The organism is Streptomyces sp. BK239, assembly GCF_004217285.1.
Taxonomy (GTDB): Bacteria; Actinomycetota; Actinomycetes; order Streptomycetales; family Streptomycetaceae; genus Streptomyces.
Genome location: NZ_SHKS01000005.1, coordinates 1 through 230,686, shown reverse-complemented (window position 1 = coordinate 230,686; position 230,686 = coordinate 1). Strand labels below are relative to the sequence as shown.

At 70.8% G+C, this 230,686-nt stretch carries 208 protein-coding genes, 4 tRNA genes, 1 rRNA gene and 3 pseudogenes (1 of these 216 cut by a window edge); 84 read left to right on the top strand and 132 right to left on the bottom strand.

Annotation, left to right across the window (positions count from 1 at the left end; translation table 11 throughout):
• On the bottom strand, positions 1-734 hold the 5' portion of the coding sequence (locus tag EV567_RS17455) for an ABC transporter ATP-binding protein (RefSeq protein ID WP_130441045.1). 43 nt of this gene lie to the left of the window's left edge; the window shows 734 of its 777 coding nt (coding positions 1-734); the start codon lies at positions 732-734; the stop codon falls past the left edge of the window.
• Between the two features lie 137 nt (positions 735-871).
• Here EV567_RS17455 and EV567_RS17450 point away from each other — a divergent pair, with 137 nt between their 5' ends.
• Positions 872-2,158, top strand: a complete 1,287-nt coding sequence (locus tag EV567_RS17450) for a sensor histidine kinase (protein WP_242620869.1) — start codon at positions 872-874, stop codon at positions 2,156-2,158.
• Positions 2,155-2,835: a response regulator transcription factor gene (locus EV567_RS17445; protein ID WP_130441680.1), complete on the top strand. Its 681-nt coding sequence runs from the start codon at positions 2,155-2,157 to the stop codon at positions 2,833-2,835. Before EV567_RS17450 ends, EV567_RS17445 begins: the two co-directional genes overlap by 4 nt.
• 81 nt (positions 2,836-2,916) lie before the next feature.
• Here EV567_RS17445 and tuf read toward each other — a convergent pair whose 3' ends face one another.
• The 5 genes from tuf to EV567_RS17420 all read right to left on the bottom strand — a co-directional run bounded on the left by tuf (position 2,917) and on the right by EV567_RS17420 (position 8,573).
• On the bottom strand, positions 2,917-4,110 hold the full coding sequence (tuf, locus tag EV567_RS17440; protein ID WP_130441043.1) for an elongation factor Tu: 1,194 nt from the start codon (positions 4,108-4,110) through the stop codon (positions 2,917-2,919).
• A gap of 155 nt (positions 4,111-4,265) precedes the next feature.
• Positions 4,266-6,392: an elongation factor G gene (gene fusA, locus EV567_RS17435; RefSeq protein ID WP_130441041.1), complete on the bottom strand. Its 2,127-nt coding sequence runs from the start codon at positions 6,390-6,392 to the stop codon at positions 4,266-4,268.
• A 39-nt stretch (positions 6,393-6,431) separates the two neighbouring features.
• Entirely contained in the window at positions 6,432-6,902 is a 471-nt protein-coding gene (gene rpsG / locus EV567_RS17430) for a 30S ribosomal protein S7 (protein ID WP_130441039.1), read from the bottom strand.
• A gap of 2 nt (positions 6,903-6,904) precedes the next feature.
• On the bottom strand, positions 6,905-7,276 hold the full coding sequence (gene rpsL / locus EV567_RS17425; RefSeq protein WP_003948652.1) for a 30S ribosomal protein S12: 372 nt from the start codon (positions 7,274-7,276) through the stop codon (positions 6,905-6,907).
• Between the two features lie 253 nt (positions 7,277-7,529).
• Positions 7,530-8,573 (bottom strand): glycosyltransferase family 2 protein, encoded by a 1,044-nt coding sequence (locus EV567_RS17420; protein WP_242620868.1) that lies wholly within the window; start codon positions 8,571-8,573, stop codon positions 7,530-7,532.
• A gap of 148 nt (positions 8,574-8,721) precedes the next feature.
• Between EV567_RS17420 and EV567_RS17415 the strand changes: the two genes are divergently transcribed.
• Positions 8,722-9,999 (top strand): glycosyltransferase family 39 protein, encoded by a 1,278-nt coding sequence (locus EV567_RS17415; protein WP_130441037.1) that lies wholly within the window; start codon positions 8,722-8,724, stop codon positions 9,997-9,999.
• Between the two features lie 54 nt (positions 10,000-10,053).
• On the opposite strand, the gene EV567_RS17410 is transcribed toward EV567_RS17415, so the two are convergent.
• From EV567_RS17410 to EV567_RS17350, 12 genes are all read right to left on the bottom strand, one after another.
• Entirely contained in the window at positions 10,054-10,587 is a 534-nt protein-coding gene (locus EV567_RS17410; RefSeq protein WP_407071599.1) for a DUF1707 and DUF4190 domain-containing protein, read from the bottom strand.
• A 185-nt stretch (positions 10,588-10,772) separates the two neighbouring features.
• Positions 10,773-14,672 (bottom strand): DNA-directed RNA polymerase subunit beta', encoded by a 3,900-nt coding sequence (locus EV567_RS17405; protein ID WP_130441035.1) that lies wholly within the window; start codon positions 14,670-14,672, stop codon positions 10,773-10,775.
• Between the two features lie 96 nt (positions 14,673-14,768).
• A complete protein-coding gene (gene rpoB / locus EV567_RS17400) occupies positions 14,769-18,254 on the bottom strand; it encodes a DNA-directed RNA polymerase subunit beta (protein WP_130441033.1) in 3,486 nt (1,161 codons plus the stop codon).
• A gap of 568 nt (positions 18,255-18,822) precedes the next feature.
• The gene (gene rplL, locus EV567_RS17390) at positions 18,823-19,206 is read right to left on the bottom strand and encodes a 50S ribosomal protein L7/L12 (protein ID WP_037680487.1); all 384 of its coding nucleotides are present in this window, start codon (positions 19,204-19,206) and stop codon (positions 18,823-18,825) included.
• Between the two features lie 146 nt (positions 19,207-19,352).
• On the bottom strand, positions 19,353-19,883 hold the full coding sequence (gene rplJ, locus EV567_RS17385) for a 50S ribosomal protein L10 (protein WP_130441031.1): 531 nt from the start codon (positions 19,881-19,883) through the stop codon (positions 19,353-19,355).
• A gap of 333 nt (positions 19,884-20,216) precedes the next feature.
• A complete protein-coding gene (locus EV567_RS17380; protein ID WP_130441029.1) occupies positions 20,217-21,194 on the bottom strand; it encodes a hypothetical protein in 978 nt (325 codons plus the stop codon).
• 116 nt (positions 21,195-21,310) lie between these two features.
• On the bottom strand, positions 21,311-22,225 hold the full coding sequence (locus EV567_RS17375) for a hypothetical protein (protein WP_130441027.1): 915 nt from the start codon (positions 22,223-22,225) through the stop codon (positions 21,311-21,313).
• A 202-nt stretch (positions 22,226-22,427) separates the two neighbouring features.
• Complete coding sequence (gene rplA / locus EV567_RS17370) at positions 22,428-23,153, bottom strand: 50S ribosomal protein L1 (protein WP_130441025.1); 726 nt, start codon at positions 23,151-23,153, stop codon at positions 22,428-22,430.
• Positions 23,154-23,260: 107 nt separating this feature from the next.
• The gene (gene rplK, locus EV567_RS17365; RefSeq protein WP_130441023.1) at positions 23,261-23,695 is read right to left on the bottom strand and encodes a 50S ribosomal protein L11; all 435 of its coding nucleotides are present in this window, start codon (positions 23,693-23,695) and stop codon (positions 23,261-23,263) included.
• Positions 23,696-23,885: 190 nt separating this feature from the next.
• Complete coding sequence (gene nusG, locus EV567_RS17360; RefSeq protein ID WP_130441021.1) at positions 23,886-24,761, bottom strand: transcription termination/antitermination protein NusG; 876 nt, start codon at positions 24,759-24,761, stop codon at positions 23,886-23,888.
• A 79-nt stretch (positions 24,762-24,840) separates the two neighbouring features.
• Entirely contained in the window at positions 24,841-25,125 is a 285-nt protein-coding gene (gene secE, locus EV567_RS17355; RefSeq protein ID WP_130441019.1) for a preprotein translocase subunit SecE, read from the bottom strand.
• A gap of 105 nt (positions 25,126-25,230) precedes the next feature.
• Positions 25,231-25,303 (bottom strand) — tRNA-Trp (locus tag EV567_RS17350).
• Between the two features lie 295 nt (positions 25,304-25,598).
• On the opposite strand from EV567_RS17350, the gene EV567_RS17345 reads away from it, so the two are divergent.
• Positions 25,599-26,825 (top strand): pyridoxal phosphate-dependent aminotransferase, encoded by a 1,227-nt coding sequence (locus EV567_RS17345; protein WP_130441017.1) that lies wholly within the window; start codon positions 25,599-25,601, stop codon positions 26,823-26,825.
• 128 nt (positions 26,826-26,953) lie between these two features.
• On the top strand, positions 26,954-27,988 hold the full coding sequence (locus tag EV567_RS17340; RefSeq protein ID WP_130441015.1) for an adenosine deaminase: 1,035 nt from the start codon (positions 26,954-26,956) through the stop codon (positions 27,986-27,988).
• Positions 27,989-28,186: 198 nt separating this feature from the next.
• Here EV567_RS17340 and EV567_RS17335 read toward each other — a convergent pair whose 3' ends face one another.
• From EV567_RS17335 to EV567_RS17310, 6 genes are all read right to left on the bottom strand, one after another.
• On the bottom strand, positions 28,187-29,242 hold the full coding sequence (locus EV567_RS17335; protein WP_130441013.1) for a UDP-N-acetylmuramate dehydrogenase: 1,056 nt from the start codon (positions 29,240-29,242) through the stop codon (positions 28,187-28,189).
• A 70-nt stretch (positions 29,243-29,312) separates the two neighbouring features.
• On the bottom strand, positions 29,313-29,741 hold the full coding sequence (locus EV567_RS17330; protein WP_130441011.1) for a MaoC family dehydratase: 429 nt from the start codon (positions 29,739-29,741) through the stop codon (positions 29,313-29,315).
• Position 29,742: 1 nt separating this feature from the next.
• Positions 29,743-30,195 carry a MaoC family dehydratase N-terminal domain-containing protein gene (locus EV567_RS17325; RefSeq protein ID WP_130441009.1) on the bottom strand — a complete coding sequence of 151 codons (453 nt, stop codon included), beginning with the start codon at positions 30,193-30,195 and terminating at the stop codon, positions 29,743-29,745.
• Between the two features lie 100 nt (positions 30,196-30,295).
• Entirely contained in the window at positions 30,296-30,460 is a 165-nt protein-coding gene (rpmG, locus tag EV567_RS17320) for a 50S ribosomal protein L33 (RefSeq protein ID WP_003948671.1), read from the bottom strand.
• Positions 30,461-30,550: 90 nt separating this feature from the next.
• Positions 30,551-30,623: transfer RNA gene (locus EV567_RS17315), tRNA-Met, on the bottom strand.
• A gap of 46 nt (positions 30,624-30,669) precedes the next feature.
• Positions 30,670-30,742: transfer RNA gene (locus EV567_RS17310), tRNA-Thr, on the bottom strand.
• Between the two features lie 263 nt (positions 30,743-31,005).
• Here EV567_RS17310 and EV567_RS17305 point away from each other — a divergent pair.
• Positions 31,006-32,283: an amidohydrolase family protein gene (locus tag EV567_RS17305; protein WP_130441007.1), complete on the top strand. Its 1,278-nt coding sequence runs from the start codon at positions 31,006-31,008 to the stop codon at positions 32,281-32,283.
• A gap of 117 nt (positions 32,284-32,400) precedes the next feature.
• A complete protein-coding gene (locus tag EV567_RS17300) occupies positions 32,401-33,057 on the top strand; it encodes an SDR family oxidoreductase (protein WP_130441005.1) in 657 nt (218 codons plus the stop codon).
• Positions 33,058-33,080: 23 nt separating this feature from the next.
• Here EV567_RS17300 and EV567_RS17295 read toward each other — a convergent pair whose 3' ends face one another.
• The gene (locus tag EV567_RS17295) at positions 33,081-33,293 is read right to left on the bottom strand and encodes a hypothetical protein (protein WP_130441003.1); all 213 of its coding nucleotides are present in this window, start codon (positions 33,291-33,293) and stop codon (positions 33,081-33,083) included.
• A 103-nt stretch (positions 33,294-33,396) separates the two neighbouring features.
• On the opposite strand from EV567_RS17295, the gene EV567_RS17290 reads away from it, so the two are divergent.
• Positions 33,397-33,687, top strand: coding sequence for a hypothetical protein (locus EV567_RS17290; protein WP_130441001.1), 291 nt, complete (start codon positions 33,397-33,399; stop codon positions 33,685-33,687).
• Between the two features lie 104 nt (positions 33,688-33,791).
• Here the strand turns inward: EV567_RS17290 and EV567_RS17285 are convergent.
• A tRNA-Tyr gene (locus EV567_RS17285) sits at positions 33,792-33,873 on the bottom strand.
• Between the two features lie 225 nt (positions 33,874-34,098).
• Between EV567_RS17285 and EV567_RS17280 the strand changes: the two genes are divergently transcribed.
• Positions 34,099-34,587 (top strand): YajQ family cyclic di-GMP-binding protein, encoded by a 489-nt coding sequence (locus tag EV567_RS17280; protein ID WP_130440999.1) that lies wholly within the window; start codon positions 34,099-34,101, stop codon positions 34,585-34,587.
• 109 nt (positions 34,588-34,696) lie between these two features.
• Here the strand turns inward: EV567_RS17280 and EV567_RS17275 are convergent, their stop codons facing one another.
• From EV567_RS17275 to EV567_RS17215, 13 genes are all read right to left on the bottom strand, one after another.
• Positions 34,697-34,963, bottom strand: a complete 267-nt coding sequence (locus EV567_RS17275; protein WP_130440997.1) for a GlsB/YeaQ/YmgE family stress response membrane protein — start codon at positions 34,961-34,963, stop codon at positions 34,697-34,699.
• Between the two features lie 153 nt (positions 34,964-35,116).
• Positions 35,117-35,509, bottom strand: a complete 393-nt coding sequence (locus EV567_RS17270; protein ID WP_130440995.1) for a YccF domain-containing protein — start codon at positions 35,507-35,509, stop codon at positions 35,117-35,119.
• Entirely contained in the window at positions 35,506-36,369 is an 864-nt protein-coding gene (gene htpX / locus EV567_RS17265) for a zinc metalloprotease HtpX (RefSeq protein ID WP_130440993.1), read from the bottom strand. The genes EV567_RS17270 and htpX overlap by 4 nt, the downstream gene beginning before the upstream one ends.
• A gap of 219 nt (positions 36,370-36,588) precedes the next feature.
• Positions 36,589-38,103, bottom strand: a complete 1,515-nt coding sequence (locus EV567_RS17260; RefSeq protein WP_130440991.1) for an NADH-quinone oxidoreductase subunit N — start codon at positions 38,101-38,103, stop codon at positions 36,589-36,591.
• Positions 38,100-39,674: a NuoM family protein gene (locus EV567_RS17255; RefSeq protein WP_130440989.1), complete on the bottom strand. Its 1,575-nt coding sequence runs from the start codon at positions 39,672-39,674 to the stop codon at positions 38,100-38,102. Before EV567_RS17255 ends, EV567_RS17260 begins: the two co-directional genes overlap by 4 nt.
• A 6-nt stretch (positions 39,675-39,680) precedes the next feature.
• Entirely contained in the window at positions 39,681-41,675 is a 1,995-nt protein-coding gene (locus EV567_RS17250; RefSeq protein WP_130440987.1) for an NADH-quinone oxidoreductase subunit L, read from the bottom strand.
• Complete coding sequence (nuoK, locus tag EV567_RS17245; RefSeq protein ID WP_130440985.1) at positions 41,672-42,097, bottom strand: NADH-quinone oxidoreductase subunit NuoK; 426 nt, start codon at positions 42,095-42,097, stop codon at positions 41,672-41,674. The genes EV567_RS17250 and nuoK (EV567_RS17245) overlap by 4 nt, the downstream gene beginning before the upstream one ends.
• Positions 42,097-42,741, bottom strand: a complete 645-nt coding sequence (locus tag EV567_RS17240) for an NADH-quinone oxidoreductase subunit J (RefSeq protein WP_130440983.1) — start codon at positions 42,739-42,741, stop codon at positions 42,097-42,099. Before EV567_RS17240 ends, nuoK (EV567_RS17245) begins: the two co-directional genes overlap by 1 nt.
• Entirely contained in the window at positions 42,738-43,307 is a 570-nt protein-coding gene (locus EV567_RS17235; protein WP_130440982.1) for an NADH-quinone oxidoreductase subunit I, read from the bottom strand. The genes EV567_RS17240 and EV567_RS17235 overlap by 4 nt, the downstream gene beginning before the upstream one ends.
• Positions 43,308-43,309: 2 nt before the next feature.
• Positions 43,310-44,278, bottom strand: coding sequence for a complex I subunit 1 family protein (locus tag EV567_RS17230; protein ID WP_130440980.1), 969 nt, complete (start codon positions 44,276-44,278; stop codon positions 43,310-43,312).
• Positions 44,275-45,801 (bottom strand): NADH-quinone oxidoreductase subunit C, encoded by a 1,527-nt coding sequence (locus EV567_RS17225; RefSeq protein ID WP_130440978.1) that lies wholly within the window; start codon positions 45,799-45,801, stop codon positions 44,275-44,277. Before EV567_RS17225 ends, EV567_RS17230 begins: the two co-directional genes overlap by 4 nt.
• Positions 45,798-46,397, bottom strand: coding sequence for an NADH-quinone oxidoreductase subunit B (locus tag EV567_RS17220; RefSeq protein ID WP_130440976.1), 600 nt, complete (start codon positions 46,395-46,397; stop codon positions 45,798-45,800). The genes EV567_RS17225 and EV567_RS17220 overlap by 4 nt, the downstream gene beginning before the upstream one ends.
• Complete coding sequence (locus EV567_RS17215; RefSeq protein ID WP_130440974.1) at positions 46,388-46,807, bottom strand: NADH-quinone oxidoreductase subunit A; 420 nt, start codon at positions 46,805-46,807, stop codon at positions 46,388-46,390. Before EV567_RS17215 ends, EV567_RS17220 begins: the two co-directional genes overlap by 10 nt.
• 183 nt (positions 46,808-46,990) lie before the next feature.
• Here EV567_RS17215 and EV567_RS17210 point away from each other — a divergent pair, with 183 nt between their 5' ends.
• The 5 genes from EV567_RS17210 to EV567_RS17190 all read left to right on the top strand — a co-directional run bounded on the left by EV567_RS17210 (position 46,991) and on the right by EV567_RS17190 (position 53,781).
• Positions 46,991-48,232 (top strand): sensor histidine kinase, encoded by a 1,242-nt coding sequence (locus tag EV567_RS17210; RefSeq protein WP_130440972.1) that lies wholly within the window; start codon positions 46,991-46,993, stop codon positions 48,230-48,232.
• 155 nt (positions 48,233-48,387) lie between these two features.
• Entirely contained in the window at positions 48,388-49,749 is a 1,362-nt protein-coding gene (locus tag EV567_RS17205; protein ID WP_130440970.1) for a sensor histidine kinase, read from the top strand.
• A gap of 175 nt (positions 49,750-49,924) precedes the next feature.
• Positions 49,925-50,584: a response regulator transcription factor gene (locus EV567_RS17200; protein ID WP_278044761.1), complete on the top strand. Its 660-nt coding sequence runs from the start codon at positions 49,925-49,927 to the stop codon at positions 50,582-50,584.
• 172 nt (positions 50,585-50,756) lie between these two features.
• A complete protein-coding gene (locus EV567_RS17195; protein WP_130440966.1) occupies positions 50,757-52,685 on the top strand; it encodes a 2-oxoacid:acceptor oxidoreductase subunit alpha in 1,929 nt (642 codons plus the stop codon).
• Positions 52,678-53,781 (top strand): 2-oxoacid:ferredoxin oxidoreductase subunit beta, encoded by a 1,104-nt coding sequence (locus EV567_RS17190; RefSeq protein ID WP_130440964.1) that lies wholly within the window; start codon positions 52,678-52,680, stop codon positions 53,779-53,781. The genes EV567_RS17195 and EV567_RS17190 overlap by 8 nt, the downstream gene beginning before the upstream one ends.
• 23 nt (positions 53,782-53,804) lie before the next feature.
• On the opposite strand, the gene EV567_RS17185 is transcribed toward EV567_RS17190, so the two are convergent.
• Positions 53,805-54,215, bottom strand: a complete 411-nt coding sequence (locus EV567_RS17185) for a helix-turn-helix domain-containing protein (RefSeq protein ID WP_130440962.1) — start codon at positions 54,213-54,215, stop codon at positions 53,805-53,807.
• Between the two features lie 102 nt (positions 54,216-54,317).
• Here EV567_RS17185 and EV567_RS17180 point away from each other — a divergent pair, with 102 nt between their 5' ends.
• The 4 genes from EV567_RS17180 to EV567_RS17165 all read left to right on the top strand — a co-directional run bounded on the left by EV567_RS17180 (position 54,318) and on the right by EV567_RS17165 (position 58,425).
• A complete protein-coding gene (locus EV567_RS17180; protein ID WP_130440960.1) occupies positions 54,318-55,172 on the top strand; it encodes an SDR family oxidoreductase in 855 nt (284 codons plus the stop codon).
• A 145-nt stretch (positions 55,173-55,317) separates the two neighbouring features.
• The gene (gene rarD, locus EV567_RS17175) at positions 55,318-56,400 is read left to right on the top strand and encodes an EamA family transporter RarD (RefSeq protein WP_242620867.1); all 1,083 of its coding nucleotides are present in this window, start codon (positions 55,318-55,320) and stop codon (positions 56,398-56,400) included.
• A gap of 433 nt (positions 56,401-56,833) precedes the next feature.
• A complete protein-coding gene (locus tag EV567_RS17170) occupies positions 56,834-57,310 on the top strand; it encodes a VOC family protein (protein WP_130440958.1) in 477 nt (158 codons plus the stop codon).
• A 146-nt stretch (positions 57,311-57,456) separates the two neighbouring features.
• Entirely contained in the window at positions 57,457-58,425 is a 969-nt protein-coding gene (locus tag EV567_RS17165; protein WP_130440956.1) for a M28 family metallopeptidase, read from the top strand.
• Between the two features lie 30 nt (positions 58,426-58,455).
• Here EV567_RS17165 and EV567_RS17160 read toward each other — a convergent pair whose 3' ends face one another.
• Positions 58,456-59,688, bottom strand: a complete 1,233-nt coding sequence (locus EV567_RS17160) for a tetratricopeptide repeat protein (RefSeq protein WP_130440954.1) — start codon at positions 59,686-59,688, stop codon at positions 58,456-58,458.
• Positions 59,689-59,959: 271 nt separating this feature from the next.
• Here EV567_RS17160 and EV567_RS17155 point away from each other — a divergent pair, with 271 nt between their 5' ends.
• Both EV567_RS17155 and EV567_RS17150 read left to right on the top strand, forming a co-directional pair.
• The gene (locus EV567_RS17155) at positions 59,960-61,147 is read left to right on the top strand and encodes an amidase (RefSeq protein WP_242620866.1); all 1,188 of its coding nucleotides are present in this window, start codon (positions 59,960-59,962) and stop codon (positions 61,145-61,147) included.
• Between the two features lie 83 nt (positions 61,148-61,230).
• Positions 61,231-61,815, top strand: a complete 585-nt coding sequence (locus tag EV567_RS17150) for a flavodoxin family protein (protein ID WP_130440950.1) — start codon at positions 61,231-61,233, stop codon at positions 61,813-61,815.
• An 11-nt stretch (positions 61,816-61,826) separates the two neighbouring features.
• On the opposite strand, the gene EV567_RS17145 is transcribed toward EV567_RS17150, so the two are convergent.
• The 4 genes from EV567_RS17145 to EV567_RS17130 form a co-directional block, all read right to left on the bottom strand.
• A complete protein-coding gene (locus tag EV567_RS17145; protein WP_130440948.1) occupies positions 61,827-62,729 on the bottom strand; it encodes an ABC transporter permease in 903 nt (300 codons plus the stop codon).
• Entirely contained in the window at positions 62,716-63,708 is a 993-nt protein-coding gene (locus EV567_RS17140) for an ABC transporter ATP-binding protein (protein ID WP_242620865.1), read from the bottom strand. The genes EV567_RS17145 and EV567_RS17140 overlap by 14 nt, the downstream gene beginning before the upstream one ends.
• Positions 63,709-63,796: 88 nt before the next feature.
• Positions 63,797-65,059 (bottom strand): sigma-E factor regulatory protein RseB domain-containing protein, encoded by a 1,263-nt coding sequence (locus EV567_RS17135; protein WP_130440946.1) that lies wholly within the window; start codon positions 65,057-65,059, stop codon positions 63,797-63,799.
• A 298-nt stretch (positions 65,060-65,357) separates the two neighbouring features.
• On the bottom strand, positions 65,358-66,368 hold the full coding sequence (locus tag EV567_RS17130) for a polyprenyl synthetase family protein (protein ID WP_130440944.1): 1,011 nt from the start codon (positions 66,366-66,368) through the stop codon (positions 65,358-65,360).
• 791 nt (positions 66,369-67,159) lie between these two features.
• On the opposite strand from EV567_RS17130, the gene EV567_RS17125 reads away from it, so the two are divergent.
• Complete coding sequence (locus EV567_RS17125) at positions 67,160-67,630, top strand: transglycosylase SLT domain-containing protein (RefSeq protein ID WP_130440942.1); 471 nt, start codon at positions 67,160-67,162, stop codon at positions 67,628-67,630.
• Between the two features lie 93 nt (positions 67,631-67,723).
• On the opposite strand, the gene EV567_RS17120 is transcribed toward EV567_RS17125, so the two are convergent.
• On the bottom strand, positions 67,724-68,548 hold the full coding sequence (locus EV567_RS17120; protein ID WP_130440940.1) for an HAD family hydrolase: 825 nt from the start codon (positions 68,546-68,548) through the stop codon (positions 67,724-67,726).
• A 174-nt stretch (positions 68,549-68,722) separates the two neighbouring features.
• On the opposite strand from EV567_RS17120, the gene EV567_RS17115 reads away from it, so the two are divergent.
• From EV567_RS17115 to EV567_RS17090, 6 genes are all read left to right on the top strand, one after another.
• Positions 68,723-69,811 (top strand): GNAT family N-acetyltransferase, encoded by a 1,089-nt coding sequence (locus EV567_RS17115; protein ID WP_242620864.1) that lies wholly within the window; start codon positions 68,723-68,725, stop codon positions 69,809-69,811.
• 48 nt (positions 69,812-69,859) lie between these two features.
• Entirely contained in the window at positions 69,860-71,338 is a 1,479-nt protein-coding gene (locus EV567_RS17110; protein WP_207228789.1) for a glycosyltransferase family 2 protein, read from the top strand.
• Positions 71,335-72,126 (top strand): polysaccharide deacetylase family protein, encoded by a 792-nt coding sequence (locus tag EV567_RS17105; protein ID WP_207228788.1) that lies wholly within the window; start codon positions 71,335-71,337, stop codon positions 72,124-72,126. The genes EV567_RS17110 and EV567_RS17105 overlap by 4 nt, the downstream gene beginning before the upstream one ends.
• An 80-nt stretch (positions 72,127-72,206) precedes the next feature.
• Positions 72,207-74,144, top strand: coding sequence for a hypothetical protein (locus tag EV567_RS17100; protein ID WP_242620863.1), 1,938 nt, complete (start codon positions 72,207-72,209; stop codon positions 74,142-74,144).
• A gap of 4 nt (positions 74,145-74,148) precedes the next feature.
• On the top strand, positions 74,149-74,616 hold the full coding sequence (locus EV567_RS17095; RefSeq protein ID WP_242620862.1) for a DUF1616 domain-containing protein: 468 nt from the start codon (positions 74,149-74,151) through the stop codon (positions 74,614-74,616).
• Positions 74,617-74,660: 44 nt separating this feature from the next.
• Positions 74,661-75,782, top strand: coding sequence for a glycoside hydrolase family 26 protein (locus EV567_RS17090; protein WP_130440936.1), 1,122 nt, complete (start codon positions 74,661-74,663; stop codon positions 75,780-75,782).
• Here EV567_RS17090 and EV567_RS17085 read toward each other — a convergent pair.
• Positions 75,703-77,883, bottom strand: coding sequence for a lipopolysaccharide biosynthesis protein (locus EV567_RS17085; protein ID WP_130440934.1), 2,181 nt, complete (start codon positions 77,881-77,883; stop codon positions 75,703-75,705). The two genes, EV567_RS17090 and EV567_RS17085, sit on opposite strands and share 80 nt — an antisense overlap.
• Before the next feature lie 43 nt (positions 77,884-77,926).
• The gene (locus EV567_RS17080; RefSeq protein WP_130440932.1) at positions 77,927-79,237 is read right to left on the bottom strand and encodes a DegT/DnrJ/EryC1/StrS family aminotransferase; all 1,311 of its coding nucleotides are present in this window, start codon (positions 79,235-79,237) and stop codon (positions 77,927-77,929) included.
• Positions 79,238-79,641: 404 nt separating this feature from the next.
• On the opposite strand from EV567_RS17080, the gene fahA reads away from it, so the two are divergent.
• The 8 genes from fahA (at position 79,642) to EV567_RS17040 (ending at position 89,456) form a co-directional block, all read left to right on the top strand.
• Positions 79,642-80,862: a fumarylacetoacetase gene (gene fahA, locus EV567_RS17075; protein WP_130440930.1), complete on the top strand. Its 1,221-nt coding sequence runs from the start codon at positions 79,642-79,644 to the stop codon at positions 80,860-80,862.
• A 271-nt stretch (positions 80,863-81,133) separates the two neighbouring features.
• Positions 81,134-82,072, top strand: a complete 939-nt coding sequence (locus tag EV567_RS17070; protein WP_130440928.1) for a M56 family metallopeptidase — start codon at positions 81,134-81,136, stop codon at positions 82,070-82,072.
• Between the two features lie 143 nt (positions 82,073-82,215).
• Complete coding sequence (locus tag EV567_RS17065) at positions 82,216-83,004, top strand: GntR family transcriptional regulator (RefSeq protein ID WP_130440926.1); 789 nt, start codon at positions 82,216-82,218, stop codon at positions 83,002-83,004.
• Between the two features lie 181 nt (positions 83,005-83,185).
• A complete protein-coding gene (locus tag EV567_RS17060; protein WP_030790138.1) occupies positions 83,186-83,413 on the top strand; it encodes a ferredoxin family protein in 228 nt (75 codons plus the stop codon).
• A gap of 14 nt (positions 83,414-83,427) precedes the next feature.
• Positions 83,428-84,792 carry an ABC transporter substrate-binding protein gene (locus tag EV567_RS17055; protein ID WP_130440924.1) on the top strand — a complete coding sequence of 455 codons (1,365 nt, stop codon included), beginning with the start codon at positions 83,428-83,430 and terminating at the stop codon, positions 84,790-84,792.
• Complete coding sequence (locus EV567_RS17050) at positions 84,789-85,736, top strand: ABC transporter permease (protein ID WP_130440922.1); 948 nt, start codon at positions 84,789-84,791, stop codon at positions 85,734-85,736. Before EV567_RS17055 ends, EV567_RS17050 begins: the two co-directional genes overlap by 4 nt.
• Entirely contained in the window at positions 85,720-86,553 is an 834-nt protein-coding gene (locus EV567_RS17045; RefSeq protein WP_130440920.1) for an ABC transporter ATP-binding protein, read from the top strand. Before EV567_RS17050 ends, EV567_RS17045 begins: the two co-directional genes overlap by 17 nt.
• 11 nt (positions 86,554-86,564) lie before the next feature.
• Positions 86,565-89,456: a fumarate reductase/succinate dehydrogenase flavoprotein subunit gene (locus EV567_RS17040; protein WP_130441666.1), complete on the top strand. Its 2,892-nt coding sequence runs from the start codon at positions 86,565-86,567 to the stop codon at positions 89,454-89,456.
• Between the two features lie 255 nt (positions 89,457-89,711).
• On the opposite strand, the gene recQ is transcribed toward EV567_RS17040, so the two are convergent.
• The 15 genes from recQ to EV567_RS16965 all read right to left on the bottom strand — a co-directional run bounded on the left by recQ (position 89,712) and on the right by EV567_RS16965 (position 107,984).
• Positions 89,712-91,715 (bottom strand): DNA helicase RecQ, encoded by a 2,004-nt coding sequence (gene recQ / locus EV567_RS17035; RefSeq protein ID WP_130441664.1) that lies wholly within the window; start codon positions 91,713-91,715, stop codon positions 89,712-89,714.
• A gap of 164 nt (positions 91,716-91,879) precedes the next feature.
• Positions 91,880-93,529 (bottom strand): NADH-quinone oxidoreductase subunit NuoN, encoded by a 1,650-nt coding sequence (gene nuoN, locus EV567_RS17030; RefSeq protein WP_130440918.1) that lies wholly within the window; start codon positions 93,527-93,529, stop codon positions 91,880-91,882.
• Positions 93,526-95,097 (bottom strand): NADH-quinone oxidoreductase subunit M, encoded by a 1,572-nt coding sequence (locus tag EV567_RS17025; RefSeq protein ID WP_130440916.1) that lies wholly within the window; start codon positions 95,095-95,097, stop codon positions 93,526-93,528. Before EV567_RS17025 ends, nuoN begins: the two co-directional genes overlap by 4 nt.
• A gap of 5 nt (positions 95,098-95,102) precedes the next feature.
• Complete coding sequence (gene nuoL / locus EV567_RS17020; RefSeq protein WP_130440914.1) at positions 95,103-97,067, bottom strand: NADH-quinone oxidoreductase subunit L; 1,965 nt, start codon at positions 97,065-97,067, stop codon at positions 95,103-95,105.
• A 15-nt stretch (positions 97,068-97,082) separates the two neighbouring features.
• Complete coding sequence (nuoK, locus tag EV567_RS17015; RefSeq protein WP_130440912.1) at positions 97,083-97,382, bottom strand: NADH-quinone oxidoreductase subunit NuoK; 300 nt, start codon at positions 97,380-97,382, stop codon at positions 97,083-97,085.
• Positions 97,379-98,269, bottom strand: coding sequence for an NADH-quinone oxidoreductase subunit J (locus EV567_RS17010; RefSeq protein WP_130440910.1), 891 nt, complete (start codon positions 98,267-98,269; stop codon positions 97,379-97,381). Before EV567_RS17010 ends, nuoK (EV567_RS17015) begins: the two co-directional genes overlap by 4 nt.
• On the bottom strand, positions 98,266-98,916 hold the full coding sequence (gene nuoI / locus EV567_RS17005; RefSeq protein WP_130440908.1) for an NADH-quinone oxidoreductase subunit NuoI: 651 nt from the start codon (positions 98,914-98,916) through the stop codon (positions 98,266-98,268). Before nuoI ends, EV567_RS17010 begins: the two co-directional genes overlap by 4 nt.
• The gene (nuoH, locus tag EV567_RS17000) at positions 98,909-100,270 is read right to left on the bottom strand and encodes an NADH-quinone oxidoreductase subunit NuoH (RefSeq protein ID WP_130440906.1); all 1,362 of its coding nucleotides are present in this window, start codon (positions 100,268-100,270) and stop codon (positions 98,909-98,911) included. Before nuoH ends, nuoI begins: the two co-directional genes overlap by 8 nt.
• Entirely contained in the window at positions 100,267-102,771 is a 2,505-nt protein-coding gene (locus tag EV567_RS16995) for an NADH-quinone oxidoreductase subunit G (protein WP_130440904.1), read from the bottom strand. The genes nuoH and EV567_RS16995 overlap by 4 nt, the downstream gene beginning before the upstream one ends.
• Positions 102,768-104,114 carry an NADH-quinone oxidoreductase subunit NuoF gene (gene nuoF / locus EV567_RS16990; RefSeq protein ID WP_130440902.1) on the bottom strand — a complete coding sequence of 449 codons (1,347 nt, stop codon included), beginning with the start codon at positions 104,112-104,114 and terminating at the stop codon, positions 102,768-102,770. Before nuoF ends, EV567_RS16995 begins: the two co-directional genes overlap by 4 nt.
• Positions 104,114-104,947 carry an NADH-quinone oxidoreductase subunit NuoE gene (nuoE, locus tag EV567_RS16985; protein ID WP_130441662.1) on the bottom strand — a complete coding sequence of 278 codons (834 nt, stop codon included), beginning with the start codon at positions 104,945-104,947 and terminating at the stop codon, positions 104,114-104,116. The genes nuoF and nuoE overlap by 1 nt, the downstream gene beginning before the upstream one ends.
• A gap of 38 nt (positions 104,948-104,985) precedes the next feature.
• A complete protein-coding gene (locus tag EV567_RS16980; RefSeq protein WP_130440900.1) occupies positions 104,986-106,308 on the bottom strand; it encodes an NADH-quinone oxidoreductase subunit D in 1,323 nt (440 codons plus the stop codon).
• Positions 106,305-107,060: an NADH-quinone oxidoreductase subunit C gene (locus EV567_RS16975; protein WP_130440898.1), complete on the bottom strand. Its 756-nt coding sequence runs from the start codon at positions 107,058-107,060 to the stop codon at positions 106,305-106,307. The genes EV567_RS16980 and EV567_RS16975 overlap by 4 nt, the downstream gene beginning before the upstream one ends.
• Entirely contained in the window at positions 107,057-107,611 is a 555-nt protein-coding gene (locus tag EV567_RS16970) for an NADH-quinone oxidoreductase subunit B family protein (protein ID WP_055635348.1), read from the bottom strand. Before EV567_RS16970 ends, EV567_RS16975 begins: the two co-directional genes overlap by 4 nt.
• 13 nt (positions 107,612-107,624) lie before the next feature.
• Positions 107,625-107,984, bottom strand: a complete 360-nt coding sequence (locus tag EV567_RS16965; protein ID WP_030494815.1) for an NADH-quinone oxidoreductase subunit A — start codon at positions 107,982-107,984, stop codon at positions 107,625-107,627.
• Between the two features lie 712 nt (positions 107,985-108,696).
• On the opposite strand from EV567_RS16965, the gene EV567_RS16960 reads away from it, so the two are divergent.
• Entirely contained in the window at positions 108,697-109,545 is an 849-nt protein-coding gene (locus EV567_RS16960; protein WP_130440896.1) for a C40 family peptidase, read from the top strand.
• Between the two features lie 301 nt (positions 109,546-109,846).
• Here the strand turns inward: EV567_RS16960 and EV567_RS16955 are convergent, their stop codons facing one another.
• Positions 109,847-111,133 (bottom strand): geranylgeranyl reductase family protein, encoded by a 1,287-nt coding sequence (locus tag EV567_RS16955; protein WP_130440894.1) that lies wholly within the window; start codon positions 111,131-111,133, stop codon positions 109,847-109,849.
• 97 nt (positions 111,134-111,230) lie between these two features.
• Here EV567_RS16955 and EV567_RS16950 point away from each other — a divergent pair, with 97 nt between their 5' ends.
• Together EV567_RS16950 and EV567_RS16945 are read left to right on the top strand one after the other, a co-directional pair.
• Positions 111,231-111,737, top strand: coding sequence for a GNAT family N-acetyltransferase (locus EV567_RS16950; RefSeq protein ID WP_130440892.1), 507 nt, complete (start codon positions 111,231-111,233; stop codon positions 111,735-111,737).
• A gap of 127 nt (positions 111,738-111,864) precedes the next feature.
• Positions 111,865-112,182, top strand: a complete 318-nt coding sequence (locus tag EV567_RS16945; protein WP_130440890.1) for a PASTA domain-containing protein — start codon at positions 111,865-111,867, stop codon at positions 112,180-112,182.
• Between the two features lie 41 nt (positions 112,183-112,223).
• On the opposite strand, the gene EV567_RS16940 is transcribed toward EV567_RS16945, so the two are convergent.
• Positions 112,224-112,919 (bottom strand): demethylmenaquinone methyltransferase, encoded by a 696-nt coding sequence (locus EV567_RS16940; RefSeq protein WP_130440888.1) that lies wholly within the window; start codon positions 112,917-112,919, stop codon positions 112,224-112,226.
• Positions 112,920-113,053: 134 nt separating this feature from the next.
• On the opposite strand from EV567_RS16940, the pseudogene EV567_RS16935 reads away from it, so the two are divergent.
• Positions 113,054-113,582 (top strand): annotated as a pseudogene (locus EV567_RS16935) (hydrolase); the annotation flags it as partial.
• Positions 113,583-113,657: 75 nt separating this feature from the next.
• On the opposite strand, the gene EV567_RS16930 reads toward EV567_RS16935, so the two are convergent.
• The 13 genes from EV567_RS16930 to EV567_RS16870 form a co-directional block, all read right to left on the bottom strand.
• Positions 113,658-114,131 carry an imidazolonepropionase-like domain-containing protein gene (locus EV567_RS16930; protein WP_130440886.1) on the bottom strand — a complete coding sequence of 158 codons (474 nt, stop codon included), beginning with the start codon at positions 114,129-114,131 and terminating at the stop codon, positions 113,658-113,660.
• Positions 114,132-114,159: 28 nt separating this feature from the next.
• Entirely contained in the window at positions 114,160-115,374 is a 1,215-nt protein-coding gene (mqnC, locus tag EV567_RS16925) for a cyclic dehypoxanthinyl futalosine synthase (protein ID WP_130440884.1), read from the bottom strand.
• Positions 115,375-115,446: 72 nt separating this feature from the next.
• The gene (locus EV567_RS16920) at positions 115,447-116,331 is read right to left on the bottom strand and encodes an A24 family peptidase (RefSeq protein ID WP_130440882.1); all 885 of its coding nucleotides are present in this window, start codon (positions 116,329-116,331) and stop codon (positions 115,447-115,449) included.
• Positions 116,328-119,378, bottom strand: coding sequence for a BTAD domain-containing putative transcriptional regulator (locus EV567_RS16915; protein ID WP_130440880.1), 3,051 nt, complete (start codon positions 119,376-119,378; stop codon positions 116,328-116,330). The genes EV567_RS16920 and EV567_RS16915 overlap by 4 nt, the downstream gene beginning before the upstream one ends.
• A 117-nt stretch (positions 119,379-119,495) precedes the next feature.
• Positions 119,496-119,963 (bottom strand): pilus assembly protein TadG-related protein, encoded by a 468-nt coding sequence (locus EV567_RS16910; protein ID WP_407071602.1) that lies wholly within the window; start codon positions 119,961-119,963, stop codon positions 119,496-119,498.
• 50 nt (positions 119,964-120,013) lie between these two features.
• The gene (locus EV567_RS16905) at positions 120,014-120,430 is read right to left on the bottom strand and encodes a TadE/TadG family type IV pilus assembly protein (RefSeq protein ID WP_130440878.1); all 417 of its coding nucleotides are present in this window, start codon (positions 120,428-120,430) and stop codon (positions 120,014-120,016) included.
• Between the two features lies 1 nt (position 120,431).
• On the bottom strand, positions 120,432-120,869 hold the full coding sequence (locus EV567_RS16900) for a TadE family protein (protein WP_130441658.1): 438 nt from the start codon (positions 120,867-120,869) through the stop codon (positions 120,432-120,434).
• A gap of 77 nt (positions 120,870-120,946) precedes the next feature.
• On the bottom strand, positions 120,947-121,198 hold the full coding sequence (locus EV567_RS16895) for a hypothetical protein (RefSeq protein WP_130440876.1): 252 nt from the start codon (positions 121,196-121,198) through the stop codon (positions 120,947-120,949).
• Between the two features lie 105 nt (positions 121,199-121,303).
• Complete coding sequence (locus tag EV567_RS16890; protein WP_165430407.1) at positions 121,304-122,224, bottom strand: type II secretion system F family protein; 921 nt, start codon at positions 122,222-122,224, stop codon at positions 121,304-121,306.
• Positions 122,221-123,270 carry a type II secretion system F family protein gene (locus tag EV567_RS16885; protein WP_242620895.1) on the bottom strand — a complete coding sequence of 350 codons (1,050 nt, stop codon included), beginning with the start codon at positions 123,268-123,270 and terminating at the stop codon, positions 122,221-122,223. Before EV567_RS16885 ends, EV567_RS16890 begins: the two co-directional genes overlap by 4 nt.
• A 96-nt stretch (positions 123,271-123,366) precedes the next feature.
• A complete protein-coding gene (locus EV567_RS16880; protein ID WP_130440874.1) occupies positions 123,367-124,674 on the bottom strand; it encodes a CpaF family protein in 1,308 nt (435 codons plus the stop codon).
• A complete protein-coding gene (locus tag EV567_RS16875) occupies positions 124,671-125,516 on the bottom strand; it encodes a hypothetical protein (protein ID WP_130440872.1) in 846 nt (281 codons plus the stop codon). The genes EV567_RS16880 and EV567_RS16875 overlap by 4 nt, the downstream gene beginning before the upstream one ends.
• Before the next feature lie 17 nt (positions 125,517-125,533).
• Positions 125,534-126,376, bottom strand: a complete 843-nt coding sequence (locus tag EV567_RS16870) for a hypothetical protein (RefSeq protein WP_347400496.1) — start codon at positions 126,374-126,376, stop codon at positions 125,534-125,536.
• Between the two features lie 585 nt (positions 126,377-126,961).
• Between EV567_RS16870 and EV567_RS16865 the strand changes: the two genes are divergently transcribed.
• The 9 genes from EV567_RS16865 to EV567_RS16825 all read left to right on the top strand — a co-directional run bounded on the left by EV567_RS16865 (position 126,962) and on the right by EV567_RS16825 (position 133,980).
• Positions 126,962-127,618 carry a hypothetical protein gene (locus EV567_RS16865; RefSeq protein ID WP_130440870.1) on the top strand — a complete coding sequence of 219 codons (657 nt, stop codon included), beginning with the start codon at positions 126,962-126,964 and terminating at the stop codon, positions 127,616-127,618.
• 41 nt (positions 127,619-127,659) lie between these two features.
• On the top strand, positions 127,660-128,646 hold the full coding sequence (locus tag EV567_RS16860; protein ID WP_407071598.1) for a hypothetical protein: 987 nt from the start codon (positions 127,660-127,662) through the stop codon (positions 128,644-128,646).
• Positions 128,647-129,068: 422 nt separating this feature from the next.
• Positions 129,069-129,539, top strand: a complete 471-nt coding sequence (locus EV567_RS16855; RefSeq protein ID WP_130440868.1) for a hypothetical protein — start codon at positions 129,069-129,071, stop codon at positions 129,537-129,539.
• Entirely contained in the window at positions 129,536-130,570 is a 1,035-nt protein-coding gene (locus EV567_RS16850; protein WP_407071597.1) for a hypothetical protein, read from the top strand. The genes EV567_RS16855 and EV567_RS16850 overlap by 4 nt, the downstream gene beginning before the upstream one ends.
• A gap of 10 nt (positions 130,571-130,580) precedes the next feature.
• Positions 130,581-130,910, top strand: coding sequence for a hypothetical protein (locus EV567_RS16845; protein WP_242620859.1), 330 nt, complete (start codon positions 130,581-130,583; stop codon positions 130,908-130,910).
• The gene (locus tag EV567_RS16840) at positions 130,907-132,256 is read left to right on the top strand and encodes a hypothetical protein (protein WP_242620858.1); all 1,350 of its coding nucleotides are present in this window, start codon (positions 130,907-130,909) and stop codon (positions 132,254-132,256) included. Before EV567_RS16845 ends, EV567_RS16840 begins: the two co-directional genes overlap by 4 nt.
• A 9-nt stretch (positions 132,257-132,265) precedes the next feature.
• Positions 132,266-132,679 (top strand): hypothetical protein, encoded by a 414-nt coding sequence (locus EV567_RS16835; protein WP_130440866.1) that lies wholly within the window; start codon positions 132,266-132,268, stop codon positions 132,677-132,679.
• On the top strand, positions 132,666-133,298 hold the full coding sequence (locus EV567_RS16830; RefSeq protein WP_242620857.1) for a hypothetical protein: 633 nt from the start codon (positions 132,666-132,668) through the stop codon (positions 133,296-133,298). The genes EV567_RS16835 and EV567_RS16830 overlap by 14 nt, the downstream gene beginning before the upstream one ends.
• A 40-nt stretch (positions 133,299-133,338) precedes the next feature.
• Positions 133,339-133,980, top strand: coding sequence for a hypothetical protein (locus tag EV567_RS16825; RefSeq protein ID WP_130440864.1), 642 nt, complete (start codon positions 133,339-133,341; stop codon positions 133,978-133,980).
• A gap of 100 nt (positions 133,981-134,080) precedes the next feature.
• Here EV567_RS16825 and EV567_RS16820 read toward each other — a convergent pair whose 3' ends face one another.
• From EV567_RS16820 to EV567_RS16810, 3 genes are all read right to left on the bottom strand, one after another.
• Positions 134,081-134,653, bottom strand: coding sequence for a hypothetical protein (locus tag EV567_RS16820; protein ID WP_130440862.1), 573 nt, complete (start codon positions 134,651-134,653; stop codon positions 134,081-134,083).
• A 53-nt stretch (positions 134,654-134,706) separates the two neighbouring features.
• Entirely contained in the window at positions 134,707-136,047 is a 1,341-nt protein-coding gene (locus tag EV567_RS16815; RefSeq protein ID WP_130440860.1) for a hypothetical protein, read from the bottom strand.
• 197 nt (positions 136,048-136,244) lie between these two features.
• On the bottom strand, positions 136,245-136,550 hold the full coding sequence (locus EV567_RS16810; protein WP_242620856.1) for a WXG100 family type VII secretion target: 306 nt from the start codon (positions 136,548-136,550) through the stop codon (positions 136,245-136,247).
• Between the two features lie 276 nt (positions 136,551-136,826).
• On the opposite strand from EV567_RS16810, the gene EV567_RS16805 reads away from it, so the two are divergent.
• Entirely contained in the window at positions 136,827-141,407 is a 4,581-nt protein-coding gene (locus EV567_RS16805) for an FtsK/SpoIIIE domain-containing protein (RefSeq protein ID WP_130440858.1), read from the top strand.
• 98 nt (positions 141,408-141,505) lie between these two features.
• On the opposite strand, the gene EV567_RS16800 is transcribed toward EV567_RS16805, so the two are convergent.
• Entirely contained in the window at positions 141,506-142,354 is an 849-nt protein-coding gene (locus tag EV567_RS16800; RefSeq protein ID WP_130440856.1) for a menaquinone biosynthetic enzyme MqnA/MqnD family protein, read from the bottom strand.
• A 288-nt stretch (positions 142,355-142,642) separates the two neighbouring features.
• Between EV567_RS16800 and EV567_RS16795 the strand changes: the two genes are divergently transcribed.
• Both EV567_RS16795 and EV567_RS16790 read left to right on the top strand, forming a co-directional pair.
• On the top strand, positions 142,643-142,846 hold the full coding sequence (locus EV567_RS16795) for a cold-shock protein (RefSeq protein WP_003974443.1): 204 nt from the start codon (positions 142,643-142,645) through the stop codon (positions 142,844-142,846).
• 384 nt (positions 142,847-143,230) lie between these two features.
• Positions 143,231-143,881: a class I SAM-dependent methyltransferase gene (locus EV567_RS16790; protein ID WP_130440854.1), complete on the top strand. Its 651-nt coding sequence runs from the start codon at positions 143,231-143,233 to the stop codon at positions 143,879-143,881.
• 14 nt (positions 143,882-143,895) lie between these two features.
• Here EV567_RS16790 and EV567_RS16785 read toward each other — a convergent pair whose 3' ends face one another.
• Positions 143,896-144,447, bottom strand: coding sequence for a DUF6817 domain-containing protein (locus tag EV567_RS16785; protein WP_130440852.1), 552 nt, complete (start codon positions 144,445-144,447; stop codon positions 143,896-143,898).
• Positions 144,448-144,630: 183 nt separating this feature from the next.
• On the opposite strand from EV567_RS16785, the gene EV567_RS16780 reads away from it, so the two are divergent.
• Positions 144,631-145,548 (top strand): LysR family transcriptional regulator, encoded by a 918-nt coding sequence (locus EV567_RS16780; RefSeq protein WP_130440850.1) that lies wholly within the window; start codon positions 144,631-144,633, stop codon positions 145,546-145,548.
• Here the strand turns inward: EV567_RS16780 and EV567_RS16775 are convergent.
• On the bottom strand, positions 145,496-145,969 hold the full coding sequence (locus tag EV567_RS16775; RefSeq protein ID WP_207228786.1) for an ATP-binding protein: 474 nt from the start codon (positions 145,967-145,969) through the stop codon (positions 145,496-145,498). The genes EV567_RS16780 and EV567_RS16775 overlap by 53 nt on opposite strands.
• A gap of 134 nt (positions 145,970-146,103) precedes the next feature.
• Here EV567_RS16775 and EV567_RS16770 point away from each other — a divergent pair, with 134 nt between their 5' ends.
• Positions 146,104-146,967, top strand: a complete 864-nt coding sequence (locus EV567_RS16770) for a helix-turn-helix transcriptional regulator (RefSeq protein ID WP_130440848.1) — start codon at positions 146,104-146,106, stop codon at positions 146,965-146,967.
• On the top strand, positions 146,964-147,143 hold the full coding sequence (locus EV567_RS16765; protein ID WP_130440846.1) for a DUF397 domain-containing protein: 180 nt from the start codon (positions 146,964-146,966) through the stop codon (positions 147,141-147,143). The genes EV567_RS16770 and EV567_RS16765 overlap by 4 nt, the downstream gene beginning before the upstream one ends.
• Here the strand turns inward: EV567_RS16765 and EV567_RS16760 are convergent.
• Positions 147,136-149,067: a long-chain fatty acid--CoA ligase gene (locus tag EV567_RS16760; protein WP_242620855.1), complete on the bottom strand. Its 1,932-nt coding sequence runs from the start codon at positions 149,065-149,067 to the stop codon at positions 147,136-147,138. The two genes, EV567_RS16765 and EV567_RS16760, sit on opposite strands and share 8 nt — an antisense overlap.
• Positions 149,068-149,271: 204 nt before the next feature.
• Positions 149,272-150,564, bottom strand: a complete 1,293-nt coding sequence (locus EV567_RS16755; protein ID WP_130440844.1) for an acetyl-CoA C-acetyltransferase — start codon at positions 150,562-150,564, stop codon at positions 149,272-149,274.
• 107 nt (positions 150,565-150,671) lie between these two features.
• Between EV567_RS16755 and EV567_RS16750 the strand changes: the two genes are divergently transcribed.
• Together EV567_RS16750 and EV567_RS16745 are read left to right on the top strand one after the other, a co-directional pair.
• Positions 150,672-151,988, top strand: coding sequence for a 3-oxoacyl-ACP reductase (locus EV567_RS16750; protein WP_130440842.1), 1,317 nt, complete (start codon positions 150,672-150,674; stop codon positions 151,986-151,988).
• Complete coding sequence (locus EV567_RS16745; RefSeq protein WP_130440840.1) at positions 151,988-152,863, top strand: MaoC/PaaZ C-terminal domain-containing protein; 876 nt, start codon at positions 151,988-151,990, stop codon at positions 152,861-152,863. Before EV567_RS16750 ends, EV567_RS16745 begins: the two co-directional genes overlap by 1 nt.
• A 9-nt stretch (positions 152,864-152,872) precedes the next feature.
• On the opposite strand, the gene EV567_RS16740 is transcribed toward EV567_RS16745, so the two are convergent.
• The 9 genes from EV567_RS16740 to EV567_RS16700 all read right to left on the bottom strand — a co-directional run bounded on the left by EV567_RS16740 (position 152,873) and on the right by EV567_RS16700 (position 160,189).
• On the bottom strand, positions 152,873-153,517 hold the full coding sequence (locus tag EV567_RS16740) for a TetR/AcrR family transcriptional regulator (RefSeq protein WP_130440838.1): 645 nt from the start codon (positions 153,515-153,517) through the stop codon (positions 152,873-152,875).
• A 64-nt stretch (positions 153,518-153,581) separates the two neighbouring features.
• Positions 153,582-153,881: a DUF4229 domain-containing protein gene (locus tag EV567_RS16735; protein ID WP_130440836.1), complete on the bottom strand. Its 300-nt coding sequence runs from the start codon at positions 153,879-153,881 to the stop codon at positions 153,582-153,584.
• Between the two features lie 106 nt (positions 153,882-153,987).
• Positions 153,988-154,512 carry a GNAT family N-acetyltransferase gene (locus tag EV567_RS16730; protein ID WP_130440834.1) on the bottom strand — a complete coding sequence of 175 codons (525 nt, stop codon included), beginning with the start codon at positions 154,510-154,512 and terminating at the stop codon, positions 153,988-153,990.
• Positions 154,513-154,556: 44 nt separating this feature from the next.
• Positions 154,557-155,210, bottom strand: a complete 654-nt coding sequence (locus EV567_RS16725; RefSeq protein ID WP_130440832.1) for a UdgX family uracil-DNA binding protein — start codon at positions 155,208-155,210, stop codon at positions 154,557-154,559.
• 173 nt (positions 155,211-155,383) lie between these two features.
• Positions 155,384-156,547, bottom strand: a complete 1,164-nt coding sequence (gene mqnE / locus EV567_RS16720) for an aminofutalosine synthase MqnE (RefSeq protein WP_130440830.1) — start codon at positions 156,545-156,547, stop codon at positions 155,384-155,386.
• A gap of 50 nt (positions 156,548-156,597) precedes the next feature.
• Complete coding sequence (locus tag EV567_RS16715; protein WP_130440828.1) at positions 156,598-157,053, bottom strand: Lrp/AsnC family transcriptional regulator; 456 nt, start codon at positions 157,051-157,053, stop codon at positions 156,598-156,600.
• Positions 157,054-157,118: 65 nt separating this feature from the next.
• Positions 157,119-157,784 (bottom strand): UbiX family flavin prenyltransferase, encoded by a 666-nt coding sequence (locus EV567_RS16710; RefSeq protein ID WP_130441638.1) that lies wholly within the window; start codon positions 157,782-157,784, stop codon positions 157,119-157,121.
• Positions 157,785-157,835: 51 nt separating this feature from the next.
• A complete protein-coding gene (gene mqnP / locus EV567_RS16705) occupies positions 157,836-158,741 on the bottom strand; it encodes a menaquinone biosynthesis prenyltransferase MqnP (protein WP_130440826.1) in 906 nt (301 codons plus the stop codon).
• Positions 158,738-160,189 (bottom strand): menaquinone biosynthesis decarboxylase, encoded by a 1,452-nt coding sequence (locus tag EV567_RS16700; RefSeq protein ID WP_130440824.1) that lies wholly within the window; start codon positions 160,187-160,189, stop codon positions 158,738-158,740. The genes mqnP and EV567_RS16700 overlap by 4 nt, the downstream gene beginning before the upstream one ends.
• Positions 160,190-160,307: 118 nt before the next feature.
• Between EV567_RS16700 and EV567_RS16695 the strand changes: the two genes are divergently transcribed.
• The 3 genes from EV567_RS16695 (at position 160,308) to EV567_RS16685 (ending at position 164,427) form a co-directional block, all read left to right on the top strand.
• Positions 160,308-160,628, top strand: coding sequence for a PLD nuclease N-terminal domain-containing protein (locus EV567_RS16695; RefSeq protein WP_130440822.1), 321 nt, complete (start codon positions 160,308-160,310; stop codon positions 160,626-160,628).
• A 164-nt stretch (positions 160,629-160,792) separates the two neighbouring features.
• A complete protein-coding gene (locus EV567_RS16690; RefSeq protein WP_242620894.1) occupies positions 160,793-162,856 on the top strand; it encodes a hypothetical protein in 2,064 nt (687 codons plus the stop codon).
• Positions 162,856-164,427, top strand: coding sequence for a hypothetical protein (locus tag EV567_RS16685; protein ID WP_130440820.1), 1,572 nt, complete (start codon positions 162,856-162,858; stop codon positions 164,425-164,427). The genes EV567_RS16690 and EV567_RS16685 overlap by 1 nt, the downstream gene beginning before the upstream one ends.
• A 22-nt stretch (positions 164,428-164,449) precedes the next feature.
• Here the strand turns inward: EV567_RS16685 and EV567_RS16680 are convergent, their stop codons facing one another.
• From EV567_RS16680 to hemL, 8 genes are all read right to left on the bottom strand, one after another.
• Positions 164,450-164,908, bottom strand: a complete 459-nt coding sequence (locus EV567_RS16680) for an SRPBCC domain-containing protein (RefSeq protein WP_130440818.1) — start codon at positions 164,906-164,908, stop codon at positions 164,450-164,452.
• Between the two features lie 52 nt (positions 164,909-164,960).
• On the bottom strand, positions 164,961-166,040 hold the full coding sequence (ccsB, locus tag EV567_RS16675; RefSeq protein WP_130440816.1) for a c-type cytochrome biogenesis protein CcsB: 1,080 nt from the start codon (positions 166,038-166,040) through the stop codon (positions 164,961-164,963).
• Complete coding sequence (locus tag EV567_RS16670; RefSeq protein WP_130440814.1) at positions 166,037-167,839, bottom strand: cytochrome c biogenesis protein ResB; 1,803 nt, start codon at positions 167,837-167,839, stop codon at positions 166,037-166,039. Before EV567_RS16670 ends, ccsB begins: the two co-directional genes overlap by 4 nt.
• 3 nt (positions 167,840-167,842) lie before the next feature.
• Positions 167,843-168,613 carry a cytochrome c biogenesis CcdA family protein gene (locus tag EV567_RS16665; protein ID WP_130440812.1) on the bottom strand — a complete coding sequence of 257 codons (771 nt, stop codon included), beginning with the start codon at positions 168,611-168,613 and terminating at the stop codon, positions 167,843-167,845.
• Between the two features lies 1 nt (position 168,614).
• Positions 168,615-169,241, bottom strand: coding sequence for a TlpA disulfide reductase family protein (locus EV567_RS16660; protein ID WP_130440810.1), 627 nt, complete (start codon positions 169,239-169,241; stop codon positions 168,615-168,617).
• A gap of 66 nt (positions 169,242-169,307) precedes the next feature.
• The gene (locus EV567_RS16655; protein ID WP_130440808.1) at positions 169,308-170,603 is read right to left on the bottom strand and encodes a hypothetical protein; all 1,296 of its coding nucleotides are present in this window, start codon (positions 170,601-170,603) and stop codon (positions 169,308-169,310) included.
• Between the two features lie 148 nt (positions 170,604-170,751).
• On the bottom strand, positions 170,752-171,399 hold the full coding sequence (locus EV567_RS16650; protein WP_130441634.1) for a histidine phosphatase family protein: 648 nt from the start codon (positions 171,397-171,399) through the stop codon (positions 170,752-170,754).
• A gap of 56 nt (positions 171,400-171,455) precedes the next feature.
• Positions 171,456-172,772 carry a glutamate-1-semialdehyde 2,1-aminomutase gene (gene hemL / locus EV567_RS16645; RefSeq protein ID WP_130440806.1) on the bottom strand — a complete coding sequence of 439 codons (1,317 nt, stop codon included), beginning with the start codon at positions 172,770-172,772 and terminating at the stop codon, positions 171,456-171,458.
• Between the two features lie 323 nt (positions 172,773-173,095).
• Between hemL and EV567_RS16640 the strand changes: the two genes are divergently transcribed.
• Positions 173,096-173,749 carry a hypothetical protein gene (locus EV567_RS16640; RefSeq protein WP_130440804.1) on the top strand — a complete coding sequence of 218 codons (654 nt, stop codon included), beginning with the start codon at positions 173,096-173,098 and terminating at the stop codon, positions 173,747-173,749.
• An 84-nt stretch (positions 173,750-173,833) separates the two neighbouring features.
• Here EV567_RS16640 and EV567_RS16635 read toward each other — a convergent pair whose 3' ends face one another.
• From EV567_RS16635 to EV567_RS16610, 6 genes are all read right to left on the bottom strand, one after another.
• Positions 173,834-175,552 carry a DEAD/DEAH box helicase gene (locus EV567_RS16635; protein WP_242620854.1) on the bottom strand — a complete coding sequence of 573 codons (1,719 nt, stop codon included), beginning with the start codon at positions 175,550-175,552 and terminating at the stop codon, positions 173,834-173,836.
• 86 nt (positions 175,553-175,638) lie between these two features.
• Positions 175,639-175,842 (bottom strand): cold-shock protein, encoded by a 204-nt coding sequence (locus EV567_RS16630; protein ID WP_007502648.1) that lies wholly within the window; start codon positions 175,840-175,842, stop codon positions 175,639-175,641.
• A 188-nt stretch (positions 175,843-176,030) separates the two neighbouring features.
• The gene (locus EV567_RS16625) at positions 176,031-177,482 is read right to left on the bottom strand and encodes a HAMP domain-containing sensor histidine kinase (protein WP_130440802.1); all 1,452 of its coding nucleotides are present in this window, start codon (positions 177,480-177,482) and stop codon (positions 176,031-176,033) included.
• Between the two features lie 4 nt (positions 177,483-177,486).
• Positions 177,487-178,203, bottom strand: coding sequence for a response regulator transcription factor (locus EV567_RS16620; protein ID WP_130440801.1), 717 nt, complete (start codon positions 178,201-178,203; stop codon positions 177,487-177,489).
• 225 nt (positions 178,204-178,428) lie between these two features.
• Positions 178,429-179,028 carry a CE1759 family FMN reductase gene (locus tag EV567_RS16615; RefSeq protein ID WP_130440799.1) on the bottom strand — a complete coding sequence of 200 codons (600 nt, stop codon included), beginning with the start codon at positions 179,026-179,028 and terminating at the stop codon, positions 178,429-178,431.
• Entirely contained in the window at positions 179,025-180,110 is a 1,086-nt protein-coding gene (locus tag EV567_RS16610; protein WP_130440797.1) for an LLM class flavin-dependent oxidoreductase, read from the bottom strand. The genes EV567_RS16615 and EV567_RS16610 overlap by 4 nt, the downstream gene beginning before the upstream one ends.
• A gap of 159 nt (positions 180,111-180,269) precedes the next feature.
• Between EV567_RS16610 and EV567_RS16605 the strand changes: the two genes are divergently transcribed.
• On the top strand, positions 180,270-181,100 hold the full coding sequence (locus EV567_RS16605) for a helix-turn-helix domain-containing protein (protein WP_130440795.1): 831 nt from the start codon (positions 180,270-180,272) through the stop codon (positions 181,098-181,100).
• On the opposite strand, the gene EV567_RS16600 is transcribed toward EV567_RS16605, so the two are convergent.
• The 3 genes from EV567_RS16600 to EV567_RS16590 are packed head-to-tail and all read right to left on the bottom strand — an operon-like array spanning position 181,070 to position 183,474.
• Positions 181,070-181,933, bottom strand: a complete 864-nt coding sequence (locus EV567_RS16600; protein ID WP_130440793.1) for a TIGR03943 family putative permease subunit — start codon at positions 181,931-181,933, stop codon at positions 181,070-181,072. The genes EV567_RS16605 and EV567_RS16600 overlap by 31 nt on opposite strands.
• Entirely contained in the window at positions 181,930-182,997 is a 1,068-nt protein-coding gene (locus EV567_RS16595) for a permease (RefSeq protein WP_130440791.1), read from the bottom strand. Before EV567_RS16595 ends, EV567_RS16600 begins: the two co-directional genes overlap by 4 nt.
• 3 nt (positions 182,998-183,000) lie before the next feature.
• Positions 183,001-183,474, bottom strand: coding sequence for a MarR family winged helix-turn-helix transcriptional regulator (locus EV567_RS16590; protein ID WP_130440789.1), 474 nt, complete (start codon positions 183,472-183,474; stop codon positions 183,001-183,003).
• Positions 183,475-183,573: 99 nt separating this feature from the next.
• Here EV567_RS16590 and EV567_RS16585 point away from each other — a divergent pair, with 99 nt between their 5' ends.
• The 3 genes from EV567_RS16585 (at position 183,574) to EV567_RS16575 (ending at position 186,407) form a co-directional block, all read left to right on the top strand.
• Positions 183,574-183,912 carry a YnfA family protein gene (locus tag EV567_RS16585; RefSeq protein ID WP_130440787.1) on the top strand — a complete coding sequence of 113 codons (339 nt, stop codon included), beginning with the start codon at positions 183,574-183,576 and terminating at the stop codon, positions 183,910-183,912.
• Between the two features lie 139 nt (positions 183,913-184,051).
• Positions 184,052-184,828: an SDR family NAD(P)-dependent oxidoreductase gene (locus EV567_RS16580; protein ID WP_130440785.1), complete on the top strand. Its 777-nt coding sequence runs from the start codon at positions 184,052-184,054 to the stop codon at positions 184,826-184,828.
• A gap of 301 nt (positions 184,829-185,129) precedes the next feature.
• Positions 185,130-186,407: a tyrosine-protein phosphatase gene (locus tag EV567_RS16575; protein WP_130440783.1), complete on the top strand. Its 1,278-nt coding sequence runs from the start codon at positions 185,130-185,132 to the stop codon at positions 186,405-186,407.
• A gap of 47 nt (positions 186,408-186,454) precedes the next feature.
• Here the strand turns inward: EV567_RS16575 and EV567_RS16570 are convergent, their stop codons facing one another.
• Positions 186,455-187,648, bottom strand: a complete 1,194-nt coding sequence (locus EV567_RS16570; protein ID WP_130440781.1) for an RtcB family protein — start codon at positions 187,646-187,648, stop codon at positions 186,455-186,457.
• A gap of 183 nt (positions 187,649-187,831) precedes the next feature.
• On the opposite strand from EV567_RS16570, the gene EV567_RS16565 reads away from it, so the two are divergent.
• The 12 genes and pseudogenes from EV567_RS16565 to EV567_RS16510 form a co-directional block, all read left to right on the top strand.
• Positions 187,832-188,731, top strand: coding sequence for a DUF3558 domain-containing protein (locus EV567_RS16565; protein WP_130440779.1), 900 nt, complete (start codon positions 187,832-187,834; stop codon positions 188,729-188,731).
• 133 nt (positions 188,732-188,864) lie between these two features.
• A complete protein-coding gene (locus EV567_RS16560) occupies positions 188,865-189,806 on the top strand; it encodes a DUF3558 domain-containing protein (protein ID WP_242620853.1) in 942 nt (313 codons plus the stop codon).
• 75 nt (positions 189,807-189,881) lie between these two features.
• A pseudogene (locus tag EV567_RS16555) lies at positions 189,882-190,373 on the top strand (DUF2637 domain-containing protein); the annotation flags it as partial.
• A 97-nt stretch (positions 190,374-190,470) separates the two neighbouring features.
• Positions 190,471-191,613 (top strand): tyrosine-type recombinase/integrase, encoded by a 1,143-nt coding sequence (locus EV567_RS16550; RefSeq protein ID WP_130440775.1) that lies wholly within the window; start codon positions 190,471-190,473, stop codon positions 191,611-191,613.
• Between the two features lie 509 nt (positions 191,614-192,122).
• Positions 192,123-194,123, top strand: a complete 2,001-nt coding sequence (locus EV567_RS16545) for a site-specific integrase (RefSeq protein WP_165430404.1) — start codon at positions 192,123-192,125, stop codon at positions 194,121-194,123.
• Entirely contained in the window at positions 194,120-194,689 is a 570-nt protein-coding gene (locus EV567_RS16540; RefSeq protein WP_242620851.1) for a DUF6262 family protein, read from the top strand. The genes EV567_RS16545 and EV567_RS16540 overlap by 4 nt, the downstream gene beginning before the upstream one ends.
• 170 nt (positions 194,690-194,859) lie before the next feature.
• Positions 194,860-195,354, top strand: coding sequence for a Pycsar system effector family protein (locus tag EV567_RS16535; protein ID WP_130440771.1), 495 nt, complete (start codon positions 194,860-194,862; stop codon positions 195,352-195,354).
• A gap of 35 nt (positions 195,355-195,389) precedes the next feature.
• Complete coding sequence (locus EV567_RS16530; RefSeq protein WP_130440769.1) at positions 195,390-196,052, top strand: Crp/Fnr family transcriptional regulator; 663 nt, start codon at positions 195,390-195,392, stop codon at positions 196,050-196,052.
• Positions 196,053-196,157: 105 nt separating this feature from the next.
• Positions 196,158-196,991 (top strand): hypothetical protein, encoded by an 834-nt coding sequence (locus EV567_RS16525; RefSeq protein WP_130440767.1) that lies wholly within the window; start codon positions 196,158-196,160, stop codon positions 196,989-196,991.
• A 58-nt stretch (positions 196,992-197,049) separates the two neighbouring features.
• Complete coding sequence (locus EV567_RS16520; protein WP_130440765.1) at positions 197,050-199,320, top strand: hypothetical protein; 2,271 nt, start codon at positions 197,050-197,052, stop codon at positions 199,318-199,320.
• Between the two features lie 143 nt (positions 199,321-199,463).
• Positions 199,464-199,949 (top strand): hypothetical protein, encoded by a 486-nt coding sequence (locus tag EV567_RS16515; RefSeq protein ID WP_130440763.1) that lies wholly within the window; start codon positions 199,464-199,466, stop codon positions 199,947-199,949.
• Between the two features lie 121 nt (positions 199,950-200,070).
• Positions 200,071-200,871, top strand: a pseudogene (locus EV567_RS16510) (hypothetical protein); the annotation flags it as partial.
• Between the two features lie 60 nt (positions 200,872-200,931).
• On the opposite strand, the gene lysS reads toward EV567_RS16510, so the two are convergent.
• Positions 200,932-202,674, bottom strand: a complete 1,743-nt coding sequence (gene lysS / locus EV567_RS16505) for a lysine--tRNA ligase (RefSeq protein WP_130440761.1) — start codon at positions 202,672-202,674, stop codon at positions 200,932-200,934.
• A 230-nt stretch (positions 202,675-202,904) separates the two neighbouring features.
• Between lysS and EV567_RS16500 the strand changes: the two genes are divergently transcribed.
• From EV567_RS16500 to EV567_RS16485, 4 genes are all read left to right on the top strand, one after another.
• Positions 202,905-204,119 (top strand): hypothetical protein, encoded by a 1,215-nt coding sequence (locus tag EV567_RS16500; RefSeq protein ID WP_130440759.1) that lies wholly within the window; start codon positions 202,905-202,907, stop codon positions 204,117-204,119.
• A 46-nt stretch (positions 204,120-204,165) separates the two neighbouring features.
• Complete coding sequence (locus tag EV567_RS16495; protein WP_130440757.1) at positions 204,166-205,320, top strand: hypothetical protein; 1,155 nt, start codon at positions 204,166-204,168, stop codon at positions 205,318-205,320.
• 76 nt (positions 205,321-205,396) lie between these two features.
• Complete coding sequence (gene argS, locus EV567_RS16490) at positions 205,397-207,166, top strand: arginine--tRNA ligase (protein ID WP_130440755.1); 1,770 nt, start codon at positions 205,397-205,399, stop codon at positions 207,164-207,166.
• Between the two features lie 54 nt (positions 207,167-207,220).
• Positions 207,221-208,018, top strand: coding sequence for a DUF4253 domain-containing protein (locus EV567_RS16485; protein WP_130440754.1), 798 nt, complete (start codon positions 207,221-207,223; stop codon positions 208,016-208,018).
• Between the two features lie 6 nt (positions 208,019-208,024).
• Here EV567_RS16485 and EV567_RS16480 read toward each other — a convergent pair whose 3' ends face one another.
• Positions 208,025-209,263 (bottom strand): PLP-dependent aminotransferase family protein, encoded by a 1,239-nt coding sequence (locus EV567_RS16480; protein ID WP_130440752.1) that lies wholly within the window; start codon positions 209,261-209,263, stop codon positions 208,025-208,027.
• Between the two features lie 164 nt (positions 209,264-209,427).
• Positions 209,428-210,891 (bottom strand): helix-turn-helix transcriptional regulator, encoded by a 1,464-nt coding sequence (locus tag EV567_RS16475; protein ID WP_130440750.1) that lies wholly within the window; start codon positions 210,889-210,891, stop codon positions 209,428-209,430.
• A gap of 214 nt (positions 210,892-211,105) precedes the next feature.
• Here EV567_RS16475 and EV567_RS16470 point away from each other — a divergent pair, with 214 nt between their 5' ends.
• Positions 211,106-211,855 carry a DUF4232 domain-containing protein gene (locus EV567_RS16470; RefSeq protein WP_130441630.1) on the top strand — a complete coding sequence of 250 codons (750 nt, stop codon included), beginning with the start codon at positions 211,106-211,108 and terminating at the stop codon, positions 211,853-211,855.
• A gap of 22 nt (positions 211,856-211,877) precedes the next feature.
• On the opposite strand, the gene hemB is transcribed toward EV567_RS16470, so the two are convergent.
• The 6 genes from hemB to EV567_RS16440 form a co-directional block, all read right to left on the bottom strand.
• Complete coding sequence (hemB, locus tag EV567_RS16465; RefSeq protein WP_130440748.1) at positions 211,878-212,870, bottom strand: porphobilinogen synthase; 993 nt, start codon at positions 212,868-212,870, stop codon at positions 211,878-211,880.
• 126 nt (positions 212,871-212,996) lie between these two features.
• Complete coding sequence (locus tag EV567_RS16460; protein ID WP_130440746.1) at positions 212,997-214,703, bottom strand: uroporphyrinogen-III synthase; 1,707 nt, start codon at positions 214,701-214,703, stop codon at positions 212,997-212,999.
• A complete protein-coding gene (gene hemC, locus EV567_RS16455; RefSeq protein ID WP_130440744.1) occupies positions 214,700-215,671 on the bottom strand; it encodes a hydroxymethylbilane synthase in 972 nt (323 codons plus the stop codon). Before hemC ends, EV567_RS16460 begins: the two co-directional genes overlap by 4 nt.
• The gene (locus EV567_RS16450; protein ID WP_130440742.1) at positions 215,668-217,449 is read right to left on the bottom strand and encodes a glutamyl-tRNA reductase; all 1,782 of its coding nucleotides are present in this window, start codon (positions 217,447-217,449) and stop codon (positions 215,668-215,670) included. The genes hemC and EV567_RS16450 overlap by 4 nt, the downstream gene beginning before the upstream one ends.
• The gene (locus EV567_RS16445) at positions 217,446-218,210 is read right to left on the bottom strand and encodes a redox-sensing transcriptional repressor Rex (RefSeq protein ID WP_130440740.1); all 765 of its coding nucleotides are present in this window, start codon (positions 218,208-218,210) and stop codon (positions 217,446-217,448) included. The genes EV567_RS16450 and EV567_RS16445 overlap by 4 nt, the downstream gene beginning before the upstream one ends.
• A gap of 400 nt (positions 218,211-218,610) precedes the next feature.
• On the bottom strand, positions 218,611-218,898 hold the full coding sequence (locus EV567_RS16440) for a glutaredoxin family protein (protein WP_130440738.1): 288 nt from the start codon (positions 218,896-218,898) through the stop codon (positions 218,611-218,613).
• Between the two features lie 153 nt (positions 218,899-219,051).
• On the opposite strand from EV567_RS16440, the gene EV567_RS16435 reads away from it, so the two are divergent.
• From EV567_RS16435 to EV567_RS16425, 3 genes are all read left to right on the top strand, one after another.
• Entirely contained in the window at positions 219,052-219,960 is a 909-nt protein-coding gene (locus EV567_RS16435) for an HAD family phosphatase (RefSeq protein ID WP_130440736.1), read from the top strand.
• A 391-nt stretch (positions 219,961-220,351) separates the two neighbouring features.
• Entirely contained in the window at positions 220,352-221,179 is an 828-nt protein-coding gene (locus tag EV567_RS16430; RefSeq protein WP_130440734.1) for an ECF subfamily RNA polymerase sigma factor, BldN family, read from the top strand.
• A gap of 257 nt (positions 221,180-221,436) precedes the next feature.
• Positions 221,437-222,687 carry a DUF5667 domain-containing protein gene (locus tag EV567_RS16425; RefSeq protein ID WP_130440732.1) on the top strand — a complete coding sequence of 417 codons (1,251 nt, stop codon included), beginning with the start codon at positions 221,437-221,439 and terminating at the stop codon, positions 222,685-222,687.
• A gap of 68 nt (positions 222,688-222,755) precedes the next feature.
• Here EV567_RS16425 and EV567_RS16420 read toward each other — a convergent pair whose 3' ends face one another.
• From EV567_RS16420 to rrf, 10 genes are all read right to left on the bottom strand, one after another.
• A complete protein-coding gene (locus tag EV567_RS16420; RefSeq protein WP_130440730.1) occupies positions 222,756-223,826 on the bottom strand; it encodes a lysophospholipid acyltransferase family protein in 1,071 nt (356 codons plus the stop codon).
• 14 nt (positions 223,827-223,840) lie between these two features.
• A complete protein-coding gene (locus EV567_RS16415) occupies positions 223,841-224,902 on the bottom strand; it encodes an NAD-dependent epimerase/dehydratase family protein (RefSeq protein ID WP_130440728.1) in 1,062 nt (353 codons plus the stop codon).
• A 216-nt stretch (positions 224,903-225,118) separates the two neighbouring features.
• Positions 225,119-225,217: a 30S ribosomal protein bS22 gene (locus EV567_RS16410; protein WP_003948845.1), complete on the bottom strand. Its 99-nt coding sequence runs from the start codon at positions 225,215-225,217 to the stop codon at positions 225,119-225,121.
• 154 nt (positions 225,218-225,371) lie between these two features.
• The gene (locus tag EV567_RS16405) at positions 225,372-225,581 is read right to left on the bottom strand and encodes a helix-turn-helix domain-containing protein (protein ID WP_130440726.1); all 210 of its coding nucleotides are present in this window, start codon (positions 225,579-225,581) and stop codon (positions 225,372-225,374) included.
• A gap of 134 nt (positions 225,582-225,715) precedes the next feature.
• Complete coding sequence (locus tag EV567_RS16400) at positions 225,716-226,531, bottom strand: phosphatase (protein ID WP_130440724.1); 816 nt, start codon at positions 226,529-226,531, stop codon at positions 225,716-225,718.
• A 102-nt stretch (positions 226,532-226,633) separates the two neighbouring features.
• On the bottom strand, positions 226,634-227,806 hold the full coding sequence (locus EV567_RS16395) for an acetoin utilization protein AcuC (protein WP_130440722.1): 1,173 nt from the start codon (positions 227,804-227,806) through the stop codon (positions 226,634-226,636).
• Complete coding sequence (locus EV567_RS16390; protein WP_130440720.1) at positions 227,757-228,986, bottom strand: MFS transporter; 1,230 nt, start codon at positions 228,984-228,986, stop codon at positions 227,757-227,759. Before EV567_RS16390 ends, EV567_RS16395 begins: the two co-directional genes overlap by 50 nt.
• A gap of 66 nt (positions 228,987-229,052) precedes the next feature.
• A complete protein-coding gene (locus tag EV567_RS16385) occupies positions 229,053-229,823 on the bottom strand; it encodes a VC0807 family protein (RefSeq protein ID WP_242620850.1) in 771 nt (256 codons plus the stop codon).
• Positions 229,824-229,892: 69 nt separating this feature from the next.
• Complete coding sequence (locus EV567_RS16380; protein WP_130440718.1) at positions 229,893-230,537, bottom strand: HAD family phosphatase; 645 nt, start codon at positions 230,535-230,537, stop codon at positions 229,893-229,895.
• A 61-nt stretch (positions 230,538-230,598) separates the two neighbouring features.
• A 5S ribosomal RNA gene (gene rrf, locus EV567_RS16375) occupies positions 230,599-230,686 on the bottom strand; the annotation flags it as partial.

The window sequence follows — 230,686 nt, the reverse complement described above, 5'->3', positions numbered from 1 at the left end:
GTGACCTGGGGGCCGCGGAGGCGGTCGACGAGTCGTCCGTCCGCGAGAACCAGCACCTGGTCGGCCCAGGCGGCCGCCCGCGGATCGTGGGTCACCATGATCACTGTGGTGCCGAGGCCGTCCACCGCGTCCCGGAGCAGAGCGAGGACATCGCGACCGGATGCTCGGTCCAGGGCGCCGGTGGGCTCGTCCGCGAAGACGACCTCGGGCCGGGTGATCAGGGCACGTGCCACGGCGACCCGTTGCTGCTGCCCGCCCGAGAGTTCCACGGGGCGATGTCCACGACGGTCGGACAACCCCACCCTGGCGAGCAGCTCGTCCAGCCGGGACCGGTCGGGACGGCGACCGCCCAGGCGAACCGGCAGCGCCACGTTGTCCGCCACGTTCAGCGCGGAGACGAGGTTGAAGTTCTGGAAGACGAACCCGATGTGCCGCCTGCGCAGCAGTGTGAGGCGTCGCTCCGACCAGCCGGTGACGTCCCGGCCCCCGATCTCGACGCTGCCCGAGGTGGCCCTCTCCAGACTCGCCGCACAGTGCATGAGGGTGGACTTGCCGGAGCCGGAAGGCCCCATCACCGCGGTGAAACCGGCCGCCGGGAAGTCGTGGTGGACGTCGTCCAGTGCGGTGACCGCCGTCCCTCCCCCGCCGTACACCTTGGTCAGGGAGCGCACCCGGACCGCGTGAGGAGGGCCGGTAGTAACGTGAGGCACGAGCGCCGCTTGTGGTGTGGGCATGCCTCAAGTCAACGCCGTGGCAAGGGCGTTGTCGGTGGAGAACGGTGGACGTCCGGGGTGGAGACAGCTCTACCCCGGGTGGCCCGCTGCCCGTCTCCGGGATCGGGGGGCTGACCGAGGACAGTTATGGGGGGCCGGTGACGAGCTGGGGTCCGGTGGCGGCAGGCGCGCGGCGGAACGCCCGGCAGACGGTCCGGGCCGTCCTGTACCTGGCCGGCGGGCTGCCCACGGGACTGGTGTGGCTCGTGTCCTGCACGGTCCTGCTGGGCATCGGTGTGGCGACGCTGCCTCTGGTGGTCGGGGCCGGGCTGGTCTGCGCGGCCGCCCTGTCGGGGATCCCGCTCGCCGCGGTGGAGCGGTCACGCCTGAGATGGTTCTCCGGCGGCGAGACCCCCCGCGGCGGCTTGCGCGGACGGCTCGGGCCTGCGGGCGGCGGGCCGCTGACTTGGGTGGGGCGGCGACTGACCGAGCCGGCGACGTGGCGGGAGCTGGCTTACGCCGTGGTGCACAGCGCCCTGTCCCTCGCCGAGTTCGTGCTCGTCCTGGCGAGCGTGGTCATTCCCGCCTCCCTGCTCACGGCTCCCCTGTTGCGCCTGTTCACGCCCGACGGCCGACTCCGCGTGGCGGTCTTCCTGGCGGACTCGACTCCCCAGGCGCTCGTGCTGGTGCTGTGCGGCGGTGTGTGCCTGGCGCTGTCGTACGTCGTCCTCACCCGGTACGCCGCGCTGCGGGCGCGTCTGTCCGCTGCCGTGCTCGCCCGGGACGCCGACGCCCGGGACAGGGACCAGGAGCGGCACATCGGCAGTCTGGTGCGGTCCAGGGCGCGCATCCTGGACGCCTACGACGCCGAGCGCCGACGCATCGAACGCGATCTGCACGACGGTGCGCAACAACGCCTGACGGGGCTGGTGATGACGCTCGGCCTGGCCCGCCTGGCCGTGGCCGACAGCGGTCCCGAGACGCGTGAGCTGGTGGAACGGGCCCATGAGCAGGCGCGCCTCACACTGACCGAGCTGCGGGACCTCGTCCACGGCATCTTCCCCGCGATCCTCGCCGACCGCGGTCTGACCGCCGCTCTGACCACGCTGGCCGAGGAGTTCTCCCTGCCCGTGACCACCGACCTGGAGCCGGGCGGGCGTCCTGACGACGCCGTGGAGGCGGCCACGTACTTCGTGGCGTGCGAGGCGCTGTCCAACGTCGCCAAACACAGCGGAGCCACCGAGGCCCGGCTGTCGCTGCGACGGACCGGTTCGCGCCTGGTGCTGGAGGTGTACGACAACGGTCGCGGCGGAGCCGACGCGGAGGCCGGCAGCGGATTGACGGGACTGGCCGACCGGGTCGCCGCCCTGGAGGGGACCGTTCATCTGTCGAGCCCGCTCGGCGGGCCGACCCTGTTACACGTGGAGATACCGTGCGCATCGTGATCGCGGAGGACTCGGCGCTGTTGCGCGAGGGCCTGGTGCAGATCCTCACCAAGTTCGGTCACCAGGTGGTCGCGGCCGTGGACAACGCGCCCTCGCTCCTGGCCGAGGTGCGCACCCATGCGCCCGAACTGGCCGTCGTCGACGTCAGGTTGCCGCCCGGCTTCCGTGACGAGGGGCTGCGCGCCGCGGTCGCGTTGCGCCGGGAGCATCGCGGGCTCGGGGTGCTGGTCCTCTCGCAGTATCTGGAGGCGGACTACGCCGCAGAACTGCTGGGAGCCGCGGACCAGGAGGACGGGCCGATCCCGGGGGCGAGGGGGACCGAGGCGTCCGCCGGGGTCGGCTACCTGCTGAAGGACCGGGTCGGCGACGTGCTGGACTTCGTCGGCCAGGCCCAGCGGGTCGCCGACGGTGAGACGGTCGTCGACCCGGCGATCGTCCGGCGTCTGCTGGGAACCCGCCGTGGACGTACCTCGGTACAGGACCTGACCCCCCGCGAGACCGAGGTGCTGGCCCTCATGGCCGAGGGGCGGTCCAACTCCGCGATCGCCCGCGCCCTGACCGTCAGCCAGGCCGCGGTCTCCAAGCACATCGGCAACATCTTCGACAAACTCGGTCTGCACACCAGCGACGCCGACCACCGCCGCGTCCTCGCGGTCCTCGCGTATCTGCGGCGCTGACGCCCGGCACACGCGAAAGGGCCCGTACGACCGGAGTCGTACGGGCCCTTTCAGGTCAAGTGACCTTCAAGCAAGCGGGACTTACTTGTTGATCTTGGTGACCTGGCCGGCGCCCACGGTGCGACCACCCTCGCGGATGGCGAACTTCAGGCCCTCCTCCATGGCGACGGGCTGGATGAGCTCCACCTTCATCTCGGTGTTGTCACCCGGCATGACCATCTCGGTGCCCTCGGGGAGGGTCACGACGCCGGTCACGTCCGTCGTACGGAAGTAGAACTGCGGGCGGTAGTTGTTGAAGAACGGCGTGTGGCGGCCACCCTCGTCCTTGGACAGGATGTAGGCCTGCGCCTCGAACTCGGTGTGCGGGGTGACCGAGCCCGGCTTGATGATGACCTGGCCGCGCTCGACGTCCTCGCGCTTGATGCCGCGGAGCAGCAGACCGACGTTCTCACCGGCCTGGCCCTCGTCGAGCAGCTTGCGGAACATCTCGATACCGGTGACCGTGGTGGTGGTCTTCTCGGTCTTGATGCCGATGATGTCGACGGTCTCGTTGACCTTCAGGACACCACGCTCGATACGGCCGGTGACGACCGTACCGCGACCGGTGATCGTGAAGACGTCCTCGATGGGCATGAGGAACGGCTTGTCGACGTCGCGCTCCGGCTCCGGGATCGCGCTGTCGACGGCGTCCATGAGCTCCAGGACGGACTGGCCCCACTTGTCGTCGCCCTCGAGCGCCTTGAGCGCCGAGACCTTGACGACCGGGACGTCGTCGCCCGGGAACTCGTACTCGGAGAGGAGCTCACGGACCTCGAGCTCGACGAGCTCCAGGATCTCCTCGTCGTCCACCATGTCGGCCTTGTTCAGGGCGACGACGATGTACGGAACGCCGACCTGGCGGGCCAGGAGCACGTGCTCCTTGGTCTGCGGCATCGGGCCGTCGGTGGCGGCGACCACGAGGATCGCGCCGTCCATCTGCGCGGCACCGGTGATCATGTTCTTGATGTAGTCCGCGTGACCCGGGCAGTCGACGTGGGCGTAGTGACGCGCCTCCGTCTGGTACTCGACGTGCGCGATGGAGATGGTGATACCGCGCTGGCGCTCTTCGGGAGCCTTGTCGATCTGGTCGAAGGCCGAGGCCTCGTTCAGGTCCGGGTACTTGTCGTGCAGCACCTTGGTAATGGCGGCCGTGAGGGTCGTCTTACCGTGGTCGATGTGACCGATGGTGCCGATGTTGACGTGCGGCTTAGTCCGCTCGAACTTCGCCTTCGCCACTGGGGTCCTCCTGTGGAGTGGTTCTGTACGCCTTGCTTCAACGGCGCCAGGTGATCTTTGCTGGGAAGCCCGGGCCCAGGGGCAAACATCCGGGAATGCGGTTGTTTGCCCCGTGAGGCTCCGGAGTCAAGCCTAAAGCGTGTGAACGCGGTGCGTTACTCGCCCTTGGCCTTCGCGATGATCTCCTCGGCGACGTTCCGCGGAACCTCGGCGTAGGAGTCGAACTGCATCGAGTAGCTTGCGCGACCCGACGTCTTGCTGCGGAGGTCGCCGACGTAGCCGAACATCTCCGACAGGGGCACGAGGCCCTTGACGACGCGGGCGCCCGCACGCTCCTCCATGGCCTGGATCTGGCCACGGCGGGAGTTGATGTCGCCGATGACCTCACCCATGTAGTCCTCGGGCGTGGTGACCTCGACGGCCATCATCGGCTCGAGCAGCACGGGGCTGGCCTTGCGCGCGGCCTCCTTGAAGGCCTGCGAACCGGCGATCTTGAACGCGAGTTCGGAGGAGTCGACCTCGTGGTAGCCACCGTCGATGAGCGTGACGCGGACGCCCGTCATCTCGTAGCCGGCCAGGATGCCGAACTGCATGGCCTCCTGCGCACCGGCGTCCACCGAAGGGATGTACTCCTTCGGGATACGGCCACCGGTGACCTTGTTCACGAACTCGTAGGAGGCGTCTCCGCCTTCGATCGGCTCGATCGCGATCTGCACCTTGGCGAACTGGCCGGTACCACCAGTCTGCTTCTTGTGCGTGTAGTCGACGCGCTCGACGGCCTTGCGGATCGTCTCACGGTAGGCGACCTGCGGCTTGCCGACGTTGGCCTCGACCTTGAACTCACGGCGCATACGGTCGACCAGCACCTCGAGGTGCAGCTCGCCCATGCCGCCGATGATGGTCTGGCCGGTCTCCTCGTCCGAGTGGACCTGGAAGGACGGGTCCTCCTCGGCCAGGCGCTGGATGGCGACACCCAGCTTCTCCTGGTCGCCCTTGGACTTGGGCTCGATGGCGACCTGGATGACCGGCGCCGGGAAGTCCATGGACTCCAGGATCACCGGGTTCTTGTCGTCGGACAGCGTCTCACCGGTGGTGGTCTGCTTCAGGCCCATGACGGCGACGATGTCGCCGGCGCCCACCGACTCGATCTCCTCACGCTTGTTGGCGTGCATGCGGTAGATCTTGCCGATGCGCTCCTTCTTGCCCTTGACGGAGTTCAGCACGGCGGTGCCGGACTCCAGGCGGCCCGAGTAGACCCGGACGAAGGTGAGCTTGCCGAGGTGCGGGTCGCTCATGATCTTGAACGCCAGGGCGGACAGCGGCTCGTCCTCGGACGGCTTGCGCTTGATCACGACCTCGGGGTCCTTGACGTCGTGGCCCTCGATGGCCTCGACGTCGAGCGGGGTCGGCAGGTAGCGCACGACCGCGTCGAGCAGGGGCTGGACGCCCTTGTTCTTGAACGCGGTGCCGCAGAACACCGGGGTGACCGTGGTGTCGCTCGACTTGCCGGACGCGATGGTGATGCGACGGATCGCGGCGTACAGCTGCTCCACGGTGGGCTCCTGGCCCTCCAGGAACAGCTCCATGATCTCTTCGTCGTTCTCCGCGACGGCCTCGACGAGCTTGTTGTGCCACTCCTCGGCAGCCTCGGTGTGCGTGGCCGGGATGTCGACGACGTCGTACATCTCGCCCTTCGCGGCCTCGGCGGACCACACGAGCGCCTTCATGCGGACCAGGTCCACGACGCCCTTGAAGTCGGCCTCGGCACCGATCGGCAGCTGCATGACGAGCGGCTGGGCGCCCAGGCGGTCCGAGATCATGTCCACGCAGCGGTGGAACTCGGCGCCGGTGCGGTCCAGCTTGTTGACGAAGCAGATGCGGGGCACGCCGTAACGGTCGGCCTGACGCCACACCGTCTCGGACTGCGGCTCGACACCGGCGACACCGTCGAACACCGTCACGGCACCGTCGAGCACGCGCAGGGAGCGCTCCACCTCGACGGTGAAGTCGACGTGACCCGGGGTGTCGATGATGTTGATGGTGTAGTCGTTGTCCTCGAGCGGCCAGTGACAGGTGGTCGCAGCAGACGTGATCGTGATGCCACGCTCCTGCTCCTGCTCCATCCAGTCCATCGTGGCGGCGCCGTCGTGGACCTCACCGATCTTGTACGAGACGCCGGTGTAGAACAGGATCCGCTCGGTGGTGGTCGTCTTGCCCGCGTCGATGTGGGCCATGATCCCGATGTTGCGGACCTTGGCCAGGTCAAGTGAAGTGGTAGCCATAAGGCTTCAGTCTTCTCTCGGTCTCGATGTGGGTAGCGACTACCAGCGGTAGTGCGCGAAGGCCTTGTTGGACTCGGCCATCTTGTGGGTGTCCTCACGCTTCTTCACAGCGGCGCCGAGGCCGTTGGACGCGTCGAGGAGCTCGTTGAGCAGGCGCTCGGTCATGGTCTTCTCGCGACGGGCGCGGGAGTAACCGACCAGCCAGCGCAGCGCCAGGGTGTTGGCGCGACCGGGCTTGACCTCGATCGGGACCTGGTAGGTGGCGCCACCGACACGGCGGGACTTGACCTCGATGGTCGGCTTGATGTTCTCGAGCGCGCGCTTCAGCGTGATGACCGGGTCGTTGCCGGTCTTGTCGCGCAGGCCCTCCATGGCGCCGTAGACGATGCGCTCGGCGGTCGAGCGCTTGCCGTTCAGCAGCACCTTGTTGATGAGGGAGGTCACCAGAGGAGAACCGTAGACCGGGTCGATGATGACCGGGCGCTTCGGGGCGGGGCCCTTACGAGGCATTCTTACTTCTCCTTCTTGGCGCCGTAACGGCTGCGGGCCTGCTTGCGGTTCTTGACACCCTGGGTGTCGAGGGAGCCACGGATGATCTTGTAGCGAACACCCGGCAGGTCCTTCACACGGCCGCCGCGCACGAGCACGATGGAGTGCTCCTGCAGGTTGTGTCCCTCACCCGGAATGTAAGCGGTGACCTCGATCCCGCTGGTCAGACGCACACGCGCGACCTTACGCAGGGCCGAGTTCGGCTTCTTCGGGGTGGTCGTGAACACACGCGTGCAGACGCCACGACGCTGGGGCGAACCCTCGAGTGCGGGCGTCTTGTTCTTCTCGACCTTGTCCTGCCGGCCCTTACGGACCAGCTGCTGGATCGTAGGCACTACTTCTCCGGTTTCTGTGTGCCGAGTTGTACAGCTAACCTGGAACTTCGCCGACCCACGCGGTCGGGTGTGTCGAATCCGGCGGACTTCCGCCGCGAGGCAGAGAGACGCAGATCACAGTGGCCGCTCACGGACCCCCCGGTGCGGTTCATGGCACGCACGGGGGCCAGGGCACACCCCAGGCACAAGGTCTGAGCGTACCGAGCGCAACCACTCCGGTCAAAACAGAGGCGGTACGCCCGACTGGCCGAGGTCACCTTCCCGGGCTGGGTGCTCTCCGTGGTGTCCGCGGCGCGGGACCGCTCCCGACGCCCTCGGGGTCGCCGTCGGAGTACGCCGTGTCCCCGCCCACGAAGTACGTCGGCCGGTTCTGCACCGCCGTGTAGATACGGCCCACGTACTCGCCCAGCAGGCCCACGCAGACCAGCTGCACCGCGCCGATGAACAGCACGCCGGTGAAGAGCGAGGTCCAGCCGGGGACGGTGTGGTCGAACGCGTGGGCGGCGAGGGTGTAGACCATCAGCCCCAGGCAGACCAGGAAGGCGAAGCCGCCCAGCCAGGTCGCGATGCGCAGCGGGGCCGCCGAGAAGCCGGTGACGCTGTCCACGGCGAGCCGGATCATCCGCCCCAGCGGGTACTTGCTGACGCCCGCCGGACGCGGGGCGCGCTCGTAGGTGACCCGGCCGCTGGGGAAGCCGAGCCAGGGCACCAGGAGGCGGTAGACCCGCTGCTGGTCCGGCAGGGCCTTGAGAGCGTCCACGGCGGCCCGGCTGAGCAGCCGGAAGTCGCCGGCGTGCGCGGGCACCGAGGGCCCGGCCAGCCGGCGCACCAGGCGGTAGTAGAGGCCGGCGGTCCAGCGCTTGAAGCCGGTGTCGCTGGCCCGGTCGGCGCGGATGCCGTAGACGATGTCGAGGCCCTCGCCGCGGGCGAGCGCGAGCATCTCGGGGATCTTCTCGGGCGGGTCCTGGAGGTCCGCGTCCAGGCTCACCACGTACGCCCCGAGCGCCCGGTCGAGTCCCGCGGTCAGGGCGGCCTGGTGGCCGGAGTTGCGGCGCAGCCGGATCACCCGCAGTTCCGGCCAGCCCAGCCGGAACGCGGCGAGCAGTTCGGCCGTGCGGTCGCCGCTGCCGTCGTCGACGGCGACCACCTCGTAGCCGACGCCGAGGGAGGCCAGGACCGGGCGAAGCCGGGTGACCAGCGCGGGAAGTACCTCTTCCTCGTTGTACATGGGGACGACGACCGACAGGACGGTCGGCGCGGCCGTCGCGGCTGTGACACCCGTGGGTACGACGTCCATGGGATCCCTCGCTTCAGTCACCCGCCCGTCCCCCAACCTGTGGCGTGAATGTGCGACTCTGGTGTGATCTTACGACTGACACTTCACGACCATCCGGACAGTGGTTCCTCGGGGATCCGATGGTCGGGGCCGAGGGGGGTCCACACTCATGAGCACGGCTTCCAGCAGCGCGGCGACGGATCCCGCCGTGCCCGGCGAGCGGGAGGCGCGGCCCCGGAGACTGAGCCGCCTCACCCTGCCGGCCGGTGTACGACCGTACCGCGCCCCGCTGCTCCTGTACGGCGTGACCAAGCTCGTCGGTCTCACCGTCTTCGCCGTGCTGCTGGAGGCCGCCGGGGACTACGAGAAGAAGGAGCCGCGGTTCGGCGGCGGCGCCCACTGGTGGGACGTCCTCGGCACCTGGGACGGCTGGTGGTACCTCCAGGTCGCCGAGAAGGGGTACGACCCGGGGCCCCTGGAGCGGCTCGCGTCGGGCGGGCTGTTCACGGTGAAGCAGAACTCCGTCGCCTTCTTCCCCCTCTACCCCGGCATGATCAGGGGCGTCTCCGAGGTCACCGGACTCGGTCTGTTCGGCTCCGGACTCCTCGTCTCGGTGGTCGCGTCCTTCGTCGCGGCGGCCGGGATCTACGCCGTGATCTCCACGCTCGCCGGCGTCCGGGCCGGCACGATCGCCGCCGGGCTGTGGGCCGTGGCGCCCGGCGCGGGCGTCGAGTGGGCGGTGTACTCGGAGTCCCTGTTCGTGGCGATCGCGGCCTGGTGCTGCTACTGCGTGATGAAGCGCCGCTGGGTGGCCGCGGGGCTGCTCGCCTTCGTCGCGGGGCTGAACCGGCCGACGGCCGCCGCGCTCATCGGCGCGGTGGGGCTGGCCGCGCTGGTGACGCTGGTCCGGCGGGAGAGCCGGCGCGAGCACGGGGTGGCCGGGCCGCTGTACGCCATGTTCGCCGCGCCGCTCGGCCTGATCACGTACATCACCTGGGTCAGCCTCAACATGGGCTCCTTCACGGCGTACTTCACGCTCCAGCGCGAGGGGTGGGCGCACTACTTCGACTTCGGCGCCTACACGCTCGACGTCCTCGGCAACATCGCCGTCGGGCACGACCACTACCTGTTCTCGTTCACCACGTCCGACCTCATCGCCGTCCAACTGGTGCTGGCGCTGCCGTTCCTGATCGCGCTGATGCTGCGCAAGAAGCCGCCGCTGGTGCTGGTCGCGTACACGCTGGCGAGCGTCGTGACCGTGCTGGGCACCCAGCAGATGTTCGGCAACACCCCGCGCTACCTCCTGCCGGTGTTCCCGCTGCTGCTCGGCCCGGCGGCCGCGATGAGCCGGCTGAAGTGGCCGAGCCTGACGGTGTTCTTCACCACGGCGGCGCTGGCGTCGGGCTGGTACGCGCACTACGTGATGTTCGAACTGGGCATCCCGTAGCGGCCGGTGGCTCCCGTGGACGGCGGGGGCTCCCCCCACCTGCCGGGGGCGTGCTCAGCCGTTCGATGACGAGCCCACGGCCAGCAGCATGATCGCCACAAGGAACACCCAGCCCGCCACCGCCAGCCAGCCCAGGATCAGGCCGGCCAGCGCGAGCCCGTCGCCGCCCTCCCCCGTGCGGCGGATCTCCGCGCGCGCCGAGTGCCCGAGGATCACCGCGGGGATGCCGGTGATGCCCGCCGTCATCGTGGTGAGCACACCGCAGACCATGGCGCCGATCGCCTTGCCGTTCGTGGGCGGCGGCGGAGCGGGCAGAAAGGTGCGCGGAACCGCCGGGGGATAGGCCTGGAACGCCGGCTGGACGGGCACGGGCCCCTGCGGGAGGTCGGCGACGACGAGGGACAACTCCCCCACCGTACGGGCCTGGTAGACCCGCGCCACCCGCTTGTCCAGCTCGGCCTGCTGCAGGCGTCCCTCGGCGAAACCGGCTCTGAGCACGTCGACGGCGCGCTCGCGGTCCGCGTTCGCGGCCAGCATCGACGGGCTGCTCTGGCCCTGCCACGGCTGCCATGGCGACGGAAACGACACGGGCACCTCACCTCCCCCGGACAGGCATGAATGCCTCCATCATTCACCTACGCTCGGCGCGGCGCGATGGTTCCCCCTCGTACGGTCCCGTCGGAACCGCGCGAGGGCAGGGCGGACGCCTCCAAACACGCCGAAGGGCGGCCACCCCAGGGGGTGACCGCCCTTCAGAGCGTCAGACGTACGCCTTACTGGTTGTACGGACCGTAGTCGTAGTCCTCCAGCGGAACGGCCTGGCCGGAGCCCGTGCCGAACGGCGAGTAGTCGATGTCGTCGTAGCCGACGGCCGAGTACATCGCGGCCTTGGCCTCCTCGGTCGGCTCGACCCGGATGTTGCGGTAGCGGGACAGACCCGTACCGGCCGGGATGAGCTTACCGATGATGACGTTCTCCTTGAGGCCGATCAGGGAGTCGGACTTGGCGTTGATCGCCGCGTCCGTGAGGACCCTGGTCGTCTCCTGGAAGGACGCCGCCGACAGCCAGGACTCCGTGGCCAGCGAGGCCTTGGTGATACCCATGAGCTGCGGACGACCGGAGGCCGGGTGACCGCCCTCCTGCACCACACGGCGGTTCTCGGTCTCGAACTTGCCGCGCTCGACGAGCTCGCCCGGCAGCAGCTCCGCGTCGCCGGACTCGATGATCGTCACCCGGCGCAGCATCTGCCGGATGATGATCTCGATGTGCTTGTCGTGGATCGACACGCCCTGCGAGTTGTAGACCTTCTGGACCTCGCCGACCAGGTGGACCTGGACGGCGCGCTGGCCGAGGATGCGCAGCACGTCGTGCGGGTTCTGCGTACCCACGGTGAGCTGCTGGCCGACCTCGACGTGCTCGCCCTCGCTGACCTTCAGACGGGCGCGCTTGGAGATCGGGTAGGCCGTCTCGTCGCTGCCGTCGTCCGGCGTGATGACGATCTTCTTGGTCTTCTCGGTCTCCTCGATCCGCACGCGGCCGGAGGCCTCGGAGATCGGGGCGACACCCTTCGGGGTACGGGCCTCGAAGAGCTCGACGACACGCGGCAGACCCTGGGTGATGTCGTCACCGGCCACACCACCGGTGTGGAAGGTACGCATCGTCAGCTGGGTGCCGGGCTCACCGATGGACTGGGCGGCGATGATGCCGACCGCCTCACCGATGTCGACCAGCTTGCCGGTGGCCAGCGAGCGGCCGTAGCACATGGCGCAGGTGCCGACCTGCGACTCACAGGTCAGGATCGAGCGGGTCTTGACCTGCTCGACGCCGTGGCGCACCAGCTGGTCGATGAGCACGTCGCCCAGGTCCACGTTGGCCGGCGCGATCACCTTGCCGTCGATGACGACGTCCTCGGCGAGCATGCGGGCGTAGACGCTGGTCTCGACGTCACCGGCCTTGCGCAGGACGCCGTTCTCGTCCTTCGAGGCGATCCGCAGCTTCAGACCGCGCTCGGTGCCGCAGTCCTCCTCGCGGATGATGACGTCCTGCGACACGTCGACCAGACGACGGGTGAGGTAACCCGAGTCGGCGGTACGCAGAGCGGTGTCCGCCAGACCCTTACGGGCGCCGTGGGTGGAGATGAAGTACTCCAGCACGGACAGACCCTCACGGAACGACGCCTTGATGGGACGCGGGATCGTCTCGTTCTTGGCGTTCGACACCAGACCACGCATACCGGCGATCTGACGCATCTGCATCATGTTGCCTCGTGCGCCCGAGTTCACCATCATGAAGATCGGGTTGGTCTTCGGGAAGTTGTCGTTCATCGCCTCGGCGACCTCGTTGGTCGCCTGGGTCCAGATCTGGATGAGCTCCTGCGTGCGCTCTTCCTTGGTGATCAGACCGCGCTCGTACTGCTTCTGGACCTTCTCGTCCTTGGCCTCGTACCCGGCGACGATCTCCTTCTTCGCCTCGGGGACGACGACGTCGGAGATGGCGACGGTGACGCCGGAACGGGTGGCCCAGAAGAAGCCGGCCGCCTTCAGGTTGTCGAGCGTCGCCGCCACGATGACCTTGGGGTAGCGCTCGGCGAGGTCGTTGACGATCTCGGAGAGCTGCTTCTTGCCGACCTCGTAGTCGACGAACGGGTAGTCCTCGGGCAGCAGCTCGTTGAAGAGCGCACGGCCCAGCGTGGTCTTCAGCCGGAAGCTGTCACCCTGCTGCCACTCGGCCTCGCCCTCCTCCCGGGCCGGAGCCGTCCAGCCGCGCGGCGGGATGGTGCCCACCGGGAAGCGGACGTCGATCTTCGACTGGAGCGACAGCTCGCCCGCGTCGAAGGCCATGATCGCCTCGGCGACGGAGGAGAAGGAGCGGTCCTCGCCCTTCACGTCCCGCATCTCGCCGTCGGTGGTGAGGAAGAACAGACCGAGGACCATGTCCTGGGTCGGCATCGTCACCGGACGGCCGTCGGCGGGCTTGAGGATGTTGTTCGAGGACAGCATCAGGATGCGGGCCTCGGCCTGCGCCTCCGCGGACAGCGGCAGGTGCACGGCCATCTGGTCACCGTCGAAGTCCGCGTTGAACGCGGTGCAGACGAGCGGGTGGATCTGGATGGCCTTGCCCTCGACCAGCTGCGGCTCGAAGGCCTGGATGCCGAGGCGGTGCAGGGTGGGCGCACGGTTCAGCAGCACCGGGTGCTCGGCGATGACCTCTTCGAGGACGTCGTACACCACGGTGCGGCCGCGCTCGACCATGCGCTTGGCGCTCTTGATGTTCTGCGCGTGGTTCAGGTCGACCAGGCGCTTCATCACGAACGGCTTGAACAGCTCCAGCGCCATCGCCTTCGGCAGACCGCACTGGTGCAGCTTCAGCTGCGGACCGACGACGATCACGGAACGCGCCGAGTAGTCGACACGCTTGCCGAGCAGGTTCTGACGGAAGCGGCCCTGCTTGCCCTTCAGCATGTCGCTGAGGGACTTCAGCGGGCGGTTGCCGGGGCCCGTCACCGGGCGGCCGCGACGACCGTTGTCGAAGAGGGCGTCAACAGCCTCCTGAAGCATGCGCTTCTCGTTGTTGACGATGATCTCGGGCGCGCCGAGGTCGAGGAGCCTCTTCAGACGGTTGTTGCGGTTGATCACACGGCGGTACAGGTCGTTCAGGTCGGAGGTCGCGAAGCGGCCACCGTCCAGCTGCACCATCGGACGCAGGTCCGGCGGGATGACCGGCACGCAGTCCAGCACCATGCCCTTGGGGCTGTTGCTGGTCTGCAGGAACGCGGAGACGACCTTGAGGCGCTTGAGCGCACGGGTCTTCTTCTGGCCCTTGCCGGTGCGGATGATCTCGCGGAGCTTCTCGGCCTCCTCGTCGAGGTCGAAGGACTCCAGGCGCTTCTGCAGCGCCGCGGCGCCCATCGAGCCGTCGAAGTACGTGCCGAAGCGGTCACGCAGCTCGCGGTAGAGGAGCTCGTCGCCCTCCAGGTCCTGGACCTTGAGGTTCTTGAAGCGGGTCCACACCTCGTCGAGACGGTCGATCTCGCGCTGCGCGCGGTCGCGCAGCTGCTTCATCTCACGCTCAGCGCCTTCGCGCACCTTGCGGCGCACGTCGGCCTTGGCGCCCTCGGCCTCCAGCTCGGCCAGGTCGGTCTCGAGCTTCTTGGCGCGGGCCTCCAGGTCGGCGTCCCGGCGGTTCTCGATCTGCTGCCGCTCGACGGAGACGTGCGCCTCCAGGGAGGGCAGGTCGCGGGTGCGGCGCTCCTCGTCGACGTACGTGATCATGTACGCCGCGAAGTAGATGACCTTCTCGAGGTCCTTCGGGGCGAGGTCGAGCAGGTAGCCCAGCCGCGACGGAACGCCCTTGAAGTACCAGATGTGGGTGACGGGGGCGGCCAGCTCGATGTGGCCCATCCGCTCACGGCGCACCTTGGCGCGGGTCACCTCGACGCCGCAGCGCTCACAGATGATGCCCTTGAAGCGGACGCGCTTGTACTTGCCGCAGTAGCACTCCCAGTCCCGGGTCGGACCGAAGATCTTCTCGCAGAAGAGTCCGTCCTTCTCGGGCTTGAGGGTGCGGTAGTTGATGGTCTCGGGCTTCTTGACCTCGCCGTGGCTCCACTGACGGATGTCGTCAGCGGTGGCCAGGCCGATCCGGAGCTCGTCGAAGAAGTTGACGTCGAGCACTATGCGTCAATCCCTCTCAGGGTCGTGAGTCTTGGGGTCTGAAACGGGGGTCCTGGGGCCGGCGGACCTTGGGGTGCAAGGTCCGCCGGACTCCCGTCAGACCTCTTCGACGCTGCTCGGCTCGCGCCGGGACAGGTCGATGCCGAGCTCCTCCGCAGCGCGGAAGACGTCCTCGTCGGTGTCGCGCATCTCGATGGACATGCCGTCGCTGGACAGCACCTCCACGTTCAGGCACAGGGACTGCATCTCCTTGATGAGCACCTTGAAGGACTCGGGGATGCCGGGTTCGGGGATGTTCTCGCCCTTGACGATGGCCTCGTAGACCTTCACGCGGCCGGTGACGTCGTCGGACTTGATGGTCAGGAGCTCCTGGAGGGCGTACGCGGCGCCGTAAGCCTCCAGCGCCCACACCTCCATCTCACCGAAGCGCTGGCCACCGAACTGGGCCTTACCACCCAGCGGCTGCTGGGTGATCATCGAGTACGGGCCGGTCGAGCGGGCGTGCAGCTTGTCGTCGACCAGGTGGTGCAGCTTCAGGATGTACATGTAGCCGACCGAGATCGGGTCCGGGAACGGCTCACCGCTGCGGCCGTCGAACAGCCGCGCCTTGCCGGACGGGAGCACCATGCGCTCGCCGTCGCGGTTGGGGATGGTGTGCTGCAGCAGACCCGCCAGCTCGTCCTCACGGGCGCCGTCGAAGACCGGGGTCGCGACGTTGGTGCCCGGCTGGACCGAGTCGGCGCCGATCGCCTGGAGGCGCTGCGCCCACTCGTCGGCGAGACCGGAGACGTCCCAGCCGCGGCTGGCGAGCCAGCCGAGGTGGATCTCCAGGACCTGCCCCGGGTTCATTCGGGACGGGACGCCGAGCGGGTTGAGGATGATGTCGACCGGGGTGCCGTCCTCCAGGAACGGCATGTCCTCGATCGGCAGGATCTTGGAGATGACGCCCTTGTTGCCGTGGCGGCCGGCGAGCTTGTCACCGTCGGTGATCTTGCGCTTCTGCGCGACGTAGACGCGCACCAGCTGGTTCACACCGGGGGGAAGCTCGTCGCCCTCCTCGCGGTCGAAGACGCGGACGCCGATGACCTTGCCGATCTCGCCGTGCGGCACCTTCAGCGAGGTGTCACGGACCTCACGGGCCTTCTCGCCGAAGATCGCGCGCAGCAGGCGCTCCTCCGGGGTCAGCTCGGTCTCGCCCTTGGGCGTGACCTTGCCGACGAGGATGTCGCCGGCGACGACCTCGGCGCCGATGCGGATGATGCCGCGCTCGTCGAGGTCGGCGAGGACCTCCTCGGAGACGTTCGGGATGTCCCGGGTGATCTCCTCGGGGCCGAGCTTGGTGTCACGGGCGTCGACCTCGTGCTCCTCGATGTGGATCGAGGAGAGGACGTCGTCCTGCACGAGGCGCTGCGACAGGATGATCGCGTCCTCGTAGTTGTGACCCTCCCACGGCATGAACGCCACGAGCAGGTTCTTGCCCAGTGCCATCTCGCCGTTCTCGGTGGCCGGGCCGTCGGCCAGGACCTGGCCCTCGACGATCCGGTCGCCCTCGTTGACGATGACCTTCTGGTTGACCGAGGTGCCCTGGTTGGACCGGGCGAACTTGGCCAGGCGGTACGTGATGTACGTGCCGTCGTCGTTGGTGGTGGTGATGTAGTCGGCGGAGACCTCCTGGACCACACCCGCCTTCTCGGCCTTGACCACGTCGCCGGCGTCGACGGCGGAGCGGTACTCCATGCCGGTGCCGACGAGCGGGGACTCGCTCTTGATGAGCGGCACGGCCTGACGCATCATGTTCGCGCCCATGAGGGCACGGTTGGCGTCGTCGTGCTCGAGGAACGGGATCATGGCGGTCGCGACCGACACCATCTGGCGCGGCGAGACGTCCATGTAGTCCACGTCGTCACCGGGGACGTAGTCGACCTCGCCGCCACGGCGGCGGACCAGGACGCGGTTCTCGGTGAAACGCAGGTCGTCGTCGAGCGTGGCGTTGGCCTGCGCGATGACGAACCGGTCCTCTTCGTCGGCCGTCAGGTAGTCGACCTCGTCGGTGACGACACCGTCGACGACCTTGCGGTACGGCGTCTCCACGAAGCCGAACGCGTTGACGCGGCCGTAGGAGGCGAGCGAACCGATCAGACCGATGTTCGGGCCTTCGGGCGTCTCGATCGGGCACATGCGGCCGTAGTGCGAGGGGTGCACGTCACGGACCTCGAAGCCGGCCCGCTCACGGGAGAGACCACCCGGGCCGAGCGCGGACAGACGACGCTTGTGCGTCAGCCCGGACAGCGGGTTGTTCTGGTCCATGAACTGCGACAGCTGGCTGGTGCCGAAGAACTCCTTGATGGAGGCGACGACCGGCCGGATGTTGATCAGGGTCTGCGGCGTGATCGCCTCGACGTCCTGGGTCGTCATGCGCTCGCGGACGACGCGCTCCATCCGGGCCAGACCCGTGCGGACCTGGTTCTGGATGAGCTCGCCGACGCTGCGCAGACGGCGGTTGCCGAAGTGGTCGATGTCGTCGGTCTCGACGACGATCGTCTGACCGTTGTCGCCGACCGTCTCGGTCTCACCGGCGTGCAGCTTGACCAGGTACTTGATGGTCGAGATGACGTCCTCGACCGTCAGCACGCCCGCGTCGAGCGGAGCGTTGCCGGCCAGCTTCTTGTTGACCTTGTAGCGGCCGACCTTGGCGAGGTCGTAGCGCTTGGGGTTGAAGTAGAGGTTCTCCAGCAGCGTCTGCGCGGCCTCACGCGTGGGGGGCTCGCCCGGACGCAGCTTGCGGTAGATGTCGAGCAGCGCGTCGTCCTGGCCCTGGGTGTGGTCCTTCTCCAGGGTGGCGCGCATGGACTCGTACTCGCCGAACTCCTCGAGGATCTGCTCGGTGGTCCAGCCGAGAGCCTTCAGAAGGACGGTGACGGACTGCTTGCGCTTGCGGTCGATGCGCACACCGACCATGTCGCGCTTGTCGATCTCCAGCTCCAGCCAGGCGCCCCGGGAGGGGATGACCTTGGCGGAGAAGATGTCCTTGTCGGACGTCTTGTCGATGGAGGAGTCGAAGTAGACACCCGGCGAACGGACCAGCTGCGACACCACGACACGCTCGGTGCCGTTGATGACGAAGGTGCCCTTGTGGGTCATGAGCGGGAAGTCGCCCATGAAGACCGTCTGGGACTTGATCTCGCCGGTCTCGTTGTTGGTGAACTCCGCCGTGACGAAGAGCGGCGCGGCGTAGGTGAAGTCGCGGTCCTTGCACTCGTCGATGGAGTTCTTCGGCGGCTCGAAACGGTGGTCACGGAAGGTCAGGGACATCGACCCGGAGAAGTCCTCGATCGGGGAGATCTCCTCGAAGATCTCCTCGAGCCCGGACTTCGTGGGGACGTCCTGACCGTTCTCCAGAGCCTCCTCGACCCGACTCTGCCAAGCGGTGTTGCCGAGCAGCCAGTCGAAGCTCTCGGTCTGCAGCGCGAGCAGGTTCGGAACCTCGAGAGGCTCCTTGATCTTTGCAAAGGAAATGCGCAGCGGGGCGGTGCTGGCGCCGTTGTTCGTATTCGCGGTCGAGGCGTTGCGCGAGGCGGCCAAGAGGGGGTCCTTCCGAGGGCTCGGACTCACTACGCGCGTGCCGGCCCCTCTTCCACACACGGAGGACAGATGGTGCCCGATCGGCCGAAAGGCCAGGTCGGACGTATCCGGTCGTCGGTGCTAGGGCGAGGGCATGCCCCTGGTGACGGGCAGGGGACAGCTAACAGGCAGCGCAAAGGGTCAGTGTAGCCACTTGGCACACTGATGTCCAGTGCGGGTTTCTCGCGACCCTCGTTGTTCTCAACGCCCTCGGTCTGCTAGTCCTCAACGCACGGTGATACTGCCCTCTTCGTCGTCGATCCATGCCTCGGAACCCGGATCGTTGTGACGACGCGTCCTGAGAATTGCGCGCTGCGTGCGGTTCGTCAAGGCCCCCCGGCTCGAACTCCCTGTCCGAACCGTTGCCCGAACAGAGGTGCCCGGCGACACGACGAAGATCACCATACCCCCCACGCACTCAGGTGCAAGGCAACCGTGGCCGGACCCCGGAAACGCCGAAGAGCGACCACCCAGATGGATGATCGCTCCTCGGTACGTGAGCGTTACAGCCCCTTTTCGGGGCCGGCGCTTACTTGACCTCGACGGAGGCGCCGGCGCCCTTGAGGGACTCGGCGGCCTTCTCGGCGGCGTCCTTGGCGACCTTCTCGAGGACGGGCTTCGGGGCGCCGTCCACGAGGTCCTTGGCCTCCTTCAGACCCAGGGAGGTCAGCTCACGCACGACCTTGATGACCTGGATCTTCTTGTCGCCCGCACCGGTGAGGATGACGTCGAACTCGTCCTTCTCCTCCTCGGCCTCGGCGGTGGCGGCCGGGCCGGCCGGGCCGGCGACGGCGACCGCGGCGGCGGCGGTGACGTCGAACTTCTCCTCGAACGCCTTCACGAACTCGGAGAGCTCGATGAGGGTCATCTCCTCGAACTGCGCGAGCAGGTCTTCCTGGCTGAGCTTCGCCATGGTGGGCGATCCTTCCACTAATTCGGCTGGTGCCGGATGTACATGTCTGGCGGGCGTCCGCCTTGCGGCGTCACGTAGACGTTCGGCCCGCTACGACCGCTGCTTCAGGCGAGCTGCCTCAGGCGGCGGTCATTTCGGGGGCCGAGTTACTCGGCACCGCCCTGCTCGGCCTGCTTGGCGCGAAGAGCGTCCACGGTGCGGACGAGCTTCGAGGGAAGCGCCTGGAAGAGCTGAGCAGCCTGAGACTGCTTGCCCTTGAAGGCACCCGCCAGCTTGCTGAGCAGAACCTCGCGGGACTCGAGGTCCGCAAGCTTCTTGATCTCGTCGGCGGACAGCGCCTTGCCGTCAAGGACACCGCCCTTGATGACGAGGTTGGGGTTGTCCTTGGCGAAGTCACGAAGACCCTTGGCCGACTCCACCGGGTCACCGGTGACGAAGGCGACCGCCGTCGGACCGTTGAACAGGTCGTCGAGCGTCGTGATCCCGGCCTCGTTGGCCGCAATCTTGGTCAGCGTGTTCTTCACCACGGCGTACTGGGCGTTCTCACCGAGCGAACGGCGCAGGTTCTTGAGCTGCGCCACGGAGAGACCCCGGTACTCGGTCAGCACGGCGGCGTTCGAGCTGCGGAACTGCTCCGTCAGCTCGGCTACCGCGGCAGCCTTGTCGGGCCTTGCCATAGAGCGTCGGCCTCCTTCCGGGTGATGAGGACCGCTCAGAAGGGGCTACGACAGACGAAACGCCCCGGCGCAGGCGCACGGGGCGTAGCTCGACCGGACGACATCCGTCGAAGGACGGACTGCGGCCGGGAGCACTTCCACTCACACCTGCGCGGGTCGCCCGCATATCAGCGGATCCTTCGGTCACCGGGCTCTTTCGCAAGGGCACGGCAACGACCAGCGGTCTTTGGCTTCCTCGGAAGAGTACGGGAACGGATCGCCGTCAAGCAAATCCGTTCCCCGCACGGCTGGAGTGAGCGAGGGAGTGGGTGAGCGAGGGACGCGGCGAGGAGGTCAGACCGCGGGCGCGGGCTCCAGCCCGGAGACGTCGATCTCCGACTCGAGGTCGGACAGTTCCTTGTCGAGCGCGGGGTCGCCGCCGCTCTCGCCGACGCCCTTCGCGATCTCCTTGAACATCTGCGCCAGGTCGAAGGTCTGGTCGGCCGGCGGCGCCTTGACCACGGCCTTGGCGCCGTAGTCGGAGAACGTCATCGACATGCGGACCTTGCCCTGGGGAGCGTCCATGCCGATGTCCATCCGCGCCGGCAGGTCGTCACCGTTGACCCAGACGTCCGTGTCGTAGCCCTTGATGCCGGCCTTCTCCGCCTGCTTCAGCACCTCGGCGCGCTTCTTCGGGTCGAGGACGCCCAGCGAGTCGTTGGCCTCCAGCATCTCCTTCACCGTGAGGGTGCCCTTGTAGTGCTCGGCCTGCTCGCCGCCGATCTTCTCGCTGCCCACGTGCTTCAGGTTGGGCGAGTCGAGGAGCATGGCCAGCTGCTGCGCCGGGTCCTGGTTCATGTTCTCCAGGCCGGAGGACATCTGCTTGCGCAGCGCGGGATTGCCGGTGGCCTCCGCCATCGCGGTCAGGTCCATCTTCATCCAGCGCTTGCCGTCCAGCTCGGCGGGCGCCTTGTCCCCCATGTCCAGGTACATGATGTTGTCGCGCATGATCATGCGCACACGCTCCGGAGCGCCGGGGGCCTGCGCCAGGGCCGAGCTCTCCATCGTGAGGTCCATGACGGCCGGGTCCCAGCCCATGATCCCGGACATCTTCATGTCGCCGCCGCCCTTCATGGCGGTCGGCATCGACACCGTCATGGTGACCTTGGCCGACTTCGCCTCGGACGTCTTCTCGTAGGCGGCCGTCAGCACCTGCGCGGCGGACCGCTCAGCCCCCTGCTTGACGCCCTTGCCCGCGCCCGCGCAGCCCACCGCGCCGGTGAGGATCAGGACCACGACGGTGGCCGCGGCGGTGTTTCTCCGTACGTTCATGTGTGTCCCCCCAGGACATCGGGACGCGATCGTCCCCCGCGTCCATCACCCACCGGGGACCTTATCCCGGTGATCTCTTTGCCGTCGTGCGAGTTTCGGGCGCTTTTCAGGCCCCTCTACCGTGTCGAGGACTGCTTCCGCAGCAGCTCGGTGAAGTCGGCGGTGTCACCCGCCGGCGGCGCCTGCACGGAGGCGTCGGCGCCGTAGTCGCTGTAGTGGACGGTCTGCGTGTACGTCCCGTTGGTCATCTGGCCCTTCTCGACCTTCTTGACCAGCAGATCGTCCCCGTCGACCCAGATGTCGATGGTCTCGGTCTCCACGCCGGCCTGCTCCAGCTGCTTCCTCATGTCGGCGAGCTGGGCCGCGCTGAGGCTGGAGTTGCGGGCGGCGAGGTCCGCGAGGTCGACCGTGCCCGAGTAGTGCGTGGTCTCCTTGCCGCGCACCGTCTCCTCGCCGACCTTGCGCACGTCCCCCGAGGCCAGCAGCATCTTCACCGACTGGTTCGGGGTGGAGTTCTGCATCTGGTCCTTCAGATACGCGCCCGACCCGCCCCCGAGGTCCGCCAGGGCGTCGTAGGGATACCTGATCCAGTGCTTGCCGCCGGCCTGCGCCGCGAAGGCGTCGCCCATGCGCGCGTAGTAGGCGTCGGGCAGGTAGCGGGCCTCCATCGACGTGCTGCCCATCTTGCGCATGGTGTCGGCCAGCGCGCCGCCGGTGTACGTGAGGGTGAGTCTGCCCCTGAGCCCGTCGCTCCAGCCCACCGATCCTTCGGCCGTCATCGACATCGCCGAGCCCATGGTCGTCGTGGACTCCACCCTCGCGGAGTCGGCCGCGCTCGTGGACTTCTCCGCACTGAGCAGCGCCGCGACGGGGCTCAGGGCGGCGCCGCCCCCGCCCGGCGCCCCGCTGCCCCCGCCGGACCCTTCGCGCGCCCCTCCGGAGCCGCTCCCCCCGCATGCGGCCACCCCGGCCAGCAGGCCCACCGCGACGATCGACACGCCCGCGCGGCGCGCGCCCGTGGACTTCCCCATACGTCCCACCCCCAACGAATCCCGTGCTCGCACGCTAACGCACGGCACTGACATCGACGCCGATTCGCGGGTTCCGGTGGTCCTGACCCCGGCGCTCACCGACGCCACAGGGAGCGCACCCGCACGGGAAAAGGGACGAGCCCCGCACCTCGGAAGGTTGCGGGGCTCGTCGCCGATCGCTGTGAGCGGATGCTCAACCCGGTCAGACGGCTGCCGGGTCCTCCTCGACGAGGAGGTTGCGGGTGCGGTTCGGGTCGAGCTGAATGCCGGGGCCCATCGTGGTGGAGATGGCGGCCTTCTTGATGTAGCGACCCTTGGCGGCGGACGGCTTCAGACGGAGGATCTCCTCCAGCGCCGCGCCGTAGTTCTCCACCAGCTTGCTGTCGTCGAACGACGTCTTGCCGATGATGAAGTGCAGGTTCGCGTGCTTGTCGACACGGAACTCGATCTTGCCGCCCTTGATGTCGGTGACGGCCTTGGCCACGTCGGGGGTGACGGTGCCGGTCTTCGGGTTCGGCATCAGGCCACGCGGACCGAGCACGCGGCCGAGGCGGCCGACCTTGCCCATGAGGTCCGGGGTGGCGACGACGGCGTCGAAGTCCAGACGGCCCTTCGCGACCTCGTCGATCAGTTCGTCGGAGCCGACGATGTCGGCGCCCGCGGCCTCCGCGGCCGCAGCACGGTCACCGGTCGCGAAGACCAGGACCCGGGCGGTCTTGCCGGTGCCGTGCGGCAGGTTCACGGTGCCACGGACCATCTGGTCGGCCTTGCGCGGGTCGACACCCAGACGGAAGGCGACCTCGACGGTGCCGTCGAACTTGGTCGTGGAGGTCTCCTTGGCGAGACGGACGGCCTCGAGCGGGGCGTACTGCTTCTCCCGGTCGATCTTGGCGTCCGCAGCGCGGAGAGACTTGCTGCGCTTGCTCACTGCTGCTCCTGTGTGTTCTGAGGAGTCGTGGTGCGGGCCGAGCAGGCCCTGCCACGCGCGGCCGAGGCCGCATGGAGTTCTGAGAAGGTGCTACGGGGCTTGGAAGGTCAGCCCTCGACCGTGACGCCCATGGAACGCGCGGTGCCGGCGATGATCTTCGCGGCGGCGTCCAGGTCGTTGGCGTTGAGGTCGGGAAGCTTGGTCTGCGCGATCTCGCGGACCTGCTCCTGGGTGATCTTGGCGACCTTGGTCTTGTGGGGCTCGCCCGAGCCCTTCTCGACACCAGCGGCCTTGAGGATCATCTTCGCGGCCGGCGGCGTCTTGGTGATGAAGGTGAAGGAGCGGTCCTCGTAGACCGTGATCTCCACCGGGATCACCCAGCCACGCTGCGACTCGGTCGCGGCGTTGTAGGCCTTGCAGAACTCCATGATGTTGACGCCGTGCTGGCCGAGCGCGGGGCCGACCGGCGGTGCGGGGTTGGCCGCACCGGCGTTGATCTGGAGCTTGATGAGCCCCGTGACCTTCTTCTTCTTGGGAGGCATTGCTCTCCGGGTCCTTTCGGTTCGGGTCCTGCCCGCGTTCGGAACACCGTCCGGAAAGCCGACAAGCCGCTCCGGACGCAGGCATACCGCACAACGATAGCGGGTATAGATGCGCGGCCAAAAACCGAGCAGGTCAGACCGGCCTCATCAGCCTGTCTGACCTGTTCGGAGGCGGGGGGTCCAGAAAAAGCTAGTTCTTCTGGATCTGGTCGAAGCTGAGCTCGACCGGGGTCTCGCGGCCGAAGATCTCCACGAGACCCTTGACCTTCTTCGAGTCGGCGTTGATCTCGTTGATCGTGGCCTGCAGCGTGGCGAACGGGCCGTCCGTGACGGTGACCGAGTCGCCGACCTCGAAGTCCAGCACCTGGACCTCGACCTTGCGTGACGGAGCCGGCTTGCCCTCGGCCTCGGCGGCCTCGCGGGCGGCCTTCTCCTCGGCCTCCGGGGCGAGCATCTTGACGATCTCGTCCAGGGTCAGCGGGTACGGGTCGTAGGCGTTGCCCACGAAGCCGGTGACGCCGGGGGTGTTGCGGACGACGCCCCAGGACTCGTTCGTCAGGTCCATGCGCACCAGCACGTAGCCGGGGAGCTTGTTCTGGCGGATGGTCTTGCGGTCGCCGTTCTTGATCTGGACGACCTCTTCCTGCGGCACCTCGGCCTGGAAGATGTAGTCCTCGACGTTCAGCGAGACGGCGCGCTGCTCCAGGTTGGTCTTCACGCGGTTCTCGTAGCCGGCGTAGGTGTGGATCACGTACCACTCGCCGGGCAGCGTGCGCAGCTCCTCGCGCAGGGCGGCGATGGGGTCGACCGGCTCGGCCGGCTCCTCCTCGACCGCGTCCTCCGCGACGGCCTCGGCACCCTCGGCGTCCTCGTCGTCGGCGGCGGCGCTCTCGGCGCCCTCTTCTTCGTCGCCCTCGACGTGCAGCGCGGCTTCCTCCGCGGGGTCCCCGGCCTCGGCGTCGGCAGCCTCGAACTCGTCCAGGTCCTCGTCAGCGCCCTCGACGATGTCGAGCTCGTCGTCAGCCTGGTCCGGCTCGATGGCGTCGTTCAGGTTCTGGTCAGACACGGTGGCTGCTTCTTCCTGGATACATAGGGGTGGAACACGCGAAAGGGGCGCCGATCACCCGGCGCCCTTCGCTCTTGGCTCAGCCGAAGACGTACTTGGCGAGGTGGCTGAGTCCATAGTCAATCACGGTCACCAGGCCGATCATGATCACGACGAAGACGATCACCACGGTCGTGTACGTCGTCAGCTGGTTCCGCGTGGGCCAGACGACCTTGCGGAGCTCCGCGACGATCTGGCGGTAGAAGAGGGCGAGCCGCTTCAGCGGGCCCTTCTTGGCGCGCTTGCCGCCCTTGCGCGCTTTCTGCGTCTCAGGCACTTCGTCCTGGGCATCAGGCGTGTCGATGGAGCCCACGGCATCCGCCATTCGTCCTCACCTGTTCCCGGGTCGTGGCCGTGCCGCGCCCGGTCTGAGCCGCACGGCGGTGCATTGCTGTACGTACATGCGCACACATCCTGGCGGTGTGTGTAGCAGGGCCGGAGGGACTCGAACCCCCAACCGCTGGTTTTGGAGACCAGTGCTCTACCAATTGAGCTACGACCCTTTGTGTGTCCCCCAACGTACCGCATCCACCCGGATGCTCGGTGTGCATCCGTTGCGGCACGGCTGTCGAAGGCCAACGACGTAGGAGTGTACGTGGTCCCGGGCCCTCCGTCGAACGGAAAGCGGCCCGTGGAGCGCCATCCGCGCAAGATCGTCGGGAAACGGCCGGAAGATCACCCAGGCCACCGCCCGGACCCGGCCGGCGATCCGTACGGATGTTCTGGGGTTTGCCCGTACCTGTTCAGTCTGTGAAACCCGCGTGCCCGGCTCGTTTCCGGTCTGGAACCATGGGCCTCATGAGCGCTGCAACCCCTCCCACCGAGCGCCGGGTCTCCGCCCGAGTCGGCGCGATCTCCGAGTCCGCCACCCTCGCCGTGGACGCCAAGGCCAAGGCCCTGAAGGCCGCCGGGCGTCCGGTGATCGGCTTCGGCGCCGGCGAGCCCGACTTCCCGACCCCGGACTACATCGTCGCGGCGGCCGTCGAGGCCTGCAAGAACCCGAAGTACCACCGCTACACGCCGGCGGGCGGTCTGCCCGAGCTGAAGGCCGCCATCGCCGCGAAGACCCTGCGTGACTCGAACTACGAGGTCGACCCGTCGCAGATCCTGGTCACCAACGGCGGCAAGCAGGCCATCTACGAGGCGTTCGCCGCGATCCTCGACCCGGGTGACGAGGTCATCGTCCCGGCGCCGTACTGGACGACGTACCCGGAGTCGATCCGGCTGGCCGGCGGCGTCCCGGTGGAGGTCGTCGCGGACGAGACGACCGGCTACCGGGTGAGCGTGGAGCAGCTGGAGGCGGCGCGCACGGAGAAGACGAAGGTCGTGCTCTTCGTCTCCCCGTCCAACCCGACCGGCGCGGTCTACAGCGCCGAGGACGCCGAGGCGATCGGCCGCTGGGCCGTGGAGCACGGCCTGTGGGTGCTGACGGACGAGATCTACGAGCACCTGGTCTACGGCGACGCGACGTTCACCTCGCTGCCGGCGATCCTGCCGGAGCTGCGGGACAAGTGCATCGTGGTCAACGGCGTCGCCAAGACGTACGCGATGACCGGCTGGAGGGTCGGCTGGATCATCGGCCCGAAGGACGTGGTGAAGGCCGCGACCAACCTCCAGTCGCACGCCACCTCGAACGTCTCCAACGTGGCCCAGGCCGCCGCGCTGGCCGCCGTCTCCGGTGACCTGTCGGCCGTCGAGAAGATGCGCGAGGCGTTCGACCGGCGCCGCAAGACCATCGTGCGGATGCTCAACGAGATCGACGGAGTGCTCTGCCCGGAGCCCGAGGGCGCGTTCTACGCCTACCCGTCGGTGAAGGCCCTGCTCGGCAAGGAGATCCGCGGCAAGCGCCCGCAGGACACCGTCGAGCTCGCGGCGCTCATCCTGGAGGAGGCCGAGGTCGCGGTCGTCCCGGGCGAGGCCTTCGGCACGCCGGGCTACCTGCGGCTGTCGTACGCGCTGGGCGACGAGGACCTCGTCGAGGGCGTGAGCCGGATCCAGAAGCTGCTGGCGGAGGCCACCGACTGACGTCGGCCTCTCGTCGTACGGGGCCCACTCGCCGGATGCGGCGGGTGGGCCCCGCTGCTTTGTGCGAGCAAGACCACGTTCGGGGAATCGACTGTCCGAACGGCGCCCGCGTACGGCAGGATTCCCAGATGGAGCGTGTACGTGATGTCTCTGAACTGCCGAAAGCCCATCTGCACCTGCACTTCACCGGATCGATGCGGCCCTCCACCGTGCTGGAGCTGGCCGACAAGTACGGCGTGCGCCTGCCGGAGACGCTGACCGAGGCCCTGACCAGTGGGGAGCCGCCGCAGTTGCGGGCGACGGACGAACGGGGCTGGTTCCGCTTCCAGCGTCTGTACGACGCCGCCCGCGGCTGCGTCCGGGAGCCCGAGGACATACAGCGCCTGGTGCGCGAGGCCGCCGAGGAGGACGTGCGGGACGGCTCGGGCTGGCTGGAGATCCAGGTCGATCCGACGTCGTACGCGCCCCGGCTGGGCGGGCTGATCCCGGCGCTGGAGATCATCCTGGACGCCGTGGACTCGGCCTCGCGGGACACGGGGCTCGGGATGCGGGTGCTGGTGGCGGCGAACCGGATGAAGCATCCGCTGGACGCGCGCACCCTGGCCCGGCTCGCGGTGCGGTACGCGGACCGGGGCGTCGTCGGCTTCGGGCTGTCGAACGACGAACGGCGGGGCATGGCCCGTGACTTCGACCGGGCGTTCGCCATCGCGCGGGAGGGCGGGCTGCTGTCCGCGCCGCACGGGGGTGAGTTGACGGGGCCGGCGTCGGTGCGGGACTGCCTGGACGATCTGCACGCCTCGCGGATCGGGCACGGCGTGCGGGCCGCGGAGGACCCGCGGCTGCTGAAGCGGCTGGCGGAGCGGGGCGTGACCTGCGAGGTGTGCCCGGCCTCGAACGTGGCGCTGGGGGTCTACGAGAAGCCCGAGGACGTGCCGCTGCGCACGCTGTTCGACGCGGGCGTGCCAATGGCGCTGGGCGCCGACGACCCGCTGCTCTTCGGCTCCCGCCTGGCCGCCCAGTACGAACTGGCCCGGCATCACCAGGGCTTCAGCGACGAGGAGCTGGCGGAACTGGCCCGCCAGTCCATCCGCGCCTCAGCGGCCCCGGACGACGTACGCACCAAGCTGCTGTCGGGGGTGGACGACTGGCTGGCGACGCCGTAGCCGCGCCGCAGGCGGCGGCCGCGTCGTGGCTGCGGGCAGTCGTGCCGCTGGGGCGATGGGGGTCCCCCCGCTCGAGCGAAGCCGGGAGTGGGGGAGGGTGCGCGCAGCGGCACCCCGTGACGCCGGGCTGCGTCGAGCGCCGTGCGCCGGCATCCACCCCGGGTGCCATACGCGCGCCGGGCAAGGTGACCGCCGTTCCTACAGGCTCACCCCGACCGTCACCGGCTCGTTGACCAGCGTCACGCCGAAAGCCTCCCGCACCCCGGCGACGACCTCCCGCGCGAGCACGAGCAGATCCTCCGTGGTGGCCGCCCCCCGGTTGGTGAGCGCGAGCGTGTGCTTGGTGGAGATACGCGCGGGCCCGTCGCCGTACCCCTTGGCGAACCCGGCCTTGTCGATGAGCCAGGCCGCGGAGGTCTTCGTGTACCCCTCCCCCGCCGGGTAGGCGGGCGGCTCTACGCCGTCCCCGAGCCGCTCCTTCACGCGCGCGTGGAACACCGCGAAGTCGGCGTCGGTGAGGATCGGGTTGGTGAAGAACGATCCGGCGGACCAGGTGTCGTGGTCCTCGGGGTCGAGCACCATCCCCTTGCCCGCGCGCAGCTTGAGCACGGTCTCCCGGGCGTCGGCGAGCGGTACGCGCTCCCCGGGCTCCACCCCCAGCGCGCGGGCCGTCTCGGCGTACTTCAGAGGCGCCGAGAGCCCGTCCGCGTCCTCCAGGGCGAAGCGGACGCGCAGGACGACGTACCGCTCGGGGTCGGCCTTGAAGCGGCTGTGCCGGTAGGAGAAGGCGCACTCGGCGGCGGTGAGGGCGACGGTCTCGCCGGCGCGGCGGTCGTAGGCGATCACCTCGGTGATCGTGGAGGAGACCTCCTGGCCGTACGCCCCGACGTTCTGGATGGGGGTCGCGCCCGCGGAGCCGGGGATGCCGGCGAGGCATTCGACGCCGGCGAGCCCGGCCTCGACGGTGCGGGCGACGGCGTCGGTCCACACCTCGCCGGCCGCCAGTTCCAGCGTGGTGCCGGTGAGCTCGAAGCCGCTGGTGGCGATGCGCAGGGCGGTGCCCTCGAAGCCTTTGTCGCCGATGACGAGGTTGGAGCCGCCGCCGATGACCAGCAGTGGTGTGCCGTCGGCGTCGGCCTCGCGGACGGCGGCGATCACCTCGGCGTCGGTCGTCGCGGTGACCAGCCGGGTGGCGGGGCCGCCCAGCCGGAAGGTGGTCAGCGGGGCGAGGGGGGCGTCGTGGAGTTCCTGCACGCGCCCAAGACTACGGGCATGGGTATGGGGCGCCCGCAATGGAGGACGCCCCTTACCGCCGCTTACCCGCTCAGGCGAGTCGTACGAGCGCCCGAGACATGCCCAGGACCTTCTGCCCCGCGCTGGTCGCCGTCAGGTCGACGCGGACCGTGTTGTCGTCGAGCTTGGCGGCGACCTTGCCGCTGACCTCGATGGTCGCGCCCTGCTCGTCGTCGGGGACGACGACGGGCCGGGTGAAGCGGACGCCGTACTCGACGACCGCGCCCGGGTCGCCGGCCCAGTCGGTGACGACCCGGATCGCCTCGGCCATGGTGAACATGCCGTGCGCGATGACGTCCGGCAGGCCCACCTCCTTGGCGAACCTCTCGTTCCAGTGGATCGGGTTGAAGTCGCCGGAGGCGCCCGCGTAGCGCACGAGGGTGGCCCGGGTGACGTCGAAGCTCCGCGCCGGGAGTTCGGCGCCGACCTCGACGTCGTCGTAGGAGATGGTCGCCGTCATGTCAGCCCTCCTCGGCCGCGCGGGCCACGAGCTTGGTCCAGGCGGTCACGACGTGTTCGCCGGCCTCGTCGTGGACCTCGCCGCGGATGTCCAGGATGTCGTTGCCCGCCATGGACTTGACGCCCTCGATGGTCGAGGTGACGGTGAGCCGGTCCCCGGCGCGCACGGGGCGCCGGTAGGCGAACTTCTGGTCGCCGTGCACGACCCGGCCGTAGTCCAGACCGAGTTGCGGGTCCTGGACGACCTGGCCGGCGGCCTTGAAGGTGATGGAGAACACGAAGGTCGGCGGAGCGATCACATCGGGGTGGCCGAGGGCCTTGGCGGCCTCCGGGTCGGTGTACGCGGGGTTCGGGTCCCCCACCGCCTCCGCGAACTCGCGGATCTTCTCCCGGCCCACCTCGTAGGGCTCGGTGGGCGGGTAGGTCCGCCCCACGAAGGACTGGTCGAGCGCCATGGCTCGGCACCTCCTGGTTGCTCTACTGAACGGTACGCGTCTCTCAACGACGCGAGGCCGCCCCCGATCACTCGGGGGCGGCCTCGCATACGAGCCTGATTTATCGCGTCTCGCGGTGCGCGGTGTGCGCGTTGCAACGCGGGCAGTGCTTCTTCATCTCAAGACGGTCCGGGTTGTTACGCCGGTTCTTCTTGGTGATGTAGTTCCGCTCCTTGCACTCCACGCAGGCCAGCGTGATCTTCGGGCGGACGTCGGTGGCAGCCACGTGAGTGCTCCTTGACGAACGGATAGGACTGGTTTAACGCAAGAAAGAGTAGCCGATCGAAGGACCGACCCCGCAATCGGCTACTGTGTGTAGCGGTGACCGGACTTGAACCGGTGACACAGCGATTATGAGCCGCTTGCTCTACCGACTGAGCTACACCGCTTTGATGCGATCGGGCCCCGCCTCGCGGCGGGAACCTCTCACACCAGAGCCCCAATACGGAATCGAACCGTAGACCTTCTCCTTACCATGGAGACGCTCTGCCGACTGAGCTATTGGGGCGAGCGATGAAGACATTACACGGTCCGCAGCCGATCGCCCAAATCCGTTCCGTGTACCCCGCCGGGCGCCGTTTCCCCGGCGTCCCGGCGATCTCCAGCGCCCCTTCCGCCCCTGGACCACACCGGTACGACTATTGCGCTCCTCCCCGCCACTGCCGGAGCTCCGTCCTAGGCTCGACTCACTCTGCGTGATCTTGCCCCGCGCCTGTGCTCCATGCGCCGGGGCACCCGAGCCTTTCGCACCGCCGATGCCCCAGGAGCGCGATGCCCGACAGCCAGCCGCCCCCGCCTCGGCCGTCCTCGTCCTCTCCCTCGGCCTCCCCTGCGGGCCGGTCGCCGGATCCCGCCCCGCTCCTGCTGTGCGGCGCGCGCCTGACGGACGGCCGGACCGTGGACGTACGGCTCGGCCGCGGCCGCATCGAGGCGGTCGGCACGGCGGGCAGCCTGGCTGCCGGATCGCCCCGCGGCGCTCGTGTGGATCTCAGCGGCTATCTCCTCCTCCCCTCGCCCGCCGAACCGCATCTGCACGCCGACACCGCCCTGTCCGCCGACACCGACGGCCCCGTCTCCCACGCCCCGCACGACATCCGGCGCCGGGCCACCGAGGCCGCGCTGCTGCACCTCGGCCACGGCACGACCGCGCTGCGCGCACACGTACGCGTGGGCGACGTGCAGGGCCTCGGCGCGCTGGCCGCCGTCCTGGAGGCCGGGCGTTCGCTGCGCGGCCTCGCCGAGCTGACGACGGTGGCGATGCCCCGGGTGCTGACCGGGCCGGCCGGGGCGGAGGGGCTCGCGATCCTGCGGGACGCGGTGCGCATGGGCGCCTCGGTGGTGGGCGGCTGCCCCGATCTCGACCCCGACCCGGTCGGCTACGCGGAGACAGTCCTGGCGCTCGCCTCCGAGTACGGCCGCCCCGTCGACCTGCACACTGACGCCGCCGACCCGGCCCGGCTCGCCCGTCTCGCCGCCATGGCCGGCGGTCTGCGCCCCGGCGTCTCCCTCGGCCCGTGCGCCGGCCTCTCCGCCCTCCCCGCCGAAGCCGCGGCCCGCACCGCCGACCAGCTCGCCGCGGCCGGCGTGACGGTGGTCTGCCTCCCGCAGGGCGGCTGCGGGGCCGTCGAACGCCGGGGCACCGCGCCCGTACGGCTGTTGCGCGCGGCCGGCGTCCGGGTGGCGGCCGGGAGCGGCGCCCTGCGCGACGTGTCGAACCCCGTCGGCCGCGGCGACCCCCTGGAGGCGGCCTACCGTCTCGCCTCCCGCCACGGCCTGCGCCCCGAGGACGCCTACGACGCGGTGAGCACGTCCGCGCGTGCCGCTCTCGGGCTGCCCGAGGTCCGCGTGGAGGCGGGCTTCCCGGCCGACCTGCTGGCGGTCCGCGGAGACCGGCTGGCGAGCGCGCTCTCCCTGGCGTACAGCCGGATCGTCATCCACGCGGGGCGCGTGGTGGCGCGCACCAGCGCGGTGCGGGAGTACTGCGCTCTGTCCGAGGGCCCGGCCCCGGAGTTGGGGCTGCCTCGGCAGGGCCGGGGCGAGCTGTCGTAGGACAGCCGATGTCCTGCGTGGTGCGGTGAGCGTTGTCTTGCGCGGTGCCTGAGCGGGGCATCGCACGGGCGTTCGCCCGTGGGGCGGTACGGGTGGGTCGGGCGTACGGTCGGAAGCATGCGCATTGTCATTGCTGGAGGTCATGGTCAGATCGCGCTGCGGCTGGAGCGGGTGCTCGCCGCGCGCGGGCATGAGGTCGCGGGGATCATCCGCAAGGCGGAGCAGGGCGAGGACCTGCGGGCCGCGGGCGCCGAACCCGTCGTACTGGACCTGGAGTCGGCCTCGGTCGACGAGGTCGCGGAGCGGCTGCGGGGCGCGGACGCGGCCGTGTTCGCGGCGGGCGCGGGCCCGGGCAGCGGGACGGGACGCAAGGAGACCGTGGACAAGGGTGCGGCGGTGCTGTTCGCGGACGCGGCAGTGCGCGCGGGCGTACGGCGGTTCGTGATCGTGTCGTCCTACGGCGCGGACGCCGGGCACCAGGGTGACGAGGTCTTCGACGTCTACCTGCGCGCCAAGGGCGAGGCGGACGCGTACGTGCGGGGCCTGGACGCCCTCGACTGGACGGTTTTGCGCCCCGGTTCGCTGACGGACGACCCGGGCAACGGGCTGGTCCGCCTGGAGGCGCGGACGGGCCGCGGCTCGATCCCGCGCGACGACGTTGCGGCCGTGCTGGCGGAGTTGCTGGACACCCCGGCGACGGCCGGCCTGACGCTGGAGCTGATCGGCGGGTCGACGCCGGTGTCGGTGGCGGTGAAGTCGGTCGCGGGGAACTGACCGGGCTCCCCGGGCTCCGGGCGTCAGAACAGCGGCAGCTGCCCGGGGACCTCGGGGACGACGTATCCGTCCAAGGAGGGCTGCGCCGCGCCCAGTTGTGCCGGCCGGCGCGAACCGGGGCAGGAGGTGAGCTGCCCGCTCCCCCGCGCGCCCGGCGGGTCGTGCCGGGCGAACCGTCCGGCGACGACGGCGATCTCGCGGCGGCACTCGGGGCAGGTTCTGCGACGGCTGGACATGCCGTCAGTGTGCCCCAGCGGGTGGGGCGGGCATCCGGTCCGGTCCGGTTGTCCGCGTCGCTCGTCGCGCGGAACCCGGCGCTCCTCCCTAGCATCCGTACATATGGCACATACCTTCGAGGAACTCGTGGAGAAGCAGCGCGCGGCCGACGAGGCCCACGCGAGGGTCCTGCACCTGCGGGACACCTACGGCGCGCCCACGGCGGCCACCTGGTCGGAGATCCAGAGCGACACCTACGAGACCGCCTGGCGCGCCTGGCGCGACCTGGCCCGCGACGTGAGGTCCGCGATGACCGACTTCGCCAAGGAGGCGGGCAGACCGCGGACGGACGTGGAGGCGGAGGTGAGAAGGGCGGCGAAGTCCCCGGAACGGGCTGCCGCGGAGGAGGAGTAGGGGGCCGCGCACGCCTGTGACGTGAGAGCTGGGGACACCATCGGCACATGACGAAGGGCCCGTGATCTGCTGTGACAGCAGATCACGGGCCCTTCGTTCCCGTGTGGCGGCGCCAGGATTCGAACCTGGGAAGGCTGAGCCGGCAGATTTACAGTCTGCTCCCTTTGGCCGCTCGGGCACACCGCCGGGGTTTGCTGCCGTTCGAACCGCTTTTCGGCGGTGCTCCCTGGCAACGACGTAAACGATACCTGATGCGGAGGGGTGCTTCGCCACCCGATTCCGCGCCGCCCGGGCCCGGCCGGGTGGCTAGGCTTGTCCGGATGCGGCCCGCGGCTTTCGGCGGGCTCGGCGGCAGCCCCACGGACGCCGACACGCACCCGATACGCACACCGATACAAGGAGCCACAGGACATGGCCGACTCCAGTTTCGACATCGTCTCGAAGGTCGAGCGGCAGGAGGTCGACAACGCCCTCAACCAGGCCGCCAAGGAGATCTCCCAGCGCTACGACTTCAAGGGCGTCGGCGCCTCGATCTCGTGGTCCGGAGACAAGATCCTGATGGAGGCGAACTCCGAGGACCGGGTGAACGCCGTCCTCGACGTCTTCCAGTCGAAGCTGATCAAGCGGGGGATCTCGCTCAAGGCGCTGGACGCGGGCGAGCCGCAGCTCTCCGGCAAGGAGTACAAGATCTTCGCGTCGATCGAGGAGGGCATCTCTCAGGAGAACGCGAAGAAGGTCGCCAAGCTCATCCGCGACGAGGGCCCCAAGGGCGTGAAGGCCCAGGTCCAGGGTGACGAGCTGCGCGTCAGCTCCAAGAGCCGCGACGACCTCCAGGCCGTCATCGCCCTTCTGAAGGGCCATGACTTCGAGTTCGCCCTGCAGTTCGTGAACTACCGGTAGGAACGGCTTTGCTGACGGGCGGACGCCTCAGGGTGTCCGCCCGTCGGCGTGCCCGGTGTGTTCCCGTGGTCGCGCGCCGGCGGGAACGGCGCTCAGGGGCGAAGACCCCTCAGTCGCGCGAGTGGCCGAACAGGATGCGGTAGGCGATGAGGAGCACCAGTGATCCGCCGATCGCCGCGGCCCAGGTGGCGCCGTCGTAGAAGTCCTTGCTGATCGGGTGGTCCAGCCAGCGGGCCGATACCCAGCCGCCGATGAACGCGCCGGCGATGCCGATGACGGTCGTGCCGATGAAACCGCCCGGGTCGCGGCCGGGCAGCAGGACCTTGGCGATGACGCCGGCCAGCAGCCCCAGAATGATCCAGCTGACGATGCTCATGCCCTGAACCTGCCCTTCCGCGCTGTGCCCTCACCGTCCGGGCGCTGTGATCTCGCTGCCCGACGGCGGCAGGCGCGGCTCGTGCCCCGTTTCGCGCCCCTGTCGACGTGACGACGATCGGGCAGCACCCGCCGGTTCCCGGGGCGGGTCGGTTCAGCGGGCGGCGAACGGCTGGTCCGTGCTGACGATCTCGCGGCCGAGCGGCAGCAGGGACACCGGGATCAGCTTGAAGTTGGCGATGCCGAACGGGATGCCGATGATCGTGACGCACAGGGCGATGCCGGTCGCGATGTGGGCGAGGGCGAGCCACCACCCGGCGAGGACCAGCCACAGCACGTTGCCCACGCAGGACGGTGCGCCGGCGTCGCGGCGCTCGATCGTGGTGTAGCCGAAGGGCCAGAGGGCGTAGACGCCGATGCGGAACGCCGCCAGGCCGAAGGGGATTCCGATGATCGTGACGCACAGCAGCACGCCGGCCAGCAGGTAGCCGAGGAACAGCCAGAAGCCGCTGAGCACGAGCCATATGACGTTGAGGATGGTCTTCACTGTCGGTGACCTGCCATCTTCTCGAGACGGGCGATGCGCTCCGCCATGGGCGGGTGCGTCGAGAACATCTTGGAGAGCCCCTGGCCCGGGCGGAACGGGTTGGCGATCATCATGTGGCTCGCGGTCTCGATCCGGGGCTCGGGCGGCAGCGGGAGCTGCTTGGTGCCGAGTTCGAGCTTGCGCAGGGCGCCGGCGAGGGCCAGGGGGTCGCCGGTGAGCTGCGCGCCGGAGGCGTCGGCCTCGTACTCGCGGGAGCGGCTGATGGCGAGCTGGATGAGGCTGGCGGCGAGCGGGCCCAGCAGCATGATCAGGAGCATGCCGAGGATGCCGGGGCCGTCGTCGTCGCTGGAGCGGCCGATCGGGATGAAGTAGGCGAAGTTGACCAGGAACATGATCACGGAGGCGAGGGCGCCGGCGACCGAGGAGATGAGGATGTCCCGGTTGTAGACATGGCTCAGCTCATGGCCGATGACGCCGCGCAGTTCGCGTTCGTCGAGGAGGCGGAGGATGCCTTCCGTGCAGCACACGGCGGCGTTGCGCGGGTTGCGGCCGGTGGCGAAGGCGTTGGGCGCCTCGGTCGGGGAGATGTACAGCCGGGGCATGGGCTGGCGGGCCTGGGTGGAGAGCTCACGGACCATGCGGTAGAGCGCCGGGGCCTCGAACTCGCTGACCGGCCGGGCGCGCATCGCGCGCAGTGCGAGCTTGTCGCTGTTCCAGTACGCGTACGCGTTGGTGCCGAGCGCGACGAGGACCGCCACGACGAGCCCCGCCCGCCCGAAGAAGCTGCCGATGACGATGATGAGCGCCGACAGTCCCCCGAGGAGTACTGCGGTCCTTAGCCCGTTGTGCCGGCGGTGCACGGTACGCCCTCCAAGTCGTGCGGCAGGGGACCCCTGAACGTGTTGCCTGATCTTGCCGTCTGATGTGCGAGGCCCCTGGTGTCGTGGTGCCACGTCCAGTGGAACCTCCCGTTTTGGTCAACGCCAGACGGGGGGCTCGGGTTCCCTTGTGCGACCGGCGGCCGGGGTGGGCCGTCCGGGTGAGGGCCGCTGAGGGCCTGTGACAGGGCCGGCGGGCACTCAGAAGAGGGCTGTGCCGGCGAAGCGCAGGACCAGTTGGGGTGCTCCGGAGAGGACGACGCCGAGGACGGCGGTGAGGGCGAGCGCGGCGGTGAGGGGTGCGGGGACCCGGTGCCGTACGGGCTCGCCCTCGGGGGCGCGGAACAGCAGGGCCGTCCACTGGAGGTAGTAGTACAGGGCGATGACCACGTTGACGGCCATGACGACCGCCAGCCAGCCCAGGCCCGCGTCGACGGCGGCGGAGAACACGGTGACCTTCGCGAAGAGGCCGATGATTCCCGGCGGCAGGCCGGCCAGGCAGAGCAGGAAGAAGGCCAGGAGCAGCGCGGAGAGCGGGTTCTTCGCGTGGAGGCCCCGGTAGTCGGCGAGGCGGTTCTGCGGACGGGTGCGGCCGACCAGGGCGGCCACGGCGAAGGCGCCGAGGTTCACGGCGGCGTACGTCAGGGCGTAGGCGACGGTGGAGCCGATGGAGCGCTGTGGGTTGTCGGAGTACGCGGCGGCGGCGATCGGGACGAGGAGGTAGCCGGCCTGGCCGACGGAGGACCAGGCGAGCAGGCGTACGGCGCTGTACGCGCGCGTGGCCTGCTGGCGCAGGGCGCCGACGTTCCCGGCGGTCATGGTGAGGGCGGCCAGCGCGGCCAGCGCGGGGCCCCACACGTCGGCGTACGAGGGGAAGGCGACGACGGTGACGAGGATGAGGCCGGAGAAGCCGACCGCCTTGCCGACGACGGAGAGGTAGGCCGCGATGGGCAGGGGGGCGCCGACATAGGTGTCGGGGACCCAGAAGTGGAAGGGGACGGCGGCCGTCTTGAAGGCGAAGCCGACGAGGGTGAGGACGACTCCGGCCTGGGCGAGGGTGTGGAACTGTCCGTCGACGTCCTGGATGCGCTCGGCCACCCGGGTGAGGTGCAGGGTGCCGGTGGTGGCGTAGACGAAGCTGATGCCGAGGAGGCTGACGGCGGTCGCGGTGACGGACGACAGGAAGAACTTCAGGGCTGCTTCGGAGGACCTGCGGTCGCCGTGGCGGATGCCGACGAGGGCGAACGCGGGCAGGGAGGCGACCTCCAGGGCGACGACGAGTGTGGCGAGGTCGCGGGAGGCGGGCAGGAGGGCGGCGCCGGCGGCGGAGGACAGCAGCAGGAACCAGAACTCGCCCTCGGGGAGCCGTCCGCGCGCGTCCTTCAGGGCGGTGACCGACAGCAGGGCGGCCAGCAGCGCTCCCCCGAGCACGAGGAACTGGATGACGAGGGTGAAGTGGTCGGCCGTGTAGCTGCACACGCGTGTGTCACTCGTGAGGCAGAAGGTGGAGCGGTCGCCGTCCAGGAGGGGCAGCAGGAGGGCGGTGGAGGCGGCGAGGCCGGCGACGGACAGCCATCCGAGGAGTGCCTTGCGGTGGCCGTCGAGGAACAGGTCGGCGACGAGGACGACGAGTGCGACGACCGCCGCGAGGGTGGGCGGGGCGATCGCGAGCCAGTCGACGGACTGCACGAGGGACGGTGCGGCCGGGGAGCTCATCGGGTGCCTCCTGCGAGGAGCTGCTGCACGGCCGGGTCGGTGAGGCCGAGGAGTGCCTTGGGCCACAGGCCCGCGACGACGGTGAGGACGACGAGCGGGATCCAGGCCGCGAACTCGTACGCGCGGACGTCGGCGAGTCGCGGCGCGTCCTGCGGGATCACGCCCATGCAGACGCGGCGGACGACGACAAGGAGGTAGGCGGCGGTCAGCAGGGTGCCGAACGCGGCGATCGCCGTGAAGGTGAGGAAGGCGGGACGGCTGAGTCCGGCGGCGGGGTCGAACGCGCCGAACATGGCCAGCATCTCGCCCCAGAACCCGGCGAGGCCGGGCAGGCCGAGCGAGGCGACCGCGGCGAAGGCGAGCAGGCCGCCGAGGCGCGGGGCCTTGCCGTAGAGCGCGGCGCCGGTCTGCTGGGCGAGGGTGTCGAGGTCGGTGGTGCCCGTGCGGTCCTTGAGGGCTCCGACCAGGAAGAAGAGCAGGCCGGTGATGAGGCCGTGGGCGACGTTGGCGAACAGGGCGCCGTTCACTCCGGTCGGGGTGGTGGAGGCGATGCCGAGGAGGACGAAGCCCATGTGGCCGACGGAGGAGTAGGCGACGAGGCGCTTGAGGTCGCCCTTGGCACCCCGCTTGGCGAGGGCGAGGCAGGCCAGGGAGCCGTAGACGATGCCGACGACGGCGAAGGCGGCGAGGTAGGGCGCGAAGGAGTGGAAGCCGTCGGGCGCGACCGGGAGGAGGATCCGGACGAAACCGTACGTTCCCATCTTCAGCAGCACGCCGGCGAGGAGGACCGAGCCGACGGTCGGGGCGGCGGTGTGGGCGTCGGGCAGCCAGCTGTGCAGGGGCCACATCGGGGTCTTCACCGCGAGCCCGATCCCGACCGCGAGAACGGCGATGACCTGCACGGATGTACTCAGCGACCGGCCGTTGTCAGTGGCGAGTGCCATCATGTCGAACGTGCCCGCCGTGACGCCGATCACGAGCAGGCCGAGCAGCATGACCACGGATCCGAGCAGCGTGTACAGGATGAACTTGGAGGCCGCCCGGGTCCGGCCCTCGCCGCCCCAGCGGGCGATGAGGAAGTACATCGGGATCAGCACGGTCTCGAAGGCGAGGAAGAACAGGATCAGGTCGAGGGCGGCGAAGGTGGCGAGGGTGCCGGCCTCCAGGACGAGCAGGAGAGCGACGAAGGCCTTGGGGCTGGGGCCCTTGGGCGGGTTGAAGTAGGAGTAGAGCGCGCAGAGGAAGGTCAGCAGCGCGGTCAGCACCAGGAGGGGGAGGGAGATGCCGTCGACGCCGAGGTGGATGCGCACGTCGAGTGCGGGGATCCAGCTGATGTCGGTCGTGGCCTGCATCTTCGAGGGGTGGTCATGGTCGAAGCCGACCGCGAGGGCGATGGCGGCGACGAGGATCGCGCCGGTCACCATGACGCCGTGCCGCAGGACGGCCTGCTCGGGTGACGTCCCCTTCAGTCCGGGCGGGGCGGGCAGGAGAGCGGCGGCCGCGCCGAGGAGCGGGCCGGCCACGATCAACGCCAGAAGGAACTGCATCACGGACTCGTTGATATCGATCACTCCTGCTCACGCTCCCGTCGCGACGAGGACGGCGGCGACCGCCAGGACGACGGCGCCGGCGAGCAGCGCGCTCACATAGGTCTGGACGTTGCCGGTCTGGGCACGCCGTACGGCGGCGCCGAGCCAGCGGGGCAGGGTGCCCGCTCCGCTGACGTAGGTGTCGACGACCTCGCGGTCGAGGAACCGGACGAGGCTCGCTCCGGCCTGCACCGGGCGTACGAACAGGGCCCGGTAGACGGCGTCGAGGTGGAAACCGGCGGCGGCGTGGCGGTGCAGCGGGCCGAGCAGGAGCCGGCCGGGGTCGGCCGGGTCGGGCGCGGCGGCCACGTCACCGTAGGCGGGCGCGTGCGTCGCGATGGCCTCGGCCTCCACGGCTGCGGCGTCGCGCTCGGGGTGGGCGGCGACCGCGCCCATCGGGACGCGTGCGGCTCGCGCGGTGGTGTGCCGCCAGGCCGCGCCGACGACGAGGACACCGGTCAGCGCCAGGCCCGTGCCGAGGACGGATGTGGTGAGGGTCGGGGCCAGGTCGCCGCCGTCGAACCAGTCGGGCAGCGTGCGGTAGGCGAGCCCGCCGACGGCGAGGGAGGGGGCGGCGAGCACCCACAGCACGGCGGTCATCGGCAAGGGCTCCCGGCCGTGGTCGGGGGCTTCGGCTCCCCGGCCGTTGAAGGCCAGCAGCCACAGGCGGGCCGCGTAGGCGGCGGTGAGGAGGGCGGTGAGCAGTCCGGTGACGAGGACGATCCAGCCCGCGGCGGCGGGAGCGTACTCGCTGTGGCCGGTGGAGGCGTGTTCGGCGGCGCCGAGGACGGACTCCTTGGAGAAGAAGCCGCTGAACGGCGGGATCGCGGCGAGCGCGAGGAGCGCCACGGTCATCGTCCAGAACGCGTCGGGGACGCGGTCGCGCAGGTGGCTCATGCGGGACATGGCGGCCAGGGAGTTGGTGCCGGCGGCGTGGATGATCACTCCGGCGGCGAGGAACAGCAGCGCCTTGAACGCGCCGTGCGACAGGAGGTGGAACACGGCGGCGCCGCGGTCGCCGACGGCGAGGGCTCCGGTCATGTAACCGAGCTGGCCGATCGTCGAGTAGGCGAGGACGCGCTTGATGTCGTCCTGGGCGAGCGCGGCGACACCGGAGCCGGCCATGGTGACGGCGGCCATGACGGCCAGGACGACCATCGCGGCCTGGGATGCCTCGAAGACCGGGAGGAGGCGGGCGACGAAGTAGACGCCGGCGGCGACCATCGTCGCCGCGTGGATCAACGCGGAGACGGGTGTCGGGCCCGCCATGGCGTCGGGGAGCCAGGTGTGCAGCGGGAACTGCGCCGACTTGCCGGCCACGCCCGCCAGGAGGAGCAGGGCGATCAGGGTCGGGTGGTCAAGTCCGTCGTGGGCGACGGCGCCGAGGACCTTGGTGATGCGGAAGGAGCTGGCGTCGGTGGCCAGGGCGAACAGACCGAGGAGGAAGGGGACGTCGCCGAGCTTGGTGACGAGGAAGGCCTTGATGGAGGCGGCGCGGGCCTCCGGGGTCTCCCAGTAGTGGCCGACCAGGAAGTAGGAGCAGATGCCCATGACTTCCCAGCCGACCAGCAGCACGATCAGGTCGCCGGAGTAGACGACCAGGAACATCGCGGAGGTGAACAGGGAGACGAGAGCGGCGTAGGACGCATAGCGCGGGTCCTCGCGCAGGTAGGCGGTCGAGTAGATCTGCACGCAGCCGGCGACCAGGCCGACCAGGACGGCGACGAGCGCGGCGAAGCCGTCGATGTACAGCGCCAGTTCGATCGGGACCGAACCGGTGGGGGTGAGCTCGGTGACCGCGTCGACGGCCGCGTCCCCGCCCTGCCGTACGGCGACCACGGCGGCCAGGACGAGGGAGGCGAGGGTCGGCAGGACCGCGAGCGGGCGGACGAATCCGGGGGCGGTGCGGCCGAGGAGCAGTCCGGCGGCCGCGCCGAGGAACGGCAGGAGCGGGACGAGGACGGCGAGGGTGGTGGTGGTCACGCGGTGGCCTCGGACTTCCCGGCCCGGCCGGCCTGTTCGGCCGCGCGGGCGCCGCTGTGGGGGTCGCCGGGGCCGTCGGGGCCGTCGGCGTCCAGGACTTCGTGGCCCTCTGCGGTGTCGCGGAGCTTGTCGATGTCCGCGGTGCCGCGGTTGCGGTGGACGGCGAGGACGATGGCCAGGCCGATGCCGATCTCGGCGGCGGCGACGGCGATGGTGAACAGGGTGAGGGCCTGGCCGGAGTGCAGGGTCTCCTCGGCGGTCCTGCTGAGCCAGACGTCGAAGGCGACGAGGTTGAGGTTGACGGCGTTGAGCATCAGCTCGACCGACATCAACACCAGGATCGCGTTGCGGCGGGCGAGCACGCCGTAGAGGCCCGTGCAGAAGAGCAGGGCGGCGAGAACGGCGGGATAGGCGAGGTGCATCAGCGGGCGCCGCCTTCCGGCTCGGCCGGCGAAGTTCCGGAACTCTCTGTGACAGTCCGGGAACTCTTGGTGATTGCTCGGGAGTTCACAGGGGGAGAGCTCGACTCGGCCTTGGCCTTGCGGGACAGGACGATCGCGCCGACCAGTGCCGCGAGGAGGAGGACGGAGAGGGCTTCGAAGGGAAGGACCCAGTGCTGGAAGAGGCTCGCGCCGGTGACCTCGGTGGAGCCGGCGGCCGGGCCGTCCAGGTCGATCCAGGTGGCGCGGAAGGCGTCGACGACCACCCAGACCAGGGCGGCCGCGGCGGCGACGGCGACCGAGAGGGCGGCCCAGCGGTTGCCGGAGTCGGCGTCCGGTGAGCGGCCGATGGGGGCCCTGGTGAGCATCAGACCGAACAGGAGGAGGACGACGACGGACCCGACGTAGATGAGGACCTGCACCCAGGCGATGAACTCGGCGGTGAGGAGGAGGTATTCGACGGCGAGGCCGCCGAGGGCGACCACCAGCCACAGGGCGGCGTGGACCAGTTGACGGGTGGTGACGGTGACGAGGGCCGCGCCGAAGGTGACCAGACCGACGAGGAGGAAGGCGATCTCGACACCGGTCGGCGAGAGGAAGCCCTGCGGGGCCTGAGCGAGGGTCATGCCTCTCCCTCCGGGGGCTCGGTCGGTTCGGCTTGCGCTTCCTGGGCGGCTGCCAGTTTCTCGGCGGTCTTGCGGGCGGCGGCGATCTCCTTCGGCTCCTCCGCGCCGGGGTCGAGGGCGGGCGGGGCCGGGACCGTCCACATCCATTCGCGGAGCTTGTCCCGCTCGTGGGTGAGGTCGCGGATGTCGGTCTCGGCGTACTCGAACGCCGGGGACCAGAACAGGGCGTCGAAAGGACACACCTCGATGCAGATACCGCAGTACATGCACAGGGAGAAGTCGATGGCGAAACGGTCGAGGACGTTGCGGCTGCGTTCGCGGCCGCCGGGGGTCGCCGCCGGGACCGTCTCCTTGTGGGAGTCGATGTAGATGCACCAGTCGGGGCACTCACGGGCGCACAGCATGCAGACCGTGCAGTTCTCCTCGAACAAGCCGATCACTCCGCGGGTGCGGGGCGGGAGGTCGGGCTGGGTGTCCGGGTACTGCTCGGTGACGGTCTTCCGCGTCATCGTGCGGAGGGTGACGGCCAGGCCCTTGGCGAGGCCGCTTCCGGGGATGGGGGCCATGGTTACCGGATCACCACCTTGACGACGCCGGTGAGAGCGATCTGAGCGAGAGAGAGGGGGACGAGGAGGGTCCAGGAGAGTTTCTGGAGCTGGTCCTCGCGCAGCCGTGGATAGGTGACGCGGAGCCAGATGACGACGAAGGCGAGCAGGGCGGTCTTCAGCAGGGTCCAGACCCAGCCGAGGCCGTCGGCGCCCCAGGGGCCGTGCCAGCCGCCCAGGAAGAGGACGGTGGTCAGGCCGCACAGGACGACGATGCCGGCGTACTCGGCGAGGAGGAACAGAGCGAAACGGAGGCCGGTGTACTCGGTGTACGCGCCGAAGATGATCTCGGAGTCGGCGACGGGCATGTCGAAGGGAGGCCGTTGGAGTTCGGCGAGGCCGGCGACGAAGAAGACGATCGCGCCGACGATCTGCCAGGGCAGCCACCACCACTCGAAGGCGTCGACGATGCCGGGGAGCGAGACCGTCCCAGCGGCCATCGCGACGGAGGCGGCGGTGAGGAGCATGGGGAGTTCGTAGGCGAGGAGCTGGGCGGCGGTGCGCAGGCCGCCGAGGAGGGAGAACTTGTTGGCGGAGGCCCAGCCGGCCATGAGTGAGCCGAGGACGCCCACGCCCATCACCGCGAGGACGAAGAAGACGCCGGCGTCGACGACCTCGCCGACCGCGCCCTCACCCGGGCCGATGGGGATGGCGAGGAGGACGAGGAGGTACGGCAGGAGCGCCACGGCGGGGGCGAGCTGGAAGACACGGCGGTCCGCGCCCGCGGGGACGACGTCCTCCTTCTGCGCGAACTTCACGCCGTCCGCGATGAGCTGGGCCCAGCCGTGGAAGCCGCCGGCGTACATGGGGCCGAGGCGGCCCTGCATATGGGCCATGACCTTGTGCTCGGTCTGACCCACGATCAGGGGGAAGGTGAGGAAGACGACGAAGACGATCAGGAGTCGCAGGGCGACGTCTGAGGCGTCGTTCACTGCGGGCCTCCTCGGGGGGTGTCGTGAGTGCCGTCTGCTGGAGGGTCGGCGGGAGTTCGGTCTTCGGGGGTTGCGTCTTCGGGCGAGCCTCCGTCCCTTGGGTCCCCGCCGGACGACTGCGGGCGGTCCGCGGCCGTCCGCTCGCCTTGGGGCTCGGAGTCGTCGAAGGCGGGACGGGCATGGTGCCACGGAGCGTCGGAACTGCGGGGAGGCCGGGCGCGGCGGGTGCTCGCGCCGGGAGCGGGTCCCTCGGCGGGGGCCTCGGCAGCGGCGGCTTCCTCCGTGGTGGCATCGCCGGTAGGGGCCTTCTCGGAGGGGGGCCCATCCGAGGTGGCGGCTCGCTGACTGGCCGATCCCTGGGAGGCGCTGCGCGCGCGGCGGGGGCCCCGCGAGGGTCGGGAAGCCTCTGGTTCGGGCGCGGCCGGCCGGTCGGCGCCGCCGGTCTCGCGGGTGCCGCCAGGCCGGACGGCTCCGGCGGCTTCGCCGGCTCCGGCAGCTCCTTCAGTTCCGTCGGCAGCGGCGGCTTCGGCGGCTTCGGCGGCTTCGGCGGTTTCGGCGGTTTCGGCGGCGGTGGTGCGCGGCTCGGCCGGGGGCTCGGCGACGGCGTCCCGCACGGCGCGCGGGTCGGCAGCCGGCTCGGGAACGGTCTGTGGCTCGGCGGCCGCGTCAGGCGTGGCCCCTGGCGCAGTCACCGCCTCCCCCGCGGTCGCGGTCTCCGGTCGGTTCGCCGGGTCCCGGGGGGCGCGCCGCTCGGTGGCCGGTGCCTGCTGGGGCGTTGCCTCCTGGGTGGGTGCCGGTGTCGGCGGGGTGGTGGTCTGGCTGGCTGAGCCTGCGGATGCTGAGCGCATGCGCCGTGGGGGTCGCTCGCCGGCCGGTCCGGTGGGGCGCGCCGGGCGTTCGCCTGCGGCGCGGGAGGTTGCCGCGCCGCGGGCCGGGCGGGCGGGTGCTGGGGGGAGCTGGCCCTTGAGGGGGCCCCAGTCGTTGGGGTCGGGGACGCCGGGGGGAAGCATCTGGCGGCGCTTGGGGCCGCCGTGTTCGGACTCGCCGGGTTCCTTGGCGCCGGGCCAGGCCTTGGCGACGCGGGCGGCGAGGACGAAGTCCTTGCGGAGGGGGTGGCCTTCGAAGTTCTCCGGGAGGAGGAGGTGGTCCAGGCCGGGGTGGCCGGTGAAGCGGACGCCGAACATCTCGTGCGTCTCGCGTTCGTGCCAGGCCGCGCCCGCGTAGGCGTCGACGGCGGAGGGGAGGACCGGGGCGTCGTGCGGGACCGTGGTGCGTACGAGGAGGCGGCGGACCGGGGACAGGGCGACGAGGTGGGCGCAGACACGGAAGCCGGTGCCGGGTTCGTCGACGGCGCTGAGCCAGTCGAAGTAGGTGCAGCCGAGGCGGTCGCGGGCGGTCTCCAGGGCGGTGATCCAGGAGGCCGGGGGGACGTCGACGGTGAGGAGGTCGTAGGACTCCTCGGCGGTGGCGTCGGCGCCGAAGACTTCCTCGGCGGGGGCGGGCAGCCAACCGGGGGCGGTCATCGGGTGTCCCCCTCCGGGGCGGGCGGCCGGACGAGCCCGCTCTGCAGCGCGGCCGTCGACGGGCGGGGGGTGTCGGAGGCGTACCGCTCTCCCAGCGACTCCCGGGCGATCTTCTCCTGGAGCTTGAGGATCCCCTGGAGCAGCGCCTCGGGGCGGGGCGGGCAGCCGGGGACGTAGACGTCCACGGGGATGATCTGGTCCACGCCCTTGGTGACGGAGTAGGAGTCCCAGTAGGGGCCGCCGCAGTTGCTGCAGGCGCCGAAGGAGATGACGTACTTGGGTTCCGGCATCTGCTCGTAGAGGCGCTTGACGGCGGGGGCCATCTTGTCCGTGACCGTGCCGGAGACGACCATCAGGTCGGCCTGGCGCGGGCCGGGCGCGAAGGGGATCACGCCGAGGCGGATGAAGTCGTGGCGGGCCATCGACGCGGCGATGAACTCGATCGCGCAGCATGCGAGGCCGAAGTTGAACACCCAGAGGGAGTAGCGGCGGCCCCAGTTCAGGACCACCTTCATCGGCTCGGGTGCGAGGCGGGCGAGGGCGCCCAGCCGCTTCGGCTCGGGGAGGAGTACGGGCTCCGAGGGGGTCACGTCCATGCCAGGACGCCCTTCTTGTATGCGTACAGCAGGCCGACGGCGAGGAAGCCGAGGAAGATGAACATCTCCACGAGTGTGGTGGCGCCGTAGCCGGGCGCGGCGAAGACCGTCGCCCAGGGGAAGAGGAAGATCGAGTCGACGGCGAAGATGACGTAGAGGAAGGCGTAGACGTAGTAGCGGACCTGGGTGTGGGCCCAGCCCTCGCCGACGGGGTCGACGCCGCACTCGTACGTCAGGAGTTTCTCGGGGGTGGGGACCACCGGGCGCAGCAGGCGGCCGGCGCCGAAGGCGACGGCGACGAACAGCACGCCGACGGCGGCGAGCAGTCCGACTACCGCGTAGGAGTCGAAGTAGTCCGACGCGACCACGACCGTCGAACCCGTCAGCGTTTCGTGCGACGTCTGCGGCACCGTCCGTCCCTCGCTCCCCGACCTCGGCCTGTTCGACGATCTGTACGCACGGGAGTCTAGGGCCTGATAAAGGCACAGTAAGCAGCCCGTCTCGCCCGGGGCAAAGGGGGTGGGGTTTTCCCCCGGGGGCCCGGGCGGTGAACTCCATGGCGCGGCGGCGTCCCGCGCGGCACGCTGAGCCGTATGACCGTATCCAAGCCCGCCCCCGCGGCGGCGTACAGACCTGCCGTGGCCGTGCCCGTGACCGGCCCGCTCGCTCGGCCCTCCTCCCGGAGGGCGGGTGAGAGCGAGGACCGTCTGCCGCCGCCCCGTTTCGCCTATGACGCGCAGACCTGGAAGGAGATCGCGCATCTCCTGGCGAACCTGCCCATGTCGATCGTGGGGTTCGGTTACGGGTTCACCGCGCTGCTGGTCGGCGCCGTGCTGGCGCTGACGGCGGTGGGGCTGCCGGTGCTGGCGCTCGGCCTGCTGGGCGCGCGGCTGATCGGCCGGTTCGAGCGGGGCCGGGCGCGGATGCTGCTGGGGCTGCGGATCGACGAGCCGAGCCCGCTGCCGCTGCGGCGGTCGGGCAACCCGCTCCAGGGGATGTGGCTGGCGCTGAAGGATCCGGTGGCCTGGCGGACGCTGCTGTACGACGTGATCCGGCTGCCGTGGGGCATCGCCACGTTCACGGTCGTCTTCACGTCGCTGTTCGTGGCGTGGCCGGTGCTGCCGTTCGTGGCGCGGGGGCTGACCAACGTGGACCGGATTCTGGTGCGGGCGCTGCTGTCGCCGTCGGACGGGCTGGAGCGGAGGATCGCCGAACTGGAGTCCGACCGGGGGGTCGTGGTGGACACGGCGGCCGCCGATCTGCGGCGCATCGAGCGGGATCTGCACGACGGTGCGCAGGCGCGGCTCGTCAATCTGGCGATGGGGCTGGGCCTGGCGAAGGAGAAGCTGCTGGAGGATCCGGACGCGGCCACGGCGATGGTGGAGGAGGCGCACGGTGAGGTGAAGCTCGCGCTCCAGGAGCTGCGTGATCTGGCGCGGGGCATTCACCCGGCGGTGCTGACCGACCGGGGGCTGGACGCGGCGTTGTCGTCGGTGGCCTCGCGGTGCACGGTGCCGGTGCAGGTGACGGCCGAGCTGACGTCCCGGCCGGCGCAGGCCATCGAGGGGATCGCCTACTTCACCGTCTCCGAGCTGCTGCAGAACGTCAGCAAGCACAGCGGGGCGCGGTCGGCGTGGGTGGACGTGTGGCGGTCTGAGGACCGGCTGCTCATCCAGGTGCGGGACGACGGTCGCGGCGGCGCCCGGCTCGACGGCGGCAGCGGGATGCGGGGGCTGGCGGAGCGGCTGGGGGCCGTGGACGGTCTGTTCGTCGTGGACTCGCCGCCGGGCGGGCCGACGACGGTGACGGCGGAGCTGCCCTGGCGGGACCGGTAGGGGGTGCGCGGCCTTGCCGCCGGCCGTGGGCGCGGGGTGGGGAAAACCCCCCGTTCAAGAGGCCGACGGACTCCATGGCCGACGGCGTCGCCGCCCGGGAGGGTGGAGGCGGTGGACGAGACCCGCGGACGGGAAGAGAAGGACGGACGACGCCGATGGCCACACAGTTCGGGGAGTACGGGGCGTACGGGAACCACGAGGCGTACGGGGACTCGGGGTTCGGGTCCGGGGGGCGGTGGCGTCGGGTGCCGTCGGTGCTGCGGGCGCCGGTGGAGGCGCGGCTCTGGCGGGAGTTCGCCTTCGTCCTGCTGAGCCTGCCGATCAGCATCGTCCTGTTCACGTACGCGGTGGTGACGCTGTCGCTGGGCGCGGGCCTGCTGGTGACGTTCCTCGGTGTTCCGGTGCTGGCTGCGGGGCTGGCCGGGTGCCGGGGGTTCGGGACGCTGGAGCGGGCGCGGGCGCGTGCGCTGCTCGGCCTGGAGGTTGCGGCGCCCGAGCCGCTGCGGCCTCGCGGGCGGGGCGCGATGGCCTGGACGGGCGCCGTGCTGAAGAGCGGCGTCTCCTGGCGGCACGCGCTCTACTCGGTGGTGCACCTGCCCTGGGCGGTGTTCTCCTTCTCCGTGTCGGTGGCCTTCTGGACGTACGGCTGGGCGCTGCTGACGTACCCGCTGTGGTTCTGGGTCTTCCCGCTGTACGGCGGGCAGGGCGGGCTCCAGCTGTACGGCGACGAGCAGCACCGGATCTATCTCGACAACCCGTTCGAGATCACGGTGACGGCGCTGGTGGGGCTGTTGTTCACGCTGGCCACGCCGTGGATCGTGCGGGCCCTGACCACGGTGGACCGGGTGATGGTGCGCGGGCTGCTGGGGCGGTCGCGGCTGGTCTCGCGGGTGGTGGAGCTGGAGTCCGACCGGGGGGTCGTGGTGGACACCGCCGCCGCCGATCTGCGGCGCATCGAGCGGGATCTGCACGACGGGGCGCAGGCGCGGCTGGTGGCGCTGGCGATGGATCTGGGGCTGGCGAAGGAGAAGCTGGGGGAGGATCCGCGGGCTGCGGCGCGGATGGTGGACGAGGCGCACGGCGAGGTGAAGACGGCGCTGCGGGAGCTGCGGGACCTGGCGCGCGGGATCCATCCGGCGGTGCTGACGGACCGGGGGCTGGACGCGGCGCTGTCGGCGGTGGCCTCGCGGTGCACGGTGCCGGTGCGGGTGGAGGTGGATCTGGACGCGCGGCCCGCGGCGGCGATCGAGGGGATCGCGTACTTCACGGTGTCGGAGCTGCTGCAGAACGTCGCCAAGCACAGTGGGGCAAGGGCGGCGTCGGTGGACGTGTGGCGGGTGGAGGAGCGGTTGATGTTGCAGGTCGCCGATGACGGGGTGGGCGGGGCGGACGCCGCCGGCGGGTCCGGGCTCGCGGGGTTGGCGGGACGGCTGGACGCGGTGGACGGCGTCCTGGTGGTGGATTCGCCCGCGGGCGGGCCCACCCGGATCACCGCGGAGTTGCCCTGGCGGGCGTAGCCCGCGGGCAACCCGCACGGCCTCGCGGGCAGCCGGCTCACCCGCACGGCCGAAACCGCTCAACAACCTCTCGCCGTCCGCGCACGCAGCGACCGTTTGCTGGAATGCTGGACGCGTTCAACCAGACGGGTGGGACGCGGACGTGTGCTGGGGGGCCGGGATCGTGGTGGACAGGGTGCGGGTGGTCATCGCCGAGGACTCCGTGCTGTTGCGGGAGGGGCTGACGCGGCTGCTGACCGACCGCGGGCACGAGGTCGTCGCGGGGGTCGGGGACGGCGAGGCGCTGGTGAAGACCATCACCGAGCTGGACGCGGAGGGTGCGCTGCCCGACGTGGTGGTGGCGGACGTGCGGATGCCGCCGACGCACACCGACGAGGGGGTGCGGGCCGCCGTACGGCTGAGGAAGGCCCATCCGGGGCTCGGGGTGCTGGTGCTGTCGCAGTACGTGGAGGAGAGGTACGCCACCGAACTGTTGGCCGGATCCAGCCATGGTGTCGGCTATCTGCTCAAGGACCGGGTGGCCGAGGTGCGGGAGTTCGTGGACGCGGTGGTGCGGGTGGCCGAGGGGGGCACGGCGCTCGACCCCGAGGTGGTCGCCCAGCTGCTCGGACGCAGCCGGAAGCAGGACGTGCTGGCCGTGCTCACCCCGCGGGAGCGGGAGGTGCTGGGGCTGATGGCCGAGGGGCGGACGAACTCGGCGGTGGCCCGGCGGCTGGTGGTCAGCGACGGCGCGGTGGAGAAGCACGTCAGCAACATCTTCCTGAAGCTGGGGCTGTCGCCCAGCGACGGGGACCATCGGCGCGTACTCGCCGTGCTCACCTATCTCAATTCGTGACACTCGGGAGAACTCGGGAAATCATGGCAATTCGGGGCGCCCGGCCGTCTCACGGCGATGTCCGTCATGTGAAAGGCCGAGGGAGGCGACCCCTGCCGACGTAGGGTTGATCCAGGGAGGGCCTTTGGGAAGGCCCGTCCCGGGACAGCCACCCTCGAGGGAGGTCCAGTCAGTGACCAGTCAGGTCAGCAGCCCAGCGGAGCACACCGACGGATCCGTGGTGGGAGAGCAGCGCAAACCGGACGGGACGAAGGACGTCCGCCGTCTCGACCGGGTGATCATCAGGTTCGCGGGCGACTCCGGTGACGGCATGCAGCTCACCGGCGACCGCTTCACCTCGGAGACGGCGTCGTTCGGCAACGACCTGTCGACGCTGCCGAACTTCCCCGCCGAGATCCGCGCGCCCGCAGGCACCCTTCCTGGCGTGTCCTCGTTCCAGCTGCACTTCGCCGACCACGACATCCTCACCCCGGGTGACGCGCCCAACGTGCTGGTCGCCATGAACCCGGCCGCGCTGAGAGCCAACATCGGCGATGTGCCGAGGGGCGCGGAGATCATCGTCAACACGGACGAGTTCACCAAGCGGGCGATGCAGAAGGTGGGGTACGCGGCTTCGCCGCTGGAGGACGGCTCCCTCGACGGTTACCAGCTCCACCCGGTCCCGCTGACCACTCTGACCGTCGAGGCTCTCAAGGACTTCGACCTCACCCGTAAGGAGGCCGAGCGCAGCAAGAACATGTTCGCGCTCGGCCTCCTGTCGTGGATGTACCACCGGCCGACGGAGGGGACCGAGCGGTTCCTGAGGTCGAAGTTCGCGAAGAAGCCCGACATCGCGGCGGCCAACATCGCCGCGTTCCGCGCCGGCTGGAACTTCGGGGAGACGACCGAGGACTTCGCCGTCAGCTACGAGGTGGCTCCGGCGGCCAGGGCGTTCCCGGTGGGCACGTACCGCAACATCTCGGGGAACCTGGCGCTGGCGTACGGGCTGATCGCCGCCTCCCGCCAGGCCGATCTGCCGCTGTTCCTCGGCTCGTACCCGATCACCCCGGCCTCGGACATCCTGCACGAGCTGAGCCGGCACAAGAACTTCGGCGTGCGGACCTTCCAGGCCGAGGACGAGATCGCCGGCATCGGGGCGGCGCTGGGCGCGGCCTTCGGCGGTTCGCTGGCGGTGACGACCACCTCCGGTCCGGGTGTGGCGCTCAAGAGCGAGACCATCGGCCTGGCCGTGTCGCTGGAGCTGCCGCTGCTGATCGTCGACATCCAGCGGGGCGGCCCGTCCACCGGGCTGCCGACCAAGACGGAGCAGGCCGATCTGCTCCAGGCGATGTTCGGGCGCAACGGCGAGGCGCCGGTCCCGATCGTGGCCCCGAGCACGCCGGCCGACTGCTTCGACGCCGCTCTGGAGGCCGCCCGCATCGCCCTGATGTACCGCACGCCGGTGATGCTGCTGTCCGACGGCTACCTCGCCAACGGCTCCGAGCCCTGGCGCATCCCGGAGCTGGAGGAGCTGCCCGACCTGAGCGTGCAGTTCGCGCAGGGCCCGAACCACACCCTGGCGGACGGCACGGACGTCTTCTGGCCGTACAAGCGGGACCCGCAGACCCTCGCCCGGCCGTGGGCGGTGCCGGGGACGCCGGGTCTGGAGCACCGCATCGGCGGCATCGAGAAGGAGGACGGGACGGGGAACATCTCCTACGCCCCGGCCAACCACGATCTGATGGTCCGCACCCGGCAGGCGAAGATCGACGGAATCGACGTGCCCGACGTCGAGGTCGACGACCCGCACGGCGCGCGCACCCTGGTGCTGGGCTGGGGCTCGACGTACGGGCCGATCACGGCGGCGGTACGGCGGCTGAGGGCGGCCGGGGAAGCGGTCGCGCAGGTTCATCTGCGGCATCTGAACCCCTTCCCGGGCAACCTCGGCGCCGTGTTGGGGGCGTACGACAAGGTCGTGATCCCCGAGATGAACCTCGGTCAGCTCGCCACCCTGATCCGGGCGAAGTACCTCGTCGACGCGCATTCGTACACCCAGGTCAACGGCATGCCGTTCAAGGCGGAGCAGCTCGCCGCGGCACTGAAGGAGGCCATCGATGGCTGAGACGACCGATTCCTCCACGGGGCGCGCCGCCGCACGCACGGGCGGCGGCGTCGAGGCGCTCTCGCTCGTCCCCAAGGCCGAGGCCCGGCAGTCCATGAAGGACTTCAAGTCGGACCAGGAAGTGCGCTGGTGCCCGGGCTGCGGTGACTACGCGATCCTGGCGGCCGTCCAGGGCTTCATGCCGGAGCTGGGGCTGGCCAGGGAGAACATCGTCTTCGTGTCGGGCATCGGCTGCTCCTCCCGGTTCCCGTACTACATGAACACCTACGGCATGCACTCCATCCACGGCCGTGCGCCGGCCATCGCGACGGGGCTCGCCGCCTCCCGGCAGGACCTGAGCGTGTGGGTGGTGACGGGCGACGGGGACGCGCTGTCCATCGGCGGCAACCACCTCATCCACGCCCTGCGGCGCAACGTCAACCTGAAGATCCTGCTGTTCAACAACCGGATCTACGGGCTCACCAAGGGCCAGTACTCGCCCACCTCCGAGGTCGGCAAGATCACCAAGTCGACGCCGATGGGCTCGCTGGACGCGCCGTTCAACCCGGTGTCGCTGGCCCTCGGGGCCGAGGCGTCGTTCGTGGCCCGGACCGTCGACTCCGACCGCAGGCACCTGACGGAGGTGCTGCGCCAGGCCGCCGCCCACCCGGGCACGGCGCTGATCGAGATCTACCAGAACTGCAACATCTTCAACGACGGCGCGTTCGAGGCGCTCAAGGACAAGCAGTCGGCCGAGGAGACGGTGATCCGGCTGGAGCACGGGCGGCCGATCCGCTTCGGCGGCGACCTCGGCAAGGGCGTCGTGCGGGACGCGGCGACCGGCGATCTGAAGGTGGTGACCGTGACGGAGGAGAACGAGTCCGACGTCCTGGTCCACGACGCGCACGCGGCGTCCCCCACCAACGCCTTCGCCCTGTCACGGCTGGCCGACCCGGACACCCTGCACCAGACGCCGATCGGCGTGTTCCGCGCGGTGGAGCGGCCGGTGTACGACACGCAGATGGCGGACCAGCTGGACGCGGCGATCGACCAGCACGGCAAGGGCGATCTGGCGGCGCTGCTGGCCGGCGGGGACACCTGGACGGTCGTCGGCTGAGGTTCGCTGCGAGAGCGACTGTTTCACGAGGCCCGGGAGCGTTCCTCCCGGGCCTCGTCGTAGGCGCGGCGGGCCTGCTCCACGTCGGCCATGCGCTCGGTGGTCCAGGTCGCCAGCGCCTTGACCTGCGCGGCGGCCTCGCGCCCCATCGCGGTGAGCGAGTAGTCGACGCGCGGCGGGATCACCGGCTTGGCGTCACGGTGGACGAGGCCGTCGCGCTCCAGGGTCTGCAGGGTCTGGGTGAGCATCTTCTCGCTGACCCGGCCGATCGCGCGGCGCAGTTCGCTGAAGCGGTACGGGCGCTCCAGCAGCTCCATCAGCACCAGGACGCCCCAGCGGCTGGTGACGTGCTCCAGGACGAGGCGGTAGGGGCACAGCTCCGCGCCGTGGTCGTACCGGCTGCCACCCGCTCCGCTCACTTCACTTACTGCCATGCCAGTACCTTACTTCAAAGTGGGTACTTTCCAACAGTTAGCGCACGACCTAGGGTTAGTGGCAGTTCGCTTCTCCGCCCCTCACCTCTGGGAGTACTCACCATGAGCATCGTCGTCACCGGCGCCACCGGACAGCTCGGCCGTCACGTCGTGGAGCAGCTGCTGGAGAAGGTCCCGGCGGAACAGATCACCGCCGTCGTACGCAGCGAGGCCAAGGCCGCCGACCTCGCGGCGCGCGGGGTGAAGCTCGCGATCGCCGACTACAACACGCCCGAGACCTTCGACGGCGTGTTCGCCGCCGGGGACAAGGTGCTGCTGATCTCGGGCAACGAGTTCGACAAGGGCCGCCCGCAGCAGCACCAGGTCGTCATCGACGCCGCGAAGGCGGCCGGTGTGGCGCTGCTCGCCTACACCAGCGCGCCGGGCACCCTCACCGCCGCCCTTGCCGACGACCACCGCGCCACCGAGAAGGCGCTGGCCGCCTCCGGCGTGCCGTACGCGCTGCTGCGCAACGGCTGGTACCACGAGAACTACACCGAGCAGCTCGCCCCGGTGCTGGAGCACAGCGCGGTCGTCGCGGCCGCAGGCGAGGGCCGGGTCTCCTCCGCCGCCCGCGCCGACTACGCGGCCGCCGCGGTCGCCGTCCTGACCGGCGAGGGCCACGAGGGCAAGACCTACGAGCTGGGCGGCGACGAGGCGTGGAGCTTCGCCGAGTACGCGGCCGAGCTGAGCCGGCAGACCGGCAAGGAGATCGTCTACAAGGACGTCCCGGCGGAGGCTCTCGTCGGCATCCTGACCGGCGCCGGGCTGCCCGGGCCGTTCGCCGAGATCCTCGCGGGCGTGGACACCTCGATCGCGAAGGGTGAGCTGGTCGTCTCCTCCGGCGACCTGTCCCGGTTGGCGGGCCGCCCGACCACGCCCCTGTCGGAGGCGATCACGGCCGCGCTCAAGGGCTGAGCAGCCCGCGCAGACCCTGGACGGACCGGCCCCCCTGGCTGTCATGACCGTATGGCGATACGGACATGACAGCCAGGGGGGCTCGGCGTTACCTTCGTCCACGCACGGCCGCACGGCTGCGCGCCCGAGGTGAGAGGAGGGCCCGGTGGCCGGGACGTCGAAGGGTGAGGGCCGGATAGGCCTGCTGAACGGCTTCGCCGCCTACGGGATGTGGGGCCTGGTCCCGCTCTTCTGGCCGCTGCTCAAACCGGCCGGCGCAGTGGAGATCCTCGCCCACCGCATGGTGTGGTCCCTCGCCTTCGTCGTCGTCGCGCTGGCCGTCGTGCGGCGCTGGGCCTGGGCGGGCGAACTGCTGCGCCAGCCCCGGCGGCTCGGGCTCGTCGCGATCGCCGCGGCCGTGATCACCGTGAACTGGGGCGTCTACATCTGGTCCGTGAACAGCGGGCACGTGGTCGAGGCGTCCCTCGGGTACTTCATCAACCCGCTGGTCACCATCGCCATGGGCGTGCTGCTGCTGAAGGAGCGGTTGCGACCGGCGCAGTGGGCCGCGGTCGGCGTGGGAGCCGCGGCCGTGGTGGTGCTGACCGTGGGCTACGGCCGTCCGCCGTGGATCTCGCTGTGCCTCGCGTTCTCCTTCGCCGTCTACGGGCTGGTGAAGAAGAAGGTCAACCTCGGCGGGGTGGAGTCGCTGGCCGCCGAGACCGCGATCCAGTTCCTGCCCGCGCTCGGCTACCTGCTGTGGCTGTCCGCCGACGGCGGCTCCACCTTCGCCGACGAGGGCCTCGGCCATTCCGCCCTGCTCGCCGCCACCGGCATCGTGACCGCCCTGCCGCTGGTCTGCTTCGGCGCGGCGGCGATCAGGGTGCCGCTGTCCACGCTGGGTCTGCTGCAGTACCTCGCGCCGGTCTTCCAGTTCCTGCTCGGCATCGTGTACTTCCACGAGGCCATGCCGCCCGAGCGCTGGGCGGGCTTCGCGCTGGTCTGGCTGGCGCTGGCGCTGCTGACGTGGGACGCGCTCAGGACGGCGCGGCGGGCGCGGGCGAGGATCGCGCGCTCCTCGGCGGGCGCCGGGGACGTCACCGCGGCGCCGCTCGCCGAGGCCAGGCCGGCCGGCGTGACGGCGGCGGCCCCGGCCGCCCGGGCCGAGGGGGCGACGCCCGACATGGCGGCTCCCGAACTGGCGGCTCAGGACGCGCCCGTGCCCGACCCCCTCGACGCACAGGCGTGACCCGGCCCCTCAGGGGTCCTTGCGTGCCCGGTGCGCGCGTACGGTCGGCGTGGGGGTCGGTGAAGGGGTCGATCGCGTCGCGGGCGACCGTGGAGAGCAGCGCGGTTCCGGTGGCGCCCGGGGCCCGGACGCGCGTGTCGTCGGGCGTGAGCCGGCGGCTCGCCTGCGGCTCGGTCGAGGACGTCCACGTGCCGCGGTTGGAGCGGGCGGCCGTTCGTGCGGCCAGGAGAAAGAGCGCGTCGCTCGTCCGGGCGGCTTCGTCGTGGAGACGACCGGTTCCAGCCCCTCCGGGAGCCGGCTCCGGGCGGCCCGAGCCACGAGGTCGGCGGGCTCGTGCGGCATCTCCGGCGGGCGAGCGCGCCCGGGCCGTCGTGGGGTGCGATTTGGGACAGAGCTCGCCCGGGGCGAAGCTGTAGGGCCTATAAGTGGTCACATGAGCGAGACACACGAGGCCGCCCCCGCCCCCCTGCACTTCAAGCTCGTCATCGACTGCGCCGACCCGCAGGCCCAGGCCGACTTCTGGGCCGCCGCGCTGCACTACACCGCAGAGGACAACGGCGCGTTCATCGAACGGCTGCTGGCGGCCGGCGCGCTGCCTGGCGAGGCGACGGTGGAGTTCCACGGGAGGCTCGCCTTCAGGGACCTGGTCGCCGTACGGCATCCGCAGGACCCGTTCGACGCGGACAGCGGGACGGGGCTGGGCCGGCGGCTGCTGTTCCAGCGGGTGCCGGAGGCGAAGACGGCCAAGAACAGGCTCCACCTCGACGTGCACGCCGGTCCGGAGCGGCGGGACGCGGAGGTCGAGCGGCTGACCGCGCTGGGGGCGAGTGTGCTGCGGGAGGTGAAGGAGCCGTCCGGCCAGTGGGTCGTGATGGCGGACCCGGAGGGGAACGAGTTCTGCGTGCAGTGAGGGGCGCGCCCTACCGGACTTGACTCCCTTTTCCTCAGGCGCTCTTGACGGACAGTTGGCCAGAGCTTCACCATCCAGGCACCCCATTCACCGGGGGTTCTCCGCGACCTGTCGCGGGGACCCCTCTGGAATTCGGAGCCCCCCACATGAAGCTCTCCGTTTCCGGGCGGGCGTCGGCGGCCGCCGTCGTCGCCGCCGTCACGCTCGTCGCCACCGGATCCATAGCCGGTGCGGCGCCCGCCCCCGAAGCCGTCACCCACGGTTCCGCCGCCCTCGCCGCCGCGCCCGACATCCCGGTGGCAGACGTCAAGGCGCACCTCACCCAGCTCCAGTCCATCGCCACCGCCAACGGCGGCAACCGCGCCCACGGGCGCGCCGGTTACAAGGCCTCGCTCGACTACGTGAAGGCCAAGCTGGACGCCGCCGGATTCACCACGACCGTCCAGCAGTTCACCTCCTCCGGCCGCACCGGCTACAACCTGATCGCCGACTGGCCCGGCGGAGACACGGGCAAGGTCGTGATGGCCGGCTCGCACCTCGACAGCGTCACCTCCGGCGCCGGCATCAACGACAACGGCACCGGCTCGGCGGCCGTCCTGGAAGCCGCGCTGACCGTCGCCCGCACCGGCTACCACCCCACCAAGCACCTGCGGTTCGCCTGGTGGGGCGCGGAGGAGCTGGGACTGGTCGGCTCGCGGTACTACGTCAACAGCCTGTCCGCGGCGAACCGCGCGAAGATCAGCGGCTACCTCAACTTCGACATGATCGGCTCGCCGAACCCCGGGTACTTCGTCTACGACGACGACCCGGCCATCGAGAAGACCTTCAAGGACTACTTCACCGGCATCGGCGTCCCGACCGAGATCGAGACCGAGGGCGACGGCCGCTCCGACCACGCGCCCTTCAAGAGCGCGGGCGTCCCGGTCGGCGGCCTCTTCAGCGGGGCCAGCCGCGCCAAGACGACGGCACAGGCGACCAAGTGGGGCGGCACGGCGGGCCAGGCGTTCGACCGCTGCTACCACTCCTCCTGCGACACCACCGCCAACGTCAACGACACGGCGCTGAACCGCAACGCGGACGCGTTGGCGTACGCGGTGTGGACGCTGTCGGCGTAGGCCGAACCGCCCTCGCCGGGGCGGTCCGGCTCAGCCGGGCTGAGCGGCGCCCGCCTTGCGGGCCCGCTCGGACAGGCGGAGCATCCGGGCGCGAGCCGACTCCAGCTCCTCGACGTCGCCGGCCGCCGGTCCCTCCTCGGTCGTCAACTCCGACCACAGCGTGAGGAGTTCGCTCCCGAGGTGGAGGCCCTGGAAGGGGTCGCGCACGGCACGCCAGGCCGTCGCCGCACTCTGGACGTTGCCGTACGCGGCCTCCGCGTCCCGGCTGCGGCGGTGGATCCGGGCCAGGTCGAGGGAGACGTGGAAGGAGCGGAGCGGATCGCCTGCCAAGTAGGCGATGTACGCCGTGAGTTCACGGAGTCGCAGCACCTCGGGGTGCTCCGGCCCCAGGGTCGCGGAGGCCTCGGTCACGGTCCGCTCGGCGAGCGCAGCGGCCGCGTCCGTCCGGCCCGCCCGCACCGCCTCGTTGATCTGCGCCATCGACTCCCCGAGGAGGGCGGGGGCGCCGCCCGCGCCCGGAAGGGTGCGGGGGTCCTCCCCCAGGACGGCTTCGGCCACGGCGTCGAAGCCGCGGGCGGGCGCCGGCTTGGGGCCGGGGTCCGGGTCGGCCTCGGGGTCGGACTCCGGGATGAGCGGCCGGGGGCGGGCGGGCTCCGGGGGGAGCCGGAAGGCCGACGCGTCGGCGGCCGGCGCCGGAGCGGGGACCCGGCCGGACGGTTCCGCCGGGGCGTGCTCTTCGGGGAGCTCTCGGGGGCGCGCGACCGGTCCCGGGGCGGGTGTCCGGCGCTGCGCTTCCATCTCCGGGGGCGGCCCGAAGGCGCCGGTCGGGGCGGTGACCGCGCCCGGAACGGGCGGGGCCGCGTCCCGCTGCTCCGGGACGCCCCTGGGGGCGCGGGACTGCGCGGGCACCGGCGCCGTCCCGTAAGGCGTGGCCGTCGGCGACTCGCCGGCGGGCGGGGCGACCCGCAGGGGCTGCCCGGTGAAGTGGCTGGAGCCGTTCGGCTCGACGCGCAGCGGAACGACGTAGCCGATGCGCTCGTCGTGGACCGTGGCGGCGACGGGACGCCCGCCGGCGAGGGCGATGCGGTGGAGGTGACGCAGTACCGCCTGCTGCGGTTCCTCGCCGTCTCCCGGCACGACGGGGACGCCGCCGATCGTCGCCGGGCCGCCCACGGGGACGTGCACGTCGAGCGGTGCCGCCGCGCCGGCCGGCCGACCGGCGTGTTCCTGATCCCGCTTCTTCTCGCGGCTGAGTCGAGACATCGTTTCCTCACTCGGACTCGTCACCCGTGCACGTACGTCGTGCTCATAACCCGTGCACGCACGCGTACACGTACCGTCGAGTCTCTCCGCTCGCCCACGGTCCCCACGTCACCGCGACGTCACAGCATCGTTGCAAGGGACTCCGGCGGGGCGGCGGGCGCGGAAAGGGGGCGGGGAGATGAGGGGAAGTCCCGGGGAGGGGAACAGACGTTCTGGGGAGGAGGTGGGCGCGGTCCCGGGCGGGCGGCCCGTGATCCCACCGGTCGCCGGGTTGACCGCAGGGCCCGCGACCGCCCTCGACGCGGCCTCCGCCGTGGAGATCGCCGCCGCCGTACGGGACGGGCGGGCGCGGGCCGTCGACGTGCTGGCCGGGGCGCTGGAACGCATCCGGCTGGTCGACCCGTCGCTGGGGGCGTTCCTCGAAGTGTGGGAGGAGGCGGCGCTCGCCCGGGCGCGGGAGGTCGACGCGCGGGTCGCCGGGGGCGAGCCGCTGCCGCTGGCCGGGGTGCCGGTCGGGGTGAAGGGGCGGCACGGGACGCGCTCGGCGCGGGCGCTGGTCGACGCGGGGTGCGTGCCGGTGGGGGCGACCGCCGTGCCCGGGCCCGGAACGCCCTGGCGGACGTGGGGCCTCGGGGCGCACGGCCGTACCGTCAACCCGTGGCGCGCCGACCGGACGCCGGGCGGCTCCTCGGCCGGTTCCGCCGCGGCGGTCGCGGCCGGCCTGGTGCCGCTGGCGACGGGCGGCGACGGGGCCGGCTCGGTGCGGATCCCGGCGGCCTGGTGCGGGATCGTCGGCCTGAAGCCCACGAACGGACGCCTCCCTTCCGCCGACCGGACCGGCCTGGCCGCACCGGGGGTGCTCGCCCGCCACGCGGCGGACGCGGAGGCCTGGTGGAGGGTGATGAGCCGGTCGCCCGGCCGTCCGGGCGACCGGGACGCCGACGTCCACGCACCCTCTCCCGGCAGGCCCCTCAACGCCGTCTACTCACCCGATCTCGGCTTCGCCGACACCCACCCGGGGGTGGCGGCTGTCGCACGGGGCGCCGTTGAACGCCTCGACGCCGCCGGCGCCCTACGGCTGCTGCCGGGGACGCCGCTGCGGCTGGACGATCCCGCGCCCGCCTGGCTCGCCCTGCGCGGAACCGGCGACCCGGACGCCGTCGCGCCCGCCCGGAGCGTCAACGACCGGCGGCTGGCCCGCCTCTTCGACCACGCCGACCTCCTGCTGACCCCCGCCACCCCTGATCCCCCGCACGGCCACGAAGGCCCCGGGGACCGCTATTCGACGGCGCTGACCTGGGCCTTCAACCTCAGCGGCCACCCCGCGATCAGCATCCCGGCGGGCCTCGGCGAGGACGGCTGCCCGGTGGGCCTCCAGGCGGTGGCGGCGCACGGGCGGGAGGCGTCCCTGCTCGCCCTGGCAAGAGCGGCGGAAGAAGAAGTCCCCTGGCGCAGATAGTTGCATGCACATATGATGCATGTGCAGCTAGTCGGGCGTGCCTGCCGTGCGCCCTCTTCCACGACGACCACCTGGGGACACTCATGAGCACGCGCCGTTTCCTGTTCGTGCTGGGCAGCGCCCGCGACGAGGGCAACACCGAACTGCTCGCCCGCCGGGCCGCCGAACAACTGCCCGCCGACGTCGAACAGACGTGGATCAGCCTCGTCGAGCATCCGCTGCCCGACTTCGAGGACCTGCGCCACGACAGCGATCACGTCCGCCCCACCGAGGGCAGCGCCGCCCTGCTGCTCGACGCCACACTCGCGGCGACGGACCTCGTGATCGCCTCGCCGCTGTACTGGTACACGCTCTCCGCCCAGACCAAGCGCTATCTCGACCACTGGTCGGGCTGGCTGCGCACCCCCGGAGTCGACTTCAAGGCGACCCTCGCCGGGCGCACCCTGTGGGGGGTGTCCGCGCTCGCCCACGAGGAGACGGTCGTCGCCGATCCGCTGGTCGGCGCTCTGCAGAACTCGGCCGCGTACCTGGGGATGCGCTTCGGCGGGGTGCTGTTCGGCAACGGCAGCAAGCCCGGGGACGTCCTCGGGGACACGGAGGCGCTGGCGCGCGCGAAGACGTTCTTCGCGCGGGAGGCGCCGCTCGCGCGCTTCCCGTACGAGAACTGACGGCGACGGCGCTACGTCGTGATGTCCTTCGTCGTGAAGCGCGCCCAGGCCGCCGTGCCGAAGACCGCCGCGTACACGGCCTGGAGCCCGAGGTTCTTGCGCAGTTCCTCCCAGTAGACCGGGTCGCGCATCAGGTCGGCGAAGGACAGCCAGTAGTGGGAGAACAGGTACGGGTGGACGGCGTGCAGCTGCGGGATCTGGTCGAGGATCTGGACGGTGATCAGCAGCCCGACGGTCGTCGCCATCGCGGCGATGCCGCTGTTGGTGAGCGTGGACACGAACAGCCCGAGCGCCGCCACCCCGAGCAGTGACGCGGCGACGGCGAGGGCGATCAGCAGGGCTCTGAACAGGCCGTCGGCGAAGCTGATGCGGGTGCCGGAGATGGTGGTCAGCTCGCCGAGCGGGAACAGCAGCGTGCCGACGGCGAGCGCCGACACGGCCACGACGAGGGTGGCGAGCAGACAGAAAGCCATGGTGGTCGCGTACTTGGCCAGAAGGAGGCGGGTGCGGCCGGCGGGGGCGACCAGGAGGTAGCGCAGGGTGCCCGCGTTGGCCTCGCCGGCGATCGCGTCGCCCGCGATGACGCCGACGGCCATCGGCAGGAAGAAGGGCAGCGTCGCCGCCAGGGCCGTGAACACCAGGAACAGGCCGTTGTTGGTGATCTGCGCGACGAACGCCGGCCCCTCACCGCCACCGCCTCCCCCGCCGCCCCCTCCGGAGCCGCCGCCGGTCTCCATCTTCACGGCGATGCCCACGAGCACCGGCACCGCGGCCAGCACGCCCAGCAGGGCGAGGGTGCGCCAGCGGCGCAGGGTGGTGACGAACTCGCTGCGGAAGAGGCCGAACGTCCACAGCGCACGGGTCGGTCGGGCGACCGCGCTGCTCCGGCCCGGTGCGAGATCAGCCCGCGACATCGAATCCCTCTCCCGTGAGTGCCACGAACGCGTCCTCCAGGGAGGCGCGTTCCACGCCGAAGCCGCGGACGCGGACGCCCGCGTTCACCAACGCGGCGTTGAGGTCGGCCGGTTCGAGCTCCGCGGGCTCGCCCGTGACCCGGTCCTCGGCGACGACGACGTCCCCGACGCCTTGTTCCTTCAGCACCCGGGCCGCGTCCGCCGGGTCGGGGGTGGTGACGACGAGCCGCCCACGCGCGCGTGCCGCCAGGTCCTCGACCGGGCCCTGCACGAGGAGGCGTCCACGGGCCATCACGGCCGCGTGCGTGCACACCTGCTCGATCTCGTCGAGGAGGTGTGAGGAGAGGAAGACGGTGGTGCCGTCGGCGGCGAGTTCCCGGACGAGGACCCGGATCTCGCGCATGCCCTGCGGGTCGAGCCCGTTGGTCGGCTCGTCCAGGACGAGCAGCCGGCGGGGCTGGAGCAGGGCGGCTGCCAGGCCCAGCCGCTGCTTCATGCCGAGCGAGTACGCCTTGGCCTTCTTGCCGGCGGCCGCGGTCAGCCCCACCCGCTCCAGGGCCTCGGCGACCCGGTCGCGCCGGGTGCGGGGGTCGGCGGTCGGGTCGGCGGAGTCGTAGCGCAGGAGGTTGTCCCGGCCGGACAGGTGGCCGTAGAGGGCGGGGCCCTCGATGAGGGCCCCGACGTGCGGCAGGACGGCGCGGGAGGCGCGCGGCATGGGCCGCCCGAACACCCGCGCCGTGCCGGAGGTGGGCTCGATCAGGCCCATCAGCATGCGGATCGTGGTGGTCTTGCCGGAACCGTTCGGGCCGAGGAAGCCGAAGACGCTGCCCGCCGGGACGGTCAGATCGAGACCGTCCACGGCGAGCTGGCCGCCGCGGTAGCGCTTGGTGAGGCCGCGGGTGTGGATGACGGCGTCGTCGGCTGCGTCCAGGGTCGCGGGCGTCGCCTGCGCTGCCGTGCCGTCCGCGACCTCGTCCATCGGCTCCCCCGATCGTCGGTTCACGTCAGCGTACTCAGGCCGTTCTCACGGCCGGCCACTCACCGCACGGCTACCCACCGCCGGCTTCTCACCGTCCGGCGTCCGCCGCCTTGACGAGGGCGTCCTTGGTGACGGCCCCGACGTAGACCTTGCCGTCGTCCGTGACGAGGGCGTTGATCAGCCGGGTGGAGAAGACGGTGCCGGAGCCGAACTTTCCGGTGACCTTGTCGCCGAAGGAGTCCAGGAAGCCGCCGAAGGCGCCCGCCTCGGGGGACTTGCCGGAGGGCACGCCCTCGCCGCCGGTGTCGAAGGTGGCGATCGACGTCCAGCCCTCGCCGAGGACGTTCAGGCCGTCGAGGTCCCGGCCGAGTCCCTCCTCGGGAGCCTTGCCCGGCAGGCCGGGCCTCCCGCCCTCGTGCCCCGGGGCCTTGCCCGGCTGGCCGGGAGCCTTGTCCCCGAGTCCGGCCGGGCCGTCCTCGTCGCCCTCGGTGACCTTCGCGCCCTTCGGCGGCGTGAAGTCGAAGGTGGAGGCGGCGGGCCTGGCGAACGTCACCTGGGTGAAGCCGACGTCCACGACGGCGGCGCCGCCCGCGGCGGGGGTGAGCGTGAACTTCAGCGGCAGCCCCGTCTTCGCGTCCACGGCCACGCTGATCGCGCCGACGGTCGAGCCGGACTGCTTCGGCTTCACCAGCAGCTTGTAGGCGTCCCGGCCGGCGACCCGCACGGTGCCGTCCACGGTCACGGAGGTGGTGTCGTCGACGGCCTTCAGGGCCTCGTCGGCGAAGTCCTCGGGCGTGCCGGGAGCCGCCTCGTGACCGTCGCGGCCCTCCTCGGAGGTGGAGTGGTAGACCTGGTTGGAGGCACTGTCGTACCCCCACACGTCCTTGCCGTTGTGGATGACGCTGTACTCGGCGGCGTTCTCCAGCAGCGACAGCTTCTGCCGGTCGGGCCCGTCGGCGGCGACCCGCAGGGTGTGCGTGCCGGCGGCGAGTTCGGTGAGCTTGGCGGACGGGTCGGCAGACGACGCGTCACCCTTCTTGCCCGCGGCTCCGGAGAGCAGCCCGCTCTCCAGTCCGCCCAGGTCGGGCAGGCCGAGGTCGGTGGTGATCTTCACGGTGCCGGACAGCTGCTGGACGTCCGAGGCGGCGATCTTCTGGATGAGCTGCTGGGCGGTGATCTTCGGCAGGTCGGGGTCGCCCGAGTCGGCGAGCGCCGGGACGAGCCCGATCGTCGCCGCCGCGACGCCCACCACGGTGACCGGGACGACGTACCGCACGGCCTTGCGTCGTCCGACGGGCAGGTCGTCGGCCTCCCCGGCGTGCGTGCGGTCGTCGGATGCGAACGGTGCCATGTGTGCCTTACCTCCGTCGTCGGCGGCGGCTGGTCATCTCGGGTGCGACGGTCCCCACCACAAGCCGCCATTCTCACCCGAATCGGTGAGCGGTGGTGATTTCCGTGGTTTCCATATGACCAAACAACCCGCCTCGATACGTCAACCCGAGGGCGCAACTACGTGTACGCCTGCGGTATGACACGGGGGTTGGGCGGATGGGGGGACCCGTAGGGGGCGGAGGGGGACCTGACGGGGTGGAGGGGTTCCCAGGGGGGGCGCTCAGGGGTGAAGGCGCGCGCCCTCGAGTGGCGGGGCGTCACCCCGCCCGGTGCACCACCGCGTCGCACAGCTCCAGCAGTGCCCGCTTCGCCTCGCACTCCCGCAGCGGCGCCAGGGCGGCCCGCGCCTCCTCGGCGTACCGCACGGTGTCCGCGCGGGCCTGCTCCAGCGCCGGGTGGGCCCGGAGGGCGGCCAGCGCCTCCGCGTGCCGCGCGTCGTCGCTGAGGTCGGAGTCGAGCAGTTCGCAGAGCGCGACGTCCTCCGGCAGCGACAGCCGCTCCGCGCGCTCCCGCAGCCGCAGCACCGGCAGCGTGGGGATGCCCTCCCGCAGGTCCGTCCCGGGCGTCTTGCCCGACTCGTGCGAGTCCGAGGCGATGTCCAGGACGTCGTCCGCGAGCTGGAAGGCGACCCCGAGCCGCTCCCCGTACTGGGTGAGCACGTCGACGACCGTCTCGTCGGCGCCGGACATCATCGCGCCGAAGCGGCACGCCACAGCGACCAGCGAGCCGGTCTTGCCGCCCAGCACGTCGAGGTAGTGCTCGACCGGGTCCCGGCCGTCCGTCGGACCGGCCGTCTCCAGGATCTGGCCCGTGACCAGCCGTTCGAACGCCTCCGCCTGCACCCGGACCGCCTCGGGCCCGAGGTCGGCAAGGATGTGGGAGGCACGGGCGAAGAGGAAGTCGCCGGTGAGCACCGCGACCGAGTTGCCCCACCGCGTGTTCGCGCTGGACACCCCGCGCCGCACCTCGGCCTCGTCCATCACGTCGTCGTGGTACAGCGTGGCCAGGTGGGTCAGCTCGACCACCACGGCGGACGGCACGATGCCCGGCGCGTGCCGGTCCCCGAACTGCGCCGACAGCATCACCAGCAGCGGCCGGAACCGCTTCCCGCCCGCCTTCACCAGATGCTGCGCGGCCTCGGTGATGAAGGGGACCGCACTCTTGGTGGCCTCGAACAGGCCTTCCTCGACAGCCGTCAATCCGGCCTGGACATCGGCTTCCAGAGCCTGGTCCCGCACGCTCAGCCCAAACGGCCCGACGACGGTCACGAGGGGTCTCCTGTCTGCTGGTGTCCGCTGGCGCTCACACGGTTTGTCGATAGGTCGCCGACATCACTCAAGTCAGCGTATCCGGTCATGTTTCGATCACCGATAAGCCCCCACGTCCCCCGGCCCCACGTCGCCCGACCGGGAGGTGCCGCGTCCGGCTCGCGAAGCGCCGATACCCCGGAAACCTCCCCTCCACCCCGCCGGCCGACGACATCCCCCGGTGTGCCGAATCTCACGACGCCCGCTCGATAAATCGGAACCGGAGCAGCAAATCAGACATTCCGCTCCGTGAATTCCATCGGATTTCGCTCACGCCCTTTTAAAAGCGACTTGGAGCCTGATGTCCGATTTAGTCGGTCTTGTCATTGCGGGTGAGTTGGCTCACTTCACCGCCGGAGGCGCGGGAATCCGCGAGCCCCTGGATCCCCCACCGCGTCACGCGAGTTGACGCTTGCCGAATGCAAAGGATCAAGCGCCCCATAAACACCAGACCAAGGTCAATAGGGGTTTTCCGTGATTCCGACACTTGTTTCGGACATGTGCTCTCGCATACGTTCCCGGCCAGCCGGACAGACGCCTCATCCTGCCGCCGTCCGGCGACTCCCATCGACGAACCACTCGCGCACGGCAGGAGCGGGGGACCCAGGCAGAACGCCGGCCCGCGGTACGTCACGCACGTACCGCGGGCCGACTCGGGGTGAAGTCGTGTCGCCGTACCCCACGGCGCCGACCGGGCAGCTCCCGCCCGAACCCGACAGCTCACCCCGCAGGCGCCGGAGAGGAACGCCCCCATGTCCGCTGCCGCTCAGCACCGCCGCCGCTTCACCCGCGCCATCGCCGTCGCCTGCGCCGGCGTCGCCGCGCTCGCCCTTCCCGTCGCCGGAGCGAGCACCGCCTCGGCCGCCACCACCGCCGCCCCCGAGACCACGCTCGCCGGCTACCCCAACAACCTGGACGGGTGGATCCGCCAGTCGCTCGCCATCATGGCCGAGAAGAAGATCCCGGGCACCTATCACGGCATCTACCGCAACATCATCCGCGAGTCCTCGGGCAACCCGAACGCCATCAACCTGTGGGACTCCAACGCGGCCAAGGGCACCCCGTCCAAGGGGCTGCTCCAGGTCATCGACCCGACCTTCGCCGCGTACCACGTCGCCGGCACCGCGTACGACCCCTACGACCCGGTCGCCAACATCACCGCCGCGTGCAACTACGCGGCGGCCCGGTACGGCTCCATCGACAACGTCTTCGGCGCGTACTAGACGTACTGGACGTACCAGCAGGACCCGGAGACCCGCAGTACCCGGAGCTCCGTGGGACACGTAGGGCCCGTAGACCCGTAGGGGCCCGTGCGCCTAGGGGAAGAGTCGTTCGAGGACGACGGCCACGCCGTCGTCCTCGTTCGACGCCGTCACCTCGTCGGCCACCGCCTTGAGCTCGGGATGGGCGTTGGCCATCGCCACGCCACGCGCCGCCCAGTCGAACATGGGGATGTCGTTGGGCATGTCGCCGAAGGCGAGGGTGTCCTGAGGCCGCAGACCGAGGTGCTCGGCGGCCAGGGCGAGTCCCGTCGCCTTGGTGACGCCGGACGGCTGGAGTTCCACCGTGCCCGGCCCCGACATGGTGACGGTGGCGAGCGAACCGACCACCGAGCGGGCCGTCGCCGCCAACTCGTCGTCGGACAGGGTGGGATGGCGCAGCAGCACCTTGCTGATCGGCTCGCACCACAGGTCCTCGCGCGAGCCGACCCGCAGGGCGGGCAGGGTCGGGTGCGGCATCCGGTAGCCCGGCTCGATGAGGGTCAGCCCGTCGACGCCGTTCTGGTCGACGGCCGCGTACACCTGACCGACCTCGGCCTCGATCTTGCCCAGGGCCACCTCGGCCAGCTCCCGGTCCAGGGTGACCGACCACAGCAGGCGGTCCGCCGCGATGTCGTACACCTGCGCGCCCTGTCCGCACACCGCGAGCCCCCTGCTCCGCAGGATCCGCAGCAGCGGCCGCACCCGTGGCGCCGGGCGGCCGGTCACCACGAGGTGACGGGCGCCGGCGGCCGCGACCCGTGCGAGCGCGTCGAGCGACCGGTCGGAGAACGTGTCGTCGTCGCGGAGCAGCGTTCCGTCCAGGTCGGTGGCGATGAGGGCGTACGCGGAGCGCGCGGCATATGCGTGAGGTGCGGCCATGACCAGAGAATACGGATCCCGGACACCCCCAACTCACCGCCGAATCAACCGTTCCGCAGGGAGGGAAAGGGCGGTTCTGCACCGGTTGGCAACAACATGGTCCGCTACCTACCGCTCGCACCGTCTGGAGGGGTACCGTCCACAGTGTCCGGGGGGCTTGATCGGGGGGTCAGGTTGAACAGTGGACGTATCCGTGTGCTGGAGCCGGAGGCTCTCGGCGAGGGGGAACGGGAGCGGTGGCGCGCGCTGCGCGCGGCGTCGACCGCTCCACGCAACCCCTTCATGGAACCCGAGTTCGCCGACGCCGTGGGGCGCGTGCGCCCGCGCACGCGCGTGGCGGTGGTGTACGAGGGGCGCGAACCGGTCGGCTTCCTGCCCCACGAGCGGGGCCCGCTGGGACAGGGGCAGGCCCTCGCGTACGGCGTCTGCGACGCGCAGGGGGCCGTACTGAGCCCGGGGCTCCGGCTCGACGCGGCCGAACTGATGCGCGCCTGCTCCCTGTCGAGCTTCGCCTTCGACAACCTGGAGGCGGAGCAGAACCTGTTCACGCGGTACGCGGCGGCCGAGTACGCCTCCTACGTCATCGACGTGGAGAAGGGGTACGAGACCTACGAGTCCGTCCTGCGCGCACAGTCGCCCAGGTTCCTGAGGACGACCCTCGCCAAGGAGCGCAGGCTCGGCCGGCACGCCGGACCGTTGCGGTTCGTGTTCGACGAGCGGGATCCCGCCGCGCTGCGCACGCTCATGACGTGGAAGTCCGCCCAGTACCGGCGCACCGGGCGCCGGGACCGGTTCGCCCAGCAGTGGATCACCCGGCTCGTGCACCGGCTCGCGACCGAGACGCGCGCCCCCGACTGCTCCGGCGCGCTGTCCGTCCTCTACGCCGGCGGGCGGCCCGTCGCCGCCCACTTCGGGCTGCGGTCGACGACCGTCCTGGCCTGCTGGTTCCCCGCCTACGACCCGGCGTTCGCGAAGTACTCGCCGGGTCTGGTGCTGCATCTGCGGATGGCGGAGGCGGCCGCCGCCGAAGGCATCGGCCTGCTGGATCTGGGGCGCGGCGCGGCCGAGTACAAGGACTCGCTGAGAACGGGCGAGCTGCCCGTGTACGAGGGCGCCTGGACGCGGCCGTGGGCGGGCGCCGCGCTGCACTGGCTCAGCCGGGAGCCGTCCCGCCGCGCCCACCACTTCGTCCGTAACCGGCCGAGGCTGGCCGCGGCGGCGAACCGGGCGCTGAGGAGCGCGGGCCGGATCCGGGGGAGGTGAGGGCGGTTGGCGGTGAGGAGCCGGCGGTTCGGGAGAGGGGAGCACATCGTGTCGCGTGCGCCACGTGTCCAGCGGGAGATCCGAAGGTTCCTGGACATCGGTCCGGTTCAGGTCGCCGAACTGGACCTGCCCGACGGGGACGCCTGCGCCGCTGCCGGCGGGGACGCCCGCGGGGAGGTGACGCTGAGGCCCGGGCCCGGCAGTCCGCCCGTCACGCACGGCGAGGTGTTCCTCCTGGTCAGAAGGGGCGGCCGGCCGGTCGGCACCCTCCTCGGACGGGTCCCGGAGGGCGCCGACCCCAGGACGTTCCTCGCCGCGCGGGCCCGGGAGCGGGTGGGCCCACGGCCGGCGGCGACCGCGCCTCCCGCACCGTCCACCACCGTCTCCACGCCTCCCGCACCGTCCACCACCGTCTCCACGCCTCCCGCACCGTCCACCACCGTCGTGATCGCCACCCGCGAGCACGCCGACCGGCTGGCGCACGCGCTCGACTCGCTGCTCGCCCAGGACCATCCCGACTTCGAGATCGTCGTCGTCGACAACGCGCCGACCACGGACACCACCCGGGAGCTGATCGAACGCAAGTACGGCGAGCGGGTGCGCCACATCGTCGAGCCGGTGCCCGGACTCGCCGTCGCGCACAACAGGGGCGTCCGGGCCGCGCACGGCGAGGTCGTCGCCTTCACCGACGACGACGTCGTCGCCGACCCACGCTGGCTCACCGAACTCACCGCGCCCTTCGCCGCCGACCCCGGCCTCGGCTGCGTCACCGGCCTGATCCTTCCCGCCCTGCTGCGCACCCCGGCCCAGGTGCTGCTGGAGAGTCACGGCGGCTTCGCGAAAGGCTTCAGGGCACGGACGTACGACCCGTACGACCCGCCCGCCGACGAGCCGCTGTTCCCCTTCACCGCGGGCCGGTTCGGCTCCGGCGCGAACATGGCGTTCCGGGCGGACGTGCTGCGCGCGGTCGGCGGCTTCGACCCGGCGACCGGCGTCGGCACCCCGGCCCGCGGCGGCGACGACCTGTACGGGTTCGTCCGCGTCCTCGCCCAGGGCCACCGGCTGCACTACACGCCGCTGGCCCTGGTCTGGCACCACCACCGTCAGACCTGGCGCGACCTGGAGAACCAGGCGTACGGCTACGGCGCCGGACTCACCGCCTACCTCACCGCCCTCCTCGTCAACCGCCCCTCCCTCCTCCCGGCGTTCCTCGCCCGACTGCCCCGGGGGCTCGCCCACGCCCGGACGCTGACGGCCGGCCGGGAGGCGGGGGCCGAGACGGAGGCGCGCGCGGGAGTTACCGACGGCGCTCGCGCGGGTGCGGGCGCCGGTGTGGAAGCCGGTGCACGGAGTGCGCCCGGGGGATACGACGAGCGGACGCACGCCTGGCCTCGGCGGCTGTCGCGGCTGCAGCGCAGGGGGATGCTGTACGGACCCGTGGGCTATCTCCGCGCCCGGCGAGCACTCGTCGGCCCCCTTCGGCGGTCTCCGGACGTGCCGTTCACGCCGCCGGGAGGTGCGCGATGACCGCCGTACCGGTGCTGCTGTATCACGCCGTGACGGACGACCCGCCGGACTGGATCGCCGAGTTCACGGTCGCCCCGAAAGAGTTCGGCCGCCATCTCGACGCCGTCGTCGACAGCGGCCGTACGCCCGTCACCATCAGCGCGCTCGCCGACCACCTCGCGGGGCGGGTGCCGCTGCCGGCCCGTCCGGTGCTGCTCACCTTCGACGACGGCTTCGCCGACCTGCCCGGCCCGACCGCCGACGCGCTGGCCGGACGCGGACTGTCCGCCACCGCCTACCTCACCACCGGCGCCATCGCCCCGGGAGGCCGCAGCCTGCTGCCGCCCGCGCCGATGATGACCCTGGCGGACGCGGCACGGCTGGAGGAGTCCGGAACGGAGATCGGCAGTCACACGGTCACCCACGCCCAGTTGGACACCCTGGGGCCGAGGGCGTTGGCCCGCGAACTGCGCACGTCACGAGCCGTGTTGGAGGACGCCCTCGGCCATCCGGTCCGTCATCTCGCCTACCCGCACGGCTACAACAGCGGCCGGGTCCGCCGTACGGCCGCCGCCGCCGGCTACGAGACGGCCACCGCCGTGCGCCACGCGCTCAGTTCGGACCGCGACGAGCGCTACCGCATCGCCCGCCTCATCGTGCGCCGCGGCCACACCGTCGCCGACGTCGAGACGTGGCTCGCGGGCGGCGGCGCCCGTGTCGCCCCCTACCGGGACGGGCCCCTGACGGTCGGCTGGCGGTGGTACCGGCGCGCCCGAGCCGTCGTGCGAGGGCCGGTGTTCGCCGGCTGAACCGTCCTGGAAGACCGGAGCACTTCGAGCGATCGACGTGAACAGCGTTTCCGCACTCGGCCCGGGGAGGGAGCCCCAGCGTGCAGTCACATGTGCCCGTGCCGGCGCAGGGGAGCGACGCGCCGCCGTCCGCTCCCGGCCCTGACGCCGTCACCGGTCCGGGCCGTCCGGAGCGGAGCACCCGACACGGCCGGAGACCCCTGCGGTTCCCGCGCCGCAGGCCCGGCCCCGCCATGCCCGCGCTGCTGCTCGCCGCCGGGCTGTGGGTGTACTCCCTGCCGCGCATCGGCTTCCGCGAGATGGGCGAATACGGTCTGCTCGACCGCCTCCCGCCCGCCTACTACCTGTCGTTGCTGGTCCTCACCGCCGGATTCGTCCTGAGCCTGCGGCGCGCCGGCACCGCGCCCTGGTGGCCGGCCGCGCACTGCGCCGCCCTGCTGTTCGCCCTCAAGGCCCCGCCCGCGATCCTGTACGACGCGGTGCGCTACCCCTGGGCGTCCAAGCACGACGCCGTCGTCGACACGCTGCTCGCCAACGGCGAACTGCGGCCCGGCGCGGCGCTGTCGGGCAACATGTCGGCCTACGACCAGTGGCCCGGCTTCTTCACGCTGAACGCGGGCCTGGTGCGCGCCTTCGGCGTGCAGAGCTCCTCGTCGTACGCCAACTGGGCGCCCGTCGTCCTCGGGTTGCTGATGATGCCGGTGCTGGTCCTCGTCTACCGCACGTTCTGCGACGACTGGCGGCTGATCTGGACCGCCGTGTGGGTCTTCCAGCTCGCCAACTGGGTGGGCCAGGACTACTTCTCCCCGCAGGGCCTCGCCTACCTGCTGCACCTGACGGTCCTCGCGGTCGTGCTGCGGCACTTCGTGCGGCCGGGTTCCGCCGGCCGGCTGCGCGACCGCGCCTTCCTCGACCCGGCGGCCGCCGCCGTGCCGCCGCCCACCGGCCGCGGGCAGCGCGCGCTCTGCGTCGTGATCCTCGCCCCGCTGATCGCCGCCGTCAACGCCACGCACCAGCTCACCCCGGTGATGCTCTGCGTCTGCCTCGCCGCGCTCAGCCTCACCCGCCGTTACCGCAACTACGGGCTCCTGGTCGTCGCCGCGCTGCTCATGCTCACCTGGGACCTGACCATGGGCCGGCCGCTGTTCGTCGAGACGCTCTCCACCCTCAGGCAGTCGATCGGCGAGCTGACCCAAAACTCCCGCGCCGGGTACGCCGGACAGCTCACCGGCCCCGGCCCCGAACTCGCCGGTGAGGCCAACGTGCTGATGGTCCTCACGGTCGCCGCCCTCGCCGGGGTCGCCGTCGTGCTGCGGCGCCGGCTCACCCTCAGCGCGCTGCCGCTGCTGCTGGTGTCCGTGGCGCCGGTTCCGCTGTTCGCCGTCAACGACTACGGCGGCGAGATGCTCTTCCGGGTCTATCTGTTCGCCCTTCCGGGCGCGGCCTTCTTCGCCGCAGCCGCGCTGGTGCCGGCCACCGCGGGGGCCCGGCGTGGCGGCCGGGCGACCACGCTCTGGCGCCGGGCCGCGGCGTTCGCCCTGCCGACGGCGCTGCTGGCACTGCTGGCCGGCTTCCTGCCGTCGTACTACGGCAAGGAGGAGATGTTCTACACGCCGCCCGAGGAGACCGCGCTGGTCACCCGGACCCTCGACGACGCACCCGACGGCTCCCTCATCCTCGCCACCAGCGGCTCCTTCCCGCAGGCGCTCCACCGCTACGACCGTCTCGAACACTGGTTCTTCGCCGAGCAGGAACTGCCCGAGAACGAGAGGATGCTGAGGGACCCGGCCCGTTACCTCGCCGCCGGCATCCCGCCGGGGGCGAAGGCGTACGTCATCCTCACCCACACCCAGGACGTCTACGCGGCCGGGGAGGGCCTGCTGCCCGCCGGCGGCTTCCAGGTGCTGCGCACGAGACTGTCGGCCTCTCCGCTCTTCCGCACGGTGGAGAGCCACCCTTACGGCGTCGTCCTGGAGTACCGCCCGGCCGCCGCTCCGTCCTCGCGGTCAGTGAGGTGAACTGATGGACTCCGCCCGCCGTGAGAACGCCGGCCCTTCCGCTGCCTCGCTGGGCGCCGGTGGCGGCAGCGCCGCCTCCACGCGCTTCAGACTCCTCGTCGCGGTCTCGGGCTGGGTCGCGCTGGCCGCCACCGCCCTCCCCGGCCCCGGGCCGCTGCGCTGGATCCCGGTGCTGCTCTTCGTCCTGTTCGGCCCGGGCTGCGCCGCGCTCTACCCGCAGCCGGAACGGCTGACCCTGGGCGCGCGGCTGGAGGCCTTCGCGCTGGCCGCGCCCGTGAGCCTGTCCCTCGGTGTGCTCACCGCCACCTCGCTGTTCCTGGTGAAGGCGTTCTCGGTGACGGCATTCCTCTTCTGGCTCGCCGGCTTCACCACGGTCGTCACGCTTCTGCCGGGGTTGCCGCTGCCCGCAGCGCGGCGGCCCGGGGCCGGCGGGGGCGGTACCGCCGACGGCGACACCGGCAGTCGGCTGTGACGGGGGCGAGGAGAATCAGGCGGTGGTACGCCGTCGCGACGGTGATGGCGGTGGTCTCGGTGGGCGTCGCTCTGCTCGCGGGGCTCGGGCTGTGGGTCGGCCGTCCCGACTACTCGGGGGGCTCGGGGGTTTCAGGCGGCTCGGGTGGCTCGGGTGGCTTGGGAGGCTCGGGTGGCGATCTGCCCGCGAACGCGGCCTCCGGCGCGCTGCCCACCGGCGACTGCGCGCCCTCCGGCACGCTGGTCCCGCCGTGCGGCGCGTGGTGGGGCGCCTATGTGCCGTACGCGGAGAACGGTTCCCTCGAGGACGCGGTGCTCGGTTTCGAGAAGCGGATCGGCCGCAGGCTCGACCTCGTCTACAACTACCACGACATGTCGGGCGGCGAGCTCGACGGACAGCTCCTCACGTCCGACGAGCAGCAGCTCGGCCGGGACCGGTTGCTCATGCTGGCCTGGGAGTCCACCGTCTGGACCGAGCCGCACCACGAGAACTGGACCGAGACCCAGCTCGGCTGGAAGAACATCGCCTCGGGGAAGTACGACGAGGAGATCCTCGATCCGCAGATCCGGCGCATCAAGGCCTACGGCAAACGCGTCTTCCTCTCCTTCGACCAGGAGACCGACGCCCGTGTGAAGGAGGGCGCGGGCACCCCGGAGGAGTTCGTCGCCGCCTACCGTCACCTCCACGAACGGTTCCGGGCGCTGGGCGCCGACAACGTCGTGTGGGTGTGGACCGTCTCCGGCTACCTCGGCAGCGCGGACGACATGAAGGCGCTCTACCCCGGGGACGAGTACGTCGACTGGATCGCCATGGACCAGTACAACTACTACGCCTGCCATGACACCACCGACTGGAAGGACTTCCTCGACAGCCAGCGGCCCGGCTACACATGGCTGCGCGAGAACGTCTCCGACGCCAAGCCGGTGATGCTCGCCGAGTTCGCCACCGCGCCCGACGCCGACGACCCGCCGCGCCAGCGCGACTGGTACACCGCGATCCCCGCCGCCGTGAAGAAGCTGCCGGAGGTCAGGGCGCTGGTCCACTGGAACCGGCCGGCCTCCGAGAAGCCCGAGTGCGACCTGACCGTCAACGAGGGCCCCGGGCTGGAGGGTTATCACGAGGCCGGCCGGAACGGCTACTTCCACCAGCCCCTGCCGTCACGCTGACGCTCACGGCGAGTGCCGCGAGCACGGCCCACACCGGCAGGGCCAGCGACGCGAGCTCCTGCCGCCACACCCAACCGCCCATCGCGACGAGATACAGCACCCCCCAGCACCCCGGCCACGTCAGCCTGCCGCCCACGCGGGCGAGCAGCAGCCACAGCGGTACGAGACCTGACAGCAGCAGGAGCGGCGGCGCCCACCGCAGCAACGGCTCGGGGCCGTCGACCCCCGCCCCCCGTGCGAGGACTTCGGCAGCCCGTACGTACAACGTCCCGTCCACCGGCCGAGGTTCCCGGCCGAGCGCCACCGGTACGGCGTGCAGGGCGAGCAGCGCCGAACCCAGCGCCGCGCCCGGCAGCCACGCGTCCCGCACGTGCCTCAACGTGACCGACCCGACGAACACCACGAGCAGCACGCCGACCGCGACGAGCGCCGGGAGCGGCGTCGCCTCCAGCATCTGACGGCCACTCATCGCTCTGGACGCGCCGTCGAACCACGGCAGAGCACGCAACGCGGCCCAGAATGCCATGGTGGCCACGCCCAGCAGCCCCCACAGTGCACCGGTGAGCCACCGTTCCCGCCGCTCTAGCCGCCCCTCGTCGCGACCCTGGAGGCTCCCGGGGCGCCCCGTGAACAAGGCGACCGTGTCCTCGTCGACGGCCGTCCATCCGCGACTCCCCCAGCGGTCCAGGCCGGTTCCGTCGTGTCCGGCCGTCGCGTTCAGCCGCGCCCAGCCGGTGCCGTAGGCAGGGGCGGCGGAGGCCGGCGGACCGAGGGGCCGGGCTGCATCGCCCGGCAGCGTCACGTCACGGGGCAGGGTCACGCCGCCGGGCAGGGTCGCGTCACGCCGCAGTGCGGACCGCAGGCCCACGACGGAGACGCCGGCGATCAGCGACATGCTCAGCAGCACCGCCCACCCCGCCCCCGCGATGCCCGCCGGAGCGAACAGGACCGCCGCGCTGCCCAGCACCGCCGTGCACATGGCGCCCTGGAGCCCGGCGAGCACCCCGGTGCGCCCCTGCACCCGCAGCACCCCTATGTACAGCTCCACCACGACCCGTGGCAGCGCGCCGGCGGCCAGCAGGCGCAGCACGGTCGTGCCGTGCTCGGCGTAGTCCTCGCTGAACGGCAGCAGGATCCGCGGGGCGAACAGCACCAGCACCAGCACGACCGGCACGAGCAGCACGATCATCCGGCGCAGCGCCCCGCGCACTCCGTCGGCGAGTTGCCCGGGATCGTGCGAGGCATGGGCGGTCAGGGAGGAGGCCATGTTGATGGCCATGAACTCCATGGTCCCGCCGACGGTGTACGCCACGTAGAAGTAGCCGTTCTCCGCCGCGCTGAAGCGGACCGCGACCATCACCGGCAGCAGGTTGATCATCGCCAGACTGAACAGCGCGCCCAGCGAGTCCCCCGCCAGGAAGCGGCCCATCTCCCGCGGCCGCGGCGGCTCCAGGTCGCGGTCGGCGGCGGCCTGGCCCGGGATCAGCCTGCGGAAGATCAGCCAGCCGAGCGGCAGTGTGGAGAAGACGATCGCCACGGCCCAGGACACGAAGATGCCGAGCACCGGCACCGTGCCGGCGAAGACGACCAGCAGGATCAGCTTGCCGACGGAGAACACCGCGTTGCCGACCGGAACCCACCCCGACCTGCGCAGACCGGTCAGCACCCCGTCCTGCAGCGTGAGCAGCGCCCACGCCACGCACGCCAGGACGAACACGGCCCCCGCGAGCGGCGTGCCGAGCGGCGCGTACGACGCTCCCCACAGGTCGAGGGTGAGCAGGAAGACGACCCCCGCGACCGCGACGACGACCGAACTCGCGGCGTACGTCCGCCACACCAGCGAGCCCGTGGCCCGCCCCGCGCGCGGCACGAAGCGGACGACGGCGCCGATCATCGTCGTCGCCGTGATGCTGGCGAGAAGACGCATCGCGGCGATCGCGGCGGAGCCCTGCCCGACCGCCTCCTCTGTGTAGTAGCGGGCGGCCACCAGCCAGAAGCCCAGCCCCAGCACGGCGGAGACGCCGGTGCTGAGCATGAGGAAGTAGCCGTTCCTGAACAGTGAGCCGGAGCCCCCCGCGCCCCCGGCGGACGCCGGTCCCATGCTCACCCCCGCCCGCGTCCCGGCCTGTGTTCCGGTCCCTGACTCAGCCACGCGCCCGCTCCAGTCCTCCCGGCGCCTCGGCCGGCCGGGCGTCGCACTCCTGAAGCACCTCGACGACCTCCCGCGCCCGCAGCGGATCCACGGGCAACGCGTGCCGCGCGAACCAGCGCGCCCCCACGGGATCGGGCGAGGGGTCGGTGAAGGCGGGGCCCGCGTAGTCGTCGAGCGGCGGGTCGTACAGGTACCCGACGACGATGCCGCGCCGCGCGAGCGCCACGATGGCCGCGTCCCGGTCGGCGACGAACAGCGGCACCCGGAACAGCGGTTGCGGCTTCTCCCTGCCCGCCACGAGGCTCACCGTGGCAGGCCCGTCCCTCATGGCGGGCCGCTCCGCCGTGGCAGTCCCGACCGCCGTGGCGAGCCCCTCCGGTCTCGCCCACCGCGTCGGCAGCAGCGTCTCGGTGCCCGCCCTGCAAGCGGCCAGCGTCTCGTCCAGGCGGTCGAGCCGGTGCTCGATCCGGTGCAGGCGGAGACGTCCGGAGCGGAGCCGGTAGTCGTGCATGTCGACGCGGACCCAGGAGTCGTGGGCGGTGAGGTCCGGCGCCGCCTCGACCGCCCGGGCCAGTTCGTCCGCACGCAGCGGCATCCGTATCCCCTCGCGCTCCGTCAGCCCGAGCAGCCGCATCGCGGCCCACGCCGGGCGTCTCAGCCGCAGCCCCCGCACGGCCGCCTCCGCGTACGGCCGGACGGTGAAGGCCAGTTCGGCCGAGAGCCGGCCCGGCGACAGCAGGTCCGTGCAGCTCTTCTCCAGGGCCTCGCGCAGCCCCGGGTCGGCACAGGACAGGAAGCCGCCCGCCTTGGCGCCCACGTGCTTGGACAGGCTGAAGACGGATGCGTCGCCCCAGCCGCCGACGGGACGGCCCCCCACCCGGCTGCCGACGGCGTGCGCGCCGTCCTCCAACAACGGGATCGCCAGCGCGCCGCACTTCTCCCGCAGTTTCGGCGCGTCGTCCGGGTTGCCGTAGAGGTTCGTGGTCAGCACCGCCGACAGCGAACCCCACACCTCGTCGGGCACCGCGTCCACGTCGATCGACGCGTCCAGCGGTTTCAACGGCGCCTGCACCGGCCGCAGTCCCGCCGCGAGCACCACGAAGAAGATCACGTCGTCGGTGACCGGCGACATCAACACCCGCCCGCCGGACGGGCACCAGTGACGCAAGGCCACGAACAACCCGAACCGGCACGACGGGACGTACACGCATTCCCGGCCGAGTCTGCCGCGCATGACCGCTTCCAGCCGCTTCGGCCGTGAACCATGCCGTGCCGACCCGAGGCCGGCCTCCCCTACGGCCATCAGCCCCCCAGGTGTGCCTGGGGAAAGCCCCTCCCCCGAGGCCTTCCAACAGGTGCCCAGAGTCTCCCTGTTCGCACCGCTCCGTCAAGATTGCGGCCCTTTACGTCGACGACTTCGCAAGTCCGCCCGAAAGCGGAGCACTCCGCGTCAATCGCCCCACCTGCCACCCCCTTGTGCCGCCGGTGTGCCGTTCGCATGCCTCCTCCGTGTCGCTCCGGTGTCCCTTCCGCGAGGTCAGCCGTAACGTGTGCGGCGGCTCGGAGCACCGCCGGGCCCCGGCGAGCACCCGCGGCGCCCTCCCTCTCGGCGAGCCCGCGGTCATGGCGAACCCGTGTGCACAGATGGCGCATGCGCGGCGCACACGCGGCGCATGCATGGCGAGCACGAAAGCGAGGCAGCACCCGATGCCCCTCCCGGCCCCCTTCGACCTCCCCGAGGGCGATCCCTTCGGCCCGCACAACCTCCCCTACGGCGTCTTCTCCCTTGCCGGCACCGCAGGGCGGACCGTGGGCGTCCGTCTCGGCGACCACGTCCTCGACGCGGGCGCGGCGGCCCGGGCGCTCGGCTCCCCGCACGCCTCCCTGCTCTCCGCCCCGACTCTCGGGCCGTTGCTGTCGGCGGGCCGCACCGCCTGGTCACAGGTGCGCGGCGCGCTGAAGGAGTGGGTCACCGACCCCGCCCACCGCACGACCCTCGCCCCGCTCCTCCACCCCCTGTCCTCGGTGACCCTGCATCTGCCCTTCGAGGTCGCCGACTACGTCGACTTCTACTCCTCCGAGCACCACGCCCGGAACGTGGGCGCCGTCTTCCGCCCCGACTCCGGCGACACCCTCCTGCCGAACTGGAAGCACCTCCCGATCGGCTACCACGGCCGCGCCGGCACGGTCGTCGTCTCCGGCACCGACGTCGTCCGCCCGTCGGGTCAACGCAAGGCCCCCTCCGATCCGGCCCCGGTCTTCGGCCCCAGCGTGCGGCTCGACATCGAGGCCGAGGTCGGCTTCGTGGTGGGCGTGCCCTCCCGGCAGGGCCGCCCGGTCCCGCTGACCGACTTCCGTGAGCACGTCTTCGGCCTGTGCCTCCTCAACGACTGGTCCGCGCGGGACATCCAGGCCTGGGAGTACGTCCCCCTCGGCCCCTTCCTCGGCAAGTCCTTCGCGACCTCCGTCTCCGCGTGGATCACTCCGCTGGAGGCACTGGAAGAGGCCCGCGTCTCACCTCCCGAGCGCACCCACCCCCTCCTCCCCTACCTGGACGACTCCGCCGCCGAGCCCGCCGGCTACGACCTGCGCATCTCCGTCTCCGTCAACGGTCACGTCGTCTCCGAGCCTCCTTTCTCCGCCATGTACTGGACGGCCGCCCAGCAGCTCGCCCATCTGACGGTCAACGGCGCCTCCCTGCGCACCGGCGACCTCTACGGCTCGGGCACGGTGAGCGGCCCGGCCGCCGACCAGCGCGGCTCCCTCCTGGAACTGACCTGGAACGGCCGCGACCCCCTGGACCTCCCCGACGGCAAGCGGACGTACCTGGAGGACGGCGACGAGGTGACTCTCTCGGCGTGGGCTCCGGGACCGGGCGGTCTGCGCGTCGGGCTGGGAGAGGTGAGGGGCCGCATCGTCTCCGGCTGAGAAGACGATCAGCGGGCAGGGAACCGGCGAGAGTTCCCGGCGGGCTGACTGCGGCCGTTCCCGCCGTCATACTGGCGGCGGGAACGGTCCACGACACCGAACCCGCCCCGCCCGCCCGGAGCACGGCCGCCCACAGCACGGCAACGCACACCATGGCGACGCGCACCACGCCAACCCGCGGGACGCCCTCCCCGGGGACGCCACCCGAGGGCGGAACCACCCGCAGCGCGGGCACGCCGAGCCCCCTTCGACCAGGATCCGGAGCCGCAGCATGACCCTCTGCCTGATCCTGCTCAGCGTCGTCGCCCTGACGGCCGCCCTGCCGGCTCCGCGCGCGCTGACCCGGGCCGAGTGGCCCGAGCGGGAGCCGGTGGTCGCCCTGTGGGTGTGGCAGTGCCTGGTCGCCACGGTCCTGCTGTGCTGTCTGACGGCGTTGGTCCTGGGCGCCGCCGCCGTCTTCCACACCGTCCGCGCGCAGGTCTTCGCCCCCGCCCCGCCGGCGGTGACCGAGGCGTACGACCTCTCCACCGCCCCCGTGTGGGCGAGCGTCCTCACCCTGCTGCTGGCCTGCGGGGCCGCCTGGACCACCGCGATGCTCGCCCGCGAGCTGGTCGAGGCACGCCGGCGTCGCGGCCGGACCCGCGCTCATCTGCGCGAGCGCGCCCCCGACCTCCCGGCGGGGCTGCCCTCCGCGCGAGGCCCGCTCCTCGTGCTCGAGGACGACTACCCGGACGCCTGGTGGATGCCCGGCCATCCTCCCCAACTGATCGTGACCACCGGTGCTCTGCACCGCCTCACCTCCCTTCAACTCGACGCGGTCCTCACCCATGAGCGCGATCACGCCCGCGCCCACCACGACTGGCTGCTGCACCTGTCGACCGCGCTGGCCACCGGCTTCCCGCGCATCCCCCTGTTCGCCCACTTCTGCGACCAGACGCACCGCCTGGTCGAACTCGCCGCCGACGACACGGCGTCCCGCCGCTGCGGTCACCTGACGACCGCGCTGGCCCTGATCGAGCTGAACCAGCACCGAGGCGTCCTGTCCTGCGCGTCCAGTCACCGCCTCCTGGGGGAACGCGTGGACCGCCTCCTCCAGCCGCCTCCCCGGCTGCTGCGCCGACAGCGCGCACTGACGACGACGGTGGCCGCCCTCGTCCCCCTGCTGCCGCTGCTGATCACCTTCGCGCCAGGCCTCACCGCGCTGGGCTGAGCCGCCGACGCCGGTCACGCCGGTGGCAGATCTTCCCCCCGCGGAACACAAAGCACCAGGTCACCGCATCGCCTTTCGGTTCGTCAGGTGGCGCAACAGTTCTGCAACACCACAATTCCGACCGGATAGGTATGGTCCAGAACATGCCACCGACCGACCGCATCCGAGACCACGCCGGACAGGGCGCGACCACCGTCGCCGCCCACCGGACGCGTCGCCGGCTGCGCGCGGACCAGGCTCGCCAGCTCGCCGACCTCCTGCGCCGCCAGCTCCTCACCGGCGGCTTCCCGAGCGGCACGCTGCCCCACGAATCGGCGCTCGCCACCGACTACCGCGCCTCCCGCAACACCGTCCGCCAGGCCCTGGACCTGCTGCGGGCGGAGGGCCTCGTGGAACGCCTGCCCGGCGTCGGCACGGTCGTGGTCGCCGAGAAGTACCCGCACGGACTCGACCGCCTGATGGGCCTCGCCGAAACCCTGCACGAACACGGCCACGTCACCAACGAGGTGCGCAACCTCGGTCCCGTACCCGCGCCGGCCCCGGTGGCAGACCGCCTCCACGTCCCGCCCGGCGCCGACGTGCTCTACATCGAACGCCTGCGCCGCCTTGGCGGCATCCCCCTCTCCCTCGACCTCACCTACGTCCCGCTCGACCTCGGCACCGCCCTGCTCGGCGCCGACCTGGAGAACAACGACGTCTTCCGCCTGCTGGAGACCGTCACCGGCCGGCGCCTCGGCCACGCGGAGATCACCCTGGAGGCGGTGACGGCCGACGCCCACTCCGCCGCCGTACTGGAGGCGCCGCGCGGTGCGGCCGTCCTGATGCTGGAACGCCTCACCCACCTCGACGACGGCCGCCCGGTCGATCTGGAGTTCATCCGCTTCCGCGGCGACCGCATCTCGATGAGCGGTCTGCTGCACCGCTCCCGCTGACGCCTCCCCTGCCCCGCCCGATCCACCCGCCCCTCACCGACCTGCCCCGACCAGCCATCCGCTCGCCCCTTTCCTCCGCTTTCACCCCTGCCCGTCCGCTCTCACCCCTTCATCGTTCCGCGGGGTCCGATCGGTTCACCGCCGCGCGATTCCTCTCGCGAGCCATTCCCTGGAGACAGCCATGCCCTTGGTCCCCCAGCGGGCCGACGTGCCCGTGACCATCGACGAGTCGAAGTGCATCGACGGCTGCACCCTCTGCGTGGACATGTGTCCGCTGGACTCCCTCGCCATCGACGAGAGCAACGGCAAGGCGTACATGCACGTCGACGAGTGCTGGTACTGCGGCCCGTGCGCGGCCCGCTGTCCCACCGGAGCCGTCACGGTCAACATGCCCTACCTGCTCCGGTGAGAGGTCCCACCCCCATGAAACGCATCGCGCTCGACGTGAAACGCACAGCGGCCGCCGTCGGCGCCGCCGCGCTCCTGCTGCCGCTCGCCGCCTGCGGCGGCAGCGCGGAGGCCGGCGACGGCAAGACGGTCACCGTCACCGTCGGCTACCAGTCCAAGACCATCAACACGGTCACCGCCGGCACCCTCCTGCGCTCCCTCGGCTACTTCGAGAAGCAGCTCAACGCGCTCGGCGACGGCACCACCTACAAGGTGAAGTGGCAGGACTTCGCCACCGGCGCGCCGATCACCGCCCAGATGACCGCGGGAAAGATCGACATCGGCTCGATGGGCGACTTCCCCCTCCTCATCAACGCGGCCCGCGGCAAGCAGCTCGACCAGCCCACCCGCCTGGTCTCGATCACCGGTTACAACCTCCGCGGCGGCCTCAACACCATCGTCACCGCTCCCGACTCCCAGCTCGCCTCGCTGACGGACCTCAAGGGCAAGAAGGTCTCCACGAGCGTGGGCTCGGCCGCCGACGGCACTCTCGTCCGGGCCCTGCAACGCGCCGGCCTCGACCCCGACAAGGACATCGACAAGCTCAACCAGCAGCCCGCCGTGGGGGCGTCCGCGCTCTCCGCGGGCAGCGCGGACGCCCTCTCCCAGTTCGTCGCCTGGCCCGGTCTGCTCGCCTTCCAGGGCAAGGCCAAGGCCCTCTACGACGGCGCCCAGCTGAACCTCCCGACCTTCCACGGCGTCACCGCCCGCGAGAACTTCGCGAAGGACCGTCCGGCCGTGCTCGAAGCGTTCCTGAAGGCGCAGGCCCAGGCGACCGACTACCTCGACGCACACCCCGTGGCCGCCGCCGAGTCGGTCGCCAAGGCCACCGGCCTGCCCGCCGAGGTCGTCTACCTCTACAACGGCGACCACGGCATCTCCACCTTCGACCCCTCCGTCAAACCGCAGCTCGTCGCCGCTCTCAAGGACGACGTGTCGATCCTCGAGGCGGCGAAGCTGACCGGGGACGTGGACGTGGACTCCTTCGTCGACGACCAGTACGTCAAGAAGGCCCTCGGCGCCTCCTACGGCAAGCGGCTCGCCGCCACGCCCCCGCCGGCCGCGAGCGAGGTGTGGCCCAAGGGCGCCTCCGAGACCCGTTCCTTCGCCTCGCCCGCGCAACTCCTCGCCTACGTGGCCGCACACCGAGACGCCGTCCGCGCCGCCTACGTCCCCGACGCCACCACCGGCACCCTCTGGTTCGCCGACAAGGCCGTCTGGGTGACGGACGGAGCCAACCTGGTGCCGTTCGTCGCCCCGGCGACCGCGCAGGCCTACATCGGCGCCCACAGCGGCGCACGCGTCATCACATACGCGGAGGCCCTGGAGCGTGCCGCGTGAGCCGGCCCGCCCCACGCGTGGGCCGCTACGCCCTCCGGCTGCTCTCCCTCGCCGCCGCCCTCGGTCTGTGGCAGCTGCTGACCAGCCTGGACGTCGACCTGTGGCTGCGTTTCTCGCAGTTCCCGACGGTCACCGAGGTCGCCCACGCCTTCGCCGACCGCCTGGCCGGCGGCGACTACTGGACCGACCTCGCCGACAGCCTCACCCGCATCCTCACCGGGTTCCTCCTGGCCGCCGTCCTGGGAGTGGCCACGGGCGTGCTCGTGGCGCGTTCACGGCTCGCCGAGGACCTGCTCGGCCCGGTCCTCGAAGTCGTCCGCCCGATCCCGGCGATCGCCCTGGTCCCCGTCGCGATCCTGCTCTTCCCCTCCAACGAGCAGGGCATCGTCTTCATCACCTTCACCGCCGCGTTCTTCCCCGTCCTGGTGTCCACGCGCCACGCGGTCCGGGCGCTCACCCCCGTCTGGGAGGAGGCGGTGAGCACCATGGGCGGCGGCCGGTGGCGGATCCTCGGCTCCGTCGTCCTGCCGGGGGCGCTGCCCGGCATCTTCGGCGGCCTGTCGGTCGGCATCGGCGTGTCGTGGATCTGCGTGATCTCCGCAGAGATGATCTCCGGCCAGTACGGCGTCGGCTACCGCACCTGGCAGGACTACACGATCGTCAACTACCCGGGCGTCTTCGTCGGCATGGTCACCATCGGCGTGCTCGGCTGGCTCACCTCCACCGCCGTGGAGCTCCTGGGCCGCCGGCTGACCCGCTGGCTGCCCAGGACGTCGTACGTCCCCGGGGCCCGGCTCCGCACCCCCCGGGCCGGCGCGCCGACGCCGTCCGCTGCCGCCCCCGCGGCCAAGGGATCCGCTCGCAGGGGCTCCGTGCTCGGGGGATCCCCGCGCCGGGGTTCCGCATCCGACGCCGAGGAGGCACGCGATGAGCACCTCGTCTGAGACGTCCGAGCGCCGCGCGCAGGGCGAAACAACCGCCGGCGCCGAGGTCAGGCAGGCCCCGGCTACGCCCACGCCGTCACCGGGCCGCGGCACCCGGCTCACTTTCCGCGCCGCCACGCTCGGCCGCCCCGACGCCCCGGCCCTGTCCGGCGTCGACCTCGACATCGCGCCGGGCGAGATCCTCACCGTCGTCGGCCCCTCGGGCTGCGGCAAGTCGACGCTGCTGCGCACGCTGGCCGGACTGCTGCCCACCCTCGCCGGAACCGTGGAACAGGACGGCAGGCCGATCACCGGCCCCGAGGCGGACCGCGCGCTGGTCTTCCAGGAGGACGCCCTCCTGCCCTGGCGCACCCTGCGCTCCAACGTCGAACTCCCGCTCGCCATCCAGGGGCTGCCGCGCGCGCAGCGCAGGGAACAAGCGCAGTCCTGGCTCGGCCGTGTCGGACTGGCCGACCTGACCCGGCAGTTGCCCCACCGCGTCTCCGGCGGACAGCGCCAGCGCGCCCAGTTGGCGCGCGCCCTGGCCGGCCGTCCGCGTGCCGTCCTCATGGACGAACCGTTCGGCGCGCTCGACGCGCAGACTCGCGCGGGGATGCAGGACCTGCTGGTGGAAGTGCTGCACGGGACGGGCGCGACCGTCGTCTTCGTCACCCATGACGTGGACGAGGCCCTGTTCCTCGGCGACCGCGTCGCCCTGCTCGGCGCGGGCGGTCTCGCCGCCGTCCGGGACGTCCCACGCCCACGCGACCGCTCCGCCCACGACGACCCCGCGCGCGTGGCCCTGCGGCACGACGTCCTCACCCCCCTCGGCTCGTGAAAGGCACCCCGGTGGCCACCCCCGTCAACACACCCCCCGCCAACGCCCTCGCGCAGATCCCCGCGCTCGCCGACGCCGAGGAACTGAGCTGCGACGTCCTCGTCATCGGCGGCGGCACCGCCGGCACCATGGCGGCGCTGACCGCGGCCGAACAGGGCGCGAACGTCCTGCTGCTGGAGAAGGCGCACGTGCGCCACTCGGGCGCGCTCGCCATGGGCATGGACGGCGTCAACAACGCGGTCATCCCGGGCCGCGCCGAACCCGACGACTACGTCGCCGAGATCACCCGCGCCAACGACGGAATCGTCGACCAGTCCACCGTCCGCCAGACCGCCACCCGCGGATTCGCCATGGTGCAGCGGCTGGAGTCGTACGGCGTGAAGTTCGAGAAGGACGAGCACGGTGAGTACGCGGTCCGCCAGGTCCACCGCTCCGGTTCCTACGTCCTGCCCATGCCGGAGGGCAAGGACGTCAAGAAGGTGCTGTACCGGCAGCTCCGGCGGCGGGAGATGCGGGAGCGGATCCGCATCGAGAACCGGGTGATGCCGGTGCGCGTGCTCACGGCCGAGGGGCGCGCCGTGGGCGCCGCGGGCTTCAACACCCGCACCGGTCAGTTCGTGACGGTCCGCGCGGGCGCGGTCATCCTCGCGACCGGACCGTGCGGCCGGCTCGGCCTGCCCGCCTCCGGCTACCTGTACGGCACGTACGAGAACCCGACCAACGCGGGCGACGGCTACGCCATGGCGTACCACGCGGGCGCCGAGCTGACCGGCATCGAGTGCTTCCAGATCAACCCGCTGATCAAGGACTACAACGGCCCGGCCTGCGCCTACGTCGCCAACCCCTTCGGCGGCTACCAGGTCAACCGGCACGGCGAGCGCTTCGTCGACTCCGACTACTGGTCGGGCCAGATGATGGCGGAGTTCGCGGCCGAGGTCGCCTCCGACCGGGGGCCCGTGTACCTGAAGCTGAGCCATCTCCCCGAGGAGTCGGTCTCCGCGCTGGAGTCGATCCTGCACACCACCGAGCGCCCCACCCGAGGCACCTTCCACTCCGGCCGCGGCCACGACTACCGCACCCACGACATCGAGATGCACATCTCCGAGATCGGCCTGTGCGGCGGGCACTCCGCCTCCGGCGTCCGCGTCGACGACCACGCCCGCACGACCGTGCCCCGCCTGTACGCCGCCGGTGACCTGGCCTGCGTCCCGCACAACTACATGATCGGCGCGTTCGTCTACGGCGACCTCGCCGGCTCCGACGCCGCGCAGTACCGCGCGTACGAGGGCGACCTGCCCGCCGAGCAGCTCCGGGAGGCGCACGAGCTGGTCTACCGCCCGCTGCGCAACCCGGACGGCGCGCCGCAGACCCAGGTCGAGTACAAGCTGCGCCGCTTCGTGAACGACTACGTGGCCCCGCCGAAGTCGGGCGCCCGGCTCTCCCTGGCCCTGGAGGCGTTCGAGCGCATGCACGACGACATCGCGGCGATGGGCGCGCACACCCCGCACGAACTCATGCGCTGCGCCGAGGTCACCTTCATCCGCGACTGCGCAGAGATGGCCGCGCGCGCCTCCCTCGCCCGTACGGAGTCCCGCTGGGGCCTCTACCACGACCGCCTCGACCACCCCGGCCGCGACGACGCCTCCTGGTTCCACCACCTCGATCTGCACAAGTCCCCCTCTGGCACCATGGAGTTCACGGCCCGTCCCGTGGCCCCCTATCTGGTCCCGGTCGAGGAGTTCACCCCCGTCGGCGGCCCTTCCCGGCATCTCGGCGAGGTCCACGCCGAGGACGTGGCAACGGCCGGCTCGCGCGAGGTGGCGCCCGTGGCGACCCACCCCGGTGGGACCTCGCCGTCGCCCGACGACGTCGAATCCCCCGCCCTTCCGGTCACCGGGCCCGCCCCGGAAGAGTCCTCGTCCCGCCTCCTCACCCTGGTCGCCCTCGCCGAGGAACAGCCCGACCTCGACGCCCTGCGCCCCTATCTCACCGATCCGGCCCCCGCTGTCCGGCGCGAGGCGGTCTCCGTCCTGACCGAGACGGTCCCGCCCGGCACCGGGACCGCACTCGCCGGGGCGCTGCGGGACACCGCCCCCGAGGTGCGGGCCGCCGCCGCGGCGTCACTGCGCGAACTCGTCGAGACCCTGCCGCCCGAACCGGCCCTGCGCGACGGCCTCTCCGCCGCTCTGGCCGAGCCCGACCCCGTCGTCCGCGCCGCCGCGCTCGACGTGCTGCGCGCGCTGCGCCTGGGCGACGCCGGTCTGTTCGCGGGCTCCCTCGCGGACGCCGACATCACCGTCCGCATCGAGGCGGTCCGCGCTCTGGTCTCCGTCGACGCCGCCGCCGAACTCGCCCACGCGGCCCCCGCCGACCCGTCCCGCGAGGTCCGCGTCACCCTCGCCAAGGCCCTGGCCACCGTGGCCGCGGGCCGCCTGGCCGACGCCCCGTCGAACGGCTCCGCCGCCGGCCCCAGCACCGACTCCGACGCCGACACCGGCCCGGGCGGGAGCACGGACACCCTGACACGAGCCGACGTCACCTCCGTCCGCACTGCCCTCACCTCCCTCATCGCCGATCCCGACGCCCTGGTCCGCGCGGCCGCCTACGGGGCGCTCGGCACCACCGGCTGCCCCGCACCGCTCGCCGCTGCCGCGGTGAGCGCCCTGGGCGACCCGGCGTGGCAGGTCCGGGCCGGCGCCGCCACCGCCCTGTCCGCCACGGACCCCGACACAGCGGTTCCGGTGCTCGCCAAGGCCCTGGCCGACCCGAACGGCGACGTCCGCAAGGCCGCCGTGCTGGCCCTGACCCGACACCGCGCCACCGACGCCGCCAGGGCAGCCCTCGCCACGGCGACGACGGACACGGACGCGGACGTCAGGGCGTACGCGGCGCGGGGGCTCTGAGGCCGTCCGAGCACACCCGACCGCGCGGAGAGCGGGGTGGGCGCCTCCTCCAGGCGTCACCGCTTTCCACGCCGGATGGCGGCGGGCGGAAAGCCGGCGCGTCAGACCTGGGCCAACGGCAGGGCAGTGAGGTCGGAGAGGGGCCACTGGAGGGCAGAGAGGTGCACGCTGCCCTTACGGCGAGGCGCTCAAGCTACACCGTGCCCACCGGTTCGATGGTCCCGACGATCAACGCCGGCGCCTCCGTGGCGAGCCCTATATCCAGTCCTCCGGTTCCGGCTCCTCCGCCATCTCCGGCCAGTCGTCCGCGCCGTCCGGCCCGCCCTTCCCCTGGGCGGACTGCGGTGCCGAGCCCGGCGCGCCGCCCAGCGAGGCCAGGACCGCGACCACGCCCTCCCCGTACGTCGCCAGCTTCTTCTCGCCGACTCCGCTGATCCCGCCGAGCTGCCCCACCGACGTCGGCCACACCGTGGCGATCTCCCGCAGCGTCGCGTCGTGGAAGATGACATACGCCGGGACGCCCTGCTCGCGGGCCTGTTCCGCGCGCCAGGCACGCAGGGCCTCGAACGCGGGGAGCAGTTCCTCGGGCAGCTCGGCCGCGACCGTCTTGGCCTTGCGGTCGCCGCGCCCGGCGGAGGACGCTCCCGCCTTGGCCGCCGTCGGCTTCTTGGGCTCCTTTCGCAGCGGGACCTCCCGCTCCCTGCGCAGCACCGCCCCGCTGGCCTCGGTCAGCACCAGCGTGCCGTACTCCCCCTCGACCGCGAGCAGCCCCTGGGCCAGCAACTGGCGCACCACTCCGCGCCATTCGCCCTCGGCCAGGTCCTCGCCGATGCCGAACACGGAGAGCTGGTCGTGGTCGAACTGGATCACCTTGGCCGTGCGCCGGCCCAGCAGGATGTCGACGATCTGCACCGCGCCGAACTTCTGCCCACGCTCGCGTTGCAGCCGCACCACCGTCGACAGCACCTTCTGCGCGGCGACGGTGCCGTCCCAGGTCTCGGGTGCGGTGAGGCAGGTGTCGCAGTTGCCGCATGCCTCGGTGGCGGCATCCTGGCCGAAGTAGGCGAGGAGCTGGCCGCGGCGGCAGGCGACCGTCTCGCACAGCGCCAGCATGGAGTCCAGGTGGGCGGCGGCTCGCCGCCGGAACGCCTCGTCGCCTTCCCCCGACTGGATCAGCTTGCGCTGCTGGATGACGTCGTTGAGGCCGTAGGCCATCCAGGCCGTCGAAGGGAGCCCGTCGCGCCCCGCGCGGCCCGTCTCCTGGTAGTAGCCCTCGATGGACTTGGGCAGGTCGAGATGAGCGACGAACCGCACGTCCGGCTTGTCGATGCCCATGCCGAAGGCGATGGTCGCCACCACGACCAGGCCCTCCTCGCGCAGGAACCGCGACTGGTGCGCCGCACGCGTGCCAGCGTCCAGGCCCGCGTGGTACGGCACCGCCTCCACGCCGTTGCGGGAGAGGAACTCGGCCGTCTTCTCCACGGAGTTGCGGGAGAGGCAGTACACGATGCCCGCGTCGCCGGCGTGCTCCTCTCGCAAGAAGTTCAGCAGCTGCTTCTTCGGGTCGGACTTCGGCACGATCCGGTACTGGATGTTGGGCCGGTCGAAGCTGGCCACGAAGTGCCGGGCCGCCGGCATGTTGAGCCGCTGGGTGAGCTCCTGGTGGGTCGCACGCGTGGCCGTCGCCGTGAGGGCGATCCTCGGGACGTCCGGCCAGCGCTCGCCCAGCAGGGACAGGGCCAGGTAGTCGGGGCGGAAGTCGTGCCCCCACTGGGACACACAGTGCGCCTCGTCGATCGCGAAGAGGGCGATCTTGCCGCGGGAGAGCAACTCCAGCGTGGAGTCCAGGCGCAGCCGCTCCGGTGCGAGGTACAGCAGGTCCAGCTCGCCGGCGAGGAACTCGGCCTCGACCATGCGCCGCTCGTCGAAGTCCTGCGTGGAGTTCATGAACCCGGCGCGCACGCCCAGGGCCCGCAGTGCGTCCACCTGGTCCTGCATGAGCGCGATCAGCGGTGAGACGACTATGCCCGTACCCGCTCTGACCAGGGACGGGATCTGGTAGCAGAGGGACTTGCCGCCGCCGGTCGGCATGAGGACGACCGCGTCCCCGCCGGCCACCACGTGCTCGACGACAGCTTCCTGTTCTCCACGGAAGGCGTCGTACCCGAAGACCCGGTGCAGCGTGGCCAGCGCCTCGCTCTCCGTACCCGGCAACTCCCTGACGTCTGTCATCTCCCTGATCCCGCCCGTCCCGCCCATCGTCTCGTCCCCCGTACGTCGTCCCTCGACCACTGCCTCCACCATAGGCGTCAGGACTGACACCGCCGGAGTTATCCACAGGCTCGCCCCGGCACACGGCTCGGCCCGGCGCCCCGTGAGCGGGGGCCGGGCCGAACCGAGGGCGGCAGGAGCCTCGGGCGGTGTCAGCGCACGAAGACGCCCGCCTGTCCCGCCAGATCCAGGAAGTACTGCGGTGCCACGCCGAGGACCACGGTCACCGCCAGGCCCACCGCGATCGCCGTCGTCGTCAGCGGTGACGGCACGGCGACGGTCGGGCCCTCCGGTCGCGGTTCGCTGAAGAACATCAGCACGATGACACGGATGTAGAAGAACGCGGCGATCGCCGAGGAGATCACACCGACCACGACCAGCGGTGCCGCACCGCCTTCCGCCGCCGCCTTGAACACGGCGAACTTCCCGGCGAAACCGCTGGTCAGCGGGATGCCGGCGAAGGCGAGCAGGAACACCGCGAACACCGCCGCCACCAAGGGCGAGCGACGGCCCAGCCCGGCCCACTTGGACAGGTGGGTGGCCTCGCCGCCGGCGTCGCGCACCAGGGTGACCACGGCGAACGCGCCGATCGTCACGAAGGAGTACGCGGCGAGGTAGAAGAGGACGGAGGAGACTCCGTCAGGGGTGGTCGCGATGACACCCGCGAGGATGAATCCGGCGTGGGCGATCGACGAGTACGCCAGAAGCCGCTTGATGTCGGTCTGCGTGATCGCGACGATCGCGCCGCCCAGCATGGTGACGATCGCCACGCCCCACATCACCGGCCGCCAGTCCCAGCGCAGGCCGGGCAGGACGACGTACAGGATCCGCAGCAGCGCGCCGAAGGCGGCCACCTTGGTCGCGGCGGCCATGAAGCCGGTGACCGGCGTGGGCGCGCCCTGGTAGACGTCGGGCGTCCACATGTGGAACGGCACCGCGCCCACCTTGAACAGCAGGCCCATGACGATCATGGCGGCGCCGATGAGGAGCAGCGCGTCGTTGCCCATGGTGTCGGCGAGCGCCGGGCTCACGTCGGTGACCGTGCCGTCGACGACCTGCGCGACGGTCGCGTAGGAGACCGAGCCGGCGTACCCGTAGACGAGGGCGATGCCGAACAGCGTGAACGCCGAGGCGAACGCGCCCAGCAGGAAGTACTTGACCGCGGCCTCCTGCGACATGAGCCGCTTGCGACGGGCCAGCGCGCACAGGAGGTACAGCGGGAGCGAGAAGACTTCCAGGGCGATGAAGAGGGTCAGCAGGTCGTTGGCCGACGGGAAGACCAGCATGCCCGCGACCGCGAACAGCAGGAGCGGGAAGACCTCGGTCGTGGTGAAACCGGCCTTCACCGCCGCCTTCTCGCTGTCGCTGCCCGGCACCGAGGCGGCCTGGGCGGCGAAGGAGTCGACGCGGTTGCCGTGGGATTCGGGGTCCAGCCGCCGTTCGGCGAAGGTGAACAGGCCGACCAGGGCGGCCAGCAGGATCGTGCCCTGCAGGAACAGGGCCGGCCCGTCGACGGCGATCGCTCCCATCGCGGCGATGCGTGCCTTGGTCGTGCCGTAACCGTCCGCCGCGAGAGCCACGACCGCGGCGAAGGCGGCGGCCAGGGCGACGACGGAGACGAACAGTTGCGCGTAGTAGCGGTGCTTGCGCGGGACGAGTGCCTCGACCAGCACCCCGACGATCGCCGCTCCCACGACGATCAGGGTGGGCGACAGCTGTGCGTATTCGATCTTCGGCGCGTCGATCTTCGAGATCGGGTCGGCCGCGGTTGTCCACAGGCTGTGGACGACTGCTGTGCTCACTTGGCCGCCTCCACCTCGGGCTGGGGGTCCTTCTTCTGTACGTCGGACAGGGTCTGTTTGACCGCCGGGTCGACGATGTCCGTCACGGGCTTCGGGTAGACGCCCAGGATGATCAGCAGTGCGATCAGGGGGGCGACGACCACGAGTTCACGCGCGCGGAGGTCCGGCATCGCGGAGACCTCCGGTTTCACCGGGCCGGTCATGGTCCTCTGGTAGAGGACCAGGGTGTAGAGCGCGGCCAGGACGATGCCCGAGGTGGCGATGACGCCGATCACCGGATACCGCGAGAACGTGCCGACCAGCACCAGGAACTCGCTCACGAACGGGGCGAGTCCGGGCAGCGACAAGGTCGCCAGACCACCGATGAGGAACGTGCCGGCGAGCACCGGAGCGACCTTCTGCACCCCGCCGTAGTCGGCGATGAGCCGCGAGCCGCGCCGCGAGATCAGGAAGCCGGCGACCAGCATGAGCGCGGCGGTGGAGATGCCGTGGTTGACCATGTAGAGCGTCGCACCGGACTGGCCCTGGCTGGTCATCGCGAAGATGCCCAGGATGATGAAGCCGAAGTGCGAGATCGACGCGTAGGCCACCAGCCGCTTGAGGTCGCGCTGGCCCACGGCGAGCAGCGCCCCGTAGACGATGCTGACGACGGCGAGGACGAGGATGACGGGCGTCGCCCACTTCGACGCCTCCGGGAAGAGCTGGAGGCAGAAGCGGAGCATCGCGAACGTGCCCACCTTGTCGACGACCGCCGTGATGAGGACGGCGACCGGCGCGGTGGACTCGCCCATGGCGTTGGGCAGCCAGGTGTGCAGCGGCCACAGGGGCGCCTTGACCGCGAAGGCGAAGAAGAAGCCCAGGAACAGCCAGCGTTCGGTGTTCGTCGCCATGTCGAGGGAGCCGTTGGCCCGCGCTGCGGCGATCTCCGTGAGCGAGAAGCTCCCGGCGACCACGTACAGCCCGATCACCGCGGCCAGCATGATCAGCCCGCCCACGAGGTTGTAGAGCAGGAACTTCACGGCGGCGTACGTGCGTTGCGTGGACGCCGCCTGTTCGCCGTGTTCGTGGGCACGGTCCCCGAAGCCGCCGATGAGGAAGTACATCGGGATGAGCATGGCTTCGAAGAAGATGTAGAAGAGGAAGACGTCGGTGGCCTCGAAGGAGATGATCACCATCGCCTCGACGGCCAGGATCAGGGCGAAGAAGCCCTGCGTCGGCCGCCAGCGCCTGCTGCCGGTCTCCAGCGGGTCGGCGTCGTTCCAGCCCGCCAGGATGATGAACGGGATCAGCAGTGTGGTGAGCGCGATGAGCGCCACCGCGATGCCGTCCACGCCCAGTTCGTAGCGGACGCCGAAGTCCTTGATCCAGGAGTGGGACTCGGTGAGCTGGTAGCGGTCGCCGTCCGGGTCGAAGCGGACCAGGACGACGACCGCCAGGGCGAGTGTGGCGAGCGAGACGAGCAGCGCCAGGGACTTGGCGGCGTTGCGCCGCGCGGCGGGCACGGCGGCCGTCGCGATCGCCCCGATCGCGGGGAGCGCGGCCGTCGCTGTCAGGAGGGGAAAGGACATCGGTATCAGACCGCCCTCATCAGCAGGGTCGCGGCGATGAGGACCGCCGCACCGCCGAACATCGAGACCGCGTAGGACCGCGCGAAGCCGTTCTGCAGCTTGCGCATGCGCCCGGAGAGGCCGCCGACCGAGGCCGCGGTGCCGTTGACGACGCCGTCGACCAGGGTGTGGTCGACGTAGACCAGGGACCGCGTGAGGTGCTCGCCGCCGCGCACCAGGACGACGTGGTTGAAGTCGTCCTGGAACAGGTCCCGCCGGGCGGCCCGGGTGAGCAGCGATCCGCGCGGGGCGACGACCGGGACGGGGCGGCGGCCGTACTGGGCGTAGGCGACGGCGACGCCCAGGATCATCACGGCCACCGTGGACAACGTGACCGTCAGGGCGCTGACCGGCGGGTGCCCGTGTTCGAAACCGGTGACGGGCTCCAGCCAGTGCACGAAGCGCTCACCGATGCTGAAGAAGCCGCCGGCGAAGACCGATCCGACGGCCAGCACGATCATCGGGGCCGTCATCACCTTGGGCGACTCGTGCGGGTGCGGCTCGCCGTGTTCGCCGTGGTGTTCGGCGGCGGGCTCCGCGCTCGGCGCCTCGGGGGAGCGGGTGGGCTGGTTCTTCCAGCGCTCCTCGCCGAAGAACGTCATCAGCATCACGCGCGTCATGTAGTACGCGGTGATGGCCGCGCCCAGCAGCGCGCAGCCGCCGAGGATCCAGCCCTCGGCGCCCCCCTTGGCGAACGCCGCCTCGATGATCTTGTCCTTGGAGAAGAAGCCGGACAGACCCGGGAAGCCGATGATCGCGAGGTAGCCGAGGCCGAAGGTGACGAAGGTGATCGGCATGTACTTGCGCAGGCCGCCGTACTTGCGCATGTCGACCTCGTCGTTCATGCCGTGCATCACCGAGCCCGCCCCGAGGAACAGGCCCGCCTTGAAGAAGCCGTGCGTGACCAGGTGCATGATCGCGAAGGCGTAGCCGATGGGGCCGAGGCCGGCGGCGAGGACCATGTAGCCGATCTGCGACATGGTCGAGCCGGCCAGCGCCTTCTTGATGTCGTCCTTCGCGCAACCGACGATCGCACCGAACAGGAGCGTGACGGCGCCGACGACCGTGACGACGAGCTGCGCGTCGGGGGCCGCGTTGAAGATCGCCGCGGAGCGGACGATCAGGTAGACGCCCGCGGTCACCATGGTCGCCGCGTGGATGAGGGCGGAGACCGGCGTCGGGCCCTCCATGGCGTCCCCGAGCCAGGACTGCAGCGGCACCTGGGCGGACTTGCCGCAGGCCGCGAGCAGCAGCATCAGGGCGATCGCCGTGAGCTGTCCCTCGGTGGCGTCCCCGGCGAGCCCGGGCTTCTCCTGAGTACCGAGGAGCGGGCCGAAGGCGAAGGTGCCGAACGTGGTGAACATCAGCATGATGGCGATCGACAGGCCCACGTCGCCGACTCGGTTGACCAGGAAGGCCTTCTTCGCGGCGGTGGCGGCGCTCGGCTTGTGCTGCCAGAAGCCGATGAGCAGGTACGAGGCGAGACCGACGCCCTCCCAGCCGACGTACAGCAGCAGGTAGTTGTCGGCGAGGACGAGCAGCAGCATCGCCGCGAGGAACAGGTTGAGGTAGCCGAAGAAGCGGCGGCGGCGCTCGTCGTGCTCCATGTACCCGACCGAGTACAGGTGGATCAGCGAGCCCACGCCCGTGATCAGCAGTACGAAGGTCATCGACAGCTGGTCGACGCGGAAGGCGACGTCCGCCTGGAAGCCCCCGACGGGGATCCAGCTGAACAGGTGCTGTGTCAGCGTGCGGTCGTCGGCCTCCTTGCCGAGCATGTCGGCGAAGAGGACGAGGCCGATCACGAAGGAGGCGGCCGCGAACACGGTGCCGACCCACTGGCCGACGGCGTCGAGCCTGCGGCCGCCGAGCAGCAGGACCGCCGCTCCGAGCAGGGGCGCCGCGACGAGCAGCGCAATCAGGTTGTCCACGATTCTTCCGACCCCTTACAGCTTCATCAGGCTGGCGTCGTCGACCGAGGCCGAGTGGCGGGAACGGAACAGCGACACGATGATCGCGAGTCCGACCACGACCTCCGCGGCGGCGACGACCATCGTGAAGAAGGCGATGATCTGGCCGTCGAGATTGCCGTGCATCCGGGAGAAGGCGACGAGCGTGAGGTTGCAGGCGTTGAGCATCAGCTCGACGCACATGAACACGACGATCGCGTTGCGCCGGATCAGTACGCCCGTCGCACCGATCGTGAACAACAGGGCGGCGAGGTAGACATAGTTGACCGGGTTCACTTCGACGCCTCCTCGGTCCGCTTGAAGGTCGGCGGCTCGACCGCGGCCCGCTCCAGGCGGTCCTCGGCACGCTGCTCCAGCGCCTTGAGGTCGTTGAGCGCCTCGGTGGACACATCACGCATCTGACCGCGCTCGCGCAGCGTCTTGCTGACGGTGAGCTCCGACGGGGTGCCGTCGGGCAGCAGCCCGGCGATGTCGACGGCGTTGTGCCGCGCGTACACGCCGGGGGCCGGCAGGGGCGGGACGTGCTTGCCCTCGCGTACGCGCTTCTCGGCCAGCTCGCGCTGGGTGGGGGGCCGCTCGGTGCGCTCGCGGTGGGTGAGCACCATCGCGCCGACGGCGGCCGTGATGAGCAGGGCGCCGGTGATCTCGAAGGCGAAGACGTACTTGGTGAAGATGAGGGCGGCGAGGCCCTCCACGTTGCCGCCCGCGTTGGCGTCGGCGAGACCGTCGAACTCCGTCAGGGCGGCGTTGCCGATGCCCGCGAAGAGGAGGACTCCGAAACCGACGCCGCACAGGAGGGCCAGCCAGCGCTGGCCCTTGATGGTCTCCTTGAGGGAGTCCGCCGCGGTGACACCGACGAGCATCACCACGAACAGGAACAGCATCATGATCGCGCCGGTGTAGACCACGATCTGCACGATGCCCAGGAAGTAGGCGCCGTTGGCGAGGTAGAACACCGCCAGGATGATCATGGTGCCGGCGAGGCAGAGCGCGCTGTGCACGGCCCTCTTCATGAAGACGGTGCACAGGGCGCCGATCACCGCGACGGTGCCGAGCACCCAGAACTGGAACGCCTCACCGGTGGAGGTGGAGTAGGCGGCGAGCTGCGGGGCCGAGTCGGCGGCGAGCCGGCCCACGGAGTGCGCGGCGAACTGGGCGCTCATCGGCCGATCACCTCCTGCGAGGCGGGCTCGTCCTCACCGAAGGTGGACTCGGCCTCCTGCGGGACCTCGCCCTTGGAGACGGGTACCTGCCGCTCGGTGCCGGGCGCGGCCTCCGTGACCAGTCCCCGGTAGTAGTCCTGCTCGTCCGTCCCGGGGTAGATCGCGTGCGGCGTGTCGACCATGCCGTCGTCGAGGCCGGCGAGCAGCTGCTCCTTGGTGTAGATCAGGTTGGCCCGGCTGGAGTCGGCGAGCTCGAACTCGTTGGTCATCGTCAACGCGCGCGTGGGGCACGCCTCGATGCACAGGCCGCACAGAATGCAGCGGGCGTAGTTGATCTGGTAGACGCGGCCGTACCGCTCGCCCGGCGAGTAGCGCTCCTCCTCGGTGTTGTCCGCGCCCTCGACGTAGATCGCGTCGGCGGGGCAGGCCCAGGCACACAGCTCGCAGCCGACGCACTTCTCCAGGCCGTCCGGATGGCGGTTGAGCTGGTGCCGTCCGTGGAAGCGCGGAGCCGTGGTCTTCTTCTGCTCCGGGTACTGCTCGGTCAGCCGCTTCTTGAACATGGCCTTGAAGGTCACGCCGAAGCCGGCGACGGGGTTCTGGAAACCGGGCGACGTGTGCCCGGCCTCCTTGGGCTCCTCAGCCATCGGACGCCTCCTTTCCATCCAGAGATCCGTCACTCTGAGTATCGGGCCCACCACTGACAATCAGCTCCCGCTCCCGGCGCGGGCGGCGCCTCGGGACCGGCGGCAGCTCCTGCCCGGGCAGCGGCGGCACGGGGAATCCGCCCGCCATCGGGTCGAACGCGGCGGGCTCGACGGGGGTCTCGGCCTGCTTGCCGCGGTCGCGGTACATGTCCGCGACGAAGGAGAGCAGCAGCAGGAGCAGGACCGCGCCGCCGACGTAGAGGGCGATGTCGGCGAAGTCGTAGTTCTCGTTGCGCAGGGTCCGCACGGTCGCGACGAGCATCAGCCAGGTCACCGAGACCGGGATGAGGACCTTCCAGCCGAGCTTCATCAGCTGGTCGTAGCGCACGCGCGGGAGCGTGCCGCGCAGCCAGATGAAGAAGAACAGCAGCAGCTGCACCTTGACGGTGAACCAGAGCATCGGCCACCAGCCGTGGTTCGCGCCCTCCCAGAAGCCGCTGATCGGCCACGGGGCCCGCCAGCCGCCGAGGAAGAGCGTCACCGAAACGGCCGAGACCGTCACCATGTTCACGTACTCGGCGAGCATGAACATCGCGAACTTGATCGACGAGTACTCGGTGTTGAAGCCGCCGACCAGGTCGCCTTCGGACTCCGGCATGTCGAAGGGGGCGCGGTTGGTCTCCCCGACCATCGTGACGATGTAGAGGATGAAGGAGACCGGCAGCAGGATGACGTACCAGCGGTCCTGCTGCTGTTCGACGATCGTCGACGTCGACATCGAACCGGAGTACAGGAATACGGAGGCGAACGCGGCGCCCATCGCGATCTCGTAGGAGATCATCTGCGCGCAGGAGCGCAGACCGCCGAGCAGCGGATAGGTGGACCCGGAACTCCAGCCCGCCAGGACGATGCCGTAGATGCCGACCGAGGCGACCGCGAGGATGTAGAGCATCGCGATCGGCAGGTCGGTGAGCTGCATCGTGGTGCGCTGGCCGAAGATCGAGATCTCGTTGCCGGCCGGGCCGAAGGGGATCACCGCGATCGCCATGAAGGCGGGGACGGCCGCGACGATCGGTGCGAGGACGTACACCACCTTGTCGGCGCGTTTGACGATGACGTCTTCCTTCAGCATCAGCTTGATGCCGTCGGCGAGCGACTGGAGCATGCCCCAGGGGCCGTGCCGGTTGGGGCCTACGCGCAGCTGCATCCAGGCGACGACCTTGCGCTCCCAGACGATGGAGAACAACACGGTCACCATCAGGAAGGCGAAGCAGAAGACCGCCTTGACGACGACCAGCCACCACGGGTCGCGGCCGAACATGGAGAGGTCTTCAGCGGCGAGGTACATGTTCATGCCTCCACCTCCTCGGGGGCGTCGGCGGTGAGCGTCGCCGGGCCGATACGGACGAGGGAGCCGGGCCGCGCCCCGGTGTCGGAGGCGACGCCCCCGCCCACGGAGTTCAGGGGGAGCCACACCACCCGGTCGGGCATCTCGGTGATCTCCAGCGGCAGTTCCACGGTCCCGGCCGGTCCGGTCACCGCGAGCGCGTCACCGTCCTTGACGCCGGCCTCGGCGGCCGTCGCGGGCGACACGCGGGCGTGTGCGGCGTGCCGTGTCCCGGCGAGCGCCTCGTCGCCCTGCTGGAGGACGCCCCGGTCGAGCAGCAGACGGTGACCCGCGAGCACGGCCTCGCCGGCGGCGGGCCGCGGCAGGACGCCCGCGGTGTCGAGGGGTTCGGTGGCCCGCGGTCCGTCCCAGGCGCCGAGCCGGTCCAGTTCCGCGCGTGCGGTGCGCAGGTCCGGCAGGCCGAGGTGGACGTCCATGGCGTCGGCGAGCATCTGCAGCACGCGCGCGTCGGCCGGCGCGAGGCGCCGGGTCATCTGGTCGGGCTTGAGCGCGGCCTCGAAGAAGCGCACCCGGCCCTCCCAGTTGAGGAAGGCGCCCGCCTTCTCGGCGACCGCGGCCACCGGCAGGACGACGTCGGCGTGCTCGGTGACCTCCCCGGGCCGCAGCTCCAAAGACACCACGAAGCCGACCTCGGCGAGCGCCTCACGCGCGCGTGCCGGATCCGGCAGGTCGGCGACCTCCACACCGGCGACGAGCAGCGCCTGCAGCTCACCGCCGGCGGCGGCCTCGATAATCTGCCCGGTGTCCCGCCCGTAGCGGTGCGGGAGTTCCGCGACGCCCCAGGCGGCTGCGACCTCCTGCCGCGCGCGCGGGTCGGTGGCCGGACGCCCTCCCGGCAGCAGCGAGGGCAGCGCGCCGGCCTCGACGGCGCCCCGTTCTCCTGCCCGGCGCGGGATCCACACCAGGGCGGCCCCGGTCGCGTTCGCGGCCCGCGCGGCGGCGGTGAGACCGCCGGCCACGGCGGCCAGCCGTTCGCCCACGACGATCACCGCGCCCTCGGCGCGCAGCGCTTCGGCGGCCCTGCTGCCGTCGGCCTCCAGGCCGACGCCGCCGGACAGCGCGTCCAGCCACTCGGTCTCGGTGCCGGGAGCGGCGGGCAGCAGCGTGCCTCCCGCCTTCTCCAGACCGCGCGTGGCGTGCGTGGCCAGGGAGAACACCTTCTGCCCGTGCTTGCGCCAGGCCTTGCGCAGCCGCAGGAAGACGCCGGGGGCCTCCTCCTCCGACTCGAAACCGACGAGGAGGACGGCTGACGCCTTCTCCAGCGCGGTGTACGTGACGCCCGTGCCGTCGAGGTCGCGGCCGTGCCCGGCCACCCGCGCGGCCAGGAAGTCCGCTTCCTCGGTGCTGTGCACACGCGCGCGGAAGTCGATGTCGTTGGTGTCGAGCGCCACGCGCGCGAACTTGCTGTACGCGTACGCGTCCTCGATGGTCAGACGCCCGCCGGTCAGGACGCCGGTCCGGCCGCGGGAGGCGAGCAGGCCCTGCGCCGCGATCTGCAGGGCCTCCGGCCAGGACGCCGGCGTCAGGACGCCCTCGGCGTCCCGCACGAGCGGCGTGTCGAGCCGGTCACGCTGCTGCGCGTACCGGAACGCGAAGCGCCCCTTGTCGCAGATCCACTCCTCGTTGACCTCGGGGTCGTTCGCGGCGAGGCGCCGCATGACCTTGCCGCGCCGGTGGTCGGTGCGCGTGGCGCAGCCGCCGGAGCAGTGCTCGCACACGGAGGGCGAGGAGACGAGGTCGAAGGGCCGGGAGCGGAAGCGGTACGCCGCCGAGGTCAGCGCGCCGACCGGGCAGATCTGGATGGTGTTGCCGGAGAAGTACGACTCGAAGGGGTCGCCCTCTCCGGTGCCGACCTGCTGGAGCGCGCCCCGTTCGACCAGCTCGATCATGGGGTCGCCCGCGACCTGGTTGGAGAAGCGGGTGCAGCGGGCGCACAGCACGCACCGCTCACGGTCGAGCAGCACCTGTGTGGAGATGGGGACGGGCTTCTCGTACGTCCGCTTGCGGCCCTCGAACCGGGACTCGGCCTGGCCGTGGGACATGGCCTGGTTCTGCAGGGGGCACTCGCCGCCCTTGTCGCAGACCGGGCAGTCCAGCGGGTGGTTGATGAGGAGCAGTTCCATCACACCGTGCTGGGCCTTCTCGGCCGCGGGCGAGGTGAGGTGGGTCTTCACCACCATCCCGTCCGTGCAGGTGATGGTGCAGGAGGCCATGGGCTTGCGCTGGCCCTCCACCTCGACGATGCACTGGCGGCAGGCGCCGGCCGGGTCGAGGAGGGGGTGGTCGCAAAAGCGCGGGATCTCGATGCCGAGCTGCTCGGCGGCCCGGATGACCAGGGTGCCCTTGGGCACGCTGATCTCGGCGCCGTCGATGGTCAGCGTCACCAGGTCTTCCGGCGGGACGGCCGCCTCGCCCCCGCCGGTGGGGGCGTTGGTGGTCACGGTCATGCGTTCACCTCCGTGCGGTCGGCCCAGGCCGTCGACTTGGCCGGGTCGAAGGGGCAGCCGCGGCCCGTGATGTGCTGCTCGTACTCCTCGCGGAAGTACTTGAGCGAGGAGAAGATCGGCGAGGCGGCGCCGTCGCCGAGGGCGCAGAAGGACTTGCCGTTGATGTTGTCGGCGATGTCGTTGAGCTTGTCGAGGTCGGACATCGCTCCCTTGCCGGCCTCGATGTCCCGCAGCAACTGCACGAGCCAGTAGGTGCCTTCGCGGCAGGGCGTGCACTTGCCGCAGGACTCGTGGGCGTAGAACTCGGTCCAGCGGGTGACGGCCCGCACGACGCAGGTCGTCTCGTCGAAGCACTGGAGTGCTTTCGTGCCGAGCATGGAACCCGCGGCGCCCACTCCTTCGTAGTCAAGAGGGACGTCGAGGTGCTCGTCGGTGAACATCGGGGTCGAGGAGCCGCCCGGGGTCCAGAACTTCAGGCGATGGCCCGGTCGCATACCGCCGCTCATCTCCAGGAGCTGACGGAGGGTGATGCCGAGAGGGGCCTCGTACTGGCCGGGGCTGGCGACATGGCCGCTGAGCGAGTACAGCGTGAAGCCCGGGGACTTCTCGCTTCCCATCGACCTGAACCATTCTTTCCCGTTGTTCAGAATCGCGGGAACCGAAGCGATGGACTCGACGTTGTTCACCACAGTCGGGCAGGCGTAGAGACCTGCCACAGCAGGGAAGGGAGGGCGCAGCCGCGGTTGACCACGGCGGCCTTCGAGCGAGTCGAGCAGCGCGGTCTCCTCACCGCAGATGTACGCGCCGGCGCCGGCGTGCACGGTGAGTTGGAGGTCGAGTCCGCTGCCCAGGATGTTCTCGCCGAGGTAGCCCGCCGCGTAGGCCTCGCGCACGGCCTCGTGCAACCGCCGCAGAACGGGGACGACTTCACCACGCAGATAGATGAAGGCATGAGACGACCTGATGGCGTAACACGCGATGACGATGCCCTCGATGAGGCTGTGCGGGTTCGCGAAGAGGAGCGGGATGTCCTTGCAGGTCCCGGGCTCCGATTCGTCGGCGTTGACAACTAGATAGTGCGGTTTTCCATCCCCTTGGGGAATGAACTGCCATTTCATTCCCGTGGGGAATCCAGCGCCACCGCGGCCGCGCAGACCGGAGTCCTTGACGTACGCGATCAGGTCGTCCGGCGACATGGCGAGCGCCTTGCGGAGCCCCTCGTACCCCTCGTGCCTCCGGTAGACGTCCAGAGTCCAGGACCGGTCCTCGTCCCAGAAGGCCGACAGCACGGGTGCGAGCAGCTTCTCGGGGCCGGTGTCTTTCAGCTCGGATACCAAGGTCATCACTCCCCCTCCTCGGCGGTAGGCCCTGCCGGGTGAGCCGGGTCGGAGGCCGATGTGTCCTGCGGCGCGTCATGTGAACTGAGGTGCTCGTTAGGCGACGGTTCGTGGACGGGCCTGTCCTGCTGCTCGGCGTGCGGCTTGCCGTCCCGTGGATGGACCACGCGCGCGGGTGCGGCCTCTCCCCTTGCCAGGCGAAGGCCCACCAGTGACGCCGGCCCCGCGCTGCCGCTCGCCTCGACGGCGCCGTCGCGCTCGTCCGGGAAGCCCGCCAGGATCCGGGCGGTCTCCTTGAAGGTGCACAGCGGCGCCCCGCGCGTGGGCGACGCGGGGCGTCCCGCCCGCAGGTCGTCCACCAGGCGCTTCGCGCTCTGTACGGTCTGGTTGTCGAAGAACTCCCAGTTGACCATCACGACCGGCGCGAAGTCGCAGGCCGCGTTGCACTCGATGTGCTCCAGGGTGACCTTGCCGTCGTCGGTGGTCCCGCCGTTGGCGAGTCCCAGGTGCTCCTGGAGCGCCTCGAAGATCGCGTCGCCGCCCATCACCGCGCACAGCGTGTTGGTGCAGACGCCCACCTGGTAGTCGCCGCTGGGGCGGCGCCGGTACATGGTGTAGAAGGTGGCGACGGCGGTGACCTCGGCGGTGGTCAGGTCCAGGACGTCCGCGCAGAACCGCATCCCGGTGCGCGTGACGTGTCCCTCCTCCGACTGCACCAGGTGCAGCAACGGCAGGAGCGCGGACCGGGAGTCGGGGTAGCGGGCGATGATCTCGCGCGCGTCCCGCTCGAGGCGGGCTCGGACGTCGTCCGGGTACGCGGGCGCGGGCAGTTCGGGCATGCCCAGGCTGACGCCCCGCTCCGAGGAAGGGGTGGTGGTCACCGGTCGACGCCTCCCATCACGGGGTCGATGGACGCGACGGCGACGATGACGTCGGCGACCTGGCCGCCCTCGCACATCGCCGCCATCGCCTGCAGGTTGGTGAAGGACGGGTCGCGGAAGTGGACCCGGAAGGGGCGGGTGCCTCCGTCGGAGACGGCGTGCACCCCGAGTTCGCCCTTGGGCGACTCGACGGCCGTGTACGCCTGTCCCGGCGGTACGCGGAAGCCCTCGGTGACCAGCTTGAAGTGGTGGATCAGGGCCTCCATGGAGGTGCCCATGATCTTCTTGATGTGGTCGAGGGAGTTGCCGAGCCCGTCGGGTCCCAGGGCGAGCTGGGCGGGCCAGGCGATCTTGCGGTCGGCGATCATGACGGGCCCGGGCTGGAGCCGGTCCAGGCACTGCTCGACGATCAGCAGCGACTGACGCATCTCCTCCAGGCGGACGAGGAAGCGGCCGTAGGAGTCGCAGGAGTCGGCGGTCGGGACCTCGAAGTCGTAGGTCTCGTAGCCGCAGTAGGGCTGTGCCTTGCGCAGGTCGTGCGGGAGGCCGGTGGAGCGCAGGATGGGGCCGGTGGCGCCGAGGGCCATGCAGCCGGCCAGGTCGAGGTAGCCGACGTCCTGCATGCGGGCCTTGAAGATGGGGTTCCCGGTGGCGAGCTTGTCGTACTCCGGGAGGTTCTTCTTCATCTTCTTCACGAACTCGCGGATCTGGTCCACCGCGCCGGGCGGCAGGTCCTGGGCGAGTCCGCCGGGGCGGATGTACGCGTGGTTCATCCGGAGGCCCGTGATGAGCTCGTAGATGTCGAGAATCATTTCACGATCGCGGAATCCGTAGATCATGATCGTGGTGGCGCCGAGTTCCATGCCGCCGGTGGCGATACACACCAGGTGGGAGGACATCCGGTTCAGCTCCATCAGGAGCACCCGGATGATCTTGGCCCGCTCGGTGAGCTGGTCCTCGATGCCGAGGAGCTTCTCGACGGCGAGACAGTAGGCGGTCTCGTTGAAGAAGGACGTCAGGTAGTCCATGCGCGTCACGAACGTGGTGCCCTGGGTCCACGTCCGGTACTCGAGGTTCTTCTCGATGCCGGTGTGCAGGTAGCCGATGCCGCAGCGGGCCTCGGTGACCGTCTCGCCCTCGATCTCCAGGATGAGGCGGAGCACCCCGTGGGTGGAGGGGTGCTGGGGGCCCATGTTGACGACGATGCGCTCGTCGTCGGCGCGGGCCGCGGACTGGACGACCTCGTCCCAGTCGCCGCCGGTGACCGTGTAGACGGTGCCCTCTGTGGTCTCCCTGGGGGAGGCGTGCGAAGTGCTCACGAGTAGGACCTCCGCTGGTCCGGAGCCGGGATCTGGGCGCCCTTGTACTCGACGGCGATGCCGCCGAGGGGGTAGTCCTTGCGCTGCGGGTGGCCCTGCCAGTCGTCCGGCATCATGATCCGCGTCAGGGCCGGGTGACCGTCGAAGACGATCCCGAAGAAGTCGTAGGTCTCACGCTCGTGCCAGTCGTTGGTCGGATAGACGGAGACCAGGGAGGGCACGTGCGGGTCGCTGTCGGGGGCGCTGACTTCGAGGCGGATCAGCCGGTTGTGGGTGATCGAGCGCAGGTGGTAGACGGCGTGCAGCTCGCGTCCCTTGTCGGCGGGGTAGTGGACGCCGCTGACGCCGGTGCACAGTTCGAAGCGCAGGGCGGGGTCGTCGCGCAGGGTGCGCGCGACGGTCACCAGGTGCTCGCGTTCGATGTGGAAGGTGAGTTCGCCGCGGTCGACGACGGTCTTCTCGATCGCGTTGTCGGGGAGGAGCCCCTGTTCCTCCAGCGCGCCCTCGAGTTCGTCGGCGACCTCGTCGAACCAGCCGCCGTAGGGCCGGCTCGCCGGTCCCGGCAGCCGGACGGAGCGGACCAGGCCGCCGTAGCCGGATGTGTCGCCGCCCCTGTCGGCGCCGAACATGCCGCGCTGCACGCGGATCTCCTCACCGCCCTGGCCCCGCTGTCCGGGGAGGTTCGATGCGGAGAGGTCCTTGTCGGGGTTGGTCCCGCCGGACCCCGCGCCGGCGCCGTTCGCGTCGCTCACCGCAGCAGCCCCTTCATCTCGATCGTGGGCAGGGCCTTGAGCGCCGCTTCCTCCGCCTCGCGGGCCGCTTCCTCGGCGTTCACGCCCAGCTTGGAGTTCTGGATCTTGTGGTGGAGCTTGAGGATGGCGTCCATGAGCATCTCCGGGCGCGGCGGGCAGCCCGGGAGGTAGATGTCGACGGGGACGATGTGGTCGACGCCCTGGACGATCGCGTAGTTGTTGAACATGCCGCCCGAGGAAGCGCAGACCCCCATGGAGATCACCCACTTGGGGTTCGGCATCTGGTCGTAGACCTGCCGGAGCACGGGCGCCATCTTCTGGCTGACCCGGCCCGCGACGATCATCAGGTCCGCCTGGCGGGGCGAACCGCGGAAGACCTCCATGCCGAAGCGCGCCAGGTCGTAGCGGCCGGCGCCGGTGGTCATCATCTCGATGGCGCAGCAGGCGAGGCCGAACGTGGCGGGGAAGACGGACGCCTTGCGCACCCAGCCCGCGGCCTGCTCGACGGTGGTCAGCAGGAAACCGCTCGGCAGCTTTTCTTCGAGTCCCATGGCTAAAGGCCCCTCAGTCCCATTCCAGGCCGCCGCGGCGCCACACGTACGCGTAGGCGACGAAGACGGTGAGCACGAAGAGCAGCATCTCCACGAGCCCGAAAAGCCCCAGGGCGTCGAAGGTGACGGCCCAGGGGTAGAGGAAGACGATCTCGATGTCGAAGACGATGAAGAGCATCGCCGTCAGGTAGTACTTGATGGGGAAGCGCCCGCCGCCGGCCGGCGTGGGGGTCGGCTCGATACCGCACTCGTAGGCCTCGAGCTTGGCGCGGTTGTACCGCTTCGGCCCGATCAGCGTGGCCATGACCACGGAGAAGATCGCAAAGCCTGCCCCGAGGGCTCCCAGTACGAGGATGGGCGCATACGCGTTCACCGCTCCTCGCTCCTCTCAGTCGGCACTGACTGCTGGCGATGGCACGGGCTCACATCCGTCTCACACGCCCCCCGAACCCCGCCCGTCCCGGCGAAGATCGCGAACATGTGAAGCAGGTCACAAGCCCAACTGCCACGCATCTTATGCCTGCCGGTCTGTGATCTGCGACACGGGGTATTGCACAAGCTTTGTGATCTCCACCACCTGACGAAGGATCATGAAGTCGTATCAGCGGTGATCTTCGTACGGGAAGCGTCAGAGTGATCACAAGAGGTGACATTTACGCTCGTCCGCGCAGGCCGCAGAGCGCGTCTCAATATCAAGAGAGTTCCTCTGCATGCAAATTCGCCTTGGGCGGGGCGTCCTGCTAGAGGCCGCGTTCACACATCAGAGGGACCGGGGTCGCACCGAGTGGACGTGTGCGCGCGTTCACGAGCGGAGCCGAGGACTCCGTCGCGCGCAGGACGCCCGGGCTCCGGTAACCGTTCCGTGACCTCTGCCACACCCGAAAGCGCGCCCGAGAACCGGGCTTGGCCAACCGCCTCGACCAGTGATAGGCGCGGGGCAATCCGGACGTAACAACGAAAGCCCATGATCACGGGCTTGATCACTTGGGTCCGCAATGTCCGTTAAGGCGTCAATAAGGTGCGGCGTGACAGGTGTTCAGGGCCCCCATTGAGTAATTGTGGCGCAGCACACGTTTCTTGAAGGTATGAGGGAGCCCCTGATACCGCTTGTACCCATGTCCCACACCGCTCACATACGCAGCCACCGGAAACCCCGCCGCAGCGCGTCGAAGATCGCGATGCGGGCCGGAGTCGCCAGTGGTGTCCTCGGCACGCTGGCCGTCGCCACGGCGGCAGGATCGGCCAACGCCGCCGAGCCGGTGACGCAGACGCTCGAACTGCCCGTCCTCACGGGCGATCTGGCCGCGCAGGTCGCGCAGTCCGCCGAAGTCACGCAGCAGGCGGCCGCGAACTACCAGCTGGACGCCGAGCGTGACGCCGCAGCAGCAGCAGCGGCCGCCGAGGCCAAGAAGGACCTCGCCGCCGCGAAGAAGGCCGAGGCCAAGAAGAAGGCCGAGGAAGCCCGCAAGGCCGCCGCCGAGGCCGCCGCGTCCCGTTCCGCGGAGCGCAGCACCCTCTCCGCATCCGCGTCCGCGTCCGTCTCCGACTCCGGCTCCGCGTCGGTCTCCGCTCCCGCCAGCGGCAGCGTCGGGACGGTCATCTCCTTCCTCAAGGCGCAGCTGGGCGACGCGTACGTCATGGGCGCCACCGGCCCCAACGCGTGGGACTGCTCCAGCCTGGTCCAGGCCGCGTTCAAGCAGGTCGGCGTCGACCTGCCGCGCGTCTCGCAGGACCAGTCGATGGCCGGCACGGACGTGTCGCTGTCCGACGTGCAGGTCGGCGACATCCTGTACTGGGGCGGCAAGGGTTCGGCCTACCACGTGGGCGTCTACATCGGGAACGGCCAGTACCTGGACGCGGCCAACCCGTCCAAGGGCGTCGTCATCCAGGACCTCTCCGGTTACCCGGCGTCGGGCGCTGTCCGCGTCCTCTGAGACGTACGGAACCGACGGAAGGGCCGCAGCCGCTCGGGGGCAGCGGCCCTTCGGACTTTCCCTGCCCCGTCGACCCCGGCCGACGTGACATCCCACGCGGCGCACGCACCGGCCCACGGGGCAACGCCTGTGCGCCGGAACCGAGTTCACTCGTGCGCGAGTCGACGTCCGGTCACTGGTGGGCCGGGTCGACGTCCGGTCACCGGTAGGCCGGGCAGCGGCTGTTCGCCGCCCTCTGACGGTGAGGGCGCTCCCCCGCTTCAGCGCCAGGGGGCGCCCCGTCACCGTCACGCGCGCGCTGTCACGCCTTCGGGGCCACCTTGCTCAGACCGTTGATGATGCGGTCCATCGCGTCGCCGCCCGTGGGGTCGGTGAGGTTCGCGAGGAGCTTCAGGGTGAACTTCATCAGCACGGGGTGCGTGAGCCCGCGCTGCGCCGCGATCTTCATGACCTTCGGGTTGCCGATGAGCTTCACGAAGGCGCGGCCCAGCGTGTAGTAGCCGCCGTAGGTGTCCTTGAGGATGCGCGGGTAGCTCTGGAGAGCCAGTTCGCGCTGGCCCGGGGTGGCCCGCGCGTGGGCCTGGACGATGACGTCGGCGGCGATCTGCCCCGACTCCATGGCGTAGGCGATGCCCTCGCCGTTGAAGGGGTTCACCAGACCGCCCGCGTCACCGACGAGCAACAGGCCCTTGGTGTAGTGGGGCTGGCGGTTGAAGGCCATGGGCAGGGCGGCGCCGCGGATCGGGCCCGTCATGTTGTCCGGCGTGTAGCCCCAGTCCTCCGGCATGGAGGCGCACCAGGCCTTGAGGACCTCGCGCCAGTCCAGTTCCTTGAAGGAGTCGGAGGTGTTGAGGACGCCGAGACCGACGTTGGACGTGCCGTCGCCCATGCCGAAGATCCAGCCGTAGCCGGGCAGGAGCCGGTCCTCGCCCGGTCCGCGCCGGTCCCACAGCTCCAGCCAGGACTCCAGGTAGTCGTCGTCGTGGCGCGGCGAGGTGAAGTAGGTGCGCACGGCGACGCCCATGGGGCGGTCCTCGCGGCGGTGCAGGCCCATCGCCAGGGAGAGGCGGGTGGAGTTGCCGTCGGCGGCGACGACCAGCGGGGCGTGGAAGGTGACCTCGCGCTTGTCCTCGCCCAGCTTGGCGTGCACCCCGGTGATGCGGCCGGTGCGGTCGTCGACGATCGGGGCGCCCACGTTGCAGCGCTCGTGGAGCCGGGCGCCCGCCTTCTGCGCCTGGCGGGCGAGCTGCTCGTCGAAGTCGTCGCGCTTGCGGACGAGCCCGTAGTCGGGGAAGGAGGCGAGATCCGGCCAGTCCAGCTGGAGGCGGACGCCTCCGCCGATGATGCGCAACCCCTTGTTGCGCAGCCAGCCGGCCTCTTCGGAGATGTCGATGCCCATGGCGACGAGCTGCTTGACGGCGCGCGGGGTGAGACCGTCGCCGCAGACCTTCTCCCGCGGGAACTCGGTCTTCTCGAGCAGGAGCACGTCGAGTCCGGCCTTGGCGAGGTGGTACGCGGTCGTGGAGCCGGCCGGCCCAGCGCCGACGACGATCACGTCGGCGGTGTTTTCGGAGAGGGGCTGAGTCACGGCGGGAACTCCCCAAGTTCGGAATCTGGGTGCCGAGGGGCACTGGACATGGGCAGTCTATTCAGCGACATCGATCACCGGCTGAAGGGCTGCCCCCGTGAAGCGAGTTCTCCCCGTGGTACGGCTGCGCGTCCCCACCGACGAGGATGCGGTCGCCTGGCACCGGATCTTCGACCACCCCGACGTCATGGAGTTCCACGGCGGCCGGTCCGCGGGACTCTCCGTCTACGAGGAACTCACCGCCCGCCAGCGCCGGCACGACGCCGAGCGCGGGTACTGCCTGTGGACGATGCTCGACGAGTCGGGCCGGGTCATCGGCTTCACCGGCGCCCAGCCCTGGGAGCGGGACTGGGGCCCGGCGGGCGAGATCGAGATCGGGTGGCGGCTGGGGCGGGAGCACTGGGGCCGGGGGTACGTCACCGCGGCGGCGCGGATGACGGTGGACCGGGTGAGACAGGCGGGCGTGCCGAGCGTGGTGGCCATGGTCGCCGCCCGCAACGCCCGCTCCATCGCGGTCACGCAGCGGCTCGGCATGCGGCTGGCGGAGGTCTTCACCACGCCGCAGTCGAAGTCGCAGGGGCACTGCTACCGCCTCGACCTGTGACACATGACCCTGAGTGACCGACTGTCACACAAAGACACCGGGCGCTTCCGGACGGCACCCCAGGGCGGTTACCCTTCCAGTACCGCTGGGGGTGACATCTGTGCTCATACGGCCAAAAACACCCGAAGTGCGCGTGCCGAGACTCGTCGGCCTGATGGCGATGGACGCGCGCGAGACGGCCACGGCGCGGGGCGTGCTGCTGGCCGCGCCTGACCGGCCCGACTTCCACCGCACCGTCGTCGACTACGTCGTACGGCAGTACCCGCCCCCCGGGGTCGAGGTGCCGCGCGGCGCCGTCGTCACCGTGTGGTTCGACTTCGCCGAGGGCGAGGGCGGCGGAGGCTCGGGCGTGCGCGAGCCGCGCGTGCCCCGGCCGGGAGGAGGCGGGCTGGAACGCGAGCTGGACCGGCCGGGAGACGCCTTCGAGACGGTCAGCTCCCGCTGAGGCACCAGGCGCGCTGCTCGATGCCTGTGGCGTGCTCCTGCTCAGCTCTCCTTGAAGCCCCGGTGCAGGGTGACCACGCCGCCGGTCAGGTTGCGCCAGGCGACCTTCGACCAGCCGGCCTTGCGCAGGTGCTCGGCCAGGGCGGGCTGGTCGGGCCAGGCGCGGATGGACTCGGCGAGGTACACGTACGCGTCCGGGTTCGAGGAGACGGCCCGGGCGACCGGCGGCAGGGCGCGCATCAGGTACTCGGTGTAGACCGTGCGGAAGGGCGCCCAGGTCGGGTGCGAGAACTCGCAGATCACGACCCGGCCGCCGGGGCGGGTCACCCGGTGCATCTCGCGCAGGGCGGAGTCGAAGTCCTGCACGTTGCGCAGGCCGAAGGAGATCGTGACGGCGTCGAAGGTGTCGTCCTTGAACGGCAGCCTCGTCGCGTCGCCGGCGGTGAAGGGCAACCAGGCGTGCTTGCGCTTGCCCACCTGGAGCATGCCGAGGGAGAAGTCGCAGGGGACGACGTAGGCGCCGGCGCGGGCGAAGGGCAGGGAGGAGGTGGCCGTGCCGGCCGCCAGGTCCAGGATCTTCTGCGCGGGGCGGGCGTCGACCGCGCGGGCGACCTCCTTGCGCCACCTCCGGTCCTGGCCGAGCGAGAGGACGTCGTTCGTCAGGTCGTACCGTTCCGCCACGTCGTCGAACATCGAAGCGACTTCGTGCGGCTGCTTGTTCAGGGAAGCGCGGGTCACCCGCCCATTGTGGCAGCCCCCGCCCGCCCGGCTCATGCCAGCCCGCGCCCTTTCGATTCGCGGCAGCCGGCCCGTGAAAGCGCGCCTGCGTCCCTCCGACTCGTGGCAGCGCTCACGGCAGCAGCCTGGGCCTCCTGCGCGCCGCGCCGTCCGCCACCGGGTCTCCCTCGCCGCGCGCCACATCCGGTGCGGCAACGGGAACGACGACAGCGACGGCGTACGCGCCCTACGTCAACGCCACGGCGGCCTCAGTCAACGGCCGGCTCCCCGGCGACGTACAACCTGGCTTTCGTCATCTCGGACGGAAGCGGCTGCACGCCGAAGTGGAACGGCACGCACGCCATCGGCGACACGTCCGTCGCCTCCCGTGTCTCCGCTCTCACGAAGTCGGGCGCCTCGGTCCGCGTCTCCTTCGGCGGGGCTTCCGGAAAGGAACTGGCGGCGGTCTGCGACAGCGCGGCGGAACCGGCCGAGGCGTACGGCGCGGCTCTGGACGCAGCCGGCTCCACGCGGGCCGACTTCGACGTCGAGGGCGACGGCCTCGCCGACGCCGGCTCGGTAGCCCTGCGCTCCCAGGCCATCGCCCTGCTCCAGAAGGAGCGCACGGACCTCGAGGTCACCTTCACGCTCCCGGTGATGCCCTCCGGGCTGGACGCCGGCTCACCTCGATGATCGGCGTCAACGTTCGCGAAGGCGTTCTCGGCGGCGAACTGACACACACGGACCCCGGCGGACCGGTCACCGGCGACGGTGGACCAGGCGCCCCGCGCACACCGTGGCGACGCAGACCCCCGCCCCCTCACCGCCGCCCGACTCGTCGGGCGTGAAGACGGCGAGGTCGGCGCGCCCGTTCTCCACGAGCGCGGCTGGCCGTGAACTGGACAGCACGGCAACGTGGTTGCGTGCCGCCGCCGCCCGGAGCTCGGGCGAGCCGGCGTGCTCCGCCAGGACGGCCGCCGCGCCCAGCTTCAGCACGGCGTGGACGCGCTCGCGTGCGCTGGGGGCGTCGGGAAGGGGGCCTTCGTGGAGGCGCGCGGGGCCGAGGACGCCGGGCCAGTGACGCACGCGCGCACCGGGGAACCGCGCCTCCAACTCGGCACGTGTGCCCACGCCGACGACCCGGTCGCCCTGGACGGCGACGGCTCCGCCCGCGACCGGCGACGGGTCGTCCCAGGCGCGTCGGAGCTCGTCCGCGGCGTGAATGGTGAGCACGGCAGCGTCAGTTCGGTTCGGCGGCCGGTCAGTTGGGCGCGAGCAGCTTCAACTCGGGGTGAGCGGTGCCGCCTTCGATCGCGGTCGAGGAGATGTGGGAGACGACCCGCTCGTCGACGGGGTCGTTCGCCGGGTCGTCGTGGACGACCAGGTGCTCGTACGTCGTGGAGCGCTGCGCCGGGACACGGCCCGCCTTGCGGATCAGGTCGATGATCTCCAGGCGGTTGGAGCGGTGCTTGGCGCCGGCCGAGGAGACGACGTTCTCCTCCAGCATGATGGAGCCGAGGTCGTCCGCGCCGTAGTGCAGGGAGAGTTGGCCGACCTCCTTGCCCGTCGTCAGCCAGGAGCCCTGGATGTGGCGGACGTTGTCGAGGAACAGGCGGGCGATCGCGATCATCCGCAGGTACTCGAACAGGGTCGTCTGGGTGCGGCCCTTCAGGTGGTTGTTCTCGGGCTGGTACGTGTACGGGATGAAGGCGCGGAAGCCGCCCGTCCGGTCCTGTACGTCACGGATCATCCGCAGGTGCTCGATGCGCTCGGCGTTGGTCTCGCCGGTGCCCATCAGCATGGTCGAGGTGGACTCGACGCCGAGGTTGTGCGCCGCCTCCATGATCTCCAGCCAGCGCTCGCCGGACTCCTTCAGCGGGGCGATGGCCTTGCGCGGCCGCTCGGGCAGCAGCTCGGCGCCGGCGCCGGCGAAGGAGTCCAGGCCCGCCGCGTGGATGCGCTGGATGGCCTCCTCGACCGACACCTTGGAGATGCGGGCCATGTGCTCGACCTCGCTCGCCCCCAGGCTGTGGATGACGAGCTGCGGGAAGGCCTGCTTGATGGCGGAGAAGTGCTTCTCGTAGTACTCGACGCCGTAGTCCGGGTGGTGGCCGCCCTGGAACATGATCTGGGTGCCGCCCAGCTCCACGGTCTCCGCGCACCGGCGCAGGATGTCGTCCAGGTCGCGGGTCCAGCCCTTGGCCGTGTCCTTCGGCGCCGCGTAGAAGGCGCAGAACCTGCACGCCGTGACGCACACGTTCGTGTAGTTGATGTTCCGCTCGATGATGTACGTCGCGATGTGCTCGGTACCGGCGTACTGACGGCGGCGCACGGCGTCGGCTGCGGCGCCCAGCGCGTGCAGGGGCGCGTCGCGGTAGAGGACGAGCGCCTCCTCGGGCGTGATCCGACCGCCCGCGGCGGCACGTTCGAGGACGGCTGTGACATCAACAGAGGTGAGGTCGGCCTTCTCGGTCACCGGAGCGTCCCTTTCGTCAAGGGTTGTGGACGGACCGAGCCAGCCTACGCCAGCCCCTCGCCACAGCCGACGTCAGGCCGTGTACGCGCCCAGCAGCAAACCCACGTACGCGCCCGCGATCAGGAACGGCCCGAACGGGATCGCCGTCTTGCGGTCGGCCTTGCGCGCGGCGAGGAGCGCGCCGCCGTACAGCGCGCCGAGCAGGAACCCGGCGAAGGTGCCCAGCATGACGGTGGCCCAGCCGTACCAGCCGAGGACCGCGCCCGCGCCGAGCGCGAGCTTCACGTCGCCGAAGCCCATGCCACCGGGATTGACGAGGTGCAGCACGAGGTAGCCGGCGCCGAGCGCGAGGGACGCGAGGAGGGCCGTCGTCCAGTCGCCGGCGTGCTCCGGCAGCAGCGCGGCCACGCCGAGCAGGGCGAGGGCGGTCGCCGCGAAGGGCAGGGTGAGCGGGTCGGGAAGCCGTTGCACCCGCAGATCGACGACGGCGAGCAGCACCCCGACGGGCGCGAGCAGCAGCCAGACGGCCAACTCGGGCCGGGGACCGGTGGCGAAGCCGAGGACAGCGCACAGTCCGGCGGTGACGCCGGCGAAGAGCGCCCCACCGGGACCGTACGCCCCACCGCGCCCCCGTCTGCCCACACCAGCACCGGTACCTTCGGCGCAACGGGGACAGCGCGCGGGACCGATCCAGCCGCGAACGGGATGCCCCTGAGGACAACGATCGCGCCACCCGGGCACGGGCGATCCCTCTTCACCGTCCACCCCGGCCCCGTCGGCCCCCGCCGCGCCGTCCACCCCGGCCCCGTCGGCCCCCGCCTCACCGTCCACCCCCCTCGGCGGCGACGCCACCGAGAACCGGTACGCGGCCCGCGGCAGCAGAGCCCCCACCACCGCCCCCCACACCGCCGCGACGACGAGCAGCGCGACGGCGCCGGACGCGCCGAGGCCGTTCATCCCGCTGCCGGGACGGAGTCGCGCCAGCCGGGCCGGAGCTCGTCCAGGAGGGCCTCGGTGCGGGGAGGCAGGCCGCGGGCGCCGCTGCGGGTGACGAGGTCGGCGGCGAGGGCGGTGAGGCGGGCGGTGTCGCCGGTGGCGTGGGTGGCGCGCAGCAGTTCGTTCCACAGGCGCTCGTCGGCGGGAGCCGTCCGCAGTGCCGCGTTCAGCGCCTCGATCGCCTTCTCGGCACGGTCCTTCTCCAGATGGAACGCGGACAGGGCGAGCCCGATGTCGGCCACGAGCAGCGGGAGTTGGGCGTCGACGATCTCGTGGGTGAGCCAGCGGTAGCGCCCTTCGGGCCGGTCGGCGAGGAGCGGCCCGCGCACCAGGACCAGGGCGTCGGTGAGCAGCCGTCCGCGCACGGCCCGGCTGTCGACGCCCTTGCCCTGGGTGGCCTCGTGGTAGAGCGAGCGCAGCACATCCAGGTCGGAGACGACGGACTTGGCGAGGACCAGGCGTCCGCGGGCGTCGGAGCCGAGGCGGGGGGATCCGTCGGGGTCGGCTCCGAGCCAGGCGCGGAGCCGTTCGATCAGCGCGTCGCGGACGTCGTCCGTCACTCCGCGCGGCCACAGCGCGGAGGTGAGCACACGCGGGTGCACGCCCTCGCGGTGCAGCAGCAGCAGGGCGAGCGCCTCGTGCAGCAGCACGCTGCGCTCACCGTCCGGTGCGTCCAGCCCGATGATCTCGTACGAGCCGACGAGCCGCGCGTACACCGCGGGCCGTCCCTGCTCGCTGATGTCGACGAGGAACGGCGGGGTCGGGGTCGGCCCGTCCGGACCGCGCTCGGGGTCGGCCTCGACGAACAGCTCCACGACCGCACGCCGTTGGGCTGCCGGAAGCAACTGGGCCTCCAACTCCAGCCCGAGGAGCGGCGCGAGCAGTTTGCCTTCGCCGGTGATCTCCATCTCCCAGGCGGCACCGGGAAGTTCACCGCTCTCGGTGCCGACGAGGTAACCGATGCCCAACCGGCTCGCGTCGGCGGCGAGTTCGGCGAGCTTCACGGCGTCCTCGGCGGAGGGCTCGGCGGCGAGCAGGACCAGGTGCGGGGCCCAACGGGTGTGCTGGGCGGGCCCGGTACGGCCGGTGAGCACGGAGTCCTGTCCGGCCGCGCCGAGCGCTCCCCGCCGCTGCCGGGTCTCGGCCGCCATCGTCTCGGCGAGCGCGTCCACGTCGTCCAGGTGCCGGATGCGGTTGGGGGCGAGCGGGGTGAGGTCCTCACCGAAGCCGACGAGGGTGATGGTCATGCGGTCCGACCAGCCGTTGGTGGCGAGCTCGGCGGCGACGGACGCGAAGACGGCGGCGCGGTCCTCCTGGCGCCCGCTGAGCGAGACGATGCCGGGCACGGCCTCCAGGTTGAGCAGCAGGCGGGAGTCGTCCATGGTGCCCAGGCTGACGAGGCCGGGATAGGGGGCGGCGGTGTCGGCGTCGTCGTACCGTTCGGCGTCGGCGCGGGACAGCACCCAGAACGTCTGGTCCTGCCCGAGCTGCCACGGCGCGGGCGGCTTGCCGGACGGTTGGGCGAGCTGGAGGTGCAGGTCGCCGCCCGTCATCCAGGCGGCGTAGACGACGGGCAGGGCGCGTGACTCGGCGGCGAGGGACGCGGCGAGACCGCGCAGCGAGCGGTCGAGCAGCCGTACGCCTTCGGGATCGGCGCCGACGAACAGCGCGTCCTGGACGTCCTGGGCGTCGCCGGTCGGGGTCGGCGGCTCCATGCCGCGCCGCCCGGTGACGGCCCCGAGCGCCGACTGCCACAGCAGCTGACGGCGTCGGCGGCCGAGGGCGCCGAGGAGGCCGGCGGCGAGGAGAGGAGCGGTGACCAGGGCCTCGGGGAGGCCGAAGGCGTCACCGGGCTCGGAGCGCGAGCCGGCTCGCCCGTCCGCTGCGGAGGCCGGAGGGGTGTGCCGCTGGGCGGGCAGCGAGACCTCACCCGAACGACCGCCGGCGTGTCCGCCGCCGTGTGCACGGGGCACGTCGGTCTGCACCAGCCCGCTGCTGCCCTCGTGCCCTGCGGCGCCAGGACCGGCACCGATGCCGGCCTGCTCCGCTACCCCGCCGGTCCGCGCGTACTGATCGATCTGCTGCTCGACGTCCGCGGAGACCTTCCCGGCTTCGTCGGGCAGCTCGACGAGGTCGCCGCCGCGGGCGTCGCCGGGCATCTCCATGATCCAGCCGGGCCGGATCAGACTCGCCTCGGACAGCCGGGAACCGTCCGGCTGGACCCGGTCCTTGTTGAGCGCGTAGATCTCCTTGTACCGGCGTCCGTCACCGAGGTGGCGCTCGGCTATCTCCCACAGGGAGTCGTGGTGGCGGCCCTCCGGGGGCTGGATCCGGTAGTACTTCGTGTCGCCGTGCAGACGGGCCGCGCTGCCGTCGTCGACCTGCGCGGCGGCGTGCGAGGCCTGCTCGGCGAGGGCTGCCGCCGCGCCGCCGGCGGGCTGCTCCTGCGCGCCGATGAAGGTCCCCGGGGTCTGCTGGGCCGCGGCGACGGTCCCCCTCTGGTTGCCGTCCAGGGTGTGCCCGAGCTGCGAGAGCCCCGGGGTGAGGCTGGCCGCGGTGGCGCCGACGAGCAGAAGGGCGGCGACGAGTTGCCGGGCGAGCAGCTGACTCGGCCCCGCGCCGGGAACCCGCCCCGGCACGCCCACACCCGACACCGCGGCCTTCACCTCGACCAGCACGCAGGCGGTGAACTGCGCCCAGGCCAGCCAGACGACGACGGTCAGGATGTTCAGGAACGTCCTGACCGTGATCTCCTGCTGGAGCCAGTCGAGCGAGGGCACGCCGTCCGGCAGGGGCCAGCCGATCTGCACGGCCAGCGCGGCCGGCACCCCGACGAGGAGGGCGAGCAACGCGACGAACGCGAAGAACGCCTTGACGAAGTCCCCGGCCGTCCGCCGCCGCACCCGCACCGGCTGCGGAGTCCGGTTACGCGGCCCCGCCGGACTTCCCGTCGAGCCGGTGGAGCCCCTCGAGCTTCCCGTCGAGCCTGAAGTGCTGCGTCGCGCCATGGCGGGTGTCCTGGGTCCGGAGTGAGAGGGATGCGTTGAGCCTACAGAGATCTTATGGACTGACACGGGTCGTGGGACACGGTCAGAGGGCCTCTGTCATCGGTCATCGGTCATCGGTCACCCCACCAGGTTCTCCGCCACCGACCGACCGTGGACGGTCACCGCGCCGCCGAAGAACATGCCGGTGAAGACCGGCTCGTAGGTGAGTTGGACCTCGACCTCCACCTGGTCGGCGTTCGCGGCCACGCAGTGGGTGGCCGCGATGTCCGAGCCGGACATGTCCATCTCGCGGGCGAAGGCCTTCACACGGGTGTCGCAGTTCTGGAAGTTGATGGGGGCTGCGCCGCCCTCGTTGCCGTAGAGGGCCTCGCGGTCGATGTCCTGGGCGGCGAAGCGGGCGGCCTGTTCCGCTATGTCGGCGGCGCGTTCACGCTTGGAGATGGACAGCCCGCCGTCGATGACGAAGGCCGACAGGGAAAGAAAAACCAGGGCGAAGATGATGACGGCCCCGGCGCCCGAGCCACGGTCACCACGGCACCGGCGCGCCCGCAGGAACCGTGCCGTTGACGCACCGCCCGACCGCAGAGTCCGTACCGCGGACACACCGCGCGCCCGGTTCGCCCCGCCCGCCGGCCTCACGCCGTCCTCCGGAACGGGTCCAGTGGGGAGCTGAAGCTGGCCGAGAGGGTGGTCGGGATGTTCAGCCCCAGCATCGACAGGCCCCGCACCTCGCAGCTCACCTCGACGGTGAAGATGGTGTCGGGTTCGAAGCCCGGGCTGGTCTGGATCACGGACACCGGGCCGGAGCAGACGTCCGCGAGGTCGGCCCGCGCGGCCTTGCGCGCCTCGGCCAGCGCCGTCGCCCGGTCCTTCTGGATCGAGCCCGCGCGCGCCGCGTCCCGGGCCGCGCCGTCGATCGCGCCGCGTCCGTCGACGAGTTGACCGAAGGCCACCAGGACCAGGATGAACAGGATCATCACCGGGGCGAGGATCACCACCTCCACGGTGGACAGTCCACGGTCACCGGCGCGACGGCTCGCAGCGGCGGCCATGTCAGTTTCCCCCCTCGGGCACGAACCGCTCGACGGGGCCCAGCGACCGCGCGTGCACCGTCAGGTCCAGCCCCGGGAACACCGACGGCACCCGCGCCGTGATCTCCACGCCCACCGTGTCCTGTTCCGGCTGGAGCAGCGTGACGTCCGGCGACAGCACCAACTGCGGCCCCAACTGATCGATGTAGGAGTCCACGACGCCTCGCGCCTCGCCCCGCCAGGCGCCCGGCTGGGCGTCCGCGGTGGCGCGAGCCTTGCGGGCACCGGCCTGTGCCGCCGCCTGAGCCACGTGGTCGGCGAAGAAGTACAGCGCGAACTGCACCGTCGCGAAGATCAGGAAGAAGAGGACGGGGGTGAGGAAGACGAACTCGATCGATGTCATGCCGGAATCGCCGCGGGCGGCCGTGCCCCTGCGTACGGTCCGCACCCTGCGGCGCATCGCTTCGCCGGCGCCGCCGCCCCCGCTTGTGCCCACGCCCACAACGACCCCGTTTTCGCGTTACCTCGTCCGACCGATCAGCAGGTGCTGCTCGCGGTCGCGCCGTCGATGCACTTGCCGACCTTCTCGGCGCCGCCCTTCAGCGCCTGGTTGATGATGGCTGCCACCACGCCGACGATCGCCACGACGACCGCCGAGATGATGACCCACTCCACCGCGGAGGCGCCGCGGTCCAGCTCTCCGGAGCGGGCACGCTGGACGCGTCCCTGGAGGAAGGCGATCAGGAAGTCGACGCCGGCGTTGCCGGTGCTCACGTTCCAACGGGTCATGGTCAGTTGTCCTCTCGGGTGGATCGACGTGCTCGTGCTCGCCAGTGTTGTTCTGCGCGTTGTCGGTTCGGTCTCGTCAGTTGTGGAAACGGTTGCTGACCTGCCTCATACCTGGAACACCCGCATCGCCGCCGGGAAGATCAGGAACACCAGGAACCCCGCGCACAACAGCAGTTGCGCCACGAGCATCGACTGTGACTTCTCGCCCGCGCTGCCCTCGATCTCGGCGAGTTCGCGGTGCCGCATGGTCTCGGCACGGGAGGCGAGGGACTCACGGACCTTGGCGCCGTCGTCCGCGACCAGGGCCAGCGAGGCCGACAGGTCCTTCAGCTCCTCCACGCCCAGCTCCTCCCCCAGCGCCCCCAGCGCCTGCCACTGGCTGAGGCCGGTGATGCGGGCGTCGGCGAGGGCGTTGCGGATGCGCTGCGTGGCCCAGCCGTCGGACACCTCCGCGGCCGCCATGAGCGCCTCCGGCAGACCTCGCCCGCCGGCCAGGTTCATCGACACCAGGTCGAGGTACGCGCCGATCACCCGCCGCAGGTCGCGGCGCTTCTGGCTCGCGTCCCGCCGGATCTCCAGGTCGGGCAGGAAGAAGAACAGCACCGCGCAGAGCAGAGCGAGCCAGACCGGCACGACCGGGCTGCTCTGGAACCCCATCGACCACACGACGGCGAACAGCAGCGGGCCGAAGAACAGACCGGCGACGGCCAGCAGCACCTTCGTGGCCAGGAAGTTCTCCCAGCTGCGCTCCAGCACATTGAGGTCGGCCCGCAAGGAGCGCTGTTCCCAACCCTGTTGGAGATACAGGTCGGCGACCTTGCGGCCGATCTCCGCGCGCAGCGCACCGAACCGGCCCCCGGTCACGGCCTGCCGCGCCGACTCGTACGCCGCCCCGCGCGCCCGCATCGCGTCGATCCGCGCGACCTGCGCGACCGCGCTGCGCTTGGACGGCATCAGGGCGCGGACGAGGACGTAGACGCCCAGGCCGAGCACGACGCCGACGATGACCGGTGCGGTGAGGTTCACCGTCGTGCCCCCTCGTCATGGGTGGGAAGCGGCGCCTGCCCCGACGCGGCGGCCGCCCCGGGGACCGGCCCCGGCGTCGTGGCGGAGGCCGTCGAAGCCGCCGTACGCGGTCGCACGAACCGCACCGACGACTCGTCGCGGACCAGGAAGCGTTCTGGCGTCTCGATGGTGGACAGCTTGCGCAGCCACCAGAAGCCCAGCCCGAACAGGCCGCAGACACAGGCGAGGACGAGCTGTCCGACGGCCGTGCCGTACGGCTCGACGAACTCGCGGTTGAAGACGGACAGTCCGAGCACGAACGCGATCGACACCGCGACCACGATCTGCACCGAACGGCGGGTCGACGCCCGCTGCGCCATGACCCGCTGCCGCATGTCGACCTCCTCCCGCGCCGACTTGGCGAGGGCGCCGAGGACCTGGCGCAGGCCGGGGCCGCGCAGCCGCGCGTTGAGGATCAGGGCGGCGACGATGATGTCCGCCGACGCGTCGTCGATCTCGTCGGCGAGGACCTGGAGCGCGTCCGGCAGCGGGGTACGGGCGCGCAGGCGGTCGACCAGGGCGTCGAGATGGGGGCGCAGAACGGGTGCGGCGGCGCGCGCGGACGCGGGAATGGCCTGCTCCAGGCCGACCGCGCCCGCGATGGTGTCGCGCAGCGACTCCGTCCAGGAGGCCAGGGCCTCCACCCGCTTCATGGCGGCCCGTTCCTCTGCCGCGCCGCCGAAGAGGCGGTCCCAGAAGAAGACGAGCACGGCGGCCGCGATTCCGGCCACCGTCCAGCGGGTGAGCAGCAGCACGGCGAGTCCTACGAGCGCGGCGACGGAACCGCGCTGTCCGGCGAACCGGAGCAGCTCGTTCGCCCGCCGGCCGGCCTTGCGCTTCTCGTGCTCCGGCTTGACCGGCAGCCCGCGAACGGCGACCAGGAGGAGCGCGAGACCGCCGCCGACGGCGACGCCGCACAGGAGCGCGTACAGGACGGTCGGGGAGAACAGCCCGCCCATCGATCCCAGCGAACCGAGTGCGGCCTGCGGATGCGCGCTCACGGTCATGTTGCTCGCGGTCACCTCGGCGGTCATGGTGCTCGCAGTCGTGGTGCCGACGGTCACTGTGCTCACAGCCAGTGCGTTCATGCTCATGGCGTCACCTCACCCCCACGTCGCCGCGGGACGGTAGCCGTACGCGATCAGGTCGTCCAGGCAGGCGATGGGCGCGTGCGGCACGACCCGCCCGTCGGGCGCCTCTGCGAACACCTCACTGGACAGAACGCGTCCGTCGACGCCGTTGACCTCGCGCACGGAGGTCACCGTGCGCTGCAGACGGCCACCCGTCTCGTAGTTGTTGCGCCGCTGGACGAAGACGACGAAGTTCACCGCGCCCGCGATCAGCATCTGGCTGGCCTCGATGGGCAGCCGTTCCGTCGCCTGGAGCGCATAGGTGGAGATGCGGTTGAAGACCTCGCTGGAGCTGTTGGCGTGGATCGTCGACAGCGAGCCGTCGTTGCCCTGCGACATGGCGTTGAGCATGGTGACGATCTCGTCGCCGAGGACCTCGCCGACGATGACCCGGGAGGGGTTCATACGCAGGGAACGGCGCACGAGTTCGGCCATGCTGATGGCACCCTGTCCCTCGGAGTTGGGCAGCCTCTCCTCGAACGCGACCACGTTGGGGTGGAGTTCGGGGAACGTGTCGAGCCCGAGCTCCAGCGCGCGCTCGACGGTGATGAGCCGCTCGTTCGGCGGGATCTCGTTGGCGAGGGCCCGCAGCAGCGTCGTCTTGCCGGCGTTGGTGGCGCCCGCGATCATGATGTTCTTGCGGGCGCGGACCGCGCAGGCCAGGAAGTGGCCCAACTCCGGGCTGAGGGTGCCGTTGCCGACGAGGTCGGAGATGAACACCTTGCCCATGCGGGCACGGCGGATGGACAGCGCCGGACGCCGCGCCACGTCCATCACGGCCGACAGACGCGAACCGTCCGGCAGCCGCAGGTCGAGCTGCGGATTGGCGGAGTCGAAGGGCCGGGAGGACAGACCGCTGTACGCGCCGAGCACCTGGATCAGCTCGATGAGCTCCTCGTCGGTCTCCGCGACCGGCTCACCGCGCACCTCGCGTCCGTCGGCGTAACCGACGAAGACCTGGTCGCAGCCGTTGATGTCGATGTTCTCGACGCGCGGGTCGTCCAGCAGGGGCTGGAGACGGCCCACGCCGAAGAGAGCGGCGTGCACGGCTGCCGCGTACTGCTCCTCCGTCTCGGCGTCCGGCGGCGTACGGCCCGCGGTGATCTCGGCGCGGGCGTACTCCTCCAGGATCTGGGCGATGACCGCGCGGGCGTACTGCCGCTCGTCCTCGGTGGACATCGGGGTGACGCCGGACGCCTGGTCGAGGCGGCGCTGCTCGGCGATACGGTCGCCGGCGTCCTGCCGGAACCGCTTGACCAACTGGTGGTCGACCGCCGTCACCGCCCGGCTCCAGCGTGGCCCTGGTGCGCCTGCGCGGGCATGCTCCAGGCCGCGCCGTACTGCTGGTGGAGGTCGGCGACCACCTTGCGGGCCGAGCGGACGAGCAGCGACTTGTCGAGCCGGCCCCGCTTGCGGCCGGCCAACTGGTCCGCGCCGGTGGGGTCGTCCGCGAGCGTGCCGACGACCCTGGCGCCCGTCTGGGCGTGCACCAGCATGTCGTTGACCTGCCCCGAGATCTTGCCGGCGTGACCGGGATCGACGACCAGCAGTACGCCTATCAGCGGGGTGGCGAGACTCGCGGCGCCGCGCGGCCCGCCGTGCAGCCTGGCCGACAGGGCGGCGGCACGGTCACGGACGCGGGCGATCGCCTCCGGCTCGGTGCGCGAGACGAGGAGGACGAGGGCGGCGTGCGGGAACAGTTCCACGGCAGGACTGTCCCCGCTGACGCGCCCGCAGTCGGCGATCACGTCGGCGGGAGCCTGCGGGGAGTCGCCGAGCGCGGCGAAGGCATGCCCGAGGGTGGGCCACAGTCCGGCCAGACCGGCCGCCTGCTCGGCGATCCCCAACCCTGCGAGAACCTCCAGACCACCGCTCAACGGCTGTACGTGGTCCCAGAGTTGGTCGGGAACGAGGCCACGGCGGGCGGTGGCGGCGATGGACAGCATCCCGGTGTTCGGGTTGAGCGGACCGCCGTGGGCGGCGGCACTGCGGTAGACGAGGTCACCGCCGGCCGGGTCGGTCTCGGCGAGCAGCGCGCGCCGCGGCCAGACCGCCGCGAGAGCGACGGCCGCGGTGGTGACGCCGGGGGACCCTTTGTCGGCGGCGAGAGCGATGAGCGCCATGGTGAGGGTGCCGCCTTCTAGTTGCCGGTGCCGGAACTGGAACTGCCGCCAGAACCGGTGCCGGAACCGGCGTCAGAGCCTGTGTCCGCGCCCGCACTGTCACCGGACGCGTTGCCGGAACCTGAAGCGCCGCCCGAGCCGGCGGCCGTGCCCGTGCCGGCGACGCGCACGATGGCGGCCGCGCCGGCGGACGAGGCCCGGGTCACCGCGGCGGCGTCGTCCTGGTCGACGAGAAGGGTCAGGGCGAGGTTGCCGGTGCTGACGGTCGCGTCACCCTGCTCCTTCACCTTGCCGACCTTCGCGCCGGCCACGATGAGCGGGTTGGACGCGCTGGAGGACGTGGATCCCGATCCGCTCTTCCCGGTGCCGCCGTCGACGTTGTAGACGTTCACGGTGTCGCCGGCCGTGATGTCCGACGGGTACTGGCCCTCCTTGAGGGCGAGACCGACGGAGGCTTTGCCTGCGGGGATGTCAGCGGTGTCGGCGAACATCTGGCCGACCAGCACGGTGCCCGCGTAGATGGTTGACCTGGCCTTCAGCTTCGCGAGCTGCGTCATCTGGTCCATGTGGACGTACTTGACGCCAGTGTCCGCGGCGACCATCACGGAGGTCACGTCCGACTTCTCGACGGACTCACCGGCCGGAACGTCCTTGACCACCTTCATGACCTCGATCCGGTCACCGGCCCGCAGCACGAGCATCGTCGCGCCGAGCGCGCCGACCAGGATGAGCAGCACCGCGAGGGCGGCCAGCGCCGGCTTGCGCTCGCGCGGCGGGGTGGGAAGCCGGTCGCCGACCGGCGGTTGAGCCGGAGCCGCGGAACGACCCGCGCCCGCCCCCGTACGCTCCTGGATTTTCACGCAACCGCTCCCCGTCACACCCAGAAAACCGTCTGGACCGTTTGAGACCGCCTGTCACACGCACGGCGATGACCGACCATGCGCACACTCACTCAGGACTTCCCCAGGACTTCGCACTTGAGGCGAACGCGGCGAGACCTGCGGCGACCGGCCGGCCGGGGCCGGGGCGAGTGTCAAGCGTTCGCACGGTATCAGCCGCACATAAGCCCCTCAAGGCGCGCCCGAACCCTCGCGACACAGCGAGCGCCGCGCTGTCGGGGGACAACTGCGGTGTGGGGCGGTTCCGTTGACGGTCGTGCGACATCGGTTGGAGCACGGTGTGCAGAAGGGAATCTTCCCTCGCCTTTGCCGGCTCTGACGAGGTCACTTTGCGGCACAGCAGTCGAACTGGACGCCAGGCTCACGTTCTCGAACCAGCTCACGCGCCACCACGGCTCCCAATGGGAACCCGGCTCGACGGAACCGTGAATGGCGGCTACTGCGTCTCTGATCCACCGACAGCGACTCTCTCTGGTGCCGCCGCCCGGCCCCCGGCTACCGTAACGCTGCTCTCCCAACCCCCATACGCCCCGTCAGGAGCCCCTCGTGACCCGCCGCCCACGCCTGCTCACCACAGCCGCCGCCGGAGCGACGGCCGCCCTCCTGCTGACGGCTTGCGGCGGCGGAACCAACGACACGAAGTCCAACGACAAGATCGACGGCGCGGAGACGGCGCCCGCGACCACCGCAACATCGACCACCCCGACCCGCCCTTCGGCCGATCGACCTCGCATCGAGCTGCCCTCCGACTTGTCATACGCCTTCGACTGGTCCAAGACCGGGGACGCCGACAAGGACGCTGTCCTGAGCGACAGCGAGCAGTCCATCAAGGCCGTGGACCTGGCCATTGTGAACCAGAACGCCCTGGACAAGGCGTACCTCTATTACTACGAGGGCGAAGCCGCCGTCGGGACGCAGAAGTTCATCCAGACCTACGTGGACAACAAAGCGAGCGTCACTGGGGCCTATCGCTTCTACGACCCGCAGGTGAGCGTCGACAAAGGCGGGACCGCGTCACTGAGCTACTGCGAGGACCAGGGCAAGGCGTATGTGAAGTACCTCAAGACCAACGAGGTCAAGAGGACCCAAGTCACGGCCAAGAGTTACGTTTCGTATCACACGTCGCTGAAGAAGAACGGCAAGGGCGTGTGGGTGATCCAGAAGATCGTTTCTCAGAGTGGGAGTGCCCAGTGCCAGCCCTGATGCGCGTATCAGCGACGCCTCCGGTACTGATCACTGCCGGAATGTGCCTCGTGCTTCTGGCCCTGCCGAGCGTGGCGCGCGCTGATGACACACTGAACGGAAACACCCAGAACTCGACGGGGACTTCGGGGGACGTCGACGGCGACACCCTCTCCGCAACCGCCGGAGGCATCGTCTTCGATCGTTCCAAGAACGGCGCCGGCCCCACCGCCGGCCCCGTCACCGCGACGACTTCCTGGACCCCGCCCGCCTGCTGGTACGCGCCGAAGTACACACCGGAGCAGCTCCAGGCCTACCTGGAGCCGATCTGGGCGGCGGACTCCACCGGCTACGAGTGGGACGCCGAACAGCGGAAGAAGTACCTCAACAAGGAAGACCCGACCAAGGACTTCAACAAGGACAGGACCGGCAAGGGCTACTGGTGGGGTTCGTACGTCAACAAGTCCTTCCCGCCCGGCTGGGACAAGTGCGAGGCCGACTACTTCTGGGTCGACGCCGGCGACCCCCCTCCCCCCGGCATCCAGAACGCGATCACCCCCGAGATCCTCGCCGAACTCGCCTACGCCGAGATCCGCGTCCCCACCACCGCGGTCACCCTCGCCCCCGCCGGCACGACGAAGGTCAACCTTCCGACGTGGGCCTGGCTGGACGGCGCGGACTTCAAGCCGGTCTCCGTCACCGCCTCCGTCCCCGCCCTCCGCATCAGCGCCACCACCACGGCCACACCGCTCTCACTGAAGATCGACCCGGGCACACCGGACGCGGAGACCTACCCCGCCTCAGGGCTCTGCGAGATCGCGGGCGGCCGCATCGGCGAACCGTACGAGAAGGGCAAGGCCGACCGGACCCCGCCCTGCGGAGTGAGGTACCTGCGCTCCTCGGGCGACGCGTCGTTCACCCTCAGGGCCACCGTCACCTGGAAGATCACCTGGACGGGCACCGGCACCCCGGGCGGCACCCTCCCGGACGGCTCCTTCGGCGCACCCCAGAACGTGGTGGTTCAAGAGATCCAGGCCGTCAACCGCTGACTCCGGTCTGACCAAGCGATCTTGTCGCGGAATCAGCCGGGTTGCCGATAGCGCATGCGAAGTGGGCCCGTTGGTCAAAGCCACCAGGTGGCGCAGCGAGCGAAGTGTCCACTTCATGAGCCGTGTTCGACGGTGGCTTCTTCTGCCGCCACCGCGGCAGGGCCCAACCTGGCGAACCACGCTCCACCCCGATAGCGTCAGTGCTCTTGCATGCACTGTTGTCTCACGGGGAGTCCACTGTGAAGCGCCGCACTTTGCCCGTTGCTCTCGCGCTCACCGCGACCGCAGCCCTACTGCTGACCGGGTGTGGGGGCGGTGGTGACGACTCGGCAGGGAAGGACAAGATCGCGGGAGCGGACACGGGGTCCAGTTCACCGCTGGGTTCGGCCAGCGCATCCACCGGGGCTCTACAGAGACCCGACATGACGCTGCCCAACGACGTCACGGAAGCCTTCGAGAGCTGGAAGGTGGGTGACGCTACGAAGGACGCCATCCTGATGGACGCCGGCCGAGCTCAAACCGCGGTGACCTACTCGGTCACCAAGGGGGACCCCGAGTCTGCAGCGCTGAAGTTCTACCAGACCGGAGCGGCCCTCGCGGGAAGCCAGGACTGGGTCAAGGAGATCGTGGACGCAGGGTTCACCTACCACGGTGCGGTCCGCTACTACGCCCCCAACATCGCAGTCTTCGACGCCAAGTCCGCTGGTGTCTCGTACTGCGCGGACGAGAGCAAGGCGTTCAACAAGAACCGGAAGACCAACAAGGTCGACGAGGTGGCGGCGACCAACGACTCGTACGTCCTGTACAGCACGCGCCTGGAGAAGAACAGCAACGGTGTCTGGCAGACCACGAAGCTCGAATCAGAGCGGGGGAACCAGAAGTGCCTTCAGTGAAGCCGCAGCGTCAGTGGCTCATCGCAGGGGCGACGGTAGCAATTCTCGCTCTCACGCCCGGTTCAGCGTTCGCATGGGGCACTCCGGGCGGGTCCAACGGTGAGAAAACGGTGACCGGTGGCGGACAGCAGGGCACCAGCATCGTGTCCAAGGTGTCGTACACCGGCTCCACCCGCGGCAATACCAGAGGCACCAAGCAGGTGCAGCCCGTCGGCGACTGGACCCCTCCCGCCTGCTGGTACGAACCTAGAAGAGCGGACGACTTCGCCAAGTACGTCGAGGACATGTACACCGAGACGGTCAACACGCCCGGCCAGCACAGCTACGCCAAGGCCTCCGTCGGCATGTTCCGCGACGAGTACAAGGACGGCACGTACAAGAACTACAACCTGGATCAAAAGGACAAGGGCAACTGGTGGGTCTCGGTCCGCGACGAAGACCGCTGGATGGAACCCGAAGCCCAACTCTGCGACAAGCAGCCATTCTGGGTCGAGAATGGCGCCTCTCCGCAAGTACCGAACGCGGTGACCCCGCAAGTCCTCGCTGAACTCGCCTACAACCGCATCCAGCTCCCCACCACCAAGGTCACCCTGGCACCTGCCGGCACCACCAAGGTCAACCTCCCGACCTGGGCCTGGCTCGACAAAGCCCGGTTCAAGGAGGTCTCGGTCACCGCCTCGCTCGCCGTGCCCGGTCTCAACATCCAGGCCACGACCACCGCCAAGCCGGTCTCGCTGAAGCTCGAACCAGGCACCCCGGACGCGGAAACCTACCCCGGCTCGGGCGAGTGCACGATCAACGCCGACGGTTCGATCGGCGCACCGTACGCCGTCGGCAAGTCGGACCAGACCCCGCCGTGCGGTCTCAAGTACCTCCGCTCCTCGGGCGGCGGCACCTTCAAGCTGCAGGCGACGGTCACCTGGCAGATCAGCTGGACAGGCAGCGGCGGAACAGGCGGTGCCCTTCCCGACGGGACGTTCGGCAACGACCAGGCGGTGACCGTCCAGGAGATCCAGGCCGTCAACCGGTAAAGCGACCTCAGTGAAAGCACGCACAGACGAAAGGGCGTCCATGGCCGATCCGGACCTGACGGTCAACTACGAGTTCCTAGCGGACTGCGAACGCAAGCTCGGGCAACTCAAGAAGACCTTCGAAGACATCGAGAACCGTCGCGACGACATGGACAAGCACTGGGGCGCTGGTGCCATAGCCGACGTCATGGTGGCCTTCGTCAACAACTGGGACGACTACCGCACCCGGCTCGTCGAGTCACTCGAATCGGTGGGTGAGATGGTGTCCGGAACCAAGAAGGCGTTTATGGATCTGGACGTGCAGTTGGCCGAGCAGGGCAAGAAGAAGCAGAAGCAGTGACACCTACATCCAAGCGCCGTCCGGTCGATTGGCAGCCGCTGTGTGACTCCGACCCGGTTCCCGGTGATCCGGAGGAGATCCGTGCCGAGGTCAAGCACATGGTCTCGGTCGCCGAGAAACTCCGGGACCAAGCCAAGAATCTTAAAGCTATTAGCGACGAGGAGACCCTCAAGGGCAAGTACGTCAAACGCCTGCGCGAGGAGTCCGGCACGCTGGAGAAGCACATGCGGGAGGTGGCCAGCCGTTACGAGCGGGTCCACGGCCATCTGACCAACTGGTCTAACGAGTTGGAGGACTTCCAGTCGGACGCCGACAAGGTCCTGCGCCAGGCGAAGGAGAAGCAAGGCGAGGTCGAGGCGGAAAAGAAGAAGGAAGCCGACTCCGCCGACAAGGACGCTCCCCGACCCTCCGTCAGTGGCGCGGAGGGGGATCCCCTCCAGTCGTACCGAAAGCGGCTGAACGACATCACCGGCGCCCGGGACACCCGCGCCAACCACCATGCCGGGAAGATCCGCGACGAGATCGAGGACGTGATCGAGGACTCGTGGTGGGACAACGTCAAGGGCTGGATCCATGACCATGCGGATGAGATCAAGGCTTTCATCGATGTTCTCGGCTGGGTCGCGACGTTCGCAGGTTTTCTAGCACTCGCTATTCCCGGCCTGAACATGCTCGTCCTCGTCATCGCGGGTGTCACGATCTTGCTCAGACTCGCGCTGGTGGCATCCGGCGACGCCACCTGGACGGATGTCATTTTTGACGTCGTGGGCGGGCTGCTTGTCGTGGGAGGCCTTGGAGCCGCTGCAAAGCTCGCCAGCGGCGCCAAGGCCACGGTAGGCGCCGCTCAGGCCGCTCGGACTGCCGGCCTGAGCCGAGGACTCCGTGGCGTCAAGGGAGTCATGGACGACATGGGACGCCTGATGTCCAAAATGCCGGACGGGACGGGACGACAGGCCCTCGGTGCTGCCCGTAACAGCATGCGCAAGTCCATCTCCCAGAACGTCGGTCTGGTGACCAAGGGGCCGCTGAGGGTCAGCCCGCTGTCGACGCTGGTGCACCTCGGCGACAAGGAGATGGCCGGCCTGGCCAAGATGCTGAAGGCGAACAAGGCCACCTTCCCGGCGGCCGCCGGGGCCGCAGCGGACAAGGCGTACAAGTCCTATCAGGTGGGCCTCGGCATCGCGTGGACCGGCATGGGAATGGACGTCATGGACAAGGCGCTCGGCAAGAGCGACATGACAAGCTGGACCCACGAAAACCTGGGAACTGGCGAAAAGCCGTACAACGAGGGGTATTCCGACTGGAAAGACAACACCCTGAAGCCCGCCCCCGACACCCATTGGTGAGGAGCGATCATGGACCTGCACTCGGCACGACGCATTGCCGAAGCCGAAGCTGCCCGCACGGGACTCGGCACTGGCCCCAACCGGCGGCTCAGGCTGACATTGTTCATCGGAATGCCGCTTGTCTTTCCAGTAATCGGCATCATGATTCTGGTCCCGGCGTTCCTGAGAAACGACGTTCTCTACGCCTATGAGGCCGGGATAGTCGGCTGCCTCCTCCACTATGTCTGGGTTTTCGCGAAGTACCCCCGATACGAGGGCCGTCCGCCCTACCTCACTCGAGATCTCGCCATGGGCGGCGGTTTCTTCTTGCCTTCATTGATGCTCGGCTTCTGGCCGGGCATGATCGCCGCCCCGGCGTGGGCGCTCTTCGTGGGCGTCGCTTATGCCGTGGAAGTGGTGCGGGGGCGCAATGGCCACCGCTGAGCACCGCCGGGCCCCGAACGGCTTCAACCTCGTGCCGCCACCCGGCTGGGACGTGATTCCGCTGCGCACGGGGACCGAGGAAGCGATGGACCGCATCGTCCGCAAGGCCGTCGCACAGTTGCCCGTCGGCTTCCCCAAGGATGACATTCCGAAAGCCCGGCTCAAGCTCACCCAGGAGATGAAGAAGGTCATTCGCCGGGCCAGGGCCAAGGGAGGAATGACCCTCTACCTCCCCACCGAACGCCTCCACGGCATCGTGTTGCCCGTCTCGATCGTGGCTTCCCAGCCGATCGAGATTCCGCCGGTCAGGCCCAGCAGTGGTCCGGAAGCGGTCCTTGCCGCGCTCGCCTCCGTGACTCCCGGTGCCCAGTCGCGGGAGCTCGACGACACTGCGGCCCTGCGCTCCGAGCGAGACGTACCCGCCGACACAGCCAAGGGCATCGACGTCGCTCACCGCCAGGTCGAGTACTTCGTTCCGGTCCCGGACAGCGCCCCCGATCAGTACCTCACCTTCTCCTTCAGCGCCCTGATCGCGCCCGGCTCGGATCCCGCCTTCTACGACACCCTCGTAGAGTTGTTCGATGCCGTGATGGGCACGTTCCGGTGGAGTTACGCCTGAGGGCCCCTTCTGCCGTGCTCCCCGAAGAAAGAGACCACTCATGTCCGAAGGCACCCTGTGGAGCACCGACCTCGGCGCCCCGCTCCACATCGACACGGATGCCAACCCAGGCCTCTGGGGTTATCTTCACCTGCAGATCGACAAGAAGACCTTCAAGGAATGGCTGGACCTGCACCTGACCGGGCTGGCTGCCATTCACGAGACCGAACTCACCCGCAAACTCCGCCGATTCCACAAGAGCTTTTACGAGCAGACGATCTTCACGCTCCGGGAAAAGCTCCAGGTCGACGAGGCATTCATCTACCACCCCGTACCGCTGACCTACATGCCGCTGGTGATGCACGCCACCCGTATCCACTGCGAGGCCCATGACGCGTCATCCTGCGAGGGAATCACCGCGTCCACGGTTCCGCATCCGGACATCCCTGAGTGGCAGCAGCGAACCGGCAGTGTTCCGTTTGCCTCTCCACACCTGGGCACAGACGGGGTCCGAGTCACCCGCTCCTACCCTGCGGACAGCACGATCATGATGACCTCGGTGACGTACCACTGGCACACGCCGCCCAGCGTCCCCGATGTCCTGCTACGCGGCCACCATGACGATCCGGAAGTAATCGCCGCGGCAATGGAAGCACTGGACGACTTCGCGCGAACGCTCCGACTTCCCGGGGCGACACATTGAGCGTTCTCAACGTGGGCACTGATCGGATGACGTCGGCATGGTGAGGTGAGGGCCGCAACGCACGAGGCTGGAGGATCCACCCGTCACCCGCCTGGAACGGTCACGATGCCTGTCCCGTCGGCGGAACGGGAAGTTCAGGCGCGTCGGGAAAGAATTTCCGGGACGAGGCATACATCCCGTAGTAGGGATACATGGGTGGGATATCGGCTCCACCACGTCTCGCAATTCCCACGATTTTCCTATACCGGCGGGCCCTGATGCGTACATTTCGCAAGGAGGGGTCGAGCAGGCTAGGGCGTCGCCACAGATAGAGTCCCACCAGTAGTCCGAAAACGAGCATCGCGGTCACGCAGAGGAAGGCGATCCGGAACGGACGGGGCTTCTGCGACACCACCAGATCCCAGTACGGCCAAGGAAAGATCGCGAGAACAGACATGAGAATGCCAGCCAGGCACCCACGCCCGCGCCACTTCCGATTGTCTTCCCACCGATAGAACAGCAGCCAATGAACGGCCCGGTCGTCCAAGAAGTCGAAACGCACTTCACGTCCATACCTCTCCGCTGCTGCTTTCGCTTCGGGCACTCCAATGATGGCTGCCGCAGGAACCATCTCGTGGACGCCCCCGTCATCCCCCATGAACTGCCCGAAAGGCAGACCTGTTTGCTCGCTCACGAGCGGCTTCTCCTACGGTGTGAGTGTCGTCAGACGACGCTGAGGTCACGCGGCTACGGGCTCTCGTCCGCCTTGTCGTACGAGAATCTGCTTCTCAGGGAGGCCGCAAACGCCGGAGCGAGTTCAGCCGCGATGGTCAACCAGGCGAGTGCACCTGTGACGCGGGCCAGGGCGTTGTCGCCGAAGAGCAGAATTGCCAGCCATGCACTGAAGAACGGGATGAGCATAAGCTCGCCACCGCCGATGACCGAACGGTTCCAACTGGTCTCCCTGCGGGCGTCCTTTACCTTGAGGGGGGACATACTGCGGGCGTCCGCCGCGTACAAGTGTCCTCGCCATGAGGGCTCTTCCTGTGCAGCCCGCCCAACCTGCTCGTCCGTTACCGGTACCGTCAGCGCCTTCACGAGGTCCGACCAGCGCTGTGCACCCTGTGGGCCCGCGAACCAGTACCGCCACGGCAAGAGGGCCCGGGTGTCCCCATTGCCGTCCCGCAGTTCGACCCCGAGGGGCTGTCCCGAGTTTCCGGCGACGAGTCGCACCAGCCGCGCGACACCGTGTGCGCCGTTCCGTCCGAGCCAGCGTTCTGCACCGACGGTGTTGGTCAGCACCACCTCGTCGCACAGCACCTGGAGCGATGCTGTGCGCAGGAAGCGCCGTGTCGCCCAGGACCCGGCTTGCGGCGAAGGGGTGATCACCACGGACTCGGCAAAGCGGCCACCGGGGCGCAGATCCCGTCGGTTGCTCCACCAGGCACGGGTGCGCAGGATCGCGTCCGAAGCCGGCACCAGGAGAAGGCATCCTGCGGCGATGGGGAGCACCCAGGATGCCTTGGCGGCGAAGGCGACGACCAGGGCAAGAAACCAGCCAAAGACACCCAGAACCCTGGACCACAAGTGCCAGCGAGGCAGATCAGCCAGGATCACCCGGTCCGCTCGGCTTCCCGAGCCCTCGGCACGACCGGTGGCGGACGGCGGGGAGCTCTCTTCCAGTCGGAGACCGAGCCGGGTGACCAGTTCACCCAACCCCGTCCGCCGCAGGCACTGCGCCGGCTTCATCTCAGCCGCCCCGACAACGCCCGCCTCGGGCAGCCACTCCGCAAGCGGCAACGTCAGGACGTCTTCCCCGCTCTCAGTCCGCAGGACGAGAGTTCCCCATCGCTCCCACGAACGCCTGGACACGGTCTCCCAACGGTCGCCCGGAGGGATGAGAACGGCACGCCGGATCCCCGCAGCGCCCACCGGGTACCGGCGCTCCCGCATCCGCCGGCCGCGGACGACGAGATTGCGGCCGTCGGCGTAGATCCGGGCTTGCCGTACGACTTGGGCGGCGTGGGCGCGCATGCAGCGCGGCCGCGCCACCGGCTCGCTCAATGGCCCCGACATCCGGTCGGCCACGTTCTCTCCCCCTGCACCGTTCAGGCCACGATGCCGAACGGGATCGGATTGTCCGCCCTGACTTCGAAGTCCCGCTCAACCATGTCGCCGAAGACGGCGCTCCTGTCGACCAGCGGTAGTCAGGGGACGGAGCCCGGACAGTCCGGTGCGACGGGGGGTTCTTGTCCCGTCGCACCGGTGCGCTGAGCCGCGCGGGGTCAGCCCTTCGAGCCGCGCGCCAGCTGCTCGTCCAGGTCCTCGTAAGCCTGCTTCGCCTTCTTCAGGAAGTCCGAGAGTCCCTCGAGGCCCTTGATCGTCTTCGTCGCGCCCTTCGTGAAGTCGCGCATGGACTCCTCGTAGGCGCCGGAGGCCTTCTGGGTGGTGAAGCCGTTCTCGACGAGGTTCTTGACCCGCTTCTCCACTCCCTGAAGCTGGTCCTCCAGGTTGCCCATGTCGGTGATCAGGTCGTTGGCGACCTTCTCCATCTCGGCATAAGTGAGGTCTGCGTCCTTGCCCTTGGCCATGGCGGCTCTCCCTCCCGTTGTGTCGCCGCAGGGCTTTCCCCCGTGGCTCATACGCGGATCGGCGGCAGACCGCCGGTGTCCGCATGCGCAAAGAGTCTACGGGTGGGGCCAGTGGGCTCACAGGCCCGTCAGGCGCGGGATTCGTGAACCGGTGCACATCCTGTTGCGTCGGCCAAAGCGCGGAGGGCTAAGGTCGCTTCGACTGTGTTCGGCGTTCCGGGGGCGGCCGCAGCCCGGACGGGGCGGTCGGCGGGGAGCCAGCTAGGAGGACGATTCGTGCGCCTGAGTCTGACCGTCGTCGACCCGATCGGCGGCTCCAGCGCCGACGTCGTACTCGACGCCGATCCGGAGTCCTCCGTCGGTGACATCGTCCGGGAGTTGGCCCGGCACGTCGCCGGCCCCGACCGGCTCGGCAGTCATGAGGACGCCGGCGCTGAAGTCGTCCCCATCGGGGGCCGGCAGCTGCCCGAGCGGACCGTGCAGGCCTTCGTCGACGGGTACGCCCTCGACCCCGCCGCGAATGTCGTCGGTTCGCCACTGCGCGAGGGCGCCATCGTCAGCCTGCGCGATCCGGCCGGGTGTCTCCTCGGCGAGCCCACCGGGGTATTGGAGTTCCGCGTAGTCGGCGGGCCTGCCGCAGGCGCCGTGCACCGGCTCGGCGTCGGGCGGTACGACATCGGAAGCGGGCCCGCCGCACACCTGCGGATCGACGATCCCGAACTCCCGGCACGCGCCGCCACCCTCTCCCTCGCCATCGACGGCGAATGCACCGTCACGCTCCGCGGAGAAACCGAGGACGACGAAGACACCCCCCGACTCGACGGCGAACCCTTCACCGGCGGAGACTGGCCCCTCGGCGCCCAACTCGCGCTCGGTAACACGCTGTTGGAGGTCATCGGATACACCCCGCCCAACGCCGCCCTGAAGTGGTCCGAGGACGGCGCCGGTCTCGACTACAACAGACCGCCCCGGCTTCGGCCGGCGGAACGGAAGACGCACTTCCGGCTGCCGAACCCGCCCGGGGAGTACGAGGCACGACCCCTGCCGTGGCTGATGGCGCTGTTCCCGCTCGTCGGCGCCGTCGTCTCTGTCATGATCTTCGGTCGCTGGTACTACCTGATCATGGCGGTGATGAGTCCGCTGCTGCTCTTCGGCAACTACTTCATGGACAAGAAGCACGGCCGCAAGTCGCACGCCAAACAAGTGAAGGAGTACAAGGAGCACAAGGAGCGGATCGAGCGCGAAGCTCAGGAGGCGCTGGTCGTCGAGCGATCGGACCGACGTCAGGCGATACCCGATCCGGCCGCTGTCCTCACCTTCGGCACCGGGCCCCGTACCCGTCTGTGGGAACGGCGCCGCACCGACGCAGACCATCTCCTGCTGCGGGTCGGCACGGGCCGGGTCCGCTCCGAGGTGGTTCTCGACGATCCCGAGCAGGACGAGCACAAGCGCCAGGTCACCTGGAAGATCGAGGACGCGCCCGTCGCGCTGCCGCTCAGGGACCTCGGCGTCGTCGGAATCGCGGGGCCCGGCGAATCCGCGCAGGCGCTCGGGCGTTGGGCGGTCGCGCAGACCGCGGTGCTGCACAGCCCGATGGACGTGCAGTTCTACGTGCTCACGGACCACGACGCGCGCGCCCGGTGGGACTGGGTGCGCTGGCTGCCGCATGTCAGGCCTTCGGGCGGTCAGGACGTCAACGTGCTCATCGGGACCGACTCCGAGACCGTGAGCGCTCGGGTCGGCGAGCTGACGCAGATCCTCGATGCCCGCCAGAAGGCTCTCAAGGAGACCGGGCGCAAGGGGGACGGCCCCGCCTTCTCCGACCCCGACCTCGTCGTCGTCTGGGACGGCTCACGACGGCTGCGATCGCTGCCGGGTGTCGTACGGCTGCTGCGGGAGGGCCCGGCCGTCGCCATGTACGCGATCTGCCTGGACGAGGAGGAACGGTTCCTGCCGGGCGAGTGCCAGGCCGTCGCCGTGGCTGAGCCGCGTACCGTCGAGGATCCTGCGGCCGCTCCCCTGCTCGCCGCCGGGCAGCCGGCAGGCGGTTTCCCCTCCTTCCACGCCTGGCACCAGACTGCCCAGCAGCCGCTGGAGGACGCCGGGCGGGACCTCGAACTGCGGCTGCGCGTCGAGCAGAGCGGGGCCCGGCGCAAAACGGGGGTGCGGCCCGACTTCGTCTCCGCCGCCTGGTGCGGGCGACTGTCCCGGTCCCTGTCGGCGCTGCGCGACATCAGCGGGGAGACCGAGGACTCCGCGCTGCCGTCCTCCAGCCGACTCCTCGACGTGCTGCAGCTTGAGCCGCCGACGCCCGACGCGATCTCCGCGCGATGGCGGCTGGGCGGGCAGTCGACGACGGCCGTCATCGGTGAGTCTTACGACGGGCCCTTCGGTATCGACCTGCGCAGGGACGGCCCACACGGCCTCATCGCCGGTACGACCGGCTCCGGCAAGTCCGAGCTGCTGCAGACGATCGTGGCGGCTCTCGCGGTGTCCAACACCCCGGAGAACATGACGTTCGTCCTGGTCGACTACAAGGGCGGCTCCGCTTTCAAGGACTGTGTGCAGCTGCCGCACACGGTCGGCATGGTCACCGACCTCGACGCCCACCTCGTCGAGCGCGCGCTGGAGTCGCTGGGAGCCGAGCTGAAACGGCGCGAGCACATCCTGGCCGCCGCCGACGCCAAAGACATCGAGGACTACCAGGACCTCGTGCGACGGGACCCGTCACACCCGCCGGTGCCCCGACTGCTCATCGTGATCGACGAGTTCGCGTCGATGGTGCGCGATCTGCCGGACTTCGTGACCGGCCTGGTCAACATCGCCCAGCGGGGCCGTTCCCTCGGCATCCACCTCCTGCTGGCCACGCAGCGCCCCAGCGGTGTCGTCTCGCCGGAGATCCGGGCCAACACCAACCTCCGTATCGCGCTGCGCGTCACCGACGCCGGTGAGTCCTCCGACGTCATCGACGCGCCGGAGGCCGGGCACATCTCCAAGAGCACGCCCGGCCGCGCGTACGTCCGACTCGGGCACGCCTCCCTCATCCCCTTCCAGTCCGGCCGGGTCGGCGGCCGTCGGCCGGGGGCCGCGGACCCGGCGGCGCTCGCCCCCTGGGCCGGACCGCTCGCCTGGCCGGATCTCGGACGGGCCGCACTGGTGAAACCCAAGGCGGAGGCGCGTGAGGACGACGAGATCACCGACTTGAAAGTCCTCGTCGACGCGGTCCGTGAGGCGAACCGGGTGTTGGGCATCCCGGCCCAGCACTCCCCCTGGCTGCCCGCACTGGACGAGACCCTGCTCCTCGACGACATCCCGACCCCGCAGTCGCAGGGGGCCCTGCGCCCCGCCCCGTACGGCGTCGAGGATCTGCCCTCCGACCAGGCCCGCCGCCCGGTCGTCGTCGACTTCGCCTCCTTCGGGCACCTGCTGGTGGCCGGTGCACCGCGTTCCGGCCGGTCACAACTGCTGCGCACCATCGCCGGCTCACTGGCCCGTACGCTGTCCTGCGCCGATGTCCACCTCTACGGCATCGACTGCGGCAACGGCGCCCTCAATCCGCTCACCCAGTTGCCGCACTGCGGCGCGGTGGTCAGCCGCAACCAACTCGAGCGGGTCGTGCGGCTCATGGGCCGGCTCTCCGGTGAAGTGTCGCGTCGACAGGACCTGTTGGCCGAGAAGGGGTACGCCGACATCGCGGAGCAGCGAGCCGCCGCCGCGGCGGACGAACGGCTGCCGCACATCGTGCTGCTGCTGGACCGGTGGGAGGGCTGGCTGCCGACCCTGGGCGAGCACGACCACGGAGATCTCACCGACCGGATCATGGCGATGATGCGCGAGGGCGCGAGCGTCGGCGTCCATCTCGTCATCACCGGTGACCGTCAGCTCCTCACCGGAAGGATCGCCTCCCTCACCGAGGACAAGTACGGTCTGCGCCTCGCGGACCGCGGCGACTTCTCCATGCTGGACATCCACCCCCGCAAGATCCCCGAGGAGATCCCGCCCGGTCGTGCCTTCCGCGGCGGGACGGCCACGGAGACGCAGTTCGCGCTGCTTTCCGGGGACACGACCGGCCAGGGCCAGGCCGCCGCGCTGACCGCCATCGGCGAGGCGGCGGTCGTCCGGGACGCCGAGGTGCCGCGGTCGCGACGGCCCTTCCGGGTCGACGTGCTGCCCAGCCGCATCTCGTTCGACGAAGCGTGGGCCATGCGCGACCCGCAGTCGCCGGCGTCCAGGCTGTGGGCCTTGGTGGGAGTCGGCGGGGACGAGCTGAGCGCGTTCGGTCCCGATCTCGCCCAGGGGGTCCCGGCCTTCGTGATCGGAGGTCCGGCGAAGTCGGGCCGCAGCACGGTGCTGATGAACTTCGCCCGCTCCTACGCCGCCCAGGGCGTCCGTATGGTGATCGCGGCGCCGCGCCAGTCCCCGTTGCGGGATCTGGAAGGTCGCGACGGCGTGTTGAAGGTCTTCACCGGGCGGGACGTCGACGAGGACGAACTCGACGAGATCCTCGGCTCGGCCTCGCCCGAGGAGCCGATCGTCGTCCTGGTGGACGATGCCGAGGTGCTGGACGACTGCGACGCTGAGGACGTCTTCAAGCGGATCATCGAGCGCGGTGCCGAGCAGGGGCTCGCCGTGGTCATCGCGGGGGACGAGGACGAGATCTGCGACGGCTTCTCGGGCTGGCAGGTCGACGCGAAGAAGGCCCGGCGCGGGGTCCTGCTGTCACCGCAGGAGTCGTCGGCGGGCGAATTGATCGGCATCCGTACGAACCGCAGCATGGTCGGCGGGCCGATCACCCCCGGCAAGGGGATGCTGCATCTGGGCACCGGAGAGCACTTCACCGTCACGACGCCGATGTAGCCGACGGGCGGCCTGCCCGGGGCGCACGGTGCCCGTGCGCCTGCGCCCCACCCCCCCACCTGGCGCGCGGGCAGCGCGCCTGGTGGGGGCCGTGAGGGTCACGGGGTGAGGAGTTCCACCTTTACGTCTGCCGGGAAGCCTGTCGTCGGGCCGACGCGGCGGGCGAATTCTGTTACCGCTGCTAGTTGGGCGGGGCCGAAGCGGAAGTCGAGGGTGGTGAAGTACTGCTCCAGGACCCGTTCGTCGAAGGCCTCCCAGCGGGCCGCCTGTTCGGCGACCTTGGTGACCTCCTCCAGGGAGAGGTTGCGGGAGGCGAGGAATGCCTCGTGGACCTTGCGGGTGATGACCGGCTCGCGTTCCAGGTAGTCGCGGCGGGCCGCCCAGACCGCGAAGACGAACGGCAGGCCCGTCCACTCCTTCCAGAGCGCGCCGAGGTCGTGGACTTCCAGGCCGTACGTCGGGCCGTCCAGGAGGTTGGCCCGCAGGGCCGCGTCGCCGATCAGGACGGCCGCCTCCGCCTCCTGCATCATCAGGCTCAGGTCGGGCGGGCAGGTGTAGTAGTCGGGGCGGACGCCGTAGCGGTCCGACAGGAGGAGCTGGGCCAGGCGCACCGAGGTGCGTGAGGTGGAGCCCAGGGCGACGCGCGCGCCGTCCAGTTCCTCCAGGGGGACCTTGGAGACGATCACGCAGGACATCACCGGGCCGTCGCAGCCGACGGCGATGTCGGGGAAGGCGACCAGGTCGTCGGCGTTCTTCAGGAACTCGACGAGGGTGACGGGGCCGATGTCCAGGTCCCCGCTCACCAGCTGTTCGCTGAGCTTCTCGGGGGTGTCCTTGGTCAGCTCGAAGTCGAGGAGCGTGCCGGTTCTCGCGAGCCCCCAGTAGAGGGGCAGGCAGTTGAGGAACTGGATGTGGCCCACGCGGGGTCGGTTGCGAGAATTGTCCACATCGCGAGACTAGACCCCGTCCGGTACGCTCCTGTCCCCGGCCCCTCAGTCAACCGCTTCTCCTGATGTTCAAACATTCGGGTGACGTGATCTTGACCTCTATTGCGTTCGGCTGCCTGCGTGCTAGGCTCGCCGCAAGTTGCAGTTTGGTTTCCCTTGCAGTACAGAGCCTGCGGAGCATGTAACCGCGGGCTCTCGTCGTTTTCAGACGTATGCAGTTGTGCGGCACTAGCTTTCACGCTTGCAGGGTTCTGGAGCAGGGCAACCCTTTGGGCCCAAGGAGGGCTTATGGCTACCGGAACCGTGAAGTGGTTCAACGCCGAAAAGGGCTTTGGCTTCATCGCCCAGGAAGGCGGCGGCCCCGACGTCTTCGTCCACTACTCGGCGATCAACGCGCAGGGCTTCCGTTCCCTGGAGGAGAACCAGCAGGTCTCCTTCGACGTGACTCAGGGCCCGAAGGGCCCGCAGGCGGAGAACGTCACCCCCGTCTGATCGTCACGTCCGTGACATCGCAAGTCTGAGAGCAGTACCCAAGGAGCCCCGCGCCACTGTTGTGGCGGTGGGGCTCCTGCCTTTGCCTGCCTTTGCCTGCGGCGCTCGGGCGGGGGGGGCTTCACTCGGGGGAGTGGTTTGGCTGCCGCCGATCGGAGGTTGTTCGGTGGGCGGTGGTCGTGGGGGTGGTGGGGGTGCCGGTGGTTGTGGGGTCACCCGGGTGGGGGTGGGGGACGTGTCGCGTCGGTGTGTTGGTTCGCCCCCGCCGCCCCTTCCCGTCCCGACCCCGGGGGCTGCCGCCCCCAGACCCCCGCTTCGGCCCTGGACGGGCCTCGTCCTCAAACGCCGGACGGGCTGATGGGCCTCCCGCTAGCCTCGCGGCTCATGGCCGCACGCGACTTTCTCTCCGACACCCGTACCTTCTACGACGCCGTCGCCGGTGACTACGCGGAGGTCTTCTCCGAGGAGCCGGCTCGCCCCATGGATCGGGCGGTGCTCGGGGGGTACGCCGGGATCGTCGGGCGGGGTGGGGTGGTGGTCGATCTGGGGTGTGGGCCGGGGCGGGTCACGCGGTACCTGGGGTCGCTCGGACTGGTGGTGTCCGGGGTGGACCTGTCGGAGGGCATGCTCGCAGTCGCCCGGCGGGAGAATCCGGGGATTGCGTTCGAGCTCGGGTCGATGACGGAGCTCGCGCACGAGGACGGCTCCGTCGACGGGGTCGTGTCCTGGTACTCGTCCATCCACACGCCCGAGCCGGAGCTGCCGGCGCTCTTCGCCGAGTTCCTGCGGGTCCTGCGCCCCGGCGGGCATCTGCTGCTCGCCTTCCAGGCCGGGGACGAGGTCCAGCGCCACGACCAGCCCTGGGGGCACCCCGTGGCGCTGGACTTCCTGCGGCGGGAGCCCGAGCTGATGACGGGGTTGCTCGTCGCGGGCGGGTTCGAGATGGTTTCGTGGACCGTGCGGGAGCCCGAGCCCTCCTTCGGCGAGAAGGTCCGGCAGGCCTACCTGATCGCCCGCAAGCCACAGGGCGACTGAAGGGACCTCCCTGCTCACGCAGCCTTCGGCAGGATCTCGCGGCAGTCCTCCCACGCCGCACGGCTCAGCAGCGGGCGGAGGCGGGTGAACAGCGCCAGCAGGTCCGGGCCCCACCGGTCGCGGAACTCCGGGTCGTGCGCGGCGAGGTCGAGTTCGTTGGCGGCAGTCAGGTCGGCGAAGTCGCGCAGGGTGCGGGACGCAGGCGTCCACTGGACGCCGGAGAAACGGTCGTGGAAGCAGGGGGCCGGGCCGGCCAGGCCCGGGTACGTCGCCCCGCGGTCGCAGCTCGCGTACAGGTACACGATCGCCTCCGCCTCCCGCCCGATCACCCGGGCGAGCTCGGAACGGCGCTCCAGCGGGAGCAGACCGTCCGGGAAGCCGTCGGTGCCGTAGAAGGCGTGGCAGAGACCGGCGGTCTGAAGCGCCGGGCGCGCCTCCCACGCGGCGAGCCGGGAGCGTACGCGGCGGACATGGGCGAGGAGTGTGCCACCCGGGTGCGCCAGCGCGCCCGCGCCCAGATCCCGCAACAGTGCCTCGGCTCCCTCCACAGACCCGGCTTCCGTCATGGCAGCGGCCCCCTTCCTCCGGGCGACGAGGGTCGGCACCCGCTCCCACCCCCTGGCGTCCGGACGTCCACGAGGGTGCGGAGCGGGTTGCCGCCCAGGGCCCCGGGGAGATCGTCGTACGGCCCCAACTGCTCAGTCAATCCTAAGAATTTGTGGCCACCCCCAAGTCTAAGCTTGGGCCTCATGACGCTGGAGGATCTGCGGGTGTTCGTGGCCGTGTGCCGGGCGGGCAGCCTGAGCGCGGTCGCGCGGGAACTCGGGTGCACGCAGTCGGCCGTGAGCCAGCACGTCAAGCGCCTCGAACGGGAGACAGGCGTAGGCCTGCTGGAGCGCCGGCCGCGCGGAGTCGTGCCGACGCAGGCCGGCCGGATACTGGAGGCCGCCGCCGCAGAAGGCATCGCCGGGCTCGGCCTGGCCCTGCGGCAGGTGCGCGACCTGTCCGACGGCGTCAGCGGGTACGTCCGTGTCGCCACCGGCGCGACGACGGTACGGCACTTCATGTCCGACGCCCTCGTCGCGTACCGCCGCGCCCATCCCGGCGTCAACCTCGAGTTCCGCACGGTGAGTTCGGGCCGCGGCTCCTTCGACGCGCTCGCCGACGGCACACTCGACCTCGCCTGGATCACCCTCGGCCCTCCGGTGCGCGGCATCGAGCAGCGGCGGGTCGTCGACCTCCCCTGGATGCTCGCCGTACCCGCCGACGACCCGCTCGCCGGCCTCCCCCACGTCGACGTCGCCGACCTGCGCGACGTACGGCTCATCCGGCTGCCCCCGAACTCCGCCTCCGCCGCCCATCTCGACGCCTCCTGCGCCCGGTTCGGCGTCCGCTTCTCCTACGACACCGGCGTCGCCGACTGGGACACCGCGCTGCTCCTCGCCGAGCTGGGCGTGGGCCGCGCGGTCGTCCCCGCCCTGCCGGGCCTGTCCCAGCCCGCCGACGGCGCCCTGCGCCTGATCCCCGTCCCCGCGCTGCGGCCCCTCCCCGTCGGCTGGGCCGTGCGCCGCTGGGACGCGCTGAGCCCGCCGGCGCGGGCCTTCGCCGACCTGGTCATCGAGCAGCGCGGACGGACGGCCTCGGCGTCTCCCGGTGCGGCGGACTGAGCGCCAGCTCGGCCCACACCGTCTTGCCCACCTCCCGCTCCGTGACGCCCCACGTCGTGGCCAGCACGGTGACGAGGACCAGCCCCCGCCCGCCCTCCGCGTCCGCCTCCGTCACGATCCGCAGCCCCCGGTCCCCCCGCGCGTCGCTCACCTCGATCCGCAACAGGCCCTCCGGGAGCAGCAGCAGACGCAGCTCGAAGTCCCGTCCCGGCACCCGTCCGTGGGTGACGGCGTTGGCCGCCAGCTCCGCGACGACGTGCTGCGCGGTGTCGCTCACCTCCCCGTCGTGCGGGTAGCCCCACGCGTCGAGCTGCTGCGCGGTCAGCCTCCGCGCCAGGCGTGCGCCCCGGGGCGTCGCGCTCAGCCGCAGGGCGAGCTCGCCGAGGGGGGTCGGGATCCGGGTGGAATTTTCGGAGTTCACCTCACCGAGCGTGGTCGGTTGTCTCTACTCTGACCAGGGGCGACCTGGCGACTCTCCGTAGCCGTACGGATGCGCTGGAGGAGGCGTACGTGTTGTCGACAGCGACATCAGCGACGTGAGGGCGGTGCAGTGCCATGACGGACGAACGGGATCGCAGGCCGGAGACCCCGGCGGAGGCCGACGGGACGACGGGGCTGTTCACAGCGTTGGGCAAGATGCTGAAACGGCTCCGTGAGCGTAAGGGGCTGACGCAGAAGGAGTTCGGGCAACTGGTGGGGTACGGCCCGGACGCCATCTCCGCGATGGAGCGCGGCGTACGGCTCATCCGCCCGGAAGTGCTGGAGCAGGCCGACGTCCTGCTGGACGCCGGCGGCATGCTGAAGGACGCGATTCCCGAGGTGCGGGAGGCCATGGGGCGCGTTCGGACTCGGCACCCGGAGTGGTACCGGGGGTACGCGGCGCTTGAGGCGGAGGCCGTCGAGCTGCACTTCTATGCCAACCACGCCGTGCACGGGCTTCTTCAGACACTGGATCACGCGCACGCGGTCTTCGCGAAGAGGCGACCACTGTTGAGTGAGGCGACGATCGAGCAGCGCGTCGCGGACCGGCTCACTCGCCAGCAGATCTTCGAGCGCTGGCCCGCGCCGGTCGTGAGCTACGTGATCGAGGAAGTCGTGCTGGACCGGCCGATCGGCGGGCGCGAGATCCACAAGGCTCAGCTGGAACGCCTGCTGACCGTCAGCACCATGCGGAGTGTCGAGATCCAGGTGATGCCGACCCAAGTGGAGGAACACCCCAACCTGGGCAGCGCGTTCAACCTGCTGACCCCCAAGAAGCACCCTCAAGTGGCGTACACGGAGGCCCAGGGGTTCCCGCGTCTGATCACTGACCCGGAGGAGGTCAGGAAGATCGCCGAACGCTATGGGATCATGCGGGCGATGGCTCTCCCGCCTCGGGAGACACGCACGTTGATCGCGAAGAAGCTGGAGGAGCTATGAACAGCGAGAACCTCACCTGGTTCAAATCCAGCTACAGCGATGGCGAAGGCGGGGACTGCGTGGAAGTAGCCACCTGCCCCACCACCATCCACATCCGCGACTCCAAAGACCCCTCCGGTCCCGTCCTGGACCTCTCCCCCGCCACCTGGGCCGCGTTCACCTCCGCTCTCAAGTGACCTCCGGGTAGAGCCCCTCCACCTCCTTCGCGAAGTCCCGCAGGATCGCCTCGCGCCGCAGCTTCATCGACGGGGTGAGGTGGCCGTCCGCCTCGGTGAAGTCGCGGGGCAGTACGGCGAAGCGGCGGATCGACTCCGGGCGGGAGACGAGCTTGTTGGCCTCGTCGACCGCCCGCTGGAGCACGCCGTTGAGTTCCTCGTCGCCGATCAGCAGCTCCGGCGGGACGGGGTGCTTGCCGTTCATCTGGCGCCAGTGGGTGAGGCCGTCCACGTCGAGCGTGATCAGCGCGGAGACGTAGGGGCGGGCGTCGCCGAGGACGATGCACTGGGAGATCAGGGGGTGCGAGCGCAGCCAGTTCTCCAGCGGGGCGGGGGCGACGCTCTTGCCGCCCGCGGTGATGATCATCTCCTTCTTGCGGCCGGTGATCGTCAGATAGCCCTCGTCGTCGAGCTCCCCGATGTCGCCGGTGGCGAGCCAGCCGTCGGGGGTGGCGGGGACGACTCCGCCGGCGGCCGGGTCCCAGTAGCCGCGCAGCACGTGCTCGCCGGCGACGAGGATCTCACCGTCGGCCGCGATGCGGATCTTCGTCCCGGGGAGCGGCCAACCCACCGTACCCAGACGGGGCTTGAGGGGTGGGGTGACGGTGGTCGCGCCCGTGGTCTCGGTCAGGCCGTAGCCCTCGTAGATCTCGATGCCCGCGCCCAGGTAGAACGCGGCGAGGCGGCGGCCCAGCGGGGAGCCGCCGCAGATGGCGTGCCGGACCCGGCCCCCCATGGCGTTGCGCAGGCGGCGGTAGACGAGCGGGTCGTAGAAGGTGCGGGCGGCTCGCACGGTGGCGGCGGGGCCGTTGCCGGTCCCGGTCTTGTGGGCCTCGACGGCCTCGCCGTAGCGGACGGCGGTGTTGACGGCGCGGTCGAACGCGCCGACCCGGCCGCCCGACTCGGCTTTCGCGCGGGCGGAGTTGAAGATCTTCTCCAGCATGTAGGGGATGGCGAGAAGGCAGGTGGGTCTGAACGCGGCGAGGTCCGGCAGGAGTTGGTCTGCTTTGAGGCTGGGGGCGTGGCCGAGGCGGACGCGGGCGCGGACGCAGGCGACGGCGACCATCCGGCCGAAGACGTGGGACATGGGGAGGAAGAGCAGGACGGAGAGGTCCTCGGTGTCCGACTTGAAGACGGGGTAGAGGAGTTCGATCGCGTTGTCGACCTCGGTGAAGAAGTTGCCGTGGGTCAGCGCGCAGCCCTTGGGGCGGCCGGTGGTGCCGGAGGTGTAGATGAGGGTGGCGAGGGTGTCGGGCACCAACATGCCTCTGCGGATGTCGACTTCGGCATCGGCCGTGTGCTGGTCGCCGAGCTCCGCCAGCCGGTCGAGGTGCCCCTTCTCCATCACCCAGATGTGCTGGAGGTCGGGCAGCCGGTCGCGTTCGGGGCCGACAGCCGCCGCCTGGCCCATGGTCTCGGTGACGAGGGCGACCGCGCCGGAGTCCTGGAGGATCCAGCGGGTCTGGAAGACGGAGGAGGTGGGGTAGACGGGCACGGTGACCAGTCCGGCCGCCCAGGCGGCGAAGTCCAGCAGCGTCCACTCGTAGGTCGTTCGGGCCATGATGGCGATCCGGTCGCCGGGCACCAGGCCCTCGCCGATCAACCCCTTGGCGACGGAGTGGACTTGGGCGGCGAACTGCTCCGCCGTGACGTCCGTCCACTCGCCGTCCGCCGTCTTGCGGCTGAGGACCACCGCGTCCGGGGCGGCGGCCGCGTTCTCGAAGGGCAGGTCGGCGAGCGAGCCGTAGGTCACCGGGCGCGCGAGCGCCGGCACGGACGCCTCCCGCACCGCGCCGTCCAGGCGGCGTATCTCCGGCTCCACCAGCACGGGGGGAGCGTCGGGGTCGGCGTAGTCCGGGGCGGGCTCGGGGTACGGGGTGGACACGGGCGGCTCCCTGGGCGTGCAGCGACACATGACTGCTTGCTGCATGAGGTACGTGCCTCGCGTGTCGAGGCGTTCACCGGTTGGCCCCGAGTGCCGGGTTACCGCCGGTTGGGTAGGGGATCGTACGACGTTCGCGTGGGGGGTGTGTGCGGGTTCGGAGGTGGTCCGGGGGTCAGGCTGTGCAACCTCGGGGTCCCGTACGGGTCACGGGCGTTCGAGGATCGCCGTGACGCCCTGGCCGCCGGCCGCGCAGATCGAGATCAGGCCCCTGGACGGTCCCTCGCGCTCGGCGAGCAGCTTGGCGAGGGTGGCCACGATGCGGGCGCCCGTCGCGGCGAAGGGGTGGCCGGTGGCGAGGGAGGAGCCGGCCGTGTTCAGGCGGTCCCGGTCGACCGGGGCGAGCCCGCGCTTCTCCCAGGCCGCCAGCGTCGCCAGCACCTGGGAGGCGAACGCCTCGTGGATCTCGACCAGGTCGAAGTCCTCGATGCCGAGGCCGGCCCGCTCCAGCATGCGCGGCACCGCGTACGCGGGCGCCATCAGCAGGCCGTCCTCGCCGCCGGCGACGTCCCCGTGCACGAAGTCCACCGCGGCCGTCTCGTACGCGGTCAGGTAGGCCAGGGGCTGCAGGCCGCGCGCGTCGGCCCACTCCTCGGAGGCCAGCAGGACCACGGCCGCGCCGTCGGTGAGCGGGGTGGAGTTGCCCGCCGTCATCGTCGGGTCGGGCGCGTCGAGGCCGAACACCGGTTTCAGGCGGGCCAGTCGCTCGACGGTCGAGTCGGGGCGCAGGTTCTGGTCGCGGTCGAGGCCCCGGAAGGGGACGACCAGGTCCTGGAAGAAGCCGTCGTCGTAGGCGGCCGCCAGCCGTCGGTGGCTGGTCGCGGCCAGCTCGTCCTGCGCCGCGCGGCCGACGCCCCAGGCACGGGCGGTGACCGCCGCGTGCTCGCCCATGGACAGCCGGGTGCGCGGCTCGGCGTTGCGCGGGATGTCGGGGATCAGATGGGCGGGGCGCACCTGGGCGAGGGCCTTGAGGCGGGCGCCGGTGGTCTTGGCGCGGCGGGCTTCGAGGAGGATGCGGCGCAGCCGGTCGTTGACGCCGAGCGGGGCGTCGCTGGCGGTGTCGGCGCCGCCCGCGATCGCGGACTCGGTCTGCCCGAGGGCGATCTTGTTGGCGGCGGCGACGACCGCCTGGAGCCCGGTGCCGCAGGCCTGCTGGATGTCGTACGCCGGGGTGCGCGGGTCCAGCTTCGACCCGAGGACGGTCTCGCGGGCCAGGTTGAAGTCGCGGCTGTGCTTGAGGACGGCGCCGGCGACCAGTTCGCCCACGACGCCGGGCACGTCCAGCCCGTACCGCTTGGCCAGGCCGTCCACCGCCGCCGTCAGCATCTCCTGATTGGAGGCGGTGGCGTAGGGGCCGTCGGAGCGGGCGAACGGGATCCGGCTGCCGCCGACGATCGCGACGCGGCGGACGGCCCGCGGCGGACGGTTCACGGGGATCATCTCGACCTGCTCCTCAACGGTGACATAGGCTTACCGGCGGTAACCTTACTTCAGAGTAAGGACCGGCGTCACTGTCGTCATGCCCCCGCGATCGCTTGGAGTCGTACGTGGCCGACCGCTACCTGAGCCTCACCGCCACCGCGCCCGGCCGCTTCCTCACCCGGCGGCTCGGGCTGCCGCAGCCGGCCGCGCTCAGGCGCTGGAGCGCCGAACACCCCTCGCTGGACGGACACCTGCTCCACCTCACCGCCGGTGCGTCGGCGCTCGACCTCGCGCCTGTACTGGCCCGGACGGGGCTGCCGTCCGGTTCCTCGGGCTCGTCGTCCCTCGCGGCCGTCGTCCTCGACGCGACCGGCGTCCGGGACGTCGGCACGCTCGCCGAGGTGCACGCGGCCCTGCACCCGGTCGTGCGGTCGGTCGCGGCGAGCGGGCGGATCGTGCTGCTGGGCTCGCCCCTCGACCCCGAGGAGCACCACCAGGCCGCCGTGCAGCAGGCGCTGGAGGGCTTCACGCGCTCGCTCGGCAAGGAGATCGGCCGGGGCAGGACCGTGAACCTGGTCCGGCTCACCGACGCGGCCGCCGCCGAGTCCACGCTGAGGTTCCTCCTCTCCCCCAGGTCGGCCTACGTCAGCGGTCAGGTGATCGGCGTGGGCGCGGGCGCGGTCGCCGTCCCGGACGACTGGAGCCGCCCGCTCGCCGGCCGTACCGCCCTCGTCACCGGCGCCGCCCGCGGGATCGGCGCGGCCGTCGCCGAGACGCTCGCCCGGGACGGCGCACGGGTCGTCGTCCTGGACGTCCCGGCGGCGGAACGGGACGCCCGGGACCTCGCCGCCCGCCTCGGCGGCGGCGCGGGCGCGCTCCCCCTCGACATCACGGCCGCCGACGCCGGCGAGCGCATCGCCGCCGAAGTCCCCGACGGGATCGACGTGCTGATCCACAACGCGGGCGTCACCCGGGACCGCCGGCTGGTCAACATGCCCGCCGAGCGCTGGAGTTCGGTGCTCGACGTCAACCTGGCGAGCGTGCTGCGGACCACCGACGCGCTGCTCGCCAAGGGCGCGTTGAGACCCGGCGGGCGGATCGTGGCCACCGCGTCCATCGCCGGGCTCGCGGGCAACGCGGGCCAGACCAACTACGGCGCGAGCAAGGCGGGCGTCGCCGGGCTCGTCCGCGCCCTCGCGCCGCGCGCCCTCGCCGAGCACGGGGTGACGGTGAACGCGGTCGCGCCGGGCTTCATCGAGACGAAGATGACCGCCGCGGTGCCGTTGTTCATCCGCGAGGCGGGCCGCCGTATGAACTCCCTCGCCCAGGGCGGGCTGCCGGTCGACGTCGCCGAGACCACCGCCTGGCTCGCCCATCCCGCGTCCGGCGCGGTCAACGGGCAGGTCGTGCGGGTGTGCGGGCAGAGCCTGCTGGGGGCGTGATGACGACCGTCTCCCTGCCGGCGCCGCCCGCCCTCACGCCGCTCCTCGCCCGGGGCGCGCTGCTCTCCCCGTTCAAGCGGCCGCACCCCGACGCCGGCCATCCGCGCGTCCGTCTCGTCCTGCCCCGGCTGCGGGTCGACCAGGCCCGGCTGACCGCGTACGAGCGGGTGTGCGGCTTCGGCGCGGGCGAGGACACGCTGCCGGTCACCTATCCGCACGTCCTCGGCTTCCCGCTGGCCATGCGGCTGATGAGCGACCGGCGCTTCCCTCTGCCGCTGCTCGGCCTGGTCCACACGTCGATCGAGATCACCCGCCACCGCCCGCTGCCGGTCGCCGGGTGCTACGAACTCGCCGTGCACGTCGACCGGCTGGCACCGCACCGACGCGGCACCGAGGCGACCGTCGTGACCGAGGCACGGGACGGCGGCGAGCTGGTCTGGGAGTCCCACAGCACGTATCTCGCACGGCACCGCACTGCGGGGGCGGCCTCGTCGGGGGCCGGCACCGGGGACGGGGTGTCTCTCGCAGGCGACCCGCGGACCCCGTTGCCCGTGCTCGACGAGTGGCGGCTCGCCGCCGACGTGGGCCGCCGCTACGGCGCCGCCTCGGGTGACCGCAACCCCATCCACCTGCACCCCCTCACCGCCCGCCTGTTCGGCTTCCCGCGTGCCATCGCCCACGGCATGTGGACCGCGGCCCGCTGCCTCGCCGCCCACGGCACCCCGGAGGCGGTCCGGGTGCGGGCCGGCTTCCGGGCGCCGGTCCTGCTGCCGGGAACGGTGACCTTCGCGACGGACGGCACCCGCTTCGAGCTGCGCGGGCCGGGGGACGAGGGGCGGCTGCATGTGAGCGGGCGGGTGGAGCCCCTCGACTGAGGGACCGGGCTAGGCCTCCGGCGGGGACCAGGGGCGGCCCGCCATCAGGTTGCCCAGGCCCGCCCAGGCGAAGTTCATCAGCGTCGCCGCCGCCTGCCGGGGTGTGCCGCCCTCGGTGGCGTTGGCCCAGGCGGCCAGCGACTCGGCGGCCCCCACCAGGGCCTCGGCGAGGCCGCCGACCTCCTGTTCGGGGAGGTCGGGCGCGCGATGCGCCTCACGGGCGGCGACGGCGATCAGATGGGTCACGAAGGCGACGATCTCCGCGCGCATCGCGGCGACCTCGGCGGCGAACGGCTCACCGTGGGTGCGGGCCTGGAGGTGCAGCACGGACCAGGCGTGCGGGTGCCGGCCGGTGTGCGCGAAGAAGGCGAGCAGGCCGTCCCACAGCCGGCGGTCGGCGGGCACGTCGGTGCGCACGCCGGAACGCACCGCGTCCACCAGCGCCTTCGCCTCGCGCCGGATGCAGGCGGTGAAGAGGTCTTCCTTGGAGTTCAGGTACAGGTACACCAACGGCTTGGACACGCCCGCCAGTTCGGCGATCTCGTCCATCGACGCGGCCATGTACCCCCGCCGCCCGAAGATCTCCACGGCGGCGTCCAGCATCTGCTGCTCACGGACGGCGCGTGGCATCCGCTTGGTCTTCACGGCACCCATGGGGCAAGCCTAGTTGGGGGGCGGCGCGGTGGACTTCCGTACGCCGGCCCGAGGTCCCGCGAGGCTACGAGATCTGCCCCTGCGGGCGGGCGGAGTCGGCGGCCTCGTCCTCCTGGGAGCGGTTGGCCTCCAGGTTGGCCTTCATCCGGTCCACCCGGCGCACGACCGTCTCCGAGGCGCGGTCGCGCTCCTTGCGCAGCAGGACGAAGCTGAGCGGCGCGGAGATCACCAGCGCGAGCAGGATGATCCACATGCCGTTGGACTGGCCGAGGCCGCGCGGAACCACACCGAAGTAGACGAGACCCCAGACGGCCACGAGGCAGCCTGCGAACACACCGAGGCGCATCAACGTGTAGCGGAGCATCTCAATCCAGTCTTCCGGTCGGTCGGACGTGGGTCCGTCGGATATGGGTCCGTTGTCCAGTGAAGCACGCCGGGGGACCGATCTTGCACGGGGGTTGCGGGGCCGGTCAGTTCAGGGGCAGCACCAGCGTGATGTCGTCCCGGTCGTCGCCGGGGGCCACCCGGATCGCGCCGGGGACGCGGCCGACCTCCTTGTATCCGCAGGAGGCGTAGAAGTCCTCCAGGCCGAGGCCGCCCCGGCAGGACAGCCGTATCGCCTCGACCCCGTCGAAGCCGCGGGCCGCCTCCGCGGCGGCGGCGAGCAGGTCGCGGCCGTGGCCCTTGCCCTGGTGCTCCGGGTGCACCATCACCGTGTAGAGCCACACCCAGTGCGTCATCAGCCGGTGGGTGTTGAAGGTGATGAACGCGGTCGCCGCGACCCGGCCGCTCTCGTCGTGTCCGACGAGCAGACGGGTGCGGCCCTCGGCGATCTGCGCGAGGGCCCGCACCAGCTCGGGCCGGATCGCCTCCCGGGAGACCGGCGCGACGAAGCCGACGGCTCCGCCCGCGTTGCTGACGTCCGCCCAGAGGTCGAGGACGCCGTCGCGCAGGTCGGGCGTGACGGCGGGGTCGAGAGTGAAGGTAAGTGGCACAGGCCAACATTAGCCCTTACCGCTGTTTGGAATCACCGTGATGCTCACGACAGTGCGCGAGCCGCCGTCCTCAGATCCGCGACCAGGCCCCGGTACGCGGCCTCGCGGTCGTCGGCCCGCAGGACGGAGGAGGGGTGCACGGTGGGGAGCAGGCGCTCGGGGCGGCCGTGGATCTCCCGCTCCAGGAGCGTGCCGCGCGCCTCGGTGACCTTGAACGAGGAGCCGAGCAGCGCCTTCCCGGCGGTCGCTCCCAGCACCACGATCAGCTCGGGCTCCACGATCGCCAGCTCGGCCGCCAGCCAGGGGGCGCAGGCCGCCGCCTCCCTGAGGGTCGGCGCCTTGTGGATGCGGCGCTTGCGGGGTTCGGCCCGGGTGAACTTGAAGTGCTTGACGGCGTTGGTGACGTACGCGTCGGCGGGGTCCATTTCGGCGTCGGCGAGGGCCCGGTCGAGGAGCTTGCCGGCGGGGCCCACGAAGGGTTCGCCCTGACGGTCCTCCTGGTCGCCGGGCTGCTCGCCCACGAGCATGAGGCGGGCCTGCGCGCTGCCCGCGCCGAAGACGGTCTGGGTGGCCGCGTGGTGCAGGGGGCAGCCTCTGCAGTGGGCGGCGGCCTCGCGGAGGGGGGCGAGGCCTGTCGGTGTCTTCGGGACGAAGGGCGCGGCGGTGTACGCGTCCTCGGGAGCCTTCGTGCCGGCCATGCGGGACGGGTACCCGGTTCGGGGCGAGTGTTCCTCGCCCCCGCCGCCCTTTCCCGTCCTTACCTGGGGGCTGCCGCCCCCAGCCCCCCGCCATCGGCCCTGAACGGCCCTCGTCCTCGAACTCCCCCGGAGGAGGCACCCCCGGACGGGCTGAAAAGACCGCTGGTCCGGAGTCAGACTCGCATCGGTTGGGGGGATTCCCGGAGGAGGGGGTCGGGGCCTTCGTACTCTCGGATGATCTCGTAGCGGGTGTTGCGTTCCACGGGGCGGAAGCCGGCGTCGCGGATGAGGTCCAGCAGGTCCTCGCGGGTCAGCTTGTTCGGCGTGCCGTAGTTGTCCGCGTCGTGGGTGATCTTGTACTCGACGACCGAGCCGTCCATGTCGTCCGCCCCGTGCTGCAGCGCGAGCTGCGCGGTCTGCACGCCGTGCATGACCCAGAAGACCTTGACGTGCGGGACGTTGTCGAAGAGGAGACGGGAGACCGCGAAGGTCTTCAGGGCCTCCGCGCCGGTCGCCATCTGGGTGCGGGCCTGGAGGCGGTTGCGGACCTTGCCGTCCTGCATGTCCACGAAGTCGTGCTGGTAGCGCAGCGGGATGAAGACCTGGAAGCCGCCCGTCTCGTCCTGGAGCTCACGCAGCCGCAACACGTGGTCCACGCGGTGGCGGGGCTCCTCGATGTGGCCGTAGAGCATGGTGGCCGGCGTCTTGAGCCCCTTCTCGTGCGCCAGCCGGTGGATGCGCGACCAGTCCTCCCAGTGGGTGCGGTGGTCCACGATGTGCTGGCGCACCTCCCAGTCGAAGATCTCCGCGCCGCCGCCGGTGAGGGACTCAAGACCCGCGTCGATCAGCTCGTCGAGGATCTCGGAGGCCGACAGACCGCTGATCGTCTCGAAGTGGTGGATCTCCGTGGCCGTGAAGGCCTTGAGCGAGACGTCCGGGAGGGCGGCCTTCAACTCCCGCAGCGAACGCGGGTAGTAGCGCCACGGCAGGTTCGGGTGCAGACCGTTGACGATGTGCAGCTCGGTGAGGTTCTCCGACTCCATCGCCTTGGCGAGCTTGACGGCCTCCTCGATGCGCATCGTGTACGCGTCCTTCTCCCCCGGCTTGCGCTGGAAGGAGCAGTACGCGCACGACGCCGTGCACACGTTGGTCATGTTGAGGTGCCGGTTGACGTTGAAGTGCACGACGTCGCCGTTCTTGCGCGTCCGCACCTCGTGCGCGAGGCCGCCGAGCCAGGCCAGGTCGTCCGACTCGTACAGCGCGATGCCGTCCTCGCGGGTCAGCCGCTCACCGGAGCGGACCTTCTCCTCCAGCTCGCGCTTGAGCCCGACGTCCATGATCATCCCTCTCGTAGACAGACTTCGTACACCGTACGCCCGTGGAAGTCCTAGACCTCCTCGGGCAGCTCACCCACCCGGTTCTCCCACTTCGTGGAGAGCACGATGGTGGTGCGGGTCCGGGAGACGCCCTTCGTCCCGGACAGCCGCCGGATGATCCGCTCCAGACCGTCGACGTCGTTGGCCCGCACCTTGAGCATGAACGAGTCGTCGCCGGCGATGAACCAGCAGTCCTCGATCTCGCTGAGGTCCTTCATCCGGGCGGCCACGTCCTCGTGGTCGGCCGCGTCGGAGAGGGAGATCCCGATGAGGGCGGTCACGCCCAGACCGAGGGAGGCGGAGTCCACCGTCGCGCGGTAGCCGGTGATCACGCCGGCCGCCTCCAGCCGGTTGATGCGGTCGGTGACGCTGGGTCCCGACAGGCCGACGAGGCGCCCCAACTCCGCGTAAGAGGCCCGGCCGTTCTCCCTCAGGGCCTGGATGAGCTGCCTGTCCACCGCGTCCATGCGATCGAGCCTTCCGAAAGAGTTCCTGAAGTGATGAGACGTACTGCGACTTGCTCAGATGGCGTTCAGGGCGTGCGGGTTCCGCCGCCGCCCTGGGCCCGGCCGAGCTCGCCCTCCCAGCGGCGGTACAGCCCGTGCCCGACGCCCGCCGCGTCCAGCACCCGGCCCGCGACGAAGTCGACCAGGTCCTGGATGTGGGTCGCGCCCGCGTAGAAGGCGGGGGAGGCGGGCACCACGCTCGCGCCCGCGTCGTCGAGCGCCACGAGGTGCCGCAGCGTCTGCCCGTTCAACGGGGTCTCCCGGACGGCGACGACCAGCGGCCGGCGCTCCTTCAGCGTCACGCTCGCCGCGCGCTGGAGGAGGTCCTTGGACAGTCCGACGGCCACTCCGGCCACGCAGGCCGTGGACGCCGGGACGATCAGCATCCCCTTCGTGGCGTACGACCCGGAGGACGGCCCCGCCGCCAGGTCCCCCGCGCCCCAGTACCGCACCCCGTCCAGGCTCACGTCGAAGGCGTCCGGCTTGCCGTCCGCGCCCCGCGCCAGCCATTCGCGCAGGTCGTCCCGCCAGTGGGCGTCCCGGAACGAGATCCCCGTCTCGTCGAGCAGCGTGAGCCGCGAGGCCCGGCTGACCACCAGGTCGACACTCTCGCCCGCGGCGAGCAGCGCCCGCAGGACAGCGGCGGCATAGGGCGTACCGGACGCCCCGGAGACCCCCACGATCCAAGGCACGCGCTGCTTTTCTCCTGCGTTCACACCTTGAGCGTACCGGTGGGCGCGTGGTCAGACGGTCAGACCCCGCACCGCGAGATCGAGCAGCGCGCACACGAACAAGGCGATGCCGATGAAGCCGTTGACCGAGAAGAACGCCCTGTTCACCCGGGACAGGTCGTGCGGGCGGACGATGGTGTGCTCGTAGACGAACGCGCCGGCGACGATCAGCAGGCCCAGCCAGAAGAACGCACCCGCGCCGGTGGCCAGGGCGTACCAGACGAACAGGCCCGTGGTGACCGCGTGGCAGACGCGGGCGCCCCAGATCGCCGCCGGGACGCCGAAGCGGGCCGGGACCGACCTGACGCCGATCTCGCGGTCGGTCTCGACGTCCTGGCAGGCGTAGATCAGGTCGAAGCCGCCGATCCAGACTCCCACGGCGAGCCCGAGGATCACCGCGTCCCACGACCACTCCCCCGTGATCGCGAGCCAGCCGCCGATCGGGCCCATCGCCTGGGCCACACCCAGGATGGCCTGGGGGAAGTTCGTGAAGCGTTTGCCGTAGGGGTAGACCACCATCGGGACCACGGCGACCGGGGCGAGCGCCAGGCACAGCGGGTTCAGCAGGGCCGCCGCGCCCAGGAAGACCGCCAGCGCGATGAGCGCGCCCGTCCACGCGTGCCGCACCGACATCGCGCCGGTGACCAGCTCGCGCCCGGCGGTGCGCGGGTTCCGCGCGTCGATCTCACGGTCGATGATCCGGTTGACCGCCATCGCGAAGGTGCGCAGGCCCACCATGCAGACGGTGACCAGCGCGAGCCGGCCCCAGTGGACGTTGCGGTCCAGCTGGAACATCGCGGTGAGGGCGGCGATGTAGGCGAAGGGCAGCGCGAAGACCGAGTGCTCGATCATCACCAGGCGCAGGAAGGCTTTCGTGCGTCCCGGCTGCTGCGGGAGCGCCGCGGAGGCGGAGGTCACAGCCCGTACTCCTTCCAGCGGCGGTCCACCAGGGACGCCGTCTCCGGGTCCGACAGGACCATGTCGGGCCAGCCGCCGTCGCGGGTGTAGCCCTCCTCGGGCCACTTCCTCGTCGCGTCGATACCCGCCTTGCCGCCCCAGAACTGCTGGTAGGAGGCGTGGTCGAGGTGGTCGACCGGGCCTTCGACGAGGGACAGGTCGCGGGCGTAGTCCGTGTTGCCGAGGGCGCGCCAGGCCACCTCGTGCAGGTCGTGGACGTCGCAGTCGGAGTCCACGACCACGATCAGCTTGGTCAGCGACATCATGTGCGCGCCCCAGATCGCGTGCATGACCTTCTGCGCGTGCTTGGGGTACTTCTTGTCGATCGAGACGATCGCGCAGTTGTGGAAGCCGCCCGCCTCGGGCAGGTGGTAGTCCACGATGTCCGGGACGATGATCTTCAGGAGCGGGAGGAAGAAGCGCTCCGTCGCCCGGCCGAGCGGGCCGTCCTCCGTCGGCGGGCGGCCGACGACGATCGACTGGAGCAGCGGGCGGCGGCGCATGGTGACGCAGTCGATGGTGAGCGCGGGGAACGGCTCCTGCGGGGTGTAGAAGCCGGTGTGGTCGCCGAAGGGGCCCTCCGGGAGCATCTTCCCCGGCTCCAGCCAGCCTTCGAGGACGACCTCCGCCTGCGCCGGAACCTGGAGCGGCACGGTCTTGCAGTCGACCATCTCGATCCGCTTGCCGGCGAGGAACCCGGCGAAGAGGTACTCGTCGATGTCGCCGGGCAGCGGGGCGGTGGAGGCGTACGTCACGGCGGGCGGACAGCCGAAGGCGATGGCGACCGGGAGGCGTTCGCCGCGGCGGGCCGCCACCTGGTAGTGGTTGCGGCTGTCCTTGTGGATCTGCCAGTGCATGCCGATGGTGCGCCGGTCGTGGCGCTGGAGGCGGTACAGGCCGAGGTTGCGGATCCCGCTCTCCGGGTCCTTGGTGTGGGTCAGGCCCAGGTTGAAGAAGGAGCCGCCGTCCTTGGGCCAGGTGAACAGCGCGGGCAGCCGGTCGAGGTCCACGTCGTCGCCGTGCAGGACGACCTCCTGCACGGGGGCGTCCTTCACCTTCTTCGGCGGGACGTGCGCCATCGCGCCGAGCTTGCCGAAGGCCTCGCGGACGCCGACGAAGCCGTGCGGCAGCTCGGGCTTGAGCAGACCGCCGATCCTCTCGGAGATCTCCGCGTACGAGGTGAGGCCGAGGGCCTTGAGGAGCCGGCGGTCGGTGCCGAAGACGTTCATCGCGAGGGGCATCGCGGAGCCCTTCACGTTCTCGAAGAGCAGCGCCGGGCCCTGGGCCTTCTGCACCCGGTCGACGATCTCCCCGACCTCCAGGTACGGATCGACCTCGGCCTTGACGCGCTTGAGGTCGCCCTCGCGTTCCAGGGCCCTGAGCAGGGAGCGAAGATCGTCGTAAGCCATGGGGCCAAGTATCCCCGAGCGGCTACCCTGACCCAGTACCTGGGGCCCTCAGGGGTCCTTGCACCTGCGCAAGGCCCTCGGACCGCGGCCCCGACCACGACTGCTCTGAGAGGCCCCCATGCTCCGGGTACTGATGTTCCTGGTGCCGCTGGCGTTGAGCGTGTACGCGTTCATCGACTGCATCAGCACGAAGGACGACGACATCCGCCACATGCCCAAGCCGCTGTGGGCGATCCTCGTGCTGCTGTTCCCTCTCGTCGGCTCGATCTCCTGGCTGATCGCGGGCAAGAAGCGCAGCCCGGCCGCCGAGGGCTGGTCGGGCGTCCGCGGCGGCCGGCAGCGCGGAGAGTGGGTCGCGCCCGACGACAACCCCGAGTTCCTGAAGTCGCTGGACGAGGAGGAGAAGAAGCGGCGCAAGGACGACGGCGAGCAGCCCTGACGCGGTTCCCACCCGCCGGACCTCGCCCGGCCGGCCTCACGCGGTCTGGCACACATCAACACTCCCTCCTTACCCTGGCGTCGTAGACCGGCCACGGGGGAGGTGCGGTGCACGGACAGTTGTACGGACGGGGGGCGCTGTTCGACGTCGAGCCGGCCGGGCTCATGTCCCGGCTGGTCGGGCTGCGGCCGTACGAGCATCACGCCGAGCGCGTGGAACACCCCAGCGGGCCGCCCCTGTTGGTGCTGGCCGGCGGCCGGGGCGCGGGCAAGAGCGCGGTGCTCGCCGAGATCCTCGACGCGTACACCGAGCGGCTGCGGGGCGGCGAGTCGCGCAAGCGGACGCCGGCCGCGCTGATCGACTGCGAGGACGAGCAGTTCGCGCGCCCGCCGCACGAAGAGAGCCCCGAGTCCTGGTCCCCCGTCTGGCAGGCGCTGCTGGTGCTGGCCGAGCAGCTGACCGAGCCGGTCAAGGCGGCCGGGCAGCTCACCTTCCCGCGGCTGACGGCGGGCCTGGTGGCGGTGCGGGCCGGCGACTGGAGCGGGCGCGGCGACTCGGAGCGCATCCGGCGGGAGCTGACCCGGATCCTGCTGCTGAACGAGCGGGGCTCGCGGTTCAGCATGGCCGGGCGGTGGGCGGCGCGGGTCGCGGTGCAGGTCGTCTCGACGGCGAGCGGCCAGGGCGCGTTCGTGGCGGCGGCCATCGAGGCCACGCTGGAGGCGCTGTCGGAGGGCGTCACCTCCCGCAAGGAGCAGAAGCCGGCCACCTGGTACCGCGCCTACCCCAACGCGGGCGGCAACGCCAAGCGCGGACTGCTGCTGCTCGCGGGGAACTTCCGGGCCGGCGGCGCGTCCCGCGAGCACGCCGAGCGCCGGCTGGTGCGGGCGCTGCTCGCCGACCTGGCCGAGGCGTACTCAGGCCTCGGCTCCCATCTGCGGCGGCTGGGACGGCCGTTGGTCCTGCTGGACAACGCGCGCGGCGGGCCGGGTCCGGGGCTGCTGGACGCCGTGCTGAGGGACCGGGCCGAGGGGATCGCCGACCAGGTGGTGTGGGCGGCGACCGTGCGCGGGACCGGTCACCCCCTGCTGCGGGACGCCGTACGGCGTGACCTCGCGGAGGTCGCCCGCGCGACCGGCTGGACGCCGGGCCCGTCGCCGTCCTCGCGGGCGCTGCTGGTGCCGCTGCCGCCGCTGTCACCGGACGACACCCTGCACATGGTGGGCGCGGTCTGCGACGACGTCGTCGTCCCGCCCCGACTTCCGCACGCGGTGCACCGGTTGACCGGCGGCAACCCGCTGGGCATCGTCCTCACCGCCACCGCCGCCCGGCAACACCCGGACCGAGCGGCGTCGTTGGGCCGGCTGCTGACCGCGCGGATCAAACTCACCGAGGACCGGACCGACGACGGACGGCCCGCCTGCACCGAGTTGCTCACCCGGCTGGTCCCCGCCGACCGCCTCGACGAGCTGACCGTCCTCGCGGCCGCCCACGACCACGACTCCGCCGTGGCCCTGGCCGCCGCCCGACTGCCCGACGACTTCGGCTCGTCGGGCGTACGGTCCCTGCGGGCGCGGCTCGCCGCGGAGGGACTCGCGGGCCGGCCGGACCACTTCGTCGGCGATCCCTTCGTCCGCACCCTGCTGCTGCTCCGGCTGCACCACCGCGACGCCGACCGCGCCGAGTGGCGCGAGGTGCACGAGACGTTGATCCGGCACTACACGCCCGGCCCCGAGGGCCACGCCGACCCGTCCCACGCCCGCTACCGGCTCCACCACGAGCTGGCCCTCGGCGACACGGCCGGCGCGGTGGCCCATCTGCGGGACACCTTCCCCACGCTGGACACCCGCGCCTGGCTCGGCACCCTCGCCTTCCTCGCCTCCGCGCCCTGCTTCCCGGCCCGCGACGACGACCGCCGCACGGCGATCGCCCTGGGCCGCACGGACGGCGCCGAGCTGGCGCCCGACGGCGTGGACGCCGGGCTCCATCTGCGCGTACGACGGCTGCTGCACGCGGTGTGGCAGGTGAGCGATCCGCTGGTGCCGCCCGAGGCGACGGTGTGCGACCGGCTGCGGTTCGAACTGCTGCAACTGTCCGACCTGCGGCCCGCCGGGGGCGCGCTGCTGTTCACGACGTCCCGGGCCTGGCACCGGGACGCCCTCGCGGGCCGCCCCCTGCGCGTCCCCGCGGACGACGACGCGGACGACGGTGACGGGGACGGGGAGGCGTGATGGCCGACGGGGGCAGAGGTTCCGACGGGGGCAGAGGTTCCTTCGGGCGGTGGCTGCGGGAGGTCTGGGAGATCCGCCTCTACCGCTATGTCGCGGTGCTGGTCACGGCCGCCCTGGTCACCGGCGCGTTCTTCGCGGTGCGGGCGCTCACCCGCGAGGACCGCTCGTGCGCGCCTGGCGTGTCCCGTCCCGAGGGCAGCGACGAGTGCGTGGGCGTGACGTCGACCGCGTTCGACTTCGGGCGGCCCCGGTTCCGGGACGCGGTGCGGGCCATCGACCGGGAGAACGACCGGCTGAAGGAGGGGAGTTACGTCACGGTCGCGCTGATGATGCCGTACACCGCCACCACTCCCTCCACCCTCAGCGACATCCTGCACGAGGTGCAGGGCGCCTATCTCGCCCAGTGGGAGGCCAACCACACCTCCAACGGGCAGGCCCCCGCGATCCGGCTGGTGCTCGCGAACCCCGGAGCGACCAGCGCGCACTGGGAGCGCCTGGTGGACCAGCTGGAGCGGATGGCGACGGGACCGGAGCGGCTGCGCGCGGTCGCCGGGGTCGGCATGAGCACCGAGGACAACAAGAGGGCCGTGGCGGAGCTGACCCGGCGGGGCATCCCGGTCATCGGCGCGTCCATCACCGCCGACGACCTCGCCAACGGGCACGGCGGCAAGGACCCCTTCCCCGGCCTCGCCCGGGTCTCCCCCACCAACACCGACGAGGCGCGCGCCCTGGCCTCGTTCGCGAAGGTCACCGCTGGGCGCGCGCTGCTGGTGTACGACAAGCCGGGCGATCCGTACACGCGGACGCTTCAGACGTCGTTCGCCGCACTGATCAAGGGCTCCCCCTACGAGCCGCAGCCGTTCACGCCACCGGCCGACCGCTCCCAGGAGGGCACGACCGCGAACACCTTCCGGCAGATCACCCACCTCGTGTGCGACACCTCGCCGGAGACCGACACCATCCTGTTCGCCGGCCGCCACACCCAGCTGCGGCAGTTCATCAACGCGCTCGGCGGCCGCGGCTGCCAGGACCGCCGGTTCACCCTGCTCACCGGCGACGAGGGCTCCTACCTGACGGGCGACCCGCAACTGGACCGCACCGCCCTCACCCGCAACCTCTCCGTCCGCTACACCGCCCTCGCCCACCCGGACGCCTGGACTCGGGGTGCCCCGGTGACGGGCGGCTCGGCGCGGGACGCGGCGGCGCTGACCTCGCTGCTGGAACGCGCCGTCCGTGAGCCGGTCGGCCCGATCGGACCCACGGCGCTGGACGACGGGCAGCTGATCATCGCTTACGACGCGCTGCGCCTCGCCGTCCACGGCATCCGGGAGGCCACTCCCGAGGGCGGGACCGTGCCGTCCCTCTCGGACGTCGGCCTTCAGTGGCCGCAGGTCAAGGGCTCGCTACGGGTGAGCGGGGCGAGCGGGTGGATCTGCCTGGACGTACACGGCAACCCGTACGACAAGGCCGTGCCGATCGTCGAGCTCACCGCGCAGGGCGCCTCCCGCTTCGTCCGCATCGCCTGGCCGGAGGGGAGACCGCCGGAGAAGGAGTGCCTGCCGCCGTCGTAGGGGGCTGCGTCTTCCCGGCAGGCTAAGGGACCCGCTCCATGTGCTCGATCAGGCGCTCGAAACGCGCCCGCCAGCCGTGCTCGCTCCCGCCCTCGGGTTCCCCGGCCGCAGCGGTCTCCCCCGCGTCGTCCTCGTCGTCGTCCCGGCCGCCCTGGAACTCGTAGGTGAACCGGAGGGCGCACCCGCGCTCCCCGTCCCGCTCCAGGTGGAACCGCATCCGGCCGCCGCCCTCCACCGTGTACTCGGCGACCCGGTCCACGTCCCACGCGGTGACCTGTCCGCCGCCCAGGCCCGGCAGCCCGATCACTCCCCCGTACCGGGGTTCGAGCACGTCGACGGGCCCGAACCACTGCGCGAGCCCGTCCGGGGTGGTGAACGCCGGCCAGACCGCCTCCATGGTCCGCGGCAGCCGCACCAGGAAGTGCAGGATGCGGATGTCGCCGTGGGTCTGGCTGGTGCCCTGCTCGATCGAACCGCTCATGACACCAGCGTGACCCCGACCGACACCTCACGCACCCCTTGGGGGCCGGTGGTCACACCCCCGAGTAGGAGTGCTTTCCGCTGACGAAGATGTTGACGCCGTAGTAGTTGAACAGCCAGCAGGCGAAGGCGATCAGGGCGAGGTAGGCGGCCTTGCGCCCCTTCCACCCGGCGGTGGCGCGGGCGTGCAGATAGCCGGCGTAGGCGACCCAGGTGATGAACGACCAGGTCTCCTTGGGGTCCCAGCCCCAGTAGCGGCCCCAGGCGTCGCCCGCCCAGATCGCGCCCGCGATGATCGTGAACGTCCACAGCGGGAAGACGGCCGCGTTGACGCGGTAGGAGAACTTGTCCAGGGAGGCCGCGGCCGGCAGCCGGTCCAGGACCGAGTTCGCGAACCGGCCGGGGGCGCCGCCGCTCGCGAGCTTGCTCTCGTAGGAGTCCTTGAACAGGTACAGGATCGTGCTGACCGCGCCGACGTAGAACACCGCGCCGCAGAAGATCGCGGTGGAGACGTGGATGTACAGCCAGTAGGAGTGCAGGGCCGGGACCAGCTGGTCGCTCGCCGTGTAGAGGACGGTGACGGCGAGGCCCAGGTCCAGCAGCACGGTGGTGATCAGGAACAGGCCGAGCCAGCGCACGTTCTTCCTGAGCGCCAGCAGCGCGAGGTACACGCCGACGGCCACCGTGGAGAAGGTGATGTTGAACTCGTACATGTTGCCCCAGGGGGCGCGCTGCACCGAGAGGGCCCGGGTGAGCACCCCGCCGAACTCGACGAGGAACGCGAGCACCGTGAGGGAGACGGCGACGCGGCCGTAGAGGTCGCCCTGCTCGTCCCCGCCGTGCGCGCCCGGCCCGTCGGGCACGTCACGTGCGCCGGCCGCGGACCGTACGACGACCTTCGGGCGCTCCAGCACGGCGGTGCCGCCGGCCTTCTTCACGGTCACGGCCGGGCCCTTCGCCGCCTTGGCGCCGGCGGTGAGCGCGGCGGCCGTGCGGCCGACCTTGCTGCGGCTACCGAAGAGCCATTCGGCGATGTACGCGAAGAAGGCCAGGGTGTAGACGGCCATCGCGGAGTAGATCAGCGTGTTGCTGACGTTCGCGAGGTTCTCGTTGGTGGCGGCGGCGAGAGTCATTTCTCCAGCCCTTCGGCAGGTACGGCTCGGGGGTGGGGGGTCGTGGAGCCCGGGGCGGCTTCGGGGGCGGTCCCCGGGGTCGGCTCAGGGTCGGCGTCGGGGTCGGGGTCGGTCCCCGGGCCGGGAGGACCGTCGGGGTCGTCCTCCGGGTCGGGCGCTGCGGGGGCCTGGTCGTAGAGGATCCCGGCGAGGTCGCCGAGCTCCTCGGGGAGCTTCGCGGACTCGCTGCGGCCGAGGCCGGCCATCTCCACGACCGTCACCCCGTCGTCGCCCTTGACCGCGCGCACCCACACCCGGCGGCGCTGGATGAACAGGGAGGCGGCCAGGCCGAAGATCGCGGTGAGCGCGCCGCCCAGCGCCCAGCCGCTGCCGGGCTGCTGGGTGACCTGGAAGTTCGCCCACTCCTTGGTGCCGTCGTAGGTGATCGAACCGGCGCCGCCGGGAAGCGTCAGGGTCTCCCCGGGCTTGAGGTTCTCCCGCATCTGGATGCCCTTGGCGTCCTTGAACGCCTTCATGTGGCTCTTGTCGAGCTGGTACACGCTCTGCGGGATGCCCGCGTTCACGCCCAGGTCCCCGTGGTACGGCACCAGGTTCAGCACCGGGTTCAGCAGGGCCGGGAACACCGAGGACACCTCGTTGCCCTTGGCGTAGCTCGGCAGCAGGAAGGCCTGGAAGGCGAGCTGCTCGCTCTTGCCCTTGGCGTCGCGGTAGCCGTCGTAGACCTTGATCACACCGGAGGACGTGACGTTGGAGTCGAGCGGCAGCAGGGGCACGGCGTCGCGGTAGACGACCTCGCCCTTGCCGTCGCGGACGGTGACGACCGGGGCGTAGCCGTGGGCGGTGAGGTAGACCTTGGAGTCGCCGAGCTCCAGCGGGTGGTTGACCTTGACGACGGTCTTGCGGTCCTTGCCGTAGGCGCCCTCGGAGTAGGTGAGGGAGGCCTGGTAGGTGCGCGGGGTGCCCTTGTTGGGGCCGGACACCTCGTAGGTGCCCTTGAAGTCGTCGAGGGTGAAGCTGAACGGCGCCAGGTCGTCGGTGCTGAAGAGCGTGCCCGACTTGATGTCGTCGTACTGGGTGAGGGTGTTGGAGAACCCGCCGCCCTCGACGATCAGCTTGTTGCCCTCCATCTTGAACAGCTGGCCCCAGGCGAAGGCGACCAGCATCACGATGAGCGCGATGTGGAAGGCGAGGTTGCCGACCTCGCGCAGGTAGCCCTTCTCGGCGGCGACCGCGTCACCGGCGAGGTGGGCACGGAAGCGGCGCTTCTTCAGCAGCGCGAGGGCGGCCTCGCGGACCTCCTCCGGTTCGGCCCCCGTACGCCACGTGGTGTGGGCGGGGAGCCGCGTCAGCCGCCTGGGCGCGCCCGGCGGGCGGCCGCGCAGCTGGCCCACGAACTGCCAGGTGCGGGGGATGATGCAGCCGATGAGGGAGACGAACAGCAGGATGTAGATCGCGGAGAACCACACCGAGCTGTAGACGTGGAACAGGCCGAGCTTCTCGTAGACGGGCCCGAGGGTGGGGTTGTCCTTGAGGAAGGCGGCGACCTTGGTGGCGTCGGTGCCGGTCTGCGGGATCAGCGAGCCGGGGATCGCGCCGAGCGCGAGCAGCAGCAGGAGCAGCAGCGCGACCCGCATGGAGGTCAGCTGCCGCCAGAACCAGCGGGCCCAGCCGACGACGCCGAGCGCGGGCCCGCCGGAGAGCGTCTCCGCCGGGGCGGTGGACAGCTGGGAGCCGGCCGCGCCGAGGTCCTGGTCGTCGGGGGCGGCCGGGGTCTGCTCGCCGGCGGTCGTGTTGCTCATGGATCAGATCCCCACAGTGAAGCCGGTGGACCAGGACTGCATGTCCTGCACGAGACTGTCCCAGACGCCGGTCAGCAGCAGCAGACCGGTCACGATCATCATCGTGCCGCCGATCCGCATCACCCAGACGTAGTGGCGCTTGACCCAGCCGAAGGCGCCGAGCGCCTTGCGGAAGGCGACCGCGGCAAGCACGAAGGGCACGCCGAGGCCGAGGCAGTAGGCGACGGTCAGTATCGCGCCGCGCCCCGCGCTCGACTGCTGCGAGGACAGGGCGAGGACGGAGGCGAGGGTCGGGCCGATGCACGGCGTCCAGCCGATGCCGAACAGCGCGCCGAGCAGCGGGGCGCCGGCCAGACCGGCGGCGGGCCTGCGATGGAAGCGGAACTCGCGCTGGGTCATCCAGGGCATCAGGCCCATGAAGAAAACGCCCATGAGGATCATGAGCACGCCCAGCACATCGCTGAGGACGTCCTTGTTGTCCTGGAGGGTCTCCCCGAAGTAGCCGAACAGGGCGCCGCTGGAGACGAACACGGCGGTGAAGCCGAGGACGAACAGGGAGGCGCCGGCGACCATCCGGCCGCGCCGGGCCTCGCCGAGGTCGGTGCCGGTGACCCCGGTGACGTACGACAGGTAGCCGGGGACGAGGGGCAGGACGCAGGGGGAGAAGAAGGAGACGAGGCCGCCGAGCACGGCGACGGGCAGGGCGACGAGCAGGGCGCCGTTGAGCACCGTGCCGTTGACGCCCTCCTGGGCGAGGGTCGTGACCGTGCTCACGTCACTTCTCCGCGAGGACCGGGGAGATCATGCCGCGCAGCTTCTCCTCGCTGAGCGCGGCCAGCGAGCGGGCGGCGATCTTCCCCTCCCGGTCGATGACGAGGGTGGAGGGGATCGCCTGCGGGTTGAGCGTGCCCCGCTTGAAGCGGAGCATCAGCTTGCCGTTCGGGTCGTACAGGCTCGGGTACGTCACGCCCTGCTGCTTCTCGAAGGACCGGGCGTTGGTCACCTCGGCGTCACGGGTGTTGATGCCGACGAACTGCACGCCCTTGCCCTTGAGGTCGCTGTAGACCTTCTCGAAGTTCGGCGCTTCCGCACGGCAGGGGGCGCACCAGGAGCCCCACACGTTCAGGACGACGACCTTGCCCTTGAAGGAGGAGACGTCGAGCTGCCCGCCGTCCACGGTCGTGCCGGAGAGGTCGGGAGCCTCGGCGCGCTCCCCCTTCTTCGCGGTCGCCACGCCGTCCGCGCCCATGATGAAGTTGGTGTCGCCGCCCCCGCCCGAGGTGCCCCCTGAGGTGCACGCGGAGACGAGCAGCGCCGCGACGGCGGCGCCGGCGGTCAGGGCGGCGCGGCGCGTACGGGTCCGGTTCCTCGAGCTTCGGGGGGCGCGGCAGGCGGCACTCATGTGAAAAGTTTCGCATGCCCGTTCTGGGGATCTTGCGCACCCCCCTTGCGGGTGGAAACCCGCATTTCAGGCGGCGGACGGCCGGCGGGAGGCGGGGGCCTGGGCGCCGAGGAAGGCCTGCCAGCCGCCGGCCGGCCGCTGTCCGACCTCCAGGGTCCTCAGCTTGGCCAGCACCTCGGGCTTCTGCACGTCGAGCCAGTCGACGAACTGCCGGAAGGAGACCAGCCTCACGTCCGCGCCCTTCTCCTTCTCCCGGGCGATGTGCTTGAAGGCCTCCTCGACGGCGTCCATGTAGATCCCGCCGTTCCACTGCTCGAAGTGGTTGCCGACGAAGAAGGGCGCGCGGTTCGTCTCGAATGCCCGCTTGAATCCCTGTATGTACGCCTGTGCGGCCTGCTGGCGCCAGCGCGGGTAGTTGTGGCTGGGCGCCTTGGTGGAGTTGACCGACTGGTTGGCGAGCATGTTGTAGTCCATCGACAGGACCTCGAACCCCCGCCCGGGGAACGGTATCTGCTGCAACGGAAGGTCCCATATGCCCTGCTTCTTGGTGGGCCAGGTCTGCCGGCCGCCGGGCGAGGAGGCGTCGTAGCGCCAGCCGAGGGCGCGGGCGGTGGGCAGCAGGTTGTCCTGGCCGAGGAGGCAGGGGGTGCGGCCGCCGACGAGCTCCTTGTCGTAGTCGAAGGGCAGCGCCTCCAGGTCGGTCCAGCCGGAGTTGGTGCGCCACTCCTTCACGAAGGCCTTGGCCTGGTCTATCTCGCTGCGCCACTGCCGGGAGGTCCAATTGCCGACCGAGCCGCTGCCCTCCCCGCAGAAGTGGCCGTTGAAGTGGGTGCCTATCTCGTGCCCTTCGAGCCAGGCGCGGCGCAGGTACTTCAGGGTGTCCTTGATGTGGGCGTCGGTGAGGTAGCCGATGTCGGAGGCCCCGCGACGGTTGCCCGGCGGGTCGTAGAGCCGCTTCTTGGACTCGGGCAGCAGGTAGATGCCGGAGAGGAAGAAGGTCATCGCCGCGCCGTGCTCCTTGGCGAGGTCCAGGAAGCGCGGGAAGAGCCCGTTGCCGACCTCGCCGGCGCCGTCCCAGGAGAAGACCACGAACTGCGGCGGCTCCTGGCCGGGTCCGAGCGGCCGGGGCGCGGCGGGCTGGTGGGGCTGCTTGCCCGTGAAGGAGGTGGAGCCGTCACCGAGGGGGCGGGCAGGGGCGGTCGGGCTCGGGCTGGGCTCGGCCGAGCCGGAACGGTTCTTCCCGGAACCGGACGACGGCTTCGATCCGTCCGGGTCGGCGGAGCCGCCGCATCCGGCGAGTCCGGCGGCGGCGACGGCTCCTGCTCCGAGCCCGATCGCTCCCCTGCGGCTGAGAGTGCGCATGGCATCCCCGTTCGTCACGTCCTCTGGTGGTCACCCACTGAGAGGACGCGGCGAACAAAGGGGTTCCGCTTGTTTGTGCGAGTTTCGTAACGATGGCCGGGAATGAGCCAGTTGATCCCGGCGGGGTGTACGAAGGGTGTGAACTGTCTTACGCCCCGAAGGCCTTGCCCTTGCCCTTGACCGGCTTGGCGCCGGCGAGGAGGTGGGCGGGGACGAGGTCGCGGGCGGGCTCGGTGTAGCCGACGGAGACGATGGTGTCGCCGCGGTAGGTGAACGTCGTCAGCGAGGCGAGCGTGCACTGCCGCTTGCGCGGGTCGTGCCAGAGCCGCCGGCGCTCGACGTAGGACCGCACGATCCAGATCGGCAGCTGGTGGCTGACCAGCACGGCCTCGTGCCCGCGCGCCTGGTCCTTCGCCGCGTTCAGCGCGCCCATCATCCGCACGACCTGGTCGACGTACGGCTCGCCCCAGGACGGCCTGAACGGGTTGACGAGGTGCTTCCAGTTCTCCGGTCGGCGCAGGGCGCCGTCCCCGACGCCGAAGGTCTTGCCCTGGAAGACGTTCTCGGCCTCGATGAGCCGCGCGTCGCTGCCGAGGTCCAGCCCGTGCGCCTTGGCGATCGGTGTGGCCGTCTCCTGCGCCCGCTCCAGCGGGGAGGCGCACACATAGGTGACGTCGCGCGGGGCGAGGTGCTCGGCGACCCGGTCCGCCATCCTGCGGCCCAGCTCGGAGAGGTGGTATCCGCCGAGACGGCCGTAGAGGACGCCGTCGGGGTTCTCCACCTCGCCGTGGCGCATGAGGTGGACGACGGTGATGTCGCTGTCGTTCCCGGCGCCCGGGGTCTTCTCGGTGCTCACGCGGTGGCCTCCGCAGCCGCTCGGGCCGCCGCCGGGAGGGCGTCGGCGATCCGCTGGAGGGCCCGCTCGTCGTGGGCCGTGGACACGAACCAGGACTCGAAGGACGAGGGCGGCAGATAGACGCCGTTCGCCAGCAGCGACTGGAAGAAGGCGGTGTAGCGGAACGAGTCCTGCGCCCGCGCGTCCGTGTAGTCGCGCACCGGGCGGTCCGTGAAGAAGACGGAGAACATGTTGGAGGCGCTCTGCAGCGTGTGCGCCACGCCCTCCTTGGACAGCGCCTGGGTCACCAGCGTCCGGACCTGCTCGGACACGGCGTTCACCGTGGCGTACGCGGCGTCGTCGAGCAGCCGCAGCTGGGCGAGGCCGGCGGCGGTGGCGACCGGGTTCCCGGAGAGGGTGCCGGCCTGGTAGACGGGCCCGGCGGGGGCGAGGTGCTCCATCACGTCGGCGCGACCGCCGAACGCGGCGGCCGGGAAGCCGCCGCCCATCACCTTGCCGAAGGTCATCAGGTCGGGCCGGACGCCGTCGACGCCGTACCAGCCGGCGCGGCTGGTGCGGAAGCCCGTCATGACCTCGTCGGAGATGTAGAGCGCGCCGTTGGCGGCACAGGCGTCCTTGAGGCCCTGGTTGAACCCGGGCAGCGGCGGCACGACGCCCATGTTGCCGGGCGAGGCCTCGGTGATCACGCAGGCGATCTCGCCGGGGTGCCGGTGGAAGGCCTCGTGCACGGCCTCCAGGTCGTTGTACGGCAGCACGATGGTGTCCCCGGCCTGGGCGCCGGTGACGCCCGGGGTGTCCGGCAGCGCGAAGGTGGCGACGCCGGAGCCCGCCGCGGCGAGCAGCGAGTCGACGTGGCCGTGGTAGCAGCCGGCGAACTTGACGACCTTGGTGCGCCGGGTGAACCCGCGGGCCAGCCGGATCGCGGACATGGTCGCCTCGGTGCCACTGGAGACCAGCCGCACCTGCTGGACGGGCTCGACGCGCGCGACGATCTCCTCGGCGAGGGCGACCTCGCCCTCACCGGGCGTGCCGAAGGACGTGCCGCGGGCGACGGCCTCCTGGACGGCGGCGATGACCTCGGGGTGCGAGTGCCCGAGGATCATGGGGCCCCAGGAGCAGACCAGGTCGACGTACTCCCGCCCGTCCGCGTCGGTCAGGTAGGGGCCGGAGCCGGACACCATGAACCGGGGCGTTCCGCCCACGGCGCGGAAGGCGCGCACCGGCGAGTTCACGCCGCCCGGCGTGACGGCGGCCGCCCGGTCGAACAGGGCCTGCGAGACAGGCGCATCATATGAATACGGCATTTCACTCATGACCTGCGGCTACTCCGACCTTCTCCGACTTCTGGGGGGTTTTGGGACTGCGTTGCCAGTGACCCCCTCAGGGTAGGCCAGCGAGGATCGGCCACAACGGGGGCCGTCACCGAGTCCCCACCGGCCGGTCGTCTGCGAAACTGAAACGGACCGAGCCTCGTGGACGTAGCTCACTTACGACGATGTGTCGTGTGACTGCGCACATCCCGCGGACGCGAGTTTCACCGCACGTTTCGGCGTGCGGCCGCGGGGGAGGTCACTGACACGATGATCGGGTTGCGCGGCGGGGGCCGCGCGTCCTAGAAAAGCAGTCGGGTGGAGATATGCATCGCGGTGGCGGACTGGGCGAGGGGACTGATGACCTGGGTCCTCGACGTGCCCGGCGGGGAAGGCACCGGCGCGACGCGGAGGAAGTCGACGACGTACGACAGACACAGGGCGTACCCGGCATGCCGGACGTGCCCGGGGTACCGAGCGAGTCCGAGCGCCTCGACCAAGCGGTCGAGCGGCTCTCGGCGGGGAGCAGGAATGGTGGTCGGGTGGGGGTGACGTACAAGTACTTCGGCGCGCCGGACGGCGCCACCGCGGCCCGCGTCCCGATCTCGATGCGCCCCGAGGAACTCGGCGGTGACGAGCTCGGCATGGGCGGCATGTTCACCAAGATCAAGCCGGAGACGATGGCGGCGATGGTCCTCACGGGCATCGAGGGCGTCCCCCTGCACAAGGTGCCGCCGCTGGAACTGGTCGTCCTGCACCCCGACTACGCGGTCGTGAAGCTCCCCATGACGGTCGTCGACCCCCTGCGCGACATCGGCGAGGAGGCGGTGGGCGCGGCGGCGTTCATCTGGTCCACGGTCCCCGACCGCGGCGGTCCCCGCGACGCGTTCAACGTGTACCAACTCCTGCACGAGTGGCAGGACTTCAGCCACCGCCTGCACGAGGCAGGCCACCAGCCCTACTGCCTTGTGTGGCCCTGAGCGGGGAGCGCGACGGAGTCGGGCGAGGCCTGTTGGCCTCGCCCTTGTCGTGTGCGCCGGGTCGTGTGCGCCGGGGGCGCCTGGTCAGGGGCGGTCGCTCCGGGGGGTGGCGGAGCGGCGGGGGGCCCGGCTGCGGTCCCCGGTTCGGGGGGCGTCGGCCTTGGGGGTCGCCCGGCGGCCCGACGCTCGCGTCTGCTTCGCGGAGGCGGCGGGCGTGGAGCCACGGCCGGCCGCGGTTCCGTTCGCGGTCCTGCTGCCCCCGTTCGCGGTCCTGCCGGTCCCGTTCGCAGTTCCGTCGGCTCCCGTGCGGCGGGCGGTGGAGCCGGTGGGCTTCGTGCGGCGGGTGGTGCCGCGGCCGCCTGTCGCGGGAGCGTCCTCCGACGTCTTCGCCCGGGACGAGGCTCGGCCTTCCGTGGGCGTCGCCGGCCTGCGGGCGCCCTCGGGGCGGCGTCGGCGGGAGGGCTTCTGGCGGGACGCCTGAGGCGTCGGCTGCTGGGGCACCTCGATGGTGACGGCCACTCCGGACGGCTCGCGGGCGCCGGTGAGGGTGGCCAGTTCCGTGTCGCCCGAGGTGACGCGGGCCGTGCGGGGACGGATGCCCGCGTCCGACATGAGCCGCGTGACGTCCCGCTTCTGGTCGGGCAGGACCAGCGTGACCACGCTGCCGGAGCCCCCGGCGCGGGCCGTGCGGCCGCCCCGGTGGACGTAGTCCTTGTGGTCGGTGGGCGGGTCCACGTTGACCACGAGGTCGAGGTCGTCGACGTGTATGCCGCGGGCCGCGACGTTCGTCGCCACCAGCGCGGTGACCTGGCCGCTCTTGAACTGTTCCAGCGTGCGGTTGCGCTGCGGCTGGGAGCGGCCGCCGTGCAGTGCCGCCGCGCGGACGCCGACGGCCAGCAGCCGCTTGGCGAGCCGGTCGGCGGACCTCTTGGTGTCGAGGAAGAGGATGACCCGGCCGTCGCGGGCCGCGATGCGCGTGGTGACGGCCTTCTTGTCGGTCTCGTCCTGGACGTGGAGCACGTGGTGCTCCATGGTGGTCACCGCTCCGGCGGACGGGTCCACCGAGTGCACCACCGGGTCGGTCAGGAAACGCTGGACCAGACGGTCGATGTTGCGGTCCAGGGTGGCCGAGAAGAGCATGCGCTGCCCGTCTGGCCGCACCCGCTGGATCAGCTTGGTGATCTGCGGCAGGAAGCCCATGTCGGTCATCTGGTCGGCCTCGTCCAGCACCGTGATGCGCACGTCGTCCAGCACGCAGTCCCCGCGGTCCACGAGGTCGTTGAGCCGGCCGGGGGTCGCCACGAGCACTTCGGCGCCTCGGCGCAGCGCACCGGCCTGCTTGGTGATGGACAGCCCGCCGACCACGGTGGTCAGCCGGAGGTTGACCGCCGTTGCGTAGGGCGTCAGCGCGTCCGTGACCTGCTGGGCGAGTTCCCGGGTGGGCACCAGCACGAGGGCGAGCGGCGCCTTGGGCTCCGCGCGCAGTCCGGCCGTGCGGGCCAGCAGCGCCAGCCCGAACGCGAGGGTCTTGCCCGAGCCGGTGCGTCCGCGGCCCAGCAGGTCCCGGCCGGCGAGCGAGTTGGGCAGCGTCGCGGCCTGGATGGGGAAGGGGCTGGTCACACCCTGCGCGGTGAGGGTCTTCAGCAGTGCCGCGGGCATGTCCAGAGCGGCGAAGTCCTCGACGGCGGGAAGCGCGGGGGTCGTGCTCTCCGGCAGCCGGAACTCCGTGGGCGACGCCCCCGACGACGAGGGTGAGGGGGACGAGGTCCGCCGGTTCGGCTTCTGGGACCTTCTTCGGGACATGCGACTACTGCCTTCCTGGGAACAGCACAAACCGGGGTCCGCACCATGACGGTGCGGACCCCGGTGAGTGGATACGCGTCCGGCGATCAGGCGGGGACGATGTTCTCCGCCTGCGGGCCCTTCTGGCCCTGCGTGACGTCGAAGGAGACCCGCTGGCCCTCCTGGAGCTCGCGGAATCCCTGGGTCGCGATGTTCGAGTAGTGGGCGAAGACGTCAGGGCCGCCGCCGTCCTGCTCGATGAAACCGAAACCCTTTTCGGAGTTGAACCACTTCACGGTTCCCTGTGCCATGACATTTCTCCTTCTGTAGGCAGAGGCCCCATCCGGAGAAGCCGGAAAAAACTGATGCGCCCGAAGGAGAAACATTCCCGTCAGGCGCACATAAGTTCATGGGTACCACAACTGCAACGGTTAGACCGTAGCACAGCTCGCCGGTCCGGGGAGGAAATCAACACGCCCGACCGGGTGAGGACGCCGCCTCAGACCTCGTCCAGCCGGTGGTCCGCCGGACCGCCGCCCACGGTGAAGCCGATCGTCGAGCCGCCGCCCTCCCGGCGGGCGGCGAAGGGGGCGCCGCCGTGGGCCAGGGCCACCTCGCGGACGATCGACAGGCCGAGCCCCGAGCCCGGGAGGGAGCGGGCGTCGGCGGCGCGGTAGAAGCGGTCGAAGACACGGGTGAGGTCGGACTCGCTGATGCCGGGACCGCGGTCGAGGACCTCGACCCGGACCGGTCCGGGTCCGGCGGGACCGGTGACGGCGATCTCGATCGGGCCCGCTCCCCCGCGGTCGAACTTGGTCGCGTTCTCCACGAGGTTGCTGAGCGCCCGCTGGAGCATCGCCGGCCGCCCGTCCGTGGTGGTGTCCCCGCTCACCCGGACCAGGATGGTCCGCCCGGTACGGCGGCGCGCGAGCCCGGCGACGTCCTCGGCGAGGTCGGCCAGATCGACCCGCCGGGGCGGCTCGGTGTCCGACTGACCGGCCGCCAGCTCCACCAACTCGTTCACGAGATCGGTGAGTTCACGGGCCTCCTGACCCAGGTCGGCGACCAGCTCCTCACGGGCTGCGGGCGGCAGCTCGTCGATACGGCGCAGCAGCGAGATGTTCGTGCGCAGCGAGGTCAGCGGGGTGCGCAACTCGTGCCCCGCGTCCTGCACCAGCCGCCGCTGGTCCTCCTCCGACTGCGCGAGCCGCCCCAGCATCCGGTCGAAGGCCCGCCCGAGGCGGCCGACCTCGTCATGGCCGGTGACGGGCACCTGGACGCCGAGCCTGCGGGTGCGGGCGACGTCCTCGGCGGCGGTGGTGAGGATGACCAGACGGTGGGTGATGCGCCTCGCCAGCCACCAGCCGAACAGGCCGGCCGCCGTCACCACGGCGATCATCAGGATCAGGGTCCGCTGCTGGAGCGCCCGCAGCAGGTCCTCCGTGCCGCTGAACTCCTGCGCGATCTGCACCGCGCCCCGGCCGCCGCCGAGCGCGACGGTCGCCACCCGGTACGCGTCGTGGCCCACGTCGACGTCGCCGTGCTCGGTGAGCGTCCCGGCGGTCGCGGCGGCCGCGATGTCACGGTCGGCGGCCCTGACCGGCAGCCCGGGCGCGCCGGGGTCGACGACCGCGCCGTCCGGCCCCAGCACCTGCACGTCCGTACGGGCCGGGCGCACGATGTCGTGGCCTGGCGCGGACGAGGAGAAGTCCCCGGGCCGCATCGCCCGCGCGCGCACCTCGTCCCGCAGGTCCTGCACCACCTCGTCGAACACCGACTCCTGGTCCACCCGCACCAGCCGTGCCGCGGCGCTGTACGACAGAACGCCCACGAGGACGGTGACGACGGCGGTCACGGTGGCGAAGGACACCGCGAAGGTGGTGCGCAGCGAGACCAGCTTCGCGCGCCGCCGGGAGAGCAGCCCGCCCAGCCGGCCGCCCGTGCGAGCCATCGCGTCAGTCTTCCCGCAGTACGTAGCCCACGCCGCGCACGGTGTGGATCAGCGGCGGGGCGCCGCCGGCCCCGTCGAGCTTGCGGCGCAGATAGCCGACGTAGACGGCGAGGTTCTTGGAGCCGGGGCCGAAGTCGTAGCCCCAGATGCGGTCGTAGATCGTGGAGTGGTCGAGGACGATGCCGGCGTTGCGGACCAGCAGTTCCAGCAGCTCGAACTCGGTTCGGGTCAGCTCCAGTTCCCGCTCCCCGCGCCAGGCCCGCCGTGCCTGCGGGTCCATGCGCAGCCCGGCCGCCTCCAGGAAGCGGGCGGGCGGCGCGGTGGGCTTCGGCGGGATCTCGGGCCGGGAGCCGGGGCCGGTGCGGCGCAGCAGCGCGCGCAGACGGGCGAAGACCTCCTCGACGTCGAAGGGCTTCGGCACGTAGTCGTCGGCGCCCGCGTCAAGGCCGGCGATCCGGTCCGCGGTCTCCACGAGCGCGGTCAGCATCAGGATGGGCGTGCGGTCGCCCTCGGCGCGCAGCACCCGGCAGACCTGGAGGCCGTCGATCCCGGGCATCATCACGTCGAGGACGAGGACGTCCGGCGGCGACTTGTGGGCGTGCGCCAGCGCCTCCACGCCGTCGGCGACCGCGGTGACCTCGTAGCCCTCCAGGGTCAGGGCCCGTTCCAGGGCATGGCGGATGGCGCGGTCGTCTTCGGCCAGGAGCACGGTCTGGGGCACGGCGTCCACTCTGCCAGGGCCTCCGGCGGTTCGGCTGGGTCGGGCGGGGTGCAGCGGGGCTTCTTACTCGGCTCTCACCCATGGTGCGGGCGTGGTCTGGGGGCTGCCGCCCCCGGGCCCCCGCTTCGGCCCTGGACGGGCCTCGTCCTCAGACTCCCCCAGAGGGGGGACCCCCAGACGGGCTGATGAGATCGGCCCTCGCCGAGATCGCAACCCCGGGGCAGGTCACTCTCCCCTGCCGGAAAGGGCCGCCAGTCGCTCCGCGAACGGGACGACCTCGAAGGGCTCCGGGCGCTTCTCCCCGCCCGTCGCCGACAGGCCCGTCATCAGGGCCGACAGTTCCCCGGCCGCCCGGTCCACCCGTTCGGGCAGTCCCTGTGCGCCCCAGTCCTCGGAGGCGGCGTAGACCGCGGTCGGGACCACGACGGCCCGCAGGTAGGCGAACAGGGGACGCAGCGCGTGTTCCAGGACGAGGGAGTGGCGGGCCGAGCCGCCGGTGGCGGCGATCAGGACGGGCTTGCCCGCCAGCGCGTCCTGCTCCAGGACGTCGAAGAACGACTTGAACAGTCCGCTGTACGACGCCGAGAACACCGGCGTGACGACGATCAGGCCGTCCGCCGCGGTCACCGCGTCCAGCGCGGCCGCCAGCCTGCGCCCGGGGAAGCCGTTGGTCAGGTTGTGCGCGATCTCCACGGCGAGGTCGCGCAGCTCCACGACCTCCACCTCCGCCGCCGCCCGCTCGGCGGCGGCCGTCGCCAGCCGGTCGGCCAGCAGCCGGGTGGACGACGGGACGCTCAGTCCCGCCGAGACGACGACGAGCTTCATGCGACGGTCACCTTCCGGGCGGCCTTGAGGGAGGCGTGGGTCGGCGCGTCCGGCACCTTCGCCGGGCGGCCCTTGGCGAACTCCTCGCGCAGCACCGGCACGACCTCCTCGCCGAGCAGGTCGATCTGCTCCAGCACGGTCTTCAGCGGCAGGCCCGCGTGGTCGACGAGGAACAGCTGGCGCTGGTAGTCGCCCGCGTACTCGCGGAACGTCAGGGTCTTCTCGATGACCTGCTCCGGGGTGCCCACGGTCAGCGGGGTCTGGTCGGTGAAGTCCTCCAGGGACGGCCCGTGCCCGTAGACCGGCGCGTTGTCGAAGTAGGGACGGAACTCGCGCACCGCGTCCTGCGAGTTGCGGCGCATGAACACCTGGCCGCCGAGGCCGACGATGGCCTGCTCCGCCGTGCCGTGTCCGTAGTGCGCGTAGCGGGCCCGGTACAGCTCGACCATCCGCTTGGTGTGGTCGGCCGGCCAGAAGATGTTGTTGTGGAAGAACCCGTCGCCGTAGAAGGCGGCCTGCTCGGCGATCTCGGGCGAGCGGATGGAGCCGTGCCAGACGAACGGCGGCACACCGTCCATCGGGCGGGGCGTCGAGGTGAAGCCCTGGAGCGGCGTACGGAACGTGCCCTCCCAGTCGACGACGTCCTCGCGCCACAGCCGGTGCAGCAGGTTGTAGTTCTCCAGGGCGAGGTTGATGCCCTCGCGGATGTCCTTGCCGAACCAGGGGTAGACCGGGCCGGTGTTGCCGCGGCCCATCATCAGGTCCACGCGGCCGTCGGCCAGGTGCTGGAGCATCGCGAAGTCCTCGGCGATCTTCACCGGGTCGTTCGTGGTGATGAGGGTGGTCGCGGTGGAGAGGATCAGGTTCTCCGTGCGGGCCGCTATCCAGCCGAGCATCGTGGTCGGGGACGAGGGCACGAACGGCGGGTTGTGGTGCTCGCCGGTGGCGAAGACGTCGAGACCGACCTCCTCGGCCTTCTGCGCGATGGCGACCATGGCCTTGATCCGCTCACGCTCGGTCGGCGTGCGCCCCATGGTGGGGTCCGGCGTGACGTCGCCGACGGTGAAGATCCCGAACTGCATGGCCGCTCAACCTCCAAAGTTGTTTACGGTTCAACTATACCGCTGAACGACGGCGCCCCAGCCCCTATTCCCCCTCCACGGGGACCGCTCGCCGGGTACCCCGATCACCGCGGAACGAGTGGCGGGAGCGATGTCGGTGGCCCGTCCTACGATCGACGCATGGCCGCCCCACGCCGCGACACCCGAGGCATCGTCGACGCCGCGGAGCTCTTCGCGCGCGTCCGCTTCCGCCGCCGCGAACCGGCCCCGCCGCTGCGCCCCTACCTGGAGCACTACTGGCTGATCGACTGGGACCTCGACCAGCCGTACGCCTCCCATGTGGTCCCGCACCCCTCGGTGAACATCGTCTTCCAGCGGTTCGAGGGCCAGGAGCCCTTCGCCGAGATCGCCGGCGTCGGCCTCGGCCTCTTCACCCAGAAACTCGAGGGCACGGGCCGGGTCTGCGGCGTGCAGTTCCGGCCCGGCGGCTTCCGCCCGTTCGCCCCGGACCGCCCGGTCGGCGACTGGACGGGCCGCCGCGTACGGCTGACCGGCGTCGACCCCGTCGCCGTCCTCGGCCCCGACGACGAGGACGCCCGCGTGGCGGCCCTCGACGCCTGCCTGCTCACCCTCGGCCCCCGGCCCGACCCGGACGCCGACCGGGCCATGGCCCTGGCCGACCGCATCCGCGCCGACCGCACGATCCGCCGCGTCGCGGACCTGGCGAGCGCGGAGGGCGTCTCGGTCCGCGGCCTCCAGCGCCTCTTCGCCGCCCATGTGGGCGTCGGCCCCAAGTGGGTCATCCTGCGCTACCGCATCCACGAGGCCCTGGAGCGCGCGGAGACCTCGACGAACGTCGACTGGGCGGCACTGGCCGCCGACCTGGGATACGCGGACCAGGCCCATCTCGTACGGGACTTCAAGGCGACCGTGGGGGTGCCGCCGACGGCTTACTCACCGGCCCGGAAACGGGATGCGGGTCACGAGCCGATCGGCAGCGAGTCCGTGTAGCCGTTCGTGGGGCGCTCGACCTTCTCGACGCCCCGGGCGTCCAGGGCGACCGCCGCCGACGACGTCCCGAGGGCGCCCTCGGCATGCCAGGCGCCCGTCACCGTCACCCAGGCATCGGCCTTCGGCGCCTGAACCCCGTACACCCGCACCTTCACCGACTGGGCGTCCGCCGCGCAGCACGACAGCAGGATCCGGGTCAGGTACCAGCCTTCGCGGCCGTCGCCCGCCGGGGTGACGAACCCCGTCATCCGGACCGTACGGCCCTTGATCGCCTGCTTGGGGTCCTGCTGCACCCGCTGGGTGAAGTCGGTCAGCGTGATAGGCAGCGGCGAGGTAGCGGGCAGCGGGTCGAACCCGTCCTCGTCGACCACGGCGACCGCCTTGGGCGCCTCACGGGCGGCGGTGTACGAGCCCAGCGCGGGCGGGGCGTAGAAGAGCAGGCTCAGCGCGGGGAGGAACAGCAGCCAGGCGACTCGGGGGACGCCGGAGTGGTCGTGCCCGTGAGCGCCTTCGCCTTCACCGGCGTGGCCGTGGGCGTCATCGGCACCGTCGTCTCGCGAGGTGTGCGCGTGGCCACCCGGCCCGTCACCCGCGTGCTCGTGACCGTCGTGCACCCGGCCGCCCGGCCCGTGGCCGCCGGCGTCCCGGGCCCTGGCGCGCCACGCCGACCAGGCCTCCGCCGCCCCCAGGAGCACCAGCACCACCCCCGACACGATCAGCAGCGGGCGCATGCCCTCCTTCACATAGCGCAGATAGCCGTCGGTCAGCAGCGAGGCCTGCAACAGGCCCAGCCCGCACAGCACCAGCAGCCCCGCCTGCGCCAGCCGCTTCAAAGGAGCACCCCTCCCACCACCGCGCTGCACACCACCGCGACGACGGCCGTGGCCGTCGAGAAGCGGATCGCGAAGGCCCGCCCGAACGTCCCCGCCTGCAACGCGATCAGCTTCAGGTCGACCATCGGCCCGACCACCATGAACGTCAGCCGCGCCACCGGCGAGAAACCGGTCAGCGAGGCCGCCACGAACGCGTCCGCCTCGCTGCACACCGCCAGCACGATCGCCAGCACCGCCAGGAACAGCACCGACAGCCAGGGCGAACCGGCGAACGTGTCGACGACCGAACGCGGCACCGCCACGTTGAAGGTCGCCGCGGCCATCGCGCCGACCACCAGGAACCCGCCCGCGTGCAGGAAGTCGTGCTGGAAGCCGCGCCGGAACTCCGTCCACCGGCGGTTCCCGGGCCGGTGCCCGGTGTGCCGCACGGCCGGCTTCAGCCACTCCGCACGCCCCAGCCAGAGCCACAGCCAGCCCATCACGGCCGCGGTGACCAGCGAGGCGAGCAGCCGCGCGAGCACCATCGCCGGGCTGCCGGGGAAGGCGATCGCGGTGGCCGTCAGCACCACCGGGTTCACGGCCGGCGCGGAGAGCAGGAACGCGAACGCGGCGGCCGGGGTGACCCCCCGGCCGATCAGACTGCTCGCCACCGGCACCGACGCGCACTCGCAGCCCGGCAGCACGACGCCCGCGGCCCCCGCGACCGGCACCGCGAGCGCCGGCCGCTTCGGCAGCAGCCGGCTGAACACCCGCTCGGGCACGAACGCGTTGATCGCCCCCGACAGGGCCGTCCCCAGCAGCAGGAACGGCACCGCCTGCACGGTCACCGCGAGGCACACGGTCCGCCACGCCTGCACGGCCGGCTCCTCCAGCCCCCGCCCGACCAGCACCAGCAGCGCGCCCGGCGCCACGGCGGCCGCGAGCAGCAGCAGAAGCCAGTGCCGGGGCAGTCCGCGTGCGGGCCGCGCCTCCCGGTCGCCGTCCTGCCCGCGGCCGCCTCCGCGCCCGCCCCCGCAGTCCGCCCGTACATCCGTGTGTATGCCGGTGTCGCCGACCGCCCCCATGCCCTACACCGCGCCTTCCCGCAGCCGCGCGACCTGCTCGCCGCTGAACTCCACGGTCCGCCTCATGTGCCCGACGATGACGGCGAGTTCGGTGTCGTCCAGGTCCTGGAAGAGGGGCGACCAGTCACCGCCCAGCCGCTCGCAGGTCCGCCCGAACTCGGCGATCCGCTCCGGCACGGCCGCCACCAGCACCCGCCGCCGGTCGGCCGCGTCCCGCCGCCGCACGACGTAGCCCGCCTTCTCCAGCCGGTCCACCAGCCGGGTCGCCGACCCGGTGGTCAGCCCCGTCAGCTCCGCGACCCGGCCCGTCGTCACCGGCTCCCGCTCCAGCGACAGCAGGTTCAGACACTGCAAGTCGGTGGGGTGCAGCCCGAGGCGGTCGGCGACGGCCTGGTTGAACAGCGCGAACGCCGCCATGTACCGGCGGGAGACGGTGGACAGCTCGTCCAGCAACCGCGACCGCACGTTCCCGGACATCGCCCGCACACCCTTTCGTCAGCGCCGTCCGCGCATCGTACGACGCCGCGGAACCGGCCCGACCCGGAGACGGCGCCCGGCGCGTGCGACGCTGCTCGTATGTCCGTGCTCCGCTCCGCCGCCCTGTTCGCCGTCGCCGCGCTGCTGGAGATCGGGGGCGCCTGGCTGGTCTGGCAGGGGGTGCGCGAGCACCGCGGATGGCTGTGGATCGGCGCCGGCGTCATGGCCCTCGGCGCGTACGGGTTCGTCGCCACGCTCCAGGCGGACGCCGAGTTCGGCCGCGTCCTGGCCGCGTACGGCGGGGTGTTCGTCGCCGGTTCGCTGGCCTGGGGCATGGTCGCCGACGGCTACCGCCCCGACCGGTGGGACGTGACCGGCGCGCTGGTCTGCCTCGCCGGCATGGCCCTGATCATGTGGGCGCCGCGCAACGGCGGCTGACCGGGGCGACGCGCACCGGTGCGTCCGAAAAGCAAGATCACCGGTCGCCGGTGATCTCCGCGTGCCTATCCTGGCTGCGTCCCTCGCGCACCTCGCGTCGCGTCCCGCGCGCCACCACGCCGACCCAGGAGTCACTCCCATGGCCACCGCCGTACCGTCCGCCGCCTCCCGCATCGCCGTCGTCACCGGTGCGAGCAGCGGAATCGGCGCCGCCACCGCCCGCCGGCTCGCCGCGGCCGGCTACCGCGTGGTCCTCACCGCCCGCCGCAAGGACCGTATCGAGGCGCTGGCCGAGGAACTGGTCGCGGCGGGCGGCTCGGCGACCGCGTACCAGCTGGACGTCACCGACCGCGCCGCCGTGGACGAGTTCGCCACCGCCTTCCGGACGATCGGCGTCCTCGTCAACAACGCGGGCGGTGCGCTCGGCGCCGACCCGGTGGCCACCGGCGACCCGGCCGACTGGCGCACCATGTACGAGACCAACGTCATCGGCACCCTGAACCTCACCCAGGCCCTGCTGCCCAAGCTGGTCGCCGGCGGCGACGGCACCGTCGTCGTGGTGTCCTCCACGGCCGGGCACGGCACCTACGAGGGCGGCGGGGGCTACGTCGCCGCCAAGCACGGCGCCCATGTGCTGGCCGAGACGCTGCGCCTGGAGATCGTCGGACAGCCGGTCCGGGTGATCGAGATCGCCCCCGGCATGGTGAAGACCGACGAGTTCGCCCTGACCCGCTTCGGCGGCGACCAGGACAAGGCGGCGAAGGTGTACGAGGGCGTGGCCGAACCCCTCACCGCCGACGACGTGGCCGAGACGATCACCTGGGCGGTGACCCGTCCCAGTCACGTCAACGTCGACCTCCTGGTCCTGCGCCCCCGCGCCCAGGCCTCCAACACGAAGGTCCACAGGGAACTCTGACGCCCGGCCGGCCCCCTCACCCGGCTGCGTGCGCGGGCGCGGCACACGCGGCGCCGCACCCGCTCGTCGTGGTACTCGTCGGAGGAGCAGCCGGCGAGCAGACCTCCCAGGACCAGCACCAGTCCCGCCGCGCAGACCGACACACGCACCCGCTCCATCGCAATCCCCCGTCATCCGGCATTCGGCGAGCCGAACGGCTCCGGCAGCGGGCCGGACGGCTGAGTGCAATCGCGTCTCCGGTGAAGGCGAAGACAGCGCGACGGCCCGGCCCGGTCCCCGTCCGGGCCGTAAAGTCGCGTCCGTGGACAGACACATACCGTTCGAGACGCTGCACAACTTCCGTGACCTGGGTGGTTATCGCACCGCGGACGGCCGTCACCGGGTCCGTCCGGGGCGGCTGTTCCGGGCGGACTCGCTGGGCAAGCTGACCGAGGGCACGCCGGACTGGGAGCGGTTCCTGTCCCTCGGCGTCGGCACGGTGATCGACCTGCGCCACCCCTGGGAGGCGGAGGGCCGGGGCCGGATCCCCGCGCACCCCTCCTTCACGTACCGCAACCTCAGCATCGAGCACCGCCCCTACGACCAGGCAGTCCAGGGCGCCGACGTGGACCCGGCCCCCTACCTCGCCGAGCGGTACATGGAGGTGGCGCACGACGGCGCGAAGGAGATCCGCGAGGCGCTGGAGCTGATCGCGGCGGCCGACGCCCCGCTCGTCTTCCACTGCGCCTCGGGCAAGGACCGCACGGGCCAGCTGGCGGCGCTGGTCCTGGGGCTGCTCGGCGTCGAGGAGCAGGTGATCGCCGAGGACTTCAGTCTCACGGAACTGGCGACGGACGCCCTGCTCGCCGACTGGCGCGCACGCAACGACGGCCGCACGCCCGCCTGGCCCGGCTTCGGCCGCGCCCCCGCGCAGGTGATGCGCCTGTACCTCGCGGCCCTGAACTCCCGCCACGGCAGCGCCGAGCGGTACGTCGCCCAGGTCCTCGGCCTGGACTCGCGTGCCCTCGCCACCGCCCTGCGCGGCAAGCTGCTGGAGCCGGTCCCCACCGCCTGGCCCGAGCTGACGTTCCACCGGGCGAGCCCCGAGGACGCCCCCGCGCTGGTCCGTCTGCACGACACGGCCGCCCTGTGGCAGACGGCCCGGGGCATCGACCAGTGGACGCCGGGCGGCAAGTCCGAGGCACACTTCCGCACCCGGATGCGCGAGGGCGAGGTGTGGCTGGCCCGGGCGGCGGGCGTGACCGCCGGCGCCTGGGAAATCTGGTGGGACGACCCGGCGGCCTGGGGCCCCCGCCCGCCCGAGGCCGGCTACGTGCACCGTCTGATGACGGCCCCGCACACGTCCCCGCCCGGCACCGGCCGCCGCATGCTGGCACACGCCGAGTCCGTCATCGCCGCGACCGGCCGCGCCTACGCCCGACTGGACTGCCTCGCCTCCAACCCCCGCCTGCGCGCCTACTACGAGGCGGCCGGCTACAAGGTCGTGGGCGAACAGCGCGCCAAGCCGCCCACTCCGGGCAGCCCCGGCGGCGGCGGAAGCCCGTACGCGGTGACACTGCTGGAGAAGCGGCTCGGCTGACGCGCGCAGAAGGGGCCCGGGCCGACGGGCCCGAGCCCCTCACCGCGTCAGCCCTTCACGCAGACGACCTGCTTCAGCTTCGCCACGACCTCCACGAGGTCCCGCTGCTGCTCGATGACCTGCTCGATCGGCTTGTACGCGCTCGGGATCTCGTCCACGACGCCGGAGTCCTTGCGGCACTCCACGCCCCGCGTCTGCTCCTCCAGGTCCCTCGTGGAGAAGCGCCGCTTCGCCGCGTTGCGGCTCATGCGCCGCCCCGCGCCGTGCGAGGCCGAGTTGAACGCCTTCTCGTTGCCGAGGCCCTTCACGATGTACGAACCCGTGCCCATGGAGCCCGGGATGATCCCGTACTCGCCGGAACCGGCCCGGATCGCGCCCTTGCGGGTCACGAGCAGGTCCATCCCGTCGTAGCGCTCCTCCGCGACATAGTTGTGGTGCGCGCTGATCTCCGGCTCGAACGTCGGCTTCGCCTTCCGGAACTCCTTGCGGACCACGTCCTTCAGGAGCGCCATCATGAGGGTGCGGTTGTACTTCGCGTACTCCTGCGCCCAGAACAGGTCGTTGCGGTACGCCGCCATCTGCGGGGTGTCCGCGACGAAGACGGCGAGGTCGCGATCGACCAGCCCCTGGTTGTGCGGCAGCTTCTGGGCCACGCCGATGTGGAACTCGGCGAGCTCCTTGCCGATGTTCCGGGAACCGGAGTGCAGCATCAGCCAGACGGAACCGGTCGTATCCGTGCAGACTTCGACAAAGTGGTTCCCGCTGCCGAGCGTTCCCATCTGCTTCGTGGCGCGATCCTGGCGGAACTTGACCGCGTCCGCGATCCCGTCGAACCGTCCCCAGAAGTCGTCCCAGCCCGCGGTGGCGAAGCCGTGCATCCCGGCCGGGTCGACCGCGTCCTGATGCATCCCCCGGCCCACCGGGATGGCCTGCTCGATCTTGGAGCGCAGCCGGGACAGGTCCCCGGGAAGGTCGTTCGCCGTCAGGGAGGTCCTCACCGCGGACATCCCGCAGCCGATGTCGACGCCGACCGCCGCCGGGCAGACCGCGCCCCGCATCGCGATGACCGAACCGACCGTCGCGCCCTTCCCGTAGTGCACGTCCGGCATCACGGCGAGCCCCTTGATCCAGGGCAGGGTGGCGACGTTGCGCAGCTGCTGCAGCGCCCCCTCCTCGACCGTCGCCGGGTCGGCCCACATACGGATGGGGACCTTCGCGCCCGGCATCTCCACGTACGACATACAGCCCTCATTCCCCCGGAAAACCAACAGAAGTATCGAATCGCAAAACCGGTGCCAAGGTCGACGTACCGGACGGCGGACCGGCATCCACGGCGTCGCGTGCGATACACATTGTCTCCAGCGGCCGCCCCCGCCCGGCAAGCGAATAACCGTCCAGCATGTGACCGTCGAGAGGAGCCGACCGTGCAGCGGAAGGCGTACGTACCCGGCGCCGCCGCCCTCATCGCGGCGCTGCTGGCCGGCTGCACCGGCGGCTCGGACGACCGGGGCCCCACGGACGACGCCAACCCGGGCAAGGCCGGCACCGCCAGCGCCGCCGCGGAGCCCGGCCGGTACGCCACCCTCCCGGAGGCCTGTCGCGCCGTCAGCCGCGGCACACTCGACGCGCTGCTGCCCGGCGCGCGCGAGATCGCCGACCCGGTCCGGCGCGAGGCCGCCTACGGGGGCGAGGCGACCCAGACGTTCGACACCGACCGCAAGACGGGATGCCGTTGGAAGGTGGAGTCGGCGGACGCCACCGACCACCTCCTCGTCGACTTCGAGCGCGTGGTGTCGTACGACACCGCCGTCAGCGACGACACCGAGGCCGAGGATTTGTTCGCGGGCAAGGTCACGGCGGCCGACCTGCCCGCGCCCGCCGTCTCCTCGGCGACCGGCTCCCCGTCCGCCTCGCCCTCCTCCTCCGCCGCCCCCTCACCGACGGGCACGAGCCCCTCCTCGGGCGTCAGCCCCGCGGCCGGCGGCGCGGGCTCCGCCTCGGCCGCTCCCCCGGCGAGCGCCCCCGCGAGCCCCTCGGGGAATTCGTCCACCGGCCCGTCCCCCTCGGCCACCACCTCCGCCGAGCTCCAGCCCCGCCTGCTCGAAGGCCTGGGCGACGAGGCCTTCGTCGACGACGCCCTCGACAGCTCCGCCTCGACGGCCAAGCAGCGGACGGTGACTGTGGCGTTCCGCACGTCGAACGTCATTGTGACCGTCCGGTACGAGGAGCAGCCGACCACGATCGGCACGGTCCCCGACAGCGAGGAAATGCAGGACAGGGCCCGGAATCTGGCCGCCCAGCTCGCCGATTCCCTGCGCGGCTGAGGCGACTTCACCCCCGTCCGCCCTCCGCCGGCCGCCCAGGGGAAGCGGAACCGCACACCTCCTTCACGGCGTACCGTGGCCCCTTGGACCCGATCAGACCGCAGGAACCACGAGCGTGATGAGTGAAGGAACCATGCAGCGACGAGCCCGGCGAGACGACCAGCACGACCAGCGCGCGGACCGTGACGGGCGCGCCCCGCACGAGCGCCGCACGCGGCGCGTCGGAGGCCTGAACCGCGCCCTCGCCGCAGCGGCCGCGCTGCCCGTGATGCTGCTCGCCGTCGGCTGCTCCTCCGACTCCGGCTCGGACGACGCCGCGCAGAAGACCGGCGCCGAAGCCGCCGCGGGGGCCGGCGCCACGGTCAGCGCGCAGCCGACCGTGCCGGCGGCCGCGTACGCGAAGCTGCCGGAGGCCTGCAAGTCGCTGTCGAAGCAGACGCTCACCGATCTGGTGCCGAAGGCGTCGGCGTCCGGCAAGGAGGGCGCGTCGAGCGACACCGACGCCCGCGCCTCGTGCTCCTGGTCCAGCCTCCAGAACAACGGGGTCAAGGGCTCGCAGTTCCGCTGGCTGAACGTCTCGCTGCTGCGCTTCGACTCCAACACGTCGACCTCCGGCGAGCAGCAGGCGCAGGACTACTACGCCAAGCAGGTCAAGGGCGCCCAGGAGGTCTCCGGCGCGGCTAACGCGAAGACGCAGGCGCTCACGGGCACCGGCGACCAGGCGACGACCGTGCGGTACGACCTGAAGAAGAGCGAGGGCGCCTTCAAGCAGCAGACGGTCGTCGCGCGCGTGGAGAACGTCGTCGTCTCCGTCGACTACAACGGCGCGGGTCTGGCCGGCGAGAAGACCCCCAGCGCGGACACGCTGACGAAGGCCGCGGAGAAGGCCGCCAAGGAAGTCGTGTCGGCGGTTCGCGCGGCCAACGGCGGTTCCGCGGAAGGCGGTTCGGGCGCGAGCACCTCGCCGTCCAAGCCCTCGACCGCGTCGCCGTCCAAGCCGCCGGCCTCCTCCCCGGCGCCGTCCGCGTCGGCCGGGTCGCCGTCGGCCTCGGCCTCCGCCGCACCGAAGAGCTGACAGACCGGCAGCACGTTCGCCGTACACGTGTGCCACCCTGTTGCGCGCAACAACACGCAAGGGGAGGGGGTGCGGGTGGCCGCGCCTATCGAGCTGACTCGGACGCACCGCGTTCTCATCGGTGTCGTCGTGTTCGGCGCCGTCATCATCGCGGGCATCGGCTTCGCCGGTTCCTACGCGGCGGTACGCGAACTGGCCCTCAAGAAGGGCTTCGGGAACTTCAGTTACGTGTTCCCGATCGGCATCGACGCGGGCATCTGCGTCCTGCTCGCGCTGGACCTGCTGCTGACCTGGATCCGGATCCCGTTCCCCCTGCTGCGGCAGACGGCGTGGCTGCTGACGGCGGCGACGATCGCGTTCAACGGCGCCGCCGCCTGGCCGGACCCGCTCGGCGTCGGCATGCACGCGGTGATCCCGGTCCTGTTCGTGGTGTCCGTCGAGGCCGCCCGGCACGCCATCGGCCGGATCGCCGACATCACCGCCGACAAGCACATGGAGGGCGTCCGCCTCACCCGCTGGCTGCTCTCCCCGGTTCCGACGTTCCTGCTGTGGCGGCGGATGAATATCTCTATGCCAATCTGACCTGCCAGGGACGTTCGGCACGTCTTGTCACTCGTTCGTGGCTCACAAGTATCTACAACGCGGGAGTCACGTTAGGTACGGCATGAACGCCCATGCCTTCCAAGCTGAGCGAGCCTTGTCCCCTACGGGAGATCCTCAGAGCACCCGATGGGTCATCCTCGATCCCCGGCTCGCCATCCACCGTGAGGGGACGGACTTCCTGACGTTCCTGCACGGTGCGGACCGGTCCGTGAACACCATCAGGGTCTACGCGGGGCGTCTCGCCCTGTTCCTGACATGGTGCGCCGAGTACGCGGTCGACTGGAGAACCGTCACCCTCGCGTCGATGGCCCGATTCAGGTTCTGGCTGGAGGCCACTCCCGGCCGGCGAGGCAAGTCACGCTCCGGCGCAACGGTCAACGCGACGATCACGGCGGTCGTGGAGTACCTGCGGTACTGCGCACTGCACGGCGTGATCGCGCCAGAGGTGGCGGACCGCTTGTCTCAGCCGCTCTATCTAGCCACCCCTCCGCCTGACTTCAATGCCGGTGAGCGCGGGCAGTTCCGCACAGTGCGGGCAAAGGCGATCAAGTCACGTGAGGTGGAGAAACCCTACGAGGCCCTGTCCGAGGAGCAGGTTGCCGCGGTGGTGGCCGGGTGCCGTACGGCTCGCGACCGGTTCTTGGTGGTGCTGATGCTGGCGACCGGCATCCGCATCGGGGAGGCTCTGGGGCTGCGCAGGCAGGACATGCACTTCCTGCCGGATTCCCGTGCCCTGGGCTGCAGCGTTTCCGGCGCCCACGTCCACGTACGTCACCGCCGGGACAACGAGAACAAAGCCCTGGCCAAGTCCCGCTACCCGCGGGTCGTCCCGGCCGACGGCCCCACGGTGGCCGAGTACGTGGCCTATCGTCTCGACCGCGATGCCGTGGTCGAGGCCGAAGCGAACGACTTGGTTTTCGTCAATCTCTATCAGCGGCCTCTGGGCAAGGCGATGACCTACCAGGCAGCGAAAGGCATGTTCGAGCGGCTGTCGCAACAGTGCGGGTTCGTCGTACGCCCGCACATGTTGCGACACACCGCTGCAACGGCCTGGGTCAGGGCCGGCGTGCCGATCGATGTCGTGCAACAGCTGATGGGGCACGTGTCGGCCGCATCCACTGCGATCTACATGCACGCCAACGAGCGCGAGAAGCGGGAGGCCGTGGAACGCGTGGCCGCTCAGCGGGAGGTGGCCGCGCGATGAAGCCCGTGCTCGCTGCGCCCCTGCACTCGCACTCTGAGCCTGCGGCGTCGGCAGAAGGGTGGTTGGCGTGGCTGCGCCAGCAGGTACGGCCCCACTGGCGTCCGGGCGAGTGGGACCACGAGCGGATGTTCTTCGACGGGGACCTGGACAACGACGCCACCAGTGCCTCACGCTGCAGGGTTGCCGCCTGCCGGACGCCTTGTCCTGGCCGTGTCGGCCGGTGTTCGCCCTGCAGTGTTGCAGCGCGGGCCAGCGAGCTGTCGGACGAGGAGTTCGACGCGACCTACCGGCCGTCGCGGAAGCGGCGGGTACGCGGGGCCTCTGATCGCGAGGCGTGCCTGGTTGCCGACCACACAGGTCGGTGTGCACGGGAGGCGGTGAGTCATGGGCTCTGTCCGACCCATGCCTCCGCGTTCAGCGAGCGCAGGAGACGGACTCCCGACCTTCAGGTCGCGGATTGGCAGGCCTCGGCCGCTCCCCGCCCCTTGCCTCACCAAGGGGAATGCCTTGTGGGCGGATGCAACCGGGAGCAGCAGCAGCTCCGGCTGTGCACGTCGCACCACGGGAAGTGGCGCCGAGAGCTCGGTAGCGGTAACCGCACCCCTGACCAGCTTCTGGCGTGGGCAGCGGATGTCGGTCCGTTCCTCCAGGTCCATCAGTTCTGGTGCGGCGGGCTTCACCCCGTCGTCGCCCATGAGCTGCTGCTCGGTCTGCAGGAGCGCGACCGAGAGGGAATGAGCATCAGTCCGCTTGCAGTGCGACTCGCCATCGCGGCCGTCGCCGACGTGGACAGCCTGTGCGGCCTGGGCCTGTCCTCGTTGCGGTTCGGCAGGGAGAAAGGCAGCAGCCCGGCGCGTGCCTTGCTGGGCCAGATCCAGCGCATGGTCGAACGCGCACGATGGCAGTACGAGGGTGCTGATCCCATGGCAGGCGACGTATGGGACGCCGCGGCCGTGGGCCTGTGGGCCGCGACGCATCGCCGCTACGACGCGGTGAAGGGCGACATCGACTTCCGGGTCGTCCGCCAGGCATGGCTGCGTGCACTTCTCATGGAATGGGCGCGCTCGGTTCGGCCGACCATCCAAGATCTGCGCACCTCCCTCCTGGCGTTCTCAGCCGCCTCCGACGGACTGGCCCAGCGAGTGGGAGGAGGCGAGGAACCCTCGCGCCTGGCCGCCGCAGACATGACGGCGGCCGTCGATGCAATCAAGAAGTCCCGGAAGAAGGACGGGAAACCCCGTGCGGCTGCCACCCAGGACAAGCTGGTCAGAGCATGGTTCTCGGTCTTGGAGTTCGCGCGTGCGAGCGGGCTGATGGATGACGTGCCCGGTACCTTCAGTCGGGCCCGCCACCATCGCGTGGCTCCGGTCGACGTCAACGAGGAACACGCCGGCCGAGCTCTGCCCGACTCCGTCATCCGCCAGCTGGATGCTCAGCTCCACCTCGTGGACGTCACCCACCGAGGCTGGCCGAAGGATCTTTCACGACTGTTCCACCAGACCGTCTACGCCGTCCTGCGTGACACCGGGCGCCGCCTTGGCGAGGTCGCGAGCCTCAAGGTGGGCTGCATCGAGCAGGAGGACGGCCACTACCAGCTGGTCTACGACAACCACAAAGCCAAACGGAACGGCCGCCGCCTGCCCATCCCGCAGAGCACGGCCGAACTGGTCAACCTCTGGGAACGACGCCGCGCCGAGCTACCGCTGACCGAGCGAGCAGGTTCGTGGCTCTTTCCCAGCGCCCTGCACGGCTCCGGCCGGGGCAACGGACACATCCGGCCCGACAGCATCTCGGCAGCGCTGCGCACCTGGGTCGACGCACTCCCCCGTATCGACAGCGACGTCCTGGGAGCGGATGGACACCCTCTGCCCTTCGACCGCTCCTTGATCACCGCGCATGCCTTCCGGCACACCTATGCCCAGCGACATGCAGATGCCGGCGTCCCCGTCGACGTGCTGCGCGATCTCATGGATCACACTTCGGTAGATACGACCATGGGCTACTACCAGGTGACGCTGAAGCGTAAGCGGGAGGCCATCCGCACGCTGGCGCCCTTGGCTGTGGACCGCACTGGCCGATCGTCTCCGCTCCCTCAGAGTAAGTATGAGATCGCTTCGGTCGCCGTCCCGTTCGGAAACTGCACCGAGCCCTCCAACGTCAAAGCCGGTGGTGGTTCCTGTCCCATCAGGTTCCAGTGTTCGGGCTGTACCTTCTACCGCCCCGACCCGTCCTACCTGCCCGCCATCGAGGATCACGTACGCGGCTTGAAGTCCGACCGCGAGACCGCTGACGCCATCGGAGCTGCCGACTTCGTACTGGCCAACATCGAAGCCCAGATCGACAGCTTCCAGGAAGTCGCCACCACCATGCGCGACCAGCTGGCGGCGCTACCCGACGACGAGCGGCAACAGATCGAGGAAGCAAGCAAGATCCTCCGCAAGTCACGGGCCACTACCTCCCACAAACTGCTGCCTCTGACAGTGATCAAGCAACGCAAGGAGGACCAGTGACCGCTCGCGAAGCCCGCGCTGCCGCGTTGAAAGCGGCGCGTGAACGCGACAGCCAGAACAAGCGCCGCCGCGCACTGGAGGTCCTGGACTCCCTGCAGCGCACAGGAACGAAGATCACGTTCGCCAGGGTGGCCAAGGAGGCCGGCGTCTCCAACTGGCTCGCGTATTCCCCTGGACTGCGCGAACCCATCGAGGCGGCCCGCCGACGCCAGGAAGAGCTGGGTATCGAGGCGACAGCTGATGTCGTTCCGCCACAGAGCCGCGTCAGCAACGCCAGCCTCAAGACCGACCTCGCACTCGCCCAGCAGCAGATCAAGGAGCTCCGCGAAGAACGCAACCGACTTCGAGAACGGCTCCGCCTCCAACTTGGGACAGAGCTGAGCTATACCGACACCAGTGAACTCGCAGGGCGCGTCGACGAAATGAGCCGGGCGAACGTGGCACTCACCAAGGAGCTTCAACAAGCTCAAGCTGACAACAAGGCGCTACGCGCCACCATCCAGGACCTGGAGGACGACCTGACCGCAACCCGACAGAGCCTGCGCAAGATGATGCGCAGTACGTAGGGCCAGCCCAAGGAGCGGAGTTCGTATCGAGGGCGAGCCGTAGGTACATCCTCGTGACCACTGGTGTGTTGGTCCGCCCGGGGTGAGCACTATTGCGCTCGCCACTCAACGTGTGATCATGCTGATGTCACCAGCACTGCGAAGTGTGCTCGGTAAGCAGGGGGGGAAGGATGCCTACTGATCCTTTGGAGACAGCTTGGAAGCTGCAGGCTGGGTTGGCGGACTCGACAGGCAAGGCTGATGCTAAAGCCTCGTTCGCGCTAGCCATCCAATCGACCGCGCTGGTGTTGCTCGGCGCTTTGACCAGTTCCGGGGAGCGCCCTGGCAACCCGAAGAACGGCATCTCCCTCATCCTTCTATGGGCTGGAGCTGCCCTTCTTGTCTGCGGAGCATGCTGTGCTGCCGCTGCAGTCTCGCCGAACCTACGCAAGGAACGACGCGGTCCGCAGCCGGACGATGATGTTCTCTTCTTCGGGCATCTGCGACATTGGGATCCCACGGAGCTCGAGGTTGCTCTGAAGAGCAAAGATCTTCTGCCGAATCTTTCCAGGCAGATCGTGGTGATGAGTGAGATCGCCTGGACCAAACATCGCCGAGTGCAGTGGTCGTTCGCGTTGGCTGCCGTCGGCTCTTCGGCGTTGGGCCTAGCGGCGATCCTCAAGTGACCTCGTCACATTGTCACCGAGGGGGCAGGCTGTAGATGATCTACCAGCCGCATCGAGCTATTTTGGGAGACGAACTGTGGAACGAGCTCTGCTCCCTGGCTCCCGCACGTACACGTCCGGCCGGCAGCGTGCTGATGCATCAGGGCGCTCCAGGAACCCACGTAGTCGCGGTCACTCAGGGCTCAGCCATCGTGACACTGACCGGATCCGAAGGACAGCGCACCTTACTCGCGGTGCGCGGCGCGGGTGAGTTGTTCGGCGAACTGTCAGTGCTGGACGCACAACCCAGATCCGCCACCGTCACCGCAGTACGCCGCTGCACCCTCCACGTCATCGCAGCTTCCCTATTCGAGGAGTTCGTCGCCGGCCACAACCTCATGGGTGTGATGCTGCGGCATGCCATCGCACGCGTGCGCACAGCCGAAGAGGTACGACTCGAACTGGCAACCGCACCCGTCGCGCAGCGTCTGGCCTCCGCCCTGGTACGGCTTGCCGAAGCCTCCTCGTCGGAAGGCGGCGAGGTAAAGGTGCCCTTGACTCAAGAAGAGCTCGCGCAGTTGATCGGAGCGTCACGCAACGCTGTCGGCGCGACGATCGGCACGTGGAAGTCGAGGAGTTGGGTCGTCACTTCGCCAACAGGCAGCTTGTTGATCAAGAACATGGAGGCCATCCGCAGCGCTACACGCAGAGCTGCGTGACGCACCACACGCCCGCGATGCCCAGCAGTGGGCAACCCCCCGATCGCCATCCCGGCACCATGGCAGTTCGGAGACCCACGCATTCCCTGCCGAGGAGAGAGACAGATGCGATCTGAGGCCAACTTCCGCGACATACCGTCGGAGAAGTCGCTGTTCGTCGTGGACATTAAGGATTTCAGTCGGGTACCTGAGTCCCGCGTTCGGTCCCTCCGCTGCGACTTGCACGACATTCTAACGCGCACCTTCACACGAAGCGATCTCGCCGAAGAATGGGGATGTAAGGAATTTAGGGACACCGGCGATGGAGCAATATTTGCCCTCACGCCGCACCGCATGCCACTGATGGTAGACCCCGCACTGAACAACCTGAACCAAGAGCTCATCCGTTACAACAGAAATCAGTCGAAGTCCAGCCATCCCCTTTACCTCAGGGTCAGCTTTGACGTTGGCCCATTGCCCTTCGGCGAGCCTAGCGACGCGAGCATCAATGCTTGCAGGTTGATCAACAGCGGTCTGGCCTACGCTGGCATTAATGCAGCCGTTGACAATGGGGCCTACGTCGCCGCTGTAATCTCCCAGACTGCTTTCAACCGCATCGTGGACGCGGGTCGCCTCGACCTGCTGTCAGCAAGCGACTTCCTACCCGCAACGGCGCAAGTAACTGGGAAGTCTTCATTCAACGAACGCGACGAGCAAGCTTACATTCATGTACCTGGCGTAAGCTGCACCGCCATCGAAGCTCACCTCGCCGCACTCTCAGCCGGTCACCGGCACATCGGATCGTCACCCGCCACGTCCACACCAAATACGGCGGTCAACGCTGCGCAGTCCTCCGCAGCGCCGAAGTTTCAGTTCAACTCGAATGTGGGCACAGTCGCTGATCACATTGACACCGTCTATCAGCCAATCAGTTTTCCGGTGCGCGAGGATGACAGGTAACTAGCGGCAACCGACCAGCCTGAAATGCAGACCGCCCGACCATCCAGGAGAAGTGCTGATGTCCGACAAGGATTTCTCGTCGCCCAATCCGGAGATGCCGCCTACCCCACCCGACACCCCTGGCACACCCCCTCCGACGCATCCGGGGGGAATGCCGCACTGGCCTCGAGCCTCTCCCGATACCGAAGGCGCATCCGCTGCGACCACCCCAGCTGAAACTTCCGAGCAGATGGGGAGTGGTTTCTTCAGGCGTGGCCCCAACGAACAACTCGGTAATCAGGATGGCGACTCCCCGCGTGTCGGCGCCTCCTACACTTTTACTGCCCCAGTAGGTGTGGTTGCGGATCACGTCGAAAAAATTGTCAACGAGACACGTAAGCGCGATGTATTGGATTGGATCGAACTCGATCGTCAGCAATTGCTCGTACGTGCTCCGTTCGTTCAGGACCTGAAGTGGAGACCTGCTTGGGAGAGTGCCCGAGAGGCGACCAAAAACTCGCGAGTACGTATCCTGATCGTGGTTGCACCTCGCGGCTACGGGTCTACAACGTTCGCCCACCAATTCATAGCCCGCGAGGCAGGGGTTCGTTTCAAACTGTGCAGATCCGAAGCGGACTGGGAAAGCCCGACTGTGAGTCGGCTCCCTCTTGAGGTTGCCCAAATTCTGCAAATTGACCTCAAGGACCCTGACCAGGATCGACCCACAACAGATTTCCTAAAGAATCTAGACGGTCACGCTCAGAAGCTTGAACAGTGTCAGTCCTATCTCGTCCTTACCGTGGCCGAGGAATTGTGGCGCGGCCATCGCTCCTGGTCCTCAGAGCGCGCACATGTCGTTCACTTGAGCGATGCACCCAACCCTCATGAGGTTGTCGCAGAGCATCTACGGAAGGCTGGCCACCCCGGACTTACCTATTATGCTGAAACCGAGAAATCACGCAAGCAGATCACCGGCTTGAACGCTGTTGAGGCGGTCCATGCAGCGAGCACAATAATTGAGCAATGGCAGGAACTGGCGCGGCGTCGACCTCCAGCCATCTCAGTAGGGGTCCGCACAGAATCACAGCTAGATGCGGACCTGTGCGATCAAGTTGAAAACGCACTGGCTGACTGGCGTGAAGATCTCGACATCCTATTTGGCGATCCCTCTGAGGGAGAGCGGCGCAGTATGCGGCCGCTGCCACTCGATGATCGATGCCTACTGCTCGCGCTAGCCCTACGACAGTCCTCGCCCGTCCTTCAGATCGCGACGGACGCCCGAAACCTGCAAGATGAAATTGAAGCAGCTTCAAACAGCGCCACAACTCGCTTCTCCGATACAGGCAGCGTATTCGCCGGCCGCGGGCTACGCAGACGAATCCAGGACATCGGCGCCGTCGTCGACGCCAGGGACAATATCTCCTTTGATCGCCCGGGCTACGGGCAAGCCGTCCTGGCATACGTGTGGGACAACTATGAAATCATGCGGCCGCGCCTACTAGAGTGGCTCGTGAAGGCTAGCGACCCCGCTGGTGACGATGACCCTGCGATCAAAACACTGGCTCAGCTCACCTTCCGATTCGGGAGTGCTAAGGATCTATCCGACCTACGTAAGACCGCAATGAAATCCCAGAAGCAAGACGTTCTCGGAAAAGTATTGGCTCACGCTGCTCAAGATGAGCACACAGGGCGCCTAGTGTGGGCAACGCTCTACTCCTGGGCATCTCAGCCAGAGATGCAGTCTGTTGTAGTCACAATGTGCTGCGATGTTCTACGCGATCCGGATTCCTCTGTACCCGTAACTAAGATGGCGATGGTCAGGCTTCGCCGAGTTGTCCAGGAGGCTGGCGACTCCTCTGTCCGTACTGTTGTACTCAAAGCCTGGCGTGCACTAGCTGATCAAAACCGCACAGACCTCCTGATCGATGAGATCCAGAAGTGGCAGCGAAAGGCCACTCAAGGCGCCTCCGGCAAGCTCGCGTTGCTCGCACTCATGCCACTCAAGGAAGACGGGATTCCTTGGTTGCTATCTGCCACACCCCCTGACATCAACGTGGAAAATGGTCTGCGAGACCTGTTTTCTGACATCGAACTGTTGCCAGAGACAATCCCGGTTGTTGTCGAGTGGGTACGCTCATGCGCTCAGGACGCCGAAAAGTACGGGAGGCTCCGTGACCGACTCCTGTCCCCCCTTAGTGACCAAAAGGTCTTCAGGGCAGGAATGACGCTGATGCAGGCTTTGGCGGACGTACAGGGGCCGGACGGCAGCAGCATCGGTGAGGACCTGTACGGCAGGCTGGGCGATCCCCACGAGCGGGACGTCTTTCGTCTCTCGGAGCCCATCCGGTGACACTGCTCTGGCACCGCAGAATACTTAGGTCCGAATCCGCCCAACCCCGCCACCTGGCCAGTGCTACACCGGGTATCTCATTCGAGGCCACCATCACCGTCTGGTGGCGGCCAAGACGTAGCCGTCACCTGAACGTCGAGGACTTGGTCCGGCATGACGTTACGACGACAGCCGCCAGAGTAGCGTCGCGCCTTGAGGCTTATGACCTCCCCTTTGCGCAAGATGCTATCAACGCCGCACTGGGATCACCTGCTCGTGCGAAGGTAGATCATTATCGGCTGACGAAGGTGGATGTGCTGTTGAGCCTTTCGGCTGCGTCGCGTGAGATCCTTGCTCAGCGTCAGGCGGACAATGAGCGGGTCAGGCGCCTTCGATTTCTGAAGCAGCACCTATATGACGACCCGGCTTTGGTGGTTCTAGACCGGATGGAACACCACCCCGAGCGGTTGAAGAGTGACGAGGTGGAGTACATCCAGCGGCTTGCCCGCTCGCTCCAAGCCAACGAAAGTTGGTGGCGGCCGCTGTTTGAGCAGTGGCAAGCCTTGGGAGAAGGGTTCTCTGACACCGAGATGCAGCATCGTGCGATGCGGGCGCTCCGTAAGTCGCTTGAAGAGCTCAAGGAGCGCTAACACTGTGGCCGCTAGGCGGCGTTGATGCGCGCGGCCCCGGTTACCGGGGCCCCATGCAACCCACGTCACTCATCCGCTCTAGTGAGCTCATCCTGCACGATCCTCTAAAAGCGTAGAGATAAGGATGAAACTGTGGGAGCTGCGCTCCTACGAGCAGGTCATCAAGCTGGAGCAGGAACGTCTCGTCTACCAGGCCCGGCTGCGTTCCCGCTTCGGCCGTGCCTGGCGGCGCAAGGCCCCGGTCGAGTCGCTGATGCCCCTGCGCCTGGCCCGCTACGGCGTCCCCCTGGCCAAGACGGCCCCGGCGGGTCTCGCGGCGGCGGGCATCAAGCCGGCCCTGCTGCCCCCGGCCCCGGAGCCCGAGCCCGTACCCGAGCCCCAGGCCGAGCCGGCAGGGGTGGCGGCGGCTCCCGGCGAGCGGCAGCGCCCCGCCCTGGGCGGCGACCAGAACGCTCCGCGGCAGGACGGCCAGGCAGAGCCCGACGTGAACCAGTGGCTGCACGCCCGGCACCCGCAGCAGGTCGAGTACCACGGCGGGTACAACCCCGACTACGACCCCGAGGCTCAGTACCAGCAGTGGTACGAGGAGCAGCTCCAGGCCGAGCAGTACGAGGAGCAGTACACGCAGGAGCCCCCGCCCCAGGAGCCGTCCCCCGAGGAGTCCGGCGGCTTCCCCATCCCCGTGGCTCCCGGCCGCACCCGGGAACTGGGCGACGGCGGCGGCGCCCCGGAGCCGGACGAGGACGCCTACTACCAGGTGTTCCGCCAGTCGATAGACGGCAGCTACCCCACCCCGCGGGTCCTCGGCGACAACATCCAGGCGACCTACGGGACGACCCTGAGCCCGGGCGACCTGAAGACGCTGACGGAACGCTTCCAGAAGCGCCACTCGGCGGAACTGGAAGAGGACCACATCGCATGACGCACAGCGGAGAGGGGCGCCCGGCGAAGACCGGGCGCCCCCTCCTCGTCGTCGAGCGGCCTACTCCCCGAGCAGGGCCCGCACCCGCTCCTGTCCCACCGCCAGCAGCAGCGTGGGCAGGCGCGGGCCGGTGTCACGGCCGACCAGCAGGTGGTAGAGCAGCGCGAAGAACGACCGCTGCGCGGTCTTGATCTCGGCCGGCAGCTCCTTGGGCGTGGCGTCGGCCGCGAACCCGGCCTGCACCTTCGGCACGCCGTACACGAGGTGCGTCAGCCCGTCCAGCGACCAGTGCGACTCCAGCCCGTCGAGCAGCAGCCGCAGCGACTGCCGGGACGTCTCGTCGAGGGACTTCAGCAGCTCCGCGTCCGGCTCCTCGCGCACGATGGTCCGCTGGTCGGCGGGGACCTGCGTGTTGATCCAGGCCTCGGCCCGGTCGTAGCGCGGCCGGGCCTCCTCCAGGGAGGTCAGCGGGTTCTCCGGGTCGAGCTCGGAGAGGATCCGCAGCGCCTGGTCCTGGTGGCCCGCGGTGATGTCGGCGACGGAGGCCAGCGTCCGGTACGGCAGCGGCCGGGCCGTGCGGGGCAGCTCGCCGGCGGCGGTGCGCACCGCGCGCGAGTGCGCGGCGACGTCGGCCGGCAGCGCGGAGCCGTCGGCCACCTTGGCGTCCAGCTTGTCCCACTCGTCGTAGAGCCGCTGGATCTCCTGGTCGAAGGCGATCTTGAAGGACTGGTTGGGCCGGCGGCGGGCGTACAGCCAGCGCAGGATCTGCGGCTCCATGATCTTCAGCGCGTCGCCGGGGGTGGGCACACCGCCCTTCGACGAGGACATCTTGGCCATGCCGCTGATGCCGACGAACGCGTACATCGGGCCGATCGGCTGCTCCCCGCCGAAGATGCCGACGATCTGGCCGCCCACCTGGAAGCTGGACCCCGGGGAGGAGTGGTCGACGCCGCTGGGCTCGAACACGACGCCCTCGTACGCCCAGCGCATCGGCCAGTCGACCTTCCAGACCAGCTTGCCCCGGTTGAACTCGTTGAGCCGCACGGTCTCGGAGAAGCCGCAGGCCTCGCAGGCGTACGTCAGCTCGGTGCTGTCGTCGTCGTAGGAGGTGACCGTGGTGAGGTCCTTCTCGCAGTTGCCGCAGTACGGCTTGTACGGGAAGTAGCCGGCGGAACCGGAGCTGCCGTCGTCCTCGGCGGCCGCGCCCGAGCCCTCGGCGGCCTCCAGCTCGGCCGCGTCGACCGGCTTCTGCTGCTGCTTCTTCGCCGGGGCCTTCTTGGTCCGGTACTGGTCGAGGATCGCGTCGATCTCGCCCCGGTGCCGGACGGCGTGCAGGATCTGCTCCCGGTAGACGCCGGAGGTGTACTGCGCGGTCTGGCTGATCCCGTCGAACTCCACGCCCAGCTCGGCCAGCGACTCGACCATGGCTGCCTTGAAGTGCTCGGCCCAGTTCGGGTGCGGCGACCCGGCCGGGGCCGGTACGGAGGTCAGTGGCTTGCCGATGTGCTCGGCGTAGGAGGCGTCCACGCCGGGGATGCCGTTCGGCACCTTGCGGTAGCGGTCGTAGTCGTCCCAGGAGATGAGGTGCCGGACCTCGTGTCCGCGCCGGCGGACCTCGTCGGCGACGAGGTGCGGGGTCATGACCTCGCGCAGGTTCCCCAGGTGGATGGGGCCGGAGGGGGAGAGACCGGACGCGACCACGACGGGTTTGCCGGGGGCCCGACGCTCCGACTCCTCGATGACCTCATCCGCGAAACGGGAGACCCAGTCGGTGGTCTCGGTGCTCTGAGCCACGTTCGGCACGTCCTCTTTGTCAGTGATCGATCAGGAATGCGTCTGGATCGATCAGGGATGCGTCTGGAACTTCCCCGACGGCGGCCGTCACGGTCGCACGTCCGGCTCACCCATTGTCCCAGCCCCACCCCCGAGCACGAAAACGACTTCCGACCGTCACGCCCAACTCATGTACAACCGTCGGCGTCCCCGGGCTGTCCAACTGTTCGTCGAACCAGCCGGGTGAAGGGTGTGGGGGCATGCGATCCGGACCGAGACGTACGACGGCGAGGCCCACGGCGACGACGGTGGCGGGGGCCACGGCGACCGCCGCGCTGCTGCTCGGCTCCCTCACTCCGACGATCGCCCAGGCCACACCCGCAGCAGCACCCGCCGCACCCGCTCACGCCGACGTCCGGACGACCCTGCGCCCCGAGCCCACCTCCGTGGCCCCGGGCCGCGTGTTCCAGCTGAACCTCGTCACCGACCTCGTCACCGGCGCCGTCCCGAAGCTGGCCGTGACGCTCACCCTGCCGGCCGGGCTGACCTACGCGCGCCCCACCGACCCGAACAACCTCGAGTACCGGCGCTGTCTGCCCTCCGCCGACGGCCGGACCGTCACCTGCCGCTCACTGGACGCCCCGCACGAGCACGTCTGGGAGCAGCTCGGCATCCGCGTCGACAAGGACGTGAACCCGGGCGCCGCCCTCACGGTCACGGCGACGACCGACATCGGCGACGCGGTCGACGACAAGCCGGAGGACAACACGGCGACGGCGACCGTCAGGGCGGCGACCGGCACGGACGTCGGGGTCTCCTGGCAGCCGCCGACCGCCCCGGCGCGGCCCGGCCGGCCGGTCGTGACGAAGCTGGTCGTCACCAACCACGGGCCGGGCTCCGTCGCCGCGGGCCAGGCCGTGAAGCTGCACATCGACTCGAGGGCGTTCCGGACCTGGCCGACCGCGCCCGCGAGCTGCTGGGCGGACCCGGACGTCCTGGTCTGCGAGACCCCGTCGGAGCTGGCGGCCGGCGAGAGCCACACCTTCGAGCTGCGCTGGACCTTCCCGAAGGAGTCGGGCGGCAAGAAGTTCCGGGTCCTCACCACCCTGTTCTCCGGCGCGCTCGACCCGTGCGCGGACAACGACCGCACCGAACTGGTCCTGGACGTCGCCAAGACGGCCCCGCCCGGCCCGAAGCCCCCGAAGCCCACTCCTACACCGACTTCCACGTCCGGTCCGAAGCCCACTCCCACGCCGACGGCGTCCAGGTCCGGCCCCGGGGCGACCGCCTCGCCGGCGCCGGTCACCGGAGGCGGCTCGGGTGTCACCCCGCAGAGCGGCGGCGGGCACCTCGCCGCCACCGGCGCCGGGCCGATGCCCGCCCTCGCCGCCGGCGCGGCGGTGCTCGTCGTCGCGGGCGGCGCGCTGCTCGCCGTACGCGCGCGGACGCGCCGCGACGAGCGCGACTCACGTTGACCACTCCTGATCCCGACCATCGCCGTTGACCAAGGGGAACTTTCACATGCGCACACGATGGGGACGCCTGTACGCCGGAACAGGGGCGGCGACGCTGTCGCTGCTGGCCGCGACGGCGACGGGGGTGCACGCTGCGCCGGGCGCCGATCCGGTCGACGTGGAGGCCAGGCAGTACTTCGACCACGAGGTCACCGCGCCCGGCGAGACGTTCGGCGTACGGGCGATCGCCGACCTCATGACGGGTCGGGTGACGCGGCTCGGTCTCACCCTGACGCTCCCGCAGGGCGTCACCTACGTCCGGACCGGTGACAACGCGGCCGACGCCGTCTGCACGCCGTCCGCCGACGGCCGGAGCGTGAAGTGCGCGGCCAAGGACGGGAAGTCGGACGTCTCGGCGCAGGTGGTCGTCAAGGTCGGCGCGGACGTCGCGCCGGGGACGGAGCTCACGTTCACCACCACCGCCGACCTCGGCGACACGGTCGACGCCAAGCCGGAGAACAACACCGCGTCGGGGAAGGTCACCGTCCGCAAGCACGCCGATCTCGGCGTGGAGTGGAAGGCGCCCTCGGGCAGGACGCCGGTCGGCGAGGACGTGAAGACCGACCTCGTGGTGACCAACCACGGCCCCGGCCCCGTCAAGCTCGAAGCCGTGCACTTCACCATGGGCTGGGACTACTGGCCCAAGCCCGGCTACGACAAGAACTGCTGGGCGGACCCGGGCGTGATGATCTGCGACGTCTTCCGTGAGCTGGCCCCGGCCGAGACCGTCACCTTCTCCTTCACCTGGAACTTCCCGAAGAAGGCCGCCGGTACGACTTACCGCGTGCCGGCCTCCCTCTACTCCACGAGCCCCCTCGACCCGAACCAGTCCAACGACGAGGACACCCTGGTCTTCAAGTTCGCCAAGTCCCCGGCCTCTCCTCGTCCGACGGCGAAGCCCACCCCGTCCAAACCGCCGGCGTCCTCGCCCGCGGCCACGCCGACGCCCTCGGCGACCCCGTCGTCGTCCGCCCCGTCGTCGACCGGCCCGGCCGGCGGCGGTTCGCAGCCCTCCCCGCAGGGCGGCGGCGGGCACCTGGCCGCCACCGGGGCCGGGCCGGCCGTCGCCACCGCCGCCACCGCCACGGCACTCGTCCTCACGGGCGGCGCCGTCGTGCTGTGGAACCGCGGCCGGCGCAGGGAACGGGGCAGCCACTTGTGAGCCGGAAAACCGGTTTGCCCCCCATGGGATACTGACCAGGTCCACCCATTCCACGAGGAGAACGGCACCCACTCCTATGGCCTCGGTCACGTCCCTCAGCGACTCCGTCGAGCAGCACCTCGCGTCCGCCCTCTCGGCCACCCTGCCGGAGGCCGCCGGCGCGGACCCGCTGCTGCGACGAAGCGACCGGGCCGACTTCCAGGCCAACGGCATCCTCGCGCTGGCCAAGAAGGCGAAGGCGAACCCGCGGGAGCTGGCGACGAAGGTGGTCTCCGAGATCGTCACCGGTGAGGTGATCAAGGACGTCGAGGTCTCGGGCCCCGGCTTCCTGAACATCACCGTCGCGGACAAGGCGATCACGGAGAACCTCGCCGCGCGTTACGCCGACGACACCGGCCGGCTCGGCGTCCCGTACGCAGAGCACCCGGGCACGACGGTGATCGACTACGCCCAGCCGAACGTGGCCAAGGAGATGCACGTCGGTCACCTGCGTTCGGCGGTCATCGGGGACGCGGCGGTCCAACTCCTGGAGTTCACCGGCGAGACGGTGGTGCGCAGGCACCACATCGGCGACTGGGGGACCCAGTTCGGCATGCTCATCCAGTATCTGGACGAGCACCCGCACGAGTTGGACCACAAGGACGCCGAGGTGAGCGGCGAGGAGGCGATGTCCAACCTCGACCGCCTCTACAAGGCCGCGCGCAAGGTCTTCGACTCCGACGAAGAGTTCAAGACGCGGGCGCGTCGCCGGGTGGTCGACCTCCAGGCCGGCGAGCCCCGCACGCTCGCCATGTGGCAGAAGTTCGTCGACGAGTCGAAGATCTACTTCTTCTCCGTCTTCGAGAAGCTGGACATGAAGGTCCGGGACGCGGACATCGTCGGCGAGTCCGGGTACAACGACATGCTGGCCGAGACCTGCCGCCTCCTGGAGGAGTCCGGCGTGGCGGTCCGCTCCGAGGGCGCGCTGTGCGTCTTCTTCGAGGACGTCAAGGGCCCCGACGGCAACCCGGTCCCGCTGATCGTGCAGAAGTCGGACGGCGGCTACGGCTACGCGGCGACCGACCTCTCCGCGATCCGCGACCGCGTCTTCAACCTCAAGGCGGACTCGCTCCTCTACGTCGTGGACGCCCGCCAGTCCCTGCACTTCAAGATGGTCTTCGAGACGGCGCGCAGGGCGGGCTGGCTCAACGACGACGTGAAGGCCTTCCAGCTGGCCTTCGGCACGGTGCTGGGCATGGACGGCAAGCCGTTCAAGACCCGTGAGGGCGAGACGGTGAAGCTGGTCGACCTCCTCGACGAGGCGGTGGAGCGGGCGACGGCCGTCGTGCGGGAGAAGGCGGAGAAGGTCGGCCTGACCGAGCAGGAGATCGTGGAGAACGGCCGGCACGTCGGCATCGGCGCGGTGAAGTACGCCGACCTGTCGACGTCGGCGGTCCGGGACTACAAGTTCGACCTGGACCAGATGGTCTCGCTCAACGGCGACACCTCGGTGTACCTCCAGTACGCGTACGCCCGTGTCCAGTCGATCCTGCGCAAGTCCGAGGGCGCGACCCCGACTCCCCACCCGGAGCTGGAACTCGCGGCCGCCGAGCGGGCGTTGGGTCTGCACCTGGACCAGTTCGGGGAGACGGTCCTGGAGGTCGCGGCCGCGCACGAGCCCCACAAGCTCGCCTCGTACCTCTACCAGCTGGCCTCGCACCTGACGACGTTCTACGACCAGTGCCCGGTCCTGAAGGCCGAGACCGGGGAGCAGAAGGAGAACCGTCTGTTCCTCATCGACCTGACGGCCCGCACCCTCCACCGGGGCATGGCCCTCCTGGGCATCCGCACCCCGGACAAGCTCTGACGGCGCCGCCGGCTCGGTGACCGGTTGTCAGTGGCGGCCCCTACAGTCGCCGTCATGGCGACTCTTCCCAACCCGCTGCCCACACTGGCCTCAGACCCGAGCGGTCGCACCCTCGGTCTCCGGCTGCCGCCGGGCCGGCTGATCGACACGACGGACGCGGGGACGTGGCACGAGCCGCTGCTGTGGTGCGCGCAGCAGCCGGCGTCCGCCGGGAGCTGGGCGGCGCTGGGCGGGCCGGCGGCCCGCGCGGGAATGCTGCCCGTGCTCGTCGAGGTGAGCGGAACCCACGGCGGGCCCGACGAATGGGAGTTGGCGCCGCGGCTGGCCTCCTACCCGGGTGATCACGACGCGGAGGAGGTCCTCGCCGAGCACTGGGAGGAGTGCGAGCCGGGCGACGTCACCGACGGCGACAGCGCCGACTGGCCCGGCCTCGCGCCCGCCGCCTCCCTCACCGTCGACCCCGCGGTCGCCGCCGCGCGGCTCGCGGACGCCTTCTGCGACGGCTCCCGCTCCGGGATCGAGGAGCCCCGGCTGGCCCTCGTCCCGGCCCGCCGTTCCGCCGACGTGCCGGCGGCGGTCGGCTGGTGCGGGCCGCTCGACCACGACGACGACGTGGCCCGGCTCTGCGCGGTCCTGCGGTCCTGGGAGGACCGCTTCCACATACGCGTCGTCGCCCTCGGCTTCGCCGTGCTGACCGTCTCCGTTGCCGCCCCGCCCGTCACGCTCGCCGACGCCGAGGCGCTGGCGGCGGAGCACTACGCCTTCTGCCCCGACAACTTCGCCGACCGGACCTTGCGGGAGTACGCGAAGGACCTCGTGGGGGAACGCGCCTGGACCTTCCGGTGGGACTGACCGGCATCACGCGCCGAGCGCCCGCCCCAGCCGGCTGAGCCCCTCCGTGATCTCCTCCGGCGTCTGCGTCACGAAGCACAGCCGCAGCGTCGCCGGGTCGGGCTCACCGGCGTGGAAGGGCGCGCCGGGGACGTAGGCCACGTCGTGCCGGACCACCGCGGGCAGCAGGGCGGCCGTGTCGTGGCCGTCGGGCAGCCGCGCCCACAGGAACATGCCGCCCTCGGGCCGGTTCCAGACCGACCCCTCGGGGAGGGCGCCGGGCAGTCCGGCGAGCATGGCGTCCCGGCGTTCGCGGTAGACGCCGGCGACGCGGGCCACATGCGCGTCGAGGTCGGCGACGGCCAGGTAGCGGGCGGCGGCGAGCTGGTTGACGGTCGGGGTGTGCAGGTCGGCCGCCTGTTTGGCGACCGCGCAGGCGCGACGCAGCTGTGCCGGGGCGCGCAGCCAGCCCAGCCGCAGACCGGGGGCCATGACCTTGGAGAAGGAGCCGAGCAGCACGGTCCGGTCGCGGGCGTCGGGGTGGGCGGCGATCCAGGGGACGCGCTCGCCCTCGTAGCGGAGTTCGCCGTAGGGGTCGTCCTCGACGATCCACAGGCCGTGGCGGGCGGCGACGGCCGCGAGGGCTGCGCGGCGCTCGGCGGGGAGGGTGCGGCCGGTGGGGTTCTGGAAGGTGGGGACGGTGTAGAGCAGCTTGGGGCGTTCACGGGCCACCAGGTCGGCCAGCGCCTCGGGGTCGGGGCCGTCCGCGTCGCCGGGCACCGGGACGACCCGGGCGCCCGCGAGGCCGAAGACCTGGAGGGCGGCGAGGTAGCAGGGGTCCTCGACGAGGACGGTGTCGCCCGGGTCGAGCAGGGCCGCGGCCAGGAGGGACAGCGCCTGCTGCGAACCGGCGGTGACGAGGAGGTCGTCGGCGCCGGTCGGCAGCCCCCGCGCGGACATGCGCGCCGCCAGCGGCTCGCGCAGCGCCGGTTCGCCCTCGGTGGTGGAGTACTGAAGGGCCCGCCCGGGCGTCTCCTCCAGCACGTGCCGGAAGGCGTCGGCGACGCCCTGCCGGTCGAAGAGCTCCGGTGCGGGCAGCCCGCCCGCGAAGTTGATCACCTCGGGCCGGGCGGTGACGGCCAGGATGTCCCGCACGGGCGACCCGCCGACGGCGAGGGTGCGCGCGGCGAAAGCCGGAACGGGCGCGGCGGGAACGGCAGTCGACGCCTCGTCGGCGGGGGAGGTGTCGGCTGGGACGACGGTCATGGCACGGCTCCTTCGGCTGCGGGGGCGTACGCCTCGCGTCCCGAAGCCTAGGGAAGTGCATGCCGTCTACACGTTACTTTCCACGATCCGGACGTGAGGTGAGCCGTGGGACGTCCTCACGGTCGCGGAAGGGCGGCCCGACGAAGGCCCGTGCCCTGCGACTCCTACGGCGTCGGGGAAGCCCCCGCCCGGCCCCACGCGGAACCGCCGACCGGAAACTCGTAGGCGGGCCGGCCGTTGTTGCCGCTGGTGCGGAACGGCTTGCCGTGGTCGTCGACGATCAGCGTCCCCCGCCGCGGCCCGCTCGACCAGGACAGCTCCAGCACCCAGCTCACGTCGTACGCGGAGGCGTCGGCGCTGATGTAGTAGATCTCCGGGTCGGACTCGCTCACCGTGAACGGGAAGTCCTCCGTCCCCGCGTCCGGCACCGGCTTCGGCCGCGCCGCGTCGAGGGCGACGGAGAAATGACGCTTCGGCATGCCGCCGCCGCAGCCGACACCCGGGTACCCCATGGCGTAGTCGTTCCAGGCGAGCGGTGAACGCTTCTCCACCGTGCGGACCCTCAGGCTGTTCACGACGACGGTCTCGTCCCCCGCCCCCTGCACGGTCACCGCCACCATCTGCTGCCCCGAGGGCACGGCACCGTGCGCGGCGACCCAGGCGGGCGCATGCTGTTCGAGCGGCGGCGGCGCGACCCGGTCCGGCTCCCTGTCGATCAGGTACCGCTGGGAGCAGGGATCGATCCAGGCGTGCGACCGGACGTCGACGGTGAAGGGCGGCGCGGCCGCGCCGGGGTCGGGGGCCGCCCCCGCGGCGCCTCCACGGGCGTGGCGCGACGGCGTCAGGGAGCCGGACGGCGACGCGGTCGAAGCCGAGGGCGAGGCGGAGGAAGGGGAAGGGGAGAGGGACGGGGCGGAGGCCGACGGCGAGCCGCTCACCGCCCCTGGCGCGGACGCGGCGCCGGCCGGACGCGCGTCACCGGCGTCCCGGTCGCCGCCCGGCAGGCTCAGGGAGAGGGCGAGCGCCACGGCCCCGAGGGCGGTGGCGGCGCCGACGACGGCGAGGAGGCGTGCGCGACGCCGTACGCCGGGGTCGTGCGCCCCGCCGTCGCCGTCGGGACCGCCCGGGTCCCGCACCGGCCCTTCGAGCACCTCGGTCGCCGCGTCGGCCCTGTCGTCGCCGTTCTGGTCGACCGCGTCCGCGGTCATGGTGGTCCCGCTCACCGCGCCACCGCCGGCGGTCGACGGGGCCGCCCCGTCGTCGTCGGCCCTGTCGTCGCCGTCCCCGTCGACCGCGTCCGCGGTCACGGTGGTCCCGCTCACCGCGCCACCGTCGGCGGACGGCGCGGCGGCACCGCCCGCGCCGCCCGACGCCTCGCTCCCCTTCCTGCCGCGCCCCGCGTCGGCCAGCACCCACCGCCGGTGGAGCTCGACCAGTTGCGCGGGCGTCGCCTTGCAGAGCCGGGCGAGCCGTTCCACCGGCGCGTAGTCGGTGGGGACGGCGTCCCCGTTGCAGTAGCGGTGCAGGGTCGACGTACTCATGTGGAGCCGCTTCGCGAGCGTTCCGTAGCTGAGCCCGGACCGGTCCTTCAACTCCCGCAACAGCTCCGCGAAGTCCGCCGCAGACACCGTTCGTCCACCCCCCATGTCCCACCCCTGCGTTCCAGGGATGGCTTGTTTTCCCAGCTCAGATGCGTTGTGTCCGTTCCAGCGTCCCTGATCGCCCGCCGGACGTGGCGGCCGGGACGGATCACCCCACATGCTGAGGTCATCCAAGCACGCCGCTCCCGCCGACCGGTCGAGCAGCCTGCGCCAACACCTTTTCCAGGAACGGGTCTTCACCATGCGCATCCGCCGCACCAACCCCCTCTTCGCCCCTGCGATCGCCGCCGTCGCGGCCCTGTCTCTCACGGCGTGCCAGGACGGCACGGGCACGAAGACCGAGGGCGCGTCGACGCCGGTGTCGTCGGCGGTCACCTCGCAGCCCGGGAACACGGGGGCTGCGGACACGGGCACGACGACGGACTCCGGCACCGGCACGGTCACCGACACGGGCTCCGGCACCGGTTCGCACGCGAAGCCCGCCGGCGGCACGTCCGGAAAGCAGACCTCCGTCACCGCCCCGCGGGGCAAGGGCAAGGACACGGACCCGAACGCCCCGGAGAACCGCGTCCTGTGCAACGGCTCGAACACCAAGGTGACCGCCAAGCCGGTCCCGCGCCCCCTGAACCACATGCTGATCACGGTCACCAACACCGGCAGCAAGGTCTGCGACCTCACCTACTACCCCGTGCTGCGCTTCGAGGAGATGCAGTGGGCGCCGCAGGCCGCGGAGGGGACCAGGCCGCAGGCGGTGACGACCCTCTCCCCCGGTGAGTCGGGTTACGCGGGCGTCCTGCTGTCGGCGGCCGACGGCAGCGGCGAGGGCGGCATGACGGCGAAGAAGCTGACGGTGGGCTTCCAGGGACGCACGCCGGACAGCGACGGCGGCGCGGTGGCGAAGCCCTCCCTGCCGGCCGGTGGCGTGTACTACGACAGCTCGCTGCAGGTGACGTACTGGCAGCAGGACATGGCCGACGCCCTCGAGTGGTGACCCTCGGCAGGCAGCGCCCGCCTCACCGGAGCTTCTGGGCCGCCTCGGTGGCCCAGTAGGTGAGGATGTTCCGCGCCCCGGCCCGCTTGATGCCGGTCAGCGTCTCCAGGATGGCCCGGTCGCGGTCGAGCCAGCCCTTCTCGGCGGCGGCCTCGACCATCGAGTACTCGCCGGAGATCTGGTAGGCGGCGACGGGCACGTCCACGCTGTCGGCGACGCGCGCGAGGACGTCCAGGTAGGGTCCGGCCGGCTTGACCATCACCATGTCGGCCCCTTCCTCCAGGTCCAGCGCCAGTTCGCGCAGCGACTCCCGCAGGTTGGCCGGGTCCTGCTGGTAGGTCTTGCGGTCCCCCTTCAGCGAGGAACCGACCGCCTCCCGGAAGGGCCCGTAGAAGGCGGAGGAGTACTTGGCGGTGTAGGCGAGGATCGCGACGTCCTCCCGGCCGATCTGGTCCAGGGCGTCACGGATGACGCCGATCTGCCCGTCCATCATTCCGCTGGGGCCGACCACATGGGCGCCGGCGTCGGCCTGGACCTGGGCCATCTCGGCGTACCGCTCCAGGGTGGCGTCGTTGTCGACGCGCCCTTCCTCGTCCAGCACACCGCAGTGCCCGTGGTCGGTGGTCTCGTCCAGGCACAGGTCGGACATGACGAGAAGGTCGTCCCCGACCTCGGCCCGCACGTCCCGGATCGCCACCTGGAGGATCCCGTCCGGATCGGTCCCCGGCGTCCCGAGCGCGTCCTTCTTCGACTCCTCCGGCACCCCGAACAGCATGATCCCGGAGACCCCGGCCGCCACCGCCTCGGCGGCCGCCTTCTTCAGACTGTCGCGGGTGTGCTGGACGACCCCGGGCATCGCCTGGATCGGCACCGGCTCGCTCACGCCCTCCCGCACGAACGCGGGCAGGATGAAGTCGGCAGGATGCAACCGGGTCTCGGCGACCATGCGCCGCATCACGGGGGAGGTGCGCAGCCGCCGGGGACGCGTACCGGGAAAGGATCCGTACTTCGTCATGCGCTCTACGCTACGCCCGCCCCGGCAGCCCCTTTACCGACGCCGGGTCGGTGGAGCCGCCGACGCGGACGGCCCCGCCCCCGACGACTGACGTCGACTCGGGGGCGGGGCCGTGCGGCCGGTGTCTCAGGTGGCCCGGCGCCGCCGGGCGCCCGGACGGCGCTCGCTCGGGCGGGTGACCGGGTCGCCCGCTTCCAGAGCCGCGGTCCGGCGGCGGACGCCGAAGTCGGCCAGGGCCTCGGCCAGCTTGAGCGCGGACGGCTCCGGCGCCATGACGTCGACGCGCAGACCGTGTTCCTCGGCGGTCTTCGCGGTGGCCGGGCCGATGCAGGCGATCACCGTCACGTTGTGCGGCTTGCCGGCGATGCCCACCAGGTTGCGGACCGTGGAGGACGACGTGAAGAGCACGGCGTCGAAGCCGCCGCCCTTGATCGCCTCCCGGGTCTCCGCCGGCGGCGGCGAGGCCCGCACGGTCCGGTAGGCCGTGACGTCGTCGACCTCCCAGCCGAGCTCGATGAGACCGGCGACCAGCGTCTCGGTGGCGATGTCGGCCCGCGGCAGGAACACCCGGTCGATCGGGTCGAACACCGGGTCGTACGGCGGCCAGTCCTCCAGCAGACCGGCGGCGCTCTGCTCACCGCTGGGCACCAGATCCGGCTTCACGCCGAAGGCGACGAGCGCCTTGGCGGTCTGCTCGCCCACCGCCGCGACCTTGATCCCGGCGAAGGCCCGCGCGTCGAGGCCGTACTCCTCGAACTTCTCCCGGACCGCCTTGACGGCGTTCACCGAGGTGAAGGCGATCCACTCGTAGCGGCCCGTGACCAGGCCCTTCACCGCCCGCTCCATCTGCTGGGGCGTGCGCGGCGGCTCGACGGCGATCGTCGGCACCTCGTGCGGCACGGCCCCGTAGGACCGCAGCTGGTCGGAGAGCGACGCCGCCTGCTCCTTCGTGCGCGGCACGAGCACCTTCCAGCCGAACAGCGGCTTGGACTCGAACCACGCCAGCTGGTCGCGCTGGGCGGGGGCGGAACGCTCGCCGACCACGGCTATCACCGGCCGGCCGCCCTCGGGCGAGGGCAGCACCTTGGCCTGCTTCAGCGTCTGCGCGATCGTGCCGAGCGTGGCCGACCAGGTGCGCTGCCGGGTCGTCGTACCGGCGACGGTGACCGTCAGCGGGGTGTCGGGCTTGCGGCCCGCCGACACCAGCTCGCCGGCCGCCGCGGCGACCGAGTCGAGGGTCGTCGAGACCACGACCGTGCCGTCCGACGCGCCGACCTCGGTCCAGCACCGGTCGGAGGCGGTACGGGCGTCCACGAACCGGACGTCCGCGCCCTGCGCGTCCCGCAGCGGCACACCCGCGTACGCGGGCACGCCGACCGCCGCGGCGACGCCGGGAACGACCTCGAAGGGCACGCCGGCCGCGGCACAGGCGAGCATCTCCGCCGCCGCGTACGTGTCGAGTCCGGGGTCCCCGGACACCGCACGCACCACCCGCCTGCCGCCCCGCGCGGCCTCCATGACAAGATGTGCGGCATCCCGCACCGCGGGATCAGCAACGGTTGTTGACGCGCCGTCAACGACCGCGGCGAGAGGCGCGACCGTGCCCGGAAGCGGATCCGAAGGACCGGTCTCCGCGTTCACGACGGTGACGCCCGGCCGGGCGTGCGTCCGGACGACGTCGAGCACCTCGTGCTCGACGACGAGGACGTCCGCGTGGGCCAGGGCCTCCACGGCGCGCAGGGTCAGCAGTCCCGGATCCCCGGGTCCGGCACCGAGGAAGGTGACGTGCCCGTGCTCAGGAACGGCGGCGGCAGGAAGGGCGGTGGGGCTCACTGTGCTCGCTCCCCCATCAGACCGGCCGCGCCCTGGGCAAGCATCTCGGCGGCGAGTTCGCGACCGAGCGCCATTGCCCGGTCGTGCGTGTCGGGCACGGGACCGGTGGTGGACAGCTGCACCGTGCGCGAACCGTCGGTCGTGCCGACGACGCCGCGCAGGCGCATTTCCTTGACAATCTGCCCGTCGGCCAGGTGGTCGGCCAGCGCACCCACAGGGGCGCTGCAACCGGCCTCCAGGGCGGCGAGCAGTGACCGTTCGGCGGTCACGGCGACCCGGGTGAACGGGTCGTCGAGCTCGCCGAGGGCTGCGATCAGAGCTGCGTCCTGGGCGGTGTCGCCCGCCCTGCACTCGATCGCCAGTGCCCCCTGGCCGGGGGCGGGCAGAACCGTGTCGACCGACAGGAAGTCGGTCACTTCCTCACTACGCCCGATCCGGTTCAGTCCGGCGGCGGCCAGGACGACGGCATCCAGCTCTCCGTCCCGGACGAAACCGATCCGCGTGTCGACGTTGCCCCGGATCGGGACCGTCTCTATGTCCAGCCCGTGGGCACGCGCGTACGCGTTCAGCTGCGCCATCCGGCGCGGCGAACCCGTGCCTATGCGCGCCCCGCGCGGCAGGTCGGTGAACTTCAGCGCGTCCCGGGCGACGATCACGTCGCGCGGGTCCTCGCGCACCGGTACGGCGGCCAGGACCAGCTCCTCGGGCTGCGTGGTCGGCAGGTCCTTCAGCGAGTGGACCGCGAAGTCGACCTCGCCCCGCGCCAGCGCGTCGCGCAGCGCGGTGACGAACACCCCGGTGCCGCCGATCTGCGCGAGGTGCTCGCGGGAGGTGTCGCCGTAGGTGGTGATCTCGACGAGCTCGACGGGCCGCCCGGTCACCCGGCGTACGGCGTCCGCCACCTGCCCGGACTGGGCCATGGCGAGCTTGCTCCGTCTGGTCCCGAGCCTCAGTGCCTTCGTACTCATGCCGGCCCTCGGTTCTTGGCGTGGTTCTCGATGATCTCGATGCTGTGGTCGCCGTCCGCCCCCGCGTCCTCACGGGCCCGCGAGACGGCGGCCACCGCCTCCTGGTCGAGGTCGAACAGGGTCCGCAGCGCGTCCGCGTACCCGGCGCCGCCGGGCTCCGCCGCGAGCTGCTTGACCCGCACGGTCGGCGCGTGCAGCAGCTTGTCGACGACCCGCCGCACGGTCTGCGTGATCTCGGCGCGGTGCTTGTCGTCCAGGCCGGGCAGCCGCCCCTCGAGGCGGGCGATCTCGCCGGCCACGACGTCGGCCGCCATGGTGCGCAGGGCGACCACGGTGGGCGTGATGTGCGCGGCCCGCTGCGCCGCGCCGAACGCGGCGACCTCGTCGGCGACGATCCGGCGGACCTGGTCGACGTCGGAGGCCATCGGAGCGTCCGCCGAGACCTCGGCGAGCGACTCGATGTCCACCACCCGCACCCCGGCGAGCCGGTGCGCGGCCGCGTCGACGTCCCGCGGCATGGCGAGGTCCAGCACGAACAGCACCGGCTCCGGCCGTACCGGCGCGGCGGCCTGCTCGGGCCTGCGGCGCTCGGGGACCCGGCCCAGCGTGGCGGCGGTCGCGGCGAGCGCGGTGATCAGCTCGGCGTCGGCCTCGGGCCGGCGCGCGGCCTCCCGGCGGTCCACGCCCGCGCCGGCGACCCAGGCGGCGTGCTGCTCCAGCGTCGCGGCGTCCATGCCGGCCACGGCGGCTTCCCCCATCACGGAGAAGCCGGACTGCTGCACGGCCTGCAGGTCGAGCGGGCAGTTGTCGTCGGCGCCGGCGGCGCCCGCGGTCGCGGTCGGCAGCGGCCGCACCCCGGCCCGCGACGGCTCCTGCGCGTACGCGTCCTCGGTGAAGGCGACGGGCGCGCCGGTGCGGCCCTCGACCGCCGCCGCGACCGCGTCCGCCGTGAGGACGAGCCCCGTCGCCCCGGTACAGGAGACGGCGACGTCGGCACGTGTCAGCTCATGCCGCACCGCCTCCATGGGGACGGCGCGGGCCGTCAGCCCCGGCTGCCCCGCCTCGGCCAGGCTGGGCCCGTACTGCTCTTCGAGCAGGTGCGCAAGGCGCTCGGCGCGGTCGAAGGTGCGGTTGGCGACGACGATCTCGGCGACGCCGACCCGGGCGAGCGTGGCCGCCGCCAGCGAGGACATGGAGCCGGCGCCGATGACCAGGGCGCGCTTGCCGCGGGCCCACGCCGTCACGTCCCCGCCCGCGGCCAGCTGCTCCAGGCCGAAGGTGACCAGGGACTGGCCGGCGCGGTCGATGCCGGTCTCGGAGTGGGCGCGCTTGCCGACCCTGAGCGCCTGCTGGAACAGGTCGTTCAGCAGCCGTCCGGCGGTGTGCAGCTCCTGCGCGCGGGCCAGCGAGTCCTTGATCTGGCCGAGGATCTGCCCCTCGCCGACGACCATCGAGTCCAGACCACAGGCCACCGAGAACATGTGGTGGACGGCGCGGTCCTCGTAGTGCACGTACAGGTACGGCGTGAGCTCCTCCAGGCCGACCCCGCTGTGCTGGGCGAGCAGCGTGGACAGCTCGGCGACACCGGCGTGGAACTTGTCCACGTCGGCGTAGAGCTCGATGCGGTTGCAGGTGGCGAGCACGGCGGCCTCGGCGGCCGGCTCGGCGGCGAGCGTGTCCTGGAGCAGCTTCGACTGGGCGTCCGCGCAGAGCGAGGCGCGCTCCAGCACGCTGACCGGAGCGGTGCGGTGGCTCAGTCCCACGACGAGGAGACTCATGCCGGCATCACGGCGGGGACGTCCCCGTCAGGGCCCTGGTCGGCGGACGCGCGGCGGGGCGTGGGCGCGGGGCCGGCGCCGTCGCCGGACGCGGCCTCCTCACCGGCCTTGCGCTGCTCGTGGAAGGCGAGGATCTGCAGCTCGATGGAGAGGTCGACCTTGCGCACGTCGACCCCGTCGGGGACGGACAGCACGGTCGGCGCGAAGTTCAGGATGGAGGTGACGCCGGCGGCCACGAGCCGGTCGCACACCTGCTGGGCGGCGCCGGCCGGGGTCGCGATGACGCCGATCGACACGCCGTTGTCGCTGATGATCTTCTCAAGCTCGTCGCTGTGCTGCACCGGGATCCCGGCGACCGGCTTCCCGGCCATCGCGGGGTCGGCGTCGATGAGGGCCGCGACCCGGAAGCCGCGGGAGGCGAACCCGCCGTAGTTGGCGAGCGCCGCGCCGAGGTTGCCGATGCCGACGATCACTACCGGCCAGTCCTGGGTGAGGCCGAGCTCACGGGAGATCTGGTAGACGAGATACTCGACGTCGTAGCCCACCCCGCGCGTCCCGTAGGAGCCCAGGTAGGAGAAGTCCTTGCGCAGCTTCGCGGAGTTGACGCCCGCCGCGGCCGCGAGCTCCTCGGAGGAGACGGTGGGGACCGAGCGCTCCGACAGCGCGGTCAGCGCGCGGAGGTACAGCGGAAGCCGGGCGACGGTGGCCTCGGGAATCCCTCGGCTACGGGTCGCCGGTCGGTGAGTTCGGCCAGTTGCCACGGTGCTCCTGCGGGTAGAGCGGGGCTGCAGGCGGTCATGCGTCCCCAGACCGCCCCGTCGAAAGCAGGCTATGTCTTTGTGAACGCGTGCACAAAGATGGTGTCCGATTTGCCCGGCCAACGTGACCGGGGTCACGCGCCTCCGGCCCATGCACGGAGAGGCGGCGCTCACGCGCCCGCGCTCCTTCACTACCGGGGGCAAAACCGCACACTCTCCTCACGAATCCCGCCCCCGAGACCTGGTCACCGACGATCCTAAGCGACTTCGGCGCCCACTTGGACTGGTCGGTCAGTTGTCGATCATCGAGCGCCCGGCCCGCCGAGCCGCCGGACGTCCGCCCGCCGCAGCGCAGGCGCACGCCCACCCGCCGCTCACCGGCCCCTCGACGGTCACCCGCCCGTCACCCGCCCGTCAACTCCCTGCGCAGCCGCTCCTCGTTCACCCGCCAGAAGGTGTGCTGTTCACCGTCGACCAGGACCACCGGGATCTGCTCCCAGTACCGGTCGTGCAGCTCCGCGTCCTCGGTGATGTCCCGCTTCTCCCACGGCACGCCGAGATCGGCGCACACCTTCTCGATCACCAGCTGTGCGTCATCGCACAGATGACAGCCCGGCTTGCCGATCAACGTCACCAGCCGGTCCTGCGGGGCGGGGCCCTTGCGGCGGAAGAGGGGACTCATGTCAGCCATTCTCGCGCGGCGACGCGCGGACGGCCGCCGTCGCCCCGATTCCGCTTTCCCCCCGCGCCCACCCCACTTCTTTAACGACACGGTCGCGGAGAGTTCACAGCGTTCAAACCTCGTGACTCCGGAACCACGGGATGAACTGGCTATGCTCACGCCATGGCCGCTCTCGGATGGCTCACTCCCCGTAGGCGCTCCGCCACGGCGCGGAGCGTGTTGGCAGGCGAGGCCTCGGCGGAGGCCGCCCGCAAGTCCAGTCAGGACACCCAGGACGAAGCGCAGTTCCCCGTCCACGGCGACGAGAAGGCCGCGGCCTTCTTCGACCTGGACAACACCGTGATGCAGGGCGCCGCCCTCTTCCACTTCGGCCGTGGCCTGTACAAACGGAAGTTCTTCGAAACCCGCGAGCTCGCCCGGTTCGCCTGGCAGCAGGCGTGGTTCCGGCTCGCCGGCGTCGAGGACCCGGAACACATGCAGGAGGCCCGCGACTCGGCGCTCTCCATCGTCAAGGGCCACCGCGTCAGCGAACTCCAGTCGATCGGCGAGGAGATCTACGACGAGTACATGGCCGAGCGCATCTGGCCCGGCACCCGGGCGCTGGCCCAGGCGCACCTGGACGCCGGACAGAAGGTGTGGCTGGTCACGGCGGCGCCCGTGGAGATCGCCCAGGTGATCGCCCGCCGCCTCGGCCTCACCGGGGCGCTCGGCACGGTCGCGGAGTCGGTGGACGGCGTCTACACCGGCAAGCTGGTGGGCGAGCCGCTGCACGGCCCGGCCAAGGCGGAGGCGGTGCGCGCCCTGGCCTCGGCGGAGGGCCTCGACCTCTCCCGCTGCGCCGCCTACAGCGACTCCCACAACGACATCCCGATGCTCTCCCTCGTCGGCCACCCCTACGCCATCAACCCCGACGCCAAGCTCCGCCGGCACGCCCGCGACCTGGACTGGCGCCTGCGGGACTACCGCACGGGCCGCAAGGCGGCCAGGGTCGGCATCCCGGCGGCCGCCGGGGTGGGCGCGGTGGCGGGCGGCACGGCGGCGGCGATCGCCCTGCACCGCCGGCGCCGTTGACGCGCCGTTGACCGACACGTCAACCGGACGACCCGCTGAGCGGCGGGCCTGACCAGCGGTCCATGGCCGGCGGCCTGACCGGAGGCCGCCGGTCCGGCCCCTGCGGCCCCCAACTGTGCGCGGACGACGCCCGTTGTCCGCGCACCGCCACAACACGCCCCGGAGCGACCGGAAACTCGAACCGTTCCGAACAACAGGCGGTCACTTTCCGCAACTTGATCGGGCGGCAATCGGCTTCAGAGGCGATGTAATCGACACTTTGAGCAACTCGGTGTAGCAGCGCCTGTACGAAGCGTTATTCTCCTCAGACGCAAACCGGTACCCCTCCGTCGCTACGACGGGTGAAAGGTCCCGCACTGCACGTGATGGAAGCTCTGCCTCTGGGAGTCCCGTGTACCCACACGTCGGGGTTGACACCTCGGGCCTGGCTACGCTGCGCGCAAAGGTCGCTACGGTCCAGGACCTGTTGCGCGGCTTCGTCCCCACCGCGTACGCCGTCCCCGCCTTCGCCGCCGCTCCGAACGGGCCGTGCTACGCACTGGCCGACGGCCTGGAGCAGGCGCCGGCGCGCAGCGTCGTCGAGGGGCGGCGGTCGGGCGACGGACGCACGGCCGGCAGACGGGGACGCGCGACCGGCGCGGCCGCCGCCCGCCGGCCGGCCGCCGACAGCGACAGCGCCCGGATGATGGACCTCGTCGAGCGTGCCCAGGCCGGCGAGGCCGAAGCCTTCGGGCGGCTGTACGACCAGTACAGCGACACCGTGTACCGGTACATCTACTACCGGGTGGGCGGCAAGGCGACCGCCGAGGACCTCACCAGTGAGACGTTCCTGCGCGCCCTGCGCCGGATCGGCACCTTCACCTGGCAGGGCCGCGACTTCGGGGCCTGGCTCGTCACCATCGCCCGCAACCTCGTCGCCGACCACTTCAAGTCCAGCCGCTTCCGGCTGGAGGTGACCACCGGCGAGATGCTCGACGCCAACGAGGTCGAGCGCTCCCCCGAGGACTCCGTCCTGGAGTCCCTGTCCAACGCGGCGCTGCTGGACGCCGTACGCCGGCTCAACCCCCAGCAGCAGGAATGCGTCACGCTGCGCTTCCTCCAGGGGCTGTCCGTCGCCGAGACCGCCCGTGTGATGGGCAAGAACGAGGGCGCCATCAAGACGCTCCAGTACCGGGCCGTCCGTACGCTCGCCCGGCTCCTCCCCGACGACGCCCGCTGACTCCGCCGCCCTGCCGCCCTCGCCGCCGCCTACTGAGGGCCACCTCAACTCACTTTCGGTGAAAGTCCGTTGACTTCCCCATCCGATCATCCGCAGTCCGTAACCCAAGTGCCGCGCCAGTCGTTGTGCGGGATACAGGCTCCCTGTGGTCACGTCCCGGCCCTCCCCGATCACCTGATCGTGTGGAAGCGGTCGCGGGCGTGCAACCCCCCGAACCCCCGGGGAGCCGACCGTCATGACGAGAGGAGGTGCCGCCAGTGATCGCGAACGTATCGGCGCACCGGCGGGCGAACGCCTTCGCCCAGGCCCTGGAGGAACAGTCCGACCAGGGCACGGCGGCCGAGCAGTCCGAAGGATCGGCACCGGCCCCGGCCGCTGCGGACCAGACCGAGCGGGGCCGCCTCCTGGCCCTTGCGACGAGTCTCGCCGAGCTGCCCCAGCCGGAGTTCGACCCCGAGGTCAAGGTCGTCCAGCGCGCCCAGTTGGTCGCCGCCATGGAGGCCATGCTGAAGGCGGGCGCCGCGGGCGAGGACGCATCGGTACCCGAACAGCGGTCCCGCGCGCGGGGATCCCACCGGGCGACCCCGTTGAGCAAACTCCGACCGCGTTCACGGCTCGCCAAGGGCCTCACCGCGGGCGGGCTCAGCGTCGGCGTGGCCGCCGGAGCGTTCGGCGGCGTCGCCGCCGCGAGCTCCGACGCCCTGCCCGGCGACTCCCTGTACGGGCTCAAGCGGGGCATCGAGGACTTCAAGCTCAACTATCTCGCCGAGGGCGACGGCGAGCGCGGCCGGGCCTACCTCGACCAGGCCTCCACCCGGCTCGGCGAGGCCCGCCGGCTGATGGAGCGCGGCCGCGGCGGCGCCCCGCTCGACCACGAGTCCCTCGGCGAGATCCGGCGTGCCCTGTCCGGCATGCAGCACGACGCCTCCGAGGGCCACCGGCTGCTGCACGAGGCGTACCAACGCGACCCGGACTCCCTGGGCCCCATCCAGGCGCTGTCCGCCTTCTCGCGCTCGCACCGCGACGTCTGGGGCGACCTGCGCGAGAAGCTGCCCGTACAGCTGGGGGACGTCAGTCAGCAGGTGTCGTCGGTCTTCGACGCCATAGACCAGGAGGTCGCCCCGCTGCAGTCCCTGCTGCCCCAGCCGCCCGCCCAGGGCGGCGCCCAGGACGACCGACGGCAGCGCACGGGCACGGGCGCGGGTACGGACACGGCGTCCCCCGGCGCCTCGGGCGCCGACCGCTCGTCCGCCCCCAGCACCGGTGGCACCACCCCCGGCGCGGACCGCCCCAGCGGCGGCAGCGGCAGCCCCGGCAACCCGTCCGCCAGTGGCAGCGAGGAGGACGGACTGCTCGGCGGCAACACCGGCGGTCTGCTCGACCCGCCGCAGAGCGCCGACATCAGCCCGCCGTCCGCCGGCCTGCCCACCCAGCCCGACGTCACCGTCCCGCCCCTCCTCCCCGGCCTCCTTCCCGGCCTGGGCATCAACGGCGACGACACGGACTGACCGGCGCGAGCACGTAGTACGGCTGTGGGGCGCCCTTCCCGGAAGGGCGCCCCACAGCCGTCGGCGTTTCAGAAGAAGACCGACCTGCGCTGCACCAGCAGCTTGTACAGCGTGTGCTGGATCTGCTCGCGCACCTGGTCGGTCAGGTTGAACATCAGCATCGGATCCTCCGCCGCCTCCGGCGGATAGCCGTCCGTCGGGATCGGCTCCCCGAACTGGATCGTCCACTTCGTCGGCAGCGGCACCGCACCCAACGGCCCCAGCCAGGGGAACGTCGGCGTCAGCGGGAAGTACGGGAACCCCAGCAGCCGTGCGAGGGTCTTGGCGTTGCCGATCATCGGGTAGATCTCCTCCGCCCCGACGATCGAGCACGGGATGATCGGAGCGCCCTTGCGCAGCGCCGTGGAGACGAACCCGCCCCGGCCGAACCGCTGGAGCTTGTAGCGCTCGCTGAAGGGCTTGCCGATGCCCTTGAAGCCCTCCGGCATCACCCCGACCAACTCGCCCTGCCCGAGCAGCCGCTCGGCGTCCTCCGCGCACGCGAGCGTGTGCCCCAGCTTGCGCGCCAGCTCGTTGACGACCGGCAGCACGAACACGAGATCTGCGGCCAGCAGCCTGAGGTGACGATTCGCCGGATGGTGGTCGTGGACGGCGACCTGCATCATCAGGCCGTCCAGCGGCAGCGTCCCGGAGTGGTTGGCGACGATCAGCGCACCGCCCTCGGCCGGGATGTTCTCGACGCCCTTCACCTCGACCCGGAAGTACTTCTCGTACACCGGCCGCAGCAGCGACATCAGAACCTGGTCGGTGAGCTCCTCGTCGTAGCCGAAGTCGTCGACCTCGTAGTCGCCCGTGAGGCGGCGGCGCAGGAACGACAGCCCGCCCGCGATGCGCCGCTCCAGGCCGCCGGCGTCCTCCCGCGGCTCCCCGGTCGCCCGGCTGCCGTCCTGCGCGGCCGCCCCGGGCAGGGGCGGGACCGGTGCCGCCGTGCTCCCCGCAGCGGCCTCGCCGATCTCGAGGACCGGCGCCGGCTCGCCGGTCGCGCGCCGGCTCCCCGCGCTCCGGCGCCGCGACGGCCGCTGCACGGCGCCCCCGCGGGACCGGTCGTCGTCGAACGGAATGACCTTGGCGTCCGCCATCGTTGATGCGCTCCTCAGTTGGCGCTCTGCGTCGGGGGGTGGCCGCCGCCCGCGAGGGGCAGCGCGGCGATCCGGTCGACGGCCCCCGCAAGGGCCTCGGGGGGCAGGAGACCCTGCCCCTGACTGCGTGCGAAGTCCGCGAAGGCCTCCGCGGTGGTGTATCTCGGCGTGAATCCCAGCGTCTCGCGCATCTGGTCCGTGGCCACAACCCGGCCGTGCGTGAGAAGCCGGATCTGCTCGGGCGAGAAGTCCGTCATACCCAGCGTACGCACGAGGGAGCCCGCCCAGGTGACGGCGGGGAGCAGCAGCGGCACGGTGGGCCGCCCGAGCCGCCGCGAGCACTGCGACAGCAGCAGCACGCCGTCCCCGGCGATGTTGAACGTGCCGCTGTTGAGCGTGCCCCGCGCCGGCTCGTGCGAGCCGATCCGCAGCACCTCGATCACGTCGTCCTCGTGCACGAACTGCAGCCGGGGGTCGTAGCCGAGCACGGTGGGCAGCACCGGCAGCTTGAAGTAGGAGGCGAGCGGCGTCTCGGCGGTCGGCCCGAGGATGTTGGCGAACCGCAGCACGCACACGGCGACGTCGGGCCGCCGCCGGGCGAACCCGCGCACATACCCCTCGACCTCGACGGTGTCCTTCGCGAACCCGCCGCTGGGCAGGGCCTTGGCCGGGTTGGTCTCGGTGAACACCGCGGGGTCGCGCGGCGCGGAACCGTAGACGTTGGTGCTGGACTTCACCACCAGCCGCTTCACACTGGGCGACTTCTGGCACGCGCCGAGCAGCTGCATCGTCCCGATGACGTTGGTCTCCTTGACCACCGTCCGGCTCCCGCTGCCCAGCGCGGTCGCCGTCACGTCCAGGTGGACGACGGTGTCGGCGCCGGTCTCGGCGAGGACCCGCGCGATGGTGGGCTGGCGGATGTCGGCCTGGATGAAGTCGGCCCCGCCGAGATGGTGCTCGGGCCGCACGGCGTCCACGGCGATCACCCGCTCGACCCCGGGGTCACGCAGGATCCGGCGTACGAACCGGCCCCCCAGCTGTCGGGCCACTCCGGTCACGAGCACGACCTCGCCCAAGATCAGCGCCTTCCTTCCGTTTCGGTCCGGCCTGAACTGCTGCACTGCTCGTACCCTGCCGCGTTCCCCGCTCGCGGGCCAACCTATCGGGTCGATGCCGCGCTGTGGCGACCGCCCGACGCAGGAGGTGACCAGATCGGCCAGCCCCTATACGTGTGGCCCCCCACCGACAAAGGATGGGGGGCCACACACGCTTTCGCGGTTCGCGTCGCGAACTTACTTCTTGTTACGACGCTGAACGCGCGTGCGCTTGAGCAGCTTGCGGTGCTTCTTCTTGGCCATCCGCTTGCGCCGCTTCTTGATTACAGAGCCCACGACTACCCTCGCTCACTTCTCATCACTCGGTGCTGGGCGACATGGGCCCATACGACCTACGAGGGGCTAGCCTACCCGCCCGAGCGCTGAGCTCGTAATCGAGGGCGTGGAGGGGCCGGCGAAGCGCCCTGGGCCGGCTCCCCCACCGCGTCGGTCAGACGGTTTCCACCCCCACGTAGCTCTCGCGGAGGTACTCGTGAACCGCGTTCTCCGGGACACGGAACGACCGCCCCACCCGGATCGCGGGCAGATGACCGCTGTGCACCAGCCGGTACACGGTCATCTTCGACACTCGCATCACCGAGGCGACTTCCGCCACGGTAAGGAACTGAACCTCGCTCAGAGGCCTCTGGTCAGCAGCCATGACACACCTGAACCTTCCGCACTCGACTCGACGGCCACCGGCTTCCCCTTCCGGTGACTCTTCGTCGCTGCGTGCTCACTCCCCAATGTAGGGGCGGGTGATGCGAGTGGGGAAGAGGTGCACCCGCCGCCGGACTACTGTGACAGAGACGCCCGATCGAGTACGTAGCGGATCAGCGGCCGGTAGTGACCAGACCGCACGGCATCATCAAGTGGAACGGCCACGGACACCGACCCCTCGGCCTCCCCGACGAACAGCGCGGGATCGTCCGTGTCCGCCGGCCCCATCGCCTCGAACCCCAGCTGACCTGCCCCGCAGACCCATCCGTGGTCGCCGATCACCAACTCCGGCAGCGGCCCGCCGCCCTCCGCCGCCGCCGCCAGCGCCAGTCGAACCGGGAGGGGGGAATGGGTGTGCGCGCCGGTCGCACCACCGGGGCGCTCGCTCTCCGGTTCCCGCACCAACCCGACACCGCGTACGTAGTCGAGGTTGTACGTGCGTAGACCGAACCGGGTCGTTATGTCGACACAGCGACCCTGCGCCGGGGTGAGGACAGCACATCCCGCCGCCGACAGAGCGTCCGCTAGCCCGGCGTAGAAACCGAGCAGCCGGTGCGGGTGGCCGGTGCCCAGCAGCACCGGAGCGCCACGCTGGGCGACCGAGGCGAGCCGCTCCGCGAAGAGGTCCAGGGCGGCGATCGTCCGCCTCGGGTCGATCACATCATGCCCCGACGTCAGTCGAGGATCGGCCGAAACACCACACTTGGCCGCCATCAACTCGATCACATCCCGCTGGCTCCACGTCCGTTCGGGATCGAGTCCGATCAATACCCGGGGATCGCGCGCCGCGAACAACCGATAGCTCCGCAGACTCTCCTCCCGGGAGGTGGCCACCACCCCCGCCAACCGAGCAGCCAGCAGATGCGCCCGAAGACCCCCGGAACTCAACACGCCAGCGATGCTGACGGACCCGACCGCACCGAGCGCGGGAAACGGCACAAGTGGACACGGTCGGCCTAAGGGACACCCCGAGCCCGGCGCCGCCCGGCGCGGCTACGCCAGCAAGCCCCGCAACGGGAAGGCGGCACGCCGGGTCGCCAGCACCGCCTGGTCCAGCCGGTCCGCCGGGTCGTACCCCGCCTCCCAGTCCGCCCACTCCACCGGCCACCGCCCGTCGGTCATCCGCATCGGCCCCAACTGCCGGGTCCGCGCGAAGACCTCCTGCCGCCACCCCTCCGGGATCACCGTCTCCGGCGGCACCGGGGCCCCCGCCGCCACGCCCACCAGATGCGCCCAGGACCGCGGCACCACGTCCACCACCGCGTAACCGCCCCCGCCCAGCGCGACCCACTTCCCCCCGGCATGCTCATGGGCCAGGTCGTGGCACGCGACCTGCACCGCCCGCTGCGCGTCCAACGACACCGCCAGATGCGCCAGCGGATCCTCGAAGTGCGTGTCCGCCCCGTGCTGGGTCACCAGCACGTCCGGCCGGAAGTCGGCGATCAGCTCCGGCACCACCGCGTGGAACGCCCGCAGCCACCCCGCGTCGCCCGTCCCGGCCGGCAGCGCCACGTTCACCGCCGACCCCTGCGCACAGTCCGCGCCCGTCTCCTCGGGCCACCCGGTCTGCGGGAACAACGTCCGGGGATGCTCGTGCAACGAGATCGTCAGCACCCGCGGGTCCTCCCAGAACGCCGCCTGCACACCGTCCCCGTGATGCACGTCCACGTCCACGTACGCGACCCGCTCCGCGCCCAGCTCCAGCAACCGCGCCACGGCCAGCGACGCGTCGTTGTAGACGCAGAACCCCGAAGCGCCGCCCGGCATCGCGTGGTGCAGCCCGCCCGCGAAGTTCACCGCGTGCAGCGCCTCCCCCCGCCACACCGCCTCCGCCGCCCCCACCGACAGCCCCGCGATCAGCGAGGACACCTCGTGCATCCCCGCGAAGGCCGGATCGTCCATCGTCCCCAGCCCGTACGACATGTCAGCGGCCCCCGGATCCAGCGAGGCCGCCTTCACCGCCGCGATGTAGTCCTCCCGGTGGACGAGCCGCAGCGTCGAATCCCCCGCCGGCCTGGCCGACACGATCCGCACCTCACGGTCGAGACCGAGGGCGTCGACCAGTCGACGCGTCAGAGACAGCCGGACCGGATCCATCGGATGGTCCGGACCGAAGTCATAGCCCGTTACTGCCTCGTCCCACATCAGCTGTGCGCGGCCGCTCATGCCCGCCACCGTATCGGTCCGGCGAAGGCGCGAACGATCTGGCGTACACCGACGTCACCAGCACCAACACCATCGGCACCGCCATCGCCCCGCGATAGCTCCACGCGTCCCCCAACGCCCCCACCAACGGCGAGCCGACCAGGAAACCCACATAGTTGAAGACGTTGAGCCGCGCGACCGCCGCGTCCGACGCCCCGGGGAACAGCCGCCCCGCCGCGGCGAACGTCTGCGGCACCAGCACGCACAGCCCGAGGCCCACCAGCGTGAACCCGCCCATCCCCGCCCACGCCCCCGGCGCGAGCGCCACCACGCCGAACCCCAGCGCCGCCACCGTCGCCCCCAGCCGCACCACCACCACGGCTCCGAACCGCCGCACCCCGAAGTCCCCGATGGCCCGCCCCAGCAGCGTGGTCACCATGTAGACGTTGTACGGGACGGTCGCGAGCTGCTCCGAACTCCCCAGCACGTCCTGGAGGTACTTGGCACTCCAGTTGGAGACGGTCGAGTCCCCGATGTAGGCGAAGGTCATCACCAGACACAGCGGCAGCAGCATCCGGAAGACGAGGCCCTCCTCACCGCCCCGCCCGGCGTCCACCGGCGCGGCCCCGGAGCCGCCGTGGGCGTCCCCGTCGACGTACCACCGGCTCCCCACCAGCGCCACCGGCAACAGCACCGCCACCACCGGCAGATACGACACCCACAGCGTGAGATGCCAGTGCGCCCCCACCCACGCCAGCGAGGCCCCGACGATCCCGCCCAGGCTGTACGCGGCGTGAAAACTCAGCATGATGCTGCGCCGGTACGCCCGCTGGAGGCTGACCCCGAGCATGTTCATCGAGGCGTCCAGAGCGCCCACGGCGAGACCGAACACCGCGAGCGAGATCCCCAGCTCGGCCATCCGCTCCCCGAGGCCGACGCCGAGCAGCGCCAGCAACACGACCGGCTGGGACCAGCGCAGCACCCTGCTGGGCGGTATCCGCCGCACCAGCCGCTCCGTGGTCACGCTGCCGACGCCGGCCAGGACGGGCACCGCGGCGAGGAAGGCGGGCAGCAGGGCGTCGGAGACGCCGTACCGGTCCTGGACGGCCGGAATCCTCGTCACGAGGAGAGCGAAGGCCACTCCCTGCGCGAAGAAGCTGAACGCCAACGAGGCCCTGCCTCGCCGCAGTACGTCTGTCATGGCGGCGAGCGTAGGGCCCCGGGGTGATCGTGGATAGATCCAGCCAAAGGTGAGTTTCCCTCAGTTCTACCGGGTGGTCTGGAGGGCGAGCTCGGGCTCACGGATCCCGGCCGTGTTCTCCTGCGCTTCCGGCTTCTGCGGCTCGGCGGCGGGGGCTTCTTTCAGCTCCGCCGCGAGGATCGCCGCCATCGGCCCGGCGCCGAGAGCGCCGCTGACCAGGAACCCGGCCACCATCGAGACGGCCATGACGACCCCGCCGAGCCACACCATGGTGTCCACGGGGACGGTGTAGGCCCCGACCACCCGCGCCACGCACTCGGCGAGCAGCACCACACCCCAGACCACGGAGAACGCCCGCTCCCGGCACAGGAAGTCCGCCGAGCGGACGGAGCCGCCCGAGGCCAGCCGCTGCCAGGCGGCCTCCCTGGCCGCGTCCCCCTTCACCAGGAAGGGCTTCATCCCCGCGGTCATCATCGGCTTCCCGAGCGCCACGGAGAGCAGGATCCCGACCGCGACAGTGCTGCTGACCGCGCTGTCCTTGGCGAGCATCAGCCGCGGGTCGCCGGAGACGAAACCCAGCGACAGCGACACCACGTTCACGACGAGGATCAGCCCCGCCAGCGGGTTGGTCCTGCGCTCCTTGACCACGCTCCACACGGTCCGCAGAGCCGGCCCGACGCTGCTCCAGGCGAGCGCCGCGAAGGTGCTCATCCCGAAGCCGTCCTTGAACAGGTAGTACGAACCGAGCGGCAACGCCACGTCCACGATCAGCGGAGCGAAGTTCTTCCTCGCGTTGTGCTTCGTGTTCCGGCCCTGGGAAACCGAGTTCGTCGTCATGCCCTCAGCTTCGCCGTCGGCGGGGGCCGGTCACCAGAGACGATCGTCCGGAGCTCCGTATGACAGATGTCAGTCGAGCAGCGCCGTCAACTCGCTCATGTCGGAGAAGAGTCGGGTGGCCTCCGCCAGGTCGGCTGCGGGCGTCATGCGGGTGAACCCGTACACGTCCATCCCGGCCGCGACGGCCGCACGCACGCCCAGCGGTGAGTCCTCGACGACCACGCAGCGGGCAGGCGCGACGCCCATCCGCTCGGCGGCGTGCAGGAACAGATCGGGCGCCGGCTTCCCCTTGCCCACGTCCTGGGCGCTGAATATCCGCGACTCCCCGAACCATCTGTCGAGCCCCGTCGTCCGATGCCCCACCCGGATCCGCTCGTGGCTCCCCGAGGACGCCACGCAGTAGGGCACCTCGCCGGCGGTCAGCTTCTCGAGCACGCCCACGACGCCGTCCACCGGCCGCAGTTCGCGCGCGAACGCCTCGAACACCCGCCGGTGGAACTCGTCGTCGAACTCCGCCGGCAGTCGCTTCCCGGTGCGCTCCAGGACCAGGTCGTGGATCCGGTGCATCGCGGAGCCCATGTAGTCGCGAACGGAGTCCTCGTACGAGGTGGGATGCCCGAGCTCCGTGAGATACGCGGCCAGCAGCCGGTTGGAGATCGGCTCACTGTCCACCAGGACACCGTCATTGTCGAAGATCACCAAGTCGTAGGGCATATACAGACCCTAAACGCAGAAAACCCCCGCACCGTGAGGTGCGGGGGTTTTCCCAATGATTGTTCGGCGGCGTCCTACTCTCCCACAGGGTCCCCCCTGCAGTACCATCGGCGCTGTGAGGCTTAGCTTCCGGGTTCGGAATGTAACCG

Bases quoted from the DNA above. Each gene is read 5' to 3' on its own strand.
- EV567_RS16550 (WP_130440775.1), top strand. From the start codon at position 190,471: ATGAACGCCCATGCCTTCCAAGCTGAGCGAGCCTTGTCCCCTACGGGA.
- EV567_RS17260 (WP_130440991.1), bottom strand. From the start codon at position 38,103: ATGAGCTCCCCGGCCGCACCGTCCCTCGTGCAGTCCGTCGACTGGCTC.
- EV567_RS17225 (WP_130440978.1), bottom strand. From the start codon at position 45,801: ATGACCGCCCCCGGTTGGCTGCCCGCCCCCGCCGAGGAAGTCTTCGGC.
- EV567_RS16735 (WP_130440836.1), bottom strand. From the start codon at position 153,881: ATGCTCCGCTACACGTTGATGCGCCTCGGTGTGTTCGCAGGCTGCCTC.
- ccsB (WP_130440816.1), bottom strand. From the start codon at position 166,040: ATGACTCTCGCCGCCGCCACCAACGAGAACCTCGCGAACGTCAGCAAC.
- argS (WP_130440755.1), top strand. From the start codon at position 205,397: ATGGCCTCGGTCACGTCCCTCAGCGACTCCGTCGAGCAGCACCTCGCG.
- EV567_RS17125 (WP_130440942.1), top strand. From the start codon at position 67,160: ATGTCCGCTGCCGCTCAGCACCGCCGCCGCTTCACCCGCGCCATCGCC.
- EV567_RS16615 (WP_130440799.1), bottom strand. From the start codon at position 179,028: ATGAAGCTCGTCGTCGTCTCGGCGGGACTGAGCGTCCCGTCGTCCACC.
- EV567_RS17120 (WP_130440940.1), bottom strand. From the start codon at position 68,548: ATGGCCGCACCTCACGCATATGCCGCGCGCTCCGCGTACGCCCTCATC.
- rplK (WP_130441023.1), bottom strand. From the start codon at position 23,695: ATGCCTCCCAAGAAGAAGAAGGTCACGGGGCTCATCAAGCTCCAGATC.
- EV567_RS17375 (WP_130441027.1), bottom strand. From the start codon at position 22,225: ATGGGGAAGTCCACGGGCGCGCGCCGCGCGGGCGTGTCGATCGTCGCG.
- secE (WP_130441019.1), bottom strand. From the start codon at position 25,125: ATGGCGGATGCCGTGGGCTCCATCGACACGCCTGATGCCCAGGACGAA.
- EV567_RS16830 (WP_242620857.1), top strand. From the start codon at position 132,666: ATGGCCACCGCTGAGCACCGCCGGGCCCCGAACGGCTTCAACCTCGTG.
- EV567_RS16715 (WP_130440828.1), bottom strand. From the start codon at position 157,053: ATGGACGCGGTGGACAGGCAGCTCATCCAGGCCCTGAGGGAGAACGGC.
- EV567_RS17205 (WP_130440970.1), top strand. From the start codon at position 48,388: ATGGCCACACAGTTCGGGGAGTACGGGGCGTACGGGAACCACGAGGCG.
- EV567_RS17180 (WP_130440960.1), top strand. From the start codon at position 54,318: ATGAGCATCGTCGTCACCGGCGCCACCGGACAGCTCGGCCGTCACGTC.
- EV567_RS16495 (WP_130440757.1), top strand. From the start codon at position 204,166: ATGCGCACACGATGGGGACGCCTGTACGCCGGAACAGGGGCGGCGACG.
- rplL (WP_037680487.1), bottom strand. From the start codon at position 19,206: ATGGCGAAGCTCAGCCAGGAAGACCTGCTCGCGCAGTTCGAGGAGATG.
- EV567_RS17105 (WP_207228788.1), top strand. From the start codon at position 71,335: ATGACCGCCGTACCGGTGCTGCTGTATCACGCCGTGACGGACGACCCG.
- EV567_RS16885 (WP_242620895.1), bottom strand. From the start codon at position 123,270: ATGACCGTGAGCGCGCATCCGCAGGCCGCACTCGGTTCGCTGGGATCG.
- EV567_RS16790 (WP_130440854.1), top strand. From the start codon at position 143,231: ATGGCCGCACGCGACTTTCTCTCCGACACCCGTACCTTCTACGACGCC.
- EV567_RS16440 (WP_130440738.1), bottom strand. From the start codon at position 218,898: ATGGCTGACATGAGTCCCCTCTTCCGCCGCAAGGGCCCCGCCCCGCAG.
- EV567_RS17330 (WP_130441011.1), bottom strand. From the start codon at position 29,741: ATGACGGCGACCATCTCCTACGACGACGTCGAGGTCGGCGCCGAACTC.
- EV567_RS17420 (WP_242620868.1), bottom strand. From the start codon at position 8,573: ATGGACGTCGTACCCACGGGTGTCACAGCCGCGACGGCCGCGCCGACC.
- fusA (WP_130441041.1), bottom strand. From the start codon at position 6,392: ATGGCTACCACTTCACTTGACCTGGCCAAGGTCCGCAACATCGGGATC.
- EV567_RS16485 (WP_130440754.1), top strand. From the start codon at position 207,221: ATGGCGACTCTTCCCAACCCGCTGCCCACACTGGCCTCAGACCCGAGC.
- EV567_RS16795 (WP_003974443.1), top strand. From the start codon at position 142,643: ATGGCTACCGGAACCGTGAAGTGGTTCAACGCCGAAAAGGGCTTTGGC.
- recQ (WP_130441664.1), bottom strand. From the start codon at position 91,715: ATGGGCGGGACGGGCGGGATCAGGGAGATGACAGACGTCAGGGAGTTG.
- EV567_RS16785 (WP_130440852.1), bottom strand. From the start codon at position 144,447: ATGACGGAAGCCGGGTCTGTGGAGGGAGCCGAGGCACTGTTGCGGGAT.
- EV567_RS16380 (WP_130440718.1), bottom strand. From the start codon at position 230,537: ATGCCCTACGACTTGGTGATCTTCGACAATGACGGTGTCCTGGTGGAC.
- rplJ (WP_130441031.1), bottom strand. From the start codon at position 19,883: ATGGCAAGGCCCGACAAGGCTGCCGCGGTAGCCGAGCTGACGGAGCAG.
- nuoH (WP_130440906.1), bottom strand. From the start codon at position 100,270: ATGAACATGTACCTCGCCGCTGAAGACCTCTCCATGTTCGGCCGCGAC.
- EV567_RS17300 (WP_130441005.1), top strand. From the start codon at position 32,401: ATGCGCATTGTCATTGCTGGAGGTCATGGTCAGATCGCGCTGCGGCTG.
- EV567_RS17045 (WP_130440920.1), top strand. From the start codon at position 85,720: ATGAGCACCTCGTCTGAGACGTCCGAGCGCCGCGCGCAGGGCGAAACA.
- EV567_RS17190 (WP_130440964.1), top strand. From the start codon at position 52,678: ATGGCTGAGACGACCGATTCCTCCACGGGGCGCGCCGCCGCACGCACG.
- EV567_RS17290 (WP_130441001.1), top strand. From the start codon at position 33,397: ATGGCACATACCTTCGAGGAACTCGTGGAGAAGCAGCGCGCGGCCGAC.
- EV567_RS17090 (WP_130440936.1), top strand. From the start codon at position 74,661: ATGGCGGTGGTCTCGGTGGGCGTCGCTCTGCTCGCGGGGCTCGGGCTG.
- EV567_RS16995 (WP_130440904.1), bottom strand. From the start codon at position 102,771: ATGACCGTGACCACCAACGCCCCCACCGGCGGGGGCGAGGCGGCCGTC.
- EV567_RS16765 (WP_130440846.1), top strand. From the start codon at position 146,964: ATGAACAGCGAGAACCTCACCTGGTTCAAATCCAGCTACAGCGATGGC.
- EV567_RS16610 (WP_130440797.1), bottom strand. From the start codon at position 180,110: ATGCAGTTCGGGATCTTCACCGTCGGCGACGTCACGCCGGACCCCACC.
- EV567_RS17165 (WP_130440956.1), top strand. From the start codon at position 57,457: ATGAAGCTCTCCGTTTCCGGGCGGGCGTCGGCGGCCGCCGTCGTCGCC.
- EV567_RS16605 (WP_130440795.1), top strand. From the start codon at position 180,270: ATGGCCGCCCCACGCCGCGACACCCGAGGCATCGTCGACGCCGCGGAG.
- EV567_RS17210 (WP_130440972.1), top strand. From the start codon at position 46,991: ATGACCGTATCCAAGCCCGCCCCCGCGGCGGCGTACAGACCTGCCGTG.
- EV567_RS16915 (WP_130440880.1), bottom strand. From the start codon at position 119,378: ATGGCGCGACGCAGCACTTCAGGCTCGACGGGAAGCTCGAGGGGCTCC.
- EV567_RS17170 (WP_130440958.1), top strand. From the start codon at position 56,834: ATGAGCGAGACACACGAGGCCGCCCCCGCCCCCCTGCACTTCAAGCTC.
- EV567_RS17380 (WP_130441029.1), bottom strand. From the start codon at position 21,194: ATGAACGTACGGAGAAACACCGCCGCGGCCACCGTCGTGGTCCTGATC.
- EV567_RS16700 (WP_130440824.1), bottom strand. From the start codon at position 160,189: ATGGCTTACGACGATCTTCGCTCCCTGCTCAGGGCCCTGGAACGCGAG.
- EV567_RS16695 (WP_130440822.1), top strand. From the start codon at position 160,308: ATGCTCCGGGTACTGATGTTCCTGGTGCCGCTGGCGTTGAGCGTGTAC.
- EV567_RS16745 (WP_130440840.1), top strand. From the start codon at position 151,988: ATGACGACCGTCTCCCTGCCGGCGCCGCCCGCCCTCACGCCGCTCCTC.
- EV567_RS17415 (WP_130441037.1), top strand. From the start codon at position 8,722: ATGAGCACGGCTTCCAGCAGCGCGGCGACGGATCCCGCCGTGCCCGGC.
- EV567_RS17135 (WP_130440946.1), bottom strand. From the start codon at position 65,059: ATGGCACCGTTCGCATCCGACGACCGCACGCACGCCGGGGAGGCCGAC.
- EV567_RS16625 (WP_130440802.1), bottom strand. From the start codon at position 177,482: ATGGCTCGCACGGGCGGCCGGCTGGGCGGGCTGCTCTCCCGGCGGCGC.
- nuoE (WP_130441662.1), bottom strand. From the start codon at position 104,947: ATGCCCGAACTGCCCGCGCCCGCGTACCCGGACGACGTCCGAGCCCGC.
- EV567_RS17280 (WP_130440999.1), top strand. From the start codon at position 34,099: ATGGCCGACTCCAGTTTCGACATCGTCTCGAAGGTCGAGCGGCAGGAG.
- EV567_RS17235 (WP_130440982.1), bottom strand. From the start codon at position 43,307: ATGGCCCCCATCCCCGGAAGCGGCCTCGCCAAGGGCCTGGCCGTCACC.
- EV567_RS16835 (WP_130440866.1), top strand. From the start codon at position 132,266: ATGGACCTGCACTCGGCACGACGCATTGCCGAAGCCGAAGCTGCCCGC.
- nuoF (WP_130440902.1), bottom strand. From the start codon at position 104,114: ATGACCTTGGTATCCGAGCTGAAAGACACCGGCCCCGAGAAGCTGCTC.
- EV567_RS16395 (WP_130440722.1), bottom strand. From the start codon at position 227,806: ATGAGCGGCCGCGCACAGCTGATGTGGGACGAGGCAGTAACGGGCTAT.
- EV567_RS16970 (WP_055635348.1), bottom strand. From the start codon at position 107,611: ATGGGACTCGAAGAAAAGCTGCCGAGCGGTTTCCTGCTGACCACCGTC.
- nuoK (WP_130440985.1), bottom strand. From the start codon at position 42,097: ATGCACCTCGCCTATCCCGCCGTTCTCGCCGCCCTGCTCTTCTGCACG.
- nuoI (WP_130440908.1), bottom strand. From the start codon at position 98,916: ATGGCTGAGGAGCCCAAGGAGGCCGGGCACACGTCGCCCGGTTTCCAG.
- EV567_RS16755 (WP_130440844.1), bottom strand. From the start codon at position 150,564: ATGATCCCCGTGAACCGTCCGCCGCGGGCCGTCCGCCGCGTCGCGATC.
- EV567_RS17060 (WP_030790138.1), top strand. From the start codon at position 83,186: ATGCCCTTGGTCCCCCAGCGGGCCGACGTGCCCGTGACCATCGACGAG.
- EV567_RS16860 (WP_407071598.1), top strand. From the start codon at position 127,660: ATGTGCCTCGTGCTTCTGGCCCTGCCGAGCGTGGCGCGCGCTGATGAC.
- EV567_RS17025 (WP_130440916.1), bottom strand. From the start codon at position 95,097: ATGTCCTTTCCCCTCCTGACAGCGACGGCCGCGCTCCCCGCGATCGGG.
- EV567_RS16570 (WP_130440781.1), bottom strand. From the start codon at position 187,648: ATGTCGTACGTGGAGATGCCGGGCGCGAAGGTCCCCATCCGTATGTGG.
- EV567_RS16770 (WP_130440848.1), top strand. From the start codon at position 146,104: ATGACGGACGAACGGGATCGCAGGCCGGAGACCCCGGCGGAGGCCGAC.
- EV567_RS16595 (WP_130440791.1), bottom strand. From the start codon at position 182,997: ATGGGGGCGGTCGGCGACACCGGCATACACACGGATGTACGGGCGGAC.
- EV567_RS16390 (WP_130440720.1), bottom strand. From the start codon at position 228,986: ATGACAGACGTACTGCGGCGAGGCAGGGCCTCGTTGGCGTTCAGCTTC.
- EV567_RS16685 (WP_130440820.1), top strand. From the start codon at position 162,856: ATGGCCGACGGGGGCAGAGGTTCCGACGGGGGCAGAGGTTCCTTCGGG.
- EV567_RS16680 (WP_130440818.1), bottom strand. From the start codon at position 164,908: ATGAGCGGTTCGATCGAGCAGGGCACCAGCCAGACCCACGGCGACATC.
- EV567_RS16905 (WP_130440878.1), bottom strand. From the start codon at position 120,430: ATGGCCGCCGCTGCGAGCCGTCGCGCCGGTGACCGTGGACTGTCCACC.
- EV567_RS16725 (WP_130440832.1), bottom strand. From the start codon at position 155,210: ATGGCCGGCACGAAGGCTCCCGAGGACGCGTACACCGCCGCGCCCTTC.
- rpsG (WP_130441039.1), bottom strand. From the start codon at position 6,902: ATGCCTCGTAAGGGCCCCGCCCCGAAGCGCCCGGTCATCATCGACCCG.
- EV567_RS17085 (WP_130440934.1), bottom strand. From the start codon at position 77,883: ATGGGACCGGCGTCCGCCGGGGGCGCGGGGGGCTCCGGCTCACTGTTC.
- hemC (WP_130440744.1), bottom strand. From the start codon at position 215,671: ATGAGTACGAAGGCACTGAGGCTCGGGACCAGACGGAGCAAGCTCGCC.
- EV567_RS16480 (WP_130440752.1), bottom strand. From the start codon at position 209,263: ATGACCGTCGTCCCAGCCGACACCTCCCCCGCCGACGAGGCGTCGACT.
- EV567_RS17345 (WP_130441017.1), top strand. From the start codon at position 25,599: ATGAGCGCTGCAACCCCTCCCACCGAGCGCCGGGTCTCCGCCCGAGTC.
- EV567_RS16470 (WP_130441630.1), top strand. From the start codon at position 211,106: ATGCGCATCCGCCGCACCAACCCCCTCTTCGCCCCTGCGATCGCCGCC.
- EV567_RS16530 (WP_130440769.1), top strand. From the start codon at position 195,390: ATGATCTACCAGCCGCATCGAGCTATTTTGGGAGACGAACTGTGGAAC.
- fahA (WP_130440930.1), top strand. From the start codon at position 79,642: ATGCCCCTCCCGGCCCCCTTCGACCTCCCCGAGGGCGATCCCTTCGGC.
- EV567_RS16435 (WP_130440736.1), top strand. From the start codon at position 219,052: ATGGCCGCTCTCGGATGGCTCACTCCCCGTAGGCGCTCCGCCACGGCG.
- EV567_RS17150 (WP_130440950.1), top strand. From the start codon at position 61,231: ATGAGCACGCGCCGTTTCCTGTTCGTGCTGGGCAGCGCCCGCGACGAG.
- EV567_RS17305 (WP_130441007.1), top strand. From the start codon at position 31,006: ATGCCCGACAGCCAGCCGCCCCCGCCTCGGCCGTCCTCGTCCTCTCCC.
- EV567_RS16585 (WP_130440787.1), top strand. From the start codon at position 183,574: ATGTCCGTGCTCCGCTCCGCCGCCCTGTTCGCCGTCGCCGCGCTGCTG.
- EV567_RS16780 (WP_130440850.1), top strand. From the start codon at position 144,631: ATGACGCTGGAGGATCTGCGGGTGTTCGTGGCCGTGTGCCGGGCGGGC.
- EV567_RS16650 (WP_130441634.1), bottom strand. From the start codon at position 171,399: ATGCGCCACGGCGAGGTGGAGAACCCCGACGGCGTCCTCTACGGCCGT.
- EV567_RS16500 (WP_130440759.1), top strand. From the start codon at position 202,905: ATGCGATCCGGACCGAGACGTACGACGGCGAGGCCCACGGCGACGACG.
- EV567_RS16900 (WP_130441658.1), bottom strand. From the start codon at position 120,869: ATGCGCCGCAGGGTGCGGACCGTACGCAGGGGCACGGCCGCCCGCGGC.
- EV567_RS16855 (WP_130440868.1), top strand. From the start codon at position 129,069: ATGACGCTGCCCAACGACGTCACGGAAGCCTTCGAGAGCTGGAAGGTG.
- EV567_RS16560 (WP_242620853.1), top strand. From the start codon at position 188,865: ATGCAGCGACGAGCCCGGCGAGACGACCAGCACGACCAGCGCGCGGAC.
- EV567_RS16875 (WP_130440872.1), bottom strand. From the start codon at position 125,516: ATGGCGCTCATCGCTCTCGCCGCCGACAAAGGGTCCCCCGGCGTCACC.
- EV567_RS17160 (WP_130440954.1), bottom strand. From the start codon at position 59,688: ATGTCTCGACTCAGCCGCGAGAAGAAGCGGGATCAGGAACACGCCGGT.
- EV567_RS17240 (WP_130440983.1), bottom strand. From the start codon at position 42,741: ATGACCCTCGCTCAGGCCCCGCAGGGCTTCCTCTCGCCGACCGGTGTC.
- EV567_RS17325 (WP_130441009.1), bottom strand. From the start codon at position 30,195: ATGGCGCTCGACCAGTCCTTCGTGGGGCGGACCTACCCGCCCACCGAG.
- EV567_RS17220 (WP_130440976.1), bottom strand. From the start codon at position 46,397: ATGGACGTGACCCCCTCGGAGCCCGTACTCCTCCCCGAGCCGAAGCGG.
- EV567_RS16740 (WP_130440838.1), bottom strand. From the start codon at position 153,517: ATGGGTGCCGTGAAGACCAAGCGGATGCCACGCGCCGTCCGTGAGCAG.
- EV567_RS16920 (WP_130440882.1), bottom strand. From the start codon at position 116,331: ATGAACGGCCTCGGCGCGTCCGGCGCCGTCGCGCTGCTCGTCGTCGCG.
- EV567_RS16810 (WP_242620856.1), bottom strand. From the start codon at position 136,550: ATGGCCAAGGGCAAGGACGCAGACCTCACTTATGCCGAGATGGAGAAG.
- EV567_RS16580 (WP_130440785.1), top strand. From the start codon at position 184,052: ATGGCCACCGCCGTACCGTCCGCCGCCTCCCGCATCGCCGTCGTCACC.
- EV567_RS17295 (WP_130441003.1), bottom strand. From the start codon at position 33,293: ATGTCCAGCCGTCGCAGAACCTGCCCCGAGTGCCGCCGCGAGATCGCC.
- EV567_RS16520 (WP_130440765.1), top strand. From the start codon at position 197,050: ATGTCCGACAAGGATTTCTCGTCGCCCAATCCGGAGATGCCGCCTACC.
- EV567_RS17070 (WP_130440928.1), top strand. From the start codon at position 81,134: ATGACCCTCTGCCTGATCCTGCTCAGCGTCGTCGCCCTGACGGCCGCC.
- hemL (WP_130440806.1), bottom strand. From the start codon at position 172,772: ATGAGTGAAATGCCGTATTCATATGATGCGCCTGTCTCGCAGGCCCTG.
- EV567_RS17080 (WP_130440932.1), bottom strand. From the start codon at position 79,237: ATGGCCGTAGGGGAGGCCGGCCTCGGGTCGGCACGGCATGGTTCACGG.
- EV567_RS17095 (WP_242620862.1), top strand. From the start codon at position 74,149: ATGGACTCCGCCCGCCGTGAGAACGCCGGCCCTTCCGCTGCCTCGCTG.
- EV567_RS16535 (WP_130440771.1), top strand. From the start codon at position 194,860: ATGCCTACTGATCCTTTGGAGACAGCTTGGAAGCTGCAGGCTGGGTTG.
- EV567_RS16670 (WP_130440814.1), bottom strand. From the start codon at position 167,839: ATGAGCAACACGACCGCCGGCGAGCAGACCCCGGCCGCCCCCGACGAC.
- hemB (WP_130440748.1), bottom strand. From the start codon at position 212,870: ATGACGAAGTACGGATCCTTTCCCGGTACGCGTCCCCGGCGGCTGCGC.
- EV567_RS16420 (WP_130440730.1), bottom strand. From the start codon at position 223,826: ATGGCGGACGCCAAGGTCATTCCGTTCGACGACGACCGGTCCCGCGGG.
- EV567_RS16690 (WP_242620894.1), top strand. From the start codon at position 160,793: ATGTCCCGGCTGGTCGGGCTGCGGCCGTACGAGCATCACGCCGAGCGC.
- EV567_RS16450 (WP_130440742.1), bottom strand. From the start codon at position 217,449: ATGAGTCTCCTCGTCGTGGGACTGAGCCACCGCACCGCTCCGGTCAGC.
- EV567_RS17065 (WP_130440926.1), top strand. From the start codon at position 82,216: ATGCCACCGACCGACCGCATCCGAGACCACGCCGGACAGGGCGCGACC.
- EV567_RS16640 (WP_130440804.1), top strand. From the start codon at position 173,096: ATGCATCGCGGTGGCGGACTGGGCGAGGGGACTGATGACCTGGGTCCT.
- EV567_RS17275 (WP_130440997.1), bottom strand. From the start codon at position 34,963: ATGAGCATCGTCAGCTGGATCATTCTGGGGCTGCTGGCCGGCGTCATC.
- EV567_RS16960 (WP_130440896.1), top strand. From the start codon at position 108,697: ATGAGGGAGCCCCTGATACCGCTTGTACCCATGTCCCACACCGCTCAC.
- EV567_RS17055 (WP_130440924.1), top strand. From the start codon at position 83,428: ATGAAACGCATCGCGCTCGACGTGAAACGCACAGCGGCCGCCGTCGGC.
- EV567_RS16825 (WP_130440864.1), top strand. From the start codon at position 133,339: ATGTCCGAAGGCACCCTGTGGAGCACCGACCTCGGCGCCCCGCTCCAC.
- EV567_RS16660 (WP_130440810.1), bottom strand. From the start codon at position 169,241: ATGAGTGCCGCCTGCCGCGCCCCCCGAAGCTCGAGGAACCGGACCCGT.
- EV567_RS16895 (WP_130440876.1), bottom strand. From the start codon at position 121,198: ATGACCCGTTGGAACGTGAGCACCGGCAACGCCGGCGTCGACTTCCTG.
- EV567_RS17145 (WP_130440948.1), bottom strand. From the start codon at position 62,729: ATGTCGCGGGCTGATCTCGCACCGGGCCGGAGCAGCGCGGTCGCCCGA.
- EV567_RS17185 (WP_130440962.1), bottom strand. From the start codon at position 54,215: ATGGCAGTAAGTGAAGTGAGCGGAGCGGGTGGCAGCCGGTACGACCAC.
- EV567_RS16385 (WP_242620850.1), bottom strand. From the start codon at position 229,823: ATGACGACGAACTCGGTTTCCCAGGGCCGGAACACGAAGCACAACGCG.
- EV567_RS17140 (WP_242620865.1), bottom strand. From the start codon at position 63,708: ATGGACGAGGTCGCGGACGGCACGGCAGCGCAGGCGACGCCCGCGACC.
- EV567_RS16590 (WP_130440789.1), bottom strand. From the start codon at position 183,474: ATGTCCGGGAACGTGCGGTCGCGGTTGCTGGACGAGCTGTCCACCGTC.
- EV567_RS16405 (WP_130440726.1), bottom strand. From the start codon at position 225,581: ATGGCTGCTGACCAGAGGCCTCTGAGCGAGGTTCAGTTCCTTACCGTG.
- EV567_RS16525 (WP_130440767.1), top strand. From the start codon at position 196,158: ATGCGATCTGAGGCCAACTTCCGCGACATACCGTCGGAGAAGTCGCTG.
- EV567_RS17340 (WP_130441015.1), top strand. From the start codon at position 26,954: ATGGAGCGTGTACGTGATGTCTCTGAACTGCCGAAAGCCCATCTGCAC.
- EV567_RS16655 (WP_130440808.1), bottom strand. From the start codon at position 170,603: ATGCGCACTCTCAGCCGCAGGGGAGCGATCGGGCTCGGAGCAGGAGCC.
- EV567_RS16635 (WP_242620854.1), bottom strand. From the start codon at position 175,552: ATGTCCCGAAGAAGGTCCCAGAAGCCGAACCGGCGGACCTCGTCCCCC.
- EV567_RS17010 (WP_130440910.1), bottom strand. From the start codon at position 98,269: ATGAGCGCCCAGTTCGCCGCGCACTCCGTGGGCCGGCTCGCCGCCGAC.
- mqnE (WP_130440830.1), bottom strand. From the start codon at position 156,547: ATGGACGTCGGGCTCAAGCGCGAGCTGGAGGAGAAGGTCCGCTCCGGT.
- EV567_RS16630 (WP_007502648.1), bottom strand. From the start codon at position 175,842: ATGGCACAGGGAACCGTGAAGTGGTTCAACTCCGAAAAGGGTTTCGGT.